Origin of the sequence: Isoalcanivorax pacificus W11-5 (genome assembly GCF_000299335.2) — a bacterium.
Classification (GTDB): Bacteria; Pseudomonadota; Gammaproteobacteria; order Pseudomonadales; family Alcanivoracaceae; genus Isoalcanivorax; species Isoalcanivorax pacificus.
The window spans coordinates 227164-457849 of record NZ_CP004387.1 but is presented as its reverse complement, the minus strand read 5'-3'; the positions used below and the strand labels follow the sequence as shown (position 1 = coordinate 457849).

The window sequence follows — 230686 nt, the reverse complement described above, 5'->3', positions numbered from 1 at the left end:
TCATGGCCCGCTCGGCCACGACCCGGTCCCAGGTATCGACATCGTTCAGCGGCGCCAGCAGGGCGGCCACCGCGTCGTCGTCAGCACGGCATTCAATCCCGACCGCGCCCTGGCCTACCGCCGGCAGGCTCACCTCCGGCGGCAGTTCGCAGCGAATGCGCGCGTCCAGTGCCAGCCGCTTGAGGCCTGCGGCGGCCAGCAGAATGGCGTCGAATTCCCCTGCGTCGAGCTTGCCCAGGCGCGTCTGTACATTGCCGCGCAGGCTGGTCACCGACAGGTCCGGCCGCTGCGCCCGCAGCTGTGCCTGGCGGCGCAGGCTCGACGTGCCGACGCGGGCGCCCTGCGGCAGTGCTGCCAGGCCGGTGTACTGCGGCGAGACAAACGCGTCGCGGGGATCGTGCCGTTCACAGATCACCGGCAGCGCAAAGCCTTCCGGCAGCACCATCGGCACATCTTTCATCGAGTGCACCGCGATATCGGCACGGCCGTCGCGCATCGCCTCTTCCAGTTCCTTCACGAACAGGCCCTTGCCGCCGATCTTCGCCAGCGGGGTATCCAGGATCTTGTCGCCCTGGGTCTTGATCCGCACCAGCTCCACGCGCAACCCGTGATGCAACGCTTCCAGGCGTTGCTGCACAAATTCCGCCTGCCAGATGGCCAACGGGCTGGAACGGGTCGCGATGCGTATCAGGGTGCTGCTCATGGTTTCTCCTGTGTCATTCACCCGGCCCTGTCGGGCCATCGGGAGGCCGAAGTGTAGCCGAAACAGGCGCCCGGTGCGGCATGCAGCGACTTCCGTCGCACACCGGATGGACCGGCCAGTCGCACAAAATTACACCTGCCGACCTATGGACTTGTTGGGTTCAAGGTCTAAACTGCGCGCTTTCACGGGCCATCCATCACCCTGACCCGTGCCTGCGGCTGTCTTCGCCCGCGGGGGACCCTGCCACGACGCCCCGTGGTGGCAGGCCGGGAAATCCCGACGGATTTCCGCACTCTCCACCGACCATCCGGAGGTATGCATGGGGGCAGCAAAAATCCTGGTTATCGGCGGCGGCGCCGGTGGCCTGCCACTGGTCACCTTTCTGGGCCGCAAACTGGGCAAGCATCATCTCGCCGACATCACCCTGGTGGACAGCAGCAGCATCCACGTATGGAAACCGCGCTACCACGAGGTCGCCACCGGTGCCATTGATGCCGATCTGGATGCGGTGGACTACCGCGCCCATGCGCGCCTGAACCACTACCGTTTCGAGCCCGGCACCCTGACCCAGGTCGACGCCGCCGGACAGACCGTGACGCTGGCGCCCGTACATGACCAGCAGGGCGAAGAAGTCCTGCCCGAACGCAAGCTGGCCTACGATTACCTCGTGCTTGCCGTGGGCAGCCAGAGCAACGACTTCAATACGCCCGGCGTGCGCGAGCACGCACTGTTTCTCGACAGCCGGCAGCAGGCAGATCGCTTTCGCGAGCGCTTCCTCAACGCCTGCCTGCATGCCAATCACGTCAATGCACCGCTGTCGGTGGCCATTGTCGGCGGCGGCGCCACCGGTGTGGAGCTGGCAGCGGAAATCCACCATGCCATTTCCATGCTCAAGCTGTATGGCCACGAGCACCTGGACCGCAAGCAACTGAATGTGCATCTGATCGAAGCCGCGCCGCGCATCCTGCCGGTGCTGACCGAGCGGGTCTCCGCCACGGCACACGCACGGCTGGAAGCGCTTGGCGTGCAAGTGCATGTGAACACGCTGGTGGAACGCGCAGAGCCAAACACCTTTGTGGTCAAAAACGGCGACGACATCACCGCCGACCTGCTGGTCTGGGCGGCGGGGGTAAAAGCCCCGGATGTCCTCGGCGGTATCGACGGCCTGGAGCGCAATCGCATCAACCAGATCGTGGTCGAGCCGACGTTGCAGGCGAAGGGACAGCCGCGCATTTTCGTCATCGGTGACTGTGCCGCCTGCCTGCTGCCCGGCAGCGAGAAACCGATTCCGCCCCGTGCGCAATCGGCCCAGCAGATGGCCCAGCACATGGCGAAGAATTTCGAGCGTCTGCTGCAATATGACAAGCCACTGCAACCCTTTACCTACAAGGACCGTGGCTCGCTGGTGTCGCTGAGCCAGTACAACTCGGTGGGCATGCTGATGGGCAACCTCAAGGGCGGCAATTTCTTCGTCGAGGGCTGGCTCGCACGCATGATGTACATCAGCCTGTATCGCCTGCACCAGGCCGCGCTGTATGGCTGGCCGCGCACGCTGATGTTGCTGGTCGCCGGCCGCTTCAACCGGCTGGTGCGTCCACGCCTGAAACTGCACTGACGGCACGCACGCTGCGCCACACGCCACCGGCTGGCGTGTGGCGAATCAACAGAATTTTGCACCGCCACCCCTTCTCTCACCCTTCGCGAAACATTTTCTTACAGGCCCGAAACCCGCGGCTCATGCGGGATGCAGCCGCATCGCGTGACCCAGTTCCGGGCTCGCGCCGGAACTTCTGTCTTCAAGCCGGTCGGAATTGCACAGGAACGGCATGCACGAGCACTGCATAAAGTTTCCATGACTATCAGCCACTGAAGGAGAAGCATGATGCAAATCCGACTGAAACCCCTCGTTATCGCCGTTGCCGCCATGGGCCTGGGCAGCATGGCGTTCGCCGACAACGCCGGCACACCGCAATCGCCGGCTCCGGCGCCGGGTGCGGCTCAGAATCAGGCGCCGGCAGCGGCTGCCGAAGTCAGTGATGAAGAGCTGGAGAAATTCGCGGGCGCCCACAAAAAAGTGGAGGAAATCCGCGAGAAATATGTCAGCGAGGCCCAGCAGGCCGATGACCCGGAAAAGGTCGCTGAAGTGCAGATGAACATGCAACAGGAAATGGTGGAAGCCGTGCAGGATGAAGACCTGGACGTGGGCACCTACAACCGTATCGCGCAAATGCTGCCGTATGACGACAACCTGCGGCAGCGCGTGGAAGGCATGCTCTGAACAGTCTGGTCCGTCTGTTCAGGCAGTAACCGGGCGCCTTCGGGCGCCCTTTTTTATGCTCAGAAAACAAGCCGGCTGTTTTCTTTACCGCACCCGTGCCGACAGCGCCTCCGGCTGCACGAACCTCCCAGTCACTGGCAACCGGATTTCCACCTGCAGCCCACCATCCGGGTGATTCACCAGACGCACCTGCCCATGGTGCATGTCCACGATACGTTTCACGATCGCCAGCCCCAGACCGGAACCGGTCACGGTGCGCGCTTTCTCGCCTCGCGAAAAAGGCTGCAACAATGTCGGGATATCTTCATCCCGTACACCCTGCCCATGATCGCGCACCGTCAGCACCACGTCCTGGCCTGACAGTTGCGTGGAGACTTCCACCGGCGGCTCGCCATATTTCATGGCGTTGGTCATCAGGTTGGTCAGCAGGCGCTTGAACGTCAGCCGCTTGAGCATCAGGCGCGGTACATGACGCAGGTCAATATCCAGATCAAGGTGATCAAACTTGGCGCAGACATCTTCCACCAGCACATTGATGTTTTCGTAACTGGCCACTTCATCCGCGCCGTCGCGGATAAAACCGATGAACTGTTCGAGGATCGCGTCCATGTCCTCGATGTCGCCAATGATGCCTTCGGAAAGTTCTTCATCCGCAATAAACTCCGCCGACAGCCGCAGGCGCGTCAGCGGCGTACGCAGGTCGTGCGACACGCCCGCCAACAACAGTGCGCGATCACGCTGCGCCTGCGCCAGCTCGCGTGTCATGCGGTTGAAGGCGCGGTTCACCGCATTGATTTCTTCCGGCCCGTTGCGATCATTCAGCGGCGGCACCGGATCACCCCGGCCCACCACGGCAGCCACCTGTTCCAGTCGTTTCAGGGGCCGGTTCAGACCGCGCGCGATCAGCAGGCCCGCGATCACCGCGAACAACGGCACGGTCACACCCCAGCCCACCAGCAGGTAACGGTCGTAATCACGGAAAAAGGTCATCGGCACGCGCAGCCACTGCCCCTGAAACGAGGGTGTATTGATCCACAGCACCGGACGACGGCTGTCCTCAAAACGGATATTTACCGGCTCACCAAACAGTTCCTCGATCTCCAACCGGAAACTGTTCACCACCGGCCGGCTGATCAATGGCACCTGGCTGTCCTCGGCGGACGGCGGCGTGGCCATCATGATGCCGCTCACCTCGCCCAGCCGGGCAGCGGCTTCTGCGTCGCGGGTTTCTTCGTATACCGACAGCTCTGCCTGCAACAGCGTCAGGCGCGAATATTCCCGGATACCCGGCAGGTAGGCATTGCGCGCAAAGAACCACAGCGTCAGCACCTGAGTCAGGAAAATCACCAGACCGACCACCACCGCTGAGCGGGCAAAGGCGGTTCTGGGAAGCAGGTTGATGCGCATGCAGTACATTCCTGTCGAGGGACGTGCGGACGAGCTGCACTCATACTAACCGAAAGCCCCCGGCCGCGCTTTCCTGCGCCGCCCCCTTGTTTCAGGGTGCCGCTTGCCCTGTTCCGGTTTTTACACTGCCTGTCTTTCCTCTCACGACAGGACGTTCATCATGACTGCATTCGCTTACCGGCTGCCCTGGTGCGCCGCCCTTCTCGCCACCACGCTGCTCAGTGCCTGCGGTGGCGACGGCGGCAGCCGCCAGAACCCCAATGGCCTGCACGGCACCGCCGCCGTGGGCGCCGGCATCGCCAGTGGCACCGTCTCTGCCCGGTGCGCCGACGGCACCGGCTTTACCGATACCGTTACCACCGCGGCCAACGGCACCTGGCGCGGTAGCCTGGCCAGCGCTGCCGCGCTGCCGTGCGCATTGCGTGTGGAAGGCGGCACGCCCGTGGTCACGCTCTACAGCCTGGCCACCCGGGCCGGCAATGTGAACATTACGCCACTGACCGACCTGGCGCTGGCGTTGCAGATCAATGCGCTGTCCGGCCAGGCGCTGCCGGACTGGTTCGCCGACCCGGCCACTGGCGATGCCGGCCTGGACACGCTGGCTCCGCAGCTGGCCAGCGCGGCCACGGCGCTGCGCACCGCGCTGGTCAACGCGGGCTACACCCCGCCGGGCAGCTGGCCCAACGGCAGCACGGCGCCCTTTACGGCGCCCTTCACCGCCAACCCGGCCAGCGACCCGTATGACCAGTTGCTGGAACAGCTCGGCGACGGCAGCCAGGGGAGCGGCCTGGACAGCCATGAGGCGTTGCGCGCCAGTTTCACCAGCGGCGCCAGCCTGCCGCAAGCGCCAGCGAGCGGCGGCACAGGCAGCGGCACCTCCGCAGCCACGGTGAACGCCGCGCTGACCGGCACCTACTCGCTGGTGTTCTATGCGGGCGGCGGCGAAGGCTGCGGCAACGCCTGTGATTTCGTCGACGAACAGGCCGTGAGCGTGGTGGTCGGCGAGGACAACACACTGAGCATTGAGGGCACGGTACTCGGCAATCCTTACCACCGTCTTTTTGGCGGCACCCCGCACCTGCCAGAAATCATCTGGCGCGATGGCGACGTGGAGTACGCGCTGAGCAGCAACGACACCGGCACTTTCAATGAAATCAACGTCGGCGATGCCTCACGCCCGCAGGGCCCGTTCGGCGTGCCGGTGTTCCTCGGCCAGTTGCGCGCCGAACAGGCGGACACGCCCGCTGCCGAAAAGCTCGGCCCGCTGAACGGTGTCTATTCGTCGACGCTGGTGGAAAAATCACCGACTTTCAGCGGCAACAGCGCCCTGACACCTGGCAGCAGTGTCTTTGTGGAGATTGATGCACAGGGCGTTGTCACCGTGGACGGCTATCAGTTCGACCCGGCAGACCCCAGCTACCGTTTTAACGATTACACCACCAACCCGAGCCGTCCCGAATTTGCCTACCACCTGAGCAGAGAGGAAAGCGCCTCGCAGACACTGAGCTTTGATGTGATTGTCAGCCCGGACATGCTGATACCCGTGGCGTGGCGCCTGACACGCACGACACAGCTTGGCGAGGGTGTCTTTTCCAGCAGCACGATAGAACTGGAGGAACGCCCCTTGCCGGACGAAGAGACAGCACTCCTGAGCGAACTCAAGGCACTGGGCGACATTACGCTGACGGTGATCGAGGATGACACCAGCTACAACAGCGGCTACGCGCTGTGCGATGTGCTGCGCCTGAGTGTCAGCGACGACGGCGCCGTCAACAGCTGGCGCTATGCACTGGTGAAGGCGAGCAACGGCACCACGCTGTCATCGGAATTTTACCGCCGAAGCTACGGTCGTTATGTTGAAGAAAGCGGGGGCCGTCGCATCGGCTTCCTGCGCAACCACCTTCTGCTGCGTGAGGACAATCAGGTGGAAGTGCAAGCCCGCTTCCTCGGCAACCTGAAAGACCGCGCCAGCAGCGACCCGGCGGAAATCAGCGCCGCCGGTTGCGCCAGCAACTGACGCCTGCTCTGCCCGGCCGCCATGCGGCCGGGCAGAATCCGGCCAGACCTTGATGCACGTCAGTGCATGCCCTGTTGCCCCGGTTACTCTCGGTACGGACCAGGACAACAAGATGACCCGCCATGCGCCGAGATCCTATCGTGCTGTTCGACAACGGCCAGCACCGCTGCCTGTGCTTTGACAATCTGGTCAGCGGCGATGGCGTGCAGTCGAACCAGTTCCTGATTCTCGACCAGGACGAGTCGATGCTGCTCGACCCCGGCGGCGATCTCACCTATACGCCGCTGTCGCTCGCGCTTTCACGGCACATGAAGGTAGAGACACTGACCTATGTGTTCGCCTCGCACCAGGACCCGGACATCATCGCCTCACTGGACAAATGGCTGCTGCATACCCGCGCCCGCGTCATCTGTTCAAAACTCTGGGCACGCTTTCTGCCCCATCTCACCGCGCACTACCTGAGTATTCTGCGCGACATCAACACCTATGAACGGATTATCGCGCTGCCGGATGCTGGCGATCGCATCCGGCTCGGCGACAGCATGCTGTACGCCGTGCCAGCGCATTTCCTGCACTCCGTGGGTAATTTCCAGTTGTATGATCCGGTCAGCCGCATCCTGTTTTCCGGCGATATGGGCGCCTCACTGGTGGACGACGCCAGCCCGGTCACGGATTTCCAGGCCCATATTCCCCACATGCTCGGCTTCCACCGTCGCTATATGGCCAGCCAGCAGGTGACACGCCTGTGGGCAAACATGGTGCGCGAAATGGATGTGGCGATGATCGTGCCTCAGCACGGCCGCCCGCTGGCCGGCCGTGAAATGATCACGGCGTTTCTCGACTGGATCAGCGCCTTGCCCTGCGGGCTGGACCTGATGACGCAACGCGATTTCCAACTCCCCGCCTGACCCTGCCCCCCTGTTTCAGGAGGTAGACAGCCCCGCCAGAATCAACCAGGGTTCACCAGTCCGAGGTTGACGGCCTTGAGCGTCGCTTCCGCCCGGCTGTTGACCTGTAGCTTGCTGTAGATACCTTTCATGTAGCTGGCTGCGGTGTGGTGGGAAATCCCCAGTTTTTCCGCCGCATGGCGGACACTCAGCCCTTTGGCAATCAGCGTCAGCAGATCCTGCTCCCGTTGTGTGAGCGGCGCCTCCATCGGGCTCGGCGCGGGCTGGAAATGCTGCAGCACACGGCGGGCAATGGAGGAGGACAGCGGTGGACGTCCCGCAAGAATGCCGGACAGCTGGCTGGCAAATTCCTCCTCGGTGTCGTCCTTGAGCAGATAGCCGCTGGCGCCGGCACGCAGGGCACCGAACAGATGTTCGGCGTCGTCGAAAATGGTGGTGACGATGCACTGGGCTTTCGGGTTGGCCTGACGGAACGGCGCGATCAGTGACATGCCGTCGCCGTCGGGCAACCCCAGGTCCAGCAACACCAGGTCATAGCGGTGGGCCGCGATGGCCTGGCGCGCGCCGGCCAGATTGCCGGCCTCGTCGATGCGTTCCGGGTGCAACAGCGGCTGCACCTGCTCACGCAGCCACAGGGCCACGTCGGGCAGGTCTTCCACAATCAGAATGTGTTTGATCGCTGGCATCGATACGCTCCGGCGTTGATTCACGGCGTGAAGACAGCCGGGGTGCAAGCATCAGGATGCTGGCAAACCGGATGACACGAACCGCCCATTATTAGACGGCGGCGACTGGCCAGATCAACCCCTGGAAACGGGGGAGGGGCACAGGCCACACTACACCGCGGGGAATGGAACGGAGACGGGGAACGCAGCATGTGGTCACTGAAAACAAAAATTGCCGCCGGCCTGGTGCTGGTGGTGGCGTACGGCTTGCTGGCCATCGGCGTGGCGCTGTCGCTACCGGGCAGCAATGTGGTGTTCGCTACCGACGGCGATCAACTCGTCGCATCGCTGCCCGGTCACCGTACCGTGACGGTGAGTGCTTTCAGCGACGGCCAGCGGGACGTTCCGGCGACAGCACGGCTGGTGGTGGAAGAGCCGGACGTACTGCCGGACTATGCGGCTCTCAACACACTTTTCGCCACGCACCAGTGGCTGGCCGCCTCATTGGCCCAGGGCACGCTGCAACTGCGCGACACGCAGGGCGCACTGCATCCGCTTACGCCGCAGCCCCGGCACCTGACCGCGCTGCCGGGGCTGTTCTGGCTGCAACTGGTGTGCGGCCTCGCCGGCATGATGATCTGCCTGCTGGTGTGGGTGCCGGCCCAGCGCGACATCGCCCTGCATTCCTTTGCCCTGACCGGGCTCAGCTATGTGCTGTTCTCGTCCGCCGCCGCGATCTACAGCACGCGCGACCTGTTCATTCCCGGCCAATTGTTCATGTGGCTGTCCGGCCTCAACCATGTGGGCGCGCTGCTGTTCTCCGCCTCGCTGGGTGCCTTCCTGTGGAACTATCCGCGCAGGGCGCCAGCCTCCGCCTGGACGTTCGCGTTCTATGCGGCCTTTGCCGTGGCCATTGTCATCGACCAGGGGCAATGGGTCGCCACACCGGTGGCCGGTTTTCATCTTTGGGTGATGGGGATTTTCCTGCTCGGGCTGCTGGGCGCCGCCTGGCAAGGCTGGCAAACACGTGGTCACGCCAGCCACCGCGCGGCACTGCGCTGGGTGGTGCTGTCGATCGTGGCCGGCACCACCTTTTTCGCCGGCGGCATGATTCTGCCGGCCATTCTGCAGGTGGCATTGCCCGCCTCCCAGGGCCTGCTGTTCACCACCTTCCTGCTGATGTATGCCGGCATGGCGCTGGGGGTCGTCCGGCACCGCCTGTTCGATCTGGAGCGCTGGTGGTTCTCGCTGTGGGCCTGGCTGCTGGGCGGGCTGCTGGTGATGCTCACGGATCTGCTGCTGGCGATGCTGTTGTCACTGTCCGGCCCGATTACGCTGACATTGTCGATGGCGCTGGTGGGCTGGTTTTACTTTCCCGTGCGCCAGTATGTATGGGGCAAGCTGTTCCTGCGCAATCAGCCGGGCCTTGAGACATGGCTGTCCCGCGCATTGCCGGCCATGCTGACTGCCCAGCAGGCACAGCAGGACCAGTCCGGCGTGGAACAAGCGCTCAGCGCAGTGTTTCGCCCTCTGGTGCAGGAGCGATTACCCGTCCGCGCGGCCCGATGCAGCGTCCAGGACAACGGCGAGAGCCTGCACGTGCCCGACCCGGTCGGGCCACAAACCTATCTGCTCAGGCACGCCCACGAAGGCGAGCGGCTGTTCACCCGGCACGATGTGGAGATCGCCAGCCTGGTGCTGTCACTGCATGAACTGGTGAGCCAGACACGCACCGCACGGGCCGAAGGTGCCAGTGAAGAACGCAGCCGTATTCGCCGCGACATTCATGATGACCTGGGCGCCAAACTGCTGCATCTGCTGCACCACTGCGCCGACGACACCAAACCACTGGTGCGCGAGGCCATCCGCGACCTGCGCGATCTGCTGAGAAACATGGAAGGACATTCGCTGTCGCTGGAAGCAGCTGCCTCGCAATGGCACGAGGAAACGGCCCGGCGCTGTGCGGATCACACCGTGACCCTGCAGTGGCAGGAAGATCTCGCCCCTACCATGCTGACCGCCAGCCAGTTCAGCGAAATGACGCGTATTCTGCGGGAAGCAGTCAGCAATGCACTGAAGCATTCGGCCACCACCACGTTGAATGTGACACTGCATTGCGATGGCGAGCAGGTGTCGCTGCAGGTCGAGAATGACGGCCTGCCGGCCTCGTCGGAGTGCGGGCCAAGTCGCGGCCTGGACATCATGACCACCCGGGCCATGAAACTCGGCGGCCACTGCACCCATGGCGCCATCGAGGCTGGCTGGCGCGTGCAGATGCAGATTCCGCTGCTGACGCAAGGCGGAACCTGACGCCCCCGGCGGCAATACAAAGCGCCGGCCCTGCCGGCGCTTTGTCATCGCGCAAGCCTTACTGCTGCGTCGGGTTTGTCATCTCGAACAACTCGCCGCCAATGAAGCTTCTCATTTTGGTGACGGTCGGGTTCTCGATCTCGCTGATCCAGATTTCAAAGGCATTGCCGATACCCACCTCGGAGGTCGAGTCCAGGTAAATGATGAAACCCTCGCCCTCCGGGTTGGGAGTCACAAAGTCATCCAGGCCACCCCAGGCGTAGGTCTGCGGCAGCTCACCGCCGCAAAGCTGGGTCTCCCCTTCGGCCGTGACCTCCCCCGTCGCCGTAATGGTCACGCTGTTGGTGACCGCCGTTGGCGCACCGAACGGACCGTTGCAGTACACCGCAACCTCTTTGGACCAGGTGCCTGCCAGCCCCGCGAGCACGTCCGGCAGTGCTTCCCCATACGCCACGATGTTGTTACGGAACTCGATATCGATCTCGCCGCCGGCACTGCCTTCGATCATGCCGTCCGGCTGTGCAAACACCGTCATGTACTCTGAGGTACTGGTACCGTGGTTGATGAACAACTGCCCGATGAAGGGCATCAGCTGCCCGGTCAGCGCCCCCTGGATACCGCGATCGAAAATGGTGCTGCCATCGCCGCCGGTCAAAGTCATGGACCAGTCGCTTTCCGTGCCGCTGATCGTCAGCGTGCCTTCGCCATAGAGGTTGCCCTGCCCGGACGGCACGCGATAAATGGCCACCGGCCAGCTGCCACTGACGGCAGCCAGGAATTCGGCATTGGTCGAGCTGCCGGAGTAAATGCCAAAGTCCGCCAGCCCCACTGCGCCCGTTTCAACCGGTGTTTCACCGCCTTCATTGCCGCCGCTCACATCCGTCGGCAGGGAAGCCGGCGTGGTCACAAAACCGGCCAGCACGTTGTCATAGGTATCGCCCGCGTCGACGATCGCCGCCTGCAAATCTTCCAGCAACCTGTCCAGTGTGTCCTGCGCCGGTGTCGCGCTGGGCGTAAAGGCTTCGGTAAACGGCGCCAGGCTGCCCGATGGCCAGGTGGAGGGCAGCGTATAGTCCGCGGCGACCAGGGTGTCACGCAGTGTCTCGAGCGCGTCGCCCAGCGCGGCACTGACTTCCGTCCAGTTGCCCGGGGCGGCGAACCAGTCGCCGATGCTGCTGTTGCCTGCCCCGGTATTGATCGCCAGCGCCAGCGCGAGATCGGTCAGCGGCGTCAGGTTGACCGTCGCATTGCCGGCGGAGGACGCGAAAGAATGCAGCGCCGCAATACCGGCCGGCAGGTCGCCCCCTGTCGCGCGGAGGATGCAGGGGAAATTCTCGTCCGGCACCGTGATCGTATAGCTGCCGTTGGCGTTGCTGACCACGCCCGCGACACTGTCACCGGACTGACAGGTGAGGCTCACTTGCGCACCGCTGACCGGCGCGCCCACGGCCACCGCGCCGGATACCGTGGAGGTTTCCACGGGGTCTCCGTCACCGGGCGGCGGAGCACCACGGTGACTGCTGCTGTCGCCACCACAGGCGGCCAGCAGCAACCCCAGGCTGACCACCGGCATGACTCGATATAGCGGGGTCCGAATCGGCATGACTCCATCTCCAATGCAATTTGATGTGAGTCACAATGCTATGGAGCGGACAGCGGGCTCGCTCCCCATGAATGCGGGGGCCATTCCGGGCGGAGACGGATATCCGGATAAACGGCGAACGCGGACCGGCTAAAGGATCAGGCAAAAACCGATATCTGGAGACAGCGGCACTCAGTCCGGCACAAACACGTAACCCACCCCCCACACCGTCTGCACATAACGCGGTTTGGACGGATCATCTTCCAGCAGCCGGCGCAGGCGCGACACCTGCACATCGATGGAACGCTCCATGGCGCTCCACTCGCGGCCACGGGCCAGGTTCATCAGCTTGTCGCGGGTCAGCGGTTCGCGCGGGTGTTGCACCAGCGCCTTGAGCACGGCGAATTCGCCGGTGGTGAGGTTGTTCTCCTGGTCGCCGCGACGCAGGATGCGGCGCGCCAGGTCCAGCTCCCAGGGGCCGAAGGTCACGCACTGGTTATCGCGGCTTGGCGCGCCCGGCACTTCGCGCACCTGGCGGCGCAGCACGGCACGGATGCGGGCATCCAGCTCGCGCGGGTTGAACGGTTTCGGCAGGTAATCGTCGGCGCCGGCTTCCAGGCCTTCGATGCGCTCATTGTCGTCGCCCTTGGCGGTGAGCATGATGATCGGCATGGCGGTGCCGGCGGCGCGCAGCCGGCGGCAGATCGAGAGGCCGTCTTCGCCCGGCAGCATCAGGTCCAGCACCATCAGCGAATACAGCTCGCGGCCCAGCGCACGATCCATCTGCTCGGCATCGGCGACGGCCTTGATGTAGAACCCCTGTTCTTCGAGATAACGCTGCAGCAGACTGCGCAGGCGGGCGTCGTCATCGACGACGAGAATCTTGTCCTGTTGCGGCTCGGTCACGACGGCTTTTCTCCGATGCGGATCACCCTGTCGGCGCACGGCTGTTCACCCAGCCAGAGCGCGCCTCGGGCCCACGGCATCTTGTCGCCCACCGGTCGGATTTGCAACCCGGTCGGCAGCGCGAAAACGCAACAGAATGCGACTATCTGCACCGAACCGGCCAGCACGTCGGCGCCTGCCCGGGTGACCGGATTGCGCACTTTGTGCCGCAAATCATCAGGTTCCCCACTACCGGCATCCTGCTATTATGCAGCGGCGCGGAATAATAACTGACGCCGGACACCAGCCGTCCGGCCGACAGGCCAGCGGAGCGGCGAACACAAGAGGAAGGAGGCGCCATGGCGAAAATCCTGGTTGTTGACGATTCACCCACCCAACTGGCCAACATGGTCCGTATCTGTGAGGCCCAGGGCCATCAGACCGTGACCGCCACCAATGGCATGCAAGGGGTGGAACTGGCGCGCAGCGAGCGCCCGGACCTGATTCTCATGGACGTGGTCATGCCGGAACTGAACGGCTTCCAGGCCACCCGCAAGATCACCCGTGACCCGGAAACCCAGCATATTCCGGTCGTGCTGGTGACCACCAAGGATCAGGACACCGACAAGGTCTGGGGGGAACGCCAGGGGGCGGCCGGCTATATCGTCAAGCCGCCACAGGAATCCGAACTGGTGGCCAAGATCAGGGAACTGCTGGGCGCCTGACCGGCGTCCTCCCTTCATGACACGCCCCGCACGCTCAATGAGCACATGGCCCGCCGGCCATGCGGGGCCGTTGCAGCCATAGCAAAACCCTGCTGTCAATCTGTCACCCGCCGCCGTCCTCCCCTATGATTCCGGCCATCGTCGCGTGTCTGCGTTGTCCAAGCGCCCACGCCCTCATTCATCACGTCAGCGAATCCCATGTCCAGTACCCCGAACACCGCCATTCCCAGTATCGAACAGATCATCGCCAACGAGCTCGGCGTCCAGCTGCGCCAGGTCGCTTCCGCCGTCGCCCTGCTGGATGACGGCGCCACCGTGCCCTTTATCGCGCGCTACCGTAAGGAAGCCACCGACGGCCTGGACGACACCCAGCTGCGTAATCTGGAAGAGCGCCTGCGTTACCTGCGCGAGCTGGCCGAGCGCCGTGACGCGATCCTGAAAAGCATCAAAGAGCAGGACAAACTGACGCCGGAGCTGGAGGCCGCCATCCTGGCCGCCGATACCAAGACGCGCCTGGAAGACCTTTACCTGCCGTACAAGCCAAAGCGCCGCACCCGCGCCCAGATCGCCCGCGAAGCCGGTCTGGAACCGCTGGCCGATGCACTGCTGAATGATCCGACGCTGGACCCGGAGACCGAAGCCGGCAACTACCTGAACAGCGAACACAAGATCGAGACGGCCAAAGACGCCCTCGACGGCGCCAAGCAGATCCTGATGGAACGCTTCAGCGAAAACGCCGACCTGCTGACCCGCCTGCGCACCTGGCTGTGGGAGCAGGCGGAAGTGGTGTCCAGCGTCGTTGACGGCAAGGACAAAGACGGCATCAAGTTCAGCGATTATTTCGCCCATCGCGAAAAACTGTCCGGCATCCCGAGCCACCGCGCCCTGGCACTGTTCCGCGGCCGTAATGAGGGCATCCTGCACGTCAGTATGGCGCTGTCGGAAGAACAGGAAGCGGCGCAGCCGCACCCGTGCGAGGCCATGGTGGCCCAGAGCATCGACTGGCAGCACCAGGGCCGCGCCGCCGACAACTGGCTTGGCGAAACCGTGCGCTGGACCTGGAAGATCAAGCTCAACACCCACCTGGAAACCGAACTGCTCGGTCGCGTGCGCGAACTGGCCGAGGAAGAAGCCATCCAGGTCTTCGCCCGCAACCTCAACAGCCTGCTGCTGGCCCCGCCGGCCGGCGCCCGCGCCACCATGGGCCTGGACCCGGGCCTGCGCACCGGGGTGAAGGTGGTGGTGGTCGATGAAACCGGCAAACTGCTGGAGTACACCACCGTATTTCCGCACCAGCCGCGCAACCAGTGGGACCAGTCGCTCGCCACGCTGGCCGGGCTGTGCACCAAGCATCAGGTGAACCTGATCGCCATCGGCAATGGCACCGCCAGCCGTGAAACCGACAAGCTGGCCGGCGAACTGGTGAAGAAACTGGCCAGCCTGAAGATGACCAAGATCATGGTCAGCGAAGCCGGCGCGTCGGTGTATTCCGCCTCGGAACTGGCGGCACGGGAATTTCCCGACCTGGACGTGTCCTACCGTGGCGCCGTGTCCATTGCCCGCCGTCTGCAGGACCCGCTCGCCGAGCTGGTGAAGATCGATCCGAAATCCATCGGTGTGGGGCAGTACCAGCACGATGTGAGCCAGGTGAAACTGGCACGCAGCCTGGATGCTGTGGTCGAGGACTGTGTGAACGCCGTCGGCGTGGATGTGAACACGGCATCGGCCGCCTTGCTGGCGCGCATTTCCGGCCTGAACAGCACCATCGCCGGCAACATCGTCACCTACCGCGAGAAAAACGGCGCCTTCCCCAACCGCGAGGCACTGAAACAGGTACCGCGCCTGGGCGAGAAGACCTTTGAGCAGGCCGCCGGCTTCCTGCGCATCAGCACCGGCGAGCACCCGCTGGACGCCTCCAGCGTGCACCCGGAAGCCTACAGCGTGGTCGAGCGCATTGCCGCCGCGCACCAGCGCGTCCTGAAAGACCTAATCGGCGATGTCGGCTTCCTGAAAAAACTGAAAGCCGCCGACTTCACCGATGACAAGTTCGGCGTGCACACCATCAGCGATATTCTCACGGAGCTGGAAAAGCCCGGCCGCGATCCGCGCCCGGAGTTCAAGGCGGCGGAATTCATGGAAGGCGTCGAGGACATCAAGGACCTCAAGCCGGGCATGATCCTGGAAGGCGCTGTCACCAACGTGACCAACTTCGGTGCCTTCGTGGATATCGGCGTCCACCAGGACGGCCTGGTCCATGTGTCTGCGCTATCGGAGAAATTCGTCAAGGATGCTCACGAGGTCGTCAGCCCCGGTGATATCGTCAAGGTCAAAGTGCTGGAGGTGGACCTCAATCGCCGCCGCATCAGCCTGACCATGCGCCTGGACGACCGTCACGAGGAAGGCCAGCAACGCCAGGCCGGCAACGCCCCGGCGGGTGATACACGCCGCCAGCATCCACGCGCCGGCAAGGGCGGCGGTGGCGGCCAGGCAAACCGCGGTGGCGGCAAGCCGGCGGCGGGCAGCAACGGCACCTTTGCCTCGCTGTTCGCCAAGGCACAGCAGGAGCAGGATGCGAAAAAACGCAGGGGCTGATCGTTTTCTCGGCTCTTGTCCGCAGCGGGCATGCTACAGGCGTGCTCGCCCAGACCAGATGATGGACGCTATCGGATGACCGATCTGCTCACCACGCGCCTCCTGGCGCTGAACAAGGCCGATGCCGCCGGCACCCTGTCCGGCATGCGCCGGGGTATCGAAAAGGAAAGCCTGCGCATCACCCCGCAGGGCCTGCTCGCCCAGAGTCTGCATCCGGCCAGCCTGGGGTCGGCCCTGACACATCCGTATCTGACCACCGACTATTCCGAAGCGCTGCTGGAATTCATCACCCCGGCCAGTGACCGGCTGAGCGCACCACTGGAATTCCTCGATCAGTTGCACCGATATGTGTACCCGCAACTGGGCGACGAAATGCTGTGGGTCAACTCCATGCCCTGCGCCATGGGCGAGGACAAGGACATTCCGCTCGCCGAGTACGGCAGCTCCAACGTCGGCCAGATGAAGCATGTCTACCGGCGCGGCCTGGGCTACCGCTATGGCCGCCGCATGCAGACCATCGCCGGCATCCATTACAACCTCTCGTTCCCGGACACCTTCTGGCGCCTGTATCAGCAGGGTGAACAGGACACGCAGCCCCTGCAGACGTTCATCTCCGAACGCTACATGGACCTGACGCGCAACTTCCAGCGCTATTCCTGGCTGCTGATCTATCTGTTCGGAGCCTCCCCGGCGGTGTGCAGCTCCTTCCTGTCCGGTCGCGAGCATACGCTGGCGGAAATGTTCCGCGGTACGCTGGCACAACCCTTCGCCACCTCGCTGCGCATGAGCGACCTGGGCTACCAGAACAACGCCCAGTCAAGCCTGCACATCAGCTATAACAACCTCGACGAGTATGTGCGCACGCTGACCGAGGCGATCAAGACTGAAGAACCCGCCTATCGCGACATCGGCGTGCTGGTGGACGGCGAATACCGCCAGCTCAACGCCAACATCCTGCAGATCGAGAACGAGTACTACTCGTCAGTCCGCCCCAAGCGCACCATCCACAAGGGCGAGCGCCCGACCCAGGCGCTCGCGCGCCGGGGGGTCGAATATGTGGAGATGCGCGCACTGGACCTGAACCCGTTCGAACCGCTGGGCATCAACCAGACACAGCTGCGGTTTCTCGATATCTTCGCCACTTATTGCCTGCTGCGGGAGTCACCCCACCTGGAAGCGCGGGACCTGCTGGCAAGCAAGAACAATATCCAGCAGGTGGTCTACAACGGCCGCAACACCGGCATACGGCTGTGCAACTGGGGCAGCCGTGTCACGCTGCGCGAATGGGCCAGCAAGAAGCTCGACCAGATGCGGCCGATCGCCGAACTGTTCGACCACACCCACGGCGGGCATCGCTACACCGAAGCACTGGCCATGCAGCAGGAAAAGGTCGATCACCCCGAGATCACCCCTTCCGCCCGGGTGATGGAAACGCTGTCCGGGCGCGGCCAGAGCTTTTTCGAGTTCGCCATTGAACAGGCCCAGACGCACCGGGATCATTTCCTGTCGCGCCCCCTGGACGACGCCACCCGCGAGCGTTTTGCCCAGCTCGCGCAAAGCAGCCTGCAGGAACAGCGCGACTGCGAAGCCGCGCCGGAAAAGCCGTTCGCCGACTATCTCGCCGATTATTTTCGCGACTGACGACTGCCACCTGGCAGCAGTGTGACGCCATCCGGCGGCACACGCCGCCAGGTGTGGCGCAGCGCACACTCCCGTGCCAGAATCTGTGCCAGCCTTGTCAGGATGATCAGGCCGTGATGCCGGCGCACCTTACGCCGGCCACCATCGCACGGAGATGCGGAATGCGAGACACACCCGATACCCGGGATGCCTGCAAGAAAGCCTACGACCGTGGCTGCATGTGGGGCATGAGCGGTCGTGACGACAGCCAGTGCCCGTACCAGGAGGACATCCTCATGGACTGGTGGCATGCCGGCTGGCGCGAAGGCTATGAGGCTTTTCTGAAACGGCATCCGGAGCAGCAGACCGGCTGAACCGGTGCCCGCCGTACCCATCCGGGGTTGCATGCCCGCATGCGACACGGTACACCTTCCCCTTCTGTTTTTTTGCTCACCCGGTGAAGCCTCGCCATCGGTTTGATATCGCGCGATCAGCCGTGCCGCTTGATCATGCCGCTTTCCGGCATGCCGGCGCCGACCTGCGGAACCGGAGCACTCCATACGGGTCCATGAGCAGAGCCGGTCAGCATCGGCAGGGTTTGCACCAAGGGGGAAACGCAGCGCCAGCACGGGCGGCCATTTCCAAACCAGAACCGTCAGCGAAACGGACAACCGCATGTCTCAGATCACTTCACGCCTGCTGTCACCGCGCGGCATCAATCTGCTCGGCTTTCTTGCCTGTGTGGCGGCCATGGCCGCTGCCCTGTACCTGCAACACGCCGAAGACCTCGAACCGTGCCCGCTGTGCGTGTTCCAGCGCGTCGCGGTCATCGGCGCCGGGCTGTTCTTCCTGCTCGCCGCACTGCACAACCCCGGCGCCACCGGCCAGCGCCTCTACAACGTGCTGGCGGCCCTCTCCGCCATCGGCGGCGCCATTGTGGCGGGCCGTCATATCTGGCTGCAGAACCTGCCGGCCGACGAAGTGCCGGCCTGCGGCCCGGGCCTGGATTACATGATCGACGTGTTCCCGATGCAGGAGATGCTGCGCATGGTGTTCAGCGGCTCGGGCGAGTGCGCCGAGATCGACTGGACCTTCCTCGGCATTACCATCCCGCAACTGGCGATGATCACCTTCGCCGGCCTGCTGGTGCTGGCACTGTTCCAGATCCTCCGCCGTTATCGCTAATGCGCCACTAACCGCAAAGCCGCGCCAGCGCTGGCTTTGCGGGTGGCCGGGATAACAGCCCGCCTGCTTATGAAAAATCGGTCTGGATGTAACCGCCTGAGCCGGCAGCCGTTTCGACAAATCACCCCTGCGGCCAATTGCCCTGCCACGAGCGCCTGATCTAGCCTCGAACTCCCCTGACACAGACAAACGCCCACGGAGGGACGACCATGGCACGGCCATCCCCTGCGACACCCACCCTGCCCCAGTGGCAGCGCACCGAAACCCTGGTGCAAACCTGGCTCAAGGAACGCCAGCAATTGCTGGCTCTGCTGTGTGCCCTGCCGGACATGAACGACGCCAACGTCGAGGACAACCCGGCCCTGCACACGCACATCCAGAGCCTGTGCCAGACGTTGATGGACTACATCAGCGCCGGCTATTTCGAGATCTACCGTGAACTGGCCGTGGAGGCACGCAGCCTGAAACGGGACAACCCCGGCTGGCTGCAGGAGATGCTGCACCGGCTGGAGGATTCCACCGACGCCGCGCTGGCCTTCAATGAGCATTACGACCAGGCCGCGCGCCGGCAGTGCTCACTCACGGAACTGCCGGAGAAAATGGCCAGCCTGCTGGAGAAACTCGAAGAGCGCTTCATGCTGGAAGACCAGCTGATCATCAGCTTCCACCTGCAGGGCAGCCAGCCCGTCAGGCCCGTCACGCACTGAAACCGGCACAGGCGCTTCTCCCGCGGGTGCATGACGTGCCACAAACAGAAAAGGCGCCAGTATCGGCGCCTTTCAGACTGCTGACAAAGCCCTCGCCCTCGTGGTGAGGGCTTTTCTATAATCGGGGCATGCTAAAAGACCGCGCTCCGACCCAATCCACACTCGAGTTCGTCTGTATTGATGAACTTGTCCCGCCGGACCACCTGCTTCGCAAGGTGGATAAACACATCGACTTCAGCTTTATCCATGATCGGGTGAAGGCGTTGTACTGTGCTGACAACGGTCGGCCAGCACTGGATCCGACCCTGATGTTCAAGCTGCTGTTGCTGGGTTACCTGTTCGGTGTTCGCAGTGAACGTCAGTTGATCCGGGAAGTGCAGGTGAACGTCGCCTACCGGTGGTTTCTGGGGCTGACGCTAACGGACAAGGTGCCGGATGCCAGCACCCTGAGCCAGAACCGTCGGCGTCGGTTCAACGACTCGGATATCTATCAGCAGATATTTGACGAGATTGTGTTGCAGGCGATGCGCCGCAAACTGGTGTCCGGGGAGGTGTTGTACACGGATTCTACTCACCTCAAGGCCAATGCCAACAAGGGCAAGTGGACCAAGGCTCGGGTTGAACCCCTGCGGCAGGCGTATCTGGATGACCTGGATCGGGCAGTGGAGGAGGACCGGTTAGCTCACGGAAAAAAGCCCTTGCGGCCGGCGTCCAGGCCGGCAGCGGCTCGGGAGATCAAGCAGAGCACGACGGACCCTGAGAGTGGTTACATGACCCGGGACAACAAGCCCCAAGGGTTCTTCTATCTGGATCACCGTACTGTGGACAGCAAGGCCAACATCATCACCGATGTGCACGTCAGTGCGGGCAATGTACACGATGCCGTGCCCTACATGGCCCGCCTGAGACGGCAGAAAGAGCGCTTCGGGTTCGACGTCACTCATGTCGGGCTGGATGCCGGTTACCACACCACCGCGATCAGCAAGGGACTGGAGGACGAGCAGATCAAAGCCGTCTTTGGCTACCGTCGCCCCACGCACCGGAAGGGATACCTCTACAAGCGGGAATTCCACTACCAACCCGACACCGACAGCTACCGGTGCCCGCAAGGGCAGGACTTGCCCTATAAAACCACCAGCCGTACAGGCTACCGGCACTACCAGTCAGACCCGGCGATCTGCCAGGCATGTCCGCTGCTCTCCCGCTGCACCCAACACGCCAAACACATCAAGATCATCACCCGCCATGTCTGGGAAGACAGCCGGGAACGCCAGGATGCTCACCGCCTGACGGAATGGGGCAAGGCGATCTACCAACGCCGAAAAGAAACGGTGGAGCGCAGCTTCGCCGACGCCAAGGAGCTGCATCAATACCGCTATGCCCGCTACCGTGGCCGGGACAAGGTGCAGGCGCAGTGTCTGCTGACGGCGGCGGCTCAGAACATCAAGAAAATCGCCTTGCTGGCAGGGTAAGAAGCCCTCTGGCCCTCTCTCCGGCGCTATGCCAGCCTCCCTCGCTTCCGCAACGCCCTTTGGCCCTCTGAATCAAGCCATGTCGCCGACTATCCCACCCAGCGAAAATGACCTGCCGAACGTCACACATCCCAACTGCAGAAATGAAAAACCCCGGATAACCGGGGTTTGTCAGCGATCTGAAAGGCGCCAGTATCGGCGCCTTTTCTGTTTTCAGCCCGGCTTAGTTGCCCGGCTTCACTTCCAGCAGTTCCACTTCGAACACCAGCGTGGAGTTCGGGCCGATCTTCTGGCCAGCGCCCTGCTCGCCGTAGGCCAGCTCGGGCGGAATCACGATGCGCCACTTGTCGCCCACGTTCATCAGCTGCAGCGCTTCCTGCCAGCCCTGGATCACCTGGCCCAGCGGGAAGCTGGCCGGCTCGCCACGGTCAACGGAGCTGTCGAACACGGTGCCATCGACCAGGGTGCCATGATAGTGAGCCACTACCACGTCATTGAGCGTCGGCTTCTGATCGCTCTCGCCTTCGGTAAGCACTTCGTACTGCAGGCCGCTGTCGAGGGTGGTCACACCTTCTTTGGCGCCATTTTCCTCGCGGAATTTCTTGCCGGTTTCAGCGTTGTCGCTGGCCGCTTTCTCGCGTTGCGCTTCACGCTCGGCGATCTTCTGCTGCTGGTAGTCGGCAATCGCCTGATCCATCTGCTCGGATTCCAGCGGCAGGCCTTCTTTCTCGCCCAGCGCACCGGCGCGCAGGCCGGCCAGGAACACGTCCACATCCAGATCATCGGTGTTGCCGTACATCTGCTCACCGGTACGGTAACCGATGGCATAGGATGCCTTCTGCACATCAGACTCGACCTTGACGTCGCCACCCTTTTCCTGGCCACAGGCCGCCAGTGCTGACACAGCAAGCACCAATGCTAACTTTTTCATCATGCCTCCAGATTGCATTCAATTTGTTGTCGCGCCGCCCCCGAAAACGGAGCTTTCCCACGTCGGTTGATATCGCAGGCCCACTCATCAGCAGCGTCGATATCGCGCCAGCGCCACAGTGTGCGGGCGGCTTGCGCCCGCTGCAACCGGGATTGACACGGCCCGGCAGGGTCATCACTGCGCTGACTGGCGCCCGGGCCCCAACCCGATTGCCGGAGCATACGGCCCTGAAACCGGCCTGTCATCACACCGGCGCACAGTGCCAACGGCCCGACGCAGGGCTTGCGGTGTGACAACAGCCCTGCGATATAGTGCAATAACACTTCATAACAAAACCTTGGGGGCGGCGGAGGGGTCATGCGACGCGCAGCCGACGTACGCGAGACGACTTCACCAGCCCGTGCCATCGGTGGCGGCGGGCCGCCGCGCTTTGTCGTGCTGGTCGCCAATGCCAAGGGCGGTTGTGGCAAGACCACACTGGCCACCAACCTGGCCAGTTATCTGGCCGCGCAAGGGCAGACCGTGTCGCTGCTGGACCTGGATCCACTGCAGTCCTCGGCAAGCTGGGTTCGCCGGCGCGAACAACTGGGGCGCCACGATATCCATGGCCTGAGCCTGAAACTGGATGCCTACACCACCTATGGCCGCCTCACGGAAGTCGTCAACCAGGCCCATGGCTACCTGATTATCGACTCCCCCGGCGGCCTCGACGGGCCCCTGCTGGACCATGTGCTGCGCGTGGCCCAGGTGGTGCTGGTGCCGGTACTGCCCAGCCCGATCGACATTCGTGCCGCCACCCGCTTCCTGCAGGCGGTGATGCTTTCCCCCTGCTATCGCCGCCGGCCACGGCGGCTGGCCGTGGTCGCCAATCGCACTCGCGCACGCACCAGAATGTACGAGCAGCTGCGGCAATTCCTGACCAGCCTGAAAATCCCCTATCTGGCGACCCTGCGCGACACGCAGCTTTACACACAGGCCGCCGGCGAAGGCGGCGGCATCATCGACATGCCGGTACAGCGTGCCGCTGAGGACATCCAGCATTGGCGCCGTATCGCCGAGTGGCTGGAAGTACAGCGCCATCTGCTGCGCGCGTTACCCGGCTTTCACGGCTGAGCGGCACCCAGCAACGCATCCACCGCGCGGGTCAGATTCTCGCAGCCCGCCATTTCCGGTATCACCAGCAGCAACCAGCCGTGCGCCGGCAGCGGTTGCGCTGCACGCGGCAACGGGCGCGCCGCCACACGGGTTTCCAGCGCGCTGACCAGCAAGCGTTCCGCTTCCAGCTCGGCATCCTGCAAGGCGCGTTTCCAGTCGGCCCAGTCCGCGCGCGTGCCGGCCTGGCGGCGCAACCGGCGCAGCGGCGCGATCCGCTCGCGCTCCCACTCTTCCGCGATATCACGCAGCGCGGCGGCCAGCGCCGCATCCGGCGTCACACCCCGGCCTGCCAGCCACAACGCCGCCAGCAGCAGGCACACAGGCAGGCTGTGCTGGTCCTGCAACAACAGCGCAGCGTGTTCCACGCCGGGTCGCTTCCATAATGTCAGTGCGTACTGCCAGAGCGACGGTTCTGTCATTCACCTTTCCTCCCCTGCCCGCCGGCATCATGCCACGGCCTGCATTGCTGACGACACCCGGCCTGTCTACACTGCAACCCCTTTTCGACAAACCCCTGCTGCCATGTTGCGCCTGGAACATCTCGACCTGCGGCGCGGCCCGGATGTACTGATCCGGGACGCCGACCTGACCCTGCACGGCGGCTGGAAGATCGGCCTGACCGGCCGCAATGGCTGCGGCAAGAGCTCGCTGCTGAACCTGCTGGCCGGCCAGCTGGAAGCGGATCGCGGTCACTACCAGCGCCCGGCGGACTGGCGCATCGCCACCATGGCGCAGGAAGTCCCGGCGCTGCCGCAAGCAGCAATTGAGTATGTGCTCGACGGCCATCCGCAACTGCGCACCTTCGAACAGTCACTGGCCGACGCCGAAGCCCGCGAAGACGGCGAGGCCATCGCCCGCGCCCACGCGCAACTGGAAAGCATCAACGCCTGGGCACTGCCGGCGCAGGCCGCCACCGTACTGGCCGGCCTGGGCTTTGCCGAGCCGGTCCAGCGCCAGCCGGTGGCCAGCTTCTCCGGTGGCTGGCGCATGCGCCTGAACCTGGCGCGGGTACTGCTTTCCGATGCCGATCTGTTGCTGCTCGACGAGCCAACCAACCATCTGGATCTGGATGCAGTGCTGTGGCTGCAGGACTATCTCTCGCAGTTTCGCGGCACCATGCTGCTGATCTCCCACGACCGGGATTTCCTGGATGCCGTGGTGGGTCACATCCTGCATATCGAGCAGCAGCAACTGACACTCTATACCGGCAACTACAGCGGCTTTGAACGCCTGCGCGCCGAGCATCTGGCCCGGCAGGAAAGCGAGTACCGCAAGCAGACCGCGCAGGCCGAGCACCTGAAGAAATTCATCGCCCGCTTCAAGGCCAAGGCGAGCAAGGCACGGCAGGCCCAGAGCCGGGTCAAGGCTCTGGAAAAGCTGGAACTGATCGCGCCGGCGCATATCGCCGATGGCTTCCGGTTTACCTTCCCGGAACCGGTCAAATTGCCCAACCCGATGCTGGACCTGGAACAGGTGCAGTGCGGTTATCGCGACCAGGGCGAGACAGTGATTCTCAGCGAGGTCACGCTGAACATTCGCCCGGAAAGCCGCCTCGGTCTGCTCGGCCCGAACGGCGCCGGCAAATCGACGCTGATCAAGACGCTGGCGGGCCATCTCGCGCCGCTGGGCGGCCGCTACACCATCGGTCCGGAGCTGGTGATCGGTTATTTCCACCAGCAACAGGTGGACGCACTGCCCCAGGATGACCACCCGATCTCATTGATGCAGGCCGCGCAACCGAAGTGGGAAGAAAGCCGGGTACGCAGTGAACTGGGCCGGTTCGGTTTTCATGGTGACGACGTGTTCTCACCGGTAAAGCGTTTTTCCGGTGGCGAAAAGTCGCGCCTGGCACTGGCCCTGCTGGTACAACAGAAACCGGCACTGTTGCTGCTCGACGAACCGGCCAACCACCTCGACCTGGACATGCGCGAAGCGCTGACGCTGGCGTTGCAGGCGTTCGAAGGCGCCGTGGTACTGGTGTCGCACGACCGGCACCTGCTGGAAACCACCGTGGACGAACTGGTGCTGGTCGCCGGCGGCCGCGTCACTCCCTTCGACGGCGATCTGAACGACTATGCGCGCTGGTTGCGCGAGAATCAGAAAGCGGCGCAAAAACCGGCCGTTTCAACCGCACCGAAACAGGACGCCAGGGCCAAGCGCCAGGAAGCCGCCCAGCGCCGCACCGCCCTGCGGCCGCTACGGCAGGCTGTGGAGAAACTGGAAAAGCAACTGGCCGGCTGCGAAACCAAGCTGGCCGATATTGAACAGGCCCTGGCGGATGAAACCCTGTATCAACCGGACAACAAGCAGCGCCTGACCACGCTGCTGGCAGAGCAGGGCGCCTTGCGGCAACAGCAGGAACAGATCGAGGAAAGCATGCTGCTGGCCATGGAAGAGCTGGAGCAGGCCGAGCAGGCGCTGGAGTGAGATTGACAGGGCGCCGAAGGCTTAAAGCGTCCGGTCCCTGTTACCCCGCCATCGCCACCACTTTCGCCACCAGCTTCTCGATCCCGGCCGCAGCCTCACGGATGCGGCCGGCTTCCATGTAGGCCGGCGTGGTCACGACCTTGCGTTCTTCATCCACGACACACTCATCCACCGGGCATGGCACGTGCTTGCCGCCCATGCTTTCGATGGCTGCGGCCACGTCTTCGTTACTGCCGATGGTGCAGGCCACGCCTTCACCGAACAGCTGTGCCGCCATGGTCGGTGCAATGCAGATCAGCCCCACCGGTTTGCCGGCCCGGTGCACTGCGCGCGCGAAATCACGTACCTCGGCATTGATCTGCATATCGGCGCCCTTGAAGGCGAAGTCACACAGATTTTTGGCCACCCCGAAACCGCCGGGCACGATCAACGCGTCGTAGTCACTGGCATCGGCCACTTTCAGATCGATGATCTCGCCACGCGCCAGGCGTGCGGCTTCCACCAGCACGTTGCGTTTCTCACCGGGCATCTGTTCCCCGGTGATATGGTTGATCACATGGGCCTGGGCGATATTCGGCGCCATGCACTGATAGCGGACGTCGGCACGGTCCAGCGCAAGCAGTGTCAGGGTCGTCTCGTAGATTTCAGAACCGTCGAACACGCCGCTGCCGGCGAGCAAAACTGCGATTTTCATCTTTCCTCCACGGGCGCTGCCGCCGGGGCTGTGCCGCCCGGAAACAGGCGATTGCTGCCAGCCCCGCAGGCCACCACCACCTTCATCATCTGTTCAACCTTGATATCGGGACACAGTGTTACCACACTCATGCTGACAATATAAATAAACCCGGTGGTCGGATTCGGCCCGGTCGGCACGAACACACTCACATTGCCGTCGCTGAAACGCGACGTGATCAACCCGAGCACGGACACGTCAATGTCACGGCCATACAGCCAGATGCGCGCCACCTCGCCTCGTGCAAAGGGTGAATCCTCACTGTTACCGAGTAATTGCGCGACCACTTCGCGCACCGCACGGTAGCCGGGCAGGCGCGCCATCACGCCGTCCTCAGTGCGCTGCCAGAGCCAGCCGCCCAGGCGGGTGGTGACCAGGTTGCCGAGCAGGAAGCAGAAGGTTACCAGCACCACGATACCGATCAGGTCGGCCGCGTACTGCGGCCAGCCCCAGCTGCGAATGAACAGCGTCGCCACCGGCGAGGTGATGTCGGTGACGATGCCGTAGATCCAGCGGAAGAAAAACCCGATGACCGCCAGTGGCAGCAGGATCACCAGACCGCCCACCAGCGACTTGCGGATAAAACTCATGGCGCGTCGCCCCGAACTCATGTCATGTCTCCGTCGGCAGGTGCCGTGTACGCAATGGCGTTGATAATGTACTCGTGCTCGCCCGCCGGGGAGCGCACCATCACCTCATCGTCTGCGCGCTTGCCCAGCAAAGCACGTGCCATGGGCGAATCCACACTGATCCAGCCGCGCGCGGCATCGGTTTCGTCCGGGCCGACAATACGGTAACACCGCATGCCGCCGGTCTCGGCGTCTTCCAGCGTGACCCAGGCACCAAAAAACACGCGCGTGGGATCATCCGGCAGGCGGTCGACCACCACCATGTCATCCAGCCGCCGCGACAGGAAGCGAATGCGGCTGTCGATCTCGCGCAGCATCTTCTTGCCATAAATGTACTCGGCGTTTTCCGAGCGGTCGCCCTGGGCCGCCGCTTCCTGCACCGCCTGGGTCACTTCCGGGCGACGCACTTTCCACAGGTGTTGCAGCTCATCGTTGAGCACCCGGTAACCGTCCGGGGTGATGTATTTGGATGCCGGTTTTGACGGCGGACGCCAGCGCCCCATAGATCACCTGTCAGGCAAAGACTTCATCGCTACGACGGAACGCCTTGAACTCCAGCGCATTACCGGCCGGATCATATAGCAGAAAGGTGCCCTGCTCGCCGGTCTGCCCGGCGTAGCGCACCTGTGGCGCAAGAATGAAATCCTGCCCTGCGTCGGCCAGCCGCACCGCCAGCGTTTCCCACTCGTGCCAGGCCAGAATGACCCCGAAATGGGGAACCGGCACCGGCTTGCCATCCACTTCGCTGAAACCAGCGGGTGCCGGCAGCCTGTCCACCCGATGCGCGGACAACTGATGGCCGAACAGATCGAAATCCGCCCAGTGCTCCGTGCTGCGGCCCGGTTCGGCGCCGAGCAGGTTGACATAGAACTGCCGTGCCGCACGCAGGTCGGTCACGGGAAAGGCCAGGTGAAAAGGTCGCATCATCGCAAACGCCACTGGTGGAAGCGGGCCAACAGCCGCAGTGCCCAACCGGGCGCATGGGCACGTTTCCATTCGCCCGCCACATACTTGTTGCCTTCCATGAAGGTCGGGTAGGCATGCACCGTGCCCAGTATTTTATTCAGGCCCAGGCCATGTTTCATCGCCAGGACATATTCAGCAATCATTTCTGCTGCATGGTCGCCAACAATCGTCACGCCCAGAATACGGTCCTTGCCCGGCACCGTCAGCACACTGACCCAGCCGCGCGCGCAGCCGTCCGCGATGGCACGGTCCAGTTCGGCAAATTCATAGCGCGTCAGCTCATAGGCCACGCCCTGCGCCCGCGCCTCGGTTTCGTTCAGGCCCACGCGCGCCACTTCCGGCGCACTGAAAGTCACAAAGGGAATGGCGGCATAATCCACCGCAAAACGGCGTGCGAATCCGAACAGCGCATTCACCGCCGCGTACCAGGCCTGGTGACCGGCCACGTGGGTGAACTGGTAAGGGCCGGTCACATCGCCGCAGGCCAGAATATTCGGCAAGCGGGTCTGCAAATGCGCATCGGTGTCCAGTGTGCCGTCATCGCGGCGCAGCAGGCCCAGCTCTTCCAGGCCCATGCCTTCGGTACGCGCCTCGCGCCCCACCGCCACCAGTAACGCATCGCCAGTCACCGTCACCGGGTCGCCGTCCGGCGCTGCCGCACCACAATGCAGGCGTTTTTCGCCGGCCTGCTCATCCACACGCAACACACGGTAGCCGGTCATCAGGGTAACGCCGTCGGCACGCAGGGCTGCGGCCACCGCCTCGCTGACCGCTTCGTCTTCGCGGGGCAGCAGGCGCGGCGCCGTTTCAACTACGGTGACTGCGCTGCCCAGCCGGGCGAACGCCTGCGCCAGTTCCACCCCCACGGCGCCACCGCCCATCACCAGCAACCTTGCCGGCAGCGCCTCCAGGTGCCAGAGCGTCTCCGAGGTGAGATAACCGCTGTCCGCCAGGCCGGGGATATGCGGCACGCGTGGTCGCGCACCGGTGGCGATGACGATATGCCGGGCGCTGAGCGTGCGGCCATTGATCGATACCGTCCAGGGCGAGGTCAGCCGCGCATGGCCGTGCAGGCATTCCACACCCAGGCTTTCATAGCGCTCGACGGAATCGTGCGGTGCGATGCGCTGGATCACCTCGCGCAGGCGCGCCATCACCTGCGGAAAATCCACCGCCGGCGTGCCGGCCCGGATACCGAAGTGCTCCGCCTCGCGCAGCGTCTGCACCACCGCCGCGCTGCGAATCAGCGCCTTGCTCGGCACGCAGCCGGTGTTCAGACAGTCGCCGCCCATCTCGCCGGCTTCGATCAGGGTCACGCGTGCTTTTACTGCGGCAGCGATATAGGACGTGACCAGGCCGGCCGCCCCCGCACCGATCACGATCAGGTTGCGGTCAAACTGCGCCGGCTTCTGCCAGCCCCGGTAAAGCTGACGCGCCCGCACACGATTGAGCACGGCACGCGCCAGCCACGGAAAAATCGCCAGCAAGGCAAACGCTGACAACAACCCCGGTGACAGAATGCCGCGCAGGCTGTCCAGTTGTCCCAGCTCGCGGCCGGCATTCACGTACACCAGCGTGCCGGGCAACATGCCGAGCTGGCTGACCCAGTAAAAACGCCGTGCCGGCAGGCGCGTCAGGCCCATCACGAGGTTGATGACAAAAAACGGAAACACCGGCACCAGCCGCAGGCTGAACAGGTAAAAGGCCCCATCGCGGTCGATGCCGGCATTGATCCTGCTCAGCGTGCCGGCAAAGCGCCGGCTGACCAGATCACGAAACAGCGTGCGCGATACCAGCATCGCCAGCGTGGCGCCGAGGGAGCTGGCGAATGACACCACCAGCGTGCCGGTGACCAGCCCGAACACCGCGCCACCCAGCAGCGTCAGCAACGTTGCGCCCGGCAGCGACAACGCCGCCACCAGCACATAGAGCAGAAAGTAGCCGCCAATCAGCCATACCGGATGCTCGGCATAGAGCCCGTCCACGCGCGCCTGTTGATCCTTGATGGCCGCCAATGTCAGGTACTGGCCCAGGTCCAGCGCAAACCAGGCCACCAGCGCGACCAATACCAGCACCACTACCACCGCTTTCTTCATGCAGGACTCCTTGCGCTTTTGGCCATGGTAATCGCTCGCGGCCCGGAGTGCGTTACAATGCGCCAGCTCAAGTCAACCGGAGATCAAGGTGAGCCGACCTGCCTTCAACCGGGCCCCGTGGCCCGCCACCCGCCTGCGCCGGATGCGCCGCGACGACTTTTCCCGCCGGCTGATGCGCGAGACTGTGCTGACGCCCGCCGACCTGATCAGCCCGGTGTTCGTGCTCGAAGGCAAGCAGCGCACCGAGGCGGTGGCCTCCATGCCTGGCGTCGAGCGCCTGTCCATCGACCTGCTGGTGCGCGAAGCCGAAGCCCTGGCCCGGCTGGGCATCCCGGCCATGGCGCTGTTCCCGGTCACGCCCCAGGAAGTGAAAAGCCTGGATGCCGCCGAAGCCTGGAACCCGGACGGCCTGGCCCAGCGCGCCGTGCGCGCGATCAAGCAGGCGGTGCCGGAGATGGGCGTGATCACCGACGTGGCGCTGGACCCCTTCACCACCCATGGCCAGGACGGCATCACCGACAGCAACGGCTACGTGATCAACGACGTCACCGTGTCCGCGCTGGTGAAGCAGGCGACCAGCCACGCCGAGGCCGGTGCCGACGTGGTGGCACCCAGCGACATGATGGACGGCCGGATCGGCGCCATCCGCACCAGCCTGGAACAGCACGGGCATATCCACACGCGCATCCTGGCCTACTCGGCCAAGTACGCCTCGGCCTACTATGGCCCGTTCCGCGATGCGGTGGGCTCCGCCGGCAATCTCGGCAAGGCCGACAAGCAGACCTACCAGATGGACCCGGCCAACAGCGACGAGGCCCTGCACGAAGTCGCTCTGGACCTGGCCGAAGGCGCCGACATGGTGATGATCAAGCCGGGCATGCCGTACCTGGACATCGTGCGCCGCGTGAAGGACGCTTTTGCCGTGCCGACATTCGTCTATCAGGTCAGCGGCGAGTACGCCATGCATGTGGCCGCGTTCCAGAATGGCTGGCTGGACCGGGAGAAAGTGATTCTGGAATCGCTGACCGGCATCAAGCGTGCCGGCGCCGACGGTGTACTGACCTATTTTGCCAAAGAGGCCGCCCAGCTTCTGAGCCGCTGAACGCCCGGGCCCGCCCTGCAGGGCGGGCCTTGTAATCCCCCCGTCACAAGAATGTAATTAGATAAGGAGTCTCTCCCAGCCGCACTGATCAGGATGTCCCTGCATGACCGCCTCCATCCCTGACGACGTTACGCCGAACGCCACCACTGACCTGGACAATCCGGACTACTACATCAACCGGGAACTCAGCCTGCTGCAATTCAATCTGCGCGTGCTGGAACAGGCCATGGACGAGCGCCAGCCGCTGATGGAACGGCTGAATTTCCTGCTGATCTTTTCCAGCAACATGGACGAGTTTTTCGAGATTCGTGTCGCCGGGCTGCAAAACCGCCTGCAGACCAATACCGGCCAACCCACGCTCGATGGCATGCTGCCTGGCGATATTCTCAAGCGCATCAGTGCCATCGTGCACGAGGCCGTGACGCGCCAGTATCACATTCTCAATGACATCCTGTTGCCGGCCCTGGCCAGCGAAGGTGTGCATTTCCTGCGTCGCGAGAACTGGACCAGCGAACAGGAAACCTGGGTCAAACGCTATTTCCGCGATCAGATCTATCCGGTGCTGACGCCGATCGCGCTGGACCCGGCGCACCCGTTTCCGCGTCTGGTCAACAAAAGCCTGAACTTTATCGTGTCACTGGACGGCAAGGATGCCTTCGGCCGCCAGACCGGGCTGGCCATCGTGCCAGCCCCGCGTTCATTGCCGCGCCTGATCCGCATTCCCGATGACATCTGTGACGACGGTAACGACAATTTCGTGTTTCTCTCGTCGATGATCCATGCACACGTCAGTGATCTGTTCCCCGGCATGAAGGCGACCGGCTGCTATCAGTTCCGCGTCACACGCAACGCCGACATGGAAGTGGATGAAGACGTGGATGACCTGGCGCTGGCGTTGAAAGGCGAGTTGCTGATGCGCCGCTATGGCGACGAGGTCCGGCTGGAAGTCGCGGACAACTGTCCACGCCACCTGATCGAATACCTGTTGCAGAAATTCGAGCTGGGCGAGGAAGACCTGTACGAAGTGAACGGCCCGGTGAACCTGGCGCGCATGTTCACCGACGTAAAGCGCCCGCGCCTGCGCTATACCCCCTTCACCCCGCGCGTGCCGGCCCGGATCAAGAACGCCGAAAGCATTTTTGATGTCGTGGATCAGGGCGACATTCTGCTCAACCATCCGTTCGAATCGTTCAATCCGGTAGTGAATTACCTTGCCGAAGCCGCGCGCGACCCGAAGGTACTGGCGATCAAGCAGACGCTGTACCGCACCGGCACCAACTCGGAAATCCTCGATCATCTGGAAACCGCTGCACGCAACGGCAAGGAAGTGACGGCCGTGGTGGAACTGCGCGCGCGCTTTGATGAAGAAAGCAACATCGAAGGCGCCCGCCGGCTACAGGAAGCCGGTGCCATCGTGGTGTACGGCATTGTCGGCTACAAGACTCACTCGAAGATGATGCTGATCATCCGGCGCGACGCCAACGGCAACATTCGCCGCTATGCCCACATGGGCACCGGCAATTACCACACCAAGACCACCAAACTGTATACCGACTACGGTTTGCTGACGTCAGACGAAGGCCTGTGCCAGGACGTGCACAAGATCTTTCTGGAGTTGACCGGCATGGGCAAGGCGGCGCGGCTCAAGCAACTGATGCATTCGCCGTTCACCCTGCACAGCGGGCTGCTGGAGCTGATCGATTTCGAAACGCAGGAGGCACTGGCCGGCCGCAAGGCGCGCATCATCGCCAAGGTCAATTCACTCACCGACCCGCAGATCATGCAGGCGCTCTATCGCGCCAGCCAGGCCGGCGTGCCGATTGATCTGATCGTGCGGGGCATGTGCTGCCTGCGTCCGGGCCTGCCCGGCGTGTCGGACAACATCCGTGTGCGCTCGATCATCGGCCGCTTTCTGGAACATACCCGCGTGCATTACTTCCATCATGGCGGCGAGGAACGCATTTACCTTTCCAGCGCCGACTGGATGGAGCGCAACCTGATCAACCGGGTGGAAACCTGTTTCCCGATCAACGACCCGAAATTGCGCGAGCGCATTCTGTATGAAGGGCTGGAAGTCTATCTGCAGGACAACAGCCAGGCCTGGCTGCTGCAATCGGACGGCAGCTACCTGCGGGCCCCGTTCAACGAGGGCGAACCGCTGATCACCGCCCAGCAGGTCCTGCTGGAGCGGCTCACCTGACGCCTGTCGCCGGGCTGATCATCACCTGAAGCACAACCTCAGGTGATGATCAGCTCGAAACCGCCGCCTTCGAAGAACTCCTGCTCCTGCTCCATGTCCGCCCGGGTCAGCGGGTGATCCGCCAGCCAGCCTTCCGGAAACGCCAGCGCCAGTTTTTTCGCCCCCACCGTGACACGGATATCCGGCAGCGGCTGATCACTGCGCGCATGGTGCAGCCGCGCCGACAGCCGCAGCAGCAGGCTCAGCCGCAATAACATGGCCTGGTCATCACCGGGCAGTTCCTCGAACGCAGACAGCGGAATCTTGCGCCGGTGCGCCCGCACCAGCACCGCCACCGCCTGCTGTTCCTGGCGGGAGAAGCCCGGCAGGTCGGAATTCTGCACAAGATAGGCGCCATGCTTGTGGAACTGGCTGTGCGAGACAGACAGGCCCAGTTCATGCAGCAGCGCTCCCCAGCGCAGGACATCCGCCGCCATGGTGTCGGCCAGCGTCCAGCCATCGCTGGCCTGGGCCAGGAAACTCTGGGCGGTGTCCGCCACCCGCTGCGCCTGCTGGACATCGACGTGGTGGCGGTTCATCAGCGCCTGGATCGACCGCTCGCGCACGTCTTCATGTTCCAGCCGGCCAAGCAGGTCATACAGCAGCCCTTCCCGCAGCGCGCCGTTACTGATGGTCATGCTGGTCAGGCCGAGCTGCTGGAAGATGCCCGTGAGAATGGCCACCCCGGCGGCGAAGATCGGCATGCGGTCCTCGCGCAGTCCTTTCAGGCCGGCGTCAGGCACCCTGCCCGCCCGCACCAGGCGACGGCGGATACGCTCCAGCCCGTCGGCGGAGATGGCACCGTCACTCCAGCCATTCTCCTCACACACCTGCCCGATCGCCTTGATGGTGCCGGAGGCCCCCACGGCTTCCTGCCAGCCCAGCCGGCGGTACGCCGCCTGCAACGTCAATACTTCCTGCCGGGCCGTGGTCACGGCCCGGTCAAACGACTTCTCGGCGCATTCATTATTGGGAAAGAAGCGGCGGGTAAAGCTGACACAGCCCATATGCAGGGATTCGGTCTCCAGCGCTTCGAAGCGCTCGCCGATGATCAGTTCGGTGCTGCCGCCGCCGATATCCACCACCAGCCGCCGCCCCTGCTGATCCGGCAGGGAATGGCTGACACCAAGATAGATCAGGCGTGCTTCCTCACGGCCGGCCACGATCTCGATATCGTGCCCCAGCACCGCCTCGGCATCGCGGATGAACTCCTTGGCGTTACGGGCCATACGCAGTGCGTTGGTGCCCACTACACGCACACCGATACGCGGCACGTCGCGGATCCGCTGGGCAAACCGGCCCAGGCATTCCAGCGCTCGCTCACGCGCATCCGCCGTAATGCAGTTGTGCTCGTCCAGCCCGGCACCAAGCTGGACTTTTTCGGACAGGCCTTCCTGGACCTGCAACTCGCCCTGCACCAGCCGGGCCACCACCATGTGGAAACTGTTCGACCCCAGGTCGATCGCAGCCAGATGTTCCGGATTCTGCGGCAAAAGCGTTCTCCTTCAACGTGTCCGGGGGCGTCCGCGCAGGGCGGAGCATGACATTCACACAAGACAGTCAGATGACAACCGGGATGATATCAGCCCATCGCAGGCGCTGCTGCGCCCCCGGCCCGCTCCGCCCGGGCGAGAGCCTGCCGCTATGGCCGCCATACCCTGCCGAAGGTTGAAACCTCCGGCGCCTGACCTGATATTATGCGGACCGCGAACCCCCAAACAGGAGAAATCAATGAGCGGCGAGATTATCAACACCACCGATAGCAGCTTTGAGGACGACGTTCTCAAGTCCAGCGAGCCGGTGCTGGTGGATTACTGGGCCCCCTGGTGCGGCCCGTGTAAGATGATCGCCCCGGTTCTGGAGGCCGTCGCCGTTGAGTACGCCGGGCGCCTGAAGGTGGTCAAGATCAACATCGACGACAATCCGGATACCCCGCGCAAGTATGGCGTACGTGGCATCCCGACCCTGTCGGTGTTCCGTAACGGGAACGTGGAATCGACCAAAGTAGGCGCCCTGTCCAAGTCGCAACTGACGGCTTTCCTCGACAGCACCCTCTGACAGCACGCCGCCAGCCCCGCCCAGGCGGGGCCTGGGGCGGCCATCCCCTCTCCCGCTGCGGCCGGCCCGGCAGCGGGCGCGGGTCTAGACAGCGCCCGATCACGGGTGGTACATTCCGGTCCAGCTTCGCACTTCCCTTGTCGTCCGACCCCTCGTCGGCGCAGTTTTTCCTAAAACACCTAAAACTCAGCCGGCCCAGCTGCGGCCCGCACACCACTAATCTTTCTGGAAACGTAATCAAGCCGATGAACCTGTCTGAACTGAAGCAGAAGCCCATTGGAGAGCTGCTGGAAATCGCCCGCGAAATGGGCCTGGAAAACCTCGCCCGCACCCGCAAGCAGGATGTCATTTTCTCCATTCTGAAAAAGGCCGCCAAAAATGGCTCCGACATCTACGGCGATGGTGTCCTCGAGATCCTGCAGGACGGCTTTGGCTTCCTGCGCAGCTCCGAAGGCTCCTATCTGGCGGGCCCGGATGATATCTACGTTTCCCCGAGCCAGATCCGCCGCTTTAATCTGCGCACCGGCGATACCATTTCCGGCAAGATCCGGCCACCGAAAGAAGGCGAGCGTTATTTCGCATTATTGAAAGTCAGCGAAATCAACTTTGATAAACCGGAAAACGCCAAGAACAAGATCCTGTTCGAGAACCTGACCCCCCTGTTCCCCACCGAACGGCTGGTGATGGAACTCGGCAACGGTTCCACCGAGGACATCACCTCCCGCGTGATTGATCTCGTGGCACCGATCGGCAAGGGCCAGCGCGGCCTGATCGTCGCGCCGCCCAAAGCCGGCAAGACCATGCTCCTGCAACAGATCGCCCACTCCATCGCCCGCAACAATCCCGAATCCCACATGATCGTGCTGCTGATCGACGAGCGGCCGGAAGAGGTGACGGAAATGTCGCGTACCGTGCGTGGCGAAGTGGTGGCGTCCACCTTTGACGAGCCGCCGGCACGTCACGTTCAGGTGGCCGAAATGGTGATCGAGAAAGCCAAGCGGCTGGTCGAGCACAAGCAGGACGTGATCATCCTGCTCGACTCCATTACCCGTCTGGCCCGTGCCTACAACACCGTGCAGCCCAGCTCCGGCAAGGTGCTTACCGGTGGTGTGGATGCCCACGCCCTGGAAAAACCGAAGCGCTTCTTCGGTGCCGCCCGGAACATCGAGGAAGGCGGCAGCCTGACGATCCTCGCCACCGCGCTGGTGGAAACCGGCTCGAAGATGGACGAAGTGATCTACGAGGAATTCAAGGGCACCGGCAACATGGAACTGCATCTGGACCGCAAGGTATCCGAAAAACGCGTGTTCCCGGCTATCAATATCAAGAAGTCCGGCACCCGTCGCGAAGAGCGCCTGGTGGGCGAGGACGAACTGAAAAACATGTGGGTGCTGCGCAAAGTGCTGCACCCGATGGATGAAATCGCCTCGATTGAATTCCTGATCGACCGTCTGAAACAGACCAAGACCAATAACGAATTCTTCGATGCAATGAAACGCAAATAACACCGGCGCAGAATCCGGTGGTGTAATACAGACCGGGTGTCGCGTGGCGGCACCCGGTTTTTTTATGGCCTGCATGAGAGACCGGCAATGCCCCGTACCCGCCAGGGTTTTCTGACACCGCTTACCAACCTGCTGGCAGAACCGGCCATTACCCGGGAAAGCCTGCAGGGCCTGGCCGCGCACCGACGCCTGTTGCTGTTCGCAGTCATCACCGCCGCCGCCCTGCTGATCAATCAGTATCTCGCCATCAATGGCTCACTGCGCAGTCTGGTCGACACGCTCGCCAGCCTCAGCGGCGAATCCCGCACCCTGCTCTGGCGCGATGTGCAACGCACCGGCTTTGCCGGCCTGCTGGAGCAGGCCCGCTGGGCCGGCTGGTTGCTGCTGGGTTATGTGGTCATTCCGGTGCTGGTGATTCGCTTCGTGTTGCGCGAACCACTGAAAGAGTACGGCCTGGGCTGGGGCGATACCGGCGTACACTTTCGCTATTACCTGCTGTTCGGCGGCGTCATGGCCGGCATGGCGCTGCTCGCCTCGTTCAGCGACACCTTTCTCAATACCTATCCGTTTTATCCCCTGGCTGGCCGGAGCTGGCTCGACCTGCTGCTGTGGGAACTGCTGTATGTGTTGCAGTTCTTCTGCATCGAGTTCTTTTACCGCGGGGTACTGCTGCGCGGCCTGAAACCGGTGATGGGTATTTACGCGATCCATGTCTCCAGCCTGGTGTACCTCACCATTCATTTACCGAAGCCCTTTATGGAATGCTTTGGCTCGCTGCTGTTCGGGCTGATCCTGTGCCTGCTGGCGTGGCGCTGCCGTTCAATCTGGGGCGGCGTGCTGGTGCACGTTTGCCTGGCGGTAAGCATGGATATGCTTTCACTACTGCAACGCGGCGCATTGCCCGCCACGCTGCTGCCCTGAACGAACAAGGCCCCTTTCGGGGCCTTGTTCAGTGGTGGCGGTGACCGTCTTACAGACCGATCACGCCGCCATCATCCTTCGTGATGACCACCGTGGACGAGCGCGGCCGCGCACCAGCCACACCTGACGGCCAGTGGCTGGTGAAGTTGCCCGGCTCGGACCGGTCACCCGGATGCTGGATGTTGATGAACATGGTCTTGTGATCCGGGGTCAGGACCACGCCCGTCACTTCACAATCCATCGGGCCAACCAGGAAGCGTTTGATTTCGCCGGTTTCCGGGATCGCGGCCAGCATCTGGTTGTTGCCGAAGTCGCCATCAGCGCTGCTACCGTCCTGCTGCCCACCGGACATATCGGTCTGGATCCAGAGGATGCCTGAATCGTCGTACAACAGGCCATCCGGGCTGGCGAAAAAGTTTTCTTCCGTCAGGAATGTACCCGTACCCGGCACATAGCCACGCAGGTGCAGCTTGTCACGCCCGCCGAAGACAAAAATGTCCCAGCTAAAGGTGGTGGCTGCCGGCTCGCCATCTTCATTCCAGCGAATGATATGTCCGGTGCGGTTCAGCACACGCGGATTGGCTTCATCCGCATACTGGCGGCCGCTGTTGTTTGTGAGTGTGAAGTAGACTTCGTTGGTCACCGGGTTCACTGCCCCCCATTCCGGGCGATCCATCGGCGTCGCACCGCGCATGTCGGCAGCGCTGCGCGTATTCACCAGCACATCCGCCTGCGAGGTGAACTTGATGGGGGACTCGCTCATGTCCGCCTGGAAATCCACATCGTCGAAATCCAGGGCCAGCCATTCGCCCGTGCCATCATCGTTGAAGCGCGCCACGTACAGGGTGCCGTCGTCCAGCAGATCGTCGCCGGTCATGCCTTCTTCATAGTTGGCATTGGAGACATATTTGTAGATGTATTCGTTAGTGGAGTCATCACCGGAATAGAACACCACCGGCTTACCCACCACCGCCGGCACCGGCACCACGCCTTCGTGGGCAAAGCGGCCCATGGCAGTGCGTTTTTTCGGCACGCTGTTCGGATCAAACGGGTCGAACTCCACCAGCCAGCCGAAGTTGTTCGGCTCGTTGCGGAAGTCCTCGCTGGCGTCAGCCCCTGTGGCGGCGGTCAGGAAGCGGGAGAAATTGTCATCGCTGGTGACGATGCCGCCTTCCTGCGCGTCATACCAGAAATTGCCCTGCCAGCCGGACACGCTGTAGCGCGCCAGTTCACGTGGCACCGGATCGATACTGGCATCCGGATGAAAATAACCGGCCCAGTTTTCTTCCGAGATCAGGTAAGTACCCCACGGCGTGAAACCACTGCCGCAGTTGTTCAGCGTGCCGCGTGTTCTGGTGGCGTTCGGGCTGAAGGCGGTCACCAGCAGTTCGCTGCCACGCGCCGGCCCGGTAATTTCCATCTCGGTGAAGGCGGTGATACGGCGGTTCTGGCCGTTGTTGAGCATTTCCCACTCACCATTGGCACCTTTCTGGATTTCCACCACGGACACGCCATGCGCGTTCATTTCCTTGCGCACTTCATCCAGCGGACGCGGGCGCGCCGACGGGCCAGCCGCATGGATGACTTTCTTGTCCACATACTCGTGGTTCATTACCAGCAGGCCGTGGTCGGAGCTGCCGTCAATGGGGAAGTAATGGATGCCGTCATGGTGCGAGCCCATCTGCTCAGCCTGGTCGGCACCGGTGTTGCTGCCATCCTCCATATACGCCGGCATGCTGCCGAGGATCGGTGTGCCCCAGGGCAGGAAAGCCCGCGCAGTGTAGCCTTCCGGCACCACGATGGCGTCGTCGCGACCGGCCGGGATGGCCTCGAAGCCCAGGCTCGCCTTGCGACGACGGCTGCTGCTGTCACCGCCACAGGCCGCCAGTGTGCCGCCAAGAAAACCCACTGCGGCCACACCCAGCGACCCCTGCAACATGGCACGGCGCGAAAAGCGGGCCTGGATGATGTCGGCAAAGTGACGGTTGTCAGACGGGTTGGCGCTCGGCTCGGGAATATTGCCGTCCAGCACGATGTTCGGCTGCTCGAATTTACTGTTCATGGCGTCGGGGTCCTTCAGGCTGTGTCACGTATTCGGAATGCACTACTCGGGTTGGCATGACCCTACATTTCGCAGGTGAAAGCCCGGTTATCACGACATGACCATTGCGCGACAATGACGTGACGGTCCCGTGATGCAGCAGGCCATCCGGCTACTGCTATACTCCCCGGCACACCGGACCAGGCAGGAGTTGGGATGAAATACGGCGACCTGCGCGACTTTGTCGCGCAACTGGAACAGCGCGGCGAACTCAAGCGGATCACGCTGCAGGTGGACCCGCATCTGGAGATGACGGAAATCTGCGACCGCACCCTGCGCGCCGGTGGCCCGGCGCTGCTGTTCGAGAATGTGAAAGGGTTTTCCACGCCGGTACTAGGCAACCTGTTCGGTACCGAAAAGCGCGTCGCCCTGGGCATGGGCCGCGAATCACTGGCCGAGTTGCGCGAGCTGGGCGAGTTGCTGGCCTTCCTGAAAGAACCGGAGCCACCAAAAGGCTTCCGCGATGCCCTCTCCAAACTGCCGATCCTGAAACAGGTCCTGTCGATGAACCCGAAGGTGGTCGGCTCGCCGGCCTGCCAGCAGGTCGTGGTGGAAGGCGATGAGGTCGATCTGTACCAGCTGCCGATCCAGACCTGCTGGCCCGGCGACGCCGGCCCGCTGGTGACCTGGCCGCTGGTGATCACGCGCGGGCCAAACAAGGCACGGCAGAACCTCGGCATCTATCGCCAGCAACTGATCGGTCGCAACAAGCTGATCATGCGCTGGCTGAGCCATCGCGGCGGCGCGCTGGATTTTCAGGAATGGCAGGCAGCACATCCCGGCCAGCCGTTCCCGGTCTCGGTGGCGCTGGGTGCTGACCCGGCCACCATTCTCGGTGCCGTGACGCCGGTGCCGGATTCATTGAGCGAATACGGCTTCGCCGGCCTGCTGCGCGGCAGCCGTACCGAAGTGGCCGACTGCCTCGGCAATGAGCTGCAAGTGCCGGCCAGTGCCGAGTTCGTGCTGGAAGGCTGCATCTATCCGGATGAATACGCCGATGAAGGGCCGTTCGGTGACCACACCGGCTATTACAACGAAGTGGACCGCTTCCCGGTGTTCACGGTGGAGCGCATCACGCACCGTCGCAATCCGATCTATCACAGCACCTACACCGGTCGGCCGCCGGATGAGCCGGCCGTGCTGGGTGTGGCCATGAACGAGATTTTCGTGCCGATCCTGCGCCGGCAATTCCCCGAGATCACCGACTTCTATCTGCCGCCGGAAGGCTGCTCCTACCGCATGGCGGTGGTAACCATGAAGAAGCAGTACCCTGGCCACGCCAAGCGCGTGATGATGGGCGTGTGGTCCTTCCTGCGGCAGTTCATGTACACCAAGTTCGTGATCGTCTGCGACGACGACATCAATGCCCGCGACTGGAAAGACGTGATCTGGGCCATGACCACGCGCATGGACCCGATCCGCGACACCACGCTGGTGGACAACACCCCGATCGATTACCTGGACTTCGCCTCGCCGGTGTCTGGCCTGGGTTCCAAGATCGGCTTTGATGCGACCAACAAATGGCCGGGAGAAACGAACCGCGAATGGGGCCGGCCGATCGTCATGGACAACGCCGTGAAAGAACGGGTGGATGCCATCTGGGATGAACTGGGGATTTTCCCGTCGGATACCGCGCCGGACGCCTGAGCATCCGGCGCGCGGCTGTTCAGGCTCGCCCGGTCCGAAGTTCCCGCAGCGCCTGCCGCAGAATCAGCCAGGCGCTGTGCAGAAACAGGGTCGCCATCACACCCGCCACCGCCAGGTCCGGCCAGCCGCTGCCGAGCAGCAGCACCAGCCCCGCCGCACCCAGCACCGCCACGTTGCCGATCGCGTCGTTGCGCGAGCACAGCCATACCGAGCGCACATTGGCGTCGCCGTCGCGGTAGCGCAGTAGAATCAGTGCACTGGCCACGTTGGCTGCCAGCGCCATCAGCCCGATCACGCCCATCACCTCCGCCTGTGGCTGATGCGGTGCGAACACCTGCCACACGGTGGTGCCCAGCACCCAGGCACCGATCAGCAGCAGCGAGCCGCCTTTGACCAGCGCCGCATAGCTGCGCCAGCGCAGGGGTTTGCCCAGCACCCAGAAACTCAGGCCGTAGGTGAAGCTGTCGGCAAGAAAGTCGAGCGCATCGGCCTGCAACGCCCGCGAGCCGGACAACGCACCGGCGAACATCTCGACCACAAACATGCCGGCATTGAGCGCCAGCACCCACATCAGCGCCCGGCGGTAACCGGCGCTCATGCCATCGAAGGCTTCTGCATGATCATGACTGTGGCATTGTTCAGACATGGTGTTTCCCTGGTCAGGTAGCGTGATGCCTGCCAGAATAAAACCTCCAGTCACTGTAGGTTCAAGCCCATGAGCGCCCTGAGCATCGGCCGGCTCGCCGCCGACAACGGTTGCAAGGTCCAGACCATTCGCTACTACGAAGACATCGGCCTGTTGCCGCCGCCCGCCCGCAGCGAAGGCAATCAGCGCCGCTATACCCAAGCACACACGCGCCGGCTGCGATTCATCCTGCACAGCCGCGAGTTGGGGTTCTCCATTGCCGATATCCGCCAGTTGCTGGCCATGGCCGACCAGCCGCAGCAACCCTGTACGGAGGTGGATGAGCTGGCTCGCGCGCACCTCGGCACCGTCCGCCGTCGCATCGCGCGGCTGCAGGCCATGGAGCAGGAACTGGAACGGATGCTGGGCCACTGCCCGCACGGAGAGGTACGCGAATGCCGGGTGATTGATGTGCTGGCCGACCATGCCCTGTGTGCCACCGAGCATGGGGCCGCGGTGGAGTGACCGTCAGCCGCCGGTCATGTTCATGAAGCGCACCAGTTGTTCGCCGTCATCGACGCGGAAATGATGCCGCTCCGGCTTGATCGCCATGGCCGCCACAATCGCCTCACGCAACGGTGCATCGTCCTGCGGATGCGCCCGCAGCACAGCGCGCAGATCCACGCTGTGCTCATTGCCCAGGCACAACAGCAACCGCCCTTCCGCCGTTACCCGCACGCGATTGCACAGGTGGCAGAAGTTGTGTGAATGCGGCGAGATAAAACCGATCCGGCTGCGATACCCCGGCACGCGCCAGTAGCGCGCCGGCCCGGCACTGACATCGGTGGCCGGCATCAGCGGGACATGGGCTTCCAGCGCCGCACGGATATCCTCCGAGGGCATGAACGCCAGCGCGCGGCTGTGCTCGCTGATCTCGCCGAGGGGCATCTCTTCGATAAAGGCCAGGTCCAGGCCGTGCGCCAGCGCGAAGTCCGCCAGCGCCGGGATCTCGTCCTCGTTGCGCCCGCGCAATATGACGCTGTTCAGGCGGATGCGCGCAAATCCCGCTGCTTTCGCGGCCTGAATGCCGGCCAGCACATCGGCCAGTTCCCCGGTCCGGGTCAGTGCGTGGAAACGGGCCGGATCAAGACTGTCGAGGCTGATATTCAGACGCTTCACCCCGGCATCGCGCAATGAGGCCGCGTAACGCCCGAGCCGGCTGCCGTTGGTGGTAAGCGTCAGTTCCGCAAGCCCCGGCTCACTGGCGATCCAGTGCGCCAGTTGCGGCAGATCACGCCGCACCAGCGGCTCACCACCGGTCAGGCGGATACGGCGCACCCCCAACTGGATGAACGCCCGTGCCAGCCGGTGCAGCTCTTCCAGTGTCAGCACTCTCTCGCGGGGCAAAAAGGTCATCTGCTCCGCCATGCAGTAGACACAGCGGAAGTCGCAGCGGTCGGTAACGGAGAGCCGCAGGTAGTCCACCTGGCGGCCGAAGCGGTCGGTCAGCATGGGCCGAGTCTACCCCAATTTGCCCCGCTGCGGTGGCCAGCACTCGCCCTGGCCGTTAGCATGGAGTCCTCAATTCACTGACGTACCGGAATTTTCATGCAGATCGCAGAGAACGCCGTAGTGGCGATCCACTACACCCTCACCAATGACGCGGGCGAGACCCTGGACTCCTCTCGCGAGCGCAACGAACCGCTGGCCTACCTGCACGGCCACGGCAACATCATTCCGGGTCTGGAAAACGCACTGACCGGCAAGCAGGCCGGCGATGCCCTGAAAGTCACCGTGCAGCCGGCCGAAGGCTACGGCGAGCGCCACGACGAAATGATCCAGGACGTGCCGCGCGACGCATTCCAGGGCGTGGATGATATCCAGCCGGGCATGCAGTTCCAGGCCAACACCGAGACTGGCCCGCGCCTGTTCACCATCACCGAAGTGAACGGCGACACCGTGACCGTCGACGGTAACCACCCGCTGGCCGGCGCCACCCTGCACTTCGACGTGGAAATTGCCGAAGTACGCGAAGCCAGCGCCGAAGAACTCAGCCACGGCCACGTACACGGCCCGGGCGGGCACGATCACTAAGGGCGGCTGGCGCCTCCCAACTGCTGCAGGCTGCGAGCGAAAGGCTTCAAGCTCGTAGCTCGCCGCTAACGCCGCCCCTGGGCGGCGTTGTCTTTTGACTTCTGCCTGCAATGGGCGGAGCATTGTGAACGCGAACCGTTTGCCTTTACGTTCACTTCCTGAATTGGCGTTCACTCTCCATGAAAAATCCTTTCTTCCGCTCTCTGAGCCTTTGCCTGCTCGTGCTCCTGGCTGTTTCCGCCCAGGCCGCCGGGCAAACCGCGCTGGTGCAACTGGTTGAATACATCGGTGCCGACTACATCAACGCCGTCGAAGACGGCGAGATCATCAGCGCAGAGGAATACGCTGAGATGACCGAATTCGCCGGCCTGCTGCGCGAGGGCGTGGCGGCCCTGCCGGAGGCAGAGGGCAAGGCCGCCCTGGTGACGCAATCCGATGCCCTGGCCAAGGCCATTGATGCCCGCGCAGGCAATACCGACGTGAAACAACTGGCGCAGTCCATCCGTGGCACGCTGGTCGGCACCTACGGCATCCCGGTACGCCCGGCCAGCGCGCCGGACATGGCCCACGCCCGCACGCTCTACCAGCAGCAGTGCGCCGTGTGCCACGGCGCCGACGGACACGGAGATGGCCCCGCCGGCGCCATGCTGGAACCCGCCCCTACCGATTTCCATGATCTGACGCGTTTCGAGGGCCGTTCGCTGCTGGGCCTGTACACCACCATCACCGACGGTGTGGAAGGCACCGGCATGGCGGCCTTTGGCGACGCCCTCAGCGACGAGGACCGCTGGGCGCTGACCTTCCTGGTGGGCAGCTTTGCCGTAGACAACGCCCTCGCCGCGCGCGGCAGCGAGGCACTGGAAAACCTGCCCGGCCTGGCCCGTACGCTGGACCTGGACACGCTGCTCGGCAGCGCACCGGAGGATATCCGCGACCAGCACGGCGATGCCGCGTACGCGGCATCGGCCTATCTGCGCGGCACGCCGGACGCCCTGTTTGCCAGCAACCGTTTCCTCGATCACAGCGCCGCCCAATTGCGCGGGGCGAACAGGCTCTACAGCGATGGCAACCGCGACGGCGCCCGCAGTGCCGCGCTGTCGGCGTACCTCGATGGTTTTGAAATGATTGAGCAGCAACTGGCCGCTGTGGACGGCGCGCTGATGCGCGAGGCCGAGCGTGCCTTCATGGCCGTGCGCGAGGCCATCGAGCGGCGGCGGCCGGCGGCCGATGTCAGTGCTGCAGTGGACACCGCACTGGCACAACTCCAGCGTGCCGCCGATGCGCTGGAGGGGGACGGTCTTTCGCCGATGGCCACCGCCACCGCCAGTTTTGTCATCCTGTTCCGCGAAGGGCTGGAGGCGCTGCTGATTGTCGCCGCGCTGCTGGCCTTTACCCGCAAGGCCAACGCACCGCGCGCCACCCATTACATCCATCTGGGCTGGATCGCCGCGCTGGCCGCCGGCGCCGTCACCTGGTACGTGGCCGCCACGCTGATTTCATTCAGCGGCACCGCGCGCGAACTGACCGAAGGCATCGCCGGCCTGCTCGCCGCAGGCATTCTGTTCTACATGGGTTTCTGGATGCACAGCCACGCCAACAGCCAGAAATGGCTCAGCTATATTCGCGAGAAAGTCGACAACGCCCTCGGCAGCGGGACCCTGTGGGCGCTGGTGCTGGTGTCGTTCGTGTCGGTGTACCGGGAAATTTTCGAGACGATCCTGTTTTATCAAGCGCTCTGGAGCCAGGTCGGCGCGGCGTCGCAAGCCTGGGTTTTCTATGGCATCGGCGCGGCCATCGCGGCGCTCGCTGTGGTGTGCGTGCTGTTCTTCCGACTCGGCATGCGGCTGCCGCTGGGGCTGTTCTTCCGCGTCACCGGCATCGTGCTGCTGGTGCTGTCGTTCGTGCTGCTGGGGCGCGGCGTGGCCGCGTTGCAGGAAGCCGGATGGCTGGGGGTGCGCTATCTGGATTTGCCCACCATTGACTGGCTGGGGATTTATCCGACAGTGCAGGGTTTAAGCGCACAACTGGCGCTGATACTGCTGGGGCTGGTGTTCTGGTGGCGCAGCCGTCGACACATCGCCGGCTGAAACGCAAAACGGGAGTGGCACGCCACTCCCGTTTTTTTATTGCGCACGGCCTGGTCAGAAGTGCAGCACGGTGCGAATGCTCTTGCCTTCGTGCAGCAGATCAAACGCCTCGTTGATCTTGTCGAACGGCATATCGTGGGTGATGAATTCGTCGATCTTGATCTCGCCGTTCATATACTGCTCCACATAGCCCGGCAACTGGCTGCGGCCCTTTACACCACCAAAGGCGGAGCCGCGCCACACGCGCCCGGTGACCAGTTGGAACGGCCGCGTGGCGATTTCCTCGCCGGCACCCGCCACACCGATGATGATCGATTCGCCCCAGCCCTTGTGGCAGCACTCCAGCGCGGAGCGCATCACGTTGACGTTGCCGATGCACTCGAACGAGTAATCCACACCGCCGTCGGTCAGGTCGACAATCACCTGCTGGATCGGATCGCTGTAATCCTTCGGATTGACGAAATCCGTGGCACCAAACTGCCGCGCCAGTTCGAACTTGTCCGGGTTCACATCAATGGCAATGATGCGCGCCGCCTTGGCCATGACCGAACCCTGGATTACCGCCAGCCCGATGGCGCCCAGGCCGAACACGGCCACCGTCGCGCCCGGCTCTACCTTGGCGGTGTTGAGCACCGCGCCAATGCCGGTGGTGACACCGCAGCCGAGCAGGCAGATCTTGTCCAGCGGCGCCTCTTTGGAGACTTTTGCCAGCGACACTTCCGGCAGCACGGTGTACTCGGAAAACGTCGAGGTGCCCATGTAGTGGTGCAGTGTTTTACCGTCGAGCGAAAACCGCGAGGTGCCGTCCGGCATCAGGCCCTGGCCCTGTGTCGCCCGCACGGCGCCGCACAGGTTGGTCTTGCCGGAGAGGCAGAATTTGCACTTGCCACACTCGGCCGTGTACAGCGGGATCACATGGTCACCCGGTTGCAGGCTGGTCACACCCGGCCCCACGGCTTCAACAATGCCCGCACCTTCGTGACCGAGCACGGACGGGAACAGGCCCTCCGGGTCCTTGCCGGACAGGGTGTAGGCATCGGTATGGCAGACACTGGTGGCGACGATGCGCACCAGCACTTCACCGGCCTTTGGGTCCTGCACATCAATCTCGGTCAGGGTCAGGGGCTTGCCGGCTTCCAGGGCAATCGCGGCGCGTGACTTCATGGAACAACTCCTTGCGGCAACAGCCGGCCGGGCCGGCAATGATGGATTCTCAAGCGCGGCAGTGTAGATTATTGCCCCTGGCCGGATAAACACACCCGACGTAACAACATCTTTGCCAAGGAGCAACAATGAAACACTGGGACCGTGTCGAGGCCTTTGTCGAGGTGGTCCGGCAGGGCGCCTTCTCCGCCGCCGCCCGCCAGCTCAAGGTGTCCGCCTCCCATATCAGCCGGCTGGTGAGCCAGCTCGAGGCGGAACTCGGCGTGCAGTTACTCTACCGCACAACGCGGCAGATCCGCCTCACCGAAGCCGGTGAGCTGTACCACCAGCATTGCCGCCACGCACTGGACGGCTTTCGCGAGGCCGAGGCGGCACTGGGCGACATGCAGGCCAGCCCGCGCGGCCTGCTCAAGCTGACCGCCTCGACCACGTTCGGCGAGCGGCATATCGCACCGCTGGTCAACCGGTTCGTACAACAGCACCCGCAACTTGATGTCCGCATGCATTTCACCAACCGGCGCGTGGCGCTGATCGACGAAGGCTACGACATCGCCATCCGCCTGGGAGAGCTCCAGGATTCGAGCCTGATCGCCCGGCGACTGTGCGACCGCCGCGAGCACGTGGTGGCCAGCCCCGCGTACCTGCATGCGCACCCGGCGCCGGCACACCCGAACGATCTGCTCCGCCACCGCTGCCTGGTCGGCTCGCTGGACAGCTGGCGCTTCCGCATCGACGGCCAGCGCCGGGAAGTCCGCGTCAGCGGCCGCTGGCAGGCCAATTCCGGCCCGGCCTTGCTGGACGCCACACTGCGCGGGCTGGGTCTGAGTCAGTTGCCGGATTATTACGTGGATGAGCACATTGCCAGCGGTGCGCTGGTGCCGGTGCTGGAGGATTTCCGATTTGCCGATACGGCGGTGTGGGCGGTGTATCCGCGCCACCGGCACCTGTCACCCAAGGTGCGGCTGTTCGTGGATTATCTGGCGGAACATCTGGCGACGGCCTGACGCTACCAGTGCCCGCGCCAGTTATGCCGGCTGTGGCGATGGCCAGCATAGAGCGCATAAACAAACTGCCCGAGCGGACGTTGCGCCACGGATTGCTGCACAGCCACCCAGTCTTGATCCGGCGGGGTCGCGGGGGCAACGATGCTGTGCCAGGGCGACCCTTCGGGCAGCAGCAGGGGCGCCAGCATGCTGGCGAGCGCAATATCGGCCAGGCTGAGCTGATCACCCAGCAGGAAATCCGGATGCCGGCGCGCCATCACATGCTGTTCCGCGTCATCCAGCAGCCCCACGATTTTCGCGGTCACGCGGGGAAGATATTTGGGATACGTCTTGTACAGTGACTTCACCCCGGCGCGAAAAACCCAGGTTGCGACGGCCCGCAACGGGCCTGTCAGCGGTGCATCCTGAAAATACAGGGTGGGCGGCACCGGCGTATTGATCAAGTAGATCATCGCATGCTGCCGGACCAGCACCCCCAGCGACTCCGCCAGACGGTTGAGGTGCAACTGTTGCGCGCGCAGCACCGGATCGGCACTGAGCAGCGGCGGCAAGTCGGGATAGGCGTCGTCCAGATACAGGGCAATGCGGGTGCTGTCTCCAACCCAGCGGCCCCCGTCATTCAGCGCCGGAATGGTCATGACCCCGGTCTTCGGCCAGAGGAACAGCCGGTTGAGCACCGGGTACAGGTTGCGGGCCTGATAATCGAGCCCTTTGTAATCAAGCAGCCAGCGGCCTTTTTCGGCGAAATGCGATTGCGGAAACTGGTAAAGCGTCCGTGCCGTTCCGGCCTTGTCTGTCATGAGATGTCGGCTCACCACAAGCGACTGCTGCTATGCAGATCGACGATCTGGAGGACACCGTTGCGATGGTCCAGCACCATGGTCATCACGTCCCGTTGCCCGCCCTCTACACCGAACAACTGCCGTTGCTCGGTTTGCGTGACGGTGATCGTTAGCGTGCCGTCCTCTGAATCCGCATACTGCGGCCTGCTGAACGTGTAAGCCTGCTCACTGGCGAAGCGCCACAGCGCAAATATCTGCTGGAGAAAACGTGCACGCGTGAGGGTAAAGCGCTGGGACGGCCCGCCCGCCTCTTCCAGGTCTATCCGGATGCGTACATCGTCGGCAAACAGGGCTTTCAATGCGTCGTGAGACCGCGTCTCCAGCGCGGCCTGGTACTCGGCCAGAAAACGCACCGCCTCCTGGCGGGCCATCGCCGCGCTGGCCGGCCAGGGCAGCAGCGAAACGCCCAGCATCACGATCATCAGCCATCCGTTATTCCCGCGCATCACTGCACTCCGCATTCTCCGGGGCATGCGCACAGCGCACCCGTTTCATCAGTTGCATCATCTGCCGGTCGTAATGGCCCGCGTCGGTGAGCGCTATGCGCGATTCCTGCAACAGCAGTTGGTAGCGTTCAGCGTCACTGTCCGGTGGCGGAAAGAAGAACAACATCTCGTTCTCTGACGCGATCACCACCTTCAAGGCCGGATCAAACAGTGCCAGAAAATACTGCCGCGCCCAGTGACCGAACCCTTCCGGGAAACGCTGGTGCCGGATCACCAGCTGGAACGTGAGTTGCGCCACCGGCATATCCACGACCACGCCATGTGCCCCGACACCGCGATACAGCTCGAGCGCCATATAAGCGATGGCCGGCGCGGCGATCACATCGACCACGCCATTGTTGAATTTGCCGGAAAAGTTGGACACATCAGACAGCACCGGCTGCGCACCGATACGCTGTGCCATCATCAACTGGGCGGCATCATGCTCAAACACCGCCAGGCGTTTCCCGGCGATCTTTTCCACGCTGTTGATGCGGCGGTCGTTGAGAAAAATATAGGCCGCACCCAGCGGCATGATCCCGGCCACTTCGTAAGGGCCCTGCCGCATTCTGGGCGCCAATTCCGGCCGGGCCAGCAAGGTAATCAAAGTCCGCAGGGCGTCGTAATCCGGCAGGCCGCCAATGGCGTCGATACTGCCCGCAAACGGATTGAACGCGCGGGCGCGGATGCCGGTCAGCAGCGCGGCATCGCACTGGTCCGCCTTGAAATCTTCCGCCGCGATGCGTTCGTCCACCAGCACCCTCGGCGTCAACGTCACGCCCTGAGTCTGGGCTGCCACCGCAAAATCACGCATCTGCCCGAACAGTTCGCCCTGTGTCCCCTGCACGCTGAAGACGCACAGCGAACGGGCCGGGCTGTCGGCCAGTGCCGCCGCGCAGGCCAGTGCGCCAAGCCATCCAGCGATCAGGGCAACGCAGATTCGGGCCGTGTAGCACATGGGGTAACCGCCATTCCGTTGGTGCCAATGATGTCTATGTGTACAATGCAAACATCAAGCTATCGCCGGATGTATGCAATGTCAACATTGGACAAGAGCGCCACACCCTCCCGCCCCGCCAAAGCGGATGGCTACCACCACGGCAACCTCGGCGTCGCGCTGGTAGAAGCCGGCATGGACCTGCTGGAACAAGGGGACAGCGCCGACTTCAGCCTCCGCGAAGCAGCACGCCGGGTGGGGGTGACGGTCAACGCCTGTTATCGGCATTACGCCAATAAGGACGCCCTGATGGCGGCCATCTCCGCAGAAGGGTTCCGCCGGTTTGCCGCAGCCCTCCGGCAGGGCGCGGAAAAAGGCGACACCCCGCGGCAGAGGCTGCTGGGCAGCGGCCTTGCCTATGTGGCCTTCGCCCGGCAACACCCGGCCCTGTTTCGTCTCATGTTCGGTGCCTTCAGTGCCACACAACGTGGCGACGAGCTCGTGGCGGCCTCCCAGCAGGCTTATGCCGTGCTGAAAACCGGTATCGCCACGGCGCTGGGGAAAGATATTGATTCACCAGAGGTCACCACCGGCGCATTGCGAGCCTGGAGCATGGCCCATGGCCTGAGTTTCCTGGTGCTGGACGGGCAATTGAATGCCCAGGCCCAGACCGTGGAGCAGATCGTTCATCAGGTGCTGGGCAGTTGGGAATAGGCCCATCCCGATGTCCGGCAGGCCCGCCCAGCCCCTGCAACCGGCTTTTTAACGAAAAGCCGATTGCGGTATCCGGGCCCCGGCCCTAGCATCACCTTTCCTGCCACCATCACTGGCCCGTCATGCAGCGCCCTGTTTCCTCTCCGCATTCCACCACCCGGCCAGGTCACTGGCTGGCGGCGCTGGTATTGCTGCTGTGCGCGACGCTGACCAACCAGTGGCCGGCGCAGTGGGGCGCGGCATTGCCCGATGCCGACGGTCCCCGCAGTGAACAGCACCACCAGAGCGCCGGCACCGCGCTGCTGCGCGCCACGCTGTCCTTCTGGCAAGCCAGCGATGAGCACGGCGGAGACGGCGGCGCAGAACCGGCCCCGCTGGCCTTTATCACCGCCCTGCTGCCCACACCACGCCCGGTTATCCGGCTGCGCCCGCAGCCCGTGGCCGCCGCCCATAACGCCCAGGCGCTGGGCAAGGGCCCGCGCCATCCGCACGCCCCACCTGTTCTGTCCTGATCCCTGCTGAATCCGGCCCGGCAGCGCCACGCAAGGCGTGTCCGGTCCGTCCGCACACCCGACAGAGACAGACGCAATGCAAACGAATTTCCGTACCCGCGCGGTGGTGTATGCCATCGTGATCCTGCTCGGCCTGCTGGCCGCACTGCCAAATGTGCTGCCCCAGCGCACACTGGAGAAATTGCCCGACTGGTATGCCGCCAGCCACCTCACCCTTGGCCTGGACCTGCGCGGTGGCTCGCACCTGCTGCTGGAAGTCGACACCGACGATCTGGTCAATGAGCGCACACTGCAACTGGGCGAAACGCTGGGCCGCCTGCTGCACGAGGAAGGCATCCGTGCCAGCCAGCCGTCACCAGTGGATACTGGCGTGCGGCTGATCATTCGCGACCCGGCGCAACTGGAGAAAGCGAAAACCCTCGCCCATCAGGCGATTCGCGACGACAGCGAGGGCCGTGCCAGCCATTTCAGTGTCAGCACCGAGCGCAACGCACTGCTGCTGACGCCTAACGCCAACCTGCGCAACGTGCTGACCGATGACGCCGTGGAGCGCAGCCTGGAAGTGGTGCGCCGGCGCATGGACGAAACCGGCGTGGTGGAACCGCTGATCACCCGCCAGGGCAATACCGGCGTGCTGGTGCAACTGCCCGGCGTGGAAGATCCCGGCCGCATCAAGCAGTTGCTCGGCCGTACCGCACGGCTGACTTTCCATCTGGTCACCGATGGCCATGACGGCACCGCCACCCTCAACGTCCCGGGCGCCGCCGGCGAAACTTACACGCTGACCCGCACACCGCTGCTGGAAGGCGGCCACCTGACTGACGCGCGCATGGCGTTTGACCAGCGCACCGGCGAGCCGGTGGTGAATTTCAAACTGAACAAGCAGGGCGCAGAACGCTTCGGCCTTATTACCCGCGACAATGTGGGTCGGCCGTTCGCGGTGGTGCTCGACGGCAAGGTGATCACCGCGCCGGTGATCCGCACACCCATTACCGGCGGTGCCGGGCAGATCAGCGGCGGCTTCACCAGCACCGAAGCCACCGACCTGGCGCTGCTGCTGCGCGCCGGCGCCCTGCCCGCGCCGCTGCATGTGGTGGAAGAGCGCACCGTCGGCCCGGAGCTGGGCGGCGATTCGATCCGCATGGGCCTCACCACCGGGCTGATCGGTGCCGCCCTGGTGCTGGCGTTCATGTTCGGGGTGTATCGCCGCTGGGGCCTGATCGCCAATACCGCGCTGGTGATCAATATCGGGCTGGTGATCGGTATCCTCGGGGCGCTCGGTGCCACCTTGACGCTGCCCGGCATCGCCGGCCTGATCCTCACCGTCGGCATGGCGGTGGATGCCAACATTCTGATCAACGAACGCATCCGCGAGGAAACCCGACGCGGCAAGAGCGCAGCCGCCGCCCTGCAGGCCGGCTTTGATCGCGCCTACAGCACCATCCTGGATTCCAACATCACCACGCTGATTGCCGTGGGCCTGCTGTTCAGCTTCGGCTCCGGCCCGGTGCGCGGCTTTGCCGTGACCATGGCCGTGGGCCTGCTGGTGTCGCTGTTCACCGCCGTGGCCTTTACCCGGCTGGTGATGGAATGGCGGGTACGCCACCTGCGGCGGCAACCGCTGGTGATTCCCGGCCTGGGCTTTATCGACCGTTTCACCGGCGGCGAGCCGATCCGTTTCATGAACGTGCGCGCCATGGGGCTGGTGCTGTCTGCGGTGCTGTCGCTGGCATCCATCGGCCTGCTGTTCAAACCCGGCCTCACCGAAGGCATTGATTTCCGCGGCGGCACCGCCGTGGAAGTGCAGACCGGCAGCAGCACCCCGATCGAATCCCTGCGCAGCACCCTGCAACAGGGCGAGGGGCTGCACGACGTCTCGATCCAGCAGTTCGGGCATGACGGTCACTTTTTAGTGCGCCTGCCAGCCGCACCGGATGCCGCCACCACCAGTGCCCAGGTGGATGAAGTGCGCGATGCCGTGCGCGCGCTGGCGCCGGATGCAACCTTCCCGCGCGTGGACGTGGTCGGCCCGAGTGTCAGCAGCCAGTTTATCGAAGGCAGTATTCTTGCCGTGCTGCTGGCCGGCGCCGGCATGTTCTTCTACCTGCGCTTCCGCTTTGAGCCCTGGTTCGCCATCGGTGCCATGGCCACGCTGGCCCTGGACCTGACCAAGACGCTGGGCTTCTTCGCCCTCACCGGCATCGAGTTCAACCTCACCGCCATCGCCGCGCTGCTGACACTGATCGGCTACTCGGTGAACGACAAGGTGGTGGTGTTCGACCGCATGCGCGAAAACCAGCGTCTGCATCCGGACATGCCGATGCGCGAGCTGATCAACCGCAGCCTGACGTCGACCCTGACGCGGACACTGTTCACCTCCATCACCACCTTCCTGGCGATCCTGCCGATGGGCCTTGCCGGCGGCGATGCGGTCGCCAGCTTCGCGCTACCCTTGCTGTTCGGCATTGTGGTGGGCACCAGTTCATCCATCTTTATCGCCGCACCGATGGTGCTGATCCTCGGCAGCCGGATGATGCGCAAGCGCGCCGAGGACGAGGCACGCAAGGCCAGCCTGCCGGCGGCGGAACGGGCGTTCATGGCGGACCCGGACCGGCCGTGATCCGGGTTGCAGCGGGGCATAAAAGCGGTAGATTATGCCCCGCCGCCATTCCCCGGAGCCCGAGATGAAAAACCTGGAACACCGCCTGGAAGCCATGATCTTCGCCAGCCGCTGGCTGCTGGCCCCGTTCTTCGTCGGCCTGATCTTCGCCATCCTGGTGTTGCTGGCCAAATTCGCCAAGGAACTGTTCTCACTGGTCACGGACGTCTTCGCGCCGACCGGGCATGACGCCGTGATTTCCATCCTGACCCTGGTGGACACGGCCCTGATCGCCAGCCTGCTGCTGATCATCATCTTCAGCGGTTACGAGAACTTCGTCTCCAAGATCGGCGTCGGCGACCACGAAGACCGCCCGGCCTGGATGGGCAAAGTCGGTTTCTCCGACCTGAAGATCAAACTGATTGGCGCCATTGTGGCGATTTCGGCGGTGGAATTGTTGAAGGCCTTTCTGACCAGCACGCAATACACCAATGAACAACTGGCGTGGAAAGTGGCCATTCACTTCACTTTCGTGATGTCCGGTGTGCTGTTCGCTGTGACCGACTGGATCGTGGAAGGGCGCAAGAGCAAGGCCGAGCAGGCGAAAAAATCAAAGACCTATAATGTGTGATAGTGGCAATATATATTGCCACGCCGCCTCCGGCGTGCAGGCAAGCTAAAAGCTGCTTTTCAGATCGGCGTCTTGATCAAGATTCCGAGCAGGCCAAGGATGGAGCTTCGATAACAAATGGAGCTTGTTGAAATGAATAGCGGCCTGAAGAAAAAATACATACTCCCAGGGATATTCACCCTGGCACTATCAGCACACACCTACGCGGACACAGCGACCGGCCCCGCCATCGTTGTCGTGCCGCCACTCCCTCCAATAAACTGCACGCTGACCATTGAATTTGATTTCAGTGTCCCACCCCCAGCTTATTCACTGCACATCTACTCAGCACTCTTCTTTGGTGCGCCAACCTGCAGTTTTGTTTCAACATCCAGCTTTCCATGGTATGGCTCTGTCTCCACCAGCGCCTGGCCAGAACCGTTCAATATATTCACGACGTTCAGCGCGGCATCCAGCAGTTGTGGAGGTTATGCAAACTACGAAGTGGACCCTTCGGCGGGAACTATTTCAATCAATGGCGCACTTCCCTGCTCCAGCGGTCCCGGGGAGATTTACGCTGATCTGACGTACTAAAGCCTGTATCACGCCCACAAAAAAGGGAGCCTTGCGTGGCTCCCTTTTTCATAGCGCGCAAAGATCAACCCGCTTTGGACAGCGCCTTTTCCACAGCCTCGACACGCCCCACGGCCGACAGCACCGCCTGCAACGCCGCCGAGGTGGTGTCATCCGCCAGCGCCGCCGCGCTGCTGAACGACTCACCAACACGTACCCGCACACAGGCCATGGCGCGCGCATCAGTGCCTTCGTTCAGGGCAAACTCGTCGAAGCCTTCCACGGCGATATCCTGCCCGGAACGGCGCTTGATTGCGGCCACCAGCGCTTCGACACCGCCACGTCCTTCACCGGCCAGCACGGTCGCGGCTCCTTTTTCGTCACCAATGCTGATGCGGGCATGCACCACATCGCTTTCACGATTGAGTTCGTAGGCGCGCAATTGCCAGCCCGCCGGTGTGTTCAGGTACTGTTCGTTGAACAGCGCATGAATCTGCGCACCGTCCACCTCGCCTTCCTGCTGCTCGGCCTGCGCCTGCACCACGCGTGAAAACTCGATCTGCAACCAGCGCGGCAGCGTGATGCCGAAGTCACGCTCAAGCACGTGCAATACACCGCCCTTGCCGGATTGCGAGTTGATCCGCACCACTTCCTCGTAACGGCGGCCAAGATCACGCGGGTCGATCGGCAGGTAGGCAATTTCCCATACATCACCGTCTTTATAAGTGCTGAGGCACTTGCGGATCGCATCCTGGTGGCTGCCCGAGAACGCTGTAAACACCAGCTCGCCGGCATACGGGTGGCGCGGGTGCGTGCTGATTTCCGTGACCGATTCCACCGTCTCTGCGATCTCGCGGATGTTGGAGAAATCCAGTTGCGGATCAATGCCCTGGCTGTACAGGTTCATCGCCATGGTGACGATGTCCATGTTGCCGGTGCGCTCACCGTTGCCCATCAAGGTGCCTTCCACGCGGTCCGCGCCGGCCATTACACCCAGCTCCGCAGCGGCCACGCCACAACCACGGTCGTTGTGGGTGTGCAGGGAAATCTGGATGTGCTCGCGGTGATGGAGGTTGTCGTTCATCCACTCGATCATGTCGGCGTAGACGTTCGGCGTGCTCACTTCCACCGTGGCCGGCAAATTGATGATCACCGGCTGGCCGTTTTGCGGCTGCCATACATTGATCACCGCGTTCACCACGTCGGCCGCCACATCAAGTTCGGTCCCAGTGAAGCTCTCCGGCGAATACTGGAATACCCACTCGGTTTCCGGCGCCTGGGCGGCATGATGCTTCACTTGCTGCGCCCCGTTCACGGCGATGTCGCGGATACCCGCCACGTCCAGCCGGAATACTTTTTCGCGCTGCACGCGGGAGGTGGAGTTGTACAGGTGCACGACGGCCCGGCGGGCGCCTTTCAGGGACTCGAAGGTGCGTGCAATCAACTCGTCACGGGACTGGGTCAGCACCTGGATGGTCACATCCTCGGGCACCATGTCCTCTTCGATCAGCTTGCGCACGAAATCGAAATCAGGCTGGGAGGCGGCCGGGAAACCCACTTCGATTTCCTTGAAACCTACTTTGACCAGCAACTGGAACAGGCGCGTCTTCTGCGCCACGGTCATCGGCTTGACTAGCGCCTGGTTACCGTCACGCAGGTCGACCGCACACCAGACCGGCGCGCGTTCGATAACCTGATCCGGCCAGCGCCGCTGCGGGCGGGCTACCGGGGTGAAGGGACGGTACTTGCGATGGTCAAACGCCATGATCTTCTTCTCCACGAAAGTGCGTTTTCAGAATCAGGAAACGGGCCGTGTGGCCCGTCCGTCGAGGTGCGTTGCACCGGATGTTCCCGCCGTGCGCTGGTGGCGCCGTGGCCGCTCCCGGGTGGGGAGGCTGTCTGACGGCCCGGTCCGGGCTTGTGGCCCCTGGGGTGCCGCCGACAGAAACCAGTCTAGGCGCGAGGCAGCGCAATGTGTTTGCTTAAATCGGGTGATTTCCGGCCTTCACGCTGATAAATTGCTCACTAACGCAATTATAAGGTGATTTATTGCCATGAGACAGGAAAGCCTGAAACTGGATCGCTTCGATCAACGCATTCTGGCTGCTTTGCAGCGCGACGGCAGCCTCAGCAACCAGCAGCTTGCCGAGGAGGTGGGGCTGTCCCCGTCCCCCTGTTCACGCCGGGTACAGAAACTGGAGGAAGCCGGCGTGATCCGTGGCCGCGCCGTGCTGCTCAACCCGAAGGCACTGGGGCTGGACCTGACCGTGCTGGTGCAGATCAGCATGGACCGCCACACGCCGGAGCGCTTCGAGCACTTCGAAACCACCGTGGCGGGCTATGAGGAGGTGCAGTGGTGCTACCTGATCACCGGCCAGTCAGCCGATTATCTGCTCAAGGTGATCGTGCCGGACATGGACCACTACCAGCAGTTCCTGCTCAACAAGATCACCCGGATCGAAGGGGTCAGCGGGGTGCATTCCAGCTTTGTGATGCGCAAGGTGGTGGATTCCACCGCCGTGCCGCTGGGCTATCTGTAACGGCGCTCAAGCATCATCCTCATCGGCCGCCGCCAGCGCAGCGGCCTTGCGCTCGGCGTCCAACTGCAACTCGCGCAGCCGCATCGTCGCCTGGAAGTTCATCATCACGATACCGATCAGCCCCACCACTGGCACCACCATGGAAAACACCAGCAGGATCAGCGCCCACACCCAGCCGCGCAGCGCGTAGGCCAGCATCACCATGAACACCACGGCGGCAAAGCCGGTGGACATCATCACCGTGAACAGATAGCGCACCGCCCCCTCCGATAACGCCAGGTGGCCGTACTGCACGGCACCGAGCACCAGGGCCAGCACCAGGCTGATCACCACCATGATCCACATCGCCTTGCGGCGCAGGCGGATGATCTGTTGCAGACGCTGGTTTTCATTCATGACGGAAGGCTCCGGAAAGGGCGGGCACGGGAGGGCGCCATGATAGCGGGGCCCGCCGGGAAATGCCGCATTCCGGATCCAGCAAATGGCAATCATTGCTTTTTATGTATAGGAATCATTATCATTCGCAAAAATATACACAACGCCCGGACCCAAACCCATGTCCCGTTACACCCCACTGCCCCTGCTCCCGGCCCTGCTTGCCCTGTCCCTGCCGGCAGGCGCGGCCGACAGCGGGCAGTTGGCGCCGATCGTGGTGACCGCTACCCGCACCGCGAAAACCCTGGATGACACCCCGATTCGCACCGAGTTGGTCAGCCGTGACGAAATCAACCGCACGCACGCGCGTAACCTGAAGGAAGCACTGCAGAACATCCCCGGCCTGCAACTGCGGGAAATCCATGGCAAATCCGGTTATGAGGTCTCCCTCCAGGGCCTCACCAGTGACCAGGTACTGGTGTTGATCGACGGCCTGCCGATCTCGGCCAGCACCAGTTCCACCGTGGATCTCAGCCAGTACTCCCTGGCCGACGTCGAGCATATCGAAGTCATCAAGGGCGCCGCCTCGGCCCAGTACGGCAGCTCGGCCATGGGGGGGGTGATCAACGTCATCACGCGCCGCCCCGCCGAAGGCTTCGGCGGGCGCGTGACGCTGGATGCCGGCAGTTACGGGCGCCAGAACCTGTCCGGCGATACGCTGGATATCGCCAGCAAACATGGCCAGCTCAATCTTCACGGCGCCCAGGGCGCCTGGCGCTATCGCCTCGGCGCGGACCGTCAGGACAGCGACGGCTTCACCACTGACCCGGACGCCTGGAGCCAGCAGGGCGATGCCGTACTGCGCGACCAGTTCAACGGCTATCTCGCCTGGCAGCCGCAGGCCGGAAAGGGCATCTGGTTCGATGGCAGCCGCTATCGTGAAGAAGCCGAACAACGCTACACCGTCATCGCACCGCCCAATCTCGTCCCCCAGCGCAAAACCGAAATCATCGATCGCGACCGCCTGACCGCCGGCGCCGACTGGCACCATGCCAACGGCCTGGGCTGGCAGGTGAAAGCGCTCAACGAACAGTACGACAGTCACTCGACGTCACGCTCGAACAATGTGCTGACCACCGACCGCACCGCTGAACTGGAAACGGATCACCTGAGCGCACAGCTTGACCTGCCCATGTGGCGCAACCAGCTCTGGCAGGTGGGTACCGATCTCCATCGCGAGGCATTGCAGCAATACGTGAACGGCGCCTCGGAGCTGGACGGTGGTGAAGTGACCCGCGACAGCCAGGAGCTGTTCGTGCAGAACGACATCCTGTTCAGCGATATGCTCGAACTGGTGCTCGGCGTGCGCTATCAGGACGATTCCGATTTCGGTGGCCACACCGCGCCGAAAGCGGCGCTGCGGCTGGATTATCTCAATGGCTACGATTGGCGCGGCACGTTGCGGGCCAGCGTCGGCCAGGGCTATCGGGTGCCGAACCTGAAAGAACGGCATTTCCGTTTTGATCACAGCAGCATCGGCTACATGGTGATCGGCAATCCGAACCTGGCACCGGAATCCTCCACCAGCTGGCAACTGGGCACCACGCTGCAGTTCCGCAATCGCATGACGGTCGATATCAACGGTTTCTACAACCGCGTCAAGGACCTGATCCAGACCGATGAAGACAACGGCACCAATGTTCGCGGCATCATGGTCTACACCTACGACAACATTTCCCGTGCCGAAACCCTGGGCATCGAAAGCAGCATCGCCCTGCAGCTGTCGCGCCGTTTTTCTACCCGGCTCGCCTACACCTGGACCGACACCGAGAACCTGGATACCGGCGAGACGCTGACACGCCGTCCCGAACACATGGCCGTGCTGTCGCTGGACCTGACCTTGCCCTCGGAGACCACTGCCATCTCCCTGCGCGGCCGCTACCAGAGCCGCGAACTGATCAGCACCGACCGCAACGCCTGGTCCCCCGAATGGACCACCGTGGACCTGACAGTAAACCAGGACGTCACGCCTTCGCTGCGCGTGTTCGCCGGCATCAACAACCTGTTCGATACCCAGCGCGATTTCAGCGACGCCGACGATTTCGGCCCGCTGGCTGGCCGCTTCGGTTACCTCGGCGTGCGCTATCAGTGGGGTGCTCAATAGGGCATTCACGCACGCCTTTTTTATCTGCACGAAAAGATGGAGTTCACTCATGAAGGGGAAACAACCCATGCTGCATAACGCAGCCCTGATCAGTAGCGGCACCTTGTTGGCACTGGTATTGACTGCCTGCGGTGGTGGTGGCGGCAGCAGTAACAACGGCGGCGGTGGCGGCGATACCGACACCTCGCAATTCACCGCCAGCGCCACCTGGACGTTCGACCTGCCGGGCGCGGGCCAGGATGCCTGCTACGATTTCGACAACGCTCTCCAGACCGCCGATTGCAGCAGCACCGATTGGGATCTGATGGTGCGCAGCAGCGGCCTCACCGCCACCTTCTGGACCAACTCCGGCACCACCAACGCCGCCGGCCAGGGCGGCGCCCTCAACGGCCCGTTCGACTACACCTGGGCCGACCTGCAAACCTGGGTCACCGGCCTGACCGATGGCGACGGCAACACCATCCCGGAATCGGTCTATTCTGCCGATGCCAACAATGGCGCCTTCGTCGGCAGCAATGCGATCCAGTCCGCCGCATTCGAATACGGCATCGGCGGCGGCCACTCCCTGTACCCCAATTACCGCGTCTTCCTGATCACGACCGACAGCAGTGACGACAGTACCGAAAGCACCACTGACACCAAGGTGTTTGCGCTGCAGATCACGGGTTACTACGGCGGCGCCACCGGCACCACGTCCGGCTATCCGTCGTTCCGCTGGATCGAACGCACCGACGGCGCCTCCGTGCAGACAGACACCGTCAATGCCACCACAGCCTGGGTGTATTACGATCTGGAAAACGCCACCGTGGTGGACGTTCCCGATGCCAACAACTGGCACATCGCCTTCAACCGTTACAACATCATGCTCAACGGCGGCCAGTCAGGCGACGGCAGCGTCGCCGGTTTTGTCGGCAAAACGCCGGCCGGCTTTTATGACGCCGAGGGCAATGTGGTGGAAAGCACCTTCACCTCCGCCGCCCCCGCCGACACACTGGCCGACCTGACGGCGGCCGACATGGCCACGCCGGCAGACGCCGGCGACTGGATCATCGACGATGTGCGCTCACGTCTGAATGCAGACGCCGAGGGAACCTATCCGATGCTGGACTACGGCTGGTACACCTATAACGGCACCGTGCATATGCTCAGCGCAAACCCGGACAACGGCGCATTTATCCGATCCGGCACCGGCGACAGCTACGCGCGTTTCCATCTGACCGACATCACCTACGCGGACGGAAATAACCCGGGCAGCCAGCAGACCTGGACTATCGAATTTGACGTCCAGCCCGCACAGTAAACCAACCGAAAGAGCGGCCCTCGGGCCGCTCTTTTTCAATGCTGCGACGGATGATGCTCAAACACAGACACCCGTCCATCCTCTTTCAGCAGCAACACATCATACGGATCGCTGCGTCCCGGCATTTCCATCCCCGGTGACCCCACCGGCATTCCCGGCACCAGCAGGCCACGCCCGGCCTCCGGTTTTTCTGCCAGCAATCGCTTCACATCGTCCGCCGGTACATGGCCTTCAAGCAGATAACCGCCGACCGTGGCGGTATGGCAGGAGGCATACGCCGCCGGCACACCCAAGCCTACTTTGACGTCATGCATTTCCGGCGTGACGTTATCCGTTACCGTGAAGCCTTCTTCGCGCATATGCGCAATCCAGGCGCCGCAGCAACCGCAACTCGGGCTGCGCCACACTTCTACTTCCGGTAGCGCCTCTGCCTGCACCACTGGCGCGATCAAAAACAGGCTGCACAGCAGCGCGACAAACCCTTTTGCTTTCCACATGGACCTTCTCCTCATTGTCAGTTCAATGATGCGCATGCCGATCCGGCACAGGCAATGATGCCGCGTTGTCACTGAGCGGCGTGCCGCGACGCACAGGCGCGCCATAGTTGGCATCGGCACTGACACGGCGGGCCACCGTGCCCGATGGATGCGCATACCAGCCCGGATCGCGATAGTCGCCCGGCGCCAGGTCGTCACGCACTTTCACCAGCGTGAACATGCCGCCCATGCCGATGTTGCCGAACGGCCCTTTGCCCATCATCATCGCCAGCGTATTGTCCGGCCCGCGCATGTGACCGCTGTCGGTATGCTGCTGGTGTTCCTTCATGCCGTGTTGCCCCATCGCCATATAGCCCGGCAACAGCGTGCGGATTTCTGCCTCGATACCGGACTGGTCCACGCCAAGCGTGTTGGGAATCTCGTGCCCCATGGCATTCATGGTGTGATGCGCCATGTGGCAGTGGAACGCCCAGTCACCCGGCACAGCGATAAACTCAATATCGCGCATCTGCCCGACACCGACGATTTCCGTCACCTCGTTGCGCCACTGCGCAGCCGGCCAGCGGCCGCCGTCACTGCCGGTCACCTGGAACTGCACGCCGTGCATATGTATCGGGTGATTCCACATCGACAGGTTACCGATGCGTACCCGCACCCGCTCGCCAGTGCGCGCCACCAGCGGCTCGATAGCTGGGAACACCTTCGAGTTCATGGTCCACAGATCAAAATCCGTCATCACGGAGGGATCAGGCCGTGACGTGCCGGGATGTAGCGCCCAGTTGTGCAGCAGCAACGCGTAGTCGCGATCGACCGGTTCAGGTTCACCGTCTTTCGGGTGGATGATGAACAGCCCCATCATACCCATCGCCATCTGTACCATTTCATCCGCATGCGGATGGTACATATGCGTGCCATGCTGGCGCAGGGTGAACTCGTAGGCGAAGGTTTCGCCCGGCATGATCAGTGGCTGCGTGACGCCGGCAACCCCATCCATACCGGCTGGCAGCAGCAGTCCGTGCCAGTGAATGGTGGTCGGCTCCGGCAGGCGATTGGTGACCAGGATACGCACCCGGTCGCCTTCCACCGCTTCCAGTGTCGGGCCTGGCGTGGTGCCGTTGTAGCCCCAGCATTTCGCCCGCGAGCCCGGCGCGAATTCATGTTCGATTTCTTCGGCGACGAGGTGGAATTCCTTTACGCCCCCGTTCATCTGCCAGGGTAATGTCCACCCATTCAGCGTACGCACCGGCGTGTAACCCTGCCGACGAGGTGCCGTGTGTTCAGCATGGTGCGAATCAGCAGCCACCGCACGGCTCATGGCACTGGCCGACAGCGCCGCACCCGCGGTCATCAGAAAATCGCGACGTTTCATCAGTGATGTGCTCCGTGTTCGTGGTCCATCGGTGCAGCGGTGTCAAATTCCAGCGTGCCCATGCTCATCAGCGGCAGCCCGCTGCCTACCGTCTGCGACAGGGCGGTCCGCACCTGCCAGTATTCGCCCAGCGTTGCTACTTGTTCGCGCCGCGCCGTCAGTTCAGCCTGCTTGTCTGCGAGCAGATCGAACACGCCATCCAGCATGAAATTGACCCGCTCCTGGCGATGCTCGACCACCGCTGCCAGCGCCGGTAGCAAGGTGCCGCGGTGTACGGTGAAGGCTTCCCTGGTCAGCATCAGTGATGCGTGCAGCGCGCGCACCCGGTGGCGCAGTTGTTGCGTCAGTTGCTGCTCGCGCGCCAGCGCCGTGCGCTGCTGCGCTTCGGCCCGCTGCACCCCCGCCTGGTTGCGATGAAACAGGGGCAGGCTGAAGGACAGGCTTGGGCCGGTCTTGCGAGTACCATCGCCTTCGCGCTCATGCTCCACCCCCAGTTCCAGCTCACCCAGCCAGCGGTAGCGGCGTGCCAGCGTCAGGTTGTCGGCGAACAGCGCACTGTCCAGTTGCAGCACCTGCAAATCCAGACGCCGCGACAGGGCCATGTCCGTCAGGTCCGCCACCGAGGGCTCGTGATGCGACGGCAGCGGCAAGGCGGCTGGCACCGACCATTCTGCTTCCGGCGGCGCGTCCATCAGTTCACCCAGTGTCGCGCGGGCGTTGTCACGCCGCTGGCGCTGGCGCAACAAGGTCAATTGCGCCTCGGCCGCATCGCGCTGCAAGGTGGCGAGTTCAATCGCAGGTAAATTGCCCGCGCTGGCAAACCGCTGCGCCAGTTCGGCACGCAACTGCGCCGCGCGCGTGACCTGCCTCTGTACCGCCAGCGTCTGCTCTGCCGTAAGCAGCGCAAACCAGGCCGCTTCGGTCTCCACTGCCAGTTGCTGCACGGCACTGCTGATACGCAGCGCGGCCTGCTGGTACTGGTCGTCGGCCATACGCATCCGCGCGGGCCGCAATAACAGGCCGGCGAAGCCCTGGGCGATACCGACCCCGGTGTCATGGCTGCCACCACCATGCGGATACATCAGCGACAGCGACAGACGCGGGTTATCAAGTTGCCCGGCGGCCATGACATCGGCGGCGGCGATATCCAGTTGCTGATATTCCGCAACAACGGAAGGGTGGCGCGTCAGCGCGAGCCGCACCGCCTGCTCACGGCTCAACTCGCCCGCCACGGGCAGGCTTTCGCCCTGGGGAGACGGCACGTCACGGGCCGCCAGGTACTCATCTATGCGGGCCGCGCCATCGTCGGGCGGGCGACCGGCACAGGCCACCATCAATATCGGCAGTATCAGCAGTGTCGGCCACCGCAAGGCGCCGACGGGAAAACGGGACATCAACACGGGATGCTCCTTGTCCAGACAACACAGCACTCACGCCACCACACAGGCAGCGCACCAGCAGGTTCAGCTCAACAAGGTTCGGGGCGGCCGCAGTAACAGCTCGGGCAGGGGCGCGGGCATCTGACCGGCCGCCAGGGACGCAGCGGGCATGGCGGGCAACGACGCCTCCAGGCAAGCAGGCGCCGGAGGAAGCATCGTCGCGGCAAGACAGAGGTTCACGCACAGCACATCGCAACAGCCTGCCGTCTCCACCTGTTCAGGCATGGCGTGATGGTGATGATGGTGCGCCTGGGCAACCGGCTCATCCACCACCGTCGCGCAACCGGCATGCGCCAGCGCCGCGACAGGCGCGGTACAGATCAGCAGCAGGCTCAACAGTAAACGCAACAGCATCCGGTGCTCCGGTGGACAGGGGAACCAATTGGACGAAGTATTGACCTTACCATCATGGGAAGGTCAAGGATGGCGACATGCCATACCCCTAACCGGAGAATTTCCATGCCCGATGACACCCTCAGCTCCCCGCTTCAGCACACCCGGCTGCATGTGGAAGGGATGCACTGCGCCTCCTGTGTCGGCCAGATCGAGGCCGCCCTGAAAAAAGTCCCCGGTGTGCGGGAAGCACGCGTGAACCTGGCTACTGAAACCGCCGAGGTCAATGCGCAGGACACCGTGCTCCCGGCGCAGTTGATCCAGGCCATCACAGACGCCGGCTACACCGTGCCGGCCGAACAGCTGACGCTGAATATCGAGGGGATGCATTGCGCGTCCTGCGTGGGCCGCGTACAGCAGGCACTGGAGGCCGTGCCCGGTGTGCTTGAGGCAAGCGTCAACCTGGCCACCGAACAGGCCAGCGTGTCACTGGTCAGCGGCACAGACCCGGAGACCTTGCGCAAGGCGCTCGCCGCCGTCGGCTACAGGACAGCCGCCCCGGCGCAGACCGGCACCACGGACCGGGACGCTCGGCGCGAGCAGGCGCAACGCAGTCTCAACCGTGATTTCTGGCTGGCGCTGGTGCTGACCCTGCCGGTGTTCGTCATGGAGATGGGCGGCCACCTGTTCCCGCCGTTTCATATCTGGCTGATGATGCAACTCGGCCACGACACCAGCAACCTGATCCAGTTCGTGCTCACCACCCTGGTGCTGGTCGGCCCCGGCCGCCGTTTCTTCGCGCAGGGCGTCCCGGCGCTGCTGCGGCTTGCCCCGGACATGAACTCGCTGGTGGTGGTCGGCACCACCGCCGCCTGGGGTTATTCGGTGGTGGCCACGTTTGTGCCGCACTGGCTGCCGCGTGGCACTGACAATGTGTACTTCGAAGCCGCAGCGGTGATCGTGACGCTGATCCTGCTCGGTCGTTATCTGGAAGCACGGGCGCGGGGACGCACCAGCGATGCGATCCGCCATCTGGTCGGCCTGCGCCCGCGCACGGCACGGGTGCGGCGCGACGGCACCTTTCAGGATGTGCCGCTGGAAGCCATCCAGGCGGGCGATGAACTGCTGGTGCGTCCCGGCGAAAAAATCGCGGTGGATGGCGAAGTGATCGAAGGCCGTTCGCATATCGACGAATCCATGCTCAGCGGCGAAGCAGAACCGGTGGCGCGCAGTGTCGGCGACGAAGTGATCGGCGGCACACTCAACACACACGGTACCCTCACCTACCGCGCCACGCGCGTTGGCAGCGACACCGTGCTCGCCCAGATCATCAGCATGGTGGAAACCGCGCAGGGCGCACGCCTGCCGATCCAGGCGCTGGTGGACAAGGTCACCATGTGGTTCGTGCCGGCCGTCATCGGCCTGGCACTGCTCACCTTTATCGTGTGGTTGGTGTTTGGCCCTGAACCGGCCCTGTCGATGGCACTGGTGAACGCGGTGGCGGTGCTGATCATCGCCTGCCCGTGCGCCATGGGGCTGGCCACGCCGACCTCGATCATGGTCGCCACCGGCCGCGCCGCCAGCCTCGGCATTCTGTTGCGGCGTGGCGAAGCATTGCAGGCGCTGCGTGACACCACCCTTATCGCATTCGACAAGACCGGCACGCTCACCGAAGGCAAACCGTCGCTGACCGATCTGCACCCGGCGCCCGGCTTCGAGAAAGACTCACTGTTGCGATGGATCGCCGCCGCAGAACAAGCTTCCGAACATCCCAGCGCGCAGGCGCTGGTACGTGCCGCTGAAGCACAGCAGATGTCGTTGCCGTCCGCCGAACAGTTCGAGGCCCGTGCCGGGTACGGCGTCACTGCCGTGGTCGAAGGCCGGCGCATCGCCATCGGCAACGCGCGTTTAATGGAGATCCTGCACATTTCAGTCAGCAGTATGCAGGCAGACGCCAACACCCTGGCGGAAGCAGGCAAGTCGCCCTTGTTCGCCGCCGTGGACGATCAACTGGCCGGCGTGCTGGCCGTGGCGGACACGCTCAAGCCCAGCGCAAGCGCGGCCATCCAGGCGCTGCACGCGCAACATATCGAAGTGGTGATGATTACCGGCGACAACCAGCGCACCGCCGACGCCATTGCCCGGCAGGCCGGTATTGATCGCGTGTTCGCGGAGGTCCTGCCCGGCGGCAAGGTCGAGGCGCTGAAGACGCTGCGCCGGCAGGGCGGCCGCATCGCGTTTGTCGGCGACGGCATCAACGACGCGCCAGCGCTGGCGGAAGCCGATGTGGGCATTGCCATCGGCACCGGCACCGATGTCGCCATCGACAGCGCCGATGCGGTGCTGATGTCCGGCGACCTGATGGGCGTGCCACGCGCCGTGGCGCTGTCGCACGCCACGTTGCGCAATATCCGCCAGAACCTGTTCTGGGCTTTCGCCTACAACGGCGCGCTGATCCCGGTTGCCGCCGGCGTGCTGTACCCGGCGTTTCATCTGCTGTTGTCACCGATGTTTGCCGCCGGCGCCATGGCCCTGTCCAGCGTGTTCGTACTCAGCAATGCCCTGCGCCTGCGGCGCTTCAAGCCTGTTTTGTAAGGAGAGCATTATGAATATCGGCGAGGCAGCGAAAGCCTCCGGCATTTCCGCCAAGATGATTCGTTATTACGAATCCACGGGGCTGATCACACCGGCCAGCCGCTCCGCGTCCGGCTACCGGCATTACACTGACGATGACCTGAACATGCTGCATTTTATCCGGCGCGGTCGTGACCTGGGGTTTTCTATGGCGCATATTGGCGAGCTGCTGAATCTGTGGCGCGACCAGCAGCGCGCCAGCGGCGATGTGAAGCGCATCGCCGAGCAACATATCGACGACCTCAACCAGCGCATCCGCGATCTTCAGGCGATGGTGGCAACCCTCTCGCAACTGGCGCAGGCGTGCCAGGGCGACGGTCGGCCCAACTGTCCGATCATCGATGCACTGGGGCATTCATGACAGCGGCCAGAACCAGGCGATGGCGGGCACCGACACCAGCACGATCAACACGCTCAGCGGCAAGCCGAGCCGCCAGTAATCGTTGAACCGGTAACCGCCCGGCCCCATCACCAGCGTGTTAGACTGATGGCCTATGGGGGTGAGAAACGCCGATGACGCGCCCACCGCCACCGCCATCAGGAATGCATCGGCACTGACTTCCAGTTGCCGTGCCACGACAAACGCAATCGGCGCCATGATCAGGGCGGTGGCCGCATTATTCACCACGTTCGACAACGCCATGGTGGCCACCATCACCAGCGTCAGAATCCACAGTGGCGACAGGTCACCGGCCACCTGCACAATCGCATTGGCGATCATGTCCGTGGTGCCGGTTTCCTGCAGCGCCTGCCCCACCGCCATCATGCCGCCGAGCAACACCAGCACCGGCCAGTCGATATCGCGATACATTTCGCGCGCCGGCAACAGGCCAATCACCACATAGGCCACCACCGCCATCAGCAGAGCAATGGAAATCGGCACCCAGGTGGCGCCCAGCACCAGCGCGCCAATGAACACCGCCAGGCCGGTCAGCGCACGCATCGGCCGGTTCAGGCGAATGTCTCTCTCCGCCAGCGGCAACAGCCCCAGATCGGCAATGCTGTCGTCCAGTGTGTCCGGCTCGCCCTGCAACATCAGCACGTCACCGGCGCGAAACTGCTGGTCACGCAACCGCGAACGCATCGAGGCCCCGGCGCGGGCCATCGCCACCAGGCTCACCGTGTGGCCGGTACGCCGGCGCAGATAGGCGCTGTCGCGCCCTGCCAGTACCGAACGCGGCGGCACCGTGACTTCGACCAGCCGCAGGGCTTCCGGCTTGATGTTTTCCAGGCCGCTGAGTTTGCTCGCCACGAGTTCCAGGCTGTGTTTTTCAATCAAGGGGCGCAGCGACTCCGGGTCCGTGCGGATGATCAGCAGGTCCCCCTCTTCCAGCCGGCGCCAGGCGTGCGGATGCTGGTACTCATCGCGGCCGCGCACCAGCCCCACCACCATGACGTCGTCACCGAGCTGTGTACCTGCCCCACCAATCTGTTCACCGACCAATGGACTGTCCGGCATCACCCGCACTTCACAGATATAACCGTCGATTTCCACATGGCTGCTCTTTGCGCTGCCGATTCCCCGCGGCAGAAAGCGCCAGCCGATCAGCGAAACGAACAGCACACCGATCACGGCCACCAGCCCGCCCACGGGCAGGAAATCGAACATGGCAAACGCATCACCGGTGCGGTCGGCGCGATAGGTCGCAATGATGATGTTCGGCGGTGTGCCGATCAGCGTGGCCAACCCGCCGAGAATGGAGCCGAAGGCCAGCGGCATCAGCAACAGGCCGGGCGGCCGCTCACGTTTCGCCGCCGACGCCAGCGCCACCGGCAGCATCAGCGCCAGCGCGCCGACGTTGTTCATGAATGCCGAGGCCAGCGCCACCGCCAGAGACAGCGAGGCAATATGCAGCGTGCGCGAACGCGTCAACGGCATGATGCGCGCCGTCAGCAGGTCCACCGTGCCGGCGTTGCTCAATGCGCGCGAAATGGTCAGCACCGCCGCCACCGTAATCACCGCATCATGGCCAAAGCCGGCCAGCGCCTCCTGCGCCGGCACCCAGCCGGCCAGCACCACCGCCAGCATTGCCATCAGCGCCACCACGTCATAACGCCAGCGCCCCCAGACAAACAGCACCAGCACAACCAGCAGCAGCGCCAGCATGGCGTAGTGGGTGAACTCCATGGCCTCGTCCTTCCCGCGACACAGCAGCACTCAGCATGCCCACTTGCCTGGCCGGGGTCGAGACGGCGGCGGATTCATTTTACACTGGCCGCACAGCACGTTTGCGCGCCCACCGGAGCCACCATGCCCGCACGCCAGCTACTGATCGTTGCCCACGCCCCCTCGCCCAACACCCGCAAGCTGGTGGACGCGGTGTTGCGTGGCGCACGGCATGAAGACATCGACAACGTGGAAACCCGCTGGCTGCCACCACTGGAAGCAGGGCCGGATGACGTGCGCCGCGCCGATGGCATCGTCCTCGGCACCACGGAAAACCTCGGCTACATGAGCGGCGCACTGAAGGACTTCTTTGACCGCAGTTACTATCCCGTGCTGGAAGAAAAACAGGGCCTGCCCTGTGCGGTGTATATTCGCGCAGGCCATGACGGGACGGGTACACGGCGCGCGCTGGAGAGCATTCTCACCGGCCTGCGCTGGCGTCTGGTGCAGGACATCCTGCTGTGTCGGGGCGACTGGCAGGACAGCTTCGTCGAACAGTGCGAGGAACTCGGCCTGGCCATGGCGGCGGGCCTGGATGCCGGTATCTACTGAAGGGCCTGCGGTGCGGGCAATACCGCGCGCGCCAGCACGCCAGCCGGTAACGGCTGCGTCGCATGATCAGGCACCCAGGCCGCAGCGGCGGCGCCCGGTGTCGGCACCACGGTCAGCAGGCCGGACGTTCTCACCAAGGCCTCGCGGATCACACCCAGCAGCGCATTCACATGCTGGCGCCGGGCATCCGGTGACATCCGCACCAGCATCCGCTGACCACTGCGGCCCGCCCGCTGCACCAGCACATCCAGCCGCCCGAAAATTTCCCGCACCACGCTGAACAGTGTGGTCATGTCATCGCGCTGCCGTGCGTCGGCGCGCAGGGCCACCGCCTGGCCACCGGCATGGATAATCTCATCCACCAGTGTCTCGGCGCTGACGCGGCACTCGGCGTAGCCCACCACCACCGCAGCGCCTTCAGCTGCCAGTGCCCGCACCATTTGCACGCCGACGTCGGACGTGCCATCCACCACGACCATCACCTTGCCTTTCAGGGACTTCACGGTACTGCTCCTTCACTGACGCTGCGCAAGAAGACCACTGCTGCGACCCGGATGCAATGCGCGATGTTCCGGCAGGCGTAAAATTTCACGAACCCGCAACAAACATTCCACAGCAGTCACCAGCGAAAGAAGAGTCTAGTATGGACAAAGACGTGAACCTGTCAGGAGACTGTCATGCCCGCCTCCATCGCCCTGCTGCTTTCGCTGGCCACCGCCGGCCTGTTGCTGCTGAACATCGGCTACCACAAACGCCAGCAGAACAGCGGCCTGACCATGCTGACGCTGGGCGTGATCTGCATGACGACCCTGATCGGCTATGGGGTGTATGTTGCCCTGCATGGTTAAAGTACGCTGACCTGCGCTCATCAGAACCCGCTCATGACTTCATCAATAACATCTCGCCGGGATGCGTTTCCCCAGCATTGGCTTCGCCGCATCCCATAGGTTCCCACCTGTTCCCATCGAACGGATCATGCGCGTATTGAGCCGGCGACGGGTGTACGAAATTGCGGGGCGCACATCCCGTCATCGCATCACGCCCGGCACTGGCTTGCTTTATTTCTGCAACCCGCTATGGTCATGGCTGTCCAAACAGAGCAGCGGCATATCATGTCCTGTGTCATCCCCCACATCGCTGGTCACCTTCTCTTTCCGGTCTGAGCCGGGCGGGCTTTTGCCTGCCCGGCCGGACCTGTCAACCTGATTTTCCCCTCTTTGTTTTTCAGGAGTTACGCCATGACTCGCGCAGCAACGCGCGCGGCATCACTGTGCCCGGCGTTACGGCGGGCGGCGCTGGCCAGTGGCTGGTGCCTGCCTCCAGGCCCTGTCGAGCTCTCACGGCTGGTGGCAGCACTGGATACCCTGCTCGGTGATACCGACGACAGGGAAGCGCAACGCGCACGCCCTGGCCGGTGCATTCACCTGCTCAGCCTGCACAGCGGCGACACACGTCATTTGACGCTGGTCCTGCCCGGCCAGGACGAGCCCCGCCAGGGACGGATATCGCTGTTTTCGCCATTGGGTGCGGCCCTGCTCGGCGCGCGTGCCGGCGACCTCATCGAAGCACGGGCATTCGGCTGGCGCGAGCGTGCCTGCGTGTTGTCCGTGTCGCCCCCCTGTCCGGAGACACCGCCTTGAAGCACTGATGTCCGCCGCAGGTGGTTCTGGAAAAAAGCTGACGCGCGGCGGATCAGCACTGGTCTCCTGTACCCGGAGTGAATATCGATGAGCAAGGAAAAAGAGAAAAAGAAACCGCAGAAATCCCTGAAGGAAAAGCGGCGCGAGAAAAAGTCCCGTCGCGACACCTGAGGGTCCGTTCCCCGGCGCCATGCGCCGGGGATACTTCACGCCTCCTCGACAGGTATCGGCAACGGAAACAGATGGCGATAGGGCCGCGCCTCTTCCACCGCCCGGGCAAAGGACGGCCGCGCCAGAAGGCGTTGCCGGTAGGCATGGACCGCCTCGCAACGGGCCGGTATCGGGTGCGTCCAGTGGGCGTAGAACAGTGCCGGCGCCGCCGCGCAATCCGCCATCGAAAACGCCTCCCCCGCCGCCCAGGTGCGCGAACGCATCACGCCCTCCAGCCGGCCATACGCGGTATCCAGCACCTGCCTGGCGTCGGCCACGCCCGCAGGATCACGCTGCCCGTCACCGCGCAGCGTATCGACCACCACCCGCTGTTGTGGCGTCGACACATAGTTGTCGAAGAAGCGATCCATGAAACGCACTTCCAGTGCCTGTGCTGCGTCCGCCGGTATCAGACTGACAGCCCCGGGATAATGTATCGCCAGATACTCGATGATGATGCTGGCCTCGCGCACCGGCCGCTCGCCGTCCACCAGCACCGGAAACTTCCGTAGCGGCCAGTGGGCAGCCAGTTCGGCCATCACTGCGTTATCGCCCGGCGCGAGCAGCTTCCAGACAAAGGGAATGTCGTTCTCATACAGCGCGATCAATGCTTTCTGGCAGTAGGATGACAGCGGGTGGGCATAGAGCGTCAGCGACATGACGGGCTCCTGGTCGGTGGGTGTCCTGCACTGGTCGTCTGCCGTGGATCGTTTTCGACGCTCTGGTTCCGACACCCTGGCGTTAATGTCCGATTTTGGCGAGCGACCCCATCGGGGCTGCACTAGACTGGCCCCATGAACCCACAAGCCCCTACTCTACCGCTCCCCGAGGCGGACATCTGCTACCGGGCCATGCAGGCCAAGGACGCCCGTTTCGACGGCCGCTTTTTTGTCTGCGTTACCTCGACCGGCATCTACTGTCGCCCGGTCTGCCCCGCCCAGGTGCCGCGCCGCCACCATTGCCGCTTTGTGCCCAGCGCCGCCGCCGCAGAAGCCGCAGGTTTTCGGTCGTGCCTGCGCTGCCGGCCGGAATCGGCGCCGGGCACGCCCGCCTGGAGCGGCACGGCAGCGGTCGTGTCCCGCGCACTGCGCCTGATCGAAGCCGGCGCGCTGGACAACGGCCGGCGCGGAAAGCCTGGCCGCCCGGTTGGGACTGGGCGAGCGACAACTGCGCCGGCTGTTCATGGCCCACGTCGGCGCCGGCCCGCAGGCGGTGGCCGCCAACCGGCGTCTGCTCACCGCCAAGCAACTGATCAGCGACACCGACATGCCGCTCGCCGACGTGGCGTTTGCTGCCGGCTATCGCAGCCTGCGCCGCTTCAATGATGCGATCCTGAATGCCTACGGTGTGCCGCCCGGCGCGTTACGCCGCACCGGCTCCCCATTACCAGGCGGCAGCATCCGCATCCGGCTCGGATTCAGGCCGCCGTATGATTTCGAACACCTGCTGGGCTACCTCCACGCCCGCGCCCTGCCCGGCGTGGAGCAGGTGCATGCAGGTCACTACCATCGCCTGTTCAGCCTGGACAACATCCGGGGACTGATCGACGTCAGCCTGGCCAGCGATGGCCGCGCACTGGAAGCCCGTATCACACCGCTGGAGACCAACGGCCAGGTACTCCCGGTGCGCCAACTGGCGGCACGCCTGCGGCGGCTGTTTGATCTGGATGCCGACCCCGGCGCCATCCACGCCGTGCTCGGTAACGACCCGCTGATCGGTCCACGGCTGGCACGGGTGCCCGGCCTGCGCGTGCCCGGCGCCTTTGATGGCTTTGAGCTTGCCGTGCGTGCGGTGCTGGGCCAGCAGGTGTCCGTGCGCGGCGCCACCACACTGACCGGGCGCCTGATTGCCCGCCTGGGCGTTCCCCTGGCCACGCCTGTCGATGGCCTGACGCACTTTTTCCCGACCTCCGCCGCCCTTGCTGCGGGGTCACTGGATGGTCTGGGCATTACGGGCCAGCGCATCCGTACCCTGCACACGCTGGCACAGGCGGTCACCGATGGCGCGGTGGAGTTCAGCCCCGGCACCGACCTGGCCACGCTGACTGCCCTGCCGGGGATCGGCGACTGGACCGCGCACTATATTGCCCTGCGCGCCCTCGGCGAACCCGATGCCTTTCCGGCGGCGGACCTGGGCCTGCGCAAGGCTGCCGGGCAGGACACACCGGTCAGCGCACGCGACCTCGAACAGCTTGCCGAACCCTGGCGCCCGTGGCGCGGCTATGCCGCCCTGGCGCTGTGGACCCTTCCCCCGGATTGAGAGCAGGAGCCTGCCATGTTTGATGATGCTTCCCTGGCCACCGCCGAAATGGATTCGCCCATTGGTCCCCTGCGGCTGGCCGCCATTGATGACGGACTGCGCGCCATCCTGTTTCCGGTGCAGACGGATATCGTGCTGCCGGCAGTGCATGGCAGCCGTGCTGCCCGCGCCCACCTCAGTGCCACACAGCGCGCGCTGGAGCAGTATTTTGCCGGCCAGCCCCGCGCCTTTGATGCGCTGACGCTGGTACCAGCCGGCACCGTATTCCAGCAACAGGTATGGCAGGCGCTGCGCGGTATTCCGTTCGGCGAAACGCGCAGCTACCGCGATATCGCAGAACAGATCGACAATCCGAAAGGGGTGCGCGCGGTCGGCCTGGCGAACGGTCGCAATCCGCTTCCGGTGATCGTGCCCTGCCACCGGGTGATCGGCAGCAACGGCACCCTGACCGGCTTCGCTGGCGGCCTGCCCACCAAGAAATGGCTGCTGGAATTCGAGAATCCCGGCACGCTGCGATTGCTGTGAGGAAGGAGGAGCCTTGAGGAGTTCCCCCTGATGCGATCGCTTCAGGAGGAACGGACGGAGTGATTTATTACTGGCGGGTCACCGTCAGGGTGTAATCCCCGGCACCACTGCGGCTGTAGGTACGCGCCACCAGCAGGTAATCCCCGGCCGGCAATTCAGCGGTAATGCGCGCGTCCACGTTCTGGCTGCCACTGTCGTCGTCCGACAGGGTCACGCCATCACCGTACAGTTCCAGGAACGCATCCAGCTCGCCGGAGCTCATTTCAATGGCATAGGTGCCACTGCGCGGGATGGTCAGCTTGTACTCGTCCTGCGTGCTGCTCAGCCGGGCCGAATGACTGGCCCCCGGCCGCAGGGCAGTGAGCCCCTGCAGACGTTCCTGCAGGTTTTGTGATTCGACCCGGGAAGTCAGGGTAAACAGGCCGCTCTGGCCGCTCACCTGCGAGGCCCGCACGGTATAGGTGCCAGCTCCCAGGAAGGTGCTGATGCGTGCATCCAGACCACTGTTGCCGCCACCGCTGTCGTCATCAGAGAACGATACCGCCTCGCCATTGATCTCCAGATAGGAATCCAGCGTGCTGGACGCCATGGTCAGCGTCACGGACGCGGCTTCCGACAGCACCAGTTGGTATTCCAGCGGCGAACCGGCCAGGTAGCCATTGATGGTGTCGTCGTGCGGCAGTTCGCCGCCCATGGTCAGGTCCACGTCCGTCGGCAGCGGCTGCGAGGTCACGGTCAGCGTGTAGGCACCACGCTCGGCGGACATGGCCCAGCCTGCTTCCACACGGTAGCTGCCCGGTTCCAGGAACGCGGCCACTTGCGCATCCAGATTGCCGGCGCTGTCGTCATCCTGCAGGTCGACGCCGTTGCCGGAAACTTTCAGCAGCGAATCCATTTCAGACGAGCGCTGGATGATCTGGTACAGACCGGTTTCCGTCACTTCCAGGGTGTAGACGTTCGGCGCCCCTTCCAGCCAGCCGAATATTTCGTCCCCTACCGCCAGGGCACCGCTATTGCGCACCGTCATTTCGCGGGCATCCACCCGGAACGGGCCAAAGCTGCGGTGGTCCTGACCGCTGACCGACAGCACATAGGTGCCGGCCTCTTCCGCGCGCTGGCTGAGCGAAATATCGCCACCGGCCATGTCTGACGAGCTGCCGAGGAAATCACCTTCCCCGTTTTCCAGCGAGAGCACCCCGGTCAGGGCGCCGGACAGTGCAAAACGCACCACCTGGTCCGCCTCGAGGGCGACGCTGAAACGCTCATAATGGCTTCCATCCTTGGCGTTGCGCGGGCTGGACGAGGTCAGCTCGCCGCGCTGAGAACCGCCTACTTCAAGCGGCTTGCCAGCACTCTGGCCGACACCGCCCATGCTTGCGCAGGCACCCAGCATCAGGCTGGACGAGAGGACCACAGAGGCCGACAACAGCCTTGTTTCAGTTTTCATCAGCATGGTTCCGTGTAGTGACTGAATAGGGACTGGATCGAGAAGAAAAATCCTTGAACGCGAATGTAGCAAAAGGCCACCTGCCGTGCCTTCCCCTTGTGACGGGGATGCGGGCTTTTTAACAGATTTCCGATGTATGACAGGCCGGTGGCAGCGCACCTTCCTATGCCGGGCGACGCACCTTCAACCCGGAATAACCCTCACGGGTATCGCCATCGATCATCACCACGCCTTGCGTTGCCAGCACACGGGCACGCCAATAGACGAAATAATCGGTCGGAAAATAGCCGTCCGCCTCTTTCATCACGGCTGCCATAACACGCGCCAGAGGACGCCATGCATTATCACAGGCCGCAATGAGCGCGGCGTCGGGCACCTCGTAGCCACTGGCCAGGCATTGCCCGGCACGCCAGCAGCGCAACACCGACGACGATGCCCGCTGCTCCGCCCAGATATCGGCCAGCTGGCGGCGGCGGGCCGTGGAGACTTCCTTCGGCACGAACGCGGCCAGTTGTTCCGGGGAACACATGCTGACGGCCCGACGTGCGCCGGTATGGCTTTGTCCGGTGCCGCAATGCACTTCGTGGAAGCTCACGGGAGACTCACCCAGCCAGAATGCGACACGGGCAAGCATCAATTGTTCGGAAGCACTATCGCCGTGCCAGACGGTGACGGAATATGGTTGTTGCGGTAGCGCCTGAAGCCACTGGGCATCAGAAGAAAGCAGACTCAAATCCAGTTCAGCCCTGGCCTCCTCCGGCCAGACGGATTGCCAGAAAGCAACCCGTGCGGCGCAAGGCGGCCTGTCCACATCCTGTAGCGGCCCAACCGCCAGGTCATCCCGCAACACCTTTATCTGCGTGCTGTCATCGCGCTTGATGAGCGGCGACAGCTGCCGGGCGGCTACGTCACCGCACAGAACATGCCACATCATGGGTTCTCCCTGTTTGCAGTCTCCGAGAGGCCAGTGGCCTCACACCCCATGACACTGACCAGACTGGACACGGGCACCAGATACACCGCGTCATGTTCAGCGTGTATCAACCGCACTTGCAGTGTTCCACCAATCTCCGCCAGAATACGGACCGGGCGACTCACCGAACCATCTTCCTGCATCAACAGTCTCGGGAAATTGGCCCCTGCCTCTGGATACCACTCTATTTTTGCACAAGCACGGGCACCCGATACTGAGCCTGCCAGTATATGCTCCAATAGCTTGTCTCCAGCGCCTGGAAAGATTGACAGGATCAGTACTATCGCCAGCCCCAGCCCACCACCGATTTTGAACAGGTTCTGCTGCTTGCCATACTTGGCCAACGCGACGGCTAGCACAATCTGTAGAAAAGCCACCATTACGAGCATCAACATAGAGACGGAAGCTCGCCATATAAAACGCCATGCACTCAAATTATCTGTCGGAGAATCCTGGAATATCCATGAAAAAAGAACCAAAAAAACACAGCCCTGCCCTACCACCGACATAAGCAGGTTCATACCGTAATCGAAGCTGACTGGCCACTTCTTTTCTCTCAGAATAGCCACATAGAGATAACTGAGTAGCAGCGAAGCTGTTGTCAGGGGAAACACAACAAGAAAAACGCGCTGGTACTCCGATAGTTTCAGCCAGTTCATCAGAAATAGAGATAGATAAAGCATGGCCCCAGAGGTTGCCCATACCAGAATCCATCCTCGAATCATCTTCCTGCCGAACCTAAGCCTCGATGGACTTTCTTGCGGCATACCCAGCATACGACCGACCAACGGAGTTTCGCCCGCACGAGGCGGCATCAGAAGAACCGACAACGGCAGACTCACAAGGAATGACGCACCGCCCACAGAAAAAACCACCAGACAAAAAACAAACGGCATAACAGTCAGCACTTCCAGCGCCGAAAACCCCACCAGCAATCCAAGCCGGCTGATATAACCATGCAGCAGCATGACCGAGGCAAAGAAGACCAGCCCTGTCACCGGCAACCAGTGTTTCTGCAACCAGCCAAACAGGTCATCCAGTTGCTGCCGCCAGCTCAGCACCGGCATATCCGGCGGAGCCGCTTCTGCCACAGCCTCGACCGGTCCCGATCCATCGGGTAACTGTTCTGTCATGCTATCCCCCTCACGATTTCACCCAGCGGTCGTTGTACCCCATTCCCTGCCATGACTTCACGTCACGTCCGTTCAGCTGGCCAATAATTCGCCAAATCGCCCAAGCCCGCTTCATCTCCGGTCAGTGACACCCCGCCCTAACCCCTTACACTGCCCGCCCTCATCCCGCTTTCCCGGAGTCTGCCATGGCCCTGACTTCCCTCCCCCGCACCCTTGCCCACGCCGCCGGCAACGCCCGCGCCTGGCTGCGCCGCGACCCGTCGGTGATACAGGCGGAACGTACCCCTTTCGAGGTAATCCACCAGCAGGACATCGTGCGCCTGCGTTATTACCCGCCGCTGCCCGCCGGGCAGATCGAGGTGGATGGGGAAATGATGGAGGTCGCCACCACTGCGCAGCCGGTGCCGCTGGTCCTGGTGTCGCCGCTGGCCGTGAATATGCTGATCTATGATCTGTTCCCGGAACGCAGCCTGATGCGTTATCTGCGCGCACGGGGCTTTGAGTTGTATCTGGTGGACTGGGGGCGTCCGGGGCGGGCCCAGGATCACTGGACGCTGGGCACCTATATCGGCGACCTGTTGCCACAGATGCTGACCAAGGTGCGCGAGCACAGCGGCAGCCAGAAGCTGTCGCTGCACGGCTGGAGTTTCGGCGGGCTGTTCAGCCTGTGTTATACGGCACTGAGCCGTGATCCGGATATCGTCAACCTGGCGCTGATCGGTGCGCCCTGCGATTACCACGCCAACGGTGTACTCGGCGAACAGTACCAGCGGCTGGCTGCCGTGATGCAGTGGATCCAACGCCGCACCGGCTGGCAGGTCCATCAGTCAAAACCCGCCCTCTGGCGCTCACCGGGCTGGGCCAACAGCCTGCTGTTCAAACTCACCGCACCGGTGGCCAGTGCGCGCAGCTATGCTGAACTGCTGACGCATCTCGGCGACCGCGAATTTGTCAGCAACCATGCCACCAACAGCGCGTTCCTGGACGACATGGTGGCCTACCCTGGTGCAGCCGTGCAGGACATCCTGCAATACCTGTGGACCGACAACGTGCTGGCGACAGGACGGTTGCCGCTACCGCATTGCGATGCGAATTTCAGCGATGTCACCGCCAACACCTTGCTGGTCAGCGGCAAACAGGACCCGATCGTGACGCGAGCCTGCATTGCGCCGATCCAGACGCTGGTAAACAGCGACGATGTGTCGTTGCTCGAAGTCCCCGGCGGGCACATGGGCATTCTTGGCGGCAGCCAGGCGGCAAAAGCCATCTGGCCGGCGGTGGCCGACTGGCTGTTGGCCCGTTCCGGTGAGCAGAGCGAGGCCACCACGCGCGGGGTCGCGTAGGGTGGGTAGAGCCAAAGGCGAAACCCACCACGTCCAAGCAGCCACTGCTCGCACAAAAACAGCGAAACTCCCCATCTCCTTTCTCACCTTAGAGGGCAGTTCCGCTGATTTTTCGGGAGTGAATAACAGGCATGGTCCCGGTGGGTTTCGCCTTTGGCTCTACCCACCCTACCGCCCCTTTACGCGACCACCGGGCGATCCACTTTCACATTACGCCACTGGCACCACGCGCAGAACCCGGTCACCAGCGCAATATCCAGAATCAGCACCTGTCCCCAGACATTCAGGAACCCGGCAGCGGCCACCACCAGCACCACTGACCCCACCACCCAGGCCACGTCCGCAGCCGTAATCAGTTTCGCCAGCAACGGCGAGACCGGTTTTCGGGTACCTACCCAGGCGACCTCTGCCGCGAACAGCACCAGGCCCACACCCAGTATCTGGCAGATCATCACGGGTACTTCGCCCAGCAGGGCAGCGATGGTCTGCGGCATGGCCAGCAGGGCCACGCCGCACGCAAAAGAAAATACAGCGTTGAAAAGCAATGCATTGCGAAGGGATTGCCACGGCATGTCGTTTCTCCTGATCGGTCGATGATGGGATCAGGATCGTCCGTGGCCGATACGGCCGCAACGACGTGTCAGGTAATCAGAGCAGGATGCGCGGCGCCGGCAGCCAGTGTTCCAGCGTGGCGATGTTCTCTTCCAGGCCCGCCATGGTGTCACCGGGCATGACATTCGCCACCCAGCCCGCCAGCCGCAGGCCGTCGCGCTGGATCGCCTCGGCCGTCAGCAGGGCATGGTTGAGGCAGCCGAGTCGCATGCCGACGACGAGGATCACGGGCAAGCGCAATTCCACAGCAAGATCGGCCAGGGTTTCGCGGTCGTTGAGGGGTACGCGCCAGCCGCCGGCGCCTTCCACCAGCAGCAGATCCTGCTTCTGCATCAGCACACCACGCACATAACCGGCGATGCGCGACACGCTCAGCATGCGTTGTTCATGACGTGCGGCAAGGTGGGGAGCCATCGGCTCGCGCAGCAGCACCGGGTTGACCTGTTCGTAAGGCAGCGGCACGGAAGACGCTGCCATCAGTTGCCGCGCGTCCTCGTTCTGCCACTCGCCATCATACTGTTCTGCGCCCGCTGCCACGGGCTTGAGGCCCAGCGATGACAGGCCGGCGTCGCGCGCCTGTTCCAGCAGGCGGCAGGACACCCAGGTCTTGCCCACTTCGGTGTCAGTGCCGGTGAGAAAGTATTTGCCGGTCAGCGGGGTAGTCATGGTGTCCACTCACTCGGTGGGAGGTTGACGGAAAATGGCGTAATGCACCTGCCAGGTCAGCGGCAGGCCGGCGTCGGTACGGCGGCGTTCATAGGCGGCCTGCAACGCGGCGTAGCGGCGCCGGCTGGTGAGGCCCGGTGACACACTGCGCTGCACATGATGGGCGCCCGTGGCGCGCAGCCGGGTGCCGATGGCGCGCACATCCGGATAGTGTTCGCGTATCTGCTGGGTGTGCGCGATATCCGCGTACAACCCGGCATCGCCAAGCGCCGCGCGCCAGTCATCGGCGCGATAAAAATGGTTCACATGCGGCGCGTCGTCCACCTCGGCCCAGCTTGCGCGCAGCTCATCCAGCGTGCCGGCCACCGGCAGGCACACGGCAAAGGTGCCACCCGGCGCCAGGACGCGCGCAATTTCTGCTGCCAGTGCCGGCAAATCATCGCACCACTGCAACGCAAACGAAGACCAGATCAGATCGGCCCGCGCAGCCGCCAGGGGCAATTGCAGGGCGTCGGCGCAGACCGGCTGGCACTGGCCGACAAAGCGCCCGCGTGTGACACCTTCGCGCAACATGGGTTCGGCAATGTCCAGTGCCAGCCAGCGTGTGCCGGGCAGGCGTTCGCACAAGGCGCGGGTGACCGGCCCGGTGCCGACACCGATATCCAGCGCCAGTGCCGGCGTCATCTCCGGCAACATGCCCAGCAGCGTGCGCGCTGCCGCCAGCTGCAATGTGGCGTGGGCATCGTAGCTGCGCGCGGCACGGCCAAAGCTCTCGCCCACCGCGCGGCGGCCGGCACGATCCCGCTCAGACAATGCCCTGCTCCCGGTAGAAATCCAGCACCGGTTGCAGGAACAGATCCGGCGCGGACACGAACGGCACGTGCGCCAGATCCTTGAGCATCGCCAGTATGGCGCCGGGATGCAGCGCAGCGATGTCGGCCTGCACGGCCGCCGGGACGAGATGATCGTTTTCGCCAAAGATCATCATCAATGGCACGCCGATCTGGTGCAGGGTCTGGCGCAGGTCAGTATCGCGCAGCATGTCCAGCCCACCGCGCAAGGCACGCCCGGCGGGCAGGCCGCAAAAATAGAGAATGTCTTTCAGCTTGCGCACGTCGTCGCGCAGGGTTGGGCTGCCCTTGCAGTTCAGGGCGAGAAAGCGGATCAGTGTGCCGTTTTCATCTTCGCGCAGCACTTCGGAGAATTTTTCCAGCACTTCCGGCGCCATCGCGGCAGGCCAGTCGGGCGCCGAAACAAAGCGCGGCGAGGTGCCGGTGGTGATGACGGACCGGACGCGCGCCGGATGCGTCAGCGCCAGCCGGAGCGCCACCAGCCCGCCCAGCGACCAGCCCAGCACATGGGCGTTCTCCGGCATCACGCCAGCCACCTGCCCGACCAGAAAATCCAGCGTGTAGTCGTCATTCGGCAGCGGGCTTTGTCCCATGCCCGGCAGATCAATCACGGTCACCTGAAAATGCGCCAGCAGGCCGGGCATGATGTCGTCCCAGACAATCGAATGCAGGCCCCAGCCGTGCAACAACACCAGCTCGCCCTTCGGCGCCTCGCTGGTGCTGCGGTAAGTGTTGTGAAACGGCAACAGTGCAGGCATGGCTTAATCCTGTGAAGACGGCGCTTCACCGAGCGCCGCCAGTAATGCATCAACGTCTTCGGGTGCGTGCGCGGCGGACAACGTCACCCGCAGGCGCGCGGTGCCGTCCGGCACGGTGGGCGGGCGGATGGCCGACACCAGAACACCCTGTTCGCGCAAACGTCCGCTGAGTTGCAGCGCCGCCGCATCGTCGCCGATAAGCAGCGGCTGGATCGGCGTGGCGGAGTCCATCAGTGTGTAGCCCTGCGCCTGGGCGCCACGACGGAACTGAGCAATCAGCGCCACCAGTTTTTCGCGGCGCCAGGTTTCCGTGCGCATGATCGCCAGGCTTTTCAAGGTTGCCGCCGCGACAGCCGGCGGCATCGCCGTGGTGTAGATATAGGGCCGGGCAAATTGAATCAGGGTTTCGATCAGGGCTTCGCTGCCGGCAACAAAGGCACCGAAGGTGCCCAGTGCCTTGCCGAGCGTGGCCATGTACACGGGAATGCGCGCGGCGACCTGTTGTGCTGCCGGCGTACCGACGCCCTGCTCGCCCAGCACACCGAAGCCGTGTGCATCGTCCACCATCATCCAGGCGTCATGCGCGTCGGCCACATCGCACAATGCGGCCAGCGGCGCGGCATCGCCGTCCATGCTGAACACGCCGTCGGTGATCACGAGTTTGCGGCGCGCGTCGGCGCGCGCCAGTTGTGCGGCGAGGCTGTCGGCATCGTTGTGCAGATAACGGCGGAAGCGGGCGCCGCTGGCAAGACCGGCATCAATCAGGGAAGCGTGATTGAGTTTGTCTTCGAACACGGCATCAGGCTTGTCGAGCAATGCCCCCACCACGCCCAGGTTGGCCATGAAGCCGGTGGAGAACAGCAGCGCGCGCGGCCGGCCAGTGGCATCCGCCAGCTGTTCTTCCAGCGCGTGGTGAAAACGGCTGTGACCACACACCAGATGCGATGCGCCGCTGCCGACACCAATGTCATCGGCAGCCTGTTTCAGCGCCTGGACCACATCCGGATGATTGGCCAGACCAAGATAATCGTTGGCGCAGAAGTTGAGGTAGCGGCGGCCATCAACCACCGTCTCGCGACCGGCCGGCGCATCAGTGTTCAGGCGCGTACGGTAGCGATGCAGGCGTCGGCGTTCCGCCAGCGCCGTTTCAAGATCGAAAGCAGAGGTTGCAGCCATGAAAGCGCCCGGCGCGAAGCCTCAGGCGCGCTTGTCGAGCACGCGTTTCGGGGCGCGTTTGCTCATGGCGTCATAGAACAGGCCCTGCTCTTCGGCTTCCTGTTCGGCGATCTGCCGTTGCAGGGCGTCTTCGGCGGCTTCGTCGGAATAGTCGCCCGCGTTCAGTTCCATAGGATGAATGCCCAGACGACGGAACAGTTCGCGGTCGTGGTCGGCTTCCGGGTTGTCCGTGGTCAGCAGCCGCTCGCCGTAGAAGATGGAGTTGGCCCCGGCCATGAAGCACAGCGCCTGGGTCTGGTCGTTCATTTCCTGGCGGCCGGCGGACAGGCGCACAAAGGATTGCGGCATCAGGATGCGCGCCACGGCGATGGTGCGCACAAATTCAAACGGGTCGAGGTCGTCGACCTCGGCCAACGGTGTGCCTTCGATCTTCACCAGCATGTTGATGGGCACCGATTCCGGGTGCTGGGGCAGGTTGGCCAGTTGTTGCAGCAGGCCGACACGGTCCTGGCGACCTTCGCCCATGCCGATGATGCCGCCGCAGCAGATTTTCATGCCGGCGTCGCGCACGTTGGCGAGGGTGTTCAGGCGATGGTCATAGGTGCGGGTGGTGATCACCTTGCCGTAATACTCCGGCGAGGTGTCGAGGTTGTGGTTGTAGTAGTCCAGGCCGGCCTCGGCCAGCGCCTCGGCCTGCTCTTTATCGAGCATGCCCAGCGTCATGCAGGTTTCCATGCCGAGGGATTTCACCTGCCGCACCATTTCCAGCACATAGGGCATGTCCTTGCCGCGCGGGCTGCGCCAGGCGGCGCCCATGCAGAAACGGGACGCGCCTTTCTCTTTTGCCTGGCGGGCTTCCGCGATCACTTTCTGGACTTCCAGCAGTTTTTCCTTTTCCAGCTCGGTGTTGTAGTGACCGGACTGGGAGCAGTACTTGCAGTCTTCCGGGCATGCGCCAGTCTTGATCGACAGCAGGGTGGACACCTGCACGGCATTCGGATCAAAGAACTGGCGGTGCACCGTGCCGGCGCGGAACAGCAGGTCGTTGAACGGCAGGTCAAACAATGCCTGGATCTCGTCGCGGGCCCAGTCATGGCGTACAGGCGCGTTAGCGGATGTCGTCGGCAAAGTGGTGACGTCGGCGTTCATGGGTGCAGCTCCGGGCGGGTTAGCATCCTGGCAGACTAGAGTCGGGCCAGGAGGCTGTCAACTGCATGAATATGTCAAAAGTTTACCTGTGGTCATTATTTGATCAGCCTTTTGGGGAGTGCGTGCTCTGTCGCGAACCCGCTCGGCTGCATGCCGGGCTGTGTGAGGCCTGCCACCCCGCCCTGCCGGCCATTGAGACCACGGTCTGCCGCTGCGGGCTGCCCAGCCCCGGCGCCCTGCCCGAGAGTGGCCTGTGCGGACGCTGTCTGGAGCGCCCGCCGCCGTTCCGGCAGGTGCATTGCCCCTGGGCCTATGATTTCCCGCTCGACCGGCTGATCAACCGCTATAAGCACCACCGGCAACTGGCGATCGAACGGGCGCTGCTGCCTCCCTGGCTGGCCTCGCTGCCCGATCCCGGCCCGGTGGATGCCCTGGTGCCGGTGCCCTCGCACTGGCTGCGCCAGTGGCGGCGCGGCTTCAACCCGGCCCACCGGCTGGCGCGCGCCGCTGCCGACCACCTCAATCTGCCGCTGTTGCCGGCCCTGGCGCGTCAGCGCCGCACACGCCATCAACAAGGCCAGCGGGCCAGGGCACGGCGGCGCAATCTGCACGGCGCCTTTGCCCTTCGCCAGCCCGTCACGGGTCGGCATCTGGCCCTGGTGGATGATGTGGTGACCACAGGCAGTACGGCACGTGAAGCGAGCCAGTGCCTGCTGGACGGCGGTGCCGCCTCGGTACAGGTATGGGCGCTGGCACGCACACTGCCCACACGGGGGCGCTGAGTGGCGGTGTCACCGGCCGGGCGAGGCACGGCATAATAACGGCACGGGTTCATCGCCAGATGAGCCTCTTTTTATGCGCGGGCCACGCTTGCCCGCGCTCCGGGGCCAAAGGAAGGACTGCCACCATGACAACGATAATTCACCGTTTCTGTCTCGCCACCTCACTGCTCGCCGTCACCCTGCTGTCGCCGCTCGCCAGCGCCGACGATGGCCGCTATGGCGGCGTGCACCTGATCCGTGGCACGGTCATTTCAGTGGGGCGGGTCGACCCCAGCGCCAGCGTCGGTACCGGCTATTTCATTGATGCCAACTATTCCAGCGTGGCCGTGAACTTCGGTGCCGCGACGAAAAAATTCGGTGACTCGCCATTGCGCGCCAGCATCACACCGGATGACGAGGATGCGCGGGCATCAGACAAGCGCGTCAACAATGTCTATGCCGGCATCGGTTTCGGCCGCATCATCCAGTTCCAGGCCGGCTACGGCAATCAGGGCCAGTTGCTGCGGCTGCGCTCGGATTTCAATTTCCGTTCCATCACCGATTTCCTCACCCAGCACACCACGCCCAAGCAGCGCCTGACGCTGGCCGACCGCATCACTTTCACACTGGCGGCCGAGCAGTACAAAGGCGATGATGACATCTTCAACAACGTGACCTGGGGTGCAGGCCTGCTGTTTTGAATATCCAGATTAGCCAGGGACACTTCCCGCCACCGAACCCGGACGGCATCACTGTCGTGATCGATGTCATCCGTGCATTCACCACCAGCTTTTATGCCTTTCGCGGCGGGGTGACGCGCATCCTGCCCGTGCCTTCGGCAGAAGCGGCCTTCGCGTTGCGGGAACAGTACCCGGACGCGTTGCTGGCCGGCGAGGTCGACGCGCTGCCCATCGAGGGGTTCGATTTCGGCAATTCGCCCTGGGAGATCAGCCACGCGGATGTGCGTGGCCGCACCTTGATCATGCGCACCACCAACGGCGTCGCCGCCACCCTCAATGCCCGCCCCTGCGCCGGGCTGTTCGTGGCCAGCCTGGTCAATGCCCGCGCCACCGCCGCGGCCATCCTGGCGCGCAAGCCGCCGCGCGTAGTGCTGGTGGCGTCGCACCCCACCGGCGATGAAGATGTGGCCTGCGCCGAATACCTCAGCGGCCTGATCGGCGGCTTGGGCATCAGCGAGGAACAGGCCATCGAGCGCACCCGCAACGCGCATGCCGCGCGCAAGTTCTATGCCGGCCATCACCCGCGCCTGCGCGCAGCGGACATCGAGATGGCCGCGCACTGCGAGAAGGAAGGCTTCGCCATGGAAGTCACCGACACCGAAGAACTGGCCATCCGGGCGCTCCCTCCCACCTGACCGATCCGATCAGGCCCGCTGTCATCCCCTGTCCTGTGCCCCATTGCTGCGGTGCGCTAGGCTGCTCTGCATGCCCGAGCAACCGGAGGTGGCCGTGATCGAGTGGAATGAACAGCAGCAGATGATCCAGAAAATGGTGCGCGACTTCGTCGAGAAGGAAGTGGTGCCGCATCTGGACGACATCGAATACAACGGCGTGCCGCCCTACGACATCCTGCGCAAGATGATCCGCACATTCGGCATGGATGTGCTGGCCACCCAGCAGTTCAACAAGCAGATCGCCCGGGAGAAAGCCGGCGAGGTCACCGATAAGAAAGCCCCGAACCCGGAAGCCGCCGCCGAACAGGCGGCGATGCGCATGATCCCGATCATCGAGCTGTGCCGCCACGCCCAGGGGCTGGTGACGGCGATGGGTGTGTCCATGGGGCTGGCCGGCGGTGCCATCATGAGCAAGGGCTCGCTGGCCCAGAAAGAACGCTGGGCGCTGCCGCTGCTGACGCTGGAAAAAGTCGGCGCCTGGGCCATTTCCGAACCGAACGCCGGCTCCGATGCCTTCGGCCAGATGAAGACGCTCGCGCGCCGCGATGGCCAGGGCGGCTACATCATCAACGGCAGCAAGACCTGGATCACCAACGGCCCGTATGCCGACACCATCATCCTGATCTGCAAGCTGGACGAAGAGGGCGTGGCCCCCGCCCAGCGCAAGATCGTGTCCTTCATTCTCGATGCCGGCATGCCAGGGCTGACGCAATCGAAACCCTTCAAGAAAATGGGCATTGGCTCCTCGCCCACGGGCGAGCTGTTCCTCAGCGATGTGCATGCCGGCCCGGAACGTCTTCTCGGGGAAAGCGAGGACGGCTATGGCCGCGCAGGCGCCAAGGGCACCTTCATGCAGGAGCGCGCCGGGGTGGCCGCGATGGCGCTGGGCATGGTGGAACGCGCCCAGGAACTGAGCGTGCAGTATGCCCGCGACCGGGTGCAGTTCGGCCGCGCCATTGGCGACAACCAGTTGATCCAGTTGAAGCTGGCGAAGATGGAAGTGGCCCGGATGAACCTGCAGAACATGGTGTTCCGGTATATCGATCTGGTCGCTGCCGGCAAGCAGATGACGCTCGCCGAGGCGTCCGCCATGAAACTCTACGCGGCGCAGACCGCCATGGAAGTCACCACCGAAGCGGTGCAGATTCACGGCGGCTACGGCTACATGCGCGAATCGCGGGTAGAGCAACTGATGCGCGACGCCAAGATCCTGCAGATCTACGCCGGCACCGACGAGATGCAGGTGGTGGCCATCGCGCGCGATCTGCTGGCCCGCTAGGCTGGCAATGACGCCGGGTGTGCTATCATCAGCCGGCATCAATCCTGACGGGGTGAATAATGAGAATAATCAACGCACCCGTATGGCTCGCCCTGACAACCCTGCTTGGCGGCTGCCAAAGCATGGAAGGCGAGCGTGACGGCGATATGTATTACGCACCTGCGGCGGCCTACGCCATGGACCTGGGCATCAACACCTTCCGGGGGGAAGTGATCCTCGACGAGCGTTGCGACAACCAGGGCGGTTCCTCCACCTTCTGGGATGGCAGCGGCCGTCAGTTCCGCATCGATTACCTGCGCATCGAGAACCACCCGCTGATCGGCGCGCCCCGGTTTGCCTCCGACATGACACTGCTGAACCTGGTGCTGAACAACTACCTGCGCGAGCGCGTCGCCACGGCACCACTGGTCACCTCCGTGGAAGCCCTGCATCGGGAATTCCTGCAGGACAGCACACCACGTGCCCTGTTCGCCGTGGTCAGCCTGGACGTGGACAGCCAGCGCGCGCCGGACACCCGCGCCGTGGACGGCACCCATTACTATGGCTTTCTGTTGTTCCGGCAGGGTGAGATGATCTATGTGGTCCAGCACCGCCAACCGGTGCTGATGCCCGAGAAGATGAAATCCGTGCTGCTGCGGCTGGCGGACGCCATGGAGATCCCCGGCCGCGTACGCAGCGACACCGACATCGAACGCTTGCGGCGCGCACTCTCGCGCATGGCCCCCCAGGGCAGGATCGAGCCGGCACGGCTGTGCAGCGCGGCAGCGCAGGGAGAAAGCTCATGACGCTGAAACAGGAGCATTGCGAGGCCTGCCGGGCAGACGCCCCGGCGGCCAGCCAGGCGGAAATCGGTGCCTGGCGCGACGAGATTCCGGACTGGAAGCTGATCGAAGAAGAAGGCGTCCAGAAGCTGGAGCGGCAGTTCAGTTTTCCTGATTTCGTCGCCGCCATGGCCTTTACCGGCAAAGTGGCGGCGCTTGCCGAAGCCGAAGGCCACCACCCGGCCCTGCTGACCGAATGGGGCAAGGTCACGGTCACCTGGTGGTCGCACAAACTGCGCGGCCTGCACCGCAACGACTTTATCTGCGCCGCACGTACCGACGCCCTGGCCAACGATTGAGCGCCGGCGCCCGCCACCAGGCTCGCTGATCCGGCGAGCCGGTGGCCTGATTTTTTGGCTTGCTGAGAGACCGGCTGATTGAGACTCGCCACCGGACATCCCGCGACCCGGGCCCTGCTGCTGGCCGGCGTACTGAGTGCGCTGGGGGCGCTGGCGTTGCTGCCCACCCTGATCCTGCACTGGCAGGTGAATCAGTCGGACAGCACGACCGATGACACACCGCCGATCTGGCCCCTGCCGGAAGACGAGACAGAAGCACGCAAGGCGCAACTGATCAACACCCTGCTGCCGGCCATCCAGGCCACCAACCGCGATCTGCTGGCGCTGCGCGAGCAGGCCGTAGCGGTCCATGAACGCTTCCAGGCCGGCAAGCCCGACCGGGGTGACCTGGACTGGCTACACGAGCAGGCCACGCGCTATCGGCTCGAATCCCCGGACAGTCTCGAAGCGCTGACCGACGACTGGTTTGCCACCCTGTTGCGCCGGATCGACATCATTCCCGCCTCGCTGGCGCTGGCCCAGGGCGCGATCGAATCCGCCTGGGGCACCTCGCGCTTCGCGCAGGAGGGCAACAACTATTTCGGGCAATGGTGCTTTTCCCCGGGCTGCGGCATGGTGCCGGCGCGCCGGCCGGCCGGCGCAAAGTACGAGGTGGAGCGGTTCGCTTCCGTGGAAGAGGCGGTGCGCCGCTACATGCTCAACCTGAACAGCCACCCGCGCTACCGGTATATGCGGGTGCTGCGCGAGCAGGCGCGGGCGCAGGAGAAGCCGCTGTCAGGGCGCGTGATGGCCGCCGGACTCAACGGCTATGCCGAGATCGGCGAGGTGTATATCTCTCACATTCGCTCGGTGATCCGGCATAACGATTTTGATCGATTTGCGGATTTTTGAGATGTGGGGAGGAATACCTATTCGCGGTACCACTCGCTGTCGCGATACATCCACAGCCAGGAATACCAATAGAACCGACCCTGCCCGGCGCTGGCCGTGCAATTCACCAGCGTGCGCCCCGGTGACAGGTCACGACCCGGCGTAACCCGCAGCCGCACACCGTTTTCCACCGCAGTCCGCTCCACAATCGCCGCACCGCCAGCAAAGCAGTTCACGCTGCGCGACGCCCAGTTCGCCGGCAACACCATCGTCAACGCCGGTCGTTTTTGTGTCGTCACACCGCTGCCCGGCGACACCTCGCGCACCGGCATCGGCAATGCACGGACCTTGTCGCCGAGGCTGTCCCAGTCGGCGTAATGGCGGTTCACGGGAATGCGTGGAATATTCTGCCAGTCGGTGTCGGCATCTAGCGCACCGCTGCGCTGGGCGAAGCCGAGATAATCCATGTCGCGCAGCAACGCGCGCACCGCCTCGTCCTGCTCGCCGTAGGGATACGCAAAATAGCGTGGCGGCGGCTCACCCAGCCACTCACCCAGCAAGGTTTGGGCCTGCTCGATGTCCTCCCGCACACGCGCCGCCCAGGATTCGTCGTCCTGGCGGCGTACCAGATGCGCATGCCGGTGGCTGTGATTGAGCAGCAGATGGCCGGCCTCATGCAGCGCCTGCAACTGCGCCACGTTCATCATGTTGCCGCCCTCTCCCACCGCGCCGGTGGCGACAAACACACTGGCCGGCCAGCCATGACGCTCGAGCAAGGGCACTGCGTTGTCATGGATACTGCGATAGGCGTCGTCAAAGGTGATGGCGGCCAGTTTTGTCTCTGCCGGCTCACCGGCGCGCACGCGCCGCACCAGTTCATCCAGACGCACCACCTCGAAACCTTCGTCCTTAAGGTGACGCAAGTGCGCTTCGAACATCGCCGGGGTAACAGAAGTCGATGCCGGTGTATCCTCCGCCACATGGTGGTACAGCAGGATCACCGCCGCCTGCGCGGGCAAGGCCAGCCCCGTCAGCATCAGGAGCAGGACGCATATCGCCGGTTTGCCTGATGGTCTGCTCAATTGCACCATCCTCCTGTCAGTTTCGGTTAATCCCGATGCCGCACACGGGTGCTAGCATGAGGTCCTGCATCACTCTGCCAGAACCCCTCACGGAGACTGCCATGTCACTGACACGCGAACAACTCGACACCCTGAAGCAGGCGGCCTCGGCGCCGTTTCCCTTTGCCGAACGCTGCGGCGCCGTGGTGGAGGCGCTGGAAGTGGGCTACTGCAGGATGCGCATGCCGTTCGAGCCGAACATCAATCACGTCGGCACCATGTATGCCGGCGCGCTGTTCACCCTGGCAGAACTGCCCGGTGGCGTGGTCTATCTCAGCAGCTTCGACACCAGGCGTTTTTATCCGATCGTGAAAGACATGCAGATCCGTTTTCGTCGCCCGGCGAAAACCGACATCACGGTGGAAGTGCACCTGAGCGATGACGAGGTGCAACGCATCCAGAACGAGGCCGACGCCAACGGCAAGGCGGATTTCGAATGGGAATGCGAACTCAAGGACGCCAGTGGCGAGGTGGTGGCCATCTCCCGCAATGTTTATCAACTGCGCAAGATCGGGATGTAACGCATGATCGCACCTGCCCCCTGGCAACTGCACGGGCGCGCCTATGCCTTCGCACTGAAAACCGGCGCTGCACAACGCACTGCGCAGTCTGGTGCTCCCGCCGCCCTGGGCGAGCCCGGCGGCGCGCGCAGCATTCTCATGTTCGTGGATTACGCCAGCTCTGATGTGGGCCCGTACCGGGAGTTGTTGTTTATTCCCGGGCATTACCGTTTCCCGGACGGGCGCCGCTACAACTCCATTGGCCGCATTTACGTATCCAGCCAGGACAGCGTCGACAACGGGCGAAGCAATTGGGGCATTCCCAAGGATCACGCAGATTTCGAGGTGGAGCAGACAGAGGCCGGAGATCAGGTAACGGTCTCCCTGGAGGGCCGCCCGTTCTGTCGCCTGATGCTCGCGCACGGTGGACCGGCGCTGCCGGTGTCCTCCGCCTGGGTGCCACAAAAGGCCGTGACATTGGCACAACTACGGGAGGGCCAAATGTTCCGCTATACACCACAAGCAAAGGGCCGCCTGCAACTGGCGCGGCTGAAGCATTTCTGGGCGGACGGCGAGCATTTCCCGGCACTGCAAGCCGGCAACTGGACGGTGGGCGGCTATATGCCGGCGTTTGACATGACGTTCCCGGTCTCGGCGATCACCGGGATATAAGAAAACGGCGCGACTGATCGCGCCGTTTTTTCAGCGCTGACTGAATTCATGCACCGCGTTGATAAACACGCCGGCATGGGCCGGATCCACCTGCGGCGTGATGCCGTGCCCCAGGTTGAACACGTGACCGTTGTGCGGACCGAAATCCGTCAGGATCCGTTTCACTTCCGCGCGAATCGCCTCCGGTGACGCGTACAGCACCGCCGGGTCCATGTTCCCCTGCAACGCCACACGATCCCCCACGCGCTGACGCGCCTGGCCAATGTTGATGGTCCAGTCCACGCCAAGCGCATCGCAGCCGCTGGCGGCGATGTCTTCCAGCCACAGGCCACCGTTCTTGGTGAACAGGATCACCGGCACCTTGCGGCCGTCCTGGTCGCGAATCAGGCCGTCAACAATCTGCTGCATGTAGCGCAACGAGAAATGCTTATAGGCTTCGGCGGACAACGCACCGCCCCAGGTATCAAAAATCTGCACAGCTTGTGCACCATGACGAATCTGGGCGTTCAGGTAATCGGTCACCGAGCGCGCCAGTTTGTCCAGCAGTTGATGCGCCAGTTCGGGCTGGCTGTAGACCATCGCCTTCAGGTGCCGGAAATCTTTTGAGGAGCCGCCTTCCACCATGTAGGTGGCCAGTGTCCAGGGGCTGCCGGAAAAGCCGATCAGCGGCACGCTGCCACCGAGGGCGTGGCGGATGGTGCTCACCGCACGCATCACATAATCCAGGTCCTTTTCCGCCTCGGGGACTGGCAGTGCCTCGATGTCGGCTTCCGTGCGCACGACCTTGCGGAAGCGCGGACCTTCGCCGGTCTCGAAATACAGGCCCAGGCCCATGGCGTCGGGAATGGTCAGGATGTCGGAAAACAGGATCGCCGCATCCAGCGGGTAGCGCGCCAGCGGTTGCAGCGTTACTTCGCAGGCAAAATCGGCGTTCTTGCACAGGTCCATGAAGGAGCCGGCCTTTTCCCGCGAGGCGCGGTATTCCGGCAGGTAACGGCCCGCCTGGCGCATCATCCAGACTGGCGTCATGTCCACCGGCTCGCGCAGCAGCGCCTTGAGAAAGCGATCATTCTTGAGTGCGGGAAACGTCATTGCTCTGCCCTGCCAACAGAAGCCCTTTTCAGGGCCAAATATAACAAGGCCCGCCAGAGCGGGCCTTGTTATGCGTCAGATATCCGTCATCAGACGTCCAGGTAATCCAGAATGCCCTTGGCGGCCTCGCGGCCTTCCCAGATGGCGGTCACCACCAGGTCGGAACCACGCACCATGTCGCCACCGGCAAAGATTTTTTCGTTGCTGGTCTGGAACGGGAACGCCTGTTTCTCCTGGGCCACGACACGGCCGGCATCGTCCAGCGTGATCTGCTTGCCTTCGAACCAGTCCGCCGGGCTGGGACGAAAACCGAAGGCAATCACCACGGCGTCCGCCGGCAGGATTTCCTCGGAGCCCGGAATCGGCTCAGGACGGCGGCGGCCATTGGCGTCGGCCTCACCCAGACGGGTTTCCACCACTTTCACACCGGTGGCGCGGCCGTTCTCGCCGACGATCTCGATCGGCTGGCGGTTGAACAGGAACTGCACGCCCTCTTCGCGGGCATTGGCCACTTCGCGGCGGGAACCCGGCATGTTTTCTTCGTCACGACGGTAGGCACAGGTCACGCTGGCGGCGCCCTGACGGATCGAGGTCCGGTTGCAGTCCATCGCGGTGTCACCGCCACCGAGCACCACCACGCGCTTGCCACCCATGTCGATGAAGTCCGCCGCGTCTTTCTCGAAGCCCAGGTTGCGATTCACATTGGAAATCAGGAACGGCAAGGCGTCATACACGCCTTCCAGTTCTTCGCCCGGGAAGCCGCCCTTCATGTAGGTGTAGGTGCCCATCCCCATGAAGACGGCGTCGAATTCTTCCAGCAGCTCATCAATGGTGATGTCGGTGCCGATCTCGGTGTTCAGGCGGAACTCGATGCCCATGCCCTCGAACACTTCACGGCGTTTGGCCATGACCGGCTTTTCCAGCTTGAATTCAGGAATGCCGAAGGTCAGCAGGCCGCCGATTTCCGGGTAGCGGTCAAACACCACCGGCTTGACGCCACTGCGCACCAGCACATCGGCACAGCCGATACCGGCCGGGCCGGCACCGATCACGGCAACGCGCTTGTCGGTCCAGACCACTTTCGACATGTCCGGGCGCCAGCCCATGGCCAGCGCGGTGTCGGTGATGTATTTCTCGGTGGCACCGATGGTCACCGCACCGAAGCCGTCGTTCAGTGTGCAGGCGCCTTCGCACAGACGGTCCTGCGGGCACACGCGGCCGCACACTTCCGGCAGTGAGTTGGTCTGGTGGCTCAGTTCCACGGCTTCCATCAGGTTGCCTTCGGAAATCAGCTTCAGCCAGTTCGGAATGTAGTTGTGGACCGGGCACTTCCATTCGCAGTACGGGTTGCCGCATTCCAGGCAGCGATGCGCCTGATGCTCCACTTCCCGCACTTCGTACGGGTAGTAGATCTCTTCGTACTTTTCACGACGGGCTTCCGCCGGCTTTTTCTTCGGGTCCTGCCGCGGGACATCCAGAAACTGAAAGCTGTTATTCAAACGCTCAGCCATTACATCATCTCCCCTGGGGCCGGATATCAGGCCGGATTGGCACGCGTGCTCTTGAGCAGATTCTCAAGGCTTGCGGCTTTCGGCTTGACCAGCCAGAACTTGCGGCTCATGGCATCGAAGTTGTCCAGGATGTACTGGCCCCACTCGCTGCCGGTTTCCTCGACGTATTCACGCAACACGCTGCGCAGATGGCTGCGGTGTGCTTCCATCGGCTCGGTGCTGATGCGGTGCAGTTCGATCAGCTCCGGGTTGATGCGGTCGAAGAACAGGTTGTTCTGATCCAGCACGTAGGCGAAACCGCCTGTCATGCCGGCGCCGAAGTTGTAGCCGGTATCACCCAGCACGGTGACGCAGCCACCGGTCATGTATTCACAGCAGTGATCGCCCGCGCCTTCCACCACGGCGTGCGCACCGGAGTTACGCACCCCGAAACGCTCGCCGGCGGAACCGGCCGCAAACAGTTTGCCGCCGGTGGCACCGTACAGGCAGGTGTTACCGATGATGGCGGTTTCCTGGCTCTTGAACGGGCTGCCTGTCGGCGGCCGGATCACCAGCTTGCCACCGGCCATGCCTTTGCCGACGTAGTCGTTGGCATCGCCTTCGATATACATGTGCAGGCCGCCGGCATTGAACACACCGAAGCTCTGGCCAGCGGTGCCGACAAGGCGCACCTTGATCGGCGCCTTTTCCATACCGAGGTTGCCGTGGCGACGGGCAATTTCACCGGACAGCCGCGCACCGAGTGAACGGTTGCAGTTGGTGATGGTGTAATGGAACGACCCACCGCTGGCGTTTTCGATCGCCGGCAGCATGTCCCGCACCATCTGTTCGGCCAGCTCGCCCTTGTCGAACGGCTCGTTGCGTTTCACCTGGCAGAACTGCGGCTTGTCGGCCGGCACGTGATCGCTGCGCAGGATCGGCATCAGGTCCAGTTTCTTCTGACGCTCGGTCTCGCCTTCGATACGTTCCAGCAGGTCAGTACGACCAATCAGGTCGGCCAGGCTCTTCACGCCCAACTTGGCCAGCAGCTCGCGCACTTCGGTGGCGACGAAGGTGAAATAGTGGATCAGCATTTCCGGCGCGCCGATGAAATGCTCTTTGCGCAGGTCGTCCCGCTGGGTGGCCACGCCGGTGGCGCAGTTGTTCAGGTGACAGATACGCAGGTATTTGCAGCCCAGCACCACCATCGGCACAGTCCCGAAACCGAACGATTCCGCACCCAGGATCGCGGCTTTCACCACGTCCAGGCCGGTCTTCAGGCCACCGTCGGTCTGCAGGCGGATCTTGCCGCGCAGGTCGTTGCCGCGCAGCGTCTGGTGCGCTTCGGTCAGGCCCAGCTCCCACGGTGAACCCGCGTAGCGGATCGAGGTCAGCGGGCTGGCGGCGGTACCGCCGTCGTAACCGGAAATGGTGATCAGGTCGGCATAGGCTTTTGCCACGCCAGCCGCGATCGTGCCGACGCCCGGTTCGGACACCAGTTTCACCGACACCTGCGCCTGCGGGTTGACCTGCTTGAGGTCAAAAATCAGCTGCGCCAGATCTTCGATGGAATAAATGTCGTGGTGCGGCGGCGGTGAAATCAGCGTCACGCCCGGCACAGAGTAACGCAGCCGTGCGATCAGCTCGTTCACCTTGCCACCAGGCAACTGGCCGCCTTCGCCGGGCTTGGCGCCCTGGGCCACCTTGATCTGCAGCACTTCGGCGTTGACCAGGTAATGCGGGGTCACACCAAAACGGCCGGAGGCAATCTGTTTGATTTTGGAGACGCGCTCGGTGCCGAAACGGGCCGGGTCTTCACCGCCCTCGCCAGAGTTGGAGCGGCCGCCGAGACGGTTCATCGCGGTGGCGATGGCCTCGTGGGCTTCCGGTGACAACGCACCCAGCGACATGCCGGCGGAATCAAAGCGCGGCAGAATATTTTCAATCGGCTCAACGTCATCGACGCTGATGGCCGTTACATCGTCACGCAGACGCAGCAGGTCGCGCAGTGTCGCCACCGGGCGGGTGTTGACCAGCGCGGCGTATTTTTTATACGCCTCGTAATCACCGCTGTTGACCGCGTCGTGCAGGGCGTGGATCACGTCCGGGTTGAAGGCGTGGTATTCCTTGCCGTAGATGAATTTCAGCACACCACCGGCGTCGATCGGCTTGCGCTGTTTCCAGGCATCGCGTTGCAGCGACAGGAAGTCGGCTTCGAAATCACTGAAGTCCGCCCCGGCGATACGGCTCGGCACGCCACGGAAACACAGGTCGACCACATCGCGGGCAATGCCCACGGCTTCGAACAGTTGCGCACCCCGGTAGGAGGCGATGGTGGAAATCCCCATCTTCGAGAGAATTTTCAGCAGGCCCTTGTTGATGCCCTTGCGGAAATTCTTCTGCAACTCCACCGCGTCGCCGAGCAGTTCGCCGGAGCGCACCATGTCGGCGATCACGTCGTAGGCCAGGTACGGATACACGGCGGTGGCGCCAAAGCCGAACAGCACGGCAAAGTGGTGCGGATCACGCGCGGTGGCGGTTTCCACAATAATGTTGGCGTCGCAGCGCAGGCCTTTTTCGGTCAGGCGGTGATGCACCGCCCCGGTGGCCATGCCGGCGGGAATGGTCAGCTTGTCCTGCTCGATGCCGTAGTCGGACAGCACCATCAGCACCTTGCCGGCACGGACCGCGTTTTCTGCTTTCTCGCACAGATCGACAATCGCCTGACGCAGCCCGGTGGCCGGCGCGTAGTGCAGCGACAGGCGCTCATGGGCATAGCCCGGGCGCTGGATCTTCAGCAGGTTGGCGAATTTGGAGTGCGACAGGATCGGTGTCGACAGGATCGCACGGTCGGCGTGCTCGGCAGTTTCCTCGAACACGTTGCGCTCGGCACCGATGCAGGTTTCCAGCGACATCACGATCGCTTCGCGCAGCGGATCGATCGGCGGGTTGGTAACCTGGGCAAATTGCTGCCGGAAATAGTCATACAACGGGCGCGCCCGTTTGGAGAGCACCGCCATCGGCGTATCGTCGCCCATGGAGCCCACCGCTTCCTGGCCACTTTCCGCCAGCGGACGCAGCACCTGGTCACGCTCTTCGAAGCTGACCTGGAACAGTTTCTGGTAGGCCAGCAGGTCACTCGGCTGCACCTCGTCAACGCGCTCGACTTCGGTGTCGTAGTCGGCTTCGATGCGCAGGCCGTTTTCCTTCAGCCATTTGCGGTACGGCTGGCCGACCTTGAGCTGATTGTCGATGTCGTTAGTGCGCAGCAGTTCGCCGGTCTCGGTATCCACGGCCAGGATCTGGCCCGGCCCGACACGGCCCTTGGCGACCACATCTTCCGGCGCGTAGCTGTACACGCCGATCTCGGAGGACAGCGTGATGAAACCGTTCTTGGTGATCACCCAGCGCGACGGGCGCAAACCGTTGCGATCCAGCATGCAGACGGCGAAGCGGCCATCGGTCATCACCAGGCCGGCCGGGCCGTCCCACGGCTCCATGTGCATGGAGTTGTATTCGTAGAACGCACGCAGGTCGGCGTCCATGGTTTCCACGTTCTGCCAGGCCGGCGGCACCATCATGCGCACGGCGCGGAACAGGTTCATGCCACCGGCGAGCAGGATTTCCAGCATGTTGTCCATGCTGGAGGAATCCGAACCGGTGCGGTTGACCAGCGGCTTGACGTCTTCCAGGCCCGGCAGCAGGTCGTTGACGAATTTCGGTGTGCGCGCCACGGACCAGTTGCGGTTGCCGGAAATAGTGTTGATCTCACCGTTGTGCGCCAGATAGCGGAACGGCTGCGCCAGCGGCCAGCGCGGCATGGTGTTGGTGGAGAAGCGCTGGTGGAATACCACGATGGCGGTTTCCATCGCCTCGTCGCCCAGGTCCGGATAAAAGGCCGGCAGGTCCACCGGCATCATCAGGCCTTTATAGGACACGACGGTGGAGGACAGTGAGCAGACATAGAAATAGTCGTCCGTGCCGACGCGGTTTTCCGCGTGGCGACGGGCGAAGAACAGACGCCGGTTGAGCTCGACATCCGACAACCCGTCGACACCCACCAGCACCTGTGCAAACGCCGGCAGGCTTTCCCGGGCGATCGGACCGAGATACTCGGGGTCGGTGGGCACGTCACGCCAGCCGTAAACCTCGACCTGCTGGCGCTTGAGTTCTTCTTCGACGATGGCGCGCTGCGCGGCGGCCTTGTCGGCCTCCGGATGCAGGAACAGCATGCCCACGCCGTAGGTGTCCGGCAGGGTAATACCTTGCCCGGCCGCGACCTTGCGGAAGAAGGAGTCCGGTTTTTTCAGCAGCAGACCGCAGCCATCACCGGTCTTGCCATCGGCGTTGATGCCGCCCCGGTGGGTCATGCATGTCAGTGCTTCGATTGCGGTCTGCAGGAGCTCATGGCTGGCCTTGCCCTCAGTGTGGGCAATCAGGCCAAAACCACAGTTGTCCCGGAATTCTCCGGGCTCATAGAGACCCCGCACCAGCGTTGAATTCTGCTGCATCAAAACCTTTCCTCTTGAAAATTCAGAGACTTACAGAAGGCGAAATGCGTCCGGCAAGCGGCGACGGCGAAAAAGGGAGGACATTTTACACACTGGGCCAGTAGCGGACAAATGACACCGGTGTCCGCCCCGTCCGCTCCCTCTGAAACGGCCGGAAATGCCCGGATCATGGCGCATCTTGCGGCCATCTCCCCGGTCGCTGTCAAGCACTGGCCCGGCGGGTGTCAGACAGCCCGGCGATGCCAGAGGGGATAGTGCAAGGTTCAGACCAGCCCGTCAGGCCTCGATAATGATCCGACGGACGGCAGGTCAGTTGCCGCGCAGTTCCTGCTGGATGGCAGCCAGCTCCCGGGGGAAGGGCCCGGCGGCAGCCAGCGCCGGGGGCAGGGACTGACGCCCTGCCACGGCGGCAGCGCGATCAGCGTAGGGGCCAGACAGCACGATGTAGACACTGCGGCTGTTGCGGCTGGCCCGGTAATAGGCACTCTTGCCGGCACCAAGCTGCTCGGAGAGCGCCCGGGCAGCGTCTTCGGTCGTAGCCAGGGTGACCTGCAGCATCCACTGGTCCGTGGGTGCGGACAGCAACCAGTCTTCGCGGCGGTAACCCAGTTCAGCATCCAGCCCGGTGAGCGTCGGGCCACTCTCGGCACGCACCACACTGGGCGCTGCCGGCTCCGGCGCAGGCCTCGGTGCCGCCGGAGGCGGATTGGCGCGCACCGGTTCGCGCGGCTCGGGCGCTGGCGCAGCCTCATCAGGTTCGGCGGCGGGTGTGGCGATATCCGCGACGGGACGCTCCGGTGCTGGCGCCTCCGGGGCCGGCGCCGGACGCGGTGACGCGGCTGGCTGTTCAGCGGGGGCCGTTTCACGCGGCGAGGCCGTCACGGTTTCCGCGACCTGACGCGGCGGCAGATCCAGGCTGCGGACGGTTTCCATCGGCTCGTCATCCCGCGGCCAGAAGATCAGGATCACCAGCAGCAGCCCGCCAACAGCCGCGAGATGCTTCCAGGGCACCCGAAAACCGGCCATGCGCGAGACGGGCAGCACCGGCGGGGGCGCCTCTGCCAACAGGGCACCGGGCCAGCCGCCACTGCTGGCCTGGCGAGCCTCGGCATCGTCGTCGTCCAGTTCCTCACCGGTCACATAGGCCAGGAAATCGGCGCATTCCTGTGCCGTCAGCGGTGCCAGATCGACATGATCCGTGGGCGTCAGTGCCGCGCTGGCCACACGCCCTTCTGTGTCCGGCAGGCCGCCCAGCAGGATCGCGAAGCGAGGACCCAGGCGCTCGCGCAACACGCCCAGTGTGGCGATGGCTTCATCGCCCATGGCGTCGGCGTTATCAATGACCAGCACCAACGGCTCGCTGGCCAGGGCCCGCTCCAGGGTCGAGGCGAAATCTTCCTTGCCGACGCCGAAGTAACTCAGCAGGGCGCGCATCAGTACATTGCGGCTGGGTGTTTCGGCGCCGTCGACACGCACCACGGCGGCGCTGTCCACCAGCGTCATGGCGGCTTCACCGAGCAGACGGGACACACCGGCCCCGGCCTCCCCGGTCAGCAGTACAAAGCCGCCCCTCAGGCCGGCGTCACACAGGATATCCAGCGCCTCCAGTCGGCCGGCGCCACGGTAAAACGGTTGTTCCCGATTCAGTGCTGACACATCTTCTCCAGCAGGCGGGTGAGCACCTGCATATCGAATTGATCAGTAACCACCGCCTCGCCGATCGCTTTCAGCAGCACCAGGCGCAGGCGGCCATCCATGACTTTCTTGTCCAGTGCCATCAGGCTGCGAAACTGCTCCGCCGTCATGCCCGGTGGCGGCGCCACCGGCAGCCCGGCAGCGCGGGTCAGAGCGCCGATACGCGCGACATCCGCCTGGCTGATCCACCCCAGGTCGGCGGAAAGCTGCGCGGCCATCATAGTCCCGGCACCAACGGCTTCGCCGTGCAGCCAGTCACGGTAACCGGTGGCCGTCTCGATGGCATGACCAAAGGTATGCCCGAGATTCAGCAGTGCGCGGTTGCCCTGCTCGGTTTCGTCCTCGGCCACCACCTCGGCCTTGTTGCGGCAGCTTCGCAGAATCGCTTCGGCGAGCAGCGCCGGCTCGCGCTGCATCAACCCTGCCATGTTGACCTCAAGCCAGCGATAAAAGTCCGCATCGCGAATCAGGCCGTATTTGATCACTTCGGCAAGGCCTGCACTGAGCTCGCGCGGCGGCAGCGTATCCAGGACCGTGGTATCGATCAGCACCGCACGCGGCTGATGGAACGCACCGATCATGTTCTTGCCGCGCGGATGGTTGACGGCGGTCTTGCCGCCCACGGAGGAATCCACCTGGGCCAGCAGTGTGGTCGGCACCTGCAGGAAGTCCACGCCACGCTGATAACTGGCGGCAGCAAAGCCAACCATGTCACCGACCACGCCGCCACCGAGGGCAATCAGCGTGGTGGTGCGGCTGTGCCGGTTTGCCAGGAGCGCATCGAAAATCTTCTCCAGCGTGGCCAGCGTCTTGTACTGCTCGCCGTCGGGGAGAACCAGGGTATCCACCTGTGCCAGATCACCCAGGCTGGCTTTCGCCTTGTCCAGATAGAGCGGCGCAATGGTCTCGTTGGTGACAATCAGCGCCTGACTGGCGCGAACATGCCGGCGTAACAGGTCCTGGCCGAGCAGGCCCTGGCCAATGTAGATGGGGTAACTGCGCGCACCGAGCGCGACATCAAGCGTGTGCATAATTCCTCCTGCAAGCCCGCATTATCCGGTGCGCGCCGGGAGGATGGAAGCGCTGCGGCGGTATCAGGCCTCGTGTTCGTGCAGGCGATCAAGTACCAAGTCCGCGACCTTGCGCAGGTTGCCGGAGGCGGTCGGGATAATGTGGTGGGCCACTTCGCGGTACAGCGGGTCGCGCACTGCCATCAGTTCGCGCAACACCCGTTCCGGGTCGGCAGTCTGCAGCAATGGCCGGTTGCGATCGTGACGGGTGCGGGCCAGTTGCACTTCCACGGGCGTCCACAGATAGAACACCACACCACGCTCATGCAGATGGCGGCGATTGGCCTCGCGCAGCACGGCGCCGCCGCCGGTGGCCATGACGATCTCCGGCAGGCGGGTCAGTTCTTCGATGATTTCCTCTTCACGGCGACGAAAGCCTTCCTCGCCTTCCATGTCGAAGATCCAGGGAATGTCGGCGCCGGTACGGTCCACGATCACCTTGTCGGAATCGTGGAACGGGCGCCCGAGCTGCTGCCCCAGATACCGCCCCAGGGTGCTTTTGCCGGCACCCATGGGGCCCACCAGATAGATCGGAGGCAGCGTCGTGCTCATCAGGTCCTGTTATTTACCCGCGTAGGTGTCTTTCAGCAGGCGCGGGGTAATGAAGATCAGCAGTTCCTGCTTGTCATCGCTCTTGAATTCGCGTCTGAACAGGCGGCCAATCCACGGCAGATCACCCAGGAACGGGGTCTTCTCCACGCCTTCCCGTTTCTCCTGCTGGAAAATACCACCAAGCACCACGGTTTCGCCATCATTCACCAGCACCGTGGTCTCTACACGGTTGGTATTGATGCTGGGAATGCCGGCGATGACGCTGCCCACGGAGTCATTGTTGATCTTCAGGTCCATGATGATGCGGCCATCGGGTGTGATGCGTGGTGTCGCTTCCAGACGAAGTTCGGCGTTCACAAAGGACACCGCCGTTGCACCGCTGGACGAGGCTTCCTGATAACCGATCTGGGTACCGGCAGCAATCAGGGCGGGCTGCTGGTCCGCTGTCAGCACCTTGGGCGTGGCCACCACTTCACCTTGCCCTTCTGCAGCCAGCGCAGACAGCTCAAGCTCAAGTATTCCCGAATTGATATCAACAAAGCCAAGTGAAAAACGGGTTGCACGACTGTCTGAGGAGCCGAGATCCACCACCATGTCGTCCGGCGACTCGACCTCAATGTCATCGCCATTCAGCACACCAACACCAAAGTTAAGAATATTGGTGGCGCCACCGCTGAACACCATGGAACGACCGTCTTCTGCCAGCTTGTCTCCCTGGAACGCCAGCCCGCCCCAGCGAATACCCAACTCGTCGGTCAAATCAGAAGTCGCCACGACCACGCGCGCTTCAATCAACACCTGCTGGACTGCCACATCCAGTCTGTTAATCACTTCGTGGATATCCTCCAGCTTGCGTGCCGTATCCTGGATGATCAGGGTGTTCGTGCGCTCGTCCACCGTCACCGAGCCACGGCTGGACAACAGGGAGCCCTCTCCCTTGATCAGTGACTGCAGATCCATGGCGCGTGCGTAATTGACCCGCACATACTCCGTACGCAATGGTGCCAGCGATTCAATCTGTGCCTGACTTTCCAGCTCCAGTTGCTCACGCGCAGCAATCTCGTCCGCCGGCGCCACCAGCAGCACATTACCGACCTGGCGCTTATCCAGCCCTTTGGTTTTAAGAATCAGGGCCAACGCCTGGTCCCAGGGTACGTTCTGCAGGCGCAGGGTAATGCGGCCGGACACCGTGTCCGACGCGACCAGGTTCATGCTGGTAAAATCAGCAATCAATTGCAGCACCGAACGCACTTCAATGTCCTGGAAATTCAGCGACAGCTTCTCACCCGTGTATTCGAACGCATCGCGGCGACGGCGCGACTCTTCCGCTTCCGTCACCGGCTTCACATTGATACTGAATTCGCCGTCGGCCTGATACGCGAGGTATTCCCAGTTGCCGGTCGGCTCGATGGACACCACGCCGGTCTCGCCGTCCATGCTGGCATCCACATAGCGCACCGGAGTGGCGAAATCGGTCACGTCCAGACGGCGGCGCAACGCTTCAGGAATCGCCGCGCCCACGAAGCGCACCTGGATGCGGCCGCGCTCTTCGCGCACGTCCACCGGAATCGACGGGTTGGACAGGTTGATGACAATACGGCCTTCGCCCGTTTCACCCCGGCGGAAATCAATCTGGTTGACCTGGTTGCCACGGCCTGCCGGGGCCTGTTGCTCATCGACGCCCGGTTCGAAGACATTCGCTGTCTGGCTGTCCACACCCAGCGTGAGCACCAGCTCATTGCCTTCCACGCGCGTGTCATAACCGGTCAGTTGCGCCAGGTTGACGATCAGCCGCGTCCGGTCTTTCGCTTCCACCACCGTGACGCTGCGGGCATTTCCCGTGCCCAGATTGTGGTTGCGGCCCTCCAGACCATTGGTGGCCCCCACCAGGTCCAGGGCAATACGGGCCGGCTTCTCGATACTGTAGCTGCGAACATCTGGCGGTGACTGGTCAAATCCCAGCCGCACTTCCAGCTTGTTGCCGGGCAGCGACGCATAATTGAGCGACTGCAGCGTGGATGCCAGGGCCGCCTGACCCGCCAGCGTACCCGCCACAGCGACCAGCAGAGCCCCGACCCATTTCCGCATTGTTATTGTCTCGCGCATGCTTTTCATTACCGGTATCCCCAGCAGCTTATTCAGACAGCGTGACGGCACGCGGTCTTTCGACCCAGCCATCATGCCCGTCCGGTACGATTTCCATCAGACTGACCCGTGTCTCATTCACTTCCGTGACACGCCCGAAATTCCGGCCCATATAACTGCCCACACGGACGCGATTGACGGCCCCGGTCGGGTCCAGCACCAGTGCCTGCAGCGGCTCACCCGGCCGGTTGATGGTGCCGACCATGCGCAGCGCATCCAGGGTATAGCCTTCCAGATATTCCCGTGGGCGGGTGAGATCCGGTTCCACTTTACGGCCCTGGGGCACATCCGTCGGGACTTCTTCCACCGGCGGCGTAAACGGCGCACGCAACTGATGCGCCCCATAAGAGAACGTCGCGATCGGCTTGAACTCCGGCGGCGGCTCGATGCGGCCACGCGGCCGCGCCTTGATCTCGGCGATGCGGGCATCCAGCTCGGACAGGTTGGCCGAGTCACTGCAACCGGCCAGGCCCAGCAGCGCCGGCGCAATCAACAACACGGGGCGCAGGGTCATGAGTATTTTTTTCATCATCCCCTCCTCAGCGCCGCCGCGTGTTACGCCGTGCCGGCGGCTCGGGCGCCGGACGGGTGGCATAACGGTAGGTTTTGGCCGTGATGTTCATGGTCAGCAGGTTCGCGGCTTCGGCGGTGCCGCCCCGGGAACGGCGCTCCGGCGAGGACAGCTCGAAATCGTGCAGCGTCACGATACGGGGCAATGCCGCCACACCGCTGACAAACGCTCCCATGCCGTGATAATCGCCACGCACGGTGATCTGGATGGGCAACTCGGCGTAGAACTCCTGCTGGGACTCCTTGTCCAGCTCGATCTTGTCGAACTCCAGGCCACTGCCCAGCCCGGTGTGGGTGATATCTTCCAGCAGGCCCGGCACTTCGGTTTCCCGTGGCAACTGTTGCAGCAGGCTGCCAAAGGTTTCTTCCATTTCCGCCAGTTGCTCACGGTACTGGCCCAGGTTGTGCGCGCGGTGGGCCTTGGATTCCAGCTGCGACATCAATGTGGTTTCCTCGGTCTGCGCACGCGCCAGCTGATCATTGAGCGAGGTAATGCTGAAGACATACCCCAGCACCACCACCAGCAGGAACACAACGACCGCAGCGCCGATCTTGACCGGCGTCGGCCAGGAGCCAATGTTCTCCATGTCCAGGTTCTGCAGTTTTTCAAACAGCTCCTGGATGTCGATGTTCTTCAGTTCGGAGGCTTTCATTGTTTTTCTTCCTCCTCGGCTTTCGGCGCACTCTGCGTCACTGTCAGCGTGAAGCGATTGGCCTGACTGCTGTTGTCCACGGCCGTCACGCTGACCAGCGTCGGCTCGCCAAACCAGACCGAATCACCGAGGTTGCGCATCAGGCGGGAAATACGGTTGTTGGATTCCGCCACGCCGGTGATGGTGTAGAGGTCACCCACGCGCTTGACCGAGGTGAAGTACACGCCATCCGGCAGGGTACGCACCATTTCGTCAAACACATACACAATGGTCGGACGGTTGCCCTGCAGATCCTGGATTACCTTCATGCGCTCGATCAGCTCCGAGCGCCGCCGCTCCAGCTCATCGATCTCCTTGATCTGCTGGTCCAGTTCGGTGATCTGCTTTTCGACATGCCGGTTACGAATGCTCTGGCTGTCGATGTTGCCCTTGATCGCCCCCTGCCAGACAAACCACACCAGGCCGCCCAGAATGGCCGCCAGCACCAGCAACCCGACAAATTCCTGCTGCCGCTTCTTGCGACGCTCCTCCCGCCAGGGGAGCAGGTTGATTCTTGTTGTTCTCATTCTTCGAAGCTCCTCAGCGCCAGGCCGCAGGCAATCATCAGTGCCGGCGCATCATTGGCGATGCTGGCGGCGCTGACCTTGCTCGCCAGGGCCATATCCGTAAACGGATTGGCCACCGAGCAGCTTGCCCCGATTTTCTCCTGCACCAGCTCCGGCAAGCCGGCAATGGACGCCGAGCCCCCCGCCAGCAGGATGTAATCCACTTCGTTGAACTGGGTGGAGCCATAGAAGAACTGCAGCGAACGGTTGATCTGCTGCACGATCGCTTCCTTGAACGGCTGCAGCACTTCGCTCTCGTAGTCGTCCGGCAGCTCGCCGGTCTTCTTCGCCAGGCCGGCCTCTTCCATCGAGATGCCGTAGCGGCGCTGGATTTCCTCGGTGAGCTGCTTGCCCCCGAACAGCTGCTCACGCGTATAAACAGTACGACCCTGATGCAGCACATTCAGGGTCGTCATGGTGGCACCGATGTCGAACACGGCCACGGTTTCCAGTTCGTCGCCGTGCGGCAGTTGCGGCAGCACCAGCTGAAAGGCCCGCTCCATCGCGTAGGCCTCCACGTCCACGCCGCCGGCCTTCAGGCCGCCGATTTCGATACAGTCGACCCGGCGCTGCACGTTCTCGGTGCGCGAAGCCACCAGCAACACCTCGACCTTGTCGGCGTTACCTTCCACCTGGCCCATGACGCAGAAATCCATGCGCACTTCGTCCAGCGGGAAGGGGATGTACTGGTCCGCCTCGACCTTGAGCTGGTTCTCCATCTCGTCTTCGTCGAGAGAGGCGTCCATTTCGATGGTCTTGGTGATCACCGCCGAGCCGGGCACGGCCACCGCCGCCAGCTTGGAGCCCGGACGGGCACGGGAAATCAGCCGCGCGATGGTCTCGCCGACACTGGGTTCGTCATTGACGGTCTTCTCGACCACAGCATTGGGCGGTAACGGCTCGACGCCGTAACTGTCCACCCGATACCGATCCCCGCTCTTAGACAGCTCCAGCAGCTTGACCGCCGTGGTGCTGATGTCGATCCCCAGGACCCTCTGGGCCTTTTGACTCAGGAAAGGCAGCACGTTCGTTGTCCCGACAAGTTATTATTGAGGTTTTTCCCAGCAGAAAGATATAGTTACGATGGTTTTATGCTTAACCACTTTAGGAACAAGTAATAACAGAAAGGTTGTTAGATCACAACAACCATTACCGCGTATAATGACGCGCTTCACGGAGAAGAGTCCTACCTTTCTCCTAAGACTTCCATCTTAGCCTGCCCGAGTTGCCATGCTGTTAACAAAAACCTGGTTTCGCCTTCTGCTGGCCGCCATCCTGGTCGCCGCCAGCGGCGTCGCCATGATCCTGTCAGCCAGCTTTCTTTACCTCGGCCCGCACCTGCCTCCGGCGTCGCAACTGCGTGAGATCACCTTCCAGATCCCGCTGCGCATCTATTCCCGCGAAGGCGACCTGATCGGTGAATACGGTGAACAGCGCCGCACCCCGATCAAGTTCGAGCAGATCCCGCAGGATTTCATCCAGGCCCTGACCTCTGCCGAAGACGAACGCTTCTTCCGTCACAACGGCGTTGACCTCAAGGGCCTGACGCGTGCCGCCAGCGAACTGGTGCGCTACCGCGAGATACGCTCCGGCGGCTCCACCATCACCATGCAGGTGGCGCGCAACTTCTTCCTCAGTCAGGACCAGACTTTCCTGCGCAAATTCAACGAGATAGTCCTGGCCCTGCAGATCGAGAACATCCTGACCAAAGAAGACATCTTCGAACTGTACGTCAACAAGATCTTCCTCGGCCGCCGCGCCTACGGCATCGAGGCCGCCGCCCAGGTGTACTACGGCAAGCCCCTGAACGACCTGAACCTGGCGCAACTGGCGATGATCGCCGGCCTGCCCAAGGCACCCTCGGCCTACAACCCGCTCAGCAATCCGCAGCGCGCCCTGACCCGGCGCAACTGGATTCTGGAACGCATGCTCGAACGCGGCCGCATCAGCCAGGAAGAGTACGATCTGGCGGTGTCGGCGCCGATTACCGCCCGTCAGCACAGTGCCAGCCTGGCGGTGGAAGGCTCCTATATCGCCGAAATGGCCCGCCAGGAAGCACTGGCACTGCTCGGCCCGCGCATCTATACCGACGGCATCCGCGTCACCACCACCCTCGACAGCACCATGCAGCAGGCCGCCGTCAGCAGCCTGCGCCATGGCCTGCATGTGTACGACGAACGGCATGGCTGGCGCGGCCCGGAAGCCCGCGTGGACATCAGCGAGCTGCCTCCCCTGCCCACCGACACCGCCGTGCAGAGCGCCAGTGAAGCGGAAGCCAGCCAGCCCGCCAGCGACAGCGAGGACAGCGCCCCGCAGCGGCTCGATCTGCGCGGCATCCCGGCCAGTATCGTGGAATGGACCAAAGCCCTGCGGGGCTACCAGCGCATCGGCGAACTGGAACCGGCCCTGGTGGCCGACGTACACACTGACCGTGTCCGCCTGGTGCTGCTCAACGGCCGGCTGGCCGAGTTGCCCTGGGCACAGATGCAATGGGCCAAACCCTATATCAACCCCAGCGTGGTCGGGAGTGCGCCGACCAAACCCGCCGAGGTGGTCAGCCCCGGCGACATCGTGCGCCTGCGCCCGGTCCGTGGCGAGCACGATGAGCCGGTCTGGCGCCTGGCGCAGATCCCGGCGGCCCAGGCGGCGCTGGTGGCCATCGACCCGGCCAACGGCGCCATCCGCGCCCTGCAAGGCGGCTACAGCTTCTCGCTGTCCAACTACAACCGCGCCTTGCAGGCCCAGCGCCAGGCCGGCTCGGTGTTCAAGCCGTTTGTCTACGCCGCCGGCCTTGAGCGCGGCATCACCCCCGCCACGATCTTCAATGATGCCCCGATCGTGTTCCAGGACGACAACCTGGAGGAAGCCTGGCGCCCCACCGGCGCCAGCAGCCGCTTCTACGGCCCAACCCGCGTACGCGAAGCCCTGTACCGGTCGCTCAACCTGGTTTCGATCCGCCTGCTGCAGCAGGTCGGCATCGGCAACACCCTGAAGACCCTCGGCGATTTCGGCATGCCAACCCAGCGCTTTGCCCGCGACCTGTCAGTGGCACTCGGCAGCGCCGCCGTCACGCCGCTGGAAATGGCCAGCAGCTATGGTGTGTTTGCCAACGGTGGTTTCTACGCACCGGCCTGGTTCATCAGCGACATCCGCGACAACGAGGGCAATCTGCTGTGGCAGGCCCCCGAGGTGGTGTTGTGCGAACCGGAAGACTGTGGCGTGAATGTCAGTCCGGCATCGCTCGCCAGCGCTCCGCCGTCAGACGAGGACGCGATCGCCTCCCCCATCACCACGGACACCGGGGAGGATGAGTCGGCGCCGATGATTCCACCGGCACCGGAGCAGGTCTGGCGCCCTCGCGCGGTCGACGCACGCACCATCTGGCTGATGGACTCGATGCTGCGCGATGTCGTGCGCCGCGGCACCGCCGGACAGGCGCGCGCCCTGGAGCGCCCGGACCTGGCCGGCAAGACCGGCTCCACCAACGACCACATCGACGCCTGGTTCTCCGGCTACACACCGGGCGGCCTGGTGGCGATCACCTGGGTCGGCTTCGACAACCCGGCCACACTCGGCAACGGTGAATACGGCGGCCGCGTGGCGTTGCCGATCTGGATCGATTTCATGCGCGAGGCACTGCCGGAAGTGCCGGAGGCCCTGCTGCCACAACCGCCGGGCATCGTCTCCGCGCGCATCAATCCCGACAACGGCCTGCGCGCCCGCCCGGGTGACGACAAGGCCATCTTCGAGTACTTCCGCAGTGAGAACGTGCCGGAGATGGATGACAGCCTGAGCGTGCCAGGCTATGACGGGCCGGAAGAGCAGGTGCTGCCGGAAGACCTGTTCTGATCCGTCCCGCAGAACATGCGGGCACAAAAAAAGCGGGTTCTGAAACCCGCTCAGGCTGCTGACAAACCTCGGCAGCCATTCTTCTACTAAAAAATTATCCACCCAGGGCAAAGAGTCGCTGTTTTTCTGGTGATAGCCTCCACTTGCATAGCCATAGGGCTGCAACCTGGAATGCGACCACCCACTTTTATATCGCCTCGAAGAGGTGATTCATAAAAACAGGGGTTTGTCCTCAGTCTGAGGCGGTTCTGAAACCCGCTTTTTTTGTGCCCGGCGATCAGAGCTCGCCGGGGAAGATATCGTCCACCGTTTCCAGCGGATAGTGGGCCGGGTAGCCCTTGCGGGCGACGCCGGTGTCCACCGCAGCACGGGCCACTGCCGCCGATACCACGCCCAGCAGGCGCGGGTCGTTCGGCTTTGGAATGATGTATTCCGGGCCAAACGTCAGTGTCTGGCCGCCGTAGGCGCGCGACACCACTTCCGGTGCCGGCTCACGGACCAGTGACGCAATCGCATGCACCGCTGCCAGCTTCATGGTCTCGTTGATGGCGCTGGCGCGTACATCCAGCGCACCACGGAAAATGTAGGGGAAACCCAGCACGTTGTTGACCTGGTTCGGGTAATCCGAGCGGCCGGTGGCAATGATCAGGTCCTGCCGCACCGAGCGCGCCAGTTCCGGGCGAATTTCCGGGTCCGGGTTGGCCAGGGCAAAGATGATCGGGTTCGGCGCCATGCTGCTGACCATGTCCGGCGTCAGCATGTCCGGGCCGGAGACACCGATAAACACATCGGCGTCCTTCAGCGCATCGGCCAGCGTGCGCTTGTCGGTGTCCACCGCAAACGCCGCCTTGTACTGGTTCAGGTCATCGCGACGGCTGTGGATCACACCCTTGCGATCCAGCATCAGGATGTTGTCCTTGCGCACGCCCAGCTCGATCATCAGCTTGATCGAGGCGACACCGGCGGCGCCGGCACCGACGCACACGACGACGATGTCTTCGATTTTCTTCTGCTGCAAGGTCAGCGCATTGAGCAGGCCGGCGCAGCAGACAATGGCGGTGCCGTGCTGGTCGTCATGGAATACCGGGATATCACACTGTTCCTTGAGAATGCGTTCGATCTCGAAGCATTCCGGCGCCTTGATGTCTTCCAGATTGATGCCGCCAAAGGTGACGTGGATGCGGGTGACCGTATCAATGAAGGCTTGCGGGCTCTCCGCCTCGACTTCGATATCGAACACGTCGATACCGGCGAAGCGCTTGAACAGAATACCCTTGCCTTCCATCACCGGCTTGGACGCCAGCGCCCCCAGGTCGCCCAGGCCCAGGATGGCGGTGCCATCACTGATCACGGCCACCAGGTTGCCCTTGGAGGTATAGCGGTAGGCCAGCTCCGGCTCTCGGGCAATTTCACGCACCGGCTCGGCCACGCCCGGGCTGTAGGCCAGCGTCAGATCCGCGCCCGTTTCGGTGGGCTTGGTGATCTCGACACTGATTTTTCCCGGTCGGGGCTTGGCGTGGTAATCAAGCGCCGCCTGCTTGAAATCATCCGACATGCTGGTCTCCCTGGTCTTTCCAACATCCCGGTCAACAGCCGGGACAGCTATACATACTGTTCTATTGCCCAAAACACAAAAAGCACCCGCCGGGGTGCTTTTTGAGCTGCTGCTGGACGGATTGTCGTCAGCGGGCGGGTCAGCTCTTCTTGCGGGAGCTGATCACACCAAAGCGTTGTTTGAACTTGTCGATCTGACCACCGCTGTCAGCCACCTTCTGGGTGCCGGTATAGAACGGGTGGCATTTGGAGCACACGTCCACGAGGAAATCTTCGCAACGGGTGGAACGCGTATGCATGACATTCCCGCAGGAGCAGGTAATGGTCACGTTCTGGTAATCAGGATGAATCTCTGCTTTCATGGCTCGACTCCGTACAGTGTCGCTACCCGCATCTGGCCTTCGTGACGGGATGTCTCCTGGTCACAAAAACACAGTCAGGCACCACACATTTGGCTTGCGCCGGGCAAAAGGGAACGCGAATACTACCAGCTTGGCCGCATTCCGCAAGTCGAAAACACCATCATCTAAGGAAGGGCTCCCTTGGCGCAGCACAACCTGATCAGGGTGGCGGTTCCCGTGCCGCTGCGCCAGTTGTTCGACTACCTGCCCGTGGCGGGCCCCCTGCCCGAACCCGGCTGCCGCTGCGAAATCGACTTCGGCAACCGGCGCCTGACCGGCATGGTCTGGGAGGTCGTCCCGCCCGGTGACAGCGACCATGATCCACGCAAACTACGCCCGCTGAGGCAGGTCATCGACGACCAGCCGGTGCTGGACAGCGACCTGCGCGAGCTCTGCCAGCGTGCCGCCCAGTATTACCAGCACCCCATCGGTGAAGTCCTGCAGACTGCCCTGCCCGTGCTGCTGCGCCAGAATGCCCCGGCCGAGCGCCAGGGCGAGCTGGTCTGGCGCCTGACCGCACGCGGCCGCTTCGCCGACCCGGCGCAGCTTGCCCGCGCGCCGCGCCAGCAACAGGCGCTGGTGACCCTGGCCGAGCACCCACGCGGTTTAAGCCGGCCGATGCTGACCAGCCTGGGTCTGACCAGCCCGCCCCTGCGGGCGCTGGAAAAGAAAGGCTGGGCGGAACTGGTCCAGGAGCAACCGGCCGAGCTGACCGACCGCACCGCCAACCCACTGGCCGAACCGCACCTGGCTGCCACGCCAGAGCAGGACGCCGCCATTCGCGCCATCAATGCCAGCCAGCATTTCGCCCCGTTCCTGCTCGATGGCGTCACCGGCAGCGGCAAGACCGAGGTCTATCTGCAGGCCATGGCGCATCAGCTGACCGCCGGCCGGCAGGTACTGGTGCTGGTGCCGGAGATCGGCCTGACACCGCAGACCATCCGCCGCTTCCGCACCCGGTTCAGCGTGCCGGTGACGGTGCTGCATTCCGGCCTGTCGGATCGCGAACGGCTCAAAGCCTGGTGCGATGCCCGCGACGGCCAGGCGCGCATCGTGCTCGGCACCCGCTCGGCGATCTTCACACCGCTGCGCCACCCCGGCCTGATCATCGTTGACGAAGCGCACGACAACTCCTTCAAGCAGCAGGACGGTTTCCGCTACTCGGCCCGCGACCTGGCCGTGTGGCGCGCGCAGCTGCTGGATATCCCGGTGGTGCTCGGCACCGCGACCCCCGCACTGGAAACCCTGCAACAGGCAGAAAGCGGCCGCTACCGCGCGCTGCGCCTGACCCATCGCGCCGGCGAGGCCAAACCGCCGGTGATCCAGCTCGAAGACTGCCGGGGCCTGCCCGCCGACACACCGCTCAGCGCCCGCAGCCTGGATGCACTCGGTACCACCTTGAAGGCCAACCGCCAGGCCCTGGTGTTCATCAACCGGCGCGGCTACGCCCCCATGCTGCTGTGCCAGGACTGCGACTGGCAGTCCGAATGCGACCGCTGCGACGCCCACATGACCTGGCATCGCGCCGTCCGCGAACTGCGCTGCCACCACTGTGACCACCGCCGCCCGGTGCCAGCAAGGTGTCCGCAATGCGGCTCCCAGCACCTGCGCGACATGGGCGCCGGCACGGAGAAACTCGAAAGCCTGCTGCGCAAGCAGTTCCCCGACACCCGGCTGATCCGCATCGACCGCGACACCACCCGCCGCAAGGGCAGCCTGGATGCCAGCCTGGAAGAGATCCAGCGCGGCGGGGCGGCGCTATTGGTTGGCACGCAGATGCTCGCCAAGGGACACCATTTCAGCGAACTGGACCTGGCCGTGATGCTGGATGCCGACGCCGGCTTTATGAGTGCCGATTTCCGCGGCCCGGAGCAGGCCGCCCAACTGATCCTGCAGGTGGCCGGCCGCACCGGCCGCGAAGACCGCACCGGCCGCCTGCTGATCCAGACCCGCCAGCCCGATAACCCGCTGCTGCAACTGCTTTGCCAGGGCAACTACCACCGCTTCGCCGAACAGCTGCTCAGCGAGCGGCGCCAGACCGGCCTGCCGCCGTTCGGCTTCCTGGCCCTGGTGCGCGCCGAATCGCTGCAACCGCAGCCGGCGCTGACCTTGCTGCAGGAAGCCAGTGAAACCCTGCCGCTGGACAGCGGCCTGCAATTGCTCGGCCCGATCCCGGCTCCGATGGAGCGCCGCCAGGGCCGTTATCGCAGCCAGTTGCTATTGCTGGCACCGACCCGGGGCATCCTGCACCGGCACCTGCCGGCCCTGCTGGATGCGCTGTACGCCCACCCACTCTCCCGCAAGTGCCGCTGGCATCTGGACGTGGACCCGACCGACCTGCTCTGAACCCTGTCGGGGGCAGGCAACCGCCCGGCATTTCCCGTACAATCCCGACCCCCGCACTCGCAGCCGTAAGCGACGTATGAAAGAGCAGATCATCCAGCGTGTCGAAGAAGCCCTCGCCCACCTGCGCGCCCAGGGCACCCTGCCGGCGCAGCCCTGCCCGCCCGTGCAACTGGAGCGCACCCGGGACAAGAGCCACGGTGACTTCGCCACCAACATCGCCCTGCTGCTGGCCAAACCGGCCGGCATGAAACCGCGTGACGTGGCCACGGCCATCGTCGATGCCCTGCCGGCGGACGCGGCGATCAGCAAGGTGGAGATCGCCGGCCCCGGATTTATCAATTTTTTTCAGGCGGGCAGCTTCCTCACCGACAGCCTGAGTGCCGCACTGGCCGACGAACACCTGGCCGTGCCGCGCGCCACCACACCGCAGACCGTGGTGGTGGACTATTCGTCGCCGAACCTGGCGAAAGAAATGCACGTCGGCCACCTGCGTTCCACCATCATTGGTGACGCGGTGGCGCGCACGCTGGAATTTCTCGGCCACACCGTCGTGCGGCAGAACCATGTCGGCGACTGGGGCACCCAGTTCGGCATGCTGCTGGCGTACCTGGAAGAACAGCAGGACCAGGCCGAGCTGTCCGCCGAGCTGTCCGACCTGGAAAATTTCTATCGCGCCGCCAAGCAGCGCTTTGATGAAAGCCCGGAGTTCGCCGAGCGCGCCCGCGCCCTGGTGGTGCAATTGCAATCCGGCGACATTCACTGCCTCAAGCTCTGGCACGATTTCAACCAGGTGTCGCTGCGGCACTGTTTTGACGTCTACGAACGCCTGGGCGTGAGCCTGCGCCCGGACGATGTGCGCGGCGAAAGCGCCTACAACCCGGACCTGCCCTATGTGGTTGCCGAGCTCGACAAGGCCGGCCTGCTGACAGAAAGCGAGGGCGCCCGCTGCGTATTCCTGGATGAATTCAAGAACAAGGAAGGCGAGCCGCTGCCCGTGATCGTACAAAAGGCCGACGGCGGCTATCTGTACGCCACCAGCGACCTGGCCGCCCTGCGCTACCGCGCGCAGAAGCTCGGCGCCGACCGCATTCTCTATTTTGTTGACCAGCGCCAGGCCCTGCATTTCCAGCAGGTGTTCCAGGTGGCGCGGCTGGCCGGTTTCGTGACACCGGACACCGAGCTGGCACACATGGGCTTTGGCACCATGAACGGCCCGGACGGCCGCCCGTTCAAGACCCGCACCGGCGGCACCGTGAAACTGGTGGACCTGCTCACCGAAGCGGAAGACCGCGCCCTGGCACTGGTGCAGGGCAAGAACCCGGAGCTGGACGCCGACGAACTGTTCAACATCGCCCGCGTGGTCGGCATCAGTGCGGTGAAATACGCCGACCTGAGCAAGCACCGCACCAGCGACTATATTTTCAACTTCGACCAGATGCTCAGCTTCGAGGGCAACACCGCGCCCTACCTGCTGTACGCCTACACCCGCGTGGCCAGCGTGTTCCGCAAGGCCGGTATTGATCCGGCCACACTGGACCAGAGCGCACCGCTTGTGCTGGACGCCGAACAGGAAGTCGCGCTCGCCACGCTGCTGCTGCAATTCGGTGAAACCCTGCAACAGGTGGCCGAGAAAGGCGTACCACACCTGCTGTGTGCCTACCTGTACAATCTGGCCGGCGCCTTCTCAAGTTTCTACGAGCACTGCCCGATACTGACGGCACAGCAAACGGCAGTGCGCGACAGCCGCCTGCGCCTGGCCTGGCTGACCGCACGCACACTGAAACAGGGCCTGGCCCTGCTGGGTATCGCCACGCTGGAGCGCATGTAAATGGCACGCAAACCCGCCCCCCGCCGGGGCGCGAGCAAATCCACTTCCTCACAACGCACCGTGCCGGGCTGGGTCTGGCTGTTCACCGGCGTGGTCAGCGGCCTGTTCATCGCCTTTCTGTTCCACCTGGGGCAGACACAGCTTGAACATCAGGCAGGCAATGCCCCCCGCAGCGCCAGCCAGCCTGAACCGGCCACCGCGCCGAAGACGGAAGAAAAAGGCCCGCGCTTCGATTTCTACGCGGTGTTGCCGCAGATGGAAGTGATCGTCCCCAAAGGCGAGGACGACGCCCCCGCCCCGGCACGCAACAATGGCCGTACCAGCACACCGAACGCCGAGGTGCCCAGCCGCCACAATGAGCACTTCCTGCTCCAGGCCGGCAGCTTCCGCCGCAGCCAGGACGCCGACCGCCGCCGCGCCGAGCTGATCCTGCAAGGCTATGAGGCCCGCGTGCAGCCGGTCAGCCTGGAGTCCGGCGACACCTGGCACCGGGTCATGATCGGCCCGTTCAACAACGTCAATGCGCTGCACCGCGCGCAGGACAAACTGGCCACCGCCGGCATCGAGACCCTGCCGATCCAGGTCAAAAACCCCGGCTGATGCACCGCTCGCGTCAGGCGCACCGCGCCTGACGCCTTCCCGCCTTGAGATTCCTCGGCATTGCCCCATATCCCCTGTCACCACCCCGTGGCGAAGGAGCCCCCATGGAACAGTATCGCGGCACCACCATCGTCTCCGTGCGACGCGGCAACAGCGTCGTGATCGGCGGTGATGGCCAGGTGAGCCTGGGCAACACCATCATGAAAGGCAATGCCCGCAAGGTGCGGCGCCTGTATCACGGCAAGGTCATTGCCGGTTTCGCCGGCGGCACCGCCGACGCCTTTACCCTGTTCGAGCGCTTCGAGGCACAGCTGGAAAAGCACCAGGGCCATCTGGTCCGTGCTGCCGTCGAGCTGGCCAAGGACTGGCGTACCGACCGCGCCCTGCGCCGGCTGGAGGCCCTGCTGGCCGTGGCCGACAAAGAGAATTCCCTGATCATCACCGGCAACGGTGATGTGATCGAACCTGAAAACAATCTGATCGCGATTGGTTCCGGCGGGCCGTTTGCCCAGTCCGCCGCCACGGCGCTGCTGGAGAACACCGAGCTGCCCGCCCGCGAGATCGTTGCCAAGAGCCTGACCATCGCCGGCAACATCTGCATCTATACCAATCTCAATCACACCTTCGAAGAATTATCCTGGTAACCCTCATGCCTGCCCTGACTCCCCGAGAAATCGTCTCCGAACTCAATCGTCACATCGTTGGCCAGGACGCCGCCAAGCGTGCTGTCGCACTGGCCCTGCGGACCCGCTGGCGGCGCATGCAGCTGGCGCCGGAACTGCGCAACGAAGTGGCGCCGAAAAACATCCTGATGATCGGCCCCACCGGCGTCGGCAAGACCGAAATCGCGCGGCGGCTGGCACGGCTGGCCGATGCGCCCTTCATCAAGGTGGAAGCGACCAAGTTCACCGAGGTCGGCTACGTTGGCCGTGATGTGGAATCGATCATCCGCGACCTGATGGAAATGGCCATCAAGCTGCTGCGCGAAAAGGAAATCCAGCGCCAGCAGCACCGCGCCGAAGACGCCGCCGAGGAACGCATTCTGGATGCGTTGCTGCCACCGGCCCGGGGCGCCGAAGCGCCCACCGACAGCAGCACCCGGCAACTGTTTCGCAAGAAACTGCGTGAAGGTGAGCTGGACGACCGCGAAATCGAAATCGAGTTGGCCTCGCAACCCATGGGCGTCGAGATCATGGCCCCACCGGGCATGGAGGAAATGACCAGCCAGCTCCAGCAGATGTTCTCGCGCATGGGCGGCGGCAAGCGCAAGACGCGCAAGATCAAGGTCGCCGACGCACGCCGGCTGGTCCGTGACGAGGAGGCCGCCAGGCTGGTCAACGAAGACGAGCTGAAAAGCCGCGCCGTGGACCTGGTGGAAAACAACGGCATCGTCTTCATCGACGAGATCGACAAGGTCGCCAAGCGTGGCGATACCGGCGGCACCGATGTCAGCCGCGAAGGCGTGCAGCGTGACCTCCTGCCGCTGATCGAGGGCAGCACCGTCAGCACCAAGTACGGCATGGTGCACACCGACCACATCCTGTTCATCGCCTCCGGCGCGTTCCACCTGAGCAAGCCGTCGGACCTGATCCCGGAATTGCAGGGCCGGCTGCCGATCCGCGTCGAGCTGGACGCCCTCAGCGTGGCCGATTTCGAGTGCATCCTGACCGAACCGAACGCCTCGCTGACAGAACAGTACCGCGCACTGCTGGCCACCGAAGGCCTGAAAGTCGAGTTCACCCCCGACTGCATCCGCCGCATCGCCGAGGTGGCCTGGCAGGTCAACGAACGGGTCGAGAATATCGGTGCCCGGCGCCTGCACACGGTGCTGGAAAAACTGCTGGAGGAAATCAGCTACGACGCCGACGACCTGGCTACCCAGTACCACGACAAGGCGCTGGTGATCGACGCTGCCGCCGTGGACCGCTATCTGGGTGAACTGGCCGCTGACGACGATCTGAGCCGCTACATTCTCTGATCCGGGCAACCGGCGAGGCACGGCGGACAGCCGCGCCTCGCCGGCCACGCCTCGCCGGCCACACTTAGCCAGCCGCGCCTACACCCACCCCGCTGCGCCTGCTATGATCGCGCCTCACACCCGGACGGTGGCGGCCATGACAGCAGGCGAACGCTTACAAGATGCCCTGGAACGCTTCTTTGCCCTGCGCCAGCATGGTGACGACCGGCTGTTCCGGCAGCGCCTGAATACCCTGCAGGCCTGGCAGAGCGAACGGCTCTACCGCACCCACCGCGACATCCTCGAATTGCCGGACAACGCCCCGGCGGTGGAATTCCTGTTCACCGACGTCTACGGCGGCCGCGACCTGACCCCGGTCGCCAGCGAGATCCGCCGCGCCCTGCCAAAAGCGCTGAAACTGCTGCCGGATCGCGTCATGGCCACCTCCGCCAGCGTGCTCGACACCGCCGTGCTGACGCAGGTGCTGGATGAGCACCTGGCCGAACAGATGGGCCCGGCGCTCGACCAGCCACTGACCGAGGTGGCCTATGCCGCTGCTTACCGCACCCAGGGCCGCGACGACGACCGCGCCCGGCAACTGCTGCTGATCAGCGAGATCGGCGTGCACATCGACAAATACGTGAGAAGCCGGATGATCCAGGCCACCTTCCGCATGGTGCGCCGCCCGGCCCATGCGGCCGGCTTCGGCAGTCTGTATGATTTCCTCGACCACGGTTTTGGCGCTATGCGCCCGCTGCACAGCGTCAATGACCTGCTGGGCCGGCTGGCACAGCGCGAACGGGTCGTGATGCAGCGGCTGCTGGCCGGCAGCCGCGACCCCTTCAAGGCGCCCTTCCATCCCGCATCACCCACGGAGCACTGAGCATGGCGGACGACAAGACCACCCACTTTGGCTATCAGCAAGTGGCCTGGCAGGACAAGGCCAGCCGCGTAGCCGGGGTGTTCCGTTCGGTGGCGCCCAAGTACGACCTGATGAACGACCTGATGTCGATGGGCATTCACCGCGCCTGGAAGCGCTTCACCATCGAACTGGCCGGCGTGCGTCCGGGCCACACGGTGCTGGACCTGGCCGGCGGCACCGGCGACCTGGCGATCAAGTTTTCGAAGATTGTCGGCGACAGCGGCCAGGTGGTGCTGGCGGACATCAACGACGCCATGCTGGCGGTGGGCCGCGACCGGCTGTTCGATGCCGGCTGCGCGCACAACACCCAGGTGGCGCAGGTCAACGCCGAGGCACTCCCATTTGAAGACAACACCTTCAATACCATTACCATCGCCTTCGGCCTGCGCAACGTCACCGACAAGGACAAGGCGCTGCGCTCCATGCTGCGCGTGCTGAAACCCGGCGGCCGTCTGCTGGTGCTGGAATTTTCCAAGCCGGTGCACGCGCCCCTGTCGAAACTCTATGATTTCTATTCCTTCAGCGTGTTGCCACGGCTGGGCAAAGCGGTGGCCAACGATGCCGAGAGCTATCAGTACCTGGCCGAATCCATTCGCATGCACCCGGACCAGGCGACACTGAAAGGCATGATGGAAGACGCCGGCTTTGCCCGCTGCGACTACTTCAACATGACCGGCGGCATCGTTGCCCTGCATCGCGGCTTCAAGGTGTAACCCATGACACTGGAACATCAGTCCCGCCCACCGGGCCTTTTTGAAACCGCGCTGCTGGCCAGCATCGAACGCGCCGTCAACGCCGCACTGCGCGCCGACCCGGCGACACAGCAGCGGCTGGCCGAACACAGCGGCCGGCTGGTGTCCGTGCACCTGCGCTTTCCTGCCCGCGCGGTATATGTACTGATCGTCGAGGACGGCGTCGAGTGCTATCACAGCAGCGACGCGGAAGCCGATGTCAGCGTCAGTGGGGGCGCACTGGAACTGGCGGCACAACTGCTCGACTGGCGCAGTGCGCCGGGCGTCATCGGTGGCCCGGTCAGCATTCGCGGCGACCGCGAACTGCTGCAACAACTCAGCGCCATCGCCCGTGATCTGGATATCGACTGGGGCGCTTTGTTCGAGCCGGTGCTCGGCAGCGAAATGGCCCAGCAACTGGATCACGGCGCACGGCAACTGTTCAGCTGGGCAAGGCAGGGGCTGGAACGGCTGGCGCAACAGGGCAGCCGCTACCTCGGTGAAGAAAGCGGCCTGCTGCCGTCACGCCACGCGCTGCGCGAATTCGGTCGCGACGTGGAAGAACTGGAGATGGCCACCGAACGGTTACAGGTCCGCATCCAGCGCCTGCAACAGGCCCGTGGCGACGAGGCCGGTGCATGAGCCTGCTTGCCCGGATTCTCTATGTGGTGCATGTCCTCTGCGCGTACCGGCTGATCTCCCTGATGCCATCGCACCCGGCGCGTGCGCCGCTGCTGGTGCTGCAATACCTGATGCCGTCGAGCTGGTTCGGCCCGCGTGGCCTGAGCGAAGGCGAACGGCTGCGCGCCGCGCTGGAAAAACTCGGCCCGATCTTCATCAAGTTCGGCCAGCTGCTGGCCACGCGCCGCGACCTGCTGCCACCGGAATGGACCGACGCGCTGGCGCGCCTGCAGGATCAGGTGGCACCGTTTCCGGTGCGCGAAGCCCGCGCCCGTATCGAAGCCGAACTCGGCGTGCCGATCGACAGCGTTTTCAGCCGCTTTGACGACACCCCCCTGGCCTCGGCATCCATCGCCCAGGTCCACAGCGCCGCGCTTCAGGACAGCACCGAAGTGGTGGTCAAGATCCGCCGTCCCGGCCTGGGACATATCGTCGACCGCGATCTGGCCGTGATGCGTTTCGGCGCCACCTGGCTGGAACGCCTGTGGGCGGACGCCCGTTATTTCCGCCCGCGCCAGGTGGTGGACGATTATGCGGTGATCATCCGCGCCGAGCTGGACCTGTCCGCCGAGGCACACAACAGCGAACTGATGCGCCGCCAGTTCCTGTTCAGCCCGCTGCTGTTCATCCCGCCGATCCACATGCAGTACACCACACCGAAAATGCTGGTGATGGACCGCATCAACGGCATCCCGGTGAACGACATCGAACGTATCCGCGCCGCCGGCATCGACCCGAAAGTGCTGGCCGAACGCGGCGTGGAAATTTTCTTTGCCCAGGTGTTCCGCTACAACTTCTTCCACGCGGACATGCACCCCGGCAACATTTTCGTCAACCCCGAGCATCCGCACTCGCCGCAATACCTGGCCGTGGACTGCGCCATCGCCGGCCGCCTCGGCCCGCACGATCTGCAAGTGCTCGGCCGCATGGTGCTGGCGGTGATGCGTGCCGACTACAGCGGCCTGGTGGACGCCGTGATCCGCGCCGGCTGGAGCACCGCGCCGATTGATCCGCAACGCTTCGAGCGCGCCGTGCGCGAGATTGTCGAACCGCTGGTGTCGCAGCCGCTGGACAAGCTCGAGTTCGCGCCGCTGGTGATGCGCCTGTTCGACACTGCGCGCAGCTTTCATATCGAAGCGCCGGTGCAGTACATCCTGCTGCTGAAGACCCTGGTGCACATCGAGGGCCTGGGCCGCAGCATCTACCCGCAACTGGATATCTGGCGCACCGGCCGGCCATTGCTGGAAGCCTGGATGATGGAGGCCTACGGCCCCAGCGCCACGCTGCGCAAGTTGCAGGCACGGGCCCCGGAATGGATGGCGCAGTTGCCGGAGATGCCGGACCTGCTGCGCGACGCACTGGAGAACCTGCGCCACCTGCCCTACCAGCAACGGCAACTGGAAGCGCGCCTGGCCGACGGCCAGACCCGCCATCGGCGCAAACTGCTCGGCGGCCTGGGCGGCCTGGGCCTGCTCGGTGTGGCGCTGGCCGTGGGCGGCTTCTGGGCCGGTGTGGCCGCCGCTGGCGGTGCGCTGCTGGTGCTCTGGGCCCTGCGTCGCTGAGACACACTGCCGTCATTTAATTCTGCTAGACTCCGCAAAGGAGTGGAGGACCGACATGAGCGAGATATTGACCCGGTTGCATGACGTGCTGGAAGCCCGCAAGGGCATGGCGCCGGAGTCGTCCTATGTCGCCAGCCTCTACCACAAGGGCCTGAACAAGATTCTGGAAAAAGTCGGCGAGGAAGCCGTCGAAACCATCCTCGCCGCCCGGGATGTCGACGCCGGCGGTGACCCGCAGTCGCTGATTTCCGAAACCGCCGACCTCTGGTTTCATACGTTGGTCATGCTGGCCAAGCTCAATACCGGGCCGGAGCCGGTGCTGGCGGAACTGGAACGTCGTTTCGGCCTGTCCGGCCTGGACGAAAAAGCCTCACGGCCACAGAGCAATACCTGACCGGCGGCAGACATTACCTGTGGTATGCACTGCCTGTGGCATGCACTGCCCATGGTAAGCACCGCCCTTTTCTGACTCAGGAGTAGACCCATGTTATCCGGCATCAGTCTCTGGCAACTGCTGATCATTCTCGCCATCGTCGTGCTGCTGTTCGGCACCAAGAAACTGCGCAATATCGGCAGTGACCTCGGCGGCGCGGTGAAAGGCTTCAAGAGCGCGGTGAAAGAAGGTGAGGACGAGCAGAAGAAACAGCTCGACGGCACCACCGCCCGGCGCGAAGAAAGCGGCACCACCCTGGACGAGCATGGCAATCCGGTGCAGGACAAAGACAAGGTCTGATCGATGTTCGATATCAGCTTTGCCGAGCTGACCCTGGTGTTCATCATCGCCCTGGTGGTGCTGGGCCCGGAAAGGCTACCGAAGGCGGCGCGTACCGTCGGCCACTGGATGGGCCGCGCCCGTGCCGCGTTCACGCACCTGAAAAACGAGCTCGACCGGGAAGTGGTGAACAAGGAAATGCAGGACCTGTTCCGGCAGAAAGCCGACGCCCTGCGCCAGGAAACCGACAAGCTGAATCAGTCGCTCAATGAAAGCCTGACCGACGCGCGCAAGACCGAAACCGGCAGTGCACCACAGCCGCCCGCCGAACCGGCCGACGCCCCGACCCTCCCCGCCACCGACGACCGCCGCCCGCAGGACAAGCCATGACGCGCGAGGATCAGCCGCAAACCCTGATCAGCCACCTGCTGGAACTGCGCTCGCGGCTGCTGAAAGCCATCGTCGTGATCGTGGTGATCTTTCTCGGCCTGTTTTATTTTTCCCGCGAGATCTACGCCTTTGTCGCGCAGCCGCTGATGCAGGTGCTGCCGGAAGGTGCGTCGATGATCGCCACCGACGTCACCGCGCCGTTCATGGTGCCGTTCAAGCTGACCTTGTACCTGAGCATCCTGATCTCGATCCCGTTCATCCTGCACCAGGCGTGGGCCTTTATTGCGCCGGGCCTGTACCAGCATGAAAAGCGCCTGGCGATGCCGCTGCTGGTCAGCAGCGTGCTGCTGTTCTACCTCGGCGCGGCCTTTGCCTATTTCGTGGTGTTCCCGCTGATCTTCGGCTTCTTCACCAAGATCGCGCCGGAAGGCGTGGCCATCGCCACCGATATCGGGCGCTATCTGGATTTTGTGATGACATTGTTCATCGCCTTTGGCGCGGCATTCGAGCTGCCCATTGCTATCGTGTTACTGGTGGCCGCCGGCGTCACCACGGTGGACAACCTCAGGGAAAAGCGCCCCTACATCGTCGTCGGCTGTTTTGTCGTGGGCATGCTGCTGACGCCGCCGGATATTCTCTCGCAGACGCTGCTGGCGGTGCCCATGTGGATGCTGTTCGAGATCGGGCTGGTCGCCGCCCGCTGGGTGAAGCCGCGCCAACCTGCGGATCAGTCCGCCGCTGACGCGGACTGAGCGTCACAACGCTGTGTCATGAACTGCACCAGCCGCTGACGCACTGACGGGTCCTGCGAGGCGACGATATGGGCGCCCAGCAACCCCTGGAATTCTTTCGGTTCCGCCGCCGCCGCATACAGCCGCTCGCCCTCGGCAAACGGAATGATGCTGTCTTCGCGGCTGTGCAGGATCAGCACCGGTGCCGGAGCAAGCGCCGCAATATGATCCACCGGGTCCCAGCGGGTGGTGACCATCGGCGCCACCACGAAACTGAACGGCCACAGCAACCAGCTGCGCTGCATCACGTCGCGGGTGATATGCCGGAACCCGGTAAACCCGGCTTCAAACATCGCACAGTCAAAACGCCCCGCATTCTGCTCCCGCGCCAGCACCGGAATCGTCATGCTGGCGCCCAGGCTTTGCCCGAAGACGACCAGCGGCCCCTGCACACGCCCTGATGCCTGTAACCAGTCGAGCCCGAGCTGGATGTCATCCAGGGTGTCCGGCAGCTTCGCCTTGCCTTCCGAGAGCCCGTAGCCGCGATAGTCGATCAGGAACACCTGATATCCCTGCGCCGGCAGCCAGGCCACATTCATCAGGTGCGTGGAAATATTCTGCGCGTTGCCGTGCAGGAAATAGACCGTCCCCGCCACCTGTTCCGTCTGCGCGGGCAACCACCAGCCATGCAACCGCAGCCCGTCCGGGTGGATCAGCACGATGTCTTCGTAGGCCAGGCCCTGCCGCGCCGGGTTCTGTACCCATGGCTTCATCGGATAGAAAAAGAACCCGCTGCAACCGACGAGGGCGATACTCAATGACAGCACCACGAGTGCGCGCCAGGTCAGTCGAACTGTCAGTCGAACTGTCAGTCGAAATAGTGTCGCCATGACAATCGCCACTCCGTGTCCCCGTCGCCACGCCAGCCCAGCCGCTCGACATCCAGCCGCAGCGCATCGCTGCGGCCCAGCGGCACGTTCGCCGTCAGGCTGGTGCGGTGGCGGTAAGCATCATTGGTGAGATAGTAACCCTGCACACCCAGGCCCAGTTCCGCATGGCGGGTATACCACACGACCCCGGTACTGGCACCGGCAGCCCCCTCGACCAGATTATCCCAGGCCGACGTGTTCTCGGCACGGAACACACTGTAGGCATACGGGTGAACATCCCCGATGCGCCAGCTCAGGCCGGGGCCGCCTTCCACGAACCGGGTCAGCCGGTAGCGGCCGCCGGCCTCAACACGTTCAATGCCGCCATGCACGTACCAGGACACCGGCTTCACAAACGCACTGCGCGGTGCCAGTGAGCGGATGTTCACCACATCCAGCCGCTCCAGTTTCAGCGCTTCGGAATCGGTGCTGCGCAGGCGAATGTTCAGCCCTTCGATCTGCGCGCCACGGAGGAAGCCGGCGTTGTTGTCGAACCAGTCGTGATAGGTGAACCGGTACTGCAATTCACCAAAGCCGGTGTCATCGCGCTGACCGCCGCTGAAGGCAAACATCTTTGTCGCGTGGCCCACTTCCGGGGGTGTCGGCGGCTCGGGCAAGGTCGCAACGACCACCGGCTGCGCATTGATCTGCCGCAACAACGCCATGCTGCGGCGCGCCACTTCCGGGCTGCGCGCTTCGGTACGATGACGAAAGCGCAGGAACTCATACGCTGTTTGCGACATCAGCCGGCGCTCAGAGGGTGTATGGGACTGATACGCCTCGCCTTCCGCCAGCGAGGGATCATCAGCCAGGCGGCGTGCCAGACGGCGCGCTGCCGGTGACAACTGGTCCGCGAGGTGGTTCAGCTCCACCGCTTTCGAGGGCCGGTACTCGCGGCTTTCCACCAGCCCGGCAGCGTGCATGTTGCGCACGGTGTTCACCGGCACTTCCGCAAAACGGAACTCATCCAGCAGGCCGGTGCCCGGCCGCGCCACTTCCATCAGTTCCAGCAGCCGGAACGAGCAGTTTTCATCAAAGAAATAGTATTCAAAACGGGTGTCTTTCAGCTCCCACAGGTGCTCGACCAGCCAGTTCATTTCATCCGTGTCGAGCGTCAGCGGGTATTCCCACATATCACGATTTTCCAGGTGTGCGTAGTCCTGGATTTTCGTGACATAGGGAACAATGGAAAAGTAGCCGGGATAGCCGCCAGCCAGCCCGCGGTAGATATAAAAGATGGAATTGTCACTCGGCTGCACCATGGCGCCGAAGTTCACCGCCCAGGACATCCAGACGCTGTCGGTATCGTCGCGGTCCAGCCGCAACAGCGTGTGACCAAACATGGAGGACGGGCTGTTCAGATAGGCGGCCGGAAACACCAGCACCGCACGCCCCATGGGAATTTCCGTGCGCCACTGCAGGTATTCCTCGCAATGCGCCAGCGGCGCATCTTCCTGCCAGCCCAGCGCATCGGCCAGAAAATGATAGCGTGCTGGAAAACGGCAGCGCGCTTCACTGCCCGCAGGCGCCAGCGCAGCAATGCTGGCGCTGAGTTCCGCCACCGGATTCTGCCGGCCGTTGTCGGCCAGAAAGAATGCGTCGTCGGCAACGTAACTGTGTCCGCGCCCGCGCCAGGTGGCGCCCCGGTTCACATGCAGCAGCGCTTGCCAGCGAGGTTGTTCGGCCAGTTCGGCCACGGAGGGCGCCGCCTGTACGGAAGGGGTCATCAACAATGCCGCAAACAGGGCTACGGCGGGGAGCAACAGGCGCATCAGCAGGCAGGGAAACATCCGGTGTCACACAACATGGCCCCGGCAGAGCCATAATAAAAGTGCCCTGCCGCACACGGCAGGGCACTCTGACGAATTGCCCTTATACGGAGTACTTGGACAGTTTTTCGTCGGACTTCATGACCGATTCGATGCTCGCCAGCACTTGCTCGGCGGTCACGTCTTCGCTCGGGAAGATCACCGCAAAGTTCTGGTGCATCACGTTGCTGAAGTGAGAGCGGTCTTCAGCAGGCACGCCCATCGCCACGGACAGTGCGGTCAGCGCTTCGCCTTCACCCATGGCCACGTCGTGGGCCACTTCTTCCAGCACACCGTTCATGGACAGCAGGCTTTTGCCGCTGTAGGTCAGGGAGCCGCTGGTGTCACAGCCGTTGGTGCCGGTGGTCATACCAAAGGTAGCGTTCCCGGAGATGCTACCATTCACCAGAGTTGCCAGCAGGTGCATCGGCAGGCCGCTCTGGCCTTCGAACAGCAGGTTACCCCAACCACAGCCCGGACCGCCCGGTGCAACAGCGGATGCGGACATGGATGCCCCCAGCAGGGCGCTGGCAAGTACGAGTCGTTTCATGTGTAGTCCTCCACGAGTTCTCTTTTGTATCCCTTTGCCCCCAGCGAAAACGGGGCTCGCTTCATCATAGAGCAGCAAAGACGCAAAGCAATAGACGATTTAGCGGACTGGTTCACTCGCTGAAACAGAAAGGAACCTCTGAATAACTCCCCGGTGGTTCTGGCTTTCCGGGCGGCGCCTGATCAAGGCGCGACTTCGAAGGCATAGCGGGCTACGTCGAGAAGGCGCAACGCGGAGCAGGCGCCGCCCGGAAAGCCCCGCAGGGCGAGCGCTACAGCACGCATTAGCCGCGTTGCGTCGCTTGGCAAGGGCTACGGCCATTGCCGGCGCGACGCGCCTTGCTACTGCATGCTGTAGCGCCCGCAGAACCACCGGGGAGTTATTCAGAGGTTCCTATAGACTACATTCGCGGATCACGATTCGAGCAGGAAGGTCACCGGCCCGTCGTTGACCAGATGCACCTGCATATCCGCCGCAAACAGGCCTGTCTCCACCGGCACCCTTTGCGCGCGCAGGGCGTCGACAAACAGATCGAACAGCACCCGGGCACGGGCAGGCTCCGCCGCGCTGCTGAAACTCGGCCGCCGGCCACGCCCGGTATCCGCCGACAGGGTGAACTGTGATACCACCAGTAACGCGCCACCCGCCTGCTGCACATCCAGGTTCATCTTGCCCATGTCATCCGCAAAAACGCGGTAACCGAGCACGCGCGTGGCCATCTGCCGGACACGCGCTTCATCGTCGTCACGGCACAGCCCGACCAGCAACAGCAAGCCGGTACGGATGTCGCCCACCGTTTCGCCCCCGACCGTGACCCGGGCCTCGCTGACCCGTTGCAACAGCACCTTCATGGCAGCCTCTTCATGACAGGACCTCTGACGCCAGCGCCTGCACCGCCGCTACCAGCGCCCGCTCCAGCGATGGCTCACTGGCGGAATGGCCGGCGTCCGGCACGATCTCCAGCCGCGCCGCCGGCCAGTGCTGTTGCAGCAGCAGCGCCTGGTCCACCGGACAGACCATGTCGTAGCGGCCATGCACGATGATCCCCGGCACCTGCGCCAGCGCCGGCATACCTGCCAGCACACCACCGGCGGGCATAAACCCCTGATGCGCAAAGTAATGCGCTTCGATGCGTGCCAGCGCCAGCGCGCGGGCATGAAATCCGGCCAGCACCGCCGGTGACGGCAACAACGTGGCGCAAGCGCCTTCCCAGCCCGCCCAGCGCATTGCCAGTGACTGCTGCAGGGCGGGATCACTGTCATCGCACAGGCGGCGATAGTAGGCCGCGACCAGATCACCGGCTTCCGCCGCCGGTACGCCGCCGACAAAAGACGCCCAGGCTTCGGGGTAAATGCGGCTGGCGCCGTCACGATACAGCCAGTCCATGTCCTCGCGGCGGCACAGGAACACCCCGCGCAGCACCAGGGCGCTGACCTGCTCGGGGTAACGCTGCGCATACAGCAGCGCCAGCGTGCTGCCCCAGGAGCCACCGAACAGCATCCAGCGCTCAACACCCAGTTCGTGACGGATCAATGCCATGTCCGCCAACAAGTGCTCGGTGGTGTTGGCCTGCAACCCGCCCATCGGCCGCGAGCGGCCGGCGCCACGCTGGTCGAACAGGATGATGCGCCAGCGCGACGGATCGAAATAACGTCGCATATGTGGTGAGCAGCCGCCGCCAGGGCCACCGTGCAACACCAGCACCGGCAGACCATCGGGATTGCCGCTTTGCTCGACATAGAGCTCGTGGCCATCGCCCACCGCCAGCCAGCGCTGGAACCAGGGTTCTGTCTCGGGATAGAGTGCGGTATCAACTCGGGAATGCATGCCAGGGCCATGGGAACGATAAAACGCACAGCATACGGCAGCTTTCTGCTGCTGCAAGCCGCCGTGTTCATGGCGCTCGCCGCGTGCAGCGCGCCACCCGCAGAAGACGGGATCAGTGATGCGCTGAGAGAGATGGCGGACGCCATTGAAGCCCGTCAGGCCGGGCCGGTGGTGCGGCGGCTGACGGCGGATTTCAGCCTGGCGCGGGGCGGCGAAGCTCTGGATCGGGAACAATCCCGCCGGCTGCTGGCCGCCACACTGCTGCGCTATCCGGACATCAGTATTACCGTCACCGGTATCACGGTATTGCCGGATGGCGCCCGCCCGGATCTTGCCGAAGCCCGTTTCAATGTACTGACCACTGGCGGCACCGGCTCGCTGCTGCCGGAGACCGGTCAGCTGTACCGGGTGGAGTCACTCTGGCGCCTGGAGGACGGCGACTGGCTGATGGTTCGTGCGTCCGCCCGCCGCCTGATGGAATAACGCGGCGTCAGTCTTCCACTGACGCCATATCGTCCATCCCCAGTTCCTTGATCTTGCGGGTCAGCGTATTGCGACCCCAGCCGAGCAGGCCCGCCGCATCGCGACGACGGCCACCGGTGTGGTTGAGCGCCACTTCGATCATGGCACGTTCGAACGCTGGCACAGCGTGATCCAGGATGCCGCGCTCCCCGGACGACAATGCCCGCTCGGCCCACTGGCGCAGGGATTTTTCCCAGTTGCCGCTGACTTCCTGACGGGTTTCCTGCTGGCTCAGTTCCGGCGGCAGATCATCCACCAGCACCTCGCGCCCGGTGGCCATCACGGTCAGCCAGCGACAGGTGTTTTCCAGTTGCCGCACATTGCCCGGCCAGGGCAGTGACGCCAGATAACGCTCGGTGTCCGGGTGCAGGGATTTGGTTTCCACTTCCAGCTCACGCGCGGCGCGTTGCAGGAAGTAACGGGCCAGGCGCGGAATATCCTCGCGGCGCTCGGCCAGTTTCGGAATATGGATGCGGATGACGTTCAGGCGGTGGAACAGATCCTCGCGGAAATCGCCATCTTTCACCAGCCGCTCAAGGTTCTGGTGGGTGGCCGCGATGATGCGTACGTCCACCTTGATCGGCGTAGTGCCGCCGACACGATAGAACTCCCCTTCCTGCAACACGCGCAGCAGACGGGTCTGCGCTTCAAGTGGCATGTCGCCGATTTCATCCAGAAACAGGGTGCCACCGTTGGCCTGCTCGAAGCGGCCGATACGCTGGCTGTTGGCGCCGGTGAAGGCGCCTTTTTCGTGGCCGAACAGTTCCGACTCGATCAGGTCTTTCGGAATCGCCGCCATGTTCAGCGCCACGAACGCCTTCTCGCGCCGCACCGAGTGCCGGTGCAGCGCGTGCGCCACCAGCTCTTTACCGGTACCGGACTGGCCGTTGATCAGCACGGTGACATTGGAGTGCGACAGCCGGCCGATGGCACGGAAAACTTCCTGCATGGCGGGCGCTTCGCCGATGATTTCCGCCGGCGGCTCGTTGCTTTCCTCCACCGGGCCGCCACGCGCCTCGGCACGATGGCGCACGGCGCGCTTCACCAGCGCCACGGCTTCATCCACATCAAAGGGTTTCGGCAGGTATTCGAACGCGCCGCCCTGGTAGGACGCCACGGCGGAATCCAGATCCGAGTGCGCGGTCATGATGATCACCGGCAGATCAGGATGCTTGCGTTGCAGCATTTTCAGCATGCGCAGGCCATCGGTGCCCGGCATGCGCACATCCGAGATCACCACGTCCGGCTCGCTGCCGCCTTCTTCCAGCGCGTTCAGCGCTTCATCGGCGTCCTCAAAGCAGACGGTGTTGAACCCTTCCTGGCCCAGCGCCTTGTCCAGCACCCACCGAATCGAACGGTCATCGTCGATAACCCAGACTTTGGCTGTCATGGTGATTCACTCTCTCCTTCGGTGCCCGTGATGTGTTCCATGGGCAATAACAGGCTGAACACCGTGCGACCGGCGGTGCTCTCGCATTCGATCATTCCCTGATGCTGACTGATGATGGACTGGGCGATGGACAGGCCCAGCCCGGAGCCATTGGCACGGCCACTGACCATCGGGTAGAACAGCGTCTCGCGCAGTTCTTCCGGAATGCCGGGGCCGTTGTCCTGTATATCGATGCGCGCAATAAGACGATGCCGCTGCGCGCCGATGGTGAATTGCCGCTGCACCCGGGTACGGAAAATCACCGTGGCGTCGGGCATATTCGCTTCCGTGAGCGCCTGCACGGCGTTGCGCGCCAGGTTCAGGATCACCTGGATAAGCTGGTCACGGTCGGCCGGAATCTCCGGCAGGCTGATGTCGTAGTCGCGCTGCACGCGCACGCCTTCCGGGTGTTCGGCAAGGATCAGTTGCCGCACATGCTCCAGGCATTCATGAATGTTCAGGGAGCGGAAATTCGGCAGCCGGCGCGGGCCGAGCATGCGGTCCGCCAGTGCCCGCAGGCGGTCGGCTTCGTCGATGATGACACGGGTGTATTCAGCGAGGTCGGGGGCGGGCAGGGCCCGTTCGAGCAGTTGCGCGGCACCGCGGATGCCGCCAAGCGGGTTCTTGATCTCGTGGGCCACACCGCGCACCAGCGCCCGTGTGGCCTGATGGGCATGTACGAGCGCTTCCTCCCGCGCGATGCGCAACAGACGATCCAGCGGCTGCAACTCCATCAGCAGCGACGGCGACCGGCCCGGCTCGGCCAGTTGCGCCACCGAATAGTCCACGGTCAGTTCCTGTCCTGGTGCAAACTGCAGCCGGGCTTCCCGCCGGGTGAACGGATGGCCCTCTTCAATGCACCGGATCAGTGCAGCCTGGGCATCCGGGTCGTCGAAAAAGCATTCCGGCAACGGCTGGCCCACGGCCCGCTGCGCACTGGTAGAGAGCAGCATTTCCGCCGCCGGGTTGAGATAGCGCAGGCGCAAATCCTGGTCGAGCAGCAACACCGCCGTGCTGAGGTGATCCAGCAAGCGCTTGTGAAGCTGATGATCCAGAGGGGTCGGTTTCGCCATGCCTGAGCCAAAGCAAGTTTCAGGCCATCCAGTGCACGGCGGGAAAAACCCTGTATACCGGCCTTTCCCTGTCGGCGACGGGTGGATGCACAGGCAGGCAGCATAACGCATGCACCATTATTGTGCACAGCGTGCACCAGCATCAGTTCGTATCGGGCACCCAGGGGAGCAACTGCACCAGACCAGTCCGTTTTTCGTCCTTGTCCTTGTCACGCCGGGCACCAGGACCGAGCAGGACACTGTGGCGATGAACGTAGATGGTCACTGTGTCGGATTCCTTCAGCACCTCACCGTCGGCGTCCAGCACCTGGGCGCGCAGTGCGTGGGTGCCCCGCTCCGGCCAGGTCAGCACCAGCTCGTCCAGCGGCTGGTCATTATCCAGCACCCGCAGGCTATGCCCGGACTGCAGTGGCGGTGCCAGATTTACCTGTACCGGGATCGGCTCATGCGGGTTCTGAAAGGTCTGCTCGTGGCTTGGCGAGACGATCTCCAGCGTTGAATAACCCGCGGCGACCGGCGCGGGCGGGGCCTGCTCACGCGGCGCGCGCGCTGGTGGCGCCGGCATGCTGTTTGGCTGGCGCGGCCGGATTTCCTGCGCCTGCGCGCCCTCCGGCGGCGTGTCGGTGAAGATCACCCGGCCCTGTTCATCCCGCATGCGGTAAATGCGATTGGCGGGCGCCTCCGGTACCGGCTCCGCCTGGCTGTCCGGGTCCGTGGGTTGGGTCTGGGTGTCAACCTGCAGCTGGGCCTGGGCCGGCGCCAGCAGCGCCCCTGACAGCAAGGCCAGCAGCGAGGTCAGTAAGATGCGCGGATAAGCCATGCGAGAAACTCCGTGGTCGTCCCGTCGATTGTGCGACGCCGCCGGACGGAAAACAAAGGCGGCAGCCATGCACCGGTCACGGAAACGAAAAGAGCCCCGAGAGGGGGCTCTTTCAGGCTGCTGACAAACCTCGGCAGCCATTCTTCTACTAAAAAATTATCCACCCAGGGCAAAGAGTCGCTGTTTTTCTGGTGATAGCCTCCACTTGCATAGCCATAGGGCTGCAACCTGGAATGCGACCACCCACTTTTATATCGCCTCGAAGAGGTGATTCATAAAAACAGGGGTTTGTCCTCAGTCTGAAAGAGCCCCGAGAGGGGGCTCTTTTCGACGTGCGAAGACCGGGAGGTCTTACACGGAGTAGTACATGTCGAACTCGACCGGGTGCGGGGTCATGTTCAGGCGCTCGATGTCCTGGCGCTTGAGTTCGATGTAGGCGTCGAGCATGTCCTTGGAGAACACGTCGCCTTTGAGCAGGAACTCGTGATCGGCTTCCAGCTCGTCCAGCGCCATGGTCAGGGTGTGCGCCACGGTCGGGATGCTCTTCGCTTCCTCGGCCGGCAGGTCGTACAGGTCCTTGTCCATCGCTTCGCCCGGGTGGATCTTGTTCTGGATACCGTCCAGGCCCGCCATCAGCAGTGCCGCGAAACACAGGTACGGGTTGGCGGCCGGGTCCGGGAAACGGGTTTCGATACGACGGCCTTTCGGGTTCGGCACGAACGGAATCCGGATCGAGGCAGAACGGTTGCGGGCAGAGTAGGCCAGCATCACCGGCGCTTCGAAGCCCGGCACCAGACGCTTGTAGGAGTTGGTGGACGGGTTGGTCAGCGCGTTCAGGGCGCGGGCGTGCTTGATGATGCCGCCAATGTAGTACAGCGCCATCTCAGACAGGCCACCGTAGACGTCGCCGGCAAACAGGTTCTTGCCGTCTTTGCTCAGGGACTGGTGCACGTGCATGCCCGAGCCGTTGTCGCCGATCAGCGGCTTCGGCATGAAGGTCGCCGTTTTGCCGTAAGCGTGCGCCACGTTGTGGATGCAGTATTTCAGGATCTGGACTTCGTCAGCCTTGCGGGTCAGGGTGGCCGCGCCAACACCGATCTCGCACTGGCCAGCGGTGGCCACTTCGTGGTGGTGCACTTCAACGCGCAGTTCCATCTGTTCCATGGCCGCACACATGGCTGCACGCAGGTCGTGCAGGCTGTCCACCGGCGGTACCGGGAAGTAACCGCCTTTCACGCGCGGGCGGTGACCGATGTTGTTCTTGTCGAAGTCTTCGCCGGCAACCCAGGCGGCTTCTTCAGAGTAGATTTCATAGGACTGGGCGTTCATGGCGGAATTCCACTTCACGCCATCGAATACGAAGAATTCCGGCTCCGGACCAAACAGCGCGGTGTCCGCGATGCCGGTGGATTTCAGATATTCTTCAGCGCGCTGCGCGATGGAGCGCGGGTCGCGGTCGTAGCCCTGCATGGTGGTCGGCTCGACGATGTTGCAACGCAGGTTGACCGTGGCCACGTCGGTGAACGGGTCAATCACGGCGGAATCGTCGTCCGGCATCAGGATCATGTCGGATTCGTTGATGCCCTTCCAGCCGGAGATGGAAGAACCGTCGAACATCTTGCCGTCCTGGAAGAAATCGTCATCGACGTCTGCGGCCGGGTAGGTAACGTGCTGTTCCTTACCGCGGCTGTCGGTGAAGCGCAGGTCCACCCACTTGACGTCATTCTCTTTGATCAGTTTCAGAGTCTTTGCAGACATGGTGAAGCGTCCTCCTGGAACAGCGTGAAATGTGACCGGCCCGGTAGTCTGCTCCGGACAGGTGGTGAGACAAACTCGTGATGTATTCGTTGTGTCACGGCGCAGGCGCCGGACGTCCTTGCCCACAGAGTGAGCAAAATGCATGCCACGTCACAGATGCCCTGAAATCAAGCACATAGACCTGACCAATGCCGCACCTTGCACAGATATGGTGCACTGAAATCGCTAACGCACCATTTTTGTGCAAATCCTTGCCGCAAAACCCGTTTATGCCCCTTCGCGCACCACCTGAAGCTGCACGAAGACAATGCCGTCACGACGTCCGCTCTCCAATACCCGATGCCCGTTGATCCGCGCCCAGGCGGGCACATCATTGAGCACTCCCGGGTCGGTGGCAAGCACTTCCAGCACGTCGCCATGAGCCAGTTCGCGCACCCGGTTCTGGGTCTTGATCACGGGTAATGGACACAGCAACCGGCACGCATTCAGTTCATAGTCAGCCATGCCCGCTTACCCCAGATACCAGTCTTTCGGCACCTGCTCGGTGGTGAGCGGTTTCACCGTCAGCAACTGCGACACGCCGCCCGGACGGTTGTACTGCACGGACACCGCCTCTGCCTCGCGCCCCTGTGAGAAACGCGCCACGATAGCCGCCGCCAGTTCGGCTTCCGCTGCATCAGCAAACTCGCCGTCCACCAGCGTCAGCGGGCCACCGTGGCTGACCGGCTCCAGGCTCGGGAACTGGTAGCGATAGCCCTCCAGGAAATTCCCCTCGCCCTCTTCGCGGCTGATGATCAGCTTGAAATGCGGGCGCGGACGCAGGTGCCGGCCCACTTTCAGCAGCATGATGTCGTCCAGCTCATAGTCACGCTTGCGGCGGGCCTGCCAGAGGTCGACCAGCTTGTTCGAATAGGCTTCGTCGGTCAGGAAGCAGCAGCCGCCGGCAGGCTGGGCAAAGTCATCCAGCCCGAACGCTTCGGCCAGCGCAATCTGCGGCTTGCGGTTACGGCCGCTGAAACCGTACAGGCGCTCGCGGTCCACCCAGCCCTCACGCTCGGGCAGCGTCGGCTCCAGATTGCGCGCCGACAGCGGGCGCAGCAGCCGGTCCTCGGCGCCGGACTCCCGCGCGATCACCGGCATGGTCCACTTCTTCTGGGATTTCGGCCGCTGGCCCACCACCTCGCCGGTGATGATGAAATCAAACCCCGGCTCACCCTGGCTGCTCTGGGCATCGGCCAGCTCGCGGGCCTTGTCCAGCATCAGCGCGGCCTTGCCGACCATGAAGATCTTGCAGTCCAGGCAGGGGTTCATGTGGGCGCCATAGCCGTAGCGCGGCTTGAGCACCACATCCTTGTATTCGTCCGAGATATCAATGATGTGCAGCTTGATCCCGAGCTGCTCGGCCACCCACAGCGCATTGTTGCGCTTGGGCTTCTTGCGGTCGCGCTCGCGGATGGCGTGGGTGTGCCCCTCGACGCAGAAGCCGGTAAAGAAATTGACGCCCTCGACCTCGATGCCCTGGGCCTGGATCACCTTCACCGCCAGCATCGAATCCAGCCCGCCGGAGACCAGCGCCAGCGCGCGGCGACGGGGGGCAACGGCAGATTGTGCGGTGTGTGGTGCAGCGGACATGGCAATACTCGGCGACCGGCCAAACGCCGGATCGGCGGGGGCGTTGAATCAGGGCCGCCGAGTATAGCAAAGCCGCCGGGCTTACCCCAGTGGCGACATCAGGCACACCGCCGGTCAGCGACGCTGGCGGTAAATTGGAAGGGGTGGCCAAGTACCTGGCTGATCCCAGCGCCATGCCGCGCCGAGAGGCTGTATCAGCCATTGCCCAGGCGGCAGTAGGGCGGCTTGCCCAGATGTGACAACCCGGCCCTGCTCAGGCGGGGCCAATATCAATGATGTCACAATGTCATCATTGATATGGTCGGGCCTATTATTGACCATGCCTTTTTTTGGATAGGAAGGAGAGGTTGGGGTGAAAAGTTGGCTCGCCATTTTATGTTTAGGTGTTCTTTCCGCTTGTTCTGGCATGGTTCCAGTTCCCGTCAGTGAACAAGAAAGAAACTTTGAGCAAGTTGTCGCCGTGGAGGGAATGGATAAAGATGCTATTTATGTTGGCCTGCGTTCTTGGATTGCGGAAAATTTTAGGTCGGCCAAATCAGTAATAGAATATGAAAATCAGGACGATGGTATATTAATCGGTAACGGTGTCATTCCATACCCGTGCAAAGGCATTTCATGCTTGGCAAAGTCAGAATGGACCCATCCATTTACCATGAAGATTGAGGTTAGGGATCAGAGGTTCAGGGTAACCTATTCGAATATTAACTTGGCGTGGCCAGCAAGTTACAACAATGGTATAGCCTCACCAGCACGAAATGCTCCAATTCATAACAAGTCAGATATGGATGGAGCAAAGGCAGAGCTAACGCAACTAACAGAATCAATGCGGTCATCATTATCTTCTGGGGCGAAATCTAATGATTGGTGAGATTTCTCGGAGGATAACGATTTTTTTATTGATATTATGCGGTTTTGCCACAGCCTCCGGTTGTGCTAGAGGTCCCACATGGGAAGCGGTAAGTTCGTATGACGAATTTTCTGATAAGACTACCGTGATGGTGACTACCGGGGACTGGCCACAACCCGGAAGCCGGACTTTCTCATACGGGATGATTTATCCGGTCATCATGAAGACCGTCGAAGGGTTGGCGGTCGGTTTCATGTCAGGAGGCCAATTCAAGGTCCCTGTTGGTGCCGTACAGATGCGTGTTGATGGAAATGAAGCAATTATGGTTACGCCGGAAAATACGCCGAACATCAGCGAGATAGAGGCATGGTTTGCGCCTTTTATCGTTGATATCCCAGGTTTAGATAACGATGCGATCAACAATGCCCAGAAAGTTGCGGTTGAGAATGCCATGAGGATGTCTCAGCCATACACATTGGTTGTTGGAGATGAGGCGGATCGTATCCTTGATCAGATGCTTTCGGGACAAAACCTGATCTATCGGCAGATACTGGTAAACCAGCCAAATCCATCTACGGGGCGAGTTCCACTGGATCAGTCGCTGTCAGAAGCTTTAAGAAAGGCCGGACTCATCAATTGAGGGAAAATGAGGGGATTTTATGTCTCTTATCAAATGTCCTGAGTGCAGCAGAGAAGTAAGCAATAAAGCTGCGGCATGCCCTGGTTGCGGCGCCCCGATGGCTGGCGGACCACTGCAAACGCAGGTCCGGCGCGGAAATCAGAGGTCGGCATTCCGTCAGGCAGTTGGCAGTGCCATCGGGACTTTTTCTGTTATTGCTGCATTTCCGGTAGGCATGGCTACTGACTTTCAGTCAGGAATTTGGACGGCCGTGATCGGGTGCGCCATTGGGGTTGCGGTTGCTTATTTATAGAGAAAAAAGGGCTTGAGCCGGCACGCCAAGGTAACGAGCAGCAACTTCATGGCAACCATCAAGGAAATCTTGATAGTTACCGAAGACAAAAGTGAAAATGCCCCATGCAAACCGAGGAGGGGTCATGCGACACACGGTAATTATGATGGCAATGATGGTATTCTGTGCCTGGAGCGCTTCTGCGTCGGCCTCTGAGCTCGGAGATTCTGCTTCGGATAGGGCCACATATGCTCTTACACCTGAGATGGAAGAGACTGCCCGCTCAAGAGTCGGCGAAAAGCTTAGGGATGAAGAGTCTGCCAGATATTACAATTTGCGGGGCATGGGCAAAGAGGCCGATGGGAGCGTTGTTTGTGGCGAAGTTAACGCAAAGAATGCTTATGGCGCATATGTCGGAAGAAGGAAATTCGCCGTAATGCCTAGCAGGGTGATTATTTGGAGTGATGGATCTGACTGGGACGCGCAGGACTCAAGGAAGTGGATTCAGATGATCTGCGGAAGCTAGTTGACATCAAATGATGACGCCTTTTAGTATACTGACCAGACGCCCCCATTACGCCCGGACCAAAAATCCGGGCGTTTTGCGTTTCTGAGGGCTTAGCTCTACCATTGAGGGATGGCGAGGCTGTCAGCCGGTGGGAGCCGGTAAACACTACAAAACCGCACTGCATATGCAGACCAAACGCGGACAAAAGTCGGACAGAGTCATGGCCCCGGTTCTCCGGGGCTTTTTCGTTCCTGAGGCCTTGTTTCCGGTCCTTCCCCGCCACCCTCGCCGGGCCTCAGTTGGAGCCGCGCACGCTCCCTGCCGTAAGGCCCAGCCGTTCCCCGATCCGGCTGCGAATCAGATGCGTCATGCTGGGAGGCAGTGACCCGGCGCCAAATTCCTGACCTGAGGTATTCCATGAGTGCGATTTTGTTCGTAGGGCTGACGCTGGGCGTTGCCCTGGGGCTGATCTGGTGGAGATTCGGGTCATTTGAGGCTGCAATCAACTATTTCCGGACCCAGAGAGGCCGGAAGGTCGCCCACGGCATCCTGGCTTTTGTCGGCGTTGCTGTGCTGGCGGTTGGTCTGGCTCAGTGCGCCAGCGCCGGAGAGCGTGGCCAGTGGTTCGCCTGGGGCGAGGTATACCTGGGCATTGACCGGCAGATGCGGGGCGACCGCTCGCCGCAGTGCATGGACGATGGGCCGGATAACCGGCTGACCAGCAACGGCGGCTTTCGGGCCAACGTCTATCAGTCCGGCGACGGCCGCATGGCACTGAACGGCAAATACACGCACCACAGTTGCGCGTTCAACACCGACCGCAATCTGTACGACGCCCTGGGCGTAGAGCTGACTTACCGGCTCTGGTAAATCGTTTTTCTCCATGGGATGGGAGTGCCCGTCCGCCGGAGCGTTTAATTCACCCAAGCCCGCCATAGAGCGGGCTTTTTGTTGGGGAAGCAACCAATGCCGGACAACCCGAACACCTGGCTGCAAATGTTCGTTGCTGCTGGTGGCGACCTGGCTCGCCACATGTGGGCGATAGCCATGGGTTTTCTCGGGGCGACTCTGGGATACCTGTATCGGCATCACTCTGCGGAGGGTGACGACGTGAAACCACTGGACTGGCGCCGCTTGCTGCTGGAAGAATGGGCCAGGTCGTCGAGCACGTCCATCAGCTTCGGGCTCAGGGTCGCGATCACCAGCTCTTCGTCCACCACCGGATCGTCGTCGGATTCCTCCACCAGCATGTCCAGCAGGCCGGAGGCCTTCAGTGGCATCACCACCTTGTGGTGGTCATCGATGTAGGCCAGGGCATCCCAGCTCGCCGCCAGCCGGTAGCGCTCCGGCACCCCCTCCTGCAGCGGCAGGCCGAGCGCATAGTCGCGCAGCGGATTGGTGACGCCGAGCATCGGCATCAGCGTCGGGATCAGGTCCTGGTGGCTGGTCGGGTGATGCAGCACGCCCGGCGCCATGCCCGGTGCGTACAGCACCAGCGGCACATGCAGCTGTTCGTTGTGGAAGGCGGAGTTATGCCCCCAGCGGCCTTCTTCCATGAACTCTTCACCGTGGTCACCCGTGATGATCACGAGGGTGTTGTCCAGCAAGCCCTGCGCGGTGAGGTGGTCCAGTACACGCCCGATCTGGCTGTCGAGGTGGTGGCTGGCATTCACGTAACGGGCAAAGATGCCGTCGATGTTGTTTTTCACGTCCACGGTGGCGTAGTTGAAATCCGGCAGGTAATCCGTACGCAGTGTGCTCTCCGGCGGGAAGTAATACTGCGCATGGGACGACTCGAAGAACATGAAGGCAAAGAACGGCCTTGCCGTATCGCGCCGGTCGATATAGTCCAGCAGCCGCGCCACATTGCGGCGGTCCCGCTGCCAGCCCGGCCCCTGGTCATCGCTGGTCATGGTGTCCGCCGGCAGCGACGCGAACAGTGTCTTGTCGAATTCCGGGTAACTGAACTTGGCGCTGGTAAACAACCCGAACTGATAATCCTGCTGTTGCAGCGTGCTGATCAGCACGGGCGGCTGGCGCGCATCCAGGAAGGAGAACCAGTAGTTGCCGGGCAAACCATAGAACATCGAGAACATGCCCATGCGGGTGCCGTTGCCACCACTGAAATGGTTGGTGTAGCGCTGGCTGCTCTGCGCAAAGCGCCACAGGTTCGGCATGATTTCCGGATCGAGCATGTCCCAGCGCAGTGACTCGCCCACCAGCCAGACGATGTTCGGGGTCGGCGCATTCTCGCGCAGCGTGACCGGCGCGCGCGGATAGGCCAGCCGGCCACGGTCTGCCACGTCCATGTTTTTCTGCCGCCGCATTTCGACGCCAAGTTTTGCCGCAGCACGACGGAAGGTGGTGGGCTGGTAGAACGGCACTTCCTTGGCCGCCACCAGCACCGGCCGATAGGCCGTCAAGTGACTGACACCGTAGGCAGCCCGCTCGGCGACCATGACACACAGCACCACCGCAACAAAACGCCCCCACGGCCAGCCCCGCGCGGGCGCACGACGGCCAAGCCAGAGCAGCAGCCCGGTTTCCAGCAGCAGGATGGCCATGCACAGCGCGACGGCAGTCAGCTCGGCGCTGGCGCTGCCGCCCATGGAGGCAAACCCGCCGGGGGTGGTCAGCAGGTTCCAGACGAAGCCATTGATATGGAAGCCGTACATGTCGTGAATACGGCTGTCCGCCAGCAGCAGGATCAGCGTCGACGACGCCAGCACCACCCCCAACAGCATCCCCAGCGGGCGATACAGCCGCCAGGCCAGCCCGGCGATCAGCAGCGTCGGCAACAGATACAACAGGCTGTAGGCCAGCAGCGCCGCCAGCGTAAAGAGCATCGACGCCAGCCCTCCAGCGAGGGCATCCCGGGCAATCCAGCCGGTCAGGGCGAGGATCAGGACATAGTTGGCAATCAGGAAAGAGCGCAGGGAAACGGGTGCGTACATCGACAGGCAGGGCCCTGAAGGACATGGATGCGGATGAATTTATGACAGTTTGATGTCAGTCGTCACGCACTGGATCGCAGAATCAGGCAATCGCGCCAGCGCGCCGGCATCAGGATGACACCGGCACGCTGCCCATGGACAGTTCGCCCGTGGCGAACTTCTGCTGGCAATACTGTAGCCGCTCTTCCACCGATTCGTTGCGACCGGTGGCATTGAGTTGATCAATGTGGCGCTCGACCCGGGCACAACGCTTGGCCAGCCCGGCATCGTTGGCGACCTGAATGCTCAGGCCCGGCCGGGCATTGAGCTCCAGCATCATCGGACCACGGTCCTTGTCGAGCACCAGGTCCACGCCGAGATAGCCCAGCCCGGTCAGCTCATAACAGCTCGCCGCCAGCCGCATGAACTCGTGCCAGTCCGGCAGTTGCACGCCGGCCACCGGGTTGGCGGTGTCCGGGTGTCGCTGGATCACGCGGTTGTGCCAGGTGCCGTTGAGGGTGATGCCGGTGGCCAGGTCCACGCCGACGCCAATGGCCCCCTGATGCAGGTTGGCCTTGCCCTGCGACTGCCGTGTGGGCAGGCGCAGCATGGCCATCACCGGGTAGCCGCACAGCACGATGATGCGAATATCCGGTACGCCCTCGAAGCTGATGGCGCTGAACACCTTGTCCGGGGTCACCCGGTATTCCACCAGCGCCCGGTCACGGTGGCCGCCCAGAGAATAGATGCCGGAGAGGATGCCGGAGAGATGATGCCCGATGTCGTCCTCGGTGAGCAGCCGCCCCGAGGTGGTGCGGTACAGGCCCTCGAAGCGGTCGGTGATCACCAGGATGCCGTCGCCACCGGCGCCCTGGGCCGGCTTGATGACGAAGTCGGTACGGTCGGCCAGTTTCTTCGGCAGCCGGCTGATGTCGTGCTCACTGTCGACCACGGCGTACAGGTCTGGCACACGGATACCCGCGCCCAACGCCCGCTCCTTGGTCAGCAGCTTGTCGTCCACCAGCGGGTACAGATGGCGGCGGTTATACCGCAGCACATAGTCGCCGTTGCGCTGGTTGATGCCCATTACGCCGCGTTGCCGCAATGCCCGCCAGGTCTTGAAAAACATCAGTGTTTACCCGCCAGTGCCCGGAAGCGCAGCAGCTCGGTGAGCCGATAGCCCCGGTAGTGCCCCATCAGCAGCATGATGCCGGCCATCACCAGCAACACGCCGGGGAAGGTAAAGCAGAAGTACACCAGTGGCGGCCAGGTCATCAGCAGGTGCGCCAGCGTGGCGGCCACCAGCGTGCCGATGGCGGCCTTGAAGGCATTGGTGGCGCCGCGCTCTTCCCACAGGATCGACAGCCGCTCGATCACCATGGTCAGGATCACCATCGGGAACAGCGCCACCGACAGGCCGCGCTCCCAGCCCAGCTTGTGGCCGAACAGGCTGATCAGCGCCATCAGGATCACGACGAAGGTCAGCACCACCGACAACCGGGACAGCAATTGCAGGCGCAGGTGCTCAAGGTAGGAGCGCAGCGACAGCCCCATGGTGGTGATCACCGTGAACAGGACGATGCCCCACAGCACCTCCGTCTCGCGGAAGGCCAGCGCCACCAGCACCGGCGTGAAGGTGCCCAGTGTCAGGAAGCCGACCAGATTGCGCAGCAACAGGATCAGCAGCACACCCAGCGGGATCATGATCATCACGCTGAATACTTCCTGCGTCGCCACCGGCATGTCGTACAGCGAAAAGCTGAGCATGGCGCTGTCGCGCACGATCTGTGAATCCTGTGCAAGCTGGATGGCACTGACTTCGGAACTGGTGATGCTGAAGGTCACATTCGGCCGCGAGCCACCCTCGATGGAAGACACCGGCGTGGCACCAATCCACCAGACAATGCGGTCATCCGGCAGGCCCTGGTCGCCCGTGGCGGGGTTGAAGTAGGTCCAGTGGGTGCCGTTGAAGCTGCGCAGCCACAGCTCCGGCGTCTGGCTCGGGGTCGCCGCCAGGCGCAGCGTGTGCACCTGTTCCACCGGGATATGGGCCACCGCCAGCAGCGTCTCGATCACCCGCGCGCGCTTGTCGATGCTGGTGTCGTTGGCCAGCAGCAGGCCGACATTCTCGTCCTGCAGGTTGTTCACGCGCTGGATGGTTTCACTGATAAAGGTATCGACATCGGCGGAATGCTGGCGAATCGGCGCCAGTAGCGCCTCGGCGGCCGCGCGCTCGACACCCTCCAGCGGTGGCCGGGCACGGAATTGCGGGCCGGTCTCCACTGTCGTCTGCTCACCGCCAAAACGGCGCGAGAGCATCTTGCGGTAATACAGCGTCTGGTCCCCCTGGGCCCGGCGCACCGACCAGGTCACCTGGCGGTTCGGGCCGACACGGTTCACGTTCACGCCGTAGTTCTGGGAGATGAAGCTTTCGTTGAGCACCAGATAACGCTCACTGCCGGGCGGCACGAACATCTGCACCTTCACCGGCACATTGCCGCTGGCACGGAACTGCACCCGGGCGTCAATGACCCAGACCGGATCAGTAACGCTCTCACTGACCGGGATATTGAGGACATAGATCTGATAGAACGTCGCGCCCGCCCCGATCGTCATCAACGTCAGCGCCAGCAGCATTGCATGCAGCTTTACTCCGCGCATAGCACCCTCGCCCGTTGCCCCGGTCCTGTCATTGTTGCTGTTCCTCTTCGTCGTCGAGGTTGGCCAAGGTTACGGTACACCGCGGCTTGCCACTGGAAAACTCCATCTCCGGATCAATCAGGGAACGCAGGTTGCGCAGCCCTTCGGAACCAACCAGCAGCGGGTAATTGAAGTTGCGACGGTCCGCCAGGTTGACCCGCATCGGCACTTCACGCTCACCGATGCAGACCGTCAGGCGCACCACAGGACGGCGGGTGTAGCTGCGATCTTCCTCGGGATCAATGTCCGACAACCGGCGGCGGATGCGCACAGTGTCGTCCAACGGCAGCTCATACAGCGTGTCGTCGGCATCACTGGCCCCCAGACGGAAGCGCACCCAGCGCTTGCCGTCCTTATCGAACATCTCGATGTCATAGGCGCTGAGCGAGGCGCTCACGGCGCCCGTGTCCAGCTTCGCCTCGACCGGATGATCAATCTCCTTGACCAGTGCATGCTCGTGAAGACCCAGAATCACCTTGTGATTGATCTCCACCCCATCCTGGGCGTGGACGCCCAGCGCTGCCGCGAGCAGGGGCAGCGTCAGAATCCGAACAAATTTCATCAGCTATTCCAGTCACTTGCCTGTCATTTGCCGGCCGGGGCAAGCCTCCCCGACAGTGCCACCTTCGACCCTGAACAGCGCCGAGGGTTGCAGCACGGGGGCACATTCTAGTGCAACGCCCGCAGGAAATATCGGGGGCATCGGTAAAACTGTCTAATATATAAGCGTGTGCCTGTCATACTCGGCCTGTTATACTCCGGCCCCCTTTTTCGCCAGACCGGTACATTTTGTGAGCATCGAACGCCTGCGTAACATCGCCATCATCGCCCACGTCGACCATGGCAAGACCACCCTCGTAGACAAGCTGCTGCAGCAGTCCGGCACCCTCGGGGAACGCAGCGGGCCGGTCGAGCGAGTCATGGATTCCAACGATATCGAGAAAGAACGCGGTATCACCATCCTCGCGAAGAACACCGCGCTGAAGTGGAACGACTACCGCATCAACATCGTCGACACCCCTGGCCACGCCGACTTCGGCGGCGAGGTGGAGCGCGTGATGTCGATGGTCGATTCCGTGCTGCTGCTGGTGGACGCGGTGGACGGCCCGATGCCGCAAACCCGCTTCGTGACCCAGAAAGCCTTCCAGCAGGGCCTCAAGCCGATCGTGGTGATCAACAAGATCGACCGCCCCGGCGCCCGCCCGGACTGGGTGATGGACCAGGTGTTCGACCTGTTCGACCGCCTCGGCGCCACCGATGAGCAGCTCGACTTCCCGGTGGTCTACGCCTCGGCCCTGAACGGCATCGCCGGCCTGGACGCCGACGACATGGCCGACGACATGACCCCGCTGTTCCAGACCATCATCGACCGCGTGCCGCACCCGGACGTGGACATGGATGGTCCGTTCCAGATGCAGATTTCCTCGCTGGACTACAACAGCTATGTCGGCGTGATCGGCATCGGCCGCGTCAAGCGTGGCCGCGTCAAGACCAACACCCCGGTGAAAGTGGTCGACACGGCTGGCAAGGTGCGCAATGGCCGCGTGCTGACCATCATGGGCCACCACGGCCTGGAGCGCGTGGAAGTGCCGACCGCCGAAGCCGGCGACATCATCTGCGTGACCGGCCTGGACCCGCTGGACATCTCCGACACCCTGTGTGACCCGAACAATGTGGAAGCGCTGCCGCCGCTGACCGTGGACGAGCCCACCGTGAGCATGTTCTTCCACGTCAACACCTCGCCGTTCGCCGGCCAGGACGGCAAGTTCGTGACCTCGCGCAACATCCGCGACCGCCTGCACGAAGAACTGCGCCACAACGTGGCCCTGCGCGTGGAAGATACCGGCAGCCCGGACCGCTTCCGCGTCTCCGGCCGTGGCGAGCTGCACCTGTCGGTACTGATCGAGAACATGCGCCGTGAAGGCTTCGAGCTGGCCGTGGGCCGGCCGGAAGTGATCGTGAAGGAAGAAGACGGCGTCAAGAAAGAGCCCTACGAGCAACTGATCCTGGACGTGGAAGAACAGCACCAGGGTCCGATCATGGAACAGATGGGCATTCGTCGCGGCGACATGACCAACATGTCCCCGGACGGCAAGGGCCGTGTGCGCCTGGAATACACTGCGCCGTCACGCGGCCTGATCGGCTTCCGCTCCATGTTCATGACGCTGACCTCCGGCACCGGCATCTTCAACTCGGTGTTCTCGCACTACGGCGACTACAAGCCGGGCCAGCTGGCCGAACGCAACAACGGCGTGCTGATTTCCAACGTCACCGGCAAGGTGCTGGGCTTCTCCCTGTTCAACCTGCAGGAACGCGGCCGCATGTTCATCGAGCCGAACGTGGAAGTGTACGAAGGCCAGCTGATCGGCATTCACTCCCGCGACAACGATCTGGTGGTAAACCCGACCAAGGGCAAGCAGCTGACCAACATGCGCGCCTCCGGCACCGATGAGAACATCATCCTCACGCCGCCGATCCGCATGTCACTGGAACAGGCCATCGACTTCATTGATGAAGACGAGCTGGTGGAAGTCACCCCGCACTACATCCGCCTGCGCAAGAAACTGCTGACCGAATCGGACCGCAAGCGCGCCTCGCGCTGATCCGGCCTGGCCCGTCTGCTCCGGCAGGCGGGCCATACCTTCCCCGCCATGTTGCACATCGCCCTGTTCGAACCTGAAATCCCGCCCAACACCGGCAATGTCATGCGCCTGGCGGCGAACACCGGCTGCCAGCTGCACCTGATTGCGCCCCTCGGCTTCGTACTGGAAGACAAACTGCTGCGCCGCGCCGGCCTGGATTATCGCGACCAGGCTACCACCCGCGTGCATGACCACTGGGAGGCATTCGCCGCCTGGCTGGGCGAGCGTCGCCTGTGGGCGTTTACCACCCGTGGCAGCCATTGCTACAGCGAAGCGCGTTTCGCGGCGGAGGATGTGTTGCTGTTCGGACCGGAAAGCCGTGGGCTGCCGGTGGCCCTGCTCGACACATTAAGCGCCGAACAAAAACTGCGGTTGCCGATGGTTGCCGGCAGCCGCAGCCTGAACCTGTCGAACAGTGTGTCGGTGGCGGTGTATGAAGCGTGGCGGCAGATGGGATTTCAGGGAAAAATCTGACACAGGGGAGGGGGAATTCGCTGCGCTTTCCCCACCAGACCCGGAGCGCCGTAGGGTGGGTAGAGCCAACGGCGAAACCCACCACGTCCATGCCCGTTATTCACTCCCGCAAAATCATCAAAACTGCCCCGCTTCGGAAGTAGGCAGTTTCGCTGGTTTTGTGCGAGCAGTGTGCGGCATGGACACGGTGGGTTTCGCCGTTGGCTCTACCCACCCTACCCCCCAAGGGCATTAAAGCTCGCGCATCAGTGCGTATTGCCTTCCGCCGGTGCGTCCTGGCCTGCCGCAGCACGCGCCTTGGCATCCTGGAACAGCGCATCGAAGTTGATCGGTTGCAGCAGCAGTTGCGGGAAGGTGCCACGGCTGACCAGATCGGAGATCAGTTCCCGCGCATAGGGGAACAGCAGGTTCGGGCAGTAGGCGCCGAGCAGTTGCTCGCGCTCTTCGCCCTCGATACCGATCATGGTGAAGATACCGGCCTGCTTGATTTCCACCAGGTAGACGGTTTTTTCTTCGTTGCTGGCGGTGACGGTGAGGCTCAGCACCACTTCATAATCGTTGCCGCTCTCGCCCACCTTGCGGGTTTCGGTGTTCAGCTGCACGTTCACACGCGGCTGCCACGGCTTGATGAATACCTCCGGCGCGCCGGGGACTTCAAAAGAAACGTCCTTGGTGTAGATACGCTGTAGCTGAAAAGTGCGTTCTGGTGTGTCGCTCATTGTTCTTGTCCCTTCAACATTGCATCAAGGCGGCCGGCGCGCTCCAGCGCGTAGAGCTCATCACTGCCACCCACGTGAGTGTCGCCGATCCATATCTGCGGCACGGTGTTGCGCCCGGCCCGTGCACGCATCTCGGCACGCAGCGCGGGATTTTCCCCCACATCGATATTGGTGTAGGCCACGCCCTTGCCGTCCAGCAACCGCCGCGCGCGGATGCAGTACGGACACCAGCCGGTGGTATAGAGCACCACATCAGGCATATCAGGCACGCACCACCGGCAGGCTGTCGGCACGCCAGCCCTGGATGCCGCCGCGCATGCGATACAGGCGGGCAAAACCCTGTTGCTGCAACTGGCGTCCGGCATGGCTGGCCTGGTTGCCCAGCTTGCAGACCAGAATCACCGGTTTGTCCCGGTACTTCTCCAGTTCACCGCTGCGCTCATTGAGCTTGGCGAGCGGAACATTGATACTGCCGGCGATATGGCCCTGGCGGTATTCGTCCTCGTCACGCACGTCGATGATCACACCGTCTTCGCGGTTCACCAGGCTGGTGGCGCCCTGCGGGCTCACCGCCAGGCTGCCTCGACGTGACTCCAGGAAGAAAAACAGGGTCCAGAGCAGGAAAAACGCCGACACCAGGATGTAATGATTGGCAGCAAACTCGAAAATACGGTCCATAACAGCGTCCGGAATGGGTGAAAACGGCGCCAAGTATAGGGAAGGCGCCGCCAATCATCCACGATTGCGACCCACCCCGTTCCCCTGATGACGCCGCTGAGGTAAAACCCCTTTCATGATCCGCACCCTGCTCGCCCCCCTGTTGCTGCTTACCTTGCTGGCCCCCGCCCCGGCCCTGGCGGAACAGGTGTCGCCGGCCCAGTTGCGTGCCCTGCGCGAGCGCATCCAGACACTGCAGGACACCCAGCGCAAGGACCTGCGCCAGCGCGACAGCCTCGCCGCCGAACTGCGCGAGCGCGAGCTGGCCATCGCCCGGCTGGACCAGGAACAGGCGACACTGGAGCGCCAGGCCCGCGACGCGGGGCAGGCGCTGGAGCAGTTGCGCGCGCGCCAGCAACGCATGGCCGCCGAGCAGGCCACCCAGTTGAGCTGGCTGGCCAGGACCGTGCGCGCCACGTACATGAACGGCCGCGAGCCAACCCTGAAACTGCTGCTCAGCCAGGAGCAGCCGGACCAGGTCGCCCGGCTGATGCGCTACCACGAGTACTTCCAGCGCGCCCGCGCCGAACGGCTCGACCAGCTGGAGAAGGACCTGGCCGATCTGCTCGCCGTGTCGCTGGAAGTCTCCGACGCCCGCGACCGCTTCAACCGCCGCCGCGATGCGGTGGCCACCCAGCAGACGCGGCTGGAGAGCGCCCGCCGCGAGCGCGAGCAGGCACTCACTCGCCTCAACGCCCGCCTCAATGAGCAGGGGCAGCGCATCAGCTCGCTGGAAGCCGATGCAGAGCGCCTCGACAAACTCCTGCAGGAAATGAACCGCGCCCTCGCCGACATCCCGGCCAACCCGGGCGGCGCCCCCTTCGGCGAGCTGGCCGGCAAGCTGCCGTGGCCGGTGCAGGGCCGCGCCAAAGTGAATTTCGGCGCACGCCGCGACGGCGGGCTGCGCTGGAACGGCGTGCTGCTGGAAGCCGCCACCGGCACGCCGGTGCGCGCGGTACACACCGGCCGGGTGGTCTACGCCGACTGGTTGCGCGGCTATGGGCTGATGCTGATTGTCGACCACGGCAACGGTTTCCTGAGCCTGTACGGCCACAATCAAAGCCTGTTGCGCGCGGTCGGCGACTGGGTGGCGCAGGGCGACGTGCTGGCCCGCGCCGGCAATTCCGGTGGCGCCGGCGAGTCCGGTCTGTACTTTGAAATCCGCCAGCAGGGGCGCCCGGTGAACCCGGACCGCTGGTGCAATCGCCGTGTTACACTGCCGCCACTGGCGGAAAGATGACACCTGCGGGGAACCTGGCCGGCCGGCCGCTATCAACAAAGCACCCGCCCACAGCAGGCGGTGTGATCACGAATCGTCCTGACAGGGCGCTGACAGAGAGAGATCGACGCGGATGAAACGCTTCCTTTGCCTGGCCACGCTGGCGCTGGCCCTGCCTGTCCACGCGAGCAACCCCGGTCTGGATGCCATGGCCCGGCAGCAGGATATTCCGGTCACCGAACTGCGCGTGTTCGCCGAAGTGATGGAGCGCATCCGCAGCGCCTACGTCGAGGAGATCGACGACCGCACCCTGCTGGAAGCCGCCATTCGCGGCATGCTGCTGGACCTGGACCCGCACTCCGCCTACCTGACCCCGAATGAATTCGACGATCTGCAGGTTTCCACCAGTGGCGAATTCGGCGGCGTCGGCATGGAAGTCACGATGGAAGACGGTTTCGTCACGGTGGTCACGCCACTGGACGACACACCCGCCAGCCGCGCCGGCATCCAGGCCAGCGACATCATCCTGAAAATCGACGACACCTTCGTAAAAGGCATGACGCTCAACGAAGCCGTGGAACTGCTGCGCGGCGAGATCGGCACCGACGTGGAGCTGTCGGTGATGCGCGACGGCGAGGACAAACCCCGCACCGTCACCCTGACCCGCGACCGCATTCGTATCCAGAGCGTGCGCAGCGAGCGGCTGGAAGACAGCTATGGCTACGTGCGCGTGACCCAGTTCCAGAACAACACCGGCCGCGACGTACAGCGCGCCATCGAACGCATCCGGCAGGAACAGCCCGCGCTCAAGGGCCTGGTCCTCGACCTGCGCAACAACCCCGGCGGCGTGCTCGGCGGTGCCGTGCAGGTGGCCGACCTGTTCCTCGATGACGGCCTGATCGTCTATACCCAGGGCCGCGATGCTGAGTCCCGCATCAACTATGGCGCCAGCCGTGGCGACGTCATCGATGGCCTGCCATTGGTGGTGCTGGTCAACGGCGGCTCCGCCTCCGCCTCTGAAATCGTCGCCGGTGCGCTGCAGGATCACACCCGCGCCGTCGTCGTCGGCCGCCGCACATTTGGTAAAGGCTCTGTGCAGACCGTGCTGCCCCTGCACGAGGATCGCGCACTGAAGCTCACCACCGCGCGCTATTACACACCGAATGGCCGCTCAATCCAGGCCGATGGCATCCACCCGGACATCACCGTGAACGTGGCCCGTGTCGAATTGATGGAAACCCGCGAAGGTATCCGTGAAGCAGACCTGCCGCATCATCTGGCCAGCGGTGACACACCACAGGAAGGCAACGCGCCGGATGACCTGGCCAGCCGCGACTACGACCTGTACCAGGCGCTGTCGATTCTCAAGGGCATTCACCTGTCGCGTCAGCGGGCGCACTGAGACCGTGCCCGCCCGCATTTCCGGCTGGGCCTTGCTGGCCCTGCTGTGCCTGCCCCTGCCTGCGCTGGCACAGCCGACGCCACGCATTGCCATCATCATCGACGACATTGGCTATCATCGCGAACGCGGCCTGCGCGCCATCAACCTGCCGGCGGCGATCACCTGCGCGGTCATCCCGCGCTCACCGCACGGTCCGCGCCTGGCCCGGGAAGCCAAACGCCGTGGCCGCGAAATCATCATCCATATGCCGATGTCCGCCAGTAACGGTCACACGCTGGACGCCGGCGGCATCGATACCGAGATGGCACCGGAACTGATCAGCGCGCGCATCGAAGAAGCCTTTGCACTGCTGCCGCAGGCCGCCGGCATGAACAACCATATGGGCAGCCTGGCCACCAGCAACGCCACCACCATGGACAGCGTGATGTCGGCTCTGGCCGGGCACCGCGCCTTTTTCATCGACAGCCGTACCTCTGCCGCATCCGTGGCGGAAGCGACGGCGCGCGCGCACGGGCTGGCCGCCCTCGGCCGTGACGTGTTCCTCGACAATGAACGCGACCTGATGGCGATCAACGACCAGTTCAACCAGCTACTGCGTATCGCCCGCCATCGCGGCACGGCGATTGCCATTGGCCACCCGTATCCGGAAACGCTGGAATACCTGGAGCGGGTACTGCCGTTGATGGAAGAGGCCGGTATTGAGGTGGTGCCGGTGTCGACATTGCTGCCAGACGGTGGACTGCGGGCTGCCGGTCAACGACAGCCCGCCGTGGGGGAAGGTGTGGCGGCAGGCGACGCGCGCTCCTGACAGGGCTCAGGCCGCCGGTTTTGCCACACCGATCTTCGTCAGCCTGCTGTAGCCCAGCATCAGGAAGCCAAACGCAAACATCATCAAACCGTACACCGCCGAGGGAATGGAAATTTCCGGCGAGTTCAGCAGCGTCAGCGCGATCATCAGCCCCAGCGTGCCGTTCTTGATGCCCAGTTCGACCGCCACGGTATAGGCCGAAGGCCGGCTCATGCCGAACAGCCGGCCGCCGCCCAGCCCGATCAGGATGCCGGCCACATTCAGCAGTGCCGCCGCCGGGCCCGCCGCTTTCAATAGACCACCAATCTGGTCCCCGACACTGATCACCACTGCCACGATCACGCCCACCAGCACCAGCAGCCCGAACAGGCTCACCGCCTTTTCCGCTTTCGCGGCGGCCGCCGGCGCAAACCGCCGCACCGTCATGCCGATGGCCACCGGCACCAGAATGATCACCACCAGTGTGACCACAGTGCGCAGCACCGGCAGCACCACGCGGGTGGACGCATCCATGTACTTTTCCATCGCGATATTGACGAAGACCGGCAGCGTGACAATGGTGATCAGGCTGGCCAGCACCGTGAGAATGATGGAGAGCGCCACATCACCGCGGCCGATGAAGGTAAACAGATTGGAAGTGGTGCCACCCGGGCAGGCGGCAATCAGTACCAGGCCCACGGCCAGTGCAGGCGCCAGGCCCAGCACACCGGCCAGGCCAAAGGCAATCAGCGGCATGATCAGGATCTGCGCGAGGGTGCCGTAGACCACCGATTTTGGCGCAACCACCAATTCGCGGAAATCGCGCACCGAGAGCGTCAGCCCCATCCCGATCATGATCAAAAACAATGCAATCGGCAGACCGATCTCGATCAGCGGCCCTTGCTCCATGACGTACTCCCGAAGTTGTTTTTATTGCACCCGAGAGTACCGCACAGCGAAATCAGGGGCCATGAAAAAAGCCGCACCATGGTGCGGCTTTTCCAGACATGCCCTGCCGACCGGCGAGGCGGCTTTCAGAGGCGCATTTCCACACCTGCCGCCGCCAGGTATTCCTTCGCCTCGCGGATGGTGTATTCGCCAAAGTGGAAAATACTCGCCGCCAGCACCGCGTCGGCACCGCCCTGCAGCACGCCATCGACCAGGTGCTGGAGGTTACCGACGCCACCCGAGGCGATCACCGGCACCGGCACCGCATCACTGACCGCCCGCGTGAGCGCAATGTCGAAACCATTCTTGGTGCCGTCACGGTCCATGCTGGTCAACAGGATTTCACCCGCGCCGTTGTCCGTCATGCGGGTGGCCCACTCGACCGCATTGATGCCGGTCGGCTTGCGGCCGCCGTGGGTGAAGATTTCCCAGCGGTTTGGTTCACTCTCGGCGCTGACTTTCTTCGCGTCGATGGCCACCACGATGCACTGCGAGCCGAAGCGGTCGGCCGCCTCGCGCACGAAGTCCGGATTGCTGACGGCGGCAGAATTGATGCTTACCTTGTCCGCACCGGCATTGAGCAGGTTGCGGATGTCGGCGATCGTGCGCACACCGCCGCCAACGGTCAGCGGGATGAATACCTGGCTGGCCATGCGCTCCACCGTATGCAGCATGGTGTCGCGGCCTTCATGGCTGGCGGTAATATCCAGGAAGGTAATCTCGTCGGCGCCGGCCTCGTTATAGCGGCGCGCGACCTCCACCGGATCGCCGGCGTCGCGAATCTCGACGAACTTGACGCCCTTGACGACGCGGCCCTGGTCCACGTCCAGGCAGGGAATAATGCGTTTGGCCAGACCCATGACAACACCACTGCGGTTAGCGAGGGCACCGATTCTACCAGAGACCGCGTGAGCGCGAACCCGGCCCGTTGACGTGATCGGGCCGAATCCGAAACTACTCTGGATGACACGCTGTCCCACCCTCGGGAGGAACGATACATGCGCCTGTTACTGTTTCTGCTGACCTGCACCCTGCTCGGCGCACTGGCCTTGCCGGCCCGGGCCGACCTGCGCTGTGACAGGGGCATCGTGCGCCAGGGCGACCGGATGGCCGAGGTCAGCCTGGCCTGCGGCGAGCCGGACGTGAAGGTCGTGCTGCATTCCGTACTCACCGCACAGGCGGGCTTCGTGCCGGTGGAGGAAGAATGGCAGTACAACTTCGGCACTCAGCAGTTCATGCGTTTCCTGCGCTTCCAGAACGGACGCCTGTCGCAGGTGGTGACCGGCCCGCGCGGCTTCAGCCGGCGCGCCAATCCACGCTGCTCGCCCAACGATCTGGGGACCGGCATGTCGCAACTGGAACTGCTGGCCCGCTGTGGCGAGCCTGACAGTGTGGACACCCTGATCACATCGGCACCCGTGCCACGGCTGGCAGCCGGCGCGCCCTATCCGCTGGGCGTGCCGGCGGAAGAATGGCTGTATCGCTTCAACAGCCAGCAGTTCATGCGCTTTGTGATGCTGGTGAATGGCCGGGTAGTGGCGGTGGAAAGCAGCCGCTTCCGTGATTGAGGGGGGGGGCGTAGGGTGGGTAGAGCCAAAGGCGAAACCCACCGGGTCCATGCCCGTTATTCACTCCCGCAAAACCATCGAAATCACCCGGCTTGGGTGGTGGGTAGTTTCGCTGGTTTTGTGCGAGCAGTGCGCTACATGGACATGGTGGGTTTCGCCTTTGGCTCTACCCACCCTACCCCACACCGGAATTCAGGCGCGGGTCAGCGCATCCGCCAGCGTCTGCCCTTCGGCGAAATCCAGGGTGCCCTCATAGATGGCGCGGCCGGTAATGGCGCCGCTGATCCCCTGGTCCGCCACGGCACACAGGCCGCGCACGTCATCCAGGTTGGTAATGCCGCCGGAGGCGATCACCGGAATCGAAATGGCCTGCGCCAGCCGCACGGTGGCGTCCACGTTCACGCCCTGCAGCATGCCGTCCCGGCTGATATCGGTGTAGACGATGGCGGCCACGCCGTCGTTTTCGAACTGCCGCGCCAGCGATACGACTTCCACATCGGTGACATTGGCCCAGCCATCGGTGGCCACCATGCCGTCTTTCGCGTCCAGGCCAACGATGATGTGACCGGGAAACTGCTCGCACATGGCTTTCACAAAAGCCGGCTCTTTCACCGCCTTGGTGCCGATGATGACCCACTGCACGCCGGCATCCAGATAGGCCTGGATGATCTCCGGGTTGCGGATGCCGCCGCCGATCTGGATCGGCAGGTCCGGGTGCGCCTTCGCAATCGCCTTGACGATCTCGCCGTTGACCGGCTCGCCGGCGAAGGCGCCATTGAGGTCCACCAGATGCAGACGCCGCGCGCCGCGCTCGACCCAGTGCCGGGCCACCGCCACCGGGTCGTCGGAGAACACGGTGTCGTCTTCCATGCGACCCTGTTTCAGGCGCACGCATTTGCCGTCTTTCAGGTCGATGGCGGGGATCAGTTGCATAGCAATTCTCTTGACGTGTGAATCAGGAACAGGCGCGCCTTACGGCTGCCAGCGCAGGAAATTTTCCAGCAGCACCAGGCCGTGGGGCGCGCTTTTCTCGGGGTGGAACTGCACCGCGAAGATGTTGCCGCGCGCGGCCGCCGCAGCAAACCGCACACCATAATCGCAACTGCCGGCCACCTGATTCTCCGGCATCTCCACCACATGGTAGGAGTGCACAAAATAGAAGCGACTGAAGTCGGGAATGCCCTCCCAGAGCGGATGCGGCGCCTGCCGTACCTGGTTCCAGCCCATGTGCGGCACTTTCATGCGCTGGCCGAGCTCATCCACCTGATCGGGGAAACGGCGCACCACGCCGGGAAACAGCCCCAGGCAGTCAACGCCGTCGTTTTCCTCGCTGTGGCTCATCAGCGCCTGCATGCCAACGCAGATGCCCAGCAGCGGCCGGCCCTCGGCGGCCACGCTGAGGATCGCCTGGTCCAGCTCACGCTCTTTCAGCACCGCGATACAGTCACGAATGGCGCCAACACCGGGAAAGACCACGCGATCAGCGGCACGAATCACCGCCGGGTCACTGCTGATCACGATCTTCTGGCCGTTGGCGGCCTTTTCCAGCGCCTTGCCAGCGGAATGGAGATTACCCATGCCGTAGTCAACGACGGCGACAGTCTCTGCCATGGTGAATCAGCCTTTGACGGGATCAGCGCCCGTATTTTCGGTCAGCGTACCCTTGGTGGAAGGGGTGATGTCGGCCATGCGCGGATCGAATTCCACCGCCATGCGCAGTGCCCGGCCAAAGGCCTTGAACACGGTTTCCGCCTGGTGGTGAGCGTTGCGGCCACGCAGGTTGTCGATATGCAGGGTGATCATGCCGTGGTTCACCAGCCCCTGGAAAAACTCGTAGAACAGGTCCACATCGAACTCGCCGATGCGGGCACGGGAGAAATCCACGTTCATTTCCAGGCCGGGACGGCCGGAGAGATCGACCACCACGCGGGACAGGGCCTCGTCCAGCGGCACGTAGGCATGGCCGTAACGGCGCACGCCTTTCTTGTCGCCCCAGGCGCGGGCGAATGCCTGGCCCAGCGCGATGCCGATGTCCTCCACCGTGTGGTGGGCATCAATATGCAGGTCACCCTCCGCGCGTACTTCCAGATCGACCAGGCCATGACGGGCCACCTGATCGAGCATGTGATCCAGGAACGGCAGCCCGGTCTCGAACACGCCCTGGCCGGTGCCGTCGAGATTCAGGGATACCTGAATGCGGGTTTCCAGCGTGTTACGCGTCACGCTGGCGGTGCGTTGCTTCATGAATGACCTCCACAGAACAGGCCGGTATTATACGGCCCCCCCGTCATGCGAACCAGCGACGTGCCACGATGCCACTCATAGCCAGAGAACATGCCCTGAACGACCGCAGCGCAGACCACTTTGCCCGCGTGCTGCGTGACCTGCCCGAGATCGCCGCACAACTGGCGGCACCACCTGCCGGTGCCCGGCTGATCGAAGGGCATTTCAACGGCAGCCCGCTGGCGCTGCTGCTGGCGGTGCCGAAGGCGGACGGCTGGGAAGTGCTGGCGCTGGCCGTGCACCCGGCCAGCCGTGGCCGCGGCGTCGGCGGCACATTGCTGAAACTGGCGATGTCGCAGTTGCCCGGCCTGTCCTGGCCGGCCAGCCTCGACAACCTGGCCACGAAGGCCGGGCTGGCCGGCGGCTGACACACTCCTTGCTAGAGCACCGCCAGCGGTAATTGCACGCAGGTGGTAGTGCCGGCACCCCGACCGGGGCTTTCCGCCCACATCTGCCCGCCCATGTGACGGATCATCACCCGCGCCATCGGCAGCGAGAGTCCGAAGCCGTCGGCGTGGTGGCCCGAGCCGATCATGAAGAACGGCTGGAAGATGCGCTCCAGATCCTGCGGGTCAATGCCACGGCCGCCATCGCGCACCTTGAGCACCACCTGCTGACCGCTGACGACGGCCTCCACCAGCACATCGCCACCCGCCTCGCTGAACTGGATCGCGTTATCCAGCAACATGCCCAGCACCTCGGTCAGCTCCGCTTCGCAGGCCACCACCTGAAGATCGGCCGGAATGCTGTTGCGCACTTTCAGCGAACGCGCCCGGATGACCGCATCGCGCTGCCGCAACAGCCGGTCCACCAGCCACATCGGCTGGCAGTACGACAGCGACGGCGCCTGCTCACGACCGGCCAGGTCGAAATAGCGCAACGACGTCGACACCAGTTGCTGGAGGCGGTCCTGCCCCTTCTGCACCATGGTCACCGCGTCCGCCAGCTCCGGCGGCAGCTGCCCGGCCTGCAACAGCCGGGCACCCGCCAGCCAGTTCAGCGGCGTGTTCAGTTCATGGCTGAGATATTCCAGGAACAGCAGTTTGTCGCGGTCGAGTTGCTCCACATCCTGCACATGTTTTTCCAGCGCCGTGCGCGCCTGGGCAGTGATCGCATCGCGCTCGGACTGCAACAGCTTGATGCGGTCGCCCAGTGCCAGCGACAGCAGCAGGATCGCCCAGATACCGCCGAAATGCGGCGCGTAATTTGTGAATACATTGTGCGGCAGCAGGCCAAGGTTCAGCAGCGCGAACACCCCGCAGCCCACCAGGAAGAAACACCAGGCCAGCACATACAGCCGCGCCGCACGGAACCCGGCCCGCCAGGCGCGCCAGCTCACCACGCCCAGCGTGCTGATGATCACCAGCACCATGAACACGATCATGTGGTACGACAGCGGCGGCGGAATCGCTACCATCAGCAGCGTCAGCAGCACCGCCCCGCCCAGCAGATAGCGCAACACCCGGTCGGCCGACGGCGAGCGTTCGCGCAGACCGATAAACTGACGCGTGTACTGGATCACGCCGACCATCGACAGGCCGATGATCGAGGGGAAATACTCGTTCAGCCGCGGGCAGCCCGGCCACAGGTACTGAAGCCCCAGGCCATTGATATTGAGAAAGCTGAGCGTAAAGAAGGTGATGAACACCAGGTAATAGAGGTACGCGGTGTCGCGAACCGTAATAAACAGCAAAATGTTATACAGCAGCATCGCCAGCACGGCGCCGAAAAACAGGCCGGTCACAATCTGCTCGCGATAAGTGCGCTCCACCAGCCCGTCTGCGGACGACAGCCGCAGGTCCAGGTGCAACGCGCCAAGACCGTGGACTTTCATGTAATACGTCTGCGGCCCCTGCAACGTGTCCGGCAAGGGGAACACAAATTCGCGCACCGTCAGTTCCCGCTCGCCGAACGGGAGCACATCACCCACATGACGCACGCGGAAACCGCCCTCGCCATCCGGTTCATACAGATACAGGTGATCGACAATGGGATGGCGCTGCACCAGATACCAGTCATGATCACGCACCTGGTCCAGATCCAGTGTCATGCGCAGCCAGATGACCGAACGGGTAAAACCAAAGCTGGGATTGCCGCCAGCGTGCGGCAGAAAACGCCCGGCGAAGGTGCTGCTCACCTGGTCGATGCTCCAGTTGCCTTCCGGGTCCACCAGCACTTCCAGCGCCGGCGCGAGCGATATCTCCCGGTCGTCCGGCGTCGGCGTGACCACACCGGCCAGCGCCGGTGAGGCCAGCATCATCAGCCACACACCCGACACCAGCACCCATTGCAGGAACTTTTGCAAACCCGCTTCCCCTAATCCGTCATACTCCGGTGTGACAAATTCCCCACAAAACCAAGGGGGTTTGGTCCCGGCACAGCCTGCCTCAAGGCTGCTATAATCCAGCCCCTGTCATTCTCGTGCAAGGAGAGCCCCATGGCCCGCGCCGCCCGCATTGCCCTGTACACCCTGATTGGCCTGATTGTATTGCTCGGGGTGGCCGTGTTCGTGATCACGCGCGTCATCGACCCGAATGACTTCAAACCGCAGATTTCCGACCTCGCCCGACAACATGCCAACCTGAATCTCGATATTCAGGGCGATCTTGCCTGGACATTCTGGCCTTCGCTGGGCGTCTCCATCGGCCGCACCGAAGCCCGCATCGGCGACGATGAAGACCTGTTCGCCGCCATCGGCGACGCCCGCGTCGGCGTCGCCGTGTGGCCACTGCTGTTCGGCAACGTCGAGATGGACGCCATCAGCCTGTCCGGCCTGGACCTGAACCTGATCGAGAACGAGCAGGGCGGCAACTGGGAGCGCATCGCGGCTTCCGACACACCGGCCGAAGAAACGCCCGCCGACGCGGAACAGGGTGACAGCTCCGCCATGGACATTCCGCTGACCATTCCGGAAGTGACCGTGGCCGACAGCCGCCTGCGCTACCGCAACACCACGGATGGCACCGACATCATCATCGAGCACATCAATGTCGCCGCTTCCGACGTGCAGCTGGAAGAGCCGTTCCCGGTGCAGGCCTCGCTGCGCTATCAGGACCAGGACGACATCCGCATCGACGTCGAGGTGGATACCATGGTCGGCGTGAACCTGGATGCCAACCACTACACCCTGGCACCACTGAACGTGAAAACCGCCATCGGCGGCCTGACCAGCACCCCGGTGGATATCAGCGCGCAACTGAACGTGGACGCCGCACTGGATGACGACGTCGTGAAAGTCACCGACCTGGTGCTGGAAGCAGCCGGCACCCGCACCACCGGCAACGTGCAGGTGAGCGGCTTGTCGTCACAGATGCAGTTCAGCGGCAAGCTGGCCACCGACCCGTTCGATGCCAACGCCGCGCTGCGCGCCATCGGCGAAGCCCCTATTGAAACCAGCGACAGCAACGCCCTGAAGCAGATCGCCTTTGCCGCAGACATCGGCGGCCCGGCCAACAGCCTGCTGCTCGACCCGCTGAAAATCACCGTCGACAGCAGCACCATCACCGGCAAGGCCGGCATCACCGACATGGACAGCATGGCGATGATGTTCGACCTGGCCATGGACCAGATCAATCTGGACGGTTACCTGCCACCGGCGAGCGACGAGGAAGCGCCGGCCACCGCCCAGGGCGAGAGCAGCGCGCCGCCGGCCCTGTCCGAGGAACCGCTGCTGCCGCTGGACACGCTTCGCGGCCTGAATGTCGACGGCAAACTCGCCATCGGCAAAGTGCTGATGGAAGGCCTGGACGCCAGCGATATCAAGGTGGCCATGGATGCCCGCAACGGCCTGCTGCGCCTGACCGAGGCCAACGGCAAGACCCTCAATGGCAGCTTCACCACCAGCGCCCGGCTCGACGCGCGCAGTGATACGCCCACGATGAGCCTCACCAGCCGCATCAACACCGTGCAGATTCAACCGCTGATGAAACTGGCGCTCTCCGACGACCTGTTTACCGGCATCGCCACCATCCACACCGAAATGAACACGCGCGGCAACAGCGAAAAAGCGCTGATGGAAAACGCCGAGGGCAAGGTGGACTTCGGCCTGGCCGACGGCATCGTGCGCGGCGTCAACCTGCACGACGCCGTGATCGGCGGCCTGAACGACATGCTCGGCAACTTCCAGGCACTGACCGCCTTCATCCCGAACCTGGAAGGCGGCAAGCTGCCGCGCGAGCTGAGCGAGGACACCAAGATCGTCGACCTCAAGAGCATCGCCCGCCTCGACAACATGGTCGCCACCGTGGAAAGCCTGAACGCCAACCTGGACCGCGGCGCCACGCTGAACGGCAAAGGCTGGCTGAACATTCTCAACGAGGATTTCGATATCGAGCTGGGCATGAAAGTCCCCAGCATCAGCAGCGACCCGCGCCTGAGCGAACGCGAGTGGCCGCTGCGCTGCGCCGGCAACCTGAACGGCAGCCCTGCGCGCTGGTGCCTGCCGAGCAGCGACGCCTTCCGCAGCGCCGGCCGTGATCTGGTCACCCAACTGGCCAGCGACAAACTCGGCGTAGACCTGCCGCAAAATCGCGAGCAACTGGAACAGGAAGTACAGGACCGCGTTCAGGAAGAACGTGAAAAGGCCGAGGAAAAAGTGCGCGACCGCGCCCGCGAAGAGCTGCAGAAACTGTTCCGCTGATGACCTCGACCCCCGACACCCTGCCGCTGCCCCCGGCGGCATTCCGCAAGGCCGTGCTGGCCTGGTACGACCGGCACGGCCGCAAGGACCTGCCCTGGCAGCAGCACATCACGCCCTACCGGGTGTGGGTGTCGGAAATCATGCTGCAACAGACCCAGGTCAGCACCGTCATCCCCTACTTCGAGCGTTTCATGGCACGCTTCCCGGACGTGCAGGCGCTGGCCAGCGCCCCGACCGATGACGTGCTGCACCTGTGGACCGGCCTGGGCTACTACGCCCGTGCCCGCAACCTGCACAAGGCTGCCAGGGCCGTGGTCAGCGAGCACGGCGGCGAATTCCCGCGCGATATCGAGGCACTCACCACCCTGCCCGGCATCGGCCGCTCCACCGCCGGTGCCATTGCCAGCATCAGCATGGACCTGCGCGCACCGATTCTCGACGGCAACGTGAAACGCGTCCTGACCCGCTTCGCCGCCGTCTCCGGCTGGCCCGGCGAACGCGCTGTGGAACAGCGCCTGTGGGACATCGCCGAAGCTCTGACCCCGTCGCAACGCCTGCGCGACTACACCCAGGTGATGATGGATCTCGGCGCTACCCTGTGTACCCGCCGCAACCCGGACTGCCTGGCCTGCCCGTTGCACCGGCACTGCCTCGCGCACGCCCAGGGCAACCCGCACGACTACCCGACCTCAAAACCGAAAAAGACCACCCCGGTACGCCGCACCACCATGCTGCTGGCCCGCGACCCGGACGGCCGCGTACTGTTGGTCCAGCGCCCACCGAGCGGTATCTGGGGCGGCCTGTGGTGCTTTCCGGAAGCCGAGAGCGAAGACAGCGCCACCCTGCTGCTCGGCCAGCTCGGCTTGCAGGCCCACCACACCGAAGCCCTGCCGGGCTTTCGCCATACCTTCAGCCACTTTCATCTGGATGTGACGCCCCTGCTGGTCGATACCCGTGGCACAGCCTGTATGGTGGCCGAACAGCCTCTGGCCTGGGTCGACCCCGACGCCCCCGGTAACCTGGGGCTGGCCGCGCCCGTCAAACGCCTGCTGGAAAGCCTCGGCGAGCCACGCCAGTTGTCCGTGCTATAGTCCGCCCGCAGTGGTTAATGTCAGGAAGGATCAATGAGCCGCACCGTGTTCTGCCGCAAATACCAGCAAGACCTCGAGGGCCTGGAGCGCCCGCCCTTCCCCGGCCCCAAGGGCGAAGAACTGTTCCGGACCGTGTCGAAAAAGGCCTGGCAGGAGTGGCTGGCCCAGCAGACCATGCTGATCAACGAGAAGCACCTGAACGTGATGGACCCGGCCACCCGCCCCTACCTGGACGCCCAGCGCGAGCACTTTCTGGACAACGAGCCCTTCGACAAGGCCGAGGGCTACACGCCCCCGGACAAAGGTTGATCAACCGGCACGGTCTGCCTTGACGGCAACCGGCCGAATCGCTTTAATAGCGCCCTCTTTTGCCCGGATAGCTCAGTTGGTAGAGCAGGGGATTGAAAATCCCCGTGTCGGTGGTTCGATTCCGCCTCCGGGCACCAGCTTATTGACGTACATGAAAGCCTCGCGAAAGTGGGGCTTTTTTGTTCAGGCGTCACGCCAGTCCGAAATGATCTCAACGTACGCAGCTGCCCGAAACGAGCACATTGCTGCACGGCACGCCTATCTCAACATTGCTTTATTTTGAGATGAAACATCCCGCTTGACGCCTCTTGTCTCAATTTTCAGAAAAATTGAGAGATACACTCCCGATCAGCAACGCACACCTCAATGCACATGCATCAGGTCATGAAACTGTATGCCCGTGGCCTTGATCACCGCCGTCATGGTTCTCAATGTAGGATTGCCCTTCGGTGACAAAGCCCGATACAGGCTTTCACGGGACACCTTGGCGCGCTCAGCCACCACAGCCATGCCGCCCTGTGCTTCAACGACATGACGCAGCGCCATCAGGAAGGCGGCTTCGCCGCCCTGTTCATCCAGCTCATCAAAGGCCGCTCGCAGATAATCCAGCGCCATCCCCGGATCCTGGCGAAGCATTTCCACCACGGCATCGTCATGACGTTTCATTGGTTTCTCTCCTGGAAGTCAGACAGCCATTCTTTTGCCTGCTCAATGTCAGCCTGCTGACGTTTCTTGCTACCGCCCGATAATAAAAGAACAAGCTGGTTACCTGCCCGGGCGTAATAAACCCGATATCCCGGCCCATAGTCGATACGGAGTTCCATGACTCCGGCACCGACAGATTTGCTGTCGCCGGGATTGCCGGATGCCAGGCGGTTCAAACGCGTCAGCACACGCATGGCAGCTTGTCGATCTTTCCGCTTGAGGGCATCCAGCCAACTCTGGAAAGGATCATGACCGTCACTGGTCAGGTAATGACATAGTTCCATAGTGCGGAGATTGTAGCCTACAAGCTACACACCAGGTCAACCCCGAGACCTAATGCCTCAACCGCTCCCCCCGCACCATATCCCACAACGGCACCGCCCCCAGCGCAAACACGATCCCCAGCAGGAAGAACGCATCGCGGTATCCCAGCGCCAGGTGCTGCTGCACCAGCCCGGTGGAAAAAATCGCCGTGCGCTCCTGCAGCACCACCGCTGTCAGGCTCACGCCCACGGCGCCACCGAACTGGCGGGCGAAGCTGACCACGCCGGCGCCCTGATTGACCAGTTGCTCCGGCAGCAGGCGCAGGGAACCCACCACCACAGGCGGCATCATGAAGGCGACGCCGATGCGACCCAGCACGGCCCACAGCGCGAGCGACAGGAAGGTGCCGTTTTCGGTGGAGAGGCCGAGCAGCAGACAGGAGAGCGCAAACATCAGCAGCCCGACGCTGACCAGCCACACGGAGTCATAAATGTCCGCCAGCCGGCCGATAACGGGGAAGACCATGGCCATGATCAGGCCGGCCGGGATCAGCAGCAGGCCGGCTTCCGTGGGCGAGAAGCCGAGCACGGTCTGCACCAGCAGCGGCAGCAGGTACACCGAGCCGAACAGGCCGGCGCCGGTCAGCATAGCCAGCAGAAACGCGCCGGTGAAGCCCGGCTCGCGGAACACGGCCATCGCCATCAGCGGGTCCTTGCGGCGCACTTCCAGCCAGACGAACAGCACCAGGGTGACCAGGCACAGCCCCGCTACCGACAACAGCAGCGGATCGGTCCAGCCACGCAGCGTGCCGTTGGCCAGCGCCCAGAGCAGTGACGTGAGCCAGGTGGTCAGCAGCAGCAGGCCCACCACATCCAGGCGCTTGCGGGTCAGTGCGATGCCGGGCCGCGCCAGGAAGGTAAGGGCCATGTACAGCCCGCCGAACACCACCGGCACCACCACCAGGAACACGGCGCGCCAGCTCACCAGATCCACCATCACGCCACCGAGGACCGGGCCGAAGGTCGGGCCGAGGATCACGCCCATGCCGTAGATCCCCATCGCCTTGCCGCGCTCGTTCATGGGGAACACCTGATAGATGATCAGCAGCGCCAGCGGCTGCACCAGCCCGGCCATGAGCCCCATCGCCACGCGCGCGGCAATCAGCAGGCCGAAGCCTGGTGCCACGCCGCCCAGGGCACAGGCAACCAGGAAGATCACCATGGCGCCGAGGTAGGTCTTGCGCAGGCCGAAGGTGTTCACGCACCAGGCGTTGACCAGCATGCCCACCGTCATCGCGGCCAGGAACGCGGTGGCCAGCCACTGCACATCGGTATGGCTGACCTGGAATTCTTCCATGATGCCCGGCAGGGCAACGTTAATGATGGTGGAGGAAAGCGACATCGCCATGGTGCCGACCATGGCAGTGAACGTGGCGTACCACTTGTACCGCTCTCCATAGCGGTCCTTGAGCTGTTCCAGGTGGGTGTCGGACACGGAGACTCCAGGCGACCGGAACGGCCGGCCCGGCGATGGGCCAGACGTGCGCGGGACAAACGATGGTATGCAGTATACGAAAAGCCGGGAGCAGTGTCCCGGCGCGTCCGCGGGCTACATGTAAAAAACCCCGGCCGAAGCCGGGGCTGTCGCCGCTCTCCCGTGCAACGATCTAACTCAGGGCCGGCCGACGTCCGGCTGGCTGTAGTCGCAGACCCCCTGCGGGAAAATCTGCTTGAGGCGGGCGATCTGCGCACCGTCCGGTGTCCAGGTGCCGTAGGTGCCATCCTGCAGTGCGGTGTCCACCGGCTTCAGGGCGCACTTGAAGAAATTGCCCTGGATCGGCGCGCCGGCCACGATGCGCGAGGTGGTGTAGGTCGGGAATACCTGGGTGCAGGCGCCCACCGGTGCATCGTTGAGGATGCCGTCCCAGACCGTGTCGCCGCGGGCAATCAGCGCACCCTGGTTGTCGAAGCAGCTGTCCACCGCCAGCGCCGGCTTGTTTTCGGTCACGCTGCGTTCGGGGTTTTCGCGGATATTGGTCATCCACTCGTCGATCACCTGCAGGGCCATCGGCACCTGATCGAATTCTTCCGTCGGGCGGGCATCGGTAAACCAGATCACCTGGTTGTCGGTGTGGCCGACGGCATCCAGCATGCGCTGCCGCAGGGCGAAGCTCTGGTGCACGTTGTGCATGTCCAGTTCTTCTTCCAGGTACGGGCGCCAGTCGATCAGCGGAATATCCGCGTGGCCATGGAACACCATGCCGGATTCGTAGGCGCCGTTCATGGCGAGGATATCCCCTTCGGTGCGTGGCGCTGGCGTGACACCGTCATCGGGGCTGAGGTTCATGTTGCGGCGCGACCAGGGGTCGAAGTCGTGCGGGTTTGCTTCCAGATATGCCCGCTCATCGGAAATAAACGGGAAGCCTTCCTGTACCATCTCGGAGGGATGTTTCCAGCCACCCACTTTGGCATTCAGGTCAAGAAATTCTGCCGGAGTTATGTTGCCGTCATGCAACGCCTGCAGGCCGTACTGCACGCCGACGTTATCAAACAGCGTGCGCGGGTCACCGTTTTCGTCGACGCCGAAGATATTGCGCAGGTCGTCGTAGTGGGTCCACTGCACATCATTCATGATGCCGGCCGGCAGCATGTTGTCCTGTCCCGGCGCGTTACCGAAGTGCGGATTCATCGCCAGTGGCGTCAGGCCACGCCAGGACTCGATGCATTCCGTGGAACCCGGGGCAATGCCATAGTTAGTGCCCAGCAACGTATTAAGTAGTGTTTTCGCCTCGGCCATCGGGTCCGGCACGTTGTCGGTCGCGTGCAGGCCAACCAGCCACATGCGGTTATCGGTAGTGTGCCATTTGGTGTTGTCGGCGTCGGTCACATCCATATAGTGCTCAAGCAGTTCGCAATCGCCGATATGGATTGTCTGCGTGACCATGTCGGTGTACGCCTGCACGGGCACGCCCGCATCGATCAGTCCCGGGTGATTCTGCGCATAGATGTATTGCTGGATACCACCTCCGGAAGCGCCCAGGCCCACGGTGTAGAGCGGCTTGCCATAGCGTTTCACAAAATGCTCTTTCACCATCAGCGCCGTTTCGCCACCCACCTGCAGGTTGTAGTGCTCGCCGGTCCGGTTGCCGGTGGAGTAGGCAATCGCGTAACCCAGCCCGAGCACATCCGGCTTCATGGCGCGGCGGTTGTAGTCCATGCGGCCCTGGGTGTGGCCAATGCCGACACCGCCCTGGAAGTGATACAGCAGGCGGCCATTCCACAGGCTGGTGTCCAGCGCACCGGGGTTTTCATTTGCTTCTTCCAGTGTGGCGAGCATGGCGTAGCTGTACAGGAAGCGGTTGATGGTGCCGCGCTCCCAGCGCACGATGAAATCCACTTCCCGGCCATCCAGCAATTCGGTGGTAACCAGGTCCGCCGGACGCGAACCGTCCAGTGGCAATGGCGCATAGCTGTCGTCCGTGGTCCGGTACCAGTACTCCACGAACGGCTCCACGGAACAGTCGCGGCTGTAACCGATCACTTGATCATTGTCATCGTAAACCGCGAACCCTTCGGTAGCGCCTTCATCCACCAGCGGCTGCAGACCGAACTGGGTGTCGGTGGTGCAGACAAACGGATACTGGTGCGGGCCAGAAAACATCGGCCCGGTGATCGGATAGTTCACCAGCTCCACCGAGGCCAGCGTGCCGTGGCGCGGGTGTTGCACTTCCAGCAGGTTATCGCCCACGACCAGGCCGTCCACCAGCCCTTCCAGTTCACCACCAGCGCCCTGCAGGCCATCGTGACTAACCGTTTCACCATTCAGCCTCAGGCTGATGCCGGACAGCACATCTTCCGCGCCACGCAGTGCGATACGCACATCGCCACCGCTGACCTGATCCGGCGCGCTGGACACGACGTCCAGTTGCACCTCCGGCGTGGCACCTCCCCGTGATGAACCCGAACTACCGCCGCAGCCCGCCAGGGCCAGCACACCTGCGGCAACCAGCAGGCCTGCGCCTATGCGTAACGTCATGATGCTCTCCTCGGATTTGTTGTTATGTGCGCAGGGCGAAGCGCCCGCAACATTAGCCAGACACGTTAGAGCGCAAGGCATAGCGGAAAAAGACACAGTTGCCGGCAAAGCACTGGAACAGTGCGGCACACCGCCGGAAAGAGTTACCGAAGGAATCATTCAGGCGTGTCGTTTGGTAACCCCGCACCACAACAGGAGACAAAAAAGGGACGTCTGTAGACTTTCGGTCAGCACGGTAAACGGCGGTTCACCGAAACGGAAAAACTGTCACTGTCTTTCGCCAAAAACTGTACCTGTCAGCCCTGCCATCTCCATGCCTAGACTGGATGGCCAACAACAAGACGCCGCCCGCAAAGGCGCGGCACAACGGGAGTATCACATCATGCTCAGATTCCATCCGCTGTCGCTGGCCATGGCCAGTGTGCTGGCATCCGGCATTCTGTTGTCCGGGTGCGGCGGTTCGTCGTCATCCTCACCTCGTGGCCCGCAAGTGGACCTGTCCGACCTCGACCCGGCCCAGGCTGCCTACTGTGACCAGATGATCAGCAGCCACTGCCTTTATCCGTTTCCCAACAATTATTTCACTGTCAGCGACAGCAACACGCCGACGCAGCTGCGCGTGAACTTCCAGCCAGAAGCCATGCCGATAGCGCAGCCGCTGGGCGCCGTGATTCCCGGTCTGCCCACCGAACCCGGCCCGGTGCAGCCGGCGGAATGGAACCGCAACGACGGCTTTTCACCGGGTGCCATGCTGCTCGCCCATTTCCCGGGCATTGATCTGGAAGCCACCGGCGCGCCGGGCCTGAGCGACCTGTCCGCCTCGCTGGCCGATGACGCGCCGATCCTGGTCATGGACGCCGACACGGGCGAACGCCATCTGATCTGGGCGGAGCTGGACAGCACCGCCACCGACCCCGCCAGGCAGTCTCTGATGATCCGCCCGGCGAAAAACTTTATCGAAGGTCACCGCTATATCGTTGCACTGCGTAATCTGCGCGACAGCAACGGTGACCTGATCGAGCCATCGAACCTGTTCCGGGCCTACCGCGACAAATTGCGCACCGGCGAAGCGGTGTACGAGAACCGCCGTGCCGCCATGGAAGATATTTTCAGCCGCCTGGCCCAGCACAACGTGGATCGCAGCGAGCTGACACTGGCCTGGGATTTCACCGTCGCCAGCCAGCAGAACATTGCCGGCCGGCTGCTGCAGATTCGCGACGATGCGTTCGCGCGCCTGGGCGGCAATGCACCGGAATTTACGGTGACCTCTTTCAGCGAGGAAATCGACGGACAGAAACGCACCAAATTCAGCCGGGGCATTGTTGGCACCTTTAAAGTACCGAATTATCTCACCTCACCGGGTGGCGCTCCCGGTGGCAGTTTCAACTATGGCAGCGACGACCCGGATGCCTTGCCGGAAGTGCGTAACGGCGATGACATGGTAGACGCCCGTTTCCGCTGTCAGGTCTCGGAGGCCACCGTCGCTGATTTCGATGAACCGGCCAGCACTGTCACGCCGGCCCGCCCGGCGCTGTATGGCCACGGCCTGTTCGGCGAAGGCCCCGGTGGCGAATTCCGCAGCAACGCCCTCTGGGACATGTCCTTCGACCACAACATCATGTACTGCGCGACGGACTGGATCGGCATGTCACGCTTTGACGTGGAGGCCGGCATCATTCCGCTGGTGCTGGCCGACATCAGCAACCTGCCGATGATGAACGACCGCAGCCAGCAGGGCATTCTGAACTTCATGTATCTGGCCGAACTGCTGCGCCATGAAGACGGCTTCGCCTCCCATCCCGCGTTCCAGCACAACGGTGACGTGGTATTCCAGACCGGACTGGATGAAGTGTTCTACGACGGCAACAGCCAGGGCGGCATTATCGGTGGCGCACTGGTGGCGACGGCACCCAATGTGCATCGCGGCGTGCTCGGTGTACCCGGCGCCAACTACAGCCTGTTGCTGCAACGCTTTGGGCCGTTTGCGGAACGCTTCGGCGTCATCCTGTACCCGGCCTATCCGGACAAACTCGACCAGAGCCTGGTGTTCGCATTGATGCAGATGCTGTGGGACCGCGCAGAAAACAACGGCTACCTGAGCCACTTCGCCGGCCGTTACCTGCCAAATACCGAACAGGACAAACGCATCCTGCTGCACGGCGCGCTCGGCGATCATCTGGTGACGCAATGGAGCCCGGAGATCATGGCGCGCACCATCGGCGCGGCCATGCATGAACCCACCCGCCGGCTGGGCGACCACAACGACGCCAACCCGTACTACGGTATTGCTGACATCGAGCAGTATCCGTATGAGGGACATGCCCTGATGGTGTGGGATTCCGGCGCCTATGATCCGGTCAGTGACCGGGGCAACGCACTGCCGCCTGTAGGCAACATCGGCCCGAACGAAGACGACCACGGCCATGATCCGCATGAAAGCCCGCGCCGCACACCAGCGGCCCAGGCACAGAAAAGTGCGTTCATGCAGCGCGACAGCGAAGTGATTGATGTGTGCGGTAACGATATCTGCCGCAGCTTTGATCACACCGGGCTCGCGCGTTAATGCGTGCGCGGCACCGCCGCCAGCTCCGCTACCATGGCACCGAGCTGGCGCACCGCGTGCCGTAACGTCGAGGTCATCGGATTGCCGGCGTTGATGCGCAGGTAATCGCCATATTCCCCGGTGGCAGAAAAAACGCCGCCGGGGAACACATGGATACCCGCCTCGGCGGCCATGGCAAACACCCGCGCACTGTCCACGCCGTCCGGCAAGCGCACCCACAACACACATCCGCCCGTGGGCCGTGTCATCCGCGTACCGGCAGGAAAGGCTGCCAGCACCTGTTCCTGCATCGCCTGCACCTGCTGCTGCAAGACTTTGCGCAACTCCCGCACATGCTGTGCATAAAAACCACTTTCCAGCAGGCGCGCCATCACCAGTTGTGACATGGACGGCGAGGTAATGGTGGAGAGCTGCTTCAGTTCCAGCAGGCGACGATGAAAACGCCCGCCAACGGCCCACCCCAGGCGCAAACCCGGCATCAGTGTTTTTGAAAACGAGTTGCAGTAGATCACCAGCCCCTGCCGGTCCCAGGCTTTCGCCGGCAGGGCCTGTTCGCTGTTGTGTACGGTGTCGCCCCAGATATCGTTTTCGATCAGGGGCACCTGGTAACGCGCGGACAGGGCCACCAGGGCCTGCTTGCGTTCCGGCGACATGGTAAAGCCGAGCGGATTCTGCGCATTGGGCGCCACCATGCAGGCCGACACCCGCCCCTCGGCAAAGACTTTTTCCAGCGCACTGAGGCTGATGCCTTCGCGCGGATGCGTCGGCACTTCCACCACGCGCCGCTGATGCGCTTCCAGCAACAGCAGCGTGCCGTAATAGGTGGGCGATTCCACCGCCACCGCATCGCCGGGCTTGCTGACACTGCGCAGCGCAAGTGTGAGCGCTTCCATGCAGCCATTGGTGACGATGATGTCTTCGGCTGCAAAGGGCGCGTCATAGGCAAGGCTGCGCCGCGCGAGCTGATGCGTCAGCGGGCTGTGCGCATTCGGGTGCAGGTAGTCCCAGGCTTCGCGCGCCTGGCGGCGGGTCACGTCGCGCATCACCTGCATCACTTTCGGCACCGGCAGCACCTCCGGCCCCGGCAACGCGATACCCAGCCGCACCACCTCCGGCTGCGCATGCAGCTCCATGTAATGCAGCACCTGCTCGCTGAGCGAGACTTCCACCGGCAACAATGGGTAACGGCTGTCGTCCGGCAGCGGCATGCTCTCGCTTTCCGCTGTGCGCACAAAGGCACCCGATTGCGGCCGGATTTCCAGATAGCCTTCTGCCTCAAGCTGGCGATAACACTGCATCACCGTGTTGACGCTGACGCCGAACAGGCGGCTCAGGTGCCGCACCGAGGGCAGCTTCTCGCCCACGGCATAGCTGCCGGCCCGAATCTGCTCCAGCAGACGACGGCTGATGCGCTCGTACAGAAACAGTTCCTGCGACAAGACAACCTCCCGCGCATTGTTATTCTTCGTGGTGTTGCGCCGGACCGATACGCGGCCACGGCAAAGTGTTGCAGCCCTGAGAGAGTAGCCCGGCCAGCGACAGGGGTAAGCGATTTTTTGCAACAAAGTACCAGAAAGGCACGCGCACCTGCGTCCCAATGTGGCACATTCGTACCGCCTTGAATGCTGTAACCCAATGATTTTGAAGATAGTTTTGAGACGCTTGTCACGCCCGTGAAGACCGGCTTCGGCGCACACTTGTGGCCGGGAAGGGATAATGTTCCGGTCAAAAAGAATAACGCCGACGCGACGAGGGGGATGTCTGCGGAGGGCGGGAATCGACCACCGATGTCACACACACCGTCTTATCTGGCGGACTGGCATGCCAGTCTGTCGGCGCTGGTCCGGGAAACCAGCCTGATACATCCTGCCGTCACCGACGTGCCCGTCGCCACGCTGAGCATCCTGCCGGCAGTATTGCTGTCCGCGCTGATACTGGTCTGGTATGCCAGCCGGCGGGGCAACACCCAGCTTTGCGGCATGCTGCTGCAATACATGGTGCTGCCCTGCCTGAATCTGGCACTGCTGCTGTGGCTGGCGCTGACACTGCTGCCTTCGACCCAGCAGTTTGCGCTGCACCTGGACGGGCTGCTTCAGGCCGGCAGGTGACGGGCCAGGAAATCCAGCTGGTCACGCAGGCTCTGCGCACGCGCCTCGCCCTGATACACGTCAAAATGCCCCACCGGGTAACGCTGCATTTCTGCATGCGGCATCCGTGCAGCCGCCTTTTCCGCCGCCGCACGGGGGGCCACCGTATCGTGCTCGCACAACAGCAGCAGTGCCGGGCATTGCACCTTCGCCGCCAGCCGTACCGGACGGAACATCGCCAGCCGGGTGGCGATCCGGGCCGCCACCTTGTTTGGCGCTTCCGGTGGCAGCAGTGCCGTGTAGCCGTCATGGCAATCCTCGGCGCTCATCGCCGCCACTTCGCCCGGCCGGCCGGCGGAGGCAATATAGTGCGGTGACGCCCCCACCAGGCTGCGCAGGATATCCACCACGCCATGCGCGCTGAGCCGCAGCACCTGCCCGAGTCCGGCGTAACCGATCACCGCCTGCACCGACGCAAGGCCGTCCATCATCGGACACTGGGCGATCACCGCTTTCACCTTGCCGTCGCGGGCTGCCGCCACGGTCACCAGGCCGCCACCGAAGGAGGTGCCCCACAGGCAGATGGCCTCCGCGCGCACACCGTCCAGGCGACGGACAAAGGCCAGCGCCGACAGCCAGTCCTCGACTTCCCGCTCCGGGATCAGCAACTGGCGCGGTTCGCCGCCGCTGGCACCGAAGTGGCGATAGTCGAACACAAAGACACTGTAGCCCGCTGCGGCAAACGCCTCTGCAAACGGCGCCAGGCCACAGTCGCGGGTGGCGGCGAAACCGTGGCCCATGATGATGCAGGGGCGTGCGCCACTGCCGGCACCGGGGTAGAAGTACCCCCGGCAGGTCACGCCGTGGCTGTCGAAACTCAGGTCCTGTCGCTGCATCGTGCCTCTTCCTTGCGCGTTCAGTCGCGCAGAACGTCTGCCAGAAAGTCCCAGCGCGCCAGCGGCGCACCGAGCACCAGGAAGTGCGGATTGAGCAGGTTTTCCTTCTGGTAGCGCAATGGCGCCAGCGCCGTGTCCACCACGACGCCGCCGGCAGCGTCGACCACGGCCTGCGCGGCCGCGGTGTCCCACTCACAGGTCGGCGCCAGGCGCGGATAGAGATCGGCCTCGCCCGCCGCCACCAGGCACAGCTTCAGCGACGATCCCATGCTGGTACGCTCCACCGGGCCAAAGCGCTCGCTGATCGCCTGCTCCAGGGCATCCACCTTTTCGGCACCGTGGCGGCGGCTGGCGACCAGGATCACTGGCGAGCCGATATCGCGCACGCGGATGGCACGGCGCTCGCCATCCCGTTCGCACCAGGCCCCCAGCGCGCGGGCGCCAAGGTAGGTGACGCCGGTGGCCGGCACATGCACCACACCGAGCACCGGCTCGCCAGCCTCGATCAGCGCGATATTGACGGTGAACTCGCCGTTGCGGTTGATGAATTCCTTGGTGCCGTCGAGCGGGTCCACCAGCCAGAAGCGCGCCCACTGGCGGCGCGTTTCCCAGGTGATGCCTTCGGATTCTTCCGACAGCATCGGCACGTCCGGGGTCAGCGCGGCCAGGCCGGCGCTGATGCAGCGGTGCGCACGCAGGTCGGCTTCGGTGAGCGGGGAATCGTCTTCCTTGTGCTCGACATTGATCTCGTCCCGGCCATACACCGTCATGATGGCTTGGCCCGCGTCGGTGGCAATGGCCGCGATCTGGTCCAGCAGCGCCAGGCTGATCTCCAGGGGGTCTGTCATTCCATGGTTTCCTTACTGTTGGCTCGGCGGCGCACGATATCACGCGCCATGTACAACGCTGCAATCACCCGCGCTTCGGTCATGTCCTCGCGCTCGATCAGCGCATCCAGGTCGGAGAGTTTCCAGGTCAGCACTTCCAGTGGCTCCGGTTCGTCGCCGGGCAGCGTGGCCGGGAACAGGTCTTCCGCCAGCACGGCGCGAATCTGGTGGCCCATATAGCCGGGCGACAGGGTCATGCGCTTGAGCATGGTCAACCGGCGGGCGCCGTAACCGGCCTCTTCCCGCAGCTCGCGGTCGGCCGCCTCGCGCCAATCCTCACCGTCGTCCAGCGCGCCCTTCGGCAGGGTCAGTTGATACTCTTCCAGGCCGGCCCCATATTCGCGAATCAGGACCACGGTATCGTCATCCAGCAACGGCACCATCATCACAGCGGCGATCGGTGGCGTGCGCAGACGCTCGTAGGTACGCTCCGCGCCATTGCTGAAACGGATCTTCATTTCCTCGATACCGAACAGGCGGCTCCTGGCCACCAGGCGCGTTTCAAGAATCTCGGGTTTGTGTTGCATACTCGATGCTCCGGGCCAGATTGCCCGGCCAAGCTTACACCGGAATAACGATGATTGATTGGCACGACATTGACACCGTCCTGCTGGACATGGACGGCACCCTGCTGGACCTCGCCTTCGACAACTTCTTCTGGCAGGTCTATGTGCCGCAGCAGTACGCATTGCAGAAATCCGTCTCCGAACAGGCGGCCCTGAGCCTGCTGGCCGACTGGATCGGCCGTCACCAGGGCACGCTGAACTGGTATTGCCTGGATTTCTGGTCCGATGAACTGGGCCTGGATATCGCCGGCCTGAAACGCCAGGTGGCGGACCGCATCGGTTTCCGGCCCGGTGCCGAGGATTTCCTGCGCGCGCTGCGTGCCAGCGGCCGGCGCGTGGTGATGGTCACCAATGCCCATCCGGACGCGCTGTCCCTGAAAGTGGAACGTACCGGCATCGACCAGTATTTCGATGCGCTGGTCTCCAGCCATCAGTACCGCGCGGCAAAAGAGGAACAGACGTTCTGGCAACGACTGAACGAGGCCCATCCGTTCGACCCGCTGCGCGCGCTGCTGGTGGATGACTCGCTGCCCGTGCTCGGCTCTGCACAGCGCTACGGCGTCAACCACCTGTGGAGCATCCTGCACCCGGACTCCAGCGCCCCGGCCCGGGACCATACCGACCCGTTCCCGGCCATCGACCGCTTTGAGCTGGTGCTGCCGAAATGAGCGATGGCGTGCGCATCGACAAGTGGCTCTGGGCCGCGCGTTTCTTCAAGACCCGCAGCCTGGCCCAGCAGGCCGTGGAAGGCGGCAAGGTGCAGCTCGACGGCCAGCGCGTGAAGGCCAGCCGTCCGGTCAAGATCGGCGCCACGGTCAGCACGCCGCGCGGCCACGACCAGTGCACCGTGGTCGTCACCGGCCTCGCTGAAAAACGCGGCAGCGCGCCGCAGGCCGCCTTGCTTTATCAGGAAACCGAAGAGAGTATTGCCGCCCGCGAGGCCGCCGCCAGCCAGCGGCGCGTGGAATACGCCACCCGTGCGGCGCCGGACCACCGCCCGAGCAAGAAAGAGCGCCGCGACCTGAGCCGCTTCCGCGCCCGCCAGGACACCTGACCCAGAGCAATCCATGACCGAGACCGATATCCGACAGCGCTTCCTGTTCCCCGACAGCGACATCCGCGGCGAGATCGTGCGCCTGCAAGCCAGCGTGACCCAGGCACTGGCCGGCCACGACTATCCGATGGTGATCGAAGGCCTGCTCGGCGAGGCACTGTCCGCCGTCAGCCTGCTCGCCGGCACACTGAAATTCGAAGGCCGTCTGAGCCTGCAGGCCCAGGGGCAGGGCGCACTCACCCTGCTGCTGGCCGAAAGCACCCATGACAGCGAAGTGCGCGCCCTGGCCCGCGCCGACATCCCGGCAGAGAGTGCTGAAACCAAGCTGCCGGCCCTGCTCGGCGACGGCGTCATGGCGATCACCATCCGCCCGGAGGCCGGCGCCCAGTACCAGGGCCTGGTGCCGATGGAGCGCACGGACCTGGCCGGCTGCCTGGAGGATTACTTCGCCCAGTCCGAGCAGCTGCCCACCCGGCTGTGGCTGGCGGCCGGCAACGGCCACGCCGCCGGCCTGCTGCTGCAACGGCTGCCGAACCGCGTCGCCAGCGCCGCACACAACGCCGAAACCTGGCAGCACCTGACCACGCTGGCGGATACGCTGGGCCTGGAGGAGCTGCTCGACCTGCCGGCGGATACCGTGCTGCACCGGCTGTTTCACGAGACCCCGCCCCAGCTGTCGGCACCGTCGCCGATCCGCTTCGGCTGCACCTGCTCGCGTGAGAAAGTGGCCCGCACGCTGCTGTCCCTGGGCGCAGGTGAACTGCAGGCCATCCTCGCCGAACAGGGCGAAGCCCGCGTGTCCTGCGACTTCTGCAGCAGCGAGGAAGTGTTCGATGCCGTCGACCTGACCGCCCTGCTGCACGAGTTGGGCGCCAAACCGCACTGACTTCACAGCCGCGCCCCGGCACGCCGGGGGCGCATGGCACCCTCCCCCTGTTTCTGTCATAATCGCGCGCCTGCCGGTACCTAGCGTATCCGCAGGCCGTGAGGCACCTCCCTGGATGCCCCGGCGCCGCACCAGACCGGCACTGTTACCCGCGATGCAGCAGAATAACTGGGCTCCCCGCCGCGCCCGGATGTTCTCGATACGGCCAAAAGCCAGGACCAAAGCCCAGGAATAGCCATGACCAATGCAACTGTTTACAACGACCTGAGCCCGGCACAACTTGTCGAGCTGGCCATTCAGCGCAACGAAGGCAAACTCGCCAGCAACGGCGCGCTGGTCTGCGAAACCGGCCACCGCACCGGCCGCTCGCCGATGGACCGTTTCATCGTGGATGAGCCGAGCACCAGCGCGAAGATCCACTGGGGGCCGGTCAACCGTCCGTTCGACGCCGGCAAATTCGATGCCCTGTGGGAGCGCGTTGCCGCGTTCGTTGCCGACCAGGATCAGTTTGTATCGCACCTGCACGTAGGCGCCGCCGCCGAGCACTACATCCCGGTCAAGGTCACTGCCCAGACCGCCTGGCACAATCTGTTTGCCAACACCCTGTTCATCCGCCCGCCGCAATTCAACCCGGCCGGCAAAGAGCAGTGGGAAATCCTGCACGCCGCCAACTTCGAGTGCCAGCCGGAACGTGACGGCACCAACTCCGACGGCTGTGTGATTTTCCAGTTCGCCCAGCGCCGCGTGCTGATCGCCGGCATGCGCTACGCCGGTGAAATGAAGAAAGCCATGTTCGCCGTGCAGAACTTCCTGCTGCCGGAAAAAGACGTGCTGCCGATGCACTGCTCCGCCAACGTCGGCGAAGACGGTGATGTGGCCCTGTTCTTCGGCCTGTCCGGCACCGGCAAGACCACCCTGTCCGCCGACCCGGACCGTTACCTGATCGGTGACGACGAGCACGGCTGGGGCAAGGGCGTGGTGTTCAACATCGAAGGCGGCTGCTATGCCAAGTGCATCGACCTGTCGCAGAAAAACGAGCCGGTGATCTGGGACGCCATCAAGTTCGGCGCCGTGCTGGAAAACGTGGTGATCGACCCGGAAACCCGTGTCGCTGACTACAAGGACGTCTCCCTGACCCAGAACACCCGCGCCGCCTACCCGCTCGAAAACGTCGACAAGCGCGTGATCGAGAACCAGGCCGGCGAACCGAAACACATCATCTTCCTGACCTGCGACCTGACCGGCGTGCTGCCGCCAGTGTCCAAGCTGTCCCGCGAAGCAGCCGCGTACCACTTCCTGAGCGGCTACACCGCACTGGTCGGCTCCACCGAAATGGGCGCAGGCTCCGGCATCAAGAGCACCTTCTCCACCTGCTTCGGCGCCCCGTTCTTCCCGCGCCGCGCCGGCGAGTATGCCGAGTTGCTGATGAAGCGCATGGACGAGTTCGGCTCCCAGGTCTACCTGGTCAACACCGGCTGGACCGGCGGCCCGTACGGCGAAGGCGACCGCTTCAGCATCCCGACCACCCGTTCGGTGGTGAACGCGATCCTCTCCGGCGCGCTGGACAACGCGGAAACCCAGCACCTGGACATCATCAACCTGGACGTGCCGAAAGCCGTCCCGGGCGTGGACGACAAGCTGCTGGTGCCGAAAAACACCTGGAAAAACCCGGAGCAGTACGAAGCCCGCGCCCGCGACCTGGCAGCGCAGTTCAACAAGAACTTCGCCGAGAAATACGCCGACGTCTCCGAGGATATCCGCCAGGCTGGCCCACAAGCCTGATCCGGAGCCTTCCGTACCGACAAACCCGCCTTCTGGCGGGTTTCAGGCTGCCGGGATTCTTCAGCGGCCTGACACCCGCCGGAAACAGGTTTTTCCCTCTGCCCGGTTAACCCCTGGTCCAGCCAGGAACAGGCATCCTGACCGCTTCCCACACCGAACCACGCTGTGCATCCAGGTAAGCCCTGCTACCTTGAGCATTGCGCGAACGCATGTCGCAGCGCGCAGTCTCTCCGGAAACGATCATGTATTTGCCCACTCTCCAACCGGTAAAGTCCGCCTTCTTCATTGTTACCAGGGCCAGACACACACCGGAGATTGATGTAGTCCGCCCCATCCCTGCACCGAATACCATGCATGCCGATCTCCCCAGGTTTGCTGATAAGCGAACCTTGCGGGGCATAAGCGCCGCCTGATCGCGACGCCATAAAATTAGCATTTATCCATTTATTTCTAATTTTTATCCCAGCAATATAAGCCAATCAGGTAAGGGATGACCGCACTGGCGGATTGCCCAACGAATGCCGCAAACGTCAAAGCCCTGAAGGGACACGACGCAGGCTACCGGCTTCGGGTGGGCAGCTACCGAGTGCTATTCGATCTGGACGATGGCGTGCGGATCATTACGGTGCAAGAGGTGAAAAAGCGAGATGAGCGAACATATTGAGGTCGTCACCGGGAATGCCCAGATCATCCGGGATAACAGTGGCAACCCTCTGTATGCCGTGGTGCCGTTTGATGAGTATCAGGCGCTTCTGGATGCCAATGGTCGCACCACTATCCCGCATGAGGTGGTGGTCCTGATGATCGAAAAGGACCTCAGCCCGATGGCTGCCTGGCGCAAATATCGCGGCATGTCCCAGGCACAGATGGCTGAACGGCTGGGAGTCACACAAAGTGCGGTGGCACAGGCCGAGAAACAGGGCAACAAGTCCCACATTGAAACCCTGCGCTCCTGGGCACGAGTATTGGATTGTGAGGTGGCACAATTAACTGACTGATGCCATTGCCTTTAAAACCAGCAAATTGGTCTTATCCATCTCGCGGGCCCACAGGCCTGAGCCGGCACCTTCCGTACCGACAAACCCGCCTTCCGGCGGGTTTGTTTTTTTAACGATCGCTTTGCTTGCCCGCGTTTCACGGCGGTGATACTTTTTTCCTACATGTCCGCCCGATCCCACGAGAGCCGCCCGCGCATTGCGGCCACCGATCCCCGGACACATACCAAAGAGAACAGCGTTCCTGTCGGGGAGGGAACACACAAACCGGACCCTTGTCTGTCCGGCTTGCAGCCTGGGGGCCTTCGAGCATGACCGCCTACAACATCCTGATCGTCGATGACGAAGAACATATTCTCAAGGCGCTGACGCGCACCTTCCGCCACCAGCAGGACTGGCAGGTCGAAACCTTTACCCGCGCCGAGGACGCCCTGCGCCGGGCGCGCAGCCGCCTGTTCGACGCCGTGATCACCGACTGCGTGATGCCGGACATCGACGGCATCCAGTTCCTCAGCGAACTGAAAAGCCTGCAGCCGGATGCCGCCCGCATCCTGCTCACCGGCGTGGTCAACGTGGACACGCTGATGGCGGCCATCAACGAGGCCTCGGCGTTCCGTTTCTTCACCAAACCCTGGGACGACGCCCAACTGATCGAGGCTGTCAGCGAGGGCCTGCGCATCAAGCAGATCCTGCTGGAAAACCGCATGCTCGCGCAGAAAGTGCGTGATCAGCAGCAGGAACTGGACCTGCTGCGCCGCCAGCGCGCGCCCGCGCACTGACGGCGCCCCTGATGGATTTCCTGGCCGGACTACTGGCGCCGCTGCTGGATCAGCAGAGCAGCGGCTTCTACATTATTGCCTCATTGCTGATCATGCTGGTGGTGGTGTTCTTCATGCACCGCACTTACCGCGCCTCACTGAAGGTGGAAGCCCGGCTGGCGGAATTTTCCTCGCTCACCAACAGCGTGTTCGGTGCCAAGCTGCGCCTGATCGAAACCAGTGCCGATGCCTACGACATCAATCGCAAAGTGCTCGGGCCACTGGCGCGGATCATCGACCAGTACTGCGTCTTCACCACCGACCTGCACGGCGTGCTGACCTACGCCAATGACAAGCTGGTCGACCTCAGCGGCACCCCGCTGACGGAACTGGTGGGCCGCCACCAGAAAGAGGTCGGCGTCCGCGCCATTCATGCCGAAGCCGCCAGCGACATGCGCCGCACACTGCAACAGGAGCGGGTCTGGCACGGCCAGCTCTGCCTGCGCACACGGGACAGCGGCATACGCTGGGTGGATACCTTCGTGTTCCCGCTGTCGTTCATCACCGAGGCGGACACCGGCTATATCTATTTCGGCACCGATGTCACCCGCTTCCATCAGCAGAACGATGCCCTGCGCCGCGAAGTCCGCAGCAAGGAAGCCTCCCTGCACCGGGCAGAAAACATGCTGCTGCACTCGGAGAAAATGGCCTCACTGGGGGTGATTTCTGCCGGCATTGCCCACGAGATCAACAATCCGATTGCCTACGTCAGCGCCAACATCAACCGCCTGGGTGAGTATCTGGAAACCCTGTCCGCGTTTGCCATTCGCGCCAGCGCCAAACTGCCGCCGGATCAGGTCGGTGACCTGTTCCCGCCCGCTGACGCGCCGCATAACCGCGACGACATTACCTACGCCGTGGAGGATTACCCTGCCCTGATGCAGGAAACTCGTGATGGTATCCTGCGCATCCGCAAGATCATCAGCGACCTGAAGAGTTTTTCCCACGAGGGCACCGACGCCTTTACGCCGGTGGATGTGCACAAATGCATCGAGACGGCGCTGAATCTGGCACGCCACGAACTGCGCCGGCAGATAAAGCTGGATGTGACGCTGAGTGCCGCCACGGCGCAGATCAGCGGTTCGGAGTCCCAACTCACACAGGTGCTGCTCAACCTGGTGGTGAACGCCGCGCAGGCCATGCAGGCGCAGCAGAGCCAGCCCGTGCCGGGCGTGATACAGATTCGCACCCGAAACCACGGCACGCACCTGATCATCGAGGTCATCGACAACGGCCCCGGCATTCAGCCCGAGCACATGGCCACCCTGTTCGAGCCGTTCTTCACCACCAAGCCGGTGGGCGAAGGCACCGGGCTGGGGCTGGCCATTTCGCAGGACATCGTCCAGCGCCACCAGGGCGAGATCAGCGTCCACAGCACACCGGGCGAAGGGGCGCATTTCAGTATCCGCCTGCCGCTGCTGAACGCGGCGTCAGCGCGCCCCGGCCTGGCCACCCCGGCGCCACCCTCCCGTCCCGGCCAGAAGGCGCACCGTCCCCATGGCCTATGAACTGACCTATCAGCTCACCTATGCCGACGGACGTGAAGACCACATTCCGGTGCGCCCGGACCCGGCCGACCACCGATTGCGCCCGGCCGCAGACTTCATCCCGCCAGCCTGGGCCGCCCTTACGCATCACCAGTGCAGCCACTGCACCCTGGACCCGGCCGAACACCCGTTCTGTCCGGTCGCGGTGAACATTGCCCACGCCTTCACCGGCCTGCGCGACGGCCGCTCCTATGAGCCGGTCACGCTCACCGTGGACACACCGCAGCGCAGCTACCGCACCGACACGACCCTGCAACGGGCGCTGAGCTCATTGCTCGGGCTGATCAGTGCGCTCAGCGACTGCCCACACACACGACCGCTGCACCCGATGGCGCTGCAGCATCTGCCGCTGGCCACGGAAGAGGAAACCTTCACCCGGGCGCTGTCCGTGCTGTTGTTGCGCGAATACCTGGCCGGGCGCGACGGGCACGATGTGGCCGCCACGATGGAGCGCCTGTACGCCAACCTGAACCAGCTCAACCGCAGCTTCGCCCGGCGCCTGGCGGACGCCGGCGACTCCGACGCGGCAGTCAATGCCATCGTGCTGCTGGATGTGCTGGCCCGCGACATCAGCTTCGAACTGAGCGAGCATCTGCCACGCATGAAGGCGCTGTTCGGCACACCCTGACTGCACCGTCCTGGTGCCACATCCACCGTCCGCCACCCCCGACCTTTTCTCCCGCCCACCCCGAGGCGCCAGATAACAGTGCATCGCACCATTTCAGGCACGCTTTGTGCATCCTTATGGCACAGCGCAGCGGCGTGCAGCGCCGCCGGCAGCCCCCTGATGACGCAGGTCTGGCCGGCAAACCCTGCAAGCCACTGATTTACATCGCGTATCGTCCGGCACCTGCCGCGCAGACGCAGGGCACGAACGGCTTTATGCGCACTGATATCGTGCACCGCATGGCCATGCGCACCATTTCGGTACACGCACGTAATGGGAGATCACCGTGGATTCAGTACACAGCGCCGTCGCCACGCTTACGGCCAGCGCCAATACGTTGTTCATTCTGCTGGGCGCCATCATGGTCCTGGCCATGCACGCCGGCTTCGCCTTTCTGGAAGTAGGCACCGTGCGGCACAAGAACCAGGTCAATGCGCTGGTCAAGATCATGACCGACTTCGGCGTCTCGACCCTGGCCTACTTTTTTGTCGGTTATCAGATCGCCTACCAGACCCATTTCATGGTCAGCGCCACCGAGCTCACCGCCGAGCATGGCTACGCGCTGGTGAAGTTCTTCTTCCTGGTGACCTTCGCCGCCGCCATCCCGGCCATTATTTCCGGCGGCGTGGCAGAGCGTGCGCGCTTCTATCCGATGCTGGTGGCCGCCGCCCTGTGCGTGGGCCTGATCTACCCGTTCTTCGAAGGCATCATCTGGAACGGCAACTACGGTGTGCAGGACTGGCTGGAAACCACCTTCGGCGCGCCGTTCCATGATTTCGCCGGCTCCATCGTCGTGCACGGCATGGGCGGCTGGCTGGCGCTGGCGGCGATCCTGCTGCTGGGCACGCGGCGCGGCCGTTTCCGTCAGGGACAACTGGTGGCCTTCGCACCCTCGAACATCCCGTTCCTGGCACTCGGCGCCTGGGTACTGACGGTCGGCTGGTTCGGCTTCAACGTGATGTCCGCGCAGACACTGGACGGCATCTCCGGCCTGGTGGCGGTGAACAGCCTGATGGCCATGGTCGGCGGCATCATTGCCTCCATGCTGGCCGGCCGCAAAGACCCCGGCTTTATTCACAACGGTCCGCTGGCCGGGCTGGTGGCCGTGTGTGCCGGCTCTGACCTGATGCATCCGGTCGGCGCGCTGATCACCGGCGCGGTGGCGGGCGTGCTGTTCGTGCTGCTGTTCGGTTACATGCAACGCAAACTGCAGAAAGTGGATGATGTGCTCGGTGTCTGGCCACTGCACGGGGTGTGCGGTCTGTGGGGCGCGCTGGCGGCCGGCATTTTCGGCCTGGAAGCCTTCGGCGGCCTGGGCGGCGTGAGTTTCCTGTCGCAGTTGATCGGTGCGCTGATGGGGGTCGGCATTGCCTTTGGTGGCGGGCTGGTCTGCTACGGCCTGGTCAAAGCGCTGTCCGGCCTGCGCCTGAGCGAAGAAGAAGAATTCGACGGTGCCGACCTCAGTATCCACAAGATCGGCGCCAACGGCGTCGACTGACAACCGATACACCGTGGCGGGCGATAACGCCCGCCACGTCTTCAGGGCACCAGCAGCACCTTGCCGATATTGCGCCGCGCCTCGATCCAGGCGTGCGCTTCGCCCGCCTCACTGAACGAAAACGCGCGGTCCACATGCGGGCGCACCCAGCCGTCCTGCCAACCCGCCAGCAGTGCATCCATCCATTCGCGAATCTTGTCCACCTCGTGCCACAGGTGGCCCATGTTTACACCGAAGGTGCCCCGGTTTTCATTCATCAATGACACCGGATGGATGAACGGCATTTTCAGCGCTGTCTTCAGCAGCTTGAGTTTGCCCGCCACGCCGTTGGCCGAGGCTTCCGACACACCGAACATGCCCAGCCGGCCGGTATGACGCAGGGCGCGCAGGCTCTTGCGCCAACTGTCGCCGCCGAGGGGATCGGTCACCAGTTCCACGCCTCGACCGTCGGTGAGGTGCATCACTTCCGCCAGCCAGTCGCCGCGCGTGTAATCAATTGCCTGGTCCAGCCCGCGCTCATGCAGAAAGGCATGCTTGCCGGCGCTGGCCGTACCGAGCAGCCGGGCACCGAGCTGCTTGCCGATGTCGATCAGCGCCAGCCCGACGCCGCCACCGGCATTCTGGATCAACAGCGTTTCTGACGCCTTCAGGTTGCCCATCACACACAGCAGCTGCCAGGCGGTCAGATAGTTCACGGGAATCGCGGCAGCCTGCTGGAAATCCATGCTCTCGGGCATCTCGAATATCTGCGCCAGCGGCACGTTCACATGGCTTGCGTAACCGCCGAAACGAGTCAGGCCAAACACGCGCCGGCCCAGCCATTCACCGGGCACTGCGGCACCGAGTTGCGTCACCGTGCCGGCCACTTCATAGCCCACGGTGCAGGGCAGCGGCGGCGCGTCCTGGTACAGCCCCTGGCGCGCCAGAATGTCGGCGAAGTTGATGCCGGCCGCTGCCACCGTCACCTGTACTTCGTTCGCCTCCGGTGCCGCGAGCCGGTCTTCTTTGATCTTCAGCACGTCCGGACCGCCGGCGCGGGTAATCACGATCTGTTGTCGCTGCGTCATCGCATCCTGTCCCTGTGTCATATAGGTGGCACTTGCGTTTCACCGCAGCATACCCGGCAGCTGACCCTGTCGCCGCAGCCTGCAGCCGATTGGCCTACCCGGCATGCCACCCGCTTCTCTACCATCGGATGGGTAAAACAAGAACACGCCGACCCGGGAGACACGGCATGACGGACCCGCAATCTGCTTACACCAACCGTGGCCAATACCCTGGCACCGACGACGATCTGGCTGCCGGCAACATGCTGAAGAACTTTGCCGACTGGCGCTTCAATCGCTACCTGACCATGCAACTGCTGCCGCTTTTCTATTTGCTGCTGATACTGGGCGCGCTGGCGGTGATTGCCGGGCTGGTGGCGATGGCATTCTATTTTTCCCCCATGGTGGGGCTGATTGCCGCGGGAATTTCCCCGTTCGTGCTGCTGATCACCATCGCGGTCATCCGCGCCGCACTCGAATACCTGATCATGGCGCATCGCATCATGCGCATTATCGAACGCATGGATGCCCTGCCGCACCAGGTGGCAGACCTCAGCTATCGGGTGGACGGCATCACCCAGCATGTAGATCAACTGATTCATCGCGTCGACGACATTCATGACGCCTTGATGCATGCGCGGCCCGTGCTCAGCGCACTGAGCCTGCCGCGCCGCTTGCTGGAACGGCTCAACGGCCACAGCCGCTGAGCCGGGAAGGCAAGGTTACAGACGCACTTTATCCAGGCCGCGCCGAATGCCGCGATCCAGCCCGGCGCGCACGATCGGCCCGATCAACGGCAGCTTGCCTTCGAACTCGATGGTGTAGTGCAGCGCCGAACCACCGGATGGCGTGGCGCTGAAACGCATGACGCCATGGTGATTGCGCAGCGGGCTGCCACGGGTAATGCGGTATTCGATACGTTCATCCGGCACCCGTGCAGTAATGGTTTCCTCGAACGGCGGGGCGATCAGGATACGCATGCGGCGCACCGAGCCCAGCCCGTCCGGCACGTCACTGCCGTCTTTGACGCGGCGGATCTTCGCCGGTGCAAAAATGGTTTCCAGATTCTTGTGTACGCTGAGAAAGGCGAACAGCTTGTCCACCGGCGCGGCGAACTCTTTGCGGATGTCGATACGTTGTACGGCCATGTTGTCGTTCCAGGCAGGCGAAAACGCCCATGATGCCGGGATCACCGCCGGACAACAGAGCAGAACGGGACAGATCACCGACGCCTCATGACCGGCCGGCACTGCAACACTTGACCCGCGCGCACACGAAACCGGGCCTGTTCAGGCCCGGCGCTCGCCAGAACGCCGCGCCGTCACACGCGGCATTCTGCCCGCAGCAATGCGGCAGAGCTCAGTTGCCGTACACCACCACGGTGAATTCCGACAGCACGCCAAAGAAGTTCTGCGATTCGTAATCCACGTAATGGATTTCGCGGATGCCGCCGTTGCGGGCGGCGGTGTGGATACTGGCGTCTCCGGAAGCGATGATGCCCAGAATGGAACGGACCGAGGCCCGGCCCACACGGGTCGCCTGTTCCGGTGCGGCGGTGGCCGTCAGCGGCGCCTTGACGTTGCCGTACAGCAAACCGGTCACCGGCATGGTGGCGGTCGCACAACCTGAGAGCATGGCCATGGCGGCCAGTGGGAGGAGCAGCTTTTTCATCTTGTTATGTCCTGTCTGGTGTTTTCTACCCCGGAAAAACCGGCCGGCATGATCACGCGTCATACTGGCCGCAATGCGTTCTACAATCGTTGCATCACCTTGCGCAAGCCCGCCACATGACGCCGGCTGACAACCAGTGTGTCTTCCAGGCCACGCAAGCGCAGCTGATGGTGCCCGGCAGGTGCCTGCTCCATCCCCTCGATAAAACTCAACGCCACCAGCGCGTTGCGATGCACGCGCACGAACAGGTCACCGAATTCGGTTTCCAGGTCCTTGAGGGTTTCGTCGATCAGCACTTCGCCGCCGCCGTGGCGCACGGTGATGTACTTCTGGTCGGCCAGGAAGTAGCGGATGTCGTTGACCGGCACCAGTTCCAGGCCGCGATGCGTGCGCGCACTGATATGCTGGCGCCGCAAGGTGGATTTTTCCCCGCTGTCGTCGTCGCTGGCCTGCACGCGGGTCATCTTGCGGGCACGGGTCAGCGCGGCGTCGAGATCGTCGCGGCTGACCGGCTTGAGCAGATAATCCAGCGCACGCACCCGGAACGCGTCCAGGGCGTGTTCATCGTAAGCGGTGCAGAAGATCAGCGCCGGTGGCTGTTCGGTGCGGGAAAGGTGCTCGGCCGCTTCCAGCCCGTCCATGTCCGGCATGCGGATATCCATCAGGACCACATCGGGGTGTACACGCTGCGCTGCCAGCACAGCTTCCCGCCCATTGGCCGCCTCGGCGACCACCTCTACCCCTTCAATCCCATCGACCAGACGTACCAGCCGGTCTCGCGCCAGCTGTTCGTCGTCACAGACGAGTACTCGCATAGTCAAAGGCCCCCTGATCAGGCACTCGGGTAACGGAGGCTTACCCGGTATTCGTTATTATTTGCCGCGGCCTCAACGCGGGCGCGGTCACCATACAATGCCGCCAGCCGGTGGCGGATATTCTCCAGCGCCATGCGGTTGCCATGGGAAGCTCCCGCCGGCTCCGCCGGTAACGGATTGGTCATGCTGATCCTCAGCATATCGCCATCCTGATCCACGCGCACCGTCACCGTACCCCCGTCCGGTCGTGGCTGGATACCATGATAAATGGCATTTTCCAGCAATGGCTGCAAGGTCAACAGTGGAATTAAGGCACGCTCCGGGTCAATTTGCACCTGCCAGTCGAGTTTCAGCCGCTCTCCCATGCGTTGCTGTTCGATCCTGGCGTAGCGGCGGCACAGGTCCAGCTCTTCTTTCAGCGTTACCTGCAACCCGGTTTCCCGCAGGCTGGCGCGGAACAGCCGTGCCAGGTCCTCCACCGTCTGCTCGGCAGCGGCCGGGTCCACGGCGATCAGGCTGGAGATGATGTTCATGCTGTTGAACAGGAAGTGCGGGCGTATGCGCGACTGCAGGGCCTGGATACGCGCTTCCAGCTCGGCCTGTTCCTTGATGCGCAACTGGTCCTGCACATAGAAATAGCGCATCACCCCCCCGGCGAGGATGGCGGCGATGGTCACATTGATCCAGACGTCCTTGAGCGTGGTGCTCACACCCCCGACCATCTCCGGCAAGGCCCAGCGCATCACCATGCGCGCGATCAGGCTGAACACCAGCGTGTTGGTCACCACCAGCACCACCACCCCGGTGGCCGCCCAGGCCGGTGGCAGGCGGTTGAGCCAGACACGCAGGGCACACAGGGCAGCGGCCGAGGTCAGGCCGACCCACTGCATGAAAAAGGAGGTCAGTGCCAGGCGTTCGAAACTGAAGCGGTCATAGTAGGTGCCCGACAACGTCAGCACGATGGCCATCAACTGCGCCACCACGACCACCACCAGCACCGCGCGCGCCTCGCACAGGTCCGGCACAAATGCCCGTGCCGGCGGGGAGACATGCGGTTTCGCCATACCCGTTCCTTGAGGTCTCGCGCCTGGCCAACCGGGCCGGCACCGAAGCGCCCCTTATACCCCAGCCCCCGCGCAGGATGCGACCGGGAGGTGTTATACTGCGCGCCTTTCCCGTTAAACGGTTGTTCAGGACTGCATGCAGATGAGTGACAAGCAAAACAAGCTCTGGGGCGGCCGCTTCAGTGAATCCACCGATGAGTTCGTGCAGGCGTTCACCGCCAGCGTCAATTTTGACCAGCGCATGTATGACCAGGACATCCGTGGCTCCATTGCCCACGCCACCATGCTGGCCGAGGCCCGGGTACTGAGCAACGACGAACGCGATGCGATCATCAACGGCCTGAACGAGATCCACGCCGAGATCGAGGCCGGCGAGTTCCAGTGGTCCGTGGCGCTGGAAGACGTGCACATGAACATCGAGGCCCGCCTGACCGACCGCATCGGCATCACCGGCAAGAAACTGCACACCGGCCGCAGCCGCAACGACCAGGTGGCCACCGACATCCGCCTGTGGCTGCGTGACCACATCGACCTGATCGACGGCGAGCTCACCCGCCTGATGCAGGGCCTGCTGGGCCTGGCCGAGCGCGAAGCCGCCACCATCATGCCCGGCTTCACCCACCTGCAAACCGCCCAGCCGGTCACCTTCGGCCATCATCTGCTGGCCTGGTTCGAGATGCTGCGCCGCGACCGCGAGCGCCTGGCCGACTGCCGCAAGCGCGTGAACCGCATGCCGCTCGGCTCGGCCGCCCTGGCCGGCACCACCTACCCGATCAACCGCGAGCGCACCCGCGAGCTGCTCGGCTTCGACGAGGTCTGCCACAACTCGCTGGACGCCGTCAGCGACCGCGACTTCGCGATTGAATTCTGCGCCCTGGCCGCGCTGTCGATGACGCACCTGTCGCGCATGAGCGAGGAGCTGGTGCTCTGGACCAGCGCCCAGTTCAACTTCATCAACCTGCCGGACCGTTTCTGCACCGGCAGTTCGATCATGCCGCAGAAGAAAAACCCGGACGTGCCCGAGCTGGTGCGCGGCAAGACCGGCCGCGTCAACGGCCACCTGATCAGCCTGCTGACACTGATGAAAAGCCAGCCGCTGGCCTACAACAAGGACAACCAGGAAGACAAGGAACCGCTGTTCGACGCCGTCGATACGCTGCTCGGCTCCCTGCGCGCCTTTGCCGACATGGTGCCGGCGCTGGAACCGAACCGCGAAGTGATGCGCGAGGCCGCCCGGCGCGGGTTCGCCACCGCCACCGACCTGGCCGATTATCTGGTGCGCAAGGGGATTGCCTTCCGCGATGCCCACGAGATCGTCGGCAAGGCCGTGGCGTTCGGCGTGGCACAGAAGAAAGACCTCAGTGACATGAGCATCAGCGAACTGCGCCAGTTCAGCGACCAGATCGACGAGGACGTGTTCGAGGTGCTGACGCTGGAAGGCTCGGTGAGCGCCCGCAACCACATCGGCGGCACGGCACCGGAGCAGGTGCGCGCAGCGGTGGCGCGGGCACGGGAAGCGCTGTCGCACTGACGGCTGCTTACTGCACTCGAAGGGGCGCCCTGTGGCGCCCCTTTTCAGTTTTGCCCGCCGTCCAGATGCGCCCGCAGCACCCGATGCCGGTGCAGGAAGACCCGGCGGATAAACCAGCCCACCACGGGCGCCATCCAGCGCGGTTGAAAGGTAAGCTCGTCCACCAGTCGATGCATACCGGGCTGGTCCGCGCACGGCAGAATGCGCCGCGCGTGCCGCCACAGTGCCATGGACCCCATCGGCGACTGCTCGACAAACCCCCGGCCCGGCTCGATCTCCAGCAGCGTCATGTCCGAGACATCAATCGGGAGCACCCCCAGCAGGAACACATAACTGCGAAACAGCCGTTTGCCGGGCTGTAGGTCCAGGTCTTCGATGGACTGCACCCGGCGCGGCGTCGTCATGCGCAGCACCGGGCGCAGCTCGGTGGCGATACCCTCGACCGACGTGATCCAGCGCCAGATGCGCGCCGGGGAAGCCCCCAGCCTGGATTCAAAACGCAGCGAGATCGGTTTGCTCATGACGACATGGCTCCTCTGGCCACCGGGGTTGCTTTCCAGCCGATACCTGAGCAACTCTCACATTTCCGGCATCCTGCCGCTACTCGCATCCGCCGCCATGAGCATGCTCCGCAAAAAGCCCCGCCAGCAGCGCTCCCGCGCCACTTACGACGCCATTCTGGAGGCAGCAGCTCAGCTTTTCGGGCAACTCGGCTATCAGGCCACCACCACCAACAAGGTGGCCGAGAAAGCCGGCGTCTCAATCGGATCGCTGTACCAGTATTTTCCCCACAAAGAGGCGCTGATCCTGGCCCTGAGCGAGCAGCACATGGAGCAAAGCGGCTCTGTCCTCGGCGCTGTTTTCCAGCGCCTGGACCGGGAACGGCCCGGCGTGGAGCAGACACTCACCCTGTTGATCGACACGACCGTGGCGCTGCACCGGCACAACCCCGCCATGCACCGGCTGCTGTTCGAGCAGACACCGCGTTCCGCCGAGCTGATGGCACGCTTCCGGCGACTGGAATCCATGATGGCTGCCGCTGTCGCGGCGCAACTGCTGCGCCTCGGCATCGGCGGACCGCACCCGCAGGCGCGCGCCCTGCTGCTGGTGCAGGCCATAGAAGCGCAGGTGCACGGCGCCGTGCTGGCGCCGCCGGACAACCTCACCACGGATGAACTGATCGGGGAAATAAAGCGGTTATGGCGGGCAGCTCTGGGCTGTTGAGCGATATCACCGGGTGCAGGCGCACCCGGTGGCGGCACAGGCTTACAGGTGGTAATCGCCGGCGGCTTCCGGCTGGTATTCGATCGCCAGGATCGAGACCCGCAGCGGCTTGCCGCCCGGCCCCGGCCAGTCGATCGACTGGCCCACGGACAGGCCCAGCAGAGCCGCGCCAATCGGTGCCAGCACCGACACCTTGCCGGGGCCGGCTTCCTGCGGATAGACCAGCGTCAGGGTGTATTCCCGGCCGCTGACTTCTTCCCGGCAACGGACGCGCGAGTTCATCGTCACCACCTGCGGCGGCACCTCCGCCGGCGCCACCAGTGTGGCGCGCAGCAACTCCTGTTCCAGGGCATCCACCACATCATTCTCGGCGGCCTGCGCCAGCAGGGCTTCAATGCGCTGCACATCGACACGGGAAACGGTAATCGGGGGCTGATTCATTGCGTGCACTACTCCGGGGCCCTTGGCCCACCTGGATAAAAATGGCCGGATAACAACTACCCATAAACAAAAGGCGGCACATTCGCGCCGCCCTGATCCACGATGATATTAAGCCAGCCTGTTTTTTTCTCAAGTCATCGTTACCGGCAGGCCAAACCGCTATACTGCCGGGCACTTGTCACCCCGGACCCCAAGGCCGTGCGACGGCCAGGAGAGCGCGCTTGAAAACGCTGCTGATCATCGGCCTGCTGTGCAGCAGTCTGCTGGCCCTCAACGGCTGCGGGCAGCGCGGTTCGCTGTATTTTGCCGAGCCGGAAACCCCGGCCGGGCAGCCGCCAGCCACCGCCCAGGACGATGCCGGGGATGACCGTACCGACAACGGCGACGACGACTAACCCCAGGACGCACGACCATGGACCCATTTCAGTACCGCGACGGCCAGCTCTACGCCGAGGAACTGCCCCTGAGTGACCTGGCGGAACGGTTCGGCACGCCCCTGTATGTGTATTCCCGTGCCATGCTGGAGACCCAGTACCGCGCCTTCGATGACGCCTTCGGCGGGCACCCCCATCAGGTCTGCTACGCCGTCAAGGCCAACGCCAACCTGGCCGTACTGAATGTGCTCGCCCGCCTGGGGGCCGGCTTCGATATCGTCTCCGGCGGTGAACTGGAGCGCGTGCTGCGCGCCGGCGGCGACCCGTCCAGGATCGTGTTCTCCGGCGTCGGCAAGACCGCCGATGAAATGGAAGCCGCACTGAAAGCCGGCATTCACTGCTTCAATGTGGAATCCGCCGCCGAGTTGGAACTGTTGAATCTGGTTGCCGGCGAGCAGTCGATGGTGGCGCCGATCTCGATCCGGGTGAACCCGGATGTGGACGCGCAGACCCACCCCTACATTTCCACCGGCCTGAAAGACAACAAGTTCGGCGTCGACATCAACGACGCGCCGGCGCTGTACCAGCGTGCCGCCGACCTGCCGCACATCGAGATTCTCGGTGTGGACTGCCATATCGGCAGCCAGCTCACCAGCCTCGGCCCGTTCGAGGACGCGCTCGGCCGCGTGATGGCGCTGGTGGACAAACTCACGCTGCAGGGCATCGCGATCCGTCATCTGGATCTCGGTGGCGGCCTGGGCGTGCGCTACCGCGAAGAGCAGCCACCCACCCCGGCAGAGTATGTCGCCACGCTGCTCAAATACGTGCCCGGCGACCTGCCGGTGCATATCGAGCCGGGCCGCTCCATCGTTGCCAACGCCGGGGTTTTCCTGACCCGCGTGCTGTACCTCAAACCCACCGCGCACAAGAACTTCGCCATCGTCGACGGCGCCATGAACGACCTGATCCGGCCGAGCCTGTATTCCGCCTGGCAGGACATCGTGCCGCTGATCCCGCATGACGCCGACTGCCGCCACTGGGACATCGTCGGCCCGGTGTGCGAAACCGGCGACTTCCTCGGGAAAGACCGCGCCCTGGCGCTGGAAACCGGCGACCTGCTGGCCGTGCGCTCCGCCGGCGCCTATGGCTTCGCCATGGCCAGCAACTACAACAGCCGCAACCGGCCGGCGGAGATCATGGTCGATGGTGACCAGGCCTTCATCGTCCGCCAGCGCGAGACCATCGAAGACCAGTTGCAGCAGGAATCCCTGCTGCCCTGACACCGGCGCGGCGGGTCCGGCAGGACCGGCCGCTCTTCGTGTGTACTGCATCGTCCCCCTGCCGGACGATGCGGGCTATCATCGTTTTTCCACTCCGTCGTGATGCACAGGACAGCACACCATGGCCTTCTCCGTCCGTTCACGCTGGCAGGCGGCCAGCCGCCGTCAACGCATTCTGGTGATCCTGGCAGCGCTGTATCTGCTGTACACCCTGCTCGGTTTTTTCCTGGTGTCGCCGCTGCTGAAACAGCAACTGACAAACACCCTGCAGGAGACCACCGGCCGCGAGGTGCGGCTGGAACGCGTGCTGTTCAACCCGCTGACCCTGTCCCTGACGCTGGACGATTTTGGCCTGCTGGATAAGGACGGCACCGACTTCATCGCGTTTGATCGCTTCTACGCCAACTTCCAGTTGTCGTCGCTGTTTCGTCGCAGCTGGCATTTTCGGCAGATCGCACTGACCCGGCCCCGGACGCAGGTCACGCAAGTGGGCGAAGGCCAGTTCAATTTCGATGACCTGCTGGCCCTGGCGACCACACCAGAGGAAACCGCCGCCCCCGACGCACCACCTGACAGCGACACCCCCGACAGCGCCCCCCTGCCGGCGCTGTCGGTGAGCGAACTGCTGCTTGAGGAAGGCGACTTCCGCTTTGTGGACCGGACCGGCGAGACGCCCCGGCAGATGGTGCTGGCCCCGGTCAGTTTCCGCGTCGCGGACTTTTCCACCCGGGGCAGCGGCGAAGACGACGCCAACAGCTATAACCTGCTGGTCACCGGCCCCGGCGGCGGCAGCTTCAACTGGACCGGCCACTTCAGCCTGAACCCGCTGATCGCCACGGGCGAACTGGCCCTCAATGGCGTCGACCTGCCGCCATTCGCGGAATTTCTCAGCGACCAGCTGCGTTTCACGGTGCCCTCCGGCGAATTGTCCATCCAGACCGCCTACCGCCTGGAAACCGGCGACGACCTGCGCCTGTGGCTTACCGAAGGTGCCGTGCAACTGAACGCACTGGTGATCCATGACCCGGCCCAGGAGATCGACGTGGTCACGCTGCCCGAAGTGACGCTTGGCAACGTACGCCTGGACACCGCCACCCGCACCCTGACACTCGGCGACCTGAGCCTTGCGACCCCGGCCGTTCGCGCCCGCCTGCTGGCGGATGGCGTGGACCTGGCGACCCTGTTCACACCGGTCCAGACCACGCCCGTGGAAGAGGCCCCCGCAGAGCAGGACGACACCCCTGCCAGCGAGCCCTGGGCGCTGATCCTGGAAACCCTGCACCTCAACGCCGCACAACTGGCGCTGCGCGACGAAACCCTGCCCGCCCCTGGTGAGCTGGCGCTTGCCCCGGTCACGCTGACCCTCAGGGACCTGGCCCTGAACGACCCGCGCCGTTTCAGCCTCGACGGCGAAGCCACCCTCGCCGAAAGCGGCCAGATCACCCTCGGCGGCGAGGGCCAGATCGCGCCGCTGGATATTCAACTGACCCTGGCCGCAAACAGCCTGCCACTGCCGGCCCTGCAACCCTGGGTGCAGAGCGCCCTGCGCGTCACGGTTCCGGCCGGCACCGCCTCGGCGGACCTGACGGTCCGCGCCAGTGGCGAGGACGACATCACGGTGGCCATCACCGGCGGTGCCGGGGTGCAGAATCTGGACGTGCGCGAGGCGGGCGACCGCCCGTTGCTGGCCCTGAAAGAACTCGCCCTCACCGGCCTGGACGTGGACACCCATGGCCAGCGCCTGCGTGTGCAGCAGGCCCGCGTCAACGGCCTCGACGCCCGCGCCCTGATCGACCCGCAGGGTCGTGGCGTGGCCGACCGCATCCTGCTGCCCGGTGAAGGCAACACCGAACCCGGTGCCCCCTGGCATATTCAGCTGGACAGGCTGGTACTGGCCGACAGCCAGAGCCGTTTCACGGACCTGTCGCAAAGCCCGGATTTCAGCCTCGCGCTGACACGCATCAACGGCACGCTGACCGGGCTGGATTCCGCCGCCCGCGCGCCCGCCAACATCGACCTGTCCGCGCGCGTGGACCAGTACGCGCCCCTGTCGGTGAAAGGCGCACTCAACCCACTGGCCGCCAACCCGAGCGTGGACCTGGCCGTCACCCTGAACGGCTACGAAATGACCAGCCTCACACCGTTCACCGGCCGCTACCTCGGCTACGCCACCCGCACCGGGCAACTGTCCGTGGACAGCAGCGTGAAGCTCGACGGCTCGGTGCTCGACAGCCGCATCCGCGTCAAGGCGGCCAGCTTCTTCCTCGGCGACCGGGTGCAAAGTGAAGAGGCCCTGAGCGTACCGATCAAACTTGGCCTGGCGGTGATCCGCGACCGCAACGAACTGATCGACCTGCCGGTGCAGGCACGGGGCGACCTCAACGACCCGTCGGTGAGCGTGCACGGCATCATCCTCAAGGCCCTGACCAACATCCTGGTGCGCGCCGCCACCTCCCCGTTCTCGGTGCTGGCGAGCCTGGCCGGTGGCGAAAACCTGGAACACATCACCTTCCCCGCCGGCAGCGCCGAACCGGACAGCGACACCCGCGAGCAACTGGCCGCACTGGCGCAGGTGCTCGGCGACCGGCCCACGCTGGGCCTGACCCTCGCCGGCAGCGCCGCCGACAGCGACCGCGACGCCCTGGCCCGGCGCCGGCTCGGCACCGAGCTGGCCGGCCGCGACTGGCAGGATCTGGCCAGTGCCCAGGGCGACCGGGGCTTCCAGCGCCGTACCCTGGCGCTGTACCGGGACCGTACCGGCAATGACCCTGATACCCTGCTGCCACCACTGGCCGACGGCGCCGGCAAGCCGCAGCGCGAGGCCCGCGAGCAGGCGCTGGCTGTGGCCGCCTTTGACGCGCTGGCCCGGCAACAGGCTGCCAGCGTCCCGGCCGACATGCTGCAAACCCTGGCCAGCCAGCGCGCCCAGCAGGCCAAGACGCTACTGATTGACGACTACGGTCTTGCCGGTGAACGCCTGCGCATCACCAGCGCCCAGGCAGGTGGCGCCGACGGCGTGGCCGGCGTTAGTCTCGGATTGTCGCCGGACTGATCAGAGGTTCCTTAACCCTTGGTCGAATTGACCTGTCATGGGCGCAGGGTAAAGTCGTACTGGTGCCCCGGCCTGGCTGACACCTCAGTCGGGCTGTTTCCGTTCACCCACGGCCTCACCCGGCCACGGGCGGACATCCCGGCCAAAAGCTGTGACTGACAACAAAAAAGGAGAACCCCATGAGCGCCATCGTCCTGGTTCTGCTCGGTCTTGGTGGCATGGCGGCAGGTTACCTGTTCTATTCCCGCTTCATTGCCCGCCACATCTACAAGCTCGACGAACAATTCCGTACGCCCGCACACGAATTCGAGGACGGCGTCGACTTCGTCCCCACCAACCGCTTCGTGCTCTGGGGTCACCATTTCACTTCCGTGGCCGGTGCCGCGCCCATCGTCGGGCCGGCCATTGCCGTTATCTGGGGGTGGCTGCCGGCATTCCTGTGGGTGGTGTTCGGCACCATCTTCTTCGCCGGCGTACACGACATGGGCGCCATCTGGGCCAGTGTCCGCAACCGCGCCAAATCCGTCGGCGCACTCACCGGCGAGGTGGTCGGCAAGCGCGCCCGCAGCGTGTTCATGATCGTCATCTTCCTGGTGCTGCTGATGGTCAACGCCGTGTTCGGCGTAGTCATCGCGCGGCTGCTGATCAACAACCCCGGCGCCGTGGTGCCGGTGTGGGGCGCCATCGCGGTGGCCCTGGTGATCGGCCAGCTGATCTATCGCCGTATCTTTGGCCTGGGCATCGTCTCCATCGTCGGGGTGGTGATCCTCTATGCCCTGATCTACATCGGCCCGTCCGTGCCGATCACGCTGCCGGAACAGACCTTCGGCCTGTCCGCCAGTGCCTCCTGGATTCTGCTGCTGTTCGCCTACGCCGCCGTCGCCTCGCTGCTGCCGGTGTGGATGCTGCTGCAGCCGCGTGACTACATCAACGGCCTGCAACTGTTCGTCGGCCTGATCCTGCTCTACGGCGCCGTCCTGATCGGCAACCCGAGCGTGGTGGCCCCGATGGTCAATGATGCACTGCCCGTGAACACACCCTCGATGATCCCGCTGCTGTTCGTGACCATCGCCTGTGGCGCCATCTCCGGCTTCCACGGCCTGGTGGCCTCCGGCACCACCTCCAAACAGCTCAACCGTGAGACCGACGCCCGCTTCGTGGGGTACTTCGGCGCCGTGGGCGAAGGCGCCCTGGCGCTGGCCGCCATCGTCGCCGCCACCGCCGGCTTCGCCAGCCTGGCCGACTGGCAGGCGGTGTACAGCGCCTTTGGCCAGGGCGGCGTGACCGCGTTCGTCAACGGCGGTGCCGCCATCCTCGCCAACGGTCTGGGCCTGGATCAGGCCGTGGCCGCCACCCTGCTCACCGTGATGGCCGCGCTGTTCGCCGGCACCACCATGGATACCGGCCTGCGCCTGCAGCGCTACATCTTCCAGGAGTGGGGCGAAATCTACGGCATCAAATGGCTCGGCAAGGCCCTGCCCGCGACCACCCTGGCGGTGGCCAGCTGTCTGATCCTGGCCTTTGGCGCCGGCGGCGCGGACGGCTCCGGCGGCCTGCTGATCTGGCCGCTGTTCGGCACCACCAACCAGTTGCTCGCCGGCCTGACCCTGCTGGTGATCACGGTCATGCTGGTACGCAGCCATCGCCCGGCGCGCTACACGCTGATTCCGCTGATCTTCCTGCTGGCGATGACGCTGTGCGCCCTGCTGCTGCAACTGAAAACCTTCTACGACAAGGGCGACTGGTTCCTGCTCGGCCTGGATATCGTCGTGCTGGTGGCCGCCATCCTGGTGACCCTGGAATGCAGCGCCAGCCTGTTGCGGCATAAACGGGAGGCGAACGCGTCGTCGTCATGACCACGCCCTGGCAACGCATCAAACGCTGGTACAGTCGCGCCGAGACCCTCGGCGCGACCTACTACAACGCGCCCTACCGGGCCGCCATCGCGCGCGCCCGGCGGGACGAAGAAGACCTGTTCATGCTGCTGGTGTTCTCCGAGATGATGGGCGTGCCCAACCCGGCGAGCTGGTACACGCTGGAGTTGCAGCCGCTGCTGCTGGAGCGTTTCCACGACTGGCACCGGCGGATGGGCATGGAACGCTCGCCACTGGACGGCTTCCGCTGCTGCTGACCACGGACCTGCAATGACCACACTGGATATCCACGCCCTGCTCGCCGGCCGCCGCCTGCTGCTGGTGGGCGGCAAGGGCGGTGTCGGCAAGACCACCACTTCCGCCGCCCTGGCCGTGGCCGCCGCCGAGGCCGGCCGCAAGGTATTGCTCGCTTCCACCGACCCGGCGCACAGCCTGGCCGACGCCTTCGATCACGAGATCGGCGACCGCGAAACCATGCTCGCCCCGAACCTGACCGTGCTCGAACTCGACCCCGACAACGAAGTCGACGCCTACCTGTCCCGCGTCAGCGCACAGATGCGCCGCTTCGCCGGCCCGGACCAGGTGCGCGAACTGGAACGGCAACTGCGCCTGAGCCGACAATCCCCCGGCGCCCAGGAAGCCGCCCTGCTGGAGCGGCTGGCCCGCCTGATGGAAGAGGGCCAGCAACGCTTCGACCTGATCATTCTCGACACCGCGCCCACCGGCCACACCCTGCGCCTGCTGAGCCTGCCGGAAGTCATGGCCGCCTGGACCGATGGCCTGCTCAAGCACAACCACCGCGCCGCCGAACTGGGCAAGGTGCTGACCCACCTGACCCCCGGCCGTGACCTGGACAGCCCGCTCAACACCCCGACCGAACACGCGTTTTCCGGCCTCGACGACCGTGGCCGTGAACTGGCCGAAACACTGCTGACACGGCAGCGGCTGTTCCAGCGCACACGCCGACTGCTGGCCGATGCCGCCCGCACCGCCTTCCTGTTCGTGCTGACCCCGGAAAAGCTGCCGATCCTGGAAACCGAACGGGCCGTGCAATCACTGATCGACAGCGACATTCCCGTGGCCGGCCTGATCATCAACCGCGTTCTGCCCGACCAGGCCGACGGCCACTTCTTCCAGGCCCGGCATGCCCGCCAGCAACGCCACCTGGCGGACATCGAGACCCGCTTCCGCCAGCTCCCCCAGCGTCGCCTGCCCCTGCTGGAGGATGACATCCAGGGGCTCGACGCACTGCTCAGTTTCAGCCGCCGTTTCTGACCAGCCCTTGCAGCCGTGCGGGCCGGCACCCAGAATCGCAACAGCCCCCGCCCTGCAAGGAGACACCCGCGTGTCGACCGACAAAATACAGCACCGCACCTTCATCGTGCTGCTGATCATGGTTTCGCTGGCCTTCTTCGCCCTGCTCGCGCCGTTCTTCGGTGCCGTCCTCTGGGCCGGTATCTTCGCCATCATCTTCATGCCGTTGCAGAACCGGATGCTCGCGCGCATGCCGAAACGGCCCACCCTGGCGAGCCTGTGCACACTGCTGATCTGTATCGTGGTGGCGATCATCCCGTTGATCACCATCTCCCTGTCACTGGTGCACGAAGGCACCACGCTGTACCAGCGCATCCAGAGCGGTGAACTGGACTTCGGCGCCTACATCGACCGCGTGCAGGAAGCCGCGCCACGCCTGCAGGCCCTGCTGGCGCAGATCGGGGTCGATTTTTCCGAGGTGCGTACCTGGCTGAAAAGTGCCGCCGCCACCGCCAGCAAAGGGCTGGCGCGCAACGCCGTGAACATTGGCCAGTTGTCGTTCACCTTTTTGATCAGTTTCGGCGTCATGTTGTATCTGCTGTTTTTCTTCCTGCGTGACGGCACCCGACTGATGCGGCAGATTCGCGCCGCCATCCCGTTGTCTGATGCGCATAAACAGCGGCTGTTCAAGAAATTCGGTGAAGTGGTGCGCGCCACCATGAAAGGCAACGTGCTGGTGGCACTGGTGCAGGGTGCGCTCGGCGGGGTGATCTTCTGGATTCTCGGCATTCAGGGCGCCCTGCTGTGGGGGGCACTGATGGCCGTGCTGTCACTGCTGCCGGCGGTGGGCGCCGCGCTGATCTGGGCGCCGGTTGCCGCCTACTTCCTGCTCACCGGCCATATCTGGCAGGGTGTGGTGCTGGTGGCCTTCGGTGTCGGCCCGATCGGGCTGGCCGACAATATCCTGCGCCCGCGCTTGGTGGGCCAGCAGACGCAATTGCCGGATTATCTGATTCTGGTGACCACACTTGGCGGGCTGGCACTGATCGGAATCAGCGGTTTTGTGCTCGGGCCGCTGGTGGCGGCGCTGTTTATTGCGGTGTGGGATTTGTCACTGCATGAGTTTGGTGAGCGTCGTCCCCAGGAGCCGACGACAGAGGATCTATGAAGAGTCGTAGGGTGGGTAGAGCCAAAGGCGAAACCCACCACGTCCATGCCCGTTATTCACTCCCGCAAAACCATCGAAACTGCCCTGCTTCGGAGGTAGGTGGTTTCGATGGTTTTGTGCGAGCAGTGTGCAGCTTGGACCCGGTGGGTTTCGCCTTTGGCTCTACCCACCCTACCGCCGCACAACGCCTGTTCAGGCTGCAGGCTCTTCCAGCAACTCAGGCTTGTCCAGCAGCGCCGCCAGGCGCTTCAGGCCGGCCTCGCGCAGCGCACGGCTGTCGCGCTGCGACGGGTGAAAATCGCGGCGGTAGTAGGCCAGATACGCCGGCCCCAGTTTGCGCAGCCAGCCCGGTTTGCCAAGCAGCCAGTTAAAGCCGCGCAACACCGAGCGCAGATCGCGCTTGTCATCCATGCCGCCGCGCAGCTGGAAGTAGTGGAAAATGGTGAAGCCGAGGAATTCCAGCGTGGTCACGGCCATTTCGCTGGTGCGGGTCCAGTAACCGCCCTCCTGATCCTGATACACGTCGAAAGCCACCGACTTGTGCTCGCTTTCCTCCACCGCATGCCAGAACCACAGCGGCAGCACGCGCTTGTCCATGCCCTCGAGCATCTCCGGGTGCTCCAGAATGGTCTCCGCCAGCATCGCGGTAAAATGCTCCAGCGCGCAGGTCTTCGCCAGTTGCCGCTTCGGCGACAGAAACTTGCCCTGCCACTTCAGCCCGCGCAACACGAACTCCTCGACCTTTTTGGCCGGGATGCCGCGCGCTTCCAGAAACGCATTGAACGCCTCGTGCTCATTGCCGTGGTGCGCTTCCTGGCCAATGAAACCCTTCACCTCTTCCTTGAGCTTCTCGTCAGTGATGCCCTTCTGGTAATGGCGCACCGAACGCACGAAAAAGCGCTCGCCTTCCGGAAAGGTGCAGGACAACGCTGACAACAGGATGGTCTTGAACTGATCCCCGTCGAACCAGTAGCGCGGGATATCCGCCTCGAACTCGAAATCCATGCGGCGCGGCTGGATATCACTCTTGTTGGTACGACGTGGCGTCAGATTGGCTTTTGCGTTCATGCGGATCAGGCTCCTGTGGCAACAGCGCGCCGGCATGCAACGGGCCGGGCGATCAAACGAATACACACAGTATCCCCGTCGCGCCGCCGGGACGTGAGTGCAGCTTGTGCCAAATTCCGGGCCGCAAAATGGCCCGCCGTGGCCGGAAATGAGCCTGTGCCCGTCACCGCCCTGCCAACCCGGCCGCTGGCCCGCCAACCGGGCAGGGCCTACAATGAGCCACTGCTTACCTCAACCCGGAATCGTCATGGACCTCAAGTTCACCAAGATGCATGGCCTGGGCAACGATTTCATGGTGCTCGACGGCATCCGGCAATCGCTGCCGGAAGACGGCCCGCCGCTGTCGCCGGAGGCCATGCGCCGCCTGGCTGACCGCCATTTCGGTGTCGGCTTCGACCAGTTGCTGATCGTGCAGCCGCCACGCGGCGACGCCGACTTCCGCTACCGCATCTTCAATGCCGACGGCAGCGAAGTGAGCCAGTGCGGCAACGGCGCGCGCTGCTTCGCCCGCTTCGTGCGCGACGAGGGTCTGACCAACAAGCACGAAATCCGCGTGGAAACCGCCAACGGCCAGATGACCCTGCGCCTCACCGACGATGGCCTGGTCACCGTCAACATGGGCCCGCCGCGCTGGGCACTGGAGGACATCCCGTTCCGCGCCAGCGCCGTCGCCGACACCTACATCCTGGTGGCCGGCCAGAACGCCTATGAAATCTCCGCCGTCGGCCTGGGCAACCCGCATTGCGTGATGCTGGTGGAAAACGTCGACACCGCACCGGTCGAGACCGTCGGCCCGCTGCTGGAAAGCCACCCGGACTTCCCCGAACGGGTCAACGTAGGCTTCATGCAGCTCGTGGACCGCAGCCACATCCGCCTGCGCGTATTCGAGCGCGGTTCCGGCGAAACCCTGGCCTGCGGCTCTGGCGCCTGCGCCGCCGTGGTCTGCGGCCAGAAACGCGGCCTGCTGGACGACACCGTCGAAGTCAGCCTCGCCGGTGGCACCCTGCGCGTGCACTACGACGGCACCAATGGCGTGTTGATGACAGGCCCGGCAAGCCGCGTCTATGATGGCGTGATCCGCGATACATCGGGCAAAGCCTGATCCCGAGCGCACGGAGAAGCGATTTCATGAGCGAGCAGAAACTCACCGGCGACCAGGTCGCCGCCTGGCTGCGCGATCACACCGATTTTTTCCAGGGCCGGCAAGAGTTGCTGGAAATGCTGCGCCTGCCCGACCCGCGCGGCGAAGCCGTATCCCTGCTGGAACGCCAGGCGCAGATCCTGCGCGAACGCAACCACGAACTGCGCGACCGCCTCAACGGCCTGCTTGCCGTCGCCCGCGAAAACGACCAGCTGTTCGAAAAGACCCGCCAACTGGTGCTGACCCTGATCGAAGCACGCAGCGCCGAGCAATTGTTCAGCCAGCTGATCCATTCCCTGCAGGAAGACTTCGGTGCCGACACCGTGTCCCTGCTGGTCTACGACCGCGACCTGGATCTCACCGGCGAACTGCGCAGCCGCGTGCGCTGCCTGGCCGCCGCCGACCTGCACGAAGCCCTGCAACTGCTGCTGCGCAATGGCAAGGCCATCTGCGGCGTGCTGCGCGAAGTGGAACTGGAGCAACTGTTCCCGCACCACGCCGAGCAGGTCAAATCCGCCGCCATGGTGCCGCTGGAATGGCAAGGCCGCCAGGGCCTGCTGGCCATCGGCAGCTTCGACCCGCTGCACTTCCGCAGCTCCTTGGGCACACTGTTCATCAGCCACATCGGCGACGTCCTCAGCCGCCGCATGCACGACCTGCTGCGCAAATACCCGCGCCTGGAAGCCCGGCGCGCCTGACCGGCGCCACCGGGAGGCGGCCATGAGCAACTTCACCGAGCAGACCGCGCGTTACCTGCACCACCTGCGCACCGTGCGTCAGCTTTCCGCCCATACCCTGGACAACTACGGTCGCGACCTGCGTACCGTCACCGCCCTGCTGGAAGCGCGCGGCCTGCCGGACTGGCCCGCCGTCACCCCGCAGGACATCCGCATGGCCGTGGCCGCCCTGCACCGTCGCGGCCTGGGCGGCAAAAGCCTGCAACGGCTGCTCTCCAGCGTGCGCGGCCTGTACAGCCACCTGCTCCAGGAAGGCCTGGCCCGCGACAACCCGGCGCTGGGCATCAGCGCCCCGAAAAGCCCGCGCCGGCTGCCCCACACCCTGGACCCGGACGCCGTCAACCACCTGCTCGACCATCCCCGCGACGGCAACGACCCGTTGCAACTGCGCGACCGCGCCATGATGGAACTGTTCTATTCCTCCGGCCTGCGGCTGGCCGAATTGCTGAGCCTGGATATCGACACCATCGACCAGCAGGACGCCAGCCTGGTCGTGACCGGGAAAGGCAACCGTACCCGGCACCTGCCGGTCGGCGCGCCGGCGCTTGCCGCGTTGCGGGAATGGCTGAAAGTGCGGCCGCTACTGGCCAGTGATGGCGCCGAAAAAGCGCTGTTTGTCAGCCAGCGCGGCCAGCGCCTCGGCGCCCGCTCCGTACAGCAGCGGCTGGCAAAGCAGGCACGCGAAGCGGGGCTGGACCAGCACCTGCATCCGCATATGTTGCGGCATTCCTTTGCCACGCATCTGCTGGAATCCAGCAGCGACCTGCGGGCGGTGCAGGAATTGCTGGGCCATGCGAATCTGTCCACAACGCAGATTTATACGCATCTGGATTTTCAGCATCTGGCACGGGTTTATGACGGGGCACATCCGAGGGCGAGGAAGAAGGATAGAAAATCCGGGGAGTAAGTGCGCTCATGAAGCACAGCACACTGTCTCCGGGCTGGCTGGTATCTTCTACGACTCGAAATAGCCGCCCACCGGACCATGCCCGCCATTGCACTCACTTCTAACCCGTGCCGGCGCACCTCCCATCACCCGTTCAAACCATTGCCTTCCGTTATCATCCTCAATGCAGAAGTCTTCAAAGACTTTCTGCAACGGAAACACAAAGTGGCCGTTTATCTTCTGAGGCTTTTTACATCGGCAAAAGTATACCGTCTCGTTTCCATTCGACTGATAAGGGTCCAGCTTTTGCAGTTTTGGATCATCCTGATGCAAGCATTTGTAGGTGACCTGCACAGACAACGTCTTACCTGATTCGGAAACCCCGAGGATATCAACGTCTTTCATTGTTCTACCCACAGGCATCAGCGTGTATCGCAATACGGGAAGCCCCTGCTCGCGCGCGCGCTCTGTGCGCAGATACTCCATACACATTACCTCCTGGAGGTCTGGCGTCAGGCTATCCATTCCCATCTCACTGACACCGTTGACAATATTGGCAACCCTGTCTCCGACCCTCCGCCACCGGCAAAAAGTACCCTGCCTGGGCTGAGCCGGAGTAAAGGCAATGGTTTGCTCCGGCGGGATATTGTGCACATGGGTCAATTTCAATGACTTTAATACCGCCTCCCGGCCTGCGCGATTCCCCCTGCTTCCCCACGTCCCATGAAAAAGCTCTACAGTGGAACCAGGAGTCACGTAACCAATCTTGCTCCCAGCCTCACCTCGGTAGGTCGCAAAAACATATCCCCCCTCCCTGGCCAGATCGATCAGGCGCTTCAGCATGGACCGCTGCACGCCGTCGTAATCATCCGGGTTCAGGCTTCTGGAGTCCTCGATTTCGAAACCCCCGCTTTTATCTCGAGGATAATGAATGGCGATTCGATCATCCTCCCACATCATCCGTATCGTTTTAGTATCGACATCCAGGGAAGAGGTGTGCCGAATGAAGTAGGTATTCATATATTCCCCTTAAAGACTTACCGTCCCGGCCGCCGGGATAATTATAGATATACCGGCATTAAACACACAAAAGAGCCCATTGCGACTTTCTTGACACAAGAAAAATCATAACGGACATTTCATAAATTACCTCTATTTTTGCTCCGTACAATTCTGACGCCATTTTCCTCTATGAAAAATATCAAAGACAACTTTTAATCACATTAAACTTAATACGTAGCGCAATTGACCAATCAGAATCTATGATATCGCGTAATCTATCGCCGCATCAGCAAGGGCAATAGTAGAATCCAACAAAGGAACCTCTGACTCACTTATATCAACAATCATCGGCAACTCAGTGCAGCCCAGAATGACGCCATCCACACCGGCGCGAACGTACTTCCTGACAATATCGGAAACAGCGCTTCTGGAAGATTCATTTAAACGTCCGTTTATAAGTTCTTTTGTGATAATTTCATGAACAGACGCAACCTCCAGCTCATCCGGCCTGGTTAGAGAAATGCCGCTCTCCATAAACTGGTCGTCATATATACGGCTTTTCATCGTGAATTCCGTCCCCAAAAGCAAAATATTTTTCAGCCTCTTCGATTCAGCCATGGCCCTCACTCCAGATGCGATGTGAAGCCATGGGAGTGGCAACTGTGACGCCAGCTCTTCATATACTTCATGAGGCGTATTAGAGGGACATATCATAAATTCTGCACCAGTTGCGTGCAGTTTTGATGCTGACAAACTGAGCAACCGGGCCCATTCAATCGGACCCCCATTCATATGTTCTGAGAAAGAGAAGGAATGAAGAGAAATCTCGGGATGCTGATACTCACCCAGCCTGATGGCCGAACGCCGACATATCTCTTTATATACGAGAGCTGCGCCCTCAGCCGTTACTGCAGCAATACCAATATGCCTCATGAAAAATCATCCCTGAAAAATCAAAATCACTGACGCGCAGAGAAACAATATTCTCTCACCTAATGAACCAATGAAAATACGTCACAACGAAAATCGCCATAGATCTCTATATCTTTTCGTCGAAGGAGAGCAAGCCCCTATTTTTAACAAAAAAACTGGATGAGCATTTTATGCCCACGGCGTGCAAGGTCGCACTCAGCAGACGCCAGCAAGCTGCTATAGCCTTATTCCCTCCCACACGCCTTCAGCATTTCGAGAATACCTGACAACTTTTTTTCTTGAAGCACTTCACCTCACTTCCAATAATTTCCAGACGCTGCAAAGCATCAACTCTATCTATGACTCTTCTCTAATAAGGATCGCCTGAGCCAATATAGTTGTAACATGGAGTATGGGACAGGCATAAAACTGCCGCAGCTGTAGCATGCCCTGCCCCTGGCCAATCAAGCACCGGCGCCGTCGTACTCCTGCGCTTCCAGCTCACGCAGCTGCGCATTGTTCTTGATCTCGATCCCCAGGTCGCTCAGCCGGCCATCGCCAATACCGTAAATCCAGCCATGCACCGTCAACGCCTGTTCACGGCGCCAGGCCTCCTGGATCACCGTGGTGTTGGACAGATTGATCACCTGCCGCGCCACGTTCAGTTCACACATGCGATCCAGGCGCGCCTTGTCATCGTCGATCTGCTTCAGCACCCGGCGATTGCGCAGGTACAACTCACGCACCTGGCGCAGCCAGTTGTCGATCAGGCCATGCGGCTTGTCTTCCATGGCGGCGTGGACCCCGCCGCAGCCGTAGTGCCCCACCACCATGACATGCTTCACCTTGAGCACATCCACGGCAAATTGCAGCACAGACAGCATGTTCAGGTCGGTGTGGTTGATCAGGTTGGCCACATTGCGGTGCACAAACAGCTCGCCCGGCATCAGGCCAACGATCTCGTTGGCCGGCACCCGCGAATCAGCGCAACCGATCCACAGGTACTCAGGGCTCTGCTGCCCCACCAACTGCTCGAAGAAGCCAGGGTGCTCCTTCTCGATGTCGTGGCGCCACTTTTCGTTGTTGGAGAAGAGTTCAGGCAGGGATTTCATGGGGCCTCTCTGTGCAATGACGGTGAAGGGGCTCTCGCAGCCAGCGCGGGCTGCTTTCCAAGGCCATGAATTCTAACATCTATTCGGGAAGATGGGGTGAAACAGCCATGCACCGCCAAGGCATGCCTCTTTACGCCAACAGCGGAGATCAGCACAGGCCCCGCCCGGCACCAAGGGGCCGGGCAGACACAGCCCAGCCGGCCCCGGGGCGCGCCCAATCGTTACCAGATCGCCAACATAATCCGAATCCAGATAACGGCCAACACACCATTGCTTATCGCAAAAACAAGCCCCCGATGCAGCACCCGATTGTAGGTAAGATGGATGAGGCTATGGATGACACGCAGCCCGACATAGGCCCACGCCAGAGACAGGAATATCGCATCATATTTCTGAATAGAGAAAACCAGCAGGCTCGCCACATAAAACAGCACTGGCAATTCCAGCAGGTTCATATAGTTACGATTTGGTATGCACACCTCAGGCGGAACCCTGTCAGATTCGCCGTACTTGAAGTCGTTCTCTGCCACCCGCCCTGCAAACAGCGCCCTGGCCCGCTTGATGGGAACCAGCAGCAAAACGGTCAAGGTGAAAATAGCCAACACCGATGCGGGCTGCAGCATCTGCAAACTTTCCATGTCTGTATTCCCTCAAATCATTCCATAGACAGACGCCTGGCTTCCACGCACACGGAGATCAACGCAGCGCCGACAGGCGTTATTGCCCGGACAGCAATCCTGTTATTTCCATTTTTGCATAATCAATAAAGGCTTTTATCTCCGCCTTCCGCACAACCAGAGCACTGTCATCCGCGCCCAGATAGGCACTTCTGGCCAGATCAAGCACCTCCCTGTGCCGGGCGGGCAGTTGTTCCAGGCCCCATTCCGCCGCCACCTGTTTGGAAGCAATCTCACCCGTTGAGGCGCTGTACCATATCCGTGCGAGCGCAAGCACTACGTTGCGTTCGTCGCCCTGCCAGTCCGGCTCGTTGCGCCATTGCGCAATCGTGTCGGATAACGCGGCATGGAAATCTGCTTTCGGCACGGCATCAAAGAGGTCGGCAGCGGAAGGCCCGGTCAATGCGATACTGCGCTGCCTTATCTTGGTCATCAATATCGCCAGGTCATGGTCCAGCATCAGCGGCTCATAGACACCTGCACGAAGATCATCACGCAGCCACTCGCCAAACTGGAGCTCTCGCCGGGGCGGGTATCGCCACGGGACCAGCTCGTTGCAGGCGACCACAGTGACTTCAAGGGCCCGCAGGGTATCGCCCTCTCCTGGCGGGGCAGAAATTGCCAGCAAGTCTTGTTGCAGCGTGTGCCTTGATGTCTCATCAAGCCGCCTATTCACCGTGACCAGCAGATCAATATCGCTGTACGGTTTCAAGCCACCGTCCAGGGCGGAACCGTAAAGGTGAATGGCCTGTAATACATGCCCAAGGTGGCGATCAATGATCACACACGCACGGGATACCTGTTCTGCTATTTCCGAAGGGATCTGTTTGTGCATGGTTGCCAGATTATCCTGCCGAGTGCTTCTCATCACCTTCCGCCCAGACATCGGTGAAGGCCTCTTTGTTCGGGACACGCACGCATCAACTCTCTCCTTTACGCGGCGCGTCGTCTGGACTCTCAAAACCGCACATCAAGTATCGCCGCAAGCAGCCGCGCACCTTTCAGCGCATCAACCTACCTTGCGCTGATACAGGCGCCCTGCCAGACTATACCAATATTTGGTACAGGAGCTTGCCCATGGCCAGAAACACCAGCATTACGCTTGGCCCCCATTTTGATGAATTCATATCCACGCAGGTGGAGAATGGCCGCTACAGTTCCGCCAGCGAAGTGGTACGCGCCGGGTTGCGCCTGCTTGAGGAAACGGAAAGCAAGCTTACCCGTCTGCGGCGTCTTTTAGACGAGGGCGAGCAAAGTGGTATAGCAGAGTACTCCTACGAAAGCATTATTGCGGAACTGGACAGCGAGGCTCACTAATGCCTCCGTTCCTGCTCACCGCCGCCGCCCGAAAGGACGTCATTGATATTGGCCGCTTTACTGCTGAGAAGTGGGGGAAACGGCAACGCGACAAGTACCTCAAGCAGCTTGATGACACCTTCAGGCTGCTTGCCCGCCAGCCTGAAATAGGCCGCGATGCAGAAGATATAAAGCCCGGGTACAAGAAGTTTAGTCAAGGCAGTCACATTGTCTTCTACCGGCCAGGCACGGATGCCAAAATTGTGGTGATTCGCATTCTTCACAACAGCATGGATGTGGATCGACATATCTAGCATCCCCCAGCGACGCACTCAGGCACATCGGGCACGTGCCGTGGGCCGTTTGGGACATGCATCAACGCCGGACATCAGCCCCACCCAACGCCACCGCTGCAACGGCCATTGAGTGCTCCCAGTGCACTCCCGAAGATATTAATTTAATTATTTTCAATAGGTTACCAAAGCATCCTTTCCCATCATTCCGCCACCACCCCCATCCCGCTATCATCCCCCCATGCCCAGACTCAAACTCATCACCTTCGACCTGGACAACACCCTCTGGCCCGTGGACGAGGTCATCCGCCGGGCAGAGCAGCGTTGCCGCCTCTGGATCGCGGAGCGATACCCGGAAGCCGCCGAGTGCATGACAGTCGAGGCTGTCCGCGAGATCCGCGATCAATTGCTGCGGGAGAAGCCGGGGTATGTCCACAATCTCACCGCCCTGCGCCGGGATGCGCTGGCGCGGGGGTTCATGGCGGCGGGTTACCACTCCAGCGAGGCGGCCCGCCTGGCGGGGGAAGCCTTCGGCATCTTTCACGATGCCCGCAATGAGGTGGTGTTCTTTCCCGGCGCGCTGGACATCCTTGCCCACCTGGCCGACAGCTACACGCTGGGGGCGCTCACCAACGGCAACGCAGACCTGCGGCGGATCGGGATTGATGACCTGTTCGCCTTCCATCATTCCGCCGAGACCGTGGGCCGGGGCAAGCCGGAGGCGGACATGTTTCTGGCCGCGCTGAAATCCTCCGGCAGCCGGGCGGACCAGGCGCTGCATGTCGGCGACCATCCGCTGGAAGATGTGGGCGCGGCGATTCAGCACGGGTTTGGCGCCGTGTGGGCCAATCTGCTGGATCAGCGCTGGCCGGCGGATTTGCCGGAGCACCCGCATCGCATCCACACTCTGCATGAACTGCGCGACCTGGTGACGTTACTCGATGCCTGATACCCAACACCGTTTTGATCTGCTCAGCCTGATGAATGAACTGGAACAGGCGCTGCGCGACCTGGGGGCCTGGGAAAGCACACCGCCGCCCCCCGCTGCGTTCGAGAGCAGTGTGCCGTTCAGCGCCGACACGATGGACTTCACCCAATGGCTGCAGTGGGTGTTTCTGGCCCGGTTCCGGGCGATTCTGGAGGGCGGCCATCCGCTGCCGCGGCAGTGCGGCGTGGCGCCGATGGCGGAAGAGGCGCTGCGTGGCATGGAAGGCGATATTCAGGACGTGCTGGCGATTCTGGCGCGGATCGACGAGCGCTTCTGACGCCCGGCGGTCAGGCTTCGGGCGGCAGCAGGCTGTCCGCCAGCAACGCCCGCCAGCTGGGCAGTTCCAGCCGGCCATAACCGCTGGCGCCACTCAGGGTCAGTACGCGCTGATCTTCCCCGTCAAACAGTTCGATGCTGGTGACGATGCTGTCGGCAGCCGGTTTGCGCACACGCCAGACCGACGCCACTTCGCGCATATTCAAGGAAAACCGCACGCCGGGCTGGCGTATGCAAAGAGAGCCGCCCTGCCACACGGGCAGGCTCACCGGGCCCTCGAAACTTTGCACGCTGCCCCGGTTGCCGCAGCACATCCGCACGGGCGTTTGCCTCGCTGCCGCCAGCGCCAGCAGGGCCGGCACGCTGTCCAGGCTGACGGCGCGGGCGAATTTGTCGCGCACCTGGCGGTAGGCGCGCAGGCGACGGACGCCGTAGCGGCGCAGCAGGGCATCGAACTCCTGTGGTTCACGCAGCACCGACCAGCTCTGTTCCAGCGCGGGCAGATCAAGGTGCGCCACTTCCACATCGCCCATTGGCGGTTGCGGCAGCGGCAGTTGTCGTTGATCGGGATGCAGCATGGCACAGACCAGTTCCTCGAAGGCCATGCCGGCGGTGCCATCGGGCACATGCAGTTGATGCAGCAGATGGCCGTGGCGGTCGAAAAACAGCAGTGAGCGCGGTGCGATACCCGCCACCGGCGCCAGCACGGCCAGCGCCAGCGCCCACTGGCGCGAGTACAGCATCAGCGTCAGTGCGTCGTGCCGGACGCGGGCAACGCCGTCGGCACCGTTGAATTCCAGTGGTGCATAAGGTGCCGTCTGCCAGAGGTGGCAGGCGCGATTGTGCGTGCCGGCCTCGAGCTGGTCGAAGCGGTACAGGGCTTTCAGAATGGCGCCCGGCTCATCCTGCAACCGCAGCACGCGGTCGCCCAGGGTGGCCGCGCAGGCGCCCAGCGGCGCGGGCCACGGCATGCGCCAGAGTGACACATTCGGCAGGGCATTCATCGGTTCGGCCTCCAGCACATGGATACAGTCAAAGTCAGTCAGGGCACACCCGCCCAACATCGGGCGGGGGCACCTGAGTGGCGGACTGGCTGGCTGCTGCGCTGGCTGGCTGATCCGTCAGGGGAGAAACAAGGGGCAGGCGCCAGCGTGATCCCCTCGCTGGCTGCGGCAGCCTGCCGGTGCCGTCAGCGGCAGGTGCTGACCCACCCGCCGCCGGAGAATGCATGGCTATTTGGTCAAAATCAGTTTGCCGGCCGCAGTGCGACGCAACTGATAGAAGCTGTCGCCGTGGCGAATCCACAGGGTGCCGTCCTCGTTCAGCAGCGTGCGGCTGTTGATACGGCCATCGCGCACGGTCACATTGCGGTAGAGGCCACGGGGCCGGGGTGATTCGTTGCGCGGCTTGGGGGCGGCAGTGGATTGCGACATGACAGGCTCTCCCTATTGATGAGAATGATTATCATTATGATGGTGGTGGCCGTCAATCACTTCCATTGTGATTTTTTGTGATGCGCTGCCCAGGCCCGTTTTCCCGCGTGGAGTCAGCGCGCTACACTCACCGCATGAACCACATTGATGCCACCGCCCCCGTGGCGGACAGCCCGCAACGTCATCTGGCCGCGATCCTCGATGGCCAACACCCCGCCACGCTGCTCACGCTGAGCCTCAACCCCATGCCGGTCGTCGATCAATGGTGCCGGGAACACGGCACGCAGCTGACCCGCCTGGAAGCGCCAGACCCGTTTGATGAACTGGCACGGCTCGGCCGTTTTGATCTGGTCATCGTCGCCGATCAACTGGAATACATGACCCGCGACAATGGCACCGAACTGCTCGGCCTGCTGCGCAATCTGCACACCAACGCCATGGTGGTGCTGTACCAGCCGCAACGCGCGCCTGACACGCTGCGCTGGCCACGCAATGATTTCCTCGGCATGGGCCTGCGTCGCGAGGCGGATTTCGAGGACGGCGAGCGCAGCATGACGCTCTACAGCTATGAGCTGGACACCTACAACTTCCGCCGCGCCTGGAACAATCCGCAGTACTGGGCCAATCCCGAGAACTGGGGTCGCTATTGGTGGTAAGCGGCTGCACGCCGCGCGCCAAGCCAGTACACTTGCCGGCTGACCCGACCACTGCGGACCTTTGATGATTGCCCAGCGAATTCAGGAAAGCCTGCGCTTCTGGTGGCAGAACCTGCCTGCCCTGCTCCTGGTGACCGTGCCCTTCGCCATTGCCGGCGAACTGGTGCAATGGGGTGTCGGCCCGGCGCTGTACATGGACGAAGATGCCCTGCGCATCGGTCATCTCTCGGCACTGCTGCTGATGTTGCTGCGGCCGTTTTCCGAAGGGGCAGTGATGGCGCAACTGGTGGCGATCCAGAACGGTCGCGCGCGGGGGCTGGGTGATTGCCTGCTGTTCTGTCTGCGTGCCGCACCGGTATTGCTGCTGACGTATCTGCTGCTGGGCATCGCCGTGTACGCTGGCATGCTGTTGCTGATCTTCCCCGGTGTGTGGCTGTATGCGCGGCTGTGCCAGGCACCGTTTATCGCAGTGCTGGAAAACATCTCGCCGGTGCAGGCCCTGCAGGCCAGCTTTCAGCGCAGCCAGCAGGACCAGTGGCAAATTCTGCTGGCCGTGGTGATGGTGTTCATGCTCATCCTGCTGGTGTCGAATACCCTCGCCATCGTGCTGATTGCCGTACTCGGCGAGAACCAGGGCAGCGGCCTGCTGGTCTCCATCGGCACCACCCTGGTCAGTTCGCTGATGTCGGTGATCGTGTTCCGCTACTATGGCCTGCTGCTGCCTGCCCGGCGCCCCGAGTGAGGCAGTACAGACGAACGGCGTACTGACGGCAGCCGTCCCGGCTGGCTACCATCGCTCTTTCTTCCTTTCAGGAGCCTCACCAACGATGGCCGACTTCCGACTTGGCGTCAGTTGGGATGCCACCAGCGATACTGACCATTATGTCTGGCGCCTGGCCAGTGGCTCCGTGCTGCGCACGCAGGCAATGGATGGCACGCTGACGAGTGAATTCATGGACCCGGAAGAAGCCTTTATTGCGGCCATCGCCAGTTGCCACCTGTTGAGCTTTGTCACCGAGGCGGCACGCGCGGGCTATTCGGTGAGCCGTTATCAGGACAACCCGGTGGGCACACTGGGCAAGGATGAGCAGGGTGTGTTGTATATGCGCGAGGTGGCGCTGCGGCCACTGGTGAAATTCGCCGGCGAGGCACAGCCTGATCGCGAGGCGGTGGAAGCGCTGCACCGGGAGGCACGCAAGAAATGTTTTATCAGCCACTCGGTGCGCAGCGAGATACGCATTACACCGCTCTGACAACGCCTCAAAGCGGCATCGGGTAACGGCCTGATCAAGCCTGCCGGGCTCGCTCGTAGACCACGAAACTGTAGTCATACTGGTTTGGCGGCTCGGCCCTGAAACTGTCGCGGCCGATTTCCCGCCATGCCGCCGCGTCGAAGCCGGGAAAGAATGCATCGCCGTCCACGGCGGCATGCACTTCGGTGATGTACATGCGATCCACACGCGGCAGTGCCTGGCCGTAGATCTCCGCACCGCCAATCACCACCGCTTCGTCCGCACCGTCAATCAACGCAACGTGCTCCGCCAGCGTCAGCGCTTCGTCCAGTGACGGCACCACTTTCGCACCCTCGGCCTGGTAACCGGCCTGGCGGGTGATAACGATGTTAGTACGGCCGGGCAGGGGGCCTTTCAGTGATTCCCAGGTCTTGCGCCCCATGATGATCGGTTTGCCGAGGGTCGCCTGCTTGAAATATTTCAGGTCGCCCGGCAGGTACCAGGGCAGCTTGTTGTCGCGGCCGATGCAGCCGTTGTCAGCCTTGGCCACGATCAGTGCCAGTTGCATGCCATTATCCTCTGCTCAGATCGCCACCGGCGCCTTGATGTGCGGGTGCGGGTCGTAGTCCACCAGCTCGAAATCCTCGAACCGGAACGCGAACAGATCGGTCACCGCCGGGTTGAGTTTCATCTGCGGCAGCGGGCGTGGCGCGCGGCTGAGCTGCAGTTCAGTCTGTTCCAGGTGATTGCTGTAGAGGTGCGCATCGCCGAGGGTGTGGACGAACTCGCCGGGCTTGAGGCCGCACACCTGCGCCATCATCAGCGTCAGCAGGCTGTAGGACGCGATGTTGAACGGCACGCCGAGGAATATATCACCGCTACGCTGATAGAGCTGGCAGGAGAGCTTGCCGTCGGCCACGTAGAACTGGAACAGGCAGTGGCACGGCGGCAATGCCTGGCGGCCCAGGGCAGCATTGCGCTCCGGCGGCAGGCTCGGGTCCGGCAGCACCGCCGGGTTCCAGGCGGATACCACCAGCCGGCGTGAGTCCGGGTTGCGGCGGATTTCCGCCAGCACGTCGCTGATCTGGTCGATCACGCGGCCGTCGTGGGTTTTCCAGCTGCGCCACTGTTCGCCGTACACCGGGCCCAGTTCGCCGTCCTCGGTGGCCCATTCGTTCCAGATGGAAACGCCGTTGTCCTTCAGGTAACGGATATTGGTATCACCCGCCAGGAACCACAGCAGCTCGTGGATAATGGATTTCAGATGCAGTTTTTTCGTCGTCGTGACCGGGAAACCGGCGGCCAGATCAAAGCGCATCTGGTAGCCGAACACGGCGCGTGTACCGGTGCCGGTGCGGTCGCTTTTTTCCACGCCGTGGTCGCGCACATGGCGCAGCAGGTCGAGATACTGTTTCATCGTGTCACCGCTCCCGGCACCGGGTTGTTCCTGTAGGCCCAGACCATCATGCCGAGGCCGATCAGCACCATCGGTGTGCTCAGCAGCATGCCCATGGTCAGCCAGTCAAAGGCGATAAAGCCGAGGTGCGCATCCGGCTGGCGGAAGAATTCACCGACGATACGGGCGGTGCCGTAACCCACGCCAAACAACCCGGTCACTGCGCCCGCCGGACGCGGCCTGGCGGAATACAGCCACAGCACGATGAATAACAACAGGCCTTCCATCAGCGACTGGTAAAGCTGGGACGGATGACGCGCCAGTTGCGACGGGTCATTGGGAAACACCATTGCCCAGGGCACATCGCTGGTCCGGCCCCAGAGCTCGCCGTTGATGAAGTTGCCGATGCGGCCGGCGCACAGGCCGATCGGCACCATCGGCACAATGAAATCCGCCACCTCGAAATAGCGCTTGCCGGTCTTGCGGGCAAACAGCCAGAAGGCAACCAGCACACCCAGGGCGCCACCGTGGAAGGACATGCCGCCCTGCCACAGCTTGACGATGCTGACCGGGTCATTGAGGAAGCCTGAGAAGTTATAGAACAGCGTGTAGCCTACCCGGCCGCCGACAATCACCCCCAGCGCACTGTAGAACACCAGGTCACTGACCTGTTGCGCTGTCCAGCCACTGCCGGGGCGTGCCGCGCGACGGGTGCCCAGCCACCAGGCGGCGACAAAACCGAACAGGTACATCAAGCCGTACCAGTGAACCTGAAGCGGCCCGATGGCAATCGCCACCGGATCAATTTCCGGGTATTGCAGCATAGCACTTGTCCTTGCAGGGGCCGGGCGGATGCCCCGGCCAAATCCGATCAGCCCAGCGCCAGGCGCGCGCCGATCACACAGAGTACAACAGCAAAAATACGTTTCAGTGTCGCCGCCGGCAGCCGATGGGCCAGGCCCGCGCCAACGCGGGCCATCGGATAGCTGGCAATGCCGATACCCACCGCCGCCGGCAGGTACACATAGCCCAGGCTGCCCGGCGGCAGGTGCGGATTATCCCAGCCCGCGATGATAAAACCGACACACCCGGCCAGCGCAATCGGCAACCCGCAGGCGGAGGACACCGCCACCGCTTCCTGCATGCGCACACGGCAGGCGTTCATGAAGGGCACCGTCAGCGAACCACCGCCAATGCCGAACAGGCTCGATACCAGGCCGATGCCACCACCGGCCGCCACCAGCACCGGCGTGCCGGGCAGCCGTTCCGGCAACCCCGCCGGCACCTTGCGCCAACTGCTGGTCATCATCTGGATCGCCACCAGCACGGCGAACACACCGAACAACTGCGTCAGCCGGGGGCCGGACAGCCAGTCGGCAACAAAGGCGCCGGCAAACGCGCCGACAACGATGCCGCCGCTGAGCCGGAACACCAGCGGCCAGCGCAGGCTGCCGCGCTGGTGATGCGCCCGCACCGCGCCCACCGAGGTGACGATGATGGTCGCCAGCGACGTGGCCACCGCCAGCTGCGCCATGTTCCCGGTCAGGCCGCGCAGATGGAACACCAGCAGCAGGCCGGGCACGATCACCACGCCGCCGCCAAGGCCCAGCGCGCCGCCAAGCAGGCCGGACAACACACCCAGCAAGACATAAACCGGGATCAACTCAAGCGCCACGCCGACCTCCCTCTACCGAGGGTGCTATGCTAGGCGCTGTCCAAATGTAATGCACCCCAGCAGACCGGATTCCCCGCATGTGCATCATTCTGTTCGCCTGGCAAAGCCACCCTCGCTACCCGCTATTGGTGGCCGCCAACCGTGATGAGTTCCATCATCGCCCCGCCGAGGCCGCACGCTGGCGCGGGGGCATTTTCTGTGGCCTGGATCTGAGCGCCGGTGGCACCTGGCTGGGCGTGACCCGCGACGGCCGGTTCGCCGCCGTGACCAATTTCCGCGAGCCGGTGGCCGAGCGCGTCTCGGACGCAGCCCGCTCACGTGGCGACCTGCCGATGCAATTCCTGCAAGGCCGGGAATCACCGTCGGACTATACCGCCCGCATTGCCGACCAACAGGATACCTACCGCCCCTTCAACCTGCTGGTCGGCGACGGCGACCAGCTCTGGTACCTCAGCAACCGTGGCGCGGCGCCGCAAGCGGTGACACCCGGCGTACACGGCCTGAGCAATGGCCTGCTGGATACACCCTGGCCCAAGGTGACACGCGGCAAGGAAAAGCTGGCGCATGTGGGGCAGGGCGAGGCCAGACCTGAGCACCTGCTGGCACTGCTGCATGACGACTGGCGCCCGGATGACGACCATTTGCCGGACACCGGCGTGGGCCCGGAACTGGAACGGCTGGTAGCACCGATCTTTATCCGCTCACCGCAGTACGGCACGCGGGCCAGCAGTGCGGTGCGGCTGGGGGCGGACGGGGAAGTGACCTTGCTGGAACAGGGCTGGCAGCCCGACGGCACGCCACAGGGCGCGCCGCGGGACAGCCGCGAGGGCTGAGGGCTTCAGCCGCGCTGCTTGATGATCTGGCCGTAGTGGCGCATGAACAGCTTGAGTTCTTCGTTGCTGAGGCCGCGCAGCACCTTGGCGTTCACCGCGCGCACCGCCTTGCGGCTGCCCTCGATGCCCACGTTCAGGGCTTTCTGGGTGACGAAGCCGATTTTCACCAGCCGCGTCTGCGCCACGAAGATGTTGTCCAGGATGGCGTCGTTGAGCTGGTCCATGACGCGCGTCACCAGCACCACTTCCTCCTGGCCGCGACCGGCCAGGCACGCCTCGGCGGCACGGCGAAAGTCGTCCGCGAAGGCCGCATCGACCGGGAAGCTGATCTGCGCCTGCTGGTCGTTGTCCTCCCCCGCCGGCCAGTACATGGCCTCGACGTTGCGCACGATCGGCGCGAACTCGGCGTTGGTGGTCTTCTTGTAGATCTGCCGCGTCAGCATGTGCGAGGCCTTGCTGGCGGTGGACACGGCAAAATCGATCACCTTGCGCTGCCCGGATGAAATCTGCGCCATTTCCGCCGGCTCCAGCAGGAACAGCCCGAGCATGCGGTCGGTCAGGCGGTCCACCATGGTGATGAAGGCCTCGGCGCCATTACCGCCGTGGGAAACGGCGCGCAGGAAATCCTCAGTGCTGTTCACGAGTGCCGGATTGGCCGGAATCGCCACCACATTCTGCATTGTCAGGTCCCCGTGTCAGGTCAGTCCCGGCGTGCCTGCCGGGCGAAACAGCGGCGCATCATAGCGAGGCCTCCCGGGCAGCTAAAGGCCCGTTCAGGCCGAAATGACCACCGCAGGAGGGCGGTGCAGCCACCCGCCTACACGCTGCGCCGATGGTGCAGCAGCTCGCCCAGGCCAGCCTTCTCCAGTTGCAGGTCGACGTAGGATGAGATCACCTCGCCGTTGTCCATCGCCAGCACTTCGTTGAGCAGTTTACGGGCGAAACCGATCTTCACCTTGCGGATCGCCGCCTTCACCTTGAGCAGGTTGGAGGCGTTCATGGACAGCGCCTGGAACCCCATCGCCGTGAGCAGCAATGCCGATCCCGGTTCCCCTGCCATCTCGCCACATACGGACACCGGCTTTTCTTCTTCGCGCGCGGCCTCGACCACCAGCATCAGTGCGTGCAGCACCGCCGGGTGGTAGGAGTTGTACAGGTCCGCCACCTGGCGGTTGTTGCGGTCCACCGCCAGCAGGTACTGGGTCAGGTCGTTGGTGCCGACGGACAGGAAATCCACCCGCTGCGCCAGCGCGCGTGCCTGATACACCGCCGCCGGCACTTCGATCATCACCCCCACCGGTGGCATCGGCACGTCGATGCCTTCTTCGCACACCTCCAGCCAGGCACGGTGGATCAGGTGCTGCGCGTCCTCCGCCTCGAACACCGACGTCACCATCGGCAGCATGATGCGCAGGTTGTCCAGCCCCTGGCTGGCCTTGAGCATGGCACGCACCTGCACCATGAAGATTTCCGGGTGATCCAGTGTCACGCGGATACCGCGCCAGCCGAGGAACGGGTTTTCCTCCTTGATCGGGAAATAGGGCAGCGCCTTGTCACCGCCCACGTCCAGGGTGCGCATGGTGACCGGGTAGGGTGCGAACGCCTGCAACTGTTCGCGGTAAATCTGCCGCTGTTCTTCCTCGGACGGAAACCGGTCGCGCATCATGAACGGGATTTCGGTGCGGTACAGGCCCACGCCCTCCGCGCCGCGTTCCAGTGAACGCGAAATATCGGTCATCAGGCCGGTGTTCACCTGCACCTGGATGCGGTAGCCATCCTCGGTTTCTGCCGGCAATTCGCGCAGCTTTTCCAGGCCGGCCTGGAGCGTGAGTTCCTCGGCAATGATCGCCTCGAACTGCTGCTTCAATTCCACCGAGGCGTTGGCCACCAGCCGACCCCGGAAGCCGTCGACGATGACCTCTTTGCCATCGAGCTGTTTCAGCGGCATGCCCTGCGCGCCCACCACGGTGGGAATGCCCATCGCCCGCGCCACGATCGCCATGTGCGAGTTGCGCGAGCCCTGCACGGCGGCAATGCCCTTGATACGGTCCTGGGGCACTTCCATCAGCATGGTCGGCGTGATTTCCTCGCCCAGCAGGATGGATTGTTCGGGAAACTCCTGCACCCGCCGGTTGCGGCTTTGCAACTCGGCCAGCACACGGCGACCGAGATCACGGACATCCGCCGCCCGTTCGCGCAGGTATTCGTCATCCATCAGCTCGAAGTTGCGGATGTGCGCCTCGATCACGATGCGCAACGCGCCCTGCGCCCAATGGCCCTCGCGAATCTTGGCGACGATCTCGCCCGCCAGCGCGTGTTTGTCGAGCATGCGCAGGTAGACATCGAACAGTGCCTGTTCCTCGTTGCCCAGCCGTCCCTTGGCGCGGTCTGCCAGCGCACGCACGTCGGTGCGCACGCGCATCAGCGCCGATTCCAGCAGGCTGACTTCGGCATCGATGTTTTCCGGTTCACGGTCCGGCACGGAACCGAGGTCCGCCGGCGGGAACAGCAGCACGGCGGTGCCGATGGCCGCACCGGACGCACCGGGCTGGCCGTCGTAGATCTTCGGCAGCAGTTCCTGCGTATCCAGGTCGTCCAGCGCGCCGGTGGCACGGGCGTGCGCCACCACGGCGGAAAGCTGTGCGGAGATGGTGACCAGGAACGCCTCTTCACTCTGGTCGAACCGGCGCGCATCGCGCTGCTGTACCACCAGCACGCCAAGCACGCGGCCGTGATGCATGACCGGCACGCCGAGAAAGGCATGGAAAGGGTCTTCGCCGGTTTCCGACAGGTAGTGGAATTTCGGATGCACGAAGGCATCTTCAAGGTTGATCGGCTCTTCGCGCAGACCGACCTGGCCAATCAGGCCTTCGGCGATGCCCAGGCTGACCCGGCCAATCGCCTCGCGCTTGAGGCCTTCGGAGGCCATCAGCACATAGCGTTGCCCGGAGCTGTCGAGCAGATAGATCGAACAGACTTCGGTGCCCATGGCGTCGCGTACCCGGCGCGCCATCAGGTCCAGCGCGCTCTTCAGGTCGGCGGCACTGTTCACTTCCTGGACGATTCGCCGGAGGGTGTCGAGCATGCAGGTCTGCCTTGGGTGATGGCTGTTTTAATGGTTCAGGACTGTTTCTTTAACGGTTAAGAACTGTTTCTTCAGTGGTTCAGGACTGTTTCAGATAGGCCTCGCGCCGCATGATCGGCGCCAGTTCCTTCAGGGCGCGGGCATAGACCCCGCGCTTGAAATGCACCACCTTGCGGATCGGATACCAGTAACTCACCCAGCGCCAGGACTCGAATTCCGGTGTGTCACTGCGGGCCAGATCAATGCGCTGCTCGTCACTGACCAGCCGCAACAGGAACCATTTCTGCCGCTGGCCAATGCACTGCGGCCCCCGTGTATCATCACGCCGGCGCAGAAAGCGGCGTGGCAGGCGGTAACTCAGCCAGCCCTCGGTGCAGGCCAGCACCTCTACATCGCCCTGGGTGAGACCGACCTCTTCTTCCAGTTCACGGTACAGCGCCTGTTCCGGTGTCTCGCCCGGCATCACGCCGCCCTGCGGGAACTGCCAGGCATCCCGGTTGCCGATCCGCCGGCCCCAGAATACACGACCTTCAGCGCCGACCAGAATAATGCCGACGTTCAACCGAAAGCCCTGCTCATCAATAATGCCTGTCATCTTCCTGCCTGCCTGGCCACGTCATCATTAAACCTGCGTGGCTTGAACCGATCAACGCGGGTTTTTCTGGCCCGCTTTGCTATTCTAGCGGCCTTTTCCAGACCTGTGCCGCCCTCGTTGCCGGAGAATCTATGACACTCGCGATTTTCGACCTCGACAATACCCTGATCGCCGGGGATTCCGATCACCTGTGGGGCGACTACCTGGTGGCGCGCGGCATCATCGACGCCGACGGCTATAAGGCCACCAACGACCAGTTCTACCAGGACTACCTGGCCGGTCGCCTGGACATCACCGCCTACCTGCGCTTTGCCCTGAAAGTGCTCACCGAGCACCCGTTGCAAGACCTGCTGCGCTGGCGCGAAGAGTTCATGCGCGATGAAGTGAGCGCGATCATGCTGCCAAAGGCGGCTGAACTGCTGGCGGAACATCGTGCCAAAGGGCACTTCCTGCTGATCATCACCGCCACCAATGATTTCGTCACCCGACCGATTGCCGACTCCCTGGGCGTTGATCACCTGCTGGCCACCACTGCCGAGTTCCGCGACGGCGCCTACACCGGCGACATCAGCGGCGTACCCTGCTACCGTGACGGCAAAGTAACGCGCCTGGAAGCCTGGTTGCGTGACAGCGGCCATGACCTTGCCGGCAGTTACTTCTATAGCGACTCCCAGAATGATCTGCCGCTGCTGTCCCGGGTCGAACACCCGGTAGCCGTGGACCCGGACCCGACGCTGGCGGCCACCGCCCGCGAAAAAGGCTGGCCGGTGATCAGCCTGCGCTGAGCCGCACCCGGTGCTGGGGGGCCACACCGGGCGCGTTTTCGGGACCTGACTTGCCGGAACAATAATGAAAGCCTGCCTGACATCCCTGTTGCCGCTGGCCCTGGCCACGGCCCTGCTGACCGGCTGTGAACGCGAACCGGAGCGGCCTGCGCCTGCGCCGGCACCGCACGCCAGCCCGGCCGCCGCAGAGTACGACGCGCTGGCCGCCGCCTTTGCAGAGGAAAGCGCGCCACAACTGCGCAAGCTGGTGGTGGCCGCACCCGGCTTCCGCGAAGCGGTGGGCGCCTTGCTCGAACACCCTGACGACACCCGGCTGCACACTGCACGCAATGCCTGGACGCTGCTTTACCAGGGCTTCAACCGTGCCTGGCCGGTACTGGCCACCCGCGCCACACTGGCGCCGTCACTGGCCCATCCGCTGGCCCGCGCCGACATCTGGCCGATCCTGCCCGGCTACGTGGACGCGGTGCCCGGCTGGCCGGAAAGCGGGCTGGTCTACGACGTCACCCTGCCCCTCAACACCGATACCCTGATCGCCCAGCAGGACATGACTGACCCGGCGGAGGTCAGTGTCGGCCTGCAGGTGCTGCACCTGCTGCTGTTCGGCCTGCCCGAGGCACCGCGCGCGCCGCTGGATGTGACCGCCGTGACCGAACTGCTCCCCAGCCACCAGCTTCCCTTGAGCGAACTGCCGGAAAACCGCCGTCGCGCCTACCTGGACGCCGCCAGCGCCGTCCTGCTGGAAGACCTGACCGCGCTGGTGCAACCGGCCCAGGCCGTACCACCCCGGACGCTGGCGGCCGCCCTGATGCAGGCACTGGCCGACGGTTACCTGCGGCTGGCCCGGCTGGCGGCGCTGGAGGGGGCCACCGCCACCGACGGCGGCGAGTTCATGTCACCGGCCGCGCGGGAGATCGCCGTCACCGAAACACGGGCGGCCGTGGACCAGTGGCTGAAAGCGGACAGCCCGCAGCACCAGGCACTGATGGCGCTGCTGAACACGCTAGATGTGCACTATGCCAACGCGCTGATCGAGCAGGTGGCGGCGGAGCCGCAGGACGCGGCGGCGCTGGCCCAACTGCTGTCCACGCCGCCGGAAGGTCTGTACTGACCGTGGGCGCCGACGCGCCCACCTCTTCGGGCATTACTCGAACCGGCTGAAATCCGGCTTGCGCTTTTCCATGAAGGCCATCATCGCCTCACGCGCTTCCGGCGCGCCCAGACGTGCCAGGAAAGCGTCGCCTTCCGCGCGCATCTGTTTCGCCACCGCGTCACGCTGCGGCTGGCGCAGGAACGCTTTGGTCATGCGCACCGAGGCCGGCGGTTGTGCCGCCAGGCGCGCGCACGCTTCACGCGCTTTCTGCAGGTATTCACCGTCGTCGTACACGGCATTGGCCAGCCCGTACTCCACCGCCTGCTCGCCCGTGAAGGTCTCCGCCAGCATCAGCAGTTGCGCCGCACGCGGGTGGCCCATGATCTGCGGCAGCAGATAACTGGCGCCGGCTTCCGGGCACAGGCCCAGGCTTACGAACGGCATCTGCAGGCGCGCGCCACGGGCGCAATACACCAGATCGCAGTGCAGCAGCAGGGTGGTGCCAATGCCTACGGCCGGGCCGTTCACCGCCGCCACGATGGGCTTTTCCTGCATCAGAATCTGATCCAGAAAACGCATCACCGGCGAATCGTTGCCCTTGGGCGGGTTCTGCAGAAATTCCACCATGTCGTTGCCGGCGGTGAAGCAGTCTTCGGTGCCGGTGATCAGTGCCACCCGCACGCCCGGATCGGCATCGGCTTCGGCCAGTGCCGCCGTCATGGCGTCGTACATGGGATGGGTCAGGGCATTGCGGCGGTCCGGCCGGCGAATGCTGATTTCAAGGATGCCGCCCTCGCGGCTGACAACGATTTCCGGACAGGCGACAGACTCACCCATGATGCATTTCTCCCAACTGGCAACACTGAAAATACAACACCCGACAGGGACAAGCCCGGCCGGGTGCAGCGGGCCCGCTCAGGCGCGGGCTTCTCGCGGCTCACGCGGCGGGGCCAGGCCCCGCCGCGGTCCGGGAGAGTGTATAGCAGTTCAGAAGTTGTAACGACCAAAGAGACCGAAGGTGCCGGTGTCGCCACCGACCGCCACACGGGCGCCCAGGTCAACCTGCGGTTGCAGTTTGTACAGCGCCTGCCCGTACAGGCCGGTATCGCTGTCTTCCACGTCTTCGTGGAAGGCGCCGCCGGACAGCTCGATCTTGTCCGTGGTGCGATGGCGCAGGCCCGCGCCCAGGGCATAGCCGGTTTCGGAATCACTGCGGCCGCCGTCAACGTCGGCACGTACGCGCACCACGTCACCGGTCACCACCAGATCCAGGTTTTCCTGCAACAGCGTATTGAAACCCAGCCCCAGGTGAATACGCTCACCGTCCACATCCGGGCTGAAACGGCCATCGAGTTCGCCGTCATAGAAATTCACGCCGCCGCGCAGGAACAGGTTCGGATCAAACGCGTAGCTGCCTTCGAAGAACAGCGCGTCCACATCGGCTTCCGGGTTGGCGATGTCGCCGACCTCATACCCACCCTGCAGATAGGTGTAGGAAAAACCATTGTCGCGGCCGGAAATTGTCTGCTGTTGCGCCAGTGCCGGCAGGGCCAGTGAACCCAGGGCGGCGGAAAGCAGTACAGCGGAGCCAAGTTTGATCGGTTTCATACCACATCCTCTGTTGTCGTGCGGTTCGGCCTGCGCCAGTGCGTGCCGGGGCAGACCCATTGTCACAGACCCGTCACCTTACAGCAGGGTTCCGGCACACCCTTGTAAACAGTAGTTAAAGCCCGGCGGACGGCACGCCACCCGTGCCCTGCTGTGATGCAGTTCCGCTGCCAGCCTCCAGCGCACGCAGCACAAAATCGCGCCGACCGGCCACGTCACAACACGGCAGCAGCAGCGTGCGATAACCGGATTCGGTGTATACCCGACGCATATGCTCGAAGGTGGTCGTTGCTGTGGCGAAATCCTGCCTGCGCTCCGCATCCTGCGCATAAATTGCCGGCCAGGGTGGCGCCAGGAAGACCGTGGGGTAATAGCGACAGCGGGTGATGCCGTCATCCAGCGCCGGCGGCTCTTCAATCTCTGCCACACGACAATAACCGCGAATATCCGGAATGCCCCGATCGAAAAAGACCCAGCCTTCCGCGTCATCGTTCGCCGCATAGTGCGCGCTGTCCCGGGCCAGCATTGCACGCGCGAAGGCCTGTCTGTCCGCCCACGGCAATGCGCGGCCTCCCTGTTGCTGCTGCGCCTGGATAATCGCGCGCCCGGATTCCGGCACCACCGGAAAACCGGCCTGGCCCAGCGCATTCAGCAACGTCGTCTTCCCCGCACCGGGGCCACCGCTCAGAACGACCGCTCTGGATAAATGCATCATCAACCTCCTGTCTGTCACGCACAGAAAATACCCGCGCAGGCGGCACGCCGCGCAGGGATCATGAAATAGGGAGAGGAAGGAAACGGGGGAGGGCGCCCGACACCGGACGCCCGGATCAATCAGCCGTTCATCAGCACGCGCACGAACCAGCTTTTCAGATAACGGGTTTCCGGAATGGCCGGATGCACCGGGTGATCTTCTGCCTGGCCTTCGCTGGCAAAGACCTGCACAAAGCGGTCGATGTGCCGCGCACTGGAACGCACCACGTCCAGCAGCTGGTCCGCCGGCAAATGCATCGAGCAGGACGCCGACACCAGGATGCCGCCTGGCGCCACCAGCCGCAACGCCAGTTCGTTGATGGCGTGATAGCCGGCGATGCCGTTCTTGAGATCCTTGCGGCGCTTGATGAACGCGGGCGGATCAATAATCACCACGTCGAAGCGCTCGCCTGCACCGATCAGTTCCTTCATGCCGGCGAACGCATCCGCATGCAGCGTCTGTACCTTGTCCGCCACATTATTGGCCTGCGCGTTGCGGTGCACGTATTCCAGCGCGGTTTCCGAGGAATCCAGGCACACCACATCGCGGGCGCCTTCGCGCGCAGCGAGCACGCCCCAGGCACCGCAGTAGGCGAATACGTCCAGCACGCGCGCGTCTTTGACCAGCGGCCCGAGGCGGCGGCGTGCGGCACGGTGATCATAAAACCAGCCTGTTTTCTGGCCCGCTTCCAGCGGCGCAAAATAGTCGGCGCCGTTTTCCGTCAGGCTCACTTCCTGCGGCAATTCACCCACCAGCGCGCGAGTGTACTGCGGCAGGCCTTCCAGTTCACGGATGCTGCTTTCATTGCGGGCGATCACCGCGCGGGCATCGTATTGGGTTTGCAGAATATGCGCGACCTGCTCCTGCACCCGCTCCATGCCGGCGGTCCCGGCCTGCAGCACAAACACGTCGCGGTAACGGTCGATCACCAGCCCCGGCAGGCTGTCCGCCTCGCCGAACACGGCGCGGTAGCATTGCTCCGGAAACAGCCGGTCGCGAAAACTGATCGCCTGCTCCAGCCGTTTCTTCAACAGCGAGGACGACAGCGCCTGTTCCGGGTTGCGGCTGATCAGCCGCGCACAGATCAGCGACTGCGGATTCACATAAGCGCGCCCCAGCGGCTTGCCGCGATGATCCTCGACCACGACTTCACTGCCCGGCTCCAGGCTCTTCAACGGTGTCTTGTCGATATCCACCTCGTTGGAATAAATCCACAGGTGGCCGGAACGCAGACGGCGTTCTTCACCGCGTTTCAGGCGCAGGCGGGCGGCGTGTTGCTCAGGCATGGCGGATCTCACGGTATACGGGTGGGGAAAAGCGCGGCAGCGCGCAGTGTAACCGGAAAACGCGCCGCCGTCAGTGCCGGCCCGGCCGGGCGGATTCGTGGTAATGAATGCCGCGCCAGCCCGCGCCGGTGCGCCGGAACAGCACGGTGTTGCGCCCCTGTGTCTGGAACGGCCCCGGCTCGCCGTGCATTTCCCCGACGAAACGGAACGTGAAGAAGGCATAGGCCGTGTCACCGAGCAGGTCGATGTCCAGGTCGCCGATCTGCATCAGCAGGACGCGGGAAAACAAGGTGGTCAGCCGTTGATAATAGGCCGCGATGGCCGGCCAGCCGCGCAGCGGCTCCGCGTGCTCGATGGGCGTGTAGATGATGTCCCGGTAGCCCTTGTCCCAGATGCGGGTCAGCAGGGCGGCATCCAGCGAGCGGAACCCTTCGGCGTAATCGTTGATCAGGCCCTCAATGGCGCGATGG

General features: G+C 63.4%; 224 protein-coding genes, 1 tRNA gene and 1 pseudogene (2 of these 226 running past the window's edge). 114 read left to right on the top strand and 112 right to left on the bottom strand.

The features are described 5' to 3' along the window. Positions 1–703, bottom strand: partial view of a hydroxymethylbilane synthase gene (gene hemC, locus S7S_RS02170; protein WP_008739417.1) — the 5' portion only. The gene continues 230 nt to the left of window position 1, outside the view; only the first 703 of its 933 coding nucleotides appear in the window; it begins with the start codon at positions 701–703; the stop codon falls past the left edge of the window. Positions 704–1022: 319 nt separating this feature from the next. On the opposite strand from hemC, the gene S7S_RS02165 reads away from it, so the two are divergent. Both S7S_RS02165 and S7S_RS02160 read left to right on the top strand, forming a co-directional pair. Next, a complete protein-coding gene (locus tag S7S_RS02165; protein WP_041025916.1) occupies positions 1023–2318 on the top strand; it encodes an NAD(P)/FAD-dependent oxidoreductase in 1296 nt (431 codons plus the stop codon). Between the two features lie 264 nt (positions 2319–2582). Continuing rightward, a complete protein-coding gene (locus S7S_RS02160; protein WP_082027605.1) occupies positions 2583–2981 on the top strand; it encodes a DUF4168 domain-containing protein in 399 nt (132 codons plus the stop codon). Between the two features lie 84 nt (positions 2982–3065). Here the strand turns inward: S7S_RS02160 and S7S_RS02155 are convergent, their stop codons facing one another. After that, entirely contained in the window at positions 3066–4388 is a 1323-nt protein-coding gene (locus S7S_RS02155; RefSeq protein WP_008739433.1) for an ATP-binding protein, read from the bottom strand. A gap of 160 nt (positions 4389–4548) precedes the next feature. Here S7S_RS02155 and S7S_RS02150 point away from each other — a divergent pair, with 160 nt between their 5' ends. Together S7S_RS02150 and S7S_RS02145 are read left to right on the top strand one after the other, a co-directional pair. Further along, on the top strand, positions 4549–6405 hold the full coding sequence (locus tag S7S_RS02150) for a hypothetical protein (RefSeq protein WP_008739435.1): 1857 nt from the start codon (positions 4549–4551) through the stop codon (positions 6403–6405). A 122-nt stretch (positions 6406–6527) separates the two neighbouring features. Further along, the gene (locus S7S_RS02145; protein ID WP_008739437.1) at positions 6528–7313 is read left to right on the top strand and encodes an oxygen-binding di-iron domain-containing protein; all 786 of its coding nucleotides are present in this window, start codon (positions 6528–6530) and stop codon (positions 7311–7313) included. A 41-nt stretch (positions 7314–7354) separates the two neighbouring features. Here the strand turns inward: S7S_RS02145 and S7S_RS02140 are convergent, their stop codons facing one another. Further along, positions 7355–7999, bottom strand: coding sequence for a response regulator (locus S7S_RS02140; protein ID WP_008739439.1), 645 nt, complete (start codon positions 7997–7999; stop codon positions 7355–7357). A 189-nt stretch (positions 8000–8188) separates the two neighbouring features. Between S7S_RS02140 and S7S_RS02135 the strand changes: the two genes are divergently transcribed. Then, a complete protein-coding gene (locus tag S7S_RS02135) occupies positions 8189–10288 on the top strand; it encodes a sensor histidine kinase (RefSeq protein ID WP_008739440.1) in 2100 nt (699 codons plus the stop codon). A gap of 58 nt (positions 10289–10346) precedes the next feature. Here the strand turns inward: S7S_RS02135 and S7S_RS18700 are convergent, their stop codons facing one another. The 3 genes from S7S_RS18700 to S7S_RS19490 form a co-directional block, all read right to left on the bottom strand. Beyond that, the gene (locus tag S7S_RS18700; RefSeq protein WP_144401565.1) at positions 10347–11891 is read right to left on the bottom strand and encodes a carboxypeptidase-like regulatory domain-containing protein; all 1545 of its coding nucleotides are present in this window, start codon (positions 11889–11891) and stop codon (positions 10347–10349) included. Positions 11892–12062: 171 nt separating this feature from the next. After that, on the bottom strand, positions 12063–12776 hold the full coding sequence (ompR, locus tag S7S_RS02125) for an osmolarity response regulator transcription factor OmpR (RefSeq protein ID WP_008739442.1): 714 nt from the start codon (positions 12774–12776) through the stop codon (positions 12063–12065). Continuing rightward, positions 12773–12988 (bottom strand): hypothetical protein, encoded by a 216-nt coding sequence (locus tag S7S_RS19490; RefSeq protein ID WP_008739445.1) that lies wholly within the window; start codon positions 12986–12988, stop codon positions 12773–12775. Before S7S_RS19490 ends, ompR begins: the two co-directional genes overlap by 4 nt. 126 nt (positions 12989–13114) lie before the next feature. Here S7S_RS19490 and S7S_RS02115 point away from each other — a divergent pair, with 126 nt between their 5' ends. The 7 genes from S7S_RS02115 to S7S_RS02085 all read left to right on the top strand — a co-directional run bounded on the left by S7S_RS02115 (position 13115) and on the right by S7S_RS02085 (position 21056). After that, positions 13115–13480: a response regulator gene (locus S7S_RS02115; RefSeq protein ID WP_008739447.1), complete on the top strand. Its 366-nt coding sequence runs from the start codon at positions 13115–13117 to the stop codon at positions 13478–13480. 198 nt (positions 13481–13678) lie between these two features. Then, a complete protein-coding gene (locus tag S7S_RS02110; protein WP_008739449.1) occupies positions 13679–16072 on the top strand; it encodes a Tex family protein in 2394 nt (797 codons plus the stop codon). 75 nt (positions 16073–16147) lie between these two features. Further along, positions 16148–17713: a glutamate--cysteine ligase gene (gene gshA / locus S7S_RS02105; RefSeq protein ID WP_008739452.1), complete on the top strand. Its 1566-nt coding sequence runs from the start codon at positions 16148–16150 to the stop codon at positions 17711–17713. A gap of 161 nt (positions 17714–17874) precedes the next feature. Further along, positions 17875–18066: a ribosome modulation factor gene (gene rmf / locus S7S_RS02100; RefSeq protein WP_008739455.1), complete on the top strand. Its 192-nt coding sequence runs from the start codon at positions 17875–17877 to the stop codon at positions 18064–18066. A 301-nt stretch (positions 18067–18367) separates the two neighbouring features. Next, positions 18368–18877: a disulfide bond formation protein B gene (locus S7S_RS02095; RefSeq protein WP_008739456.1), complete on the top strand. Its 510-nt coding sequence runs from the start codon at positions 18368–18370 to the stop codon at positions 18875–18877. Positions 18878–19086: 209 nt separating this feature from the next. Then, a complete protein-coding gene (locus S7S_RS02090) occupies positions 19087–19584 on the top strand; it encodes an Rsd/AlgQ family anti-sigma factor (RefSeq protein WP_008739458.1) in 498 nt (165 codons plus the stop codon). 128 nt (positions 19585–19712) lie between these two features. After that, entirely contained in the window at positions 19713–21056 is a 1344-nt protein-coding gene (locus S7S_RS02085; protein WP_041025915.1) for an IS1182 family transposase, read from the top strand. A 223-nt stretch (positions 21057–21279) separates the two neighbouring features. On the opposite strand, the gene S7S_RS02080 is transcribed toward S7S_RS02085, so the two are convergent. Next, entirely contained in the window at positions 21280–21990 is a 711-nt protein-coding gene (locus S7S_RS02080) for a BamJ family beta-barrel-assembly machinery protein (RefSeq protein WP_238582925.1), read from the bottom strand. Positions 21991–22344: 354 nt separating this feature from the next. Between S7S_RS02080 and S7S_RS02075 the strand changes: the two genes are divergently transcribed. Then, the gene (locus tag S7S_RS02075) at positions 22345–23100 is read left to right on the top strand and encodes a ParA family protein (protein ID WP_052269195.1); all 756 of its coding nucleotides are present in this window, start codon (positions 22345–22347) and stop codon (positions 23098–23100) included. Here S7S_RS02075 and S7S_RS02070 read toward each other — a convergent pair. Then, a complete protein-coding gene (locus S7S_RS02070; protein ID WP_035204379.1) occupies positions 23091–23561 on the bottom strand; it encodes a TIGR02444 family protein in 471 nt (156 codons plus the stop codon). The genes S7S_RS02075 and S7S_RS02070 overlap by 10 nt on opposite strands. 103 nt (positions 23562–23664) lie before the next feature. On the opposite strand from S7S_RS02070, the gene S7S_RS02065 reads away from it, so the two are divergent. Beyond that, the gene (locus tag S7S_RS02065) at positions 23665–25569 is read left to right on the top strand and encodes an ATP-binding cassette domain-containing protein (protein ID WP_041025913.1); all 1905 of its coding nucleotides are present in this window, start codon (positions 23665–23667) and stop codon (positions 25567–25569) included. Between the two features lie 40 nt (positions 25570–25609). Here the strand turns inward: S7S_RS02065 and elbB are convergent, their stop codons facing one another. Genes elbB through S7S_RS02040 form a run of 5 tightly spaced genes read right to left on the bottom strand, consistent with a single transcriptional unit; the run spans position 25610 to position 29993 of the window. Continuing rightward, complete coding sequence (elbB, locus tag S7S_RS02060) at positions 25610–26263, bottom strand: isoprenoid biosynthesis glyoxalase ElbB (RefSeq protein ID WP_041025912.1); 654 nt, start codon at positions 26261–26263, stop codon at positions 25610–25612. Beyond that, positions 26260–26913: a DUF502 domain-containing protein gene (locus tag S7S_RS02055; RefSeq protein WP_041025911.1), complete on the bottom strand. Its 654-nt coding sequence runs from the start codon at positions 26911–26913 to the stop codon at positions 26260–26262. The genes elbB and S7S_RS02055 overlap by 4 nt, the downstream gene beginning before the upstream one ends. Further along, positions 26910–27434, bottom strand: coding sequence for a transcription elongation factor GreB (gene greB / locus S7S_RS02050; protein WP_008736599.1), 525 nt, complete (start codon positions 27432–27434; stop codon positions 26910–26912). The genes S7S_RS02055 and greB overlap by 4 nt, the downstream gene beginning before the upstream one ends. Before the next feature lie 10 nt (positions 27435–27444). Next, complete coding sequence (locus tag S7S_RS02045; protein ID WP_041025910.1) at positions 27445–27858, bottom strand: VOC family protein; 414 nt, start codon at positions 27856–27858, stop codon at positions 27445–27447. Beyond that, on the bottom strand, positions 27855–29993 hold the full coding sequence (locus S7S_RS02040; RefSeq protein ID WP_041025909.1) for an FAD-dependent oxidoreductase: 2139 nt from the start codon (positions 29991–29993) through the stop codon (positions 27855–27857). The genes S7S_RS02045 and S7S_RS02040 overlap by 4 nt, the downstream gene beginning before the upstream one ends. 88 nt (positions 29994–30081) lie before the next feature. On the opposite strand from S7S_RS02040, the gene hemB reads away from it, so the two are divergent. Both hemB and ppk1 read left to right on the top strand, forming a co-directional pair. After that, positions 30082–31095: a porphobilinogen synthase gene (gene hemB / locus S7S_RS02035; RefSeq protein WP_041025908.1), complete on the top strand. Its 1014-nt coding sequence runs from the start codon at positions 30082–30084 to the stop codon at positions 31093–31095. Between the two features lie 103 nt (positions 31096–31198). Next, entirely contained in the window at positions 31199–33295 is a 2097-nt protein-coding gene (gene ppk1, locus S7S_RS02030) for a polyphosphate kinase 1 (protein WP_041025907.1), read from the top strand. 38 nt (positions 33296–33333) lie between these two features. Here ppk1 and ppx read toward each other — a convergent pair whose 3' ends face one another. Further along, positions 33334–34827: an exopolyphosphatase gene (gene ppx / locus S7S_RS02025; RefSeq protein WP_041025906.1), complete on the bottom strand. Its 1494-nt coding sequence runs from the start codon at positions 34825–34827 to the stop codon at positions 33334–33336. Positions 34828–35065: 238 nt separating this feature from the next. Here ppx and trxA point away from each other — a divergent pair, with 238 nt between their 5' ends. From trxA to S7S_RS02010, 3 genes are all read left to right on the top strand, one after another. Beyond that, the gene (gene trxA, locus S7S_RS02020) at positions 35066–35392 is read left to right on the top strand and encodes a thioredoxin TrxA (RefSeq protein ID WP_008736578.1); all 327 of its coding nucleotides are present in this window, start codon (positions 35066–35068) and stop codon (positions 35390–35392) included. 245 nt (positions 35393–35637) lie between these two features. Further along, complete coding sequence (gene rho, locus S7S_RS02015; protein WP_041025905.1) at positions 35638–36897, top strand: transcription termination factor Rho; 1260 nt, start codon at positions 35638–35640, stop codon at positions 36895–36897. 87 nt (positions 36898–36984) lie between these two features. Further along, complete coding sequence (locus tag S7S_RS02010; protein ID WP_052269194.1) at positions 36985–37818, top strand: CPBP family glutamic-type intramembrane protease; 834 nt, start codon at positions 36985–36987, stop codon at positions 37816–37818. 49 nt (positions 37819–37867) lie between these two features. On the opposite strand, the gene S7S_RS02005 is transcribed toward S7S_RS02010, so the two are convergent. Beyond that, positions 37868–39880, bottom strand: coding sequence for a PhoX family protein (locus tag S7S_RS02005; RefSeq protein WP_041025904.1), 2013 nt, complete (start codon positions 39878–39880; stop codon positions 37868–37870). 195 nt (positions 39881–40075) lie between these two features. Between S7S_RS02005 and ubiD the strand changes: the two genes are divergently transcribed. Beyond that, positions 40076–41566 (top strand): 4-hydroxy-3-polyprenylbenzoate decarboxylase, encoded by a 1491-nt coding sequence (gene ubiD / locus S7S_RS02000; RefSeq protein ID WP_041025903.1) that lies wholly within the window; start codon positions 40076–40078, stop codon positions 41564–41566. A 19-nt stretch (positions 41567–41585) separates the two neighbouring features. Here the strand turns inward: ubiD and S7S_RS01995 are convergent, their stop codons facing one another. Then, entirely contained in the window at positions 41586–42212 is a 627-nt protein-coding gene (locus S7S_RS01995) for a cation efflux transmembrane domain-containing protein (RefSeq protein ID WP_041025902.1), read from the bottom strand. A gap of 69 nt (positions 42213–42281) precedes the next feature. Here S7S_RS01995 and S7S_RS01990 point away from each other — a divergent pair, with 69 nt between their 5' ends. After that, positions 42282–42716 carry a MerR family transcriptional regulator gene (locus tag S7S_RS01990; RefSeq protein ID WP_041025901.1) on the top strand — a complete coding sequence of 145 codons (435 nt, stop codon included), beginning with the start codon at positions 42282–42284 and terminating at the stop codon, positions 42714–42716. Between the two features lie 3 nt (positions 42717–42719). Here the strand turns inward: S7S_RS01990 and moaA are convergent, their stop codons facing one another. Continuing rightward, positions 42720–43703: a GTP 3',8-cyclase MoaA gene (moaA, locus tag S7S_RS01985; protein WP_041025900.1), complete on the bottom strand. Its 984-nt coding sequence runs from the start codon at positions 43701–43703 to the stop codon at positions 42720–42722. A 96-nt stretch (positions 43704–43799) separates the two neighbouring features. Here moaA and S7S_RS01980 point away from each other — a divergent pair, with 96 nt between their 5' ends. After that, on the top strand, positions 43800–44285 hold the full coding sequence (locus tag S7S_RS01980; protein WP_041025899.1) for an FKBP-type peptidyl-prolyl cis-trans isomerase: 486 nt from the start codon (positions 43800–43802) through the stop codon (positions 44283–44285). Between the two features lie 179 nt (positions 44286–44464). Further along, on the top strand, positions 44465–46372 hold the full coding sequence (locus tag S7S_RS01975) for an FTR1 family protein (protein ID WP_041025898.1): 1908 nt from the start codon (positions 44465–44467) through the stop codon (positions 46370–46372). 54 nt (positions 46373–46426) lie between these two features. On the opposite strand, the gene S7S_RS01970 is transcribed toward S7S_RS01975, so the two are convergent. Next, complete coding sequence (locus tag S7S_RS01970; RefSeq protein ID WP_041025897.1) at positions 46427–47536, bottom strand: S-(hydroxymethyl)glutathione dehydrogenase/class III alcohol dehydrogenase; 1110 nt, start codon at positions 47534–47536, stop codon at positions 46427–46429. A gap of 128 nt (positions 47537–47664) precedes the next feature. Here S7S_RS01970 and S7S_RS01965 point away from each other — a divergent pair, with 128 nt between their 5' ends. After that, complete coding sequence (locus tag S7S_RS01965) at positions 47665–48540, top strand: LysR family transcriptional regulator (RefSeq protein WP_008736549.1); 876 nt, start codon at positions 47665–47667, stop codon at positions 48538–48540. Between the two features lie 2 nt (positions 48541–48542). Here the strand turns inward: S7S_RS01965 and S7S_RS01960 are convergent, their stop codons facing one another. The 3 genes from S7S_RS01960 to S7S_RS19785 are packed head-to-tail and all read right to left on the bottom strand — an operon-like array spanning position 48543 to position 50825. Continuing rightward, complete coding sequence (locus tag S7S_RS01960; protein ID WP_041025896.1) at positions 48543–49340, bottom strand: glutathione S-transferase family protein; 798 nt, start codon at positions 49338–49340, stop codon at positions 48543–48545. Between the two features lie 11 nt (positions 49341–49351). Further along, a complete protein-coding gene (locus S7S_RS01955; RefSeq protein ID WP_041025895.1) occupies positions 49352–49804 on the bottom strand; it encodes a DUF4440 domain-containing protein in 453 nt (150 codons plus the stop codon). Positions 49805–49814: 10 nt separating this feature from the next. Then, entirely contained in the window at positions 49815–50825 is a 1011-nt protein-coding gene (locus tag S7S_RS19785) for a putative solute-binding protein (protein ID WP_041025894.1), read from the bottom strand. A gap of 78 nt (positions 50826–50903) precedes the next feature. Here S7S_RS19785 and S7S_RS19780 point away from each other — a divergent pair, with 78 nt between their 5' ends. The 5 genes from S7S_RS19780 (at position 50904) to S7S_RS19485 (ending at position 55833) form a co-directional block, all read left to right on the top strand. Beyond that, on the top strand, positions 50904–51518 hold the full coding sequence (locus tag S7S_RS19780) for a TetR/AcrR family transcriptional regulator (protein ID WP_052269193.1): 615 nt from the start codon (positions 50904–50906) through the stop codon (positions 51516–51518). A gap of 122 nt (positions 51519–51640) precedes the next feature. After that, positions 51641–52030, top strand: coding sequence for a hypothetical protein (locus tag S7S_RS01940; RefSeq protein ID WP_041025893.1), 390 nt, complete (start codon positions 51641–51643; stop codon positions 52028–52030). A 76-nt stretch (positions 52031–52106) separates the two neighbouring features. After that, a complete protein-coding gene (secD, locus tag S7S_RS01935) occupies positions 52107–54650 on the top strand; it encodes a protein translocase subunit SecD (RefSeq protein WP_052269192.1) in 2544 nt (847 codons plus the stop codon). Positions 54651–54714: 64 nt separating this feature from the next. Further along, complete coding sequence (locus S7S_RS01930; protein ID WP_144401562.1) at positions 54715–55260, top strand: TIGR00645 family protein; 546 nt, start codon at positions 54715–54717, stop codon at positions 55258–55260. Between the two features lie 117 nt (positions 55261–55377). Next, entirely contained in the window at positions 55378–55833 is a 456-nt protein-coding gene (locus tag S7S_RS19485; protein WP_144401561.1) for a hypothetical protein, read from the top strand. 64 nt (positions 55834–55897) lie between these two features. Here S7S_RS19485 and leuA read toward each other — a convergent pair whose 3' ends face one another. Beyond that, a complete protein-coding gene (gene leuA, locus S7S_RS01925) occupies positions 55898–57577 on the bottom strand; it encodes a 2-isopropylmalate synthase (RefSeq protein ID WP_041026060.1) in 1680 nt (559 codons plus the stop codon). A 289-nt stretch (positions 57578–57866) separates the two neighbouring features. Here leuA and S7S_RS01920 point away from each other — a divergent pair, with 289 nt between their 5' ends. Then, on the top strand, positions 57867–58352 hold the full coding sequence (locus S7S_RS01920; RefSeq protein ID WP_041025892.1) for an Lrp/AsnC family transcriptional regulator: 486 nt from the start codon (positions 57867–57869) through the stop codon (positions 58350–58352). A 6-nt stretch (positions 58353–58358) separates the two neighbouring features. On the opposite strand, the gene S7S_RS01915 is transcribed toward S7S_RS01920, so the two are convergent. Further along, complete coding sequence (locus S7S_RS01915; RefSeq protein ID WP_008736537.1) at positions 58359–58748, bottom strand: hypothetical protein; 390 nt, start codon at positions 58746–58748, stop codon at positions 58359–58361. A 160-nt stretch (positions 58749–58908) separates the two neighbouring features. On the opposite strand from S7S_RS01915, the gene S7S_RS01910 reads away from it, so the two are divergent. Both S7S_RS01910 and S7S_RS01905 read left to right on the top strand, forming a co-directional pair. After that, entirely contained in the window at positions 58909–60891 is a 1983-nt protein-coding gene (locus S7S_RS01910) for a TonB-dependent receptor plug domain-containing protein (RefSeq protein WP_082027602.1), read from the top strand. Positions 60892–60958: 67 nt separating this feature from the next. Continuing rightward, positions 60959–62191, top strand: coding sequence for an HmuY family protein (locus tag S7S_RS01905; RefSeq protein ID WP_041025891.1), 1233 nt, complete (start codon positions 60959–60961; stop codon positions 62189–62191). Between the two features lie 35 nt (positions 62192–62226). Here the strand turns inward: S7S_RS01905 and S7S_RS01900 are convergent, their stop codons facing one another. From S7S_RS01900 to S7S_RS01885, 4 genes are all read right to left on the bottom strand, one after another. Then, positions 62227–62688: a DUF411 domain-containing protein gene (locus tag S7S_RS01900; protein ID WP_238582924.1), complete on the bottom strand. Its 462-nt coding sequence runs from the start codon at positions 62686–62688 to the stop codon at positions 62227–62229. A 22-nt stretch (positions 62689–62710) separates the two neighbouring features. Continuing rightward, positions 62711–64057 (bottom strand): multicopper oxidase family protein, encoded by a 1347-nt coding sequence (locus S7S_RS01895; RefSeq protein ID WP_052269190.1) that lies wholly within the window; start codon positions 64055–64057, stop codon positions 62711–62713. Beyond that, positions 64057–65451, bottom strand: coding sequence for a TolC family protein (locus tag S7S_RS01890; RefSeq protein ID WP_144401560.1), 1395 nt, complete (start codon positions 65449–65451; stop codon positions 64057–64059). Before S7S_RS01890 ends, S7S_RS01895 begins: the two co-directional genes overlap by 1 nt. Positions 65452–65520: 69 nt before the next feature. Beyond that, positions 65521–65850, bottom strand: coding sequence for a hypothetical protein (locus tag S7S_RS01885; RefSeq protein ID WP_008736521.1), 330 nt, complete (start codon positions 65848–65850; stop codon positions 65521–65523). Positions 65851–65955: 105 nt separating this feature from the next. On the opposite strand from S7S_RS01885, the gene S7S_RS01880 reads away from it, so the two are divergent. Next, entirely contained in the window at positions 65956–68424 is a 2469-nt protein-coding gene (locus tag S7S_RS01880) for a heavy metal translocating P-type ATPase (RefSeq protein WP_041025890.1), read from the top strand. Between the two features lie 10 nt (positions 68425–68434). Next, positions 68435–68824, top strand: coding sequence for a Cu(I)-responsive transcriptional regulator (gene cueR, locus S7S_RS01875; protein WP_008736504.1), 390 nt, complete (start codon positions 68435–68437; stop codon positions 68822–68824). On the opposite strand, the gene S7S_RS01870 is transcribed toward cueR, so the two are convergent. After that, positions 68819–70591 carry an SLC13 family permease gene (locus S7S_RS01870; RefSeq protein ID WP_041025889.1) on the bottom strand — a complete coding sequence of 591 codons (1773 nt, stop codon included), beginning with the start codon at positions 70589–70591 and terminating at the stop codon, positions 68819–68821. The genes cueR and S7S_RS01870 overlap by 6 nt on opposite strands. 123 nt (positions 70592–70714) lie before the next feature. On the opposite strand from S7S_RS01870, the gene S7S_RS01865 reads away from it, so the two are divergent. Next, complete coding sequence (locus S7S_RS01865) at positions 70715–71182, top strand: flavodoxin family protein (RefSeq protein ID WP_144401559.1); 468 nt, start codon at positions 70715–70717, stop codon at positions 71180–71182. On the opposite strand, the gene S7S_RS18695 is transcribed toward S7S_RS01865, so the two are convergent. Beyond that, a complete protein-coding gene (locus S7S_RS18695; RefSeq protein ID WP_008736496.1) occupies positions 71176–71685 on the bottom strand; it encodes an SDR family NAD(P)-dependent oxidoreductase in 510 nt (169 codons plus the stop codon). The two genes, S7S_RS01865 and S7S_RS18695, sit on opposite strands and share 7 nt — an antisense overlap. A gap of 174 nt (positions 71686–71859) precedes the next feature. On the opposite strand from S7S_RS18695, the gene S7S_RS19775 reads away from it, so the two are divergent. Together S7S_RS19775 and S7S_RS18690 are read left to right on the top strand one after the other, a co-directional pair. Then, entirely contained in the window at positions 71860–72030 is a 171-nt protein-coding gene (locus S7S_RS19775) for a hypothetical protein (RefSeq protein ID WP_169745543.1), read from the top strand. Positions 72031–72420: 390 nt separating this feature from the next. After that, on the top strand, positions 72421–72822 hold the full coding sequence (locus S7S_RS18690) for a GreA/GreB family elongation factor (protein ID WP_052269188.1): 402 nt from the start codon (positions 72421–72423) through the stop codon (positions 72820–72822). Between the two features lie 206 nt (positions 72823–73028). On the opposite strand, the gene S7S_RS01850 is transcribed toward S7S_RS18690, so the two are convergent. Beyond that, positions 73029–73691 carry a glutathione S-transferase family protein gene (locus S7S_RS01850; RefSeq protein ID WP_041025887.1) on the bottom strand — a complete coding sequence of 221 codons (663 nt, stop codon included), beginning with the start codon at positions 73689–73691 and terminating at the stop codon, positions 73029–73031. Positions 73692–73826: 135 nt separating this feature from the next. On the opposite strand from S7S_RS01850, the pseudogene S7S_RS20160 reads away from it, so the two are divergent. From S7S_RS20160 to S7S_RS20085, 3 genes and pseudogenes are all read left to right on the top strand, one after another. After that, a pseudogene (locus S7S_RS20160) lies at positions 73827–74051 on the top strand (Ada metal-binding domain-containing protein); the annotation flags it as partial. Positions 74052–74178: 127 nt separating this feature from the next. Beyond that, entirely contained in the window at positions 74179–75291 is a 1113-nt protein-coding gene (locus tag S7S_RS01845; RefSeq protein WP_202966518.1) for a DNA-3-methyladenine glycosylase 2, read from the top strand. Positions 75292–75306: 15 nt separating this feature from the next. Next, the gene (locus S7S_RS20085) at positions 75307–75816 is read left to right on the top strand and encodes a methylated-DNA--[protein]-cysteine S-methyltransferase (RefSeq protein ID WP_041025886.1); all 510 of its coding nucleotides are present in this window, start codon (positions 75307–75309) and stop codon (positions 75814–75816) included. 67 nt (positions 75817–75883) lie between these two features. Here S7S_RS20085 and S7S_RS01835 read toward each other — a convergent pair whose 3' ends face one another. The 3 genes from S7S_RS01835 to S7S_RS01825 form a co-directional block, all read right to left on the bottom strand. Next, positions 75884–77263, bottom strand: coding sequence for a hypothetical protein (locus S7S_RS01835; RefSeq protein WP_144401558.1), 1380 nt, complete (start codon positions 77261–77263; stop codon positions 75884–75886). Positions 77264–77426: 163 nt separating this feature from the next. Next, positions 77427–78197, bottom strand: a complete 771-nt coding sequence (locus tag S7S_RS01830) for a DUF1835 domain-containing protein (RefSeq protein WP_202966517.1) — start codon at positions 78195–78197, stop codon at positions 77427–77429. After that, entirely contained in the window at positions 78194–79369 is a 1176-nt protein-coding gene (locus S7S_RS01825) for a hypothetical protein (protein WP_144401557.1), read from the bottom strand. Before S7S_RS01825 ends, S7S_RS01830 begins: the two co-directional genes overlap by 4 nt. A gap of 185 nt (positions 79370–79554) precedes the next feature. Here S7S_RS01825 and S7S_RS01820 point away from each other — a divergent pair, with 185 nt between their 5' ends. Beyond that, the gene (locus tag S7S_RS01820) at positions 79555–80712 is read left to right on the top strand and encodes an alpha/beta fold hydrolase (protein ID WP_052269186.1); all 1158 of its coding nucleotides are present in this window, start codon (positions 79555–79557) and stop codon (positions 80710–80712) included. A 179-nt stretch (positions 80713–80891) separates the two neighbouring features. On the opposite strand, the gene S7S_RS01815 is transcribed toward S7S_RS01820, so the two are convergent. The 6 genes from S7S_RS01815 to bioB form a co-directional block, all read right to left on the bottom strand. After that, positions 80892–81284 carry a hypothetical protein gene (locus tag S7S_RS01815; protein ID WP_041025883.1) on the bottom strand — a complete coding sequence of 131 codons (393 nt, stop codon included), beginning with the start codon at positions 81282–81284 and terminating at the stop codon, positions 80892–80894. A gap of 76 nt (positions 81285–81360) precedes the next feature. Beyond that, positions 81361–81990 (bottom strand): dethiobiotin synthase, encoded by a 630-nt coding sequence (gene bioD / locus S7S_RS01810; RefSeq protein WP_041025882.1) that lies wholly within the window; start codon positions 81988–81990, stop codon positions 81361–81363. 9 nt (positions 81991–81999) lie between these two features. After that, a complete protein-coding gene (gene bioC, locus S7S_RS01805) occupies positions 82000–82803 on the bottom strand; it encodes a malonyl-ACP O-methyltransferase BioC (protein ID WP_041025881.1) in 804 nt (267 codons plus the stop codon). Further along, positions 82796–83599 (bottom strand): pimeloyl-ACP methyl ester esterase BioH, encoded by an 804-nt coding sequence (gene bioH / locus S7S_RS01800; RefSeq protein WP_041025880.1) that lies wholly within the window; start codon positions 83597–83599, stop codon positions 82796–82798. Before bioH ends, bioC begins: the two co-directional genes overlap by 8 nt. Before the next feature lie 3 nt (positions 83600–83602). Next, positions 83603–84775, bottom strand: a complete 1173-nt coding sequence (gene bioF, locus S7S_RS01795; RefSeq protein ID WP_041025879.1) for an 8-amino-7-oxononanoate synthase — start codon at positions 84773–84775, stop codon at positions 83603–83605. A gap of 21 nt (positions 84776–84796) precedes the next feature. Then, positions 84797–85924, bottom strand: a complete 1128-nt coding sequence (gene bioB / locus S7S_RS01790) for a biotin synthase BioB (RefSeq protein ID WP_041025878.1) — start codon at positions 85922–85924, stop codon at positions 84797–84799. Between the two features lie 65 nt (positions 85925–85989). Here bioB and S7S_RS01785 point away from each other — a divergent pair, with 65 nt between their 5' ends. From S7S_RS01785 to S7S_RS18685, 7 genes are all read left to right on the top strand, one after another. Continuing rightward, positions 85990–86706: a ComF family protein gene (locus S7S_RS01785; protein WP_041025877.1), complete on the top strand. Its 717-nt coding sequence runs from the start codon at positions 85990–85992 to the stop codon at positions 86704–86706. Between the two features lie 125 nt (positions 86707–86831). Continuing rightward, positions 86832–87386, top strand: coding sequence for a hypothetical protein (locus S7S_RS01780; RefSeq protein ID WP_052269185.1), 555 nt, complete (start codon positions 86832–86834; stop codon positions 87384–87386). Then, entirely contained in the window at positions 87383–88060 is a 678-nt protein-coding gene (locus S7S_RS01775; protein ID WP_041025876.1) for a 2-phosphosulfolactate phosphatase, read from the top strand. Before S7S_RS01780 ends, S7S_RS01775 begins: the two co-directional genes overlap by 4 nt. Before the next feature lie 70 nt (positions 88061–88130). Then, positions 88131–89378 (top strand): acyl-CoA dehydrogenase family protein, encoded by a 1248-nt coding sequence (locus S7S_RS01770; protein WP_238582923.1) that lies wholly within the window; start codon positions 88131–88133, stop codon positions 89376–89378. A 59-nt stretch (positions 89379–89437) separates the two neighbouring features. Next, a complete protein-coding gene (locus tag S7S_RS01765; protein ID WP_041025875.1) occupies positions 89438–90163 on the top strand; it encodes a hypothetical protein in 726 nt (241 codons plus the stop codon). Then, positions 90160–90498: a 4a-hydroxytetrahydrobiopterin dehydratase gene (locus tag S7S_RS01760; RefSeq protein ID WP_041025874.1), complete on the top strand. Its 339-nt coding sequence runs from the start codon at positions 90160–90162 to the stop codon at positions 90496–90498. Before S7S_RS01765 ends, S7S_RS01760 begins: the two co-directional genes overlap by 4 nt. A gap of 78 nt (positions 90499–90576) precedes the next feature. Next, positions 90577–91389 carry a glucosaminidase domain-containing protein gene (locus tag S7S_RS18685; RefSeq protein WP_052269184.1) on the top strand — a complete coding sequence of 271 codons (813 nt, stop codon included), beginning with the start codon at positions 90577–90579 and terminating at the stop codon, positions 91387–91389. A gap of 17 nt (positions 91390–91406) precedes the next feature. On the opposite strand, the gene S7S_RS01750 is transcribed toward S7S_RS18685, so the two are convergent. Beyond that, on the bottom strand, positions 91407–92450 hold the full coding sequence (locus S7S_RS01750; RefSeq protein ID WP_169745542.1) for a polysaccharide deacetylase family protein: 1044 nt from the start codon (positions 92448–92450) through the stop codon (positions 91407–91409). Between the two features lie 101 nt (positions 92451–92551). On the opposite strand from S7S_RS01750, the gene S7S_RS01745 reads away from it, so the two are divergent. Together S7S_RS01745 and S7S_RS18680 are read left to right on the top strand one after the other, a co-directional pair. Beyond that, complete coding sequence (locus S7S_RS01745) at positions 92552–93010, top strand: YiiD C-terminal domain-containing protein (RefSeq protein ID WP_041025873.1); 459 nt, start codon at positions 92552–92554, stop codon at positions 93008–93010. A 3-nt stretch (positions 93011–93013) separates the two neighbouring features. Next, positions 93014–93661: an acetoacetate decarboxylase family protein gene (locus S7S_RS18680; RefSeq protein ID WP_052269182.1), complete on the top strand. Its 648-nt coding sequence runs from the start codon at positions 93014–93016 to the stop codon at positions 93659–93661. Between the two features lie 30 nt (positions 93662–93691). On the opposite strand, the gene hemE is transcribed toward S7S_RS18680, so the two are convergent. The 11 genes from hemE to S7S_RS01685 form a co-directional block, all read right to left on the bottom strand. Beyond that, complete coding sequence (gene hemE, locus S7S_RS01735) at positions 93692–94753, bottom strand: uroporphyrinogen decarboxylase (RefSeq protein WP_041025872.1); 1062 nt, start codon at positions 94751–94753, stop codon at positions 93692–93694. A gap of 89 nt (positions 94754–94842) precedes the next feature. Continuing rightward, the gene (locus tag S7S_RS01730) at positions 94843–96264 is read right to left on the bottom strand and encodes an FAD-dependent oxidoreductase (protein WP_041025871.1); all 1422 of its coding nucleotides are present in this window, start codon (positions 96262–96264) and stop codon (positions 94843–94845) included. Between the two features lie 26 nt (positions 96265–96290). Continuing rightward, positions 96291–100754: a glutamate synthase large subunit gene (gltB, locus tag S7S_RS01725; RefSeq protein ID WP_041025870.1), complete on the bottom strand. Its 4464-nt coding sequence runs from the start codon at positions 100752–100754 to the stop codon at positions 96291–96293. A gap of 309 nt (positions 100755–101063) precedes the next feature. Further along, positions 101064–102410, bottom strand: coding sequence for an AAA family ATPase (locus S7S_RS01720; protein WP_041025869.1), 1347 nt, complete (start codon positions 102408–102410; stop codon positions 101064–101066). Continuing rightward, positions 102398–103480, bottom strand: a complete 1083-nt coding sequence (gene aroB / locus S7S_RS01715; RefSeq protein WP_041025868.1) for a 3-dehydroquinate synthase — start codon at positions 103478–103480, stop codon at positions 102398–102400. Before aroB ends, S7S_RS01720 begins: the two co-directional genes overlap by 13 nt. A 63-nt stretch (positions 103481–103543) precedes the next feature. Then, complete coding sequence (gene aroK, locus S7S_RS01710; RefSeq protein WP_041025867.1) at positions 103544–104071, bottom strand: shikimate kinase AroK; 528 nt, start codon at positions 104069–104071, stop codon at positions 103544–103546. Between the two features lie 9 nt (positions 104072–104080). Further along, positions 104081–106159 (bottom strand): type IV pilus secretin PilQ, encoded by a 2079-nt coding sequence (locus tag S7S_RS01705; RefSeq protein ID WP_052269181.1) that lies wholly within the window; start codon positions 106157–106159, stop codon positions 104081–104083. Positions 106160–106205: 46 nt separating this feature from the next. Then, positions 106206–106730: a pilus assembly protein PilP gene (locus S7S_RS01700; RefSeq protein ID WP_238582922.1), complete on the bottom strand. Its 525-nt coding sequence runs from the start codon at positions 106728–106730 to the stop codon at positions 106206–106208. A 25-nt stretch (positions 106731–106755) separates the two neighbouring features. After that, complete coding sequence (locus S7S_RS01695) at positions 106756–107439, bottom strand: type IV pilus inner membrane component PilO (RefSeq protein ID WP_041025864.1); 684 nt, start codon at positions 107437–107439, stop codon at positions 106756–106758. Further along, a complete protein-coding gene (locus S7S_RS01690; protein WP_041025863.1) occupies positions 107436–108005 on the bottom strand; it encodes a PilN domain-containing protein in 570 nt (189 codons plus the stop codon). The genes S7S_RS01695 and S7S_RS01690 overlap by 4 nt, the downstream gene beginning before the upstream one ends. Next, positions 108002–109069, bottom strand: coding sequence for a pilus assembly protein PilM (locus S7S_RS01685; protein ID WP_041025862.1), 1068 nt, complete (start codon positions 109067–109069; stop codon positions 108002–108004). Before S7S_RS01685 ends, S7S_RS01690 begins: the two co-directional genes overlap by 4 nt. A gap of 205 nt (positions 109070–109274) precedes the next feature. Here S7S_RS01685 and S7S_RS01680 point away from each other — a divergent pair, with 205 nt between their 5' ends. Beyond that, positions 109275–111893 carry a penicillin-binding protein 1A gene (locus S7S_RS01680; protein WP_052269180.1) on the top strand — a complete coding sequence of 873 codons (2619 nt, stop codon included), beginning with the start codon at positions 109275–109277 and terminating at the stop codon, positions 111891–111893. A gap of 277 nt (positions 111894–112170) precedes the next feature. Here S7S_RS01680 and S7S_RS01675 read toward each other — a convergent pair whose 3' ends face one another. Together S7S_RS01675 and rpmE are read right to left on the bottom strand one after the other, a co-directional pair. Continuing rightward, a complete protein-coding gene (locus tag S7S_RS01675; protein ID WP_041025861.1) occupies positions 112171–113448 on the bottom strand; it encodes a malic enzyme-like NAD(P)-binding protein in 1278 nt (425 codons plus the stop codon). 139 nt (positions 113449–113587) lie between these two features. Continuing rightward, positions 113588–113809: a 50S ribosomal protein L31 gene (rpmE, locus tag S7S_RS01670; protein ID WP_008736397.1), complete on the bottom strand. Its 222-nt coding sequence runs from the start codon at positions 113807–113809 to the stop codon at positions 113588–113590. A gap of 180 nt (positions 113810–113989) precedes the next feature. Here rpmE and S7S_RS01665 point away from each other — a divergent pair, with 180 nt between their 5' ends. The 13 genes from S7S_RS01665 to tatC all read left to right on the top strand — a co-directional run bounded on the left by S7S_RS01665 (position 113990) and on the right by tatC (position 126329). Continuing rightward, positions 113990–116194 carry a primosomal protein N' gene (locus S7S_RS01665; protein ID WP_041025860.1) on the top strand — a complete coding sequence of 735 codons (2205 nt, stop codon included), beginning with the start codon at positions 113990–113992 and terminating at the stop codon, positions 116192–116194. 76 nt (positions 116195–116270) lie between these two features. Then, positions 116271–118022: an arginine--tRNA ligase gene (gene argS, locus S7S_RS01660; RefSeq protein WP_041025859.1), complete on the top strand. Its 1752-nt coding sequence runs from the start codon at positions 116271–116273 to the stop codon at positions 118020–118022. Further along, positions 118023–118622 carry an SPOR domain-containing protein gene (locus S7S_RS01655; RefSeq protein ID WP_041025858.1) on the top strand — a complete coding sequence of 200 codons (600 nt, stop codon included), beginning with the start codon at positions 118023–118025 and terminating at the stop codon, positions 118620–118622. It begins immediately after the preceding gene. Positions 118623–118726: 104 nt separating this feature from the next. Further along, positions 118727–119266: an ATP-dependent protease subunit HslV gene (hslV, locus tag S7S_RS01650; RefSeq protein ID WP_041025857.1), complete on the top strand. Its 540-nt coding sequence runs from the start codon at positions 118727–118729 to the stop codon at positions 119264–119266. 5 nt (positions 119267–119271) lie between these two features. Continuing rightward, the gene (hslU, locus tag S7S_RS01645) at positions 119272–120600 is read left to right on the top strand and encodes an ATP-dependent protease ATPase subunit HslU (RefSeq protein WP_041025856.1); all 1329 of its coding nucleotides are present in this window, start codon (positions 119272–119274) and stop codon (positions 120598–120600) included. A 136-nt stretch (positions 120601–120736) separates the two neighbouring features. Then, positions 120737–121462, top strand: coding sequence for a DUF8198 family protein (locus S7S_RS01640; RefSeq protein WP_052269179.1), 726 nt, complete (start codon positions 120737–120739; stop codon positions 121460–121462). A gap of 2 nt (positions 121463–121464) precedes the next feature. Beyond that, on the top strand, positions 121465–122214 hold the full coding sequence (gene ubiE / locus S7S_RS01635; protein WP_041025855.1) for a bifunctional demethylmenaquinone methyltransferase/2-methoxy-6-polyprenyl-1,4-benzoquinol methylase UbiE: 750 nt from the start codon (positions 121465–121467) through the stop codon (positions 122212–122214). A 3-nt stretch (positions 122215–122217) separates the two neighbouring features. Continuing rightward, complete coding sequence (locus S7S_RS01630) at positions 122218–122874, top strand: ubiquinone biosynthesis accessory factor UbiJ (protein ID WP_041025854.1); 657 nt, start codon at positions 122218–122220, stop codon at positions 122872–122874. Beyond that, a complete protein-coding gene (locus S7S_RS01625) occupies positions 122871–124475 on the top strand; it encodes an AarF/UbiB family protein (RefSeq protein ID WP_041025853.1) in 1605 nt (534 codons plus the stop codon). Before S7S_RS01630 ends, S7S_RS01625 begins: the two co-directional genes overlap by 4 nt. A 55-nt stretch (positions 124476–124530) precedes the next feature. After that, on the top strand, positions 124531–124869 hold the full coding sequence (locus tag S7S_RS01620; protein ID WP_041025852.1) for a phosphoribosyl-ATP diphosphatase: 339 nt from the start codon (positions 124531–124533) through the stop codon (positions 124867–124869). Positions 124870–124959: 90 nt separating this feature from the next. Beyond that, on the top strand, positions 124960–125208 hold the full coding sequence (gene tatA / locus S7S_RS01615; protein WP_041025851.1) for a Sec-independent protein translocase subunit TatA: 249 nt from the start codon (positions 124960–124962) through the stop codon (positions 125206–125208). 3 nt (positions 125209–125211) lie between these two features. Next, entirely contained in the window at positions 125212–125577 is a 366-nt protein-coding gene (gene tatB, locus S7S_RS01610; RefSeq protein ID WP_041025850.1) for a Sec-independent protein translocase protein TatB, read from the top strand. Beyond that, positions 125574–126329, top strand: coding sequence for a twin-arginine translocase subunit TatC (gene tatC, locus S7S_RS01605; RefSeq protein ID WP_041025849.1), 756 nt, complete (start codon positions 125574–125576; stop codon positions 126327–126329). Before tatB ends, tatC begins: the two co-directional genes overlap by 4 nt. Here the strand turns inward: tatC and S7S_RS01600 are convergent. The 5 genes from S7S_RS01600 to pip form a co-directional block, all read right to left on the bottom strand. Then, positions 126305–127198 (bottom strand): alpha/beta hydrolase, encoded by an 894-nt coding sequence (locus tag S7S_RS01600; protein WP_082027599.1) that lies wholly within the window; start codon positions 127196–127198, stop codon positions 126305–126307. The two genes, tatC and S7S_RS01600, sit on opposite strands and share 25 nt — an antisense overlap. After that, on the bottom strand, positions 127177–128964 hold the full coding sequence (locus S7S_RS01595; protein WP_238582921.1) for an Lnb N-terminal periplasmic domain-containing protein: 1788 nt from the start codon (positions 128962–128964) through the stop codon (positions 127177–127179). The genes S7S_RS01600 and S7S_RS01595 overlap by 22 nt, the downstream gene beginning before the upstream one ends. A gap of 145 nt (positions 128965–129109) precedes the next feature. Further along, positions 129110–129595 carry a DUF3015 domain-containing protein gene (locus S7S_RS01590; RefSeq protein ID WP_041025847.1) on the bottom strand — a complete coding sequence of 162 codons (486 nt, stop codon included), beginning with the start codon at positions 129593–129595 and terminating at the stop codon, positions 129110–129112. A 413-nt stretch (positions 129596–130008) separates the two neighbouring features. Next, positions 130009–130446, bottom strand: coding sequence for a D-aminoacyl-tRNA deacylase (gene dtd / locus S7S_RS01585; protein ID WP_041025846.1), 438 nt, complete (start codon positions 130444–130446; stop codon positions 130009–130011). Between the two features lie 10 nt (positions 130447–130456). After that, on the bottom strand, positions 130457–131422 hold the full coding sequence (pip, locus tag S7S_RS01580; protein ID WP_041025845.1) for a prolyl aminopeptidase: 966 nt from the start codon (positions 131420–131422) through the stop codon (positions 130457–130459). Between the two features lie 9 nt (positions 131423–131431). Here pip and S7S_RS01575 point away from each other — a divergent pair, with 9 nt between their 5' ends. Beyond that, positions 131432–131905: a nuclear transport factor 2 family protein gene (locus S7S_RS01575; protein WP_008736337.1), complete on the top strand. Its 474-nt coding sequence runs from the start codon at positions 131432–131434 to the stop codon at positions 131903–131905. 7 nt (positions 131906–131912) lie between these two features. Here S7S_RS01575 and glnG read toward each other — a convergent pair whose 3' ends face one another. The 6 genes from glnG to S7S_RS01545 form a co-directional block, all read right to left on the bottom strand. After that, positions 131913–133334 (bottom strand): nitrogen regulation protein NR(I), encoded by a 1422-nt coding sequence (gene glnG, locus S7S_RS01570; RefSeq protein ID WP_041025844.1) that lies wholly within the window; start codon positions 133332–133334, stop codon positions 131913–131915. Continuing rightward, the gene (gene glnL / locus S7S_RS01565; protein WP_041025843.1) at positions 133331–134446 is read right to left on the bottom strand and encodes a nitrogen regulation protein NR(II); all 1116 of its coding nucleotides are present in this window, start codon (positions 134444–134446) and stop codon (positions 133331–133333) included. Before glnL ends, glnG begins: the two co-directional genes overlap by 4 nt. Positions 134447–134588: 142 nt before the next feature. Then, a complete protein-coding gene (locus S7S_RS01560; protein ID WP_041025842.1) occupies positions 134589–135266 on the bottom strand; it encodes a DUF4124 domain-containing protein in 678 nt (225 codons plus the stop codon). 351 nt (positions 135267–135617) lie between these two features. After that, positions 135618–137024, bottom strand: coding sequence for a glutamate--ammonia ligase (glnA, locus tag S7S_RS01555; RefSeq protein WP_008736321.1), 1407 nt, complete (start codon positions 137022–137024; stop codon positions 135618–135620). Between the two features lie 267 nt (positions 137025–137291). After that, positions 137292–137528, bottom strand: coding sequence for a sulfurtransferase TusA family protein (locus tag S7S_RS01550; protein WP_008736319.1), 237 nt, complete (start codon positions 137526–137528; stop codon positions 137292–137294). A gap of 6 nt (positions 137529–137534) precedes the next feature. Beyond that, positions 137535–138656, bottom strand: coding sequence for a tRNA (5-methylaminomethyl-2-thiouridylate)-methyltransferase (locus S7S_RS01545; protein WP_008736317.1), 1122 nt, complete (start codon positions 138654–138656; stop codon positions 137535–137537). Positions 138657–139008: 352 nt separating this feature from the next. Here S7S_RS01545 and S7S_RS19050 point away from each other — a divergent pair, with 352 nt between their 5' ends. From S7S_RS19050 to S7S_RS01530, 4 genes are all read left to right on the top strand, one after another. After that, on the top strand, positions 139009–139524 hold the full coding sequence (locus S7S_RS19050) for a DUF4468 domain-containing protein (protein WP_082027596.1): 516 nt from the start codon (positions 139009–139011) through the stop codon (positions 139522–139524). After that, entirely contained in the window at positions 139514–140143 is a 630-nt protein-coding gene (locus S7S_RS01540; protein WP_144401556.1) for a hypothetical protein, read from the top strand. Before S7S_RS19050 ends, S7S_RS01540 begins: the two co-directional genes overlap by 11 nt. Positions 140144–140559: 416 nt before the next feature. Further along, positions 140560–140940, top strand: coding sequence for a hypothetical protein (locus tag S7S_RS01535; protein WP_008736313.1), 381 nt, complete (start codon positions 140560–140562; stop codon positions 140938–140940). 399 nt (positions 140941–141339) lie between these two features. After that, positions 141340–141792 carry a hypothetical protein gene (locus tag S7S_RS01530; RefSeq protein ID WP_008736312.1) on the top strand — a complete coding sequence of 151 codons (453 nt, stop codon included), beginning with the start codon at positions 141340–141342 and terminating at the stop codon, positions 141790–141792. A gap of 218 nt (positions 141793–142010) precedes the next feature. Here the strand turns inward: S7S_RS01530 and S7S_RS01525 are convergent, their stop codons facing one another. The 4 genes from S7S_RS01525 to S7S_RS01510 all read right to left on the bottom strand — a co-directional run bounded on the left by S7S_RS01525 (position 142011) and on the right by S7S_RS01510 (position 147117). Next, entirely contained in the window at positions 142011–143876 is a 1866-nt protein-coding gene (locus S7S_RS01525; RefSeq protein WP_008736309.1) for a sulfatase-like hydrolase/transferase, read from the bottom strand. Between the two features lie 109 nt (positions 143877–143985). Next, positions 143986–144984 (bottom strand): alpha-L-glutamate ligase-like protein, encoded by a 999-nt coding sequence (locus S7S_RS01520; protein ID WP_008736307.1) that lies wholly within the window; start codon positions 144982–144984, stop codon positions 143986–143988. Then, positions 144984–146516, bottom strand: coding sequence for an inactive transglutaminase family protein (locus S7S_RS01515; RefSeq protein WP_035204359.1), 1533 nt, complete (start codon positions 146514–146516; stop codon positions 144984–144986). The genes S7S_RS01520 and S7S_RS01515 overlap by 1 nt, the downstream gene beginning before the upstream one ends. A 28-nt stretch (positions 146517–146544) precedes the next feature. Continuing rightward, entirely contained in the window at positions 146545–147117 is a 573-nt protein-coding gene (locus S7S_RS01510; protein WP_008736303.1) for an ATP-dependent zinc protease family protein, read from the bottom strand. A 229-nt stretch (positions 147118–147346) separates the two neighbouring features. On the opposite strand from S7S_RS01510, the gene typA reads away from it, so the two are divergent. After that, positions 147347–149158: a translational GTPase TypA gene (typA, locus tag S7S_RS01505; RefSeq protein ID WP_008736300.1), complete on the top strand. Its 1812-nt coding sequence runs from the start codon at positions 147347–147349 to the stop codon at positions 149156–149158. Positions 149159–149206: 48 nt separating this feature from the next. After that, positions 149207–149671 (top strand): tRNA (cytidine(34)-2'-O)-methyltransferase, encoded by a 465-nt coding sequence (locus S7S_RS01500; protein WP_008736298.1) that lies wholly within the window; start codon positions 149207–149209, stop codon positions 149669–149671. A 245-nt stretch (positions 149672–149916) separates the two neighbouring features. Here the strand turns inward: S7S_RS01500 and secB are convergent, their stop codons facing one another. The 3 genes from secB to S7S_RS01485 are packed head-to-tail and all read right to left on the bottom strand — an operon-like array spanning position 149917 to position 151068. After that, positions 149917–150390: a protein-export chaperone SecB gene (gene secB / locus S7S_RS01495; RefSeq protein ID WP_008736296.1), complete on the bottom strand. Its 474-nt coding sequence runs from the start codon at positions 150388–150390 to the stop codon at positions 149917–149919. Next, entirely contained in the window at positions 150387–150650 is a 264-nt protein-coding gene (gene grxC / locus S7S_RS01490) for a glutaredoxin 3 (RefSeq protein ID WP_008736293.1), read from the bottom strand. Before grxC ends, secB begins: the two co-directional genes overlap by 4 nt. 1 nt (position 150651) lies before the next feature. Further along, positions 150652–151068 carry a rhodanese-like domain-containing protein gene (locus S7S_RS01485; protein ID WP_008736290.1) on the bottom strand — a complete coding sequence of 139 codons (417 nt, stop codon included), beginning with the start codon at positions 151066–151068 and terminating at the stop codon, positions 150652–150654. Between the two features lie 115 nt (positions 151069–151183). Between S7S_RS01485 and S7S_RS01480 the strand changes: the two genes are divergently transcribed. From S7S_RS01480 to S7S_RS01470, 3 genes are all read left to right on the top strand, one after another. Then, positions 151184–152347: a murein hydrolase activator EnvC family protein gene (locus S7S_RS01480; protein ID WP_008736288.1), complete on the top strand. Its 1164-nt coding sequence runs from the start codon at positions 151184–151186 to the stop codon at positions 152345–152347. Positions 152348–152459: 112 nt separating this feature from the next. Beyond that, complete coding sequence (locus tag S7S_RS01475) at positions 152460–153728, top strand: S41 family peptidase (protein WP_008736286.1); 1269 nt, start codon at positions 152460–152462, stop codon at positions 153726–153728. A gap of 4 nt (positions 153729–153732) precedes the next feature. Then, complete coding sequence (locus tag S7S_RS01470; RefSeq protein ID WP_008736285.1) at positions 153733–154536, top strand: divergent polysaccharide deacetylase family protein; 804 nt, start codon at positions 153733–153735, stop codon at positions 154534–154536. A 6-nt stretch (positions 154537–154542) separates the two neighbouring features. On the opposite strand, the gene S7S_RS01465 is transcribed toward S7S_RS01470, so the two are convergent. After that, complete coding sequence (locus S7S_RS01465) at positions 154543–155424, bottom strand: bile acid:sodium symporter family protein (protein WP_008736283.1); 882 nt, start codon at positions 155422–155424, stop codon at positions 154543–154545. A 125-nt stretch (positions 155425–155549) separates the two neighbouring features. After that, positions 155550–156323, bottom strand: a complete 774-nt coding sequence (hisF, locus tag S7S_RS01460) for an imidazole glycerol phosphate synthase subunit HisF (protein ID WP_008736281.1) — start codon at positions 156321–156323, stop codon at positions 155550–155552. 138 nt (positions 156324–156461) lie between these two features. Between hisF and S7S_RS18675 the strand changes: the two genes are divergently transcribed. Then, positions 156462–157031, top strand: coding sequence for a DUF2845 domain-containing protein (locus S7S_RS18675; RefSeq protein ID WP_008736279.1), 570 nt, complete (start codon positions 156462–156464; stop codon positions 157029–157031). A gap of 192 nt (positions 157032–157223) precedes the next feature. Here S7S_RS18675 and hisA read toward each other — a convergent pair whose 3' ends face one another. Genes hisA through hisB form a run of 3 tightly spaced genes read right to left on the bottom strand, consistent with a single transcriptional unit; the run spans position 157224 to position 159275 of the window. Continuing rightward, positions 157224–157964 (bottom strand): 1-(5-phosphoribosyl)-5-[(5-phosphoribosylamino)methylideneamino]imidazole-4-carboxamide isomerase, encoded by a 741-nt coding sequence (hisA, locus tag S7S_RS01445; protein ID WP_008736277.1) that lies wholly within the window; start codon positions 157962–157964, stop codon positions 157224–157226. Positions 157965–158003: 39 nt separating this feature from the next. Next, positions 158004–158642: an imidazole glycerol phosphate synthase subunit HisH gene (hisH, locus tag S7S_RS01440; RefSeq protein ID WP_008736275.1), complete on the bottom strand. Its 639-nt coding sequence runs from the start codon at positions 158640–158642 to the stop codon at positions 158004–158006. A 6-nt stretch (positions 158643–158648) separates the two neighbouring features. Further along, positions 158649–159275 carry an imidazoleglycerol-phosphate dehydratase HisB gene (hisB, locus tag S7S_RS01435; protein ID WP_008736273.1) on the bottom strand — a complete coding sequence of 209 codons (627 nt, stop codon included), beginning with the start codon at positions 159273–159275 and terminating at the stop codon, positions 158649–158651. Positions 159276–159343: 68 nt separating this feature from the next. Here hisB and S7S_RS01430 point away from each other — a divergent pair, with 68 nt between their 5' ends. Then, entirely contained in the window at positions 159344–159682 is a 339-nt protein-coding gene (locus tag S7S_RS01430; protein WP_008736271.1) for a GNAT family N-acetyltransferase, read from the top strand. Positions 159683–159693: 11 nt separating this feature from the next. Here the strand turns inward: S7S_RS01430 and S7S_RS01425 are convergent, their stop codons facing one another. Beyond that, on the bottom strand, positions 159694–161619 hold the full coding sequence (locus S7S_RS01425; RefSeq protein WP_008736268.1) for a sensor histidine kinase: 1926 nt from the start codon (positions 161617–161619) through the stop codon (positions 159694–159696). Between the two features lie 132 nt (positions 161620–161751). Between S7S_RS01425 and S7S_RS01420 the strand changes: the two genes are divergently transcribed. From S7S_RS01420 to S7S_RS01405, 4 genes are all read left to right on the top strand, one after another. Beyond that, positions 161752–163953: an AsmA family protein gene (locus tag S7S_RS01420; RefSeq protein WP_008736266.1), complete on the top strand. Its 2202-nt coding sequence runs from the start codon at positions 161752–161754 to the stop codon at positions 163951–163953. Next, a complete protein-coding gene (mutY, locus tag S7S_RS01415; protein ID WP_008736265.1) occupies positions 163953–165044 on the top strand; it encodes an A/G-specific adenine glycosylase in 1092 nt (363 codons plus the stop codon). Before S7S_RS01420 ends, mutY begins: the two co-directional genes overlap by 1 nt. A 33-nt stretch (positions 165045–165077) precedes the next feature. Continuing rightward, on the top strand, positions 165078–165353 hold the full coding sequence (locus tag S7S_RS01410; protein WP_008736262.1) for an oxidative damage protection protein: 276 nt from the start codon (positions 165078–165080) through the stop codon (positions 165351–165353). Between the two features lie 61 nt (positions 165354–165414). Further along, positions 165415–165490: transfer RNA gene (locus S7S_RS01405), tRNA-Phe, on the top strand. Between the two features lie 226 nt (positions 165491–165716). Here the strand turns inward: S7S_RS01405 and S7S_RS01400 are convergent. From S7S_RS01400 to S7S_RS01385, 4 genes are all read right to left on the bottom strand, one after another. Beyond that, the gene (locus S7S_RS01400) at positions 165717–166019 is read right to left on the bottom strand and encodes an addiction module antidote protein (protein ID WP_008736261.1); all 303 of its coding nucleotides are present in this window, start codon (positions 166017–166019) and stop codon (positions 165717–165719) included. Further along, a complete protein-coding gene (locus S7S_RS01395) occupies positions 166016–166342 on the bottom strand; it encodes a type II toxin-antitoxin system RelE/ParE family toxin (RefSeq protein WP_035204358.1) in 327 nt (108 codons plus the stop codon). Before S7S_RS01395 ends, S7S_RS01400 begins: the two co-directional genes overlap by 4 nt. A gap of 49 nt (positions 166343–166391) precedes the next feature. Continuing rightward, on the bottom strand, positions 166392–167816 hold the full coding sequence (locus S7S_RS01390) for a DHA2 family efflux MFS transporter permease subunit (protein WP_008736258.1): 1425 nt from the start codon (positions 167814–167816) through the stop codon (positions 166392–166394). A gap of 177 nt (positions 167817–167993) precedes the next feature. Next, entirely contained in the window at positions 167994–170357 is a 2364-nt protein-coding gene (locus tag S7S_RS01385; RefSeq protein WP_008736257.1) for a DUF6351 family protein, read from the bottom strand. A gap of 382 nt (positions 170358–170739) precedes the next feature. On the opposite strand from S7S_RS01385, the gene S7S_RS01380 reads away from it, so the two are divergent. After that, positions 170740–172920 carry a hypothetical protein gene (locus tag S7S_RS01380; protein ID WP_008736254.1) on the top strand — a complete coding sequence of 727 codons (2181 nt, stop codon included), beginning with the start codon at positions 170740–170742 and terminating at the stop codon, positions 172918–172920. On the opposite strand, the gene S7S_RS01375 is transcribed toward S7S_RS01380, so the two are convergent. Beyond that, complete coding sequence (locus S7S_RS01375) at positions 172917–174359, bottom strand: aminotransferase-like domain-containing protein (RefSeq protein WP_008736252.1); 1443 nt, start codon at positions 174357–174359, stop codon at positions 172917–172919. The two genes, S7S_RS01380 and S7S_RS01375, sit on opposite strands and share 4 nt — an antisense overlap. 348 nt (positions 174360–174707) lie before the next feature. On the opposite strand from S7S_RS01375, the gene S7S_RS01370 reads away from it, so the two are divergent. Then, positions 174708–175028, top strand: a complete 321-nt coding sequence (locus S7S_RS01370; RefSeq protein ID WP_008736249.1) for a hypothetical protein — start codon at positions 174708–174710, stop codon at positions 175026–175028. On the opposite strand, the gene S7S_RS01365 is transcribed toward S7S_RS01370, so the two are convergent. The 3 genes from S7S_RS01365 to nudE are packed head-to-tail and all read right to left on the bottom strand — an operon-like array spanning position 175013 to position 177317. Continuing rightward, entirely contained in the window at positions 175013–175903 is an 891-nt protein-coding gene (locus tag S7S_RS01365; RefSeq protein WP_008736246.1) for an alpha/beta hydrolase, read from the bottom strand. The two genes, S7S_RS01370 and S7S_RS01365, sit on opposite strands and share 16 nt — an antisense overlap. A 20-nt stretch (positions 175904–175923) precedes the next feature. Next, positions 175924–176751 (bottom strand): 3'(2'),5'-bisphosphate nucleotidase CysQ, encoded by an 828-nt coding sequence (cysQ, locus tag S7S_RS01360; RefSeq protein WP_008736244.1) that lies wholly within the window; start codon positions 176749–176751, stop codon positions 175924–175926. Further along, a complete protein-coding gene (gene nudE / locus S7S_RS01355; protein ID WP_008736242.1) occupies positions 176748–177317 on the bottom strand; it encodes an ADP compounds hydrolase NudE in 570 nt (189 codons plus the stop codon). Before nudE ends, cysQ begins: the two co-directional genes overlap by 4 nt. A 50-nt stretch (positions 177318–177367) precedes the next feature. Between nudE and yrfG the strand changes: the two genes are divergently transcribed. From yrfG to S7S_RS01310, 9 genes are all read left to right on the top strand, one after another. Then, positions 177368–178024, top strand: coding sequence for a GMP/IMP nucleotidase (yrfG, locus tag S7S_RS01350; protein ID WP_008736239.1), 657 nt, complete (start codon positions 177368–177370; stop codon positions 178022–178024). After that, a complete protein-coding gene (locus S7S_RS01345) occupies positions 178021–178410 on the top strand; it encodes an RNA-binding S4 domain-containing protein (protein ID WP_008736237.1) in 390 nt (129 codons plus the stop codon). Before yrfG ends, S7S_RS01345 begins: the two co-directional genes overlap by 4 nt. Before the next feature lie 13 nt (positions 178411–178423). After that, positions 178424–179296, top strand: coding sequence for an Hsp33 family molecular chaperone HslO (gene hslO / locus S7S_RS01340; RefSeq protein WP_008736234.1), 873 nt, complete (start codon positions 178424–178426; stop codon positions 179294–179296). 237 nt (positions 179297–179533) lie between these two features. Then, positions 179534–181078, top strand: coding sequence for a phosphoenolpyruvate carboxykinase (locus tag S7S_RS01335; protein ID WP_008736232.1), 1545 nt, complete (start codon positions 179534–179536; stop codon positions 181076–181078). Positions 181079–181725: 647 nt separating this feature from the next. Next, positions 181726–182076, top strand: a complete 351-nt coding sequence (locus tag S7S_RS01330) for a helix-turn-helix domain-containing protein (RefSeq protein WP_008736230.1) — start codon at positions 181726–181728, stop codon at positions 182074–182076. A 308-nt stretch (positions 182077–182384) separates the two neighbouring features. Then, positions 182385–182852, top strand: a complete 468-nt coding sequence (locus S7S_RS01325; protein ID WP_008736228.1) for a response regulator — start codon at positions 182385–182387, stop codon at positions 182850–182852. Between the two features lie 11 nt (positions 182853–182863). Continuing rightward, a complete protein-coding gene (locus S7S_RS20080; protein ID WP_008736226.1) occupies positions 182864–184399 on the top strand; it encodes an ATP-binding protein in 1536 nt (511 codons plus the stop codon). Beyond that, complete coding sequence (locus S7S_RS01315; RefSeq protein WP_008736224.1) at positions 184389–185066, top strand: DUF6901 family protein; 678 nt, start codon at positions 184389–184391, stop codon at positions 185064–185066. The genes S7S_RS20080 and S7S_RS01315 overlap by 11 nt, the downstream gene beginning before the upstream one ends. A 325-nt stretch (positions 185067–185391) precedes the next feature. Further along, a complete protein-coding gene (locus S7S_RS01310) occupies positions 185392–186603 on the top strand; it encodes an ammonium transporter (protein WP_008736222.1) in 1212 nt (403 codons plus the stop codon). A 41-nt stretch (positions 186604–186644) separates the two neighbouring features. Here the strand turns inward: S7S_RS01310 and S7S_RS01305 are convergent, their stop codons facing one another. After that, the gene (locus tag S7S_RS01305; protein WP_008736220.1) at positions 186645–187670 is read right to left on the bottom strand and encodes a synaptic vesicle VAT-1 family membrane protein; all 1026 of its coding nucleotides are present in this window, start codon (positions 187668–187670) and stop codon (positions 186645–186647) included. A 167-nt stretch (positions 187671–187837) separates the two neighbouring features. On the opposite strand from S7S_RS01305, the gene S7S_RS01300 reads away from it, so the two are divergent. Further along, on the top strand, positions 187838–188356 hold the full coding sequence (locus S7S_RS01300; protein WP_008736218.1) for a DUF4282 domain-containing protein: 519 nt from the start codon (positions 187838–187840) through the stop codon (positions 188354–188356). A gap of 15 nt (positions 188357–188371) precedes the next feature. Here the strand turns inward: S7S_RS01300 and S7S_RS01295 are convergent, their stop codons facing one another. From S7S_RS01295 to S7S_RS01280, 4 genes are all read right to left on the bottom strand, one after another. Further along, positions 188372–188797: an SRPBCC family protein gene (locus S7S_RS01295; protein ID WP_008736216.1), complete on the bottom strand. Its 426-nt coding sequence runs from the start codon at positions 188795–188797 to the stop codon at positions 188372–188374. 211 nt (positions 188798–189008) lie between these two features. Then, positions 189009–189320, bottom strand: a complete 312-nt coding sequence (locus tag S7S_RS01290; RefSeq protein ID WP_008736214.1) for a TRL-like family protein — start codon at positions 189318–189320, stop codon at positions 189009–189011. A gap of 80 nt (positions 189321–189400) precedes the next feature. Then, entirely contained in the window at positions 189401–190135 is a 735-nt protein-coding gene (locus S7S_RS01285; protein WP_008736212.1) for a LytR/AlgR family response regulator transcription factor, read from the bottom strand. Between the two features lie 17 nt (positions 190136–190152). Then, the gene (locus tag S7S_RS01280) at positions 190153–191199 is read right to left on the bottom strand and encodes a sensor histidine kinase (RefSeq protein WP_008736210.1); all 1047 of its coding nucleotides are present in this window, start codon (positions 191197–191199) and stop codon (positions 190153–190155) included. 142 nt (positions 191200–191341) lie between these two features. Between S7S_RS01280 and argH the strand changes: the two genes are divergently transcribed. Then, on the top strand, positions 191342–192730 hold the full coding sequence (argH, locus tag S7S_RS01275; protein WP_008736208.1) for an argininosuccinate lyase: 1389 nt from the start codon (positions 191342–191344) through the stop codon (positions 192728–192730). Positions 192731–192774: 44 nt separating this feature from the next. Here the strand turns inward: argH and S7S_RS01270 are convergent, their stop codons facing one another. Continuing rightward, positions 192775–193251 carry a hypothetical protein gene (locus S7S_RS01270; protein WP_008736206.1) on the bottom strand — a complete coding sequence of 159 codons (477 nt, stop codon included), beginning with the start codon at positions 193249–193251 and terminating at the stop codon, positions 192775–192777. Here S7S_RS01270 and S7S_RS01265 point away from each other — a divergent pair. Then, entirely contained in the window at positions 193250–193954 is a 705-nt protein-coding gene (locus tag S7S_RS01265; protein WP_238582920.1) for a TetR/AcrR family transcriptional regulator, read from the top strand. The two genes, S7S_RS01270 and S7S_RS01265, sit on opposite strands and share 2 nt — an antisense overlap. A gap of 42 nt (positions 193955–193996) precedes the next feature. Here S7S_RS01265 and rnk read toward each other — a convergent pair whose 3' ends face one another. Then, positions 193997–194395, bottom strand: a complete 399-nt coding sequence (rnk, locus tag S7S_RS01260; protein ID WP_008736201.1) for a nucleoside diphosphate kinase regulator — start codon at positions 194393–194395, stop codon at positions 193997–193999. A gap of 221 nt (positions 194396–194616) precedes the next feature. Between rnk and lptM the strand changes: the two genes are divergently transcribed. From lptM to S7S_RS01230, 7 genes are all read left to right on the top strand, one after another. Continuing rightward, on the top strand, positions 194617–194790 hold the full coding sequence (lptM, locus tag S7S_RS19770; RefSeq protein WP_008736199.1) for an LPS translocon maturation chaperone LptM: 174 nt from the start codon (positions 194617–194619) through the stop codon (positions 194788–194790). A gap of 17 nt (positions 194791–194807) precedes the next feature. Beyond that, positions 194808–196049, top strand: coding sequence for a diaminopimelate decarboxylase (lysA, locus tag S7S_RS01255; RefSeq protein WP_008736198.1), 1242 nt, complete (start codon positions 194808–194810; stop codon positions 196047–196049). A 121-nt stretch (positions 196050–196170) separates the two neighbouring features. Beyond that, positions 196171–199101: a DUF748 domain-containing protein gene (locus S7S_RS01250; protein ID WP_008736196.1), complete on the top strand. Its 2931-nt coding sequence runs from the start codon at positions 196171–196173 to the stop codon at positions 199099–199101. Between the two features lie 179 nt (positions 199102–199280). Further along, complete coding sequence (locus tag S7S_RS01245; protein WP_008736193.1) at positions 199281–200957, top strand: carbon starvation CstA family protein; 1677 nt, start codon at positions 199281–199283, stop codon at positions 200955–200957. Continuing rightward, positions 200954–201232, top strand: coding sequence for a cory-CC-star protein (locus S7S_RS01240; RefSeq protein ID WP_008736191.1), 279 nt, complete (start codon positions 200954–200956; stop codon positions 201230–201232). Before S7S_RS01245 ends, S7S_RS01240 begins: the two co-directional genes overlap by 4 nt. Positions 201233–201245: 13 nt before the next feature. Further along, positions 201246–202250, top strand: a complete 1005-nt coding sequence (locus S7S_RS01235; protein WP_008736188.1) for an ArsA family ATPase — start codon at positions 201246–201248, stop codon at positions 202248–202250. Positions 202251–202320: 70 nt separating this feature from the next. Next, entirely contained in the window at positions 202321–203397 is a 1077-nt protein-coding gene (locus tag S7S_RS01230) for an AI-2E family transporter (RefSeq protein WP_008736186.1), read from the top strand. A 192-nt stretch (positions 203398–203589) separates the two neighbouring features. Here the strand turns inward: S7S_RS01230 and S7S_RS01225 are convergent, their stop codons facing one another. Then, positions 203590–204465, bottom strand: a complete 876-nt coding sequence (locus S7S_RS01225) for a metal-dependent hydrolase (RefSeq protein ID WP_008736184.1) — start codon at positions 204463–204465, stop codon at positions 203590–203592. A 247-nt stretch (positions 204466–204712) separates the two neighbouring features. Here S7S_RS01225 and dapF point away from each other — a divergent pair, with 247 nt between their 5' ends. The 3 genes from dapF to xerC are packed head-to-tail and all read left to right on the top strand — an operon-like array spanning position 204713 to position 207250. Then, positions 204713–205567 (top strand): diaminopimelate epimerase, encoded by an 855-nt coding sequence (gene dapF / locus S7S_RS01220; protein ID WP_008736182.1) that lies wholly within the window; start codon positions 204713–204715, stop codon positions 205565–205567. Between the two features lie 26 nt (positions 205568–205593). Further along, a complete protein-coding gene (locus tag S7S_RS01215; RefSeq protein ID WP_008736180.1) occupies positions 205594–206304 on the top strand; it encodes a DUF484 family protein in 711 nt (236 codons plus the stop codon). Positions 206305–206326: 22 nt separating this feature from the next. Next, positions 206327–207250 (top strand): tyrosine recombinase XerC, encoded by a 924-nt coding sequence (gene xerC / locus S7S_RS01210; RefSeq protein ID WP_008736178.1) that lies wholly within the window; start codon positions 206327–206329, stop codon positions 207248–207250. Positions 207251–207298: 48 nt separating this feature from the next. On the opposite strand, the gene S7S_RS01205 is transcribed toward xerC, so the two are convergent. From S7S_RS01205 to S7S_RS01185, 5 genes are all read right to left on the bottom strand, one after another. Continuing rightward, positions 207299–208249 (bottom strand): hypothetical protein, encoded by a 951-nt coding sequence (locus S7S_RS01205; protein ID WP_008736176.1) that lies wholly within the window; start codon positions 208247–208249, stop codon positions 207299–207301. Positions 208250–208489: 240 nt separating this feature from the next. Beyond that, entirely contained in the window at positions 208490–209164 is a 675-nt protein-coding gene (locus tag S7S_RS19035) for an aspartate/glutamate racemase family protein (protein ID WP_082027595.1), read from the bottom strand. A gap of 443 nt (positions 209165–209607) precedes the next feature. Further along, positions 209608–210255 carry a carbonate dehydratase gene (gene can / locus S7S_RS01195; RefSeq protein WP_008736171.1) on the bottom strand — a complete coding sequence of 216 codons (648 nt, stop codon included), beginning with the start codon at positions 210253–210255 and terminating at the stop codon, positions 209608–209610. A gap of 221 nt (positions 210256–210476) precedes the next feature. Beyond that, on the bottom strand, positions 210477–210893 hold the full coding sequence (locus tag S7S_RS01190; protein ID WP_008736170.1) for an MAPEG family protein: 417 nt from the start codon (positions 210891–210893) through the stop codon (positions 210477–210479). 79 nt (positions 210894–210972) lie between these two features. Then, positions 210973–211767, bottom strand: a complete 795-nt coding sequence (locus S7S_RS01185) for an AadA family aminoglycoside 3''-O-nucleotidyltransferase (RefSeq protein WP_035204391.1) — start codon at positions 211765–211767, stop codon at positions 210973–210975. Between the two features lie 242 nt (positions 211768–212009). On the opposite strand from S7S_RS01185, the gene S7S_RS01180 reads away from it, so the two are divergent. The 4 genes from S7S_RS01180 (at position 212010) to S7S_RS01165 (ending at position 213786) form a co-directional block, all read left to right on the top strand. Next, positions 212010–212249 carry a type II toxin-antitoxin system ParD family antitoxin gene (locus S7S_RS01180; protein WP_008736166.1) on the top strand — a complete coding sequence of 80 codons (240 nt, stop codon included), beginning with the start codon at positions 212010–212012 and terminating at the stop codon, positions 212247–212249. Beyond that, positions 212249–212542 (top strand): type II toxin-antitoxin system RelE/ParE family toxin, encoded by a 294-nt coding sequence (locus S7S_RS01175; protein ID WP_008736164.1) that lies wholly within the window; start codon positions 212249–212251, stop codon positions 212540–212542. The genes S7S_RS01180 and S7S_RS01175 overlap by 1 nt, the downstream gene beginning before the upstream one ends. 220 nt (positions 212543–212762) lie before the next feature. Next, on the top strand, positions 212763–213470 hold the full coding sequence (locus tag S7S_RS01170; protein WP_008736162.1) for an HAD family hydrolase: 708 nt from the start codon (positions 212763–212765) through the stop codon (positions 213468–213470). After that, positions 213463–213786: a YqcC family protein gene (locus S7S_RS01165; RefSeq protein WP_008736160.1), complete on the top strand. Its 324-nt coding sequence runs from the start codon at positions 213463–213465 to the stop codon at positions 213784–213786. The genes S7S_RS01170 and S7S_RS01165 overlap by 8 nt, the downstream gene beginning before the upstream one ends. A gap of 10 nt (positions 213787–213796) precedes the next feature. Here the strand turns inward: S7S_RS01165 and S7S_RS01160 are convergent, their stop codons facing one another. Together S7S_RS01160 and S7S_RS01155 are read right to left on the bottom strand one after the other, a co-directional pair. Continuing rightward, the gene (locus S7S_RS01160) at positions 213797–214789 is read right to left on the bottom strand and encodes a ChuX/HutX family heme-like substrate-binding protein (RefSeq protein WP_169745541.1); all 993 of its coding nucleotides are present in this window, start codon (positions 214787–214789) and stop codon (positions 213797–213799) included. A gap of 228 nt (positions 214790–215017) precedes the next feature. Then, on the bottom strand, positions 215018–215218 hold the full coding sequence (locus tag S7S_RS01155; RefSeq protein ID WP_008736156.1) for a hemin uptake protein HemP: 201 nt from the start codon (positions 215216–215218) through the stop codon (positions 215018–215020). A gap of 134 nt (positions 215219–215352) precedes the next feature. On the opposite strand from S7S_RS01155, the gene S7S_RS01150 reads away from it, so the two are divergent. The 3 genes from S7S_RS01150 (at position 215353) to S7S_RS01140 (ending at position 217127) form a co-directional block, all read left to right on the top strand. Further along, a complete protein-coding gene (locus S7S_RS01150; RefSeq protein ID WP_008736154.1) occupies positions 215353–215874 on the top strand; it encodes a DUF6231 family protein in 522 nt (173 codons plus the stop codon). 64 nt (positions 215875–215938) lie between these two features. Then, positions 215939–216616: a hypothetical protein gene (locus tag S7S_RS01145; RefSeq protein ID WP_008736152.1), complete on the top strand. Its 678-nt coding sequence runs from the start codon at positions 215939–215941 to the stop codon at positions 216614–216616. A gap of 85 nt (positions 216617–216701) precedes the next feature. Next, positions 216702–217127: an OsmC family protein gene (locus tag S7S_RS01140; RefSeq protein ID WP_008736149.1), complete on the top strand. Its 426-nt coding sequence runs from the start codon at positions 216702–216704 to the stop codon at positions 217125–217127. A 34-nt stretch (positions 217128–217161) separates the two neighbouring features. Here the strand turns inward: S7S_RS01140 and S7S_RS01135 are convergent, their stop codons facing one another. The 4 genes from S7S_RS01135 to S7S_RS01120 are packed head-to-tail and all read right to left on the bottom strand — an operon-like array spanning position 217162 to position 220177. Next, complete coding sequence (locus tag S7S_RS01135; protein ID WP_008736147.1) at positions 217162–217674, bottom strand: dihydrofolate reductase; 513 nt, start codon at positions 217672–217674, stop codon at positions 217162–217164. Between the two features lie 15 nt (positions 217675–217689). Beyond that, positions 217690–218523: a thymidylate synthase gene (locus S7S_RS01130; RefSeq protein ID WP_008736145.1), complete on the bottom strand. Its 834-nt coding sequence runs from the start codon at positions 218521–218523 to the stop codon at positions 217690–217692. Further along, positions 218520–219326, bottom strand: a complete 807-nt coding sequence (lgt, locus tag S7S_RS01125; protein WP_008736143.1) for a prolipoprotein diacylglyceryl transferase — start codon at positions 219324–219326, stop codon at positions 218520–218522. Before lgt ends, S7S_RS01130 begins: the two co-directional genes overlap by 4 nt. Positions 219327–219373: 47 nt before the next feature. Then, on the bottom strand, positions 219374–220177 hold the full coding sequence (locus tag S7S_RS01120) for a sulfite exporter TauE/SafE family protein (protein WP_008736140.1): 804 nt from the start codon (positions 220175–220177) through the stop codon (positions 219374–219376). A gap of 77 nt (positions 220178–220254) precedes the next feature. Here S7S_RS01120 and S7S_RS01115 point away from each other — a divergent pair, with 77 nt between their 5' ends. Further along, positions 220255–221010, top strand: coding sequence for an NRDE family protein (locus S7S_RS01115; protein WP_008736138.1), 756 nt, complete (start codon positions 220255–220257; stop codon positions 221008–221010). 5 nt (positions 221011–221015) lie between these two features. Here S7S_RS01115 and S7S_RS01110 read toward each other — a convergent pair whose 3' ends face one another. The 3 genes from S7S_RS01110 to S7S_RS01100 all read right to left on the bottom strand — a co-directional run bounded on the left by S7S_RS01110 (position 221016) and on the right by S7S_RS01100 (position 224690). Further along, a complete protein-coding gene (locus S7S_RS01110; RefSeq protein WP_008736136.1) occupies positions 221016–221690 on the bottom strand; it encodes a hypothetical protein in 675 nt (224 codons plus the stop codon). Between the two features lie 137 nt (positions 221691–221827). After that, positions 221828–224095: a phosphoenolpyruvate--protein phosphotransferase gene (ptsP, locus tag S7S_RS01105; protein WP_008736133.1), complete on the bottom strand. Its 2268-nt coding sequence runs from the start codon at positions 224093–224095 to the stop codon at positions 221828–221830. A gap of 79 nt (positions 224096–224174) precedes the next feature. Next, a complete protein-coding gene (locus S7S_RS01100) occupies positions 224175–224690 on the bottom strand; it encodes an RNA pyrophosphohydrolase (protein ID WP_008736131.1) in 516 nt (171 codons plus the stop codon). Between the two features lie 131 nt (positions 224691–224821). Between S7S_RS01100 and S7S_RS01095 the strand changes: the two genes are divergently transcribed. Both S7S_RS01095 and S7S_RS18670 read left to right on the top strand, forming a co-directional pair. After that, positions 224822–225475: a histidinol-phosphatase gene (locus S7S_RS01095; protein ID WP_008736130.1), complete on the top strand. Its 654-nt coding sequence runs from the start codon at positions 224822–224824 to the stop codon at positions 225473–225475. A 64-nt stretch (positions 225476–225539) separates the two neighbouring features. Beyond that, positions 225540–226586, top strand: coding sequence for an imelysin family protein (locus S7S_RS18670; RefSeq protein ID WP_008736128.1), 1047 nt, complete (start codon positions 225540–225542; stop codon positions 226584–226586). 33 nt (positions 226587–226619) lie between these two features. Here the strand turns inward: S7S_RS18670 and S7S_RS01085 are convergent, their stop codons facing one another. The 5 genes from S7S_RS01085 to S7S_RS01065 all read right to left on the bottom strand — a co-directional run. Beyond that, a complete protein-coding gene (locus S7S_RS01085; protein WP_008736126.1) occupies positions 226620–227405 on the bottom strand; it encodes an enoyl-CoA hydratase in 786 nt (261 codons plus the stop codon). Positions 227406–227555: 150 nt separating this feature from the next. Next, positions 227556–228176, bottom strand: a complete 621-nt coding sequence (locus S7S_RS01080) for an outer membrane beta-barrel protein (RefSeq protein ID WP_008736124.1) — start codon at positions 228174–228176, stop codon at positions 227556–227558. A 115-nt stretch (positions 228177–228291) separates the two neighbouring features. Further along, entirely contained in the window at positions 228292–228888 is a 597-nt protein-coding gene (locus S7S_RS01075; protein WP_144401721.1) for an AAA family ATPase, read from the bottom strand. A gap of 122 nt (positions 228889–229010) precedes the next feature. Continuing rightward, positions 229011–230216 carry a class I SAM-dependent rRNA methyltransferase gene (locus tag S7S_RS01070; protein ID WP_008736119.1) on the bottom strand — a complete coding sequence of 402 codons (1206 nt, stop codon included), beginning with the start codon at positions 230214–230216 and terminating at the stop codon, positions 229011–229013. 70 nt (positions 230217–230286) lie between these two features. Further along, positions 230287–230686, bottom strand: partial view of a YybH family protein gene (locus S7S_RS01065; RefSeq protein WP_008736117.1) — the 3' portion only. Its footprint extends 17 nt past the window's final position; only the last 400 of its 417 coding nucleotides appear in the window; its start codon lies off the right edge, out of view; the stop codon is at positions 230287–230289.

Coding starts and splice junctions, on each gene's coding strand:
- S7S_RS02165 (WP_041025916.1), top strand. CDS start 1,023: ATGGGGGCAGCAAAAATCCTGGTTATCGGCGGCGGCGCCGGTGGCCTG.
- S7S_RS02160 (WP_082027605.1), top strand. CDS start 2,583: ATGATGCAAATCCGACTGAAACCCCTCGTTATCGCCGTTGCCGCCATG.
- S7S_RS02155 (WP_008739433.1), bottom strand. CDS start 4,388: ATGCGCATCAACCTGCTTCCCAGAACCGCCTTTGCCCGCTCAGCGGTG.
- S7S_RS02150 (WP_008739435.1), top strand. CDS start 4,549: ATGACTGCATTCGCTTACCGGCTGCCCTGGTGCGCCGCCCTTCTCGCC.
- S7S_RS02145 (WP_008739437.1), top strand. CDS start 6,528: ATGCGCCGAGATCCTATCGTGCTGTTCGACAACGGCCAGCACCGCTGC.
- S7S_RS02140 (WP_008739439.1), bottom strand. CDS start 7,999: ATGCCAGCGATCAAACACATTCTGATTGTGGAAGACCTGCCCGACGTG.
- S7S_RS02135 (WP_008739440.1), top strand. CDS start 8,189: ATGTGGTCACTGAAAACAAAAATTGCCGCCGGCCTGGTGCTGGTGGTG.
- S7S_RS18700 (WP_144401565.1), bottom strand. CDS start 11,891: ATGCCGATTCGGACCCCGCTATATCGAGTCATGCCGGTGGTCAGCCTG.
- S7S_RS02115 (WP_008739447.1), top strand. CDS start 13,115: ATGGCGAAAATCCTGGTTGTTGACGATTCACCCACCCAACTGGCCAAC.
- S7S_RS02110 (WP_008739449.1), top strand. CDS start 13,679: ATGTCCAGTACCCCGAACACCGCCATTCCCAGTATCGAACAGATCATC.
- gshA (WP_008739452.1), top strand. CDS start 16,148: ATGACCGATCTGCTCACCACGCGCCTCCTGGCGCTGAACAAGGCCGAT.
- rmf (WP_008739455.1), top strand. CDS start 17,875: ATGCGAGACACACCCGATACCCGGGATGCCTGCAAGAAAGCCTACGAC.
- S7S_RS02095 (WP_008739456.1), top strand. CDS start 18,368: ATGTCTCAGATCACTTCACGCCTGCTGTCACCGCGCGGCATCAATCTG.
- S7S_RS02090 (WP_008739458.1), top strand. CDS start 19,087: ATGGCACGGCCATCCCCTGCGACACCCACCCTGCCCCAGTGGCAGCGC.
- S7S_RS02085 (WP_041025915.1), top strand. CDS start 19,713: ATGCTAAAAGACCGCGCTCCGACCCAATCCACACTCGAGTTCGTCTGT.
- S7S_RS02080 (WP_238582925.1), bottom strand. CDS start 21,990: ATGATGAAAAAGTTAGCATTGGTGCTTGCTGTGTCAGCACTGGCGGCC.
- S7S_RS02075 (WP_052269195.1), top strand. CDS start 22,345: ATGCGACGCGCAGCCGACGTACGCGAGACGACTTCACCAGCCCGTGCC.
- S7S_RS02070 (WP_035204379.1), bottom strand. CDS start 23,561: ATGACAGAACCGTCGCTCTGGCAGTACGCACTGACATTATGGAAGCGA.
- S7S_RS02065 (WP_041025913.1), top strand. CDS start 23,665: ATGTTGCGCCTGGAACATCTCGACCTGCGGCGCGGCCCGGATGTACTG.
- elbB (WP_041025912.1), bottom strand. CDS start 26,263: ATGAAAATCGCAGTTTTGCTCGCCGGCAGCGGCGTGTTCGACGGTTCT.
- S7S_RS02055 (WP_041025911.1), bottom strand. CDS start 26,913: ATGAGTTCGGGGCGACGCGCCATGAGTTTTATCCGCAAGTCGCTGGTG.
- greB (WP_008736599.1), bottom strand. CDS start 27,434: ATGGGGCGCTGGCGTCCGCCGTCAAAACCGGCATCCAAATACATCACC.
- S7S_RS02045 (WP_041025910.1), bottom strand. CDS start 27,858: ATGATGCGACCTTTTCACCTGGCCTTTCCCGTGACCGACCTGCGTGCG.
- S7S_RS02040 (WP_041025909.1), bottom strand. CDS start 29,993: ATGAAGAAAGCGGTGGTAGTGGTGCTGGTATTGGTCGCGCTGGTGGCC.
- ppk1 (WP_041025907.1), top strand. CDS start 31,199: ATGACCGCCTCCATCCCTGACGACGTTACGCCGAACGCCACCACTGAC.
- trxA (WP_008736578.1), top strand. CDS start 35,066: ATGAGCGGCGAGATTATCAACACCACCGATAGCAGCTTTGAGGACGAC.
- rho (WP_041025905.1), top strand. CDS start 35,638: ATGAACCTGTCTGAACTGAAGCAGAAGCCCATTGGAGAGCTGCTGGAA.
- S7S_RS02010 (WP_052269194.1), top strand. CDS start 36,985: ATGCCCCGTACCCGCCAGGGTTTTCTGACACCGCTTACCAACCTGCTG.
- S7S_RS02005 (WP_041025904.1), bottom strand. CDS start 39,880: ATGAACAGTAAATTCGAGCAGCCGAACATCGTGCTGGACGGCAATATT.
- ubiD (WP_041025903.1), top strand. CDS start 40,076: ATGAAATACGGCGACCTGCGCGACTTTGTCGCGCAACTGGAACAGCGC.
- S7S_RS01995 (WP_041025902.1), bottom strand. CDS start 42,212: ATGTCTGAACAATGCCACAGTCATGATCATGCAGAAGCCTTCGATGGC.
- S7S_RS01990 (WP_041025901.1), top strand. CDS start 42,282: ATGAGCGCCCTGAGCATCGGCCGGCTCGCCGCCGACAACGGTTGCAAG.
- moaA (WP_041025900.1), bottom strand. CDS start 43,703: ATGCTGACCGACCGCTTCGGCCGCCAGGTGGACTACCTGCGGCTCTCC.
- S7S_RS01980 (WP_041025899.1), top strand. CDS start 43,800: ATGCAGATCGCAGAGAACGCCGTAGTGGCGATCCACTACACCCTCACC.
- S7S_RS01975 (WP_041025898.1), top strand. CDS start 44,465: ATGAAAAATCCTTTCTTCCGCTCTCTGAGCCTTTGCCTGCTCGTGCTC.
- S7S_RS01970 (WP_041025897.1), bottom strand. CDS start 47,536: ATGAAGTCACGCGCCGCGATTGCCCTGGAAGCCGGCAAGCCCCTGACC.
- S7S_RS01965 (WP_008736549.1), top strand. CDS start 47,665: ATGAAACACTGGGACCGTGTCGAGGCCTTTGTCGAGGTGGTCCGGCAG.
- S7S_RS01960 (WP_041025896.1), bottom strand. CDS start 49,340: ATGACAGACAAGGCCGGAACGGCACGGACGCTTTACCAGTTTCCGCAA.
- S7S_RS01955 (WP_041025895.1), bottom strand. CDS start 49,804: ATGATCGTGATGCTGGGCGTTTCGCTGCTGCCCTGGCCGGCCAGCGCG.
- S7S_RS19785 (WP_041025894.1), bottom strand. CDS start 50,825: ATGTGCTACACGGCCCGAATCTGCGTTGCCCTGATCGCTGGATGGCTT.
- S7S_RS19780 (WP_052269193.1), top strand. CDS start 50,904: ATGTCAACATTGGACAAGAGCGCCACACCCTCCCGCCCCGCCAAAGCG.
- S7S_RS01940 (WP_041025893.1), top strand. CDS start 51,641: ATGCAGCGCCCTGTTTCCTCTCCGCATTCCACCACCCGGCCAGGTCAC.
- secD (WP_052269192.1), top strand. CDS start 52,107: ATGCAAACGAATTTCCGTACCCGCGCGGTGGTGTATGCCATCGTGATC.
- S7S_RS01930 (WP_144401562.1), top strand. CDS start 54,715: ATGAAAAACCTGGAACACCGCCTGGAAGCCATGATCTTCGCCAGCCGC.
- S7S_RS19485 (WP_144401561.1), top strand. CDS start 55,378: ATGGAGCTTGTTGAAATGAATAGCGGCCTGAAGAAAAAATACATACTC.
- leuA (WP_041026060.1), bottom strand. CDS start 57,577: ATGGCGTTTGACCATCGCAAGTACCGTCCCTTCACCCCGGTAGCCCGC.
- S7S_RS01920 (WP_041025892.1), top strand. CDS start 57,867: ATGAGACAGGAAAGCCTGAAACTGGATCGCTTCGATCAACGCATTCTG.
- S7S_RS01915 (WP_008736537.1), bottom strand. CDS start 58,748: ATGAATGAAAACCAGCGTCTGCAACAGATCATCCGCCTGCGCCGCAAG.
- S7S_RS01910 (WP_082027602.1), top strand. CDS start 58,909: ATGTCCCGTTACACCCCACTGCCCCTGCTCCCGGCCCTGCTTGCCCTG.
- S7S_RS01905 (WP_041025891.1), top strand. CDS start 60,959: ATGCTGCATAACGCAGCCCTGATCAGTAGCGGCACCTTGTTGGCACTG.
- S7S_RS01900 (WP_238582924.1), bottom strand. CDS start 62,688: ATGTGGAAAGCAAAAGGGTTTGTCGCGCTGCTGTGCAGCCTGTTTTTG.
- S7S_RS01895 (WP_052269190.1), bottom strand. CDS start 64,057: ATGAAACGTCGCGATTTTCTGATGACCGCGGGTGCGGCGCTGTCGGCC.
- S7S_RS01890 (WP_144401560.1), bottom strand. CDS start 65,451: ATGTCCCGTTTTCCCGTCGGCGCCTTGCGGTGGCCGACACTGCTGATA.
- S7S_RS01885 (WP_008736521.1), bottom strand. CDS start 65,850: ATGCTGTTGCGTTTACTGTTGAGCCTGCTGCTGATCTGTACCGCGCCT.
- S7S_RS01880 (WP_041025890.1), top strand. CDS start 65,956: ATGCCCGATGACACCCTCAGCTCCCCGCTTCAGCACACCCGGCTGCAT.
- cueR (WP_008736504.1), top strand. CDS start 68,435: ATGAATATCGGCGAGGCAGCGAAAGCCTCCGGCATTTCCGCCAAGATG.
- S7S_RS01870 (WP_041025889.1), bottom strand. CDS start 70,591: ATGGAGTTCACCCACTACGCCATGCTGGCGCTGCTGCTGGTTGTGCTG.
- S7S_RS01865 (WP_144401559.1), top strand. CDS start 70,715: ATGCCCGCACGCCAGCTACTGATCGTTGCCCACGCCCCCTCGCCCAAC.
- S7S_RS19775 (WP_169745543.1), top strand. CDS start 71,860: ATGCCCGCCTCCATCGCCCTGCTGCTTTCGCTGGCCACCGCCGGCCTG.
- S7S_RS18690 (WP_052269188.1), top strand. CDS start 72,421: ATGACTCGCGCAGCAACGCGCGCGGCATCACTGTGCCCGGCGTTACGG.
- S7S_RS01850 (WP_041025887.1), bottom strand. CDS start 73,691: ATGTCGCTGACGCTCTATGCCCACCCGCTGTCATCCTACTGCCAGAAA.
- S7S_RS20085 (WP_041025886.1), top strand. CDS start 75,307: ATGTTTGATGATGCTTCCCTGGCCACCGCCGAAATGGATTCGCCCATT.
- S7S_RS01835 (WP_144401558.1), bottom strand. CDS start 77,263: ATGAAAACTGAAACAAGGCTGTTGTCGGCCTCTGTGGTCCTCTCGTCC.
- S7S_RS01830 (WP_202966517.1), bottom strand. CDS start 78,197: ATGATGTGGCATGTTCTGTGCGGTGACGTAGCCGCCCGGCAGCTGTCG.
- S7S_RS01825 (WP_144401557.1), bottom strand. CDS start 79,369: ATGACAGAACAGTTACCCGATGGATCGGGACCGGTCGAGGCTGTGGCA.
- S7S_RS01820 (WP_052269186.1), top strand. CDS start 79,555: ATGGCCCTGACTTCCCTCCCCCGCACCCTTGCCCACGCCGCCGGCAAC.
- S7S_RS01815 (WP_041025883.1), bottom strand. CDS start 81,284: ATGCCGTGGCAATCCCTTCGCAATGCATTGCTTTTCAACGCTGTATTT.
- bioD (WP_041025882.1), bottom strand. CDS start 81,990: ATGACTACCCCGCTGACCGGCAAATACTTTCTCACCGGCACTGACACC.
- bioH (WP_041025880.1), bottom strand. CDS start 83,599: ATGCCTGCACTGTTGCCGTTTCACAACACTTACCGCAGCACCAGCGAG.
- bioF (WP_041025879.1), bottom strand. CDS start 84,775: ATGGCTGCAACCTCTGCTTTCGATCTTGAAACGGCGCTGGCGGAACGC.
- bioB (WP_041025878.1), bottom strand. CDS start 85,924: ATGAACGCCGACGTCACCACTTTGCCGACGACATCCGCTAACGCGCCT.
- S7S_RS01785 (WP_041025877.1), top strand. CDS start 85,990: ATGAATATGTCAAAAGTTTACCTGTGGTCATTATTTGATCAGCCTTTT.
- S7S_RS01780 (WP_052269185.1), top strand. CDS start 86,832: ATGACAACGATAATTCACCGTTTCTGTCTCGCCACCTCACTGCTCGCC.
- S7S_RS01770 (WP_238582923.1), top strand. CDS start 88,131: ATGCCCGAGCAACCGGAGGTGGCCGTGATCGAGTGGAATGAACAGCAG.
- S7S_RS01765 (WP_041025875.1), top strand. CDS start 89,438: ATGAGAATAATCAACGCACCCGTATGGCTCGCCCTGACAACCCTGCTT.
- S7S_RS01760 (WP_041025874.1), top strand. CDS start 90,160: ATGACGCTGAAACAGGAGCATTGCGAGGCCTGCCGGGCAGACGCCCCG.
- S7S_RS01745 (WP_041025873.1), top strand. CDS start 92,552: ATGTCACTGACACGCGAACAACTCGACACCCTGAAGCAGGCGGCCTCG.
- S7S_RS18680 (WP_052269182.1), top strand. CDS start 93,014: ATGATCGCACCTGCCCCCTGGCAACTGCACGGGCGCGCCTATGCCTTC.
- hemE (WP_041025872.1), bottom strand. CDS start 94,753: ATGACGTTTCCCGCACTCAAGAATGATCGCTTTCTCAAGGCGCTGCTG.
- S7S_RS01730 (WP_041025871.1), bottom strand. CDS start 96,264: ATGGCTGAGCGTTTGAATAACAGCTTTCAGTTTCTGGATGTCCCGCGG.
- gltB (WP_041025870.1), bottom strand. CDS start 100,754: ATGCAGCAGAATTCAACGCTGGTGCGGGGTCTCTATGAGCCCGGAGAA.
- aroB (WP_041025868.1), bottom strand. CDS start 103,480: ATGCACACGCTTGATGTCGCGCTCGGTGCGCGCAGTTACCCCATCTAC.
- aroK (WP_041025867.1), bottom strand. CDS start 104,071: ATGAGCACGACGCTGCCTCCGATCTATCTGGTGGGCCCCATGGGTGCC.
- S7S_RS01705 (WP_052269181.1), bottom strand. CDS start 106,159: ATGCGGAAATGGGTCGGGGCTCTGCTGGTCGCTGTGGCGGGTACGCTG.
- S7S_RS01700 (WP_238582922.1), bottom strand. CDS start 106,730: ATGACCCTGCGCCCCGTGTTGTTGATTGCGCCGGCGCTGCTGGGCCTG.
- S7S_RS01695 (WP_041025864.1), bottom strand. CDS start 107,439: ATGAAAGCCTCCGAACTGAAGAACATCGACATCCAGGAGCTGTTTGAA.
- S7S_RS01690 (WP_041025863.1), bottom strand. CDS start 108,005: ATGAGAACAACAAGAATCAACCTGCTCCCCTGGCGGGAGGAGCGTCGC.
- S7S_RS01680 (WP_052269180.1), top strand. CDS start 109,275: ATGCTGTTAACAAAAACCTGGTTTCGCCTTCTGCTGGCCGCCATCCTG.
- S7S_RS01675 (WP_041025861.1), bottom strand. CDS start 113,448: ATGTCGGATGATTTCAAGCAGGCGGCGCTTGATTACCACGCCAAGCCC.
- rpmE (WP_008736397.1), bottom strand. CDS start 113,809: ATGAAAGCAGAGATTCATCCTGATTACCAGAACGTGACCATTACCTGC.
- argS (WP_041025859.1), top strand. CDS start 116,271: ATGAAAGAGCAGATCATCCAGCGTGTCGAAGAAGCCCTCGCCCACCTG.
- S7S_RS01655 (WP_041025858.1), top strand. CDS start 118,023: ATGGCACGCAAACCCGCCCCCCGCCGGGGCGCGAGCAAATCCACTTCC.
- hslV (WP_041025857.1), top strand. CDS start 118,727: ATGGAACAGTATCGCGGCACCACCATCGTCTCCGTGCGACGCGGCAAC.
- hslU (WP_041025856.1), top strand. CDS start 119,272: ATGCCTGCCCTGACTCCCCGAGAAATCGTCTCCGAACTCAATCGTCAC.
- S7S_RS01640 (WP_052269179.1), top strand. CDS start 120,737: ATGACAGCAGGCGAACGCTTACAAGATGCCCTGGAACGCTTCTTTGCC.
- ubiE (WP_041025855.1), top strand. CDS start 121,465: ATGGCGGACGACAAGACCACCCACTTTGGCTATCAGCAAGTGGCCTGG.
- S7S_RS01630 (WP_041025854.1), top strand. CDS start 122,218: ATGACACTGGAACATCAGTCCCGCCCACCGGGCCTTTTTGAAACCGCG.
- S7S_RS01625 (WP_041025853.1), top strand. CDS start 122,871: ATGAGCCTGCTTGCCCGGATTCTCTATGTGGTGCATGTCCTCTGCGCG.
- S7S_RS01620 (WP_041025852.1), top strand. CDS start 124,531: ATGAGCGAGATATTGACCCGGTTGCATGACGTGCTGGAAGCCCGCAAG.
- tatA (WP_041025851.1), top strand. CDS start 124,960: ATGTTATCCGGCATCAGTCTCTGGCAACTGCTGATCATTCTCGCCATC.
- tatB (WP_041025850.1), top strand. CDS start 125,212: ATGTTCGATATCAGCTTTGCCGAGCTGACCCTGGTGTTCATCATCGCC.
- tatC (WP_041025849.1), top strand. CDS start 125,574: ATGACGCGCGAGGATCAGCCGCAAACCCTGATCAGCCACCTGCTGGAA.
- S7S_RS01600 (WP_082027599.1), bottom strand. CDS start 127,198: ATGGCGACACTATTTCGACTGACAGTTCGACTGACAGTTCGACTGACC.
- S7S_RS01595 (WP_238582921.1), bottom strand. CDS start 128,964: ATGACCCCTTCCGTACAGGCGGCGCCCTCCGTGGCCGAACTGGCCGAA.
- S7S_RS01590 (WP_041025847.1), bottom strand. CDS start 129,595: ATGAAACGACTCGTACTTGCCAGCGCCCTGCTGGGGGCATCCATGTCC.
- dtd (WP_041025846.1), bottom strand. CDS start 130,446: ATGAAGGTGCTGTTGCAACGGGTCAGCGAGGCCCGGGTCACGGTCGGG.
- pip (WP_041025845.1), bottom strand. CDS start 131,422: ATGCATTCCCGAGTTGATACCGCACTCTATCCCGAGACAGAACCCTGG.
- S7S_RS01575 (WP_008736337.1), top strand. CDS start 131,432: ATGGGAACGATAAAACGCACAGCATACGGCAGCTTTCTGCTGCTGCAA.
- glnG (WP_041025844.1), bottom strand. CDS start 133,334: ATGACAGCCAAAGTCTGGGTTATCGACGATGACCGTTCGATTCGGTGG.
- glnL (WP_041025843.1), bottom strand. CDS start 134,446: ATGGCGAAACCGACCCCTCTGGATCATCAGCTTCACAAGCGCTTGCTG.
- S7S_RS01560 (WP_041025842.1), bottom strand. CDS start 135,266: ATGGCTTATCCGCGCATCTTACTGACCTCGCTGCTGGCCTTGCTGTCA.
- glnA (WP_008736321.1), bottom strand. CDS start 137,024: ATGTCTGCAAAGACTCTGAAACTGATCAAAGAGAATGACGTCAAGTGG.
- S7S_RS01550 (WP_008736319.1), bottom strand. CDS start 137,528: ATGGCTGACTATGAACTGAATGCGTGCCGGTTGCTGTGTCCATTACCC.
- S7S_RS01545 (WP_008736317.1), bottom strand. CDS start 138,656: ATGTCCGCTGCACCACACACCGCACAATCTGCCGTTGCCCCCCGTCGC.
- S7S_RS01540 (WP_144401556.1), top strand. CDS start 139,514: ATGATTGGTGAGATTTCTCGGAGGATAACGATTTTTTTATTGATATTA.
- S7S_RS01535 (WP_008736313.1), top strand. CDS start 140,560: ATGCGACACACGGTAATTATGATGGCAATGATGGTATTCTGTGCCTGG.
- S7S_RS01530 (WP_008736312.1), top strand. CDS start 141,340: ATGAGTGCGATTTTGTTCGTAGGGCTGACGCTGGGCGTTGCCCTGGGG.
- S7S_RS01525 (WP_008736309.1), bottom strand. CDS start 143,876: ATGTACGCACCCGTTTCCCTGCGCTCTTTCCTGATTGCCAACTATGTC.
- S7S_RS01520 (WP_008736307.1), bottom strand. CDS start 144,984: ATGTTTTTCAAGACCTGGCGGGCATTGCGGCAACGCGGCGTAATGGGC.
- S7S_RS01515 (WP_035204359.1), bottom strand. CDS start 146,516: ATGCGCGGAGTAAAGCTGCATGCAATGCTGCTGGCGCTGACGTTGATG.
- S7S_RS01510 (WP_008736303.1), bottom strand. CDS start 147,117: ATGAAATTTGTTCGGATTCTGACGCTGCCCCTGCTCGCGGCAGCGCTG.
- S7S_RS01500 (WP_008736298.1), top strand. CDS start 149,207: ATGTTGCACATCGCCCTGTTCGAACCTGAAATCCCGCCCAACACCGGC.
- secB (WP_008736296.1), bottom strand. CDS start 150,390: ATGAGCGACACACCAGAACGCACTTTTCAGCTACAGCGTATCTACACC.
- grxC (WP_008736293.1), bottom strand. CDS start 150,650: ATGCCTGATGTGGTGCTCTATACCACCGGCTGGTGTCCGTACTGCATC.
- S7S_RS01485 (WP_008736290.1), bottom strand. CDS start 151,068: ATGGACCGTATTTTCGAGTTTGCTGCCAATCATTACATCCTGGTGTCG.
- S7S_RS01480 (WP_008736288.1), top strand. CDS start 151,184: ATGATCCGCACCCTGCTCGCCCCCCTGTTGCTGCTTACCTTGCTGGCC.
- S7S_RS01475 (WP_008736286.1), top strand. CDS start 152,460: ATGAAACGCTTCCTTTGCCTGGCCACGCTGGCGCTGGCCCTGCCTGTC.
- S7S_RS01465 (WP_008736283.1), bottom strand. CDS start 155,424: ATGGAGCAAGGGCCGCTGATCGAGATCGGTCTGCCGATTGCATTGTTT.
- hisF (WP_008736281.1), bottom strand. CDS start 156,323: ATGGGTCTGGCCAAACGCATTATTCCCTGCCTGGACGTGGACCAGGGC.
- S7S_RS18675 (WP_008736279.1), top strand. CDS start 156,462: ATGCGCCTGTTACTGTTTCTGCTGACCTGCACCCTGCTCGGCGCACTG.
- hisA (WP_008736277.1), bottom strand. CDS start 157,964: ATGCAACTGATCCCCGCCATCGACCTGAAAGACGGCAAATGCGTGCGC.
- hisH (WP_008736275.1), bottom strand. CDS start 158,642: ATGGCAGAGACTGTCGCCGTCGTTGACTACGGCATGGGTAATCTCCAT.
- hisB (WP_008736273.1), bottom strand. CDS start 159,275: ATGAAGCAACGCACCGCCAGCGTGACGCGTAACACGCTGGAAACCCGC.
- S7S_RS01430 (WP_008736271.1), top strand. CDS start 159,344: ATGCCACTCATAGCCAGAGAACATGCCCTGAACGACCGCAGCGCAGAC.
- S7S_RS01420 (WP_008736266.1), top strand. CDS start 161,752: ATGGCCCGCGCCGCCCGCATTGCCCTGTACACCCTGATTGGCCTGATT.
- mutY (WP_008736265.1), top strand. CDS start 163,953: ATGACCTCGACCCCCGACACCCTGCCGCTGCCCCCGGCGGCATTCCGC.
- S7S_RS01410 (WP_008736262.1), top strand. CDS start 165,078: ATGAGCCGCACCGTGTTCTGCCGCAAATACCAGCAAGACCTCGAGGGC.
- S7S_RS01400 (WP_008736261.1), bottom strand. CDS start 166,019: ATGAAACGTCATGACGATGCCGTGGTGGAAATGCTTCGCCAGGATCCG.
- S7S_RS01395 (WP_035204358.1), bottom strand. CDS start 166,342: ATGGAACTATGTCATTACCTGACCAGTGACGGTCATGATCCTTTCCAG.
- S7S_RS01385 (WP_008736257.1), bottom strand. CDS start 170,357: ATGACGTTACGCATAGGCGCAGGCCTGCTGGTTGCCGCAGGTGTGCTG.
- S7S_RS01380 (WP_008736254.1), top strand. CDS start 170,740: ATGCTCAGATTCCATCCGCTGTCGCTGGCCATGGCCAGTGTGCTGGCA.
- S7S_RS01370 (WP_008736249.1), top strand. CDS start 174,708: ATGTCACACACACCGTCTTATCTGGCGGACTGGCATGCCAGTCTGTCG.
- S7S_RS01365 (WP_008736246.1), bottom strand. CDS start 175,903: ATGCAGCGACAGGACCTGAGTTTCGACAGCCACGGCGTGACCTGCCGG.
- cysQ (WP_008736244.1), bottom strand. CDS start 176,751: ATGACAGACCCCCTGGAGATCAGCCTGGCGCTGCTGGACCAGATCGCG.
- nudE (WP_008736242.1), bottom strand. CDS start 177,317: ATGCAACACAAACCCGAGATTCTTGAAACGCGCCTGGTGGCCAGGAGC.
- yrfG (WP_008736239.1), top strand. CDS start 177,368: ATGATTGATTGGCACGACATTGACACCGTCCTGCTGGACATGGACGGC.
- S7S_RS01345 (WP_008736237.1), top strand. CDS start 178,021: ATGAGCGATGGCGTGCGCATCGACAAGTGGCTCTGGGCCGCGCGTTTC.
- hslO (WP_008736234.1), top strand. CDS start 178,424: ATGACCGAGACCGATATCCGACAGCGCTTCCTGTTCCCCGACAGCGAC.
- S7S_RS01335 (WP_008736232.1), top strand. CDS start 179,534: ATGACCAATGCAACTGTTTACAACGACCTGAGCCCGGCACAACTTGTC.
- S7S_RS01330 (WP_008736230.1), top strand. CDS start 181,726: ATGAGCGAACATATTGAGGTCGTCACCGGGAATGCCCAGATCATCCGG.
- S7S_RS01325 (WP_008736228.1), top strand. CDS start 182,385: ATGACCGCCTACAACATCCTGATCGTCGATGACGAAGAACATATTCTC.
- S7S_RS20080 (WP_008736226.1), top strand. CDS start 182,864: ATGGATTTCCTGGCCGGACTACTGGCGCCGCTGCTGGATCAGCAGAGC.
- S7S_RS01315 (WP_008736224.1), top strand. CDS start 184,389: ATGGCCTATGAACTGACCTATCAGCTCACCTATGCCGACGGACGTGAA.
- S7S_RS01305 (WP_008736220.1), bottom strand. CDS start 187,670: ATGACGCAGCGACAACAGATCGTGATTACCCGCGCCGGCGGTCCGGAC.
- S7S_RS01300 (WP_008736218.1), top strand. CDS start 187,838: ATGACGGACCCGCAATCTGCTTACACCAACCGTGGCCAATACCCTGGC.
- S7S_RS01295 (WP_008736216.1), bottom strand. CDS start 188,797: ATGGCCGTACAACGTATCGACATCCGCAAAGAGTTCGCCGCGCCGGTG.
- S7S_RS01290 (WP_008736214.1), bottom strand. CDS start 189,320: ATGAAAAAGCTGCTCCTCCCACTGGCCGCCATGGCCATGCTCTCAGGT.
- S7S_RS01285 (WP_008736212.1), bottom strand. CDS start 190,135: ATGCGAGTACTCGTCTGTGACGACGAACAGCTGGCGCGAGACCGGCTG.
- S7S_RS01280 (WP_008736210.1), bottom strand. CDS start 191,199: ATGGCGAAACCGCATGTCTCCCCGCCGGCACGGGCATTTGTGCCGGAC.
- argH (WP_008736208.1), top strand. CDS start 191,342: ATGAGTGACAAGCAAAACAAGCTCTGGGGCGGCCGCTTCAGTGAATCC.
- S7S_RS01265 (WP_238582920.1), top strand. CDS start 193,250: ATGACGACATGGCTCCTCTGGCCACCGGGGTTGCTTTCCAGCCGATAC.
- S7S_RS01270 (WP_008736206.1), bottom strand. CDS start 193,251: ATGAGCAAACCGATCTCGCTGCGTTTTGAATCCAGGCTGGGGGCTTCC.
- rnk (WP_008736201.1), bottom strand. CDS start 194,395: ATGAATCAGCCCCCGATTACCGTTTCCCGTGTCGATGTGCAGCGCATT.
- lysA (WP_008736198.1), top strand. CDS start 194,808: ATGGACCCATTTCAGTACCGCGACGGCCAGCTCTACGCCGAGGAACTG.
- S7S_RS01250 (WP_008736196.1), top strand. CDS start 196,171: ATGGCCTTCTCCGTCCGTTCACGCTGGCAGGCGGCCAGCCGCCGTCAA.
- S7S_RS01245 (WP_008736193.1), top strand. CDS start 199,281: ATGAGCGCCATCGTCCTGGTTCTGCTCGGTCTTGGTGGCATGGCGGCA.
- S7S_RS01240 (WP_008736191.1), top strand. CDS start 200,954: ATGACCACGCCCTGGCAACGCATCAAACGCTGGTACAGTCGCGCCGAG.
- S7S_RS01235 (WP_008736188.1), top strand. CDS start 201,246: ATGACCACACTGGATATCCACGCCCTGCTCGCCGGCCGCCGCCTGCTG.
- S7S_RS01225 (WP_008736184.1), bottom strand. CDS start 204,465: ATGAACGCAAAAGCCAATCTGACGCCACGTCGTACCAACAAGAGTGAT.
- dapF (WP_008736182.1), top strand. CDS start 204,713: ATGGACCTCAAGTTCACCAAGATGCATGGCCTGGGCAACGATTTCATG.
- S7S_RS01215 (WP_008736180.1), top strand. CDS start 205,594: ATGAGCGAGCAGAAACTCACCGGCGACCAGGTCGCCGCCTGGCTGCGC.
- xerC (WP_008736178.1), top strand. CDS start 206,327: ATGAGCAACTTCACCGAGCAGACCGCGCGTTACCTGCACCACCTGCGC.
- S7S_RS01205 (WP_008736176.1), bottom strand. CDS start 208,249: ATGAATACCTACTTCATTCGGCACACCTCTTCCCTGGATGTCGATACT.
- S7S_RS19035 (WP_082027595.1), bottom strand. CDS start 209,164: ATGAGGCATATTGGTATTGCTGCAGTAACGGCTGAGGGCGCAGCTCTC.
- can (WP_008736171.1), bottom strand. CDS start 210,255: ATGAAATCCCTGCCTGAACTCTTCTCCAACAACGAAAAGTGGCGCCAC.
- S7S_RS01190 (WP_008736170.1), bottom strand. CDS start 210,893: ATGGAAAGTTTGCAGATGCTGCAGCCCGCATCGGTGTTGGCTATTTTC.
- S7S_RS01185 (WP_035204391.1), bottom strand. CDS start 211,767: ATGCACAAACAGATCCCTTCGGAAATAGCAGAACAGGTATCCCGTGCG.
- S7S_RS01180 (WP_008736166.1), top strand. CDS start 212,010: ATGGCCAGAAACACCAGCATTACGCTTGGCCCCCATTTTGATGAATTC.
- S7S_RS01175 (WP_008736164.1), top strand. CDS start 212,249: ATGCCTCCGTTCCTGCTCACCGCCGCCGCCCGAAAGGACGTCATTGAT.
- S7S_RS01170 (WP_008736162.1), top strand. CDS start 212,763: ATGCCCAGACTCAAACTCATCACCTTCGACCTGGACAACACCCTCTGG.
- S7S_RS01165 (WP_008736160.1), top strand. CDS start 213,463: ATGCCTGATACCCAACACCGTTTTGATCTGCTCAGCCTGATGAATGAA.
- S7S_RS01160 (WP_169745541.1), bottom strand. CDS start 214,789: ATGAATGCCCTGCCGAATGTGTCACTCTGGCGCATGCCGTGGCCCGCG.
- S7S_RS01155 (WP_008736156.1), bottom strand. CDS start 215,218: ATGTCGCAATCCACTGCCGCCCCCAAGCCGCGCAACGAATCACCCCGG.
- S7S_RS01150 (WP_008736154.1), top strand. CDS start 215,353: ATGAACCACATTGATGCCACCGCCCCCGTGGCGGACAGCCCGCAACGT.
- S7S_RS01145 (WP_008736152.1), top strand. CDS start 215,939: ATGATTGCCCAGCGAATTCAGGAAAGCCTGCGCTTCTGGTGGCAGAAC.
- S7S_RS01140 (WP_008736149.1), top strand. CDS start 216,702: ATGGCCGACTTCCGACTTGGCGTCAGTTGGGATGCCACCAGCGATACT.
- S7S_RS01135 (WP_008736147.1), bottom strand. CDS start 217,674: ATGCAACTGGCACTGATCGTGGCCAAGGCTGACAACGGCTGCATCGGC.
- S7S_RS01130 (WP_008736145.1), bottom strand. CDS start 218,523: ATGAAACAGTATCTCGACCTGCTGCGCCATGTGCGCGACCACGGCGTG.
- lgt (WP_008736143.1), bottom strand. CDS start 219,326: ATGCTGCAATACCCGGAAATTGATCCGGTGGCGATTGCCATCGGGCCG.
- S7S_RS01115 (WP_008736138.1), top strand. CDS start 220,255: ATGTGCATCATTCTGTTCGCCTGGCAAAGCCACCCTCGCTACCCGCTA.
- S7S_RS01110 (WP_008736136.1), bottom strand. CDS start 221,690: ATGCAGAATGTGGTGGCGATTCCGGCCAATCCGGCACTCGTGAACAGC.
- ptsP (WP_008736133.1), bottom strand. CDS start 224,095: ATGCTCGACACCCTCCGGCGAATCGTCCAGGAAGTGAACAGTGCCGCC.
- S7S_RS01100 (WP_008736131.1), bottom strand. CDS start 224,690: ATGACAGGCATTATTGATGAGCAGGGCTTTCGGTTGAACGTCGGCATT.
- S7S_RS01095 (WP_008736130.1), top strand. CDS start 224,822: ATGACACTCGCGATTTTCGACCTCGACAATACCCTGATCGCCGGGGAT.
- S7S_RS18670 (WP_008736128.1), top strand. CDS start 225,540: ATGAAAGCCTGCCTGACATCCCTGTTGCCGCTGGCCCTGGCCACGGCC.
- S7S_RS01085 (WP_008736126.1), bottom strand. CDS start 227,405: ATGGGTGAGTCTGTCGCCTGTCCGGAAATCGTTGTCAGCCGCGAGGGC.
- S7S_RS01080 (WP_008736124.1), bottom strand. CDS start 228,176: ATGAAACCGATCAAACTTGGCTCCGCTGTACTGCTTTCCGCCGCCCTG.
- S7S_RS01075 (WP_144401721.1), bottom strand. CDS start 228,888: ATGCATTTATCCAGAGCGGTCGTTCTGAGCGGTGGCCCCGGTGCGGGG.
- S7S_RS01070 (WP_008736119.1), bottom strand. CDS start 230,216: ATGCCTGAGCAACACGCCGCCCGCCTGCGCCTGAAACGCGGTGAAGAA.